Annotated in this window: 147 protein-coding genes, 1 pseudogene and 1 riboswitch; of the genes and pseudogenes, 79 read left to right on the top strand and 69 right to left on the bottom strand. The window is 39.5% G+C overall.

From position 1 onward, the window contains the following. Positions 1-395: 395 nt before the first annotated feature. A complete protein-coding gene (locus CLV48_RS10145; protein WP_106567154.1) occupies positions 396-2,669 on the bottom strand; it encodes a helix-turn-helix domain-containing protein in 2,274 nt (757 codons plus the stop codon). A gap of 129 nt (positions 2,670-2,798) precedes the next feature. Here CLV48_RS10145 and CLV48_RS10140 point away from each other — a divergent pair, with 129 nt between their 5' ends. The 5 genes from CLV48_RS10140 (at position 2,799) to CLV48_RS10120 (ending at position 7,104) form a co-directional block, all read left to right on the top strand. Further along, the gene (locus tag CLV48_RS10140) at positions 2,799-3,503 is read left to right on the top strand and encodes an SDR family oxidoreductase (RefSeq protein ID WP_106567153.1); all 705 of its coding nucleotides are present in this window, start codon (positions 2,799-2,801) and stop codon (positions 3,501-3,503) included. Positions 3,504-3,507: 4 nt separating this feature from the next. Beyond that, positions 3,508-5,487 carry a (E)-4-hydroxy-3-methylbut-2-enyl-diphosphate synthase gene (gene ispG, locus CLV48_RS10135; protein WP_106567152.1) on the top strand — a complete coding sequence of 660 codons (1,980 nt, stop codon included), beginning with the start codon at positions 3,508-3,510 and terminating at the stop codon, positions 5,485-5,487. A gap of 75 nt (positions 5,488-5,562) precedes the next feature. Then, positions 5,563-5,754: a DUF6728 family protein gene (locus CLV48_RS10130; protein WP_106567151.1), complete on the top strand. Its 192-nt coding sequence runs from the start codon at positions 5,563-5,565 to the stop codon at positions 5,752-5,754. Positions 5,755-5,797: 43 nt separating this feature from the next. After that, positions 5,798-6,151 (top strand): MmcQ/YjbR family DNA-binding protein, encoded by a 354-nt coding sequence (locus tag CLV48_RS10125; RefSeq protein WP_106567177.1) that lies wholly within the window; start codon positions 5,798-5,800, stop codon positions 6,149-6,151. Continuing rightward, on the top strand, positions 6,148-7,104 hold the full coding sequence (locus tag CLV48_RS10120; protein ID WP_106567150.1) for an ABC transporter ATP-binding protein: 957 nt from the start codon (positions 6,148-6,150) through the stop codon (positions 7,102-7,104). The genes CLV48_RS10125 and CLV48_RS10120 overlap by 4 nt, the downstream gene beginning before the upstream one ends. Positions 7,105-7,147: 43 nt before the next feature. Here CLV48_RS10120 and CLV48_RS10115 read toward each other — a convergent pair whose 3' ends face one another. The 4 genes from CLV48_RS10115 to CLV48_RS10100 all read right to left on the bottom strand — a co-directional run bounded on the left by CLV48_RS10115 (position 7,148) and on the right by CLV48_RS10100 (position 11,908). Continuing rightward, entirely contained in the window at positions 7,148-7,675 is a 528-nt protein-coding gene (locus CLV48_RS10115) for an FKBP-type peptidyl-prolyl cis-trans isomerase (RefSeq protein WP_106567149.1), read from the bottom strand. Positions 7,676-7,696: 21 nt separating this feature from the next. After that, positions 7,697-8,050: a hypothetical protein gene (locus CLV48_RS10110; RefSeq protein WP_245889520.1), complete on the bottom strand. Its 354-nt coding sequence runs from the start codon at positions 8,048-8,050 to the stop codon at positions 7,697-7,699. Between the two features lie 13 nt (positions 8,051-8,063). After that, the gene (gene leuS / locus CLV48_RS10105; protein WP_106567147.1) at positions 8,064-10,838 is read right to left on the bottom strand and encodes a leucine--tRNA ligase; all 2,775 of its coding nucleotides are present in this window, start codon (positions 10,836-10,838) and stop codon (positions 8,064-8,066) included. A gap of 134 nt (positions 10,839-10,972) precedes the next feature. Continuing rightward, a complete protein-coding gene (locus tag CLV48_RS10100) occupies positions 10,973-11,908 on the bottom strand; it encodes a hypothetical protein (RefSeq protein WP_106567146.1) in 936 nt (311 codons plus the stop codon). Positions 11,909-12,302: 394 nt separating this feature from the next. Here CLV48_RS10100 and CLV48_RS10095 point away from each other — a divergent pair, with 394 nt between their 5' ends. From CLV48_RS10095 to CLV48_RS10085, 3 genes are all read left to right on the top strand, one after another. Beyond that, positions 12,303-13,844, top strand: coding sequence for a bifunctional GNAT family N-acetyltransferase/carbon-nitrogen hydrolase family protein (locus tag CLV48_RS10095; protein WP_106567145.1), 1,542 nt, complete (start codon positions 12,303-12,305; stop codon positions 13,842-13,844). A 1-nt stretch (position 13,845) separates the two neighbouring features. Next, entirely contained in the window at positions 13,846-14,397 is a 552-nt protein-coding gene (locus tag CLV48_RS10090) for a KdsC family phosphatase (protein ID WP_106567144.1), read from the top strand. 119 nt (positions 14,398-14,516) lie between these two features. Beyond that, positions 14,517-16,205 carry a L,D-transpeptidase family protein gene (locus tag CLV48_RS10085; RefSeq protein WP_106567143.1) on the top strand — a complete coding sequence of 563 codons (1,689 nt, stop codon included), beginning with the start codon at positions 14,517-14,519 and terminating at the stop codon, positions 16,203-16,205. Here the strand turns inward: CLV48_RS10085 and CLV48_RS10080 are convergent. Beyond that, complete coding sequence (locus tag CLV48_RS10080) at positions 16,194-16,904, bottom strand: murein L,D-transpeptidase catalytic domain family protein (RefSeq protein WP_106567142.1); 711 nt, start codon at positions 16,902-16,904, stop codon at positions 16,194-16,196. The two genes, CLV48_RS10085 and CLV48_RS10080, sit on opposite strands and share 12 nt — an antisense overlap. 278 nt (positions 16,905-17,182) lie before the next feature. Here CLV48_RS10080 and CLV48_RS10075 point away from each other — a divergent pair, with 278 nt between their 5' ends. The 9 genes from CLV48_RS10075 to guaA all read left to right on the top strand — a co-directional run bounded on the left by CLV48_RS10075 (position 17,183) and on the right by guaA (position 24,157). After that, on the top strand, positions 17,183-17,593 hold the full coding sequence (locus tag CLV48_RS10075) for a 6-pyruvoyl trahydropterin synthase family protein (RefSeq protein WP_106567141.1): 411 nt from the start codon (positions 17,183-17,185) through the stop codon (positions 17,591-17,593). Continuing rightward, positions 17,553-18,248 (top strand): GTP cyclohydrolase I FolE, encoded by a 696-nt coding sequence (folE, locus tag CLV48_RS10070; protein ID WP_106567140.1) that lies wholly within the window; start codon positions 17,553-17,555, stop codon positions 18,246-18,248. The genes CLV48_RS10075 and folE overlap by 41 nt, the downstream gene beginning before the upstream one ends. A 113-nt stretch (positions 18,249-18,361) precedes the next feature. Beyond that, entirely contained in the window at positions 18,362-19,048 is a 687-nt protein-coding gene (locus CLV48_RS10065; RefSeq protein ID WP_106567139.1) for an SDR family NAD(P)-dependent oxidoreductase, read from the top strand. A 78-nt stretch (positions 19,049-19,126) separates the two neighbouring features. Next, entirely contained in the window at positions 19,127-19,390 is a 264-nt protein-coding gene (locus tag CLV48_RS10060) for a hypothetical protein (RefSeq protein ID WP_106567138.1), read from the top strand. Then, complete coding sequence (locus CLV48_RS10055; protein WP_331527833.1) at positions 19,356-19,853, top strand: hypothetical protein; 498 nt, start codon at positions 19,356-19,358, stop codon at positions 19,851-19,853. The genes CLV48_RS10060 and CLV48_RS10055 overlap by 35 nt, the downstream gene beginning before the upstream one ends. Then, entirely contained in the window at positions 19,850-20,479 is a 630-nt protein-coding gene (locus CLV48_RS10050; protein ID WP_106567137.1) for a flavin reductase family protein, read from the top strand. The genes CLV48_RS10055 and CLV48_RS10050 overlap by 4 nt, the downstream gene beginning before the upstream one ends. A 15-nt stretch (positions 20,480-20,494) precedes the next feature. Then, entirely contained in the window at positions 20,495-21,511 is a 1,017-nt protein-coding gene (locus CLV48_RS10045) for a ligase-associated DNA damage response exonuclease (RefSeq protein WP_106567136.1), read from the top strand. A gap of 26 nt (positions 21,512-21,537) precedes the next feature. Next, complete coding sequence (locus CLV48_RS10040) at positions 21,538-22,542, top strand: phosphotriesterase family protein (RefSeq protein ID WP_106567135.1); 1,005 nt, start codon at positions 21,538-21,540, stop codon at positions 22,540-22,542. Positions 22,543-22,627: 85 nt separating this feature from the next. Continuing rightward, complete coding sequence (gene guaA, locus CLV48_RS10035; protein ID WP_106567134.1) at positions 22,628-24,157, top strand: glutamine-hydrolyzing GMP synthase; 1,530 nt, start codon at positions 22,628-22,630, stop codon at positions 24,155-24,157. A gap of 122 nt (positions 24,158-24,279) precedes the next feature. Here the strand turns inward: guaA and CLV48_RS10030 are convergent, their stop codons facing one another. Next, on the bottom strand, positions 24,280-25,734 hold the full coding sequence (locus CLV48_RS10030; protein WP_106567133.1) for an NADP-dependent isocitrate dehydrogenase: 1,455 nt from the start codon (positions 25,732-25,734) through the stop codon (positions 24,280-24,282). A gap of 229 nt (positions 25,735-25,963) precedes the next feature. Between CLV48_RS10030 and CLV48_RS10025 the strand changes: the two genes are divergently transcribed. From CLV48_RS10025 to CLV48_RS09950, 16 genes are all read left to right on the top strand, one after another. Next, positions 25,964-26,749, top strand: coding sequence for an enoyl-CoA hydratase/isomerase family protein (locus CLV48_RS10025; RefSeq protein ID WP_106567175.1), 786 nt, complete (start codon positions 25,964-25,966; stop codon positions 26,747-26,749). A 21-nt stretch (positions 26,750-26,770) separates the two neighbouring features. Next, complete coding sequence (locus tag CLV48_RS10020) at positions 26,771-28,294, top strand: lipopolysaccharide biosynthesis protein (protein ID WP_106567132.1); 1,524 nt, start codon at positions 26,771-26,773, stop codon at positions 28,292-28,294. Continuing rightward, positions 28,291-28,725: a dUTP diphosphatase gene (dut, locus tag CLV48_RS10015; protein WP_106567131.1), complete on the top strand. Its 435-nt coding sequence runs from the start codon at positions 28,291-28,293 to the stop codon at positions 28,723-28,725. Before CLV48_RS10020 ends, dut begins: the two co-directional genes overlap by 4 nt. Positions 28,726-28,907: 182 nt before the next feature. Further along, positions 28,908-30,641 carry a tetratricopeptide repeat protein gene (locus CLV48_RS10010; protein ID WP_106567130.1) on the top strand — a complete coding sequence of 578 codons (1,734 nt, stop codon included), beginning with the start codon at positions 28,908-28,910 and terminating at the stop codon, positions 30,639-30,641. Next, a complete protein-coding gene (gene lolB1 / locus CLV48_RS10005) occupies positions 30,631-31,368 on the top strand; it encodes a lipoprotein insertase outer membrane protein LolB1 (protein WP_106567129.1) in 738 nt (245 codons plus the stop codon). Before CLV48_RS10010 ends, lolB1 begins: the two co-directional genes overlap by 11 nt. A 3-nt stretch (positions 31,369-31,371) precedes the next feature. After that, positions 31,372-32,616: a murein hydrolase activator EnvC family protein gene (locus tag CLV48_RS10000; protein WP_106567128.1), complete on the top strand. Its 1,245-nt coding sequence runs from the start codon at positions 31,372-31,374 to the stop codon at positions 32,614-32,616. 114 nt (positions 32,617-32,730) lie between these two features. Beyond that, positions 32,731-32,934, top strand: coding sequence for a twin-arginine translocase TatA/TatE family subunit (tatA, locus tag CLV48_RS09995; protein WP_106567127.1), 204 nt, complete (start codon positions 32,731-32,733; stop codon positions 32,932-32,934). Between the two features lie 21 nt (positions 32,935-32,955). Further along, the gene (gene gatA, locus CLV48_RS09990) at positions 32,956-34,386 is read left to right on the top strand and encodes an Asp-tRNA(Asn)/Glu-tRNA(Gln) amidotransferase subunit GatA (RefSeq protein ID WP_106567126.1); all 1,431 of its coding nucleotides are present in this window, start codon (positions 32,956-32,958) and stop codon (positions 34,384-34,386) included. Between the two features lie 14 nt (positions 34,387-34,400). Continuing rightward, positions 34,401-35,822: a lytic transglycosylase domain-containing protein gene (locus CLV48_RS09985; RefSeq protein WP_106567125.1), complete on the top strand. Its 1,422-nt coding sequence runs from the start codon at positions 34,401-34,403 to the stop codon at positions 35,820-35,822. Between the two features lie 71 nt (positions 35,823-35,893). Then, positions 35,894-36,997: a DUF4837 family protein gene (locus tag CLV48_RS09980; protein WP_106567124.1), complete on the top strand. Its 1,104-nt coding sequence runs from the start codon at positions 35,894-35,896 to the stop codon at positions 36,995-36,997. Positions 36,998-37,020: 23 nt separating this feature from the next. Continuing rightward, a complete protein-coding gene (locus CLV48_RS09975) occupies positions 37,021-39,291 on the top strand; it encodes an NADP-dependent malic enzyme (protein WP_106567123.1) in 2,271 nt (756 codons plus the stop codon). Then, the gene (gene ruvA, locus CLV48_RS09970) at positions 39,288-39,887 is read left to right on the top strand and encodes a Holliday junction branch migration protein RuvA (RefSeq protein ID WP_106567122.1); all 600 of its coding nucleotides are present in this window, start codon (positions 39,288-39,290) and stop codon (positions 39,885-39,887) included. The genes CLV48_RS09975 and ruvA overlap by 4 nt, the downstream gene beginning before the upstream one ends. A gap of 24 nt (positions 39,888-39,911) precedes the next feature. After that, positions 39,912-47,045: a T9SS outer membrane translocon Sov/SprA gene (gene sov / locus CLV48_RS09965; RefSeq protein WP_106567121.1), complete on the top strand. Its 7,134-nt coding sequence runs from the start codon at positions 39,912-39,914 to the stop codon at positions 47,043-47,045. A 54-nt stretch (positions 47,046-47,099) separates the two neighbouring features. Beyond that, the gene (gcvH, locus tag CLV48_RS09960) at positions 47,100-47,477 is read left to right on the top strand and encodes a glycine cleavage system protein GcvH (RefSeq protein WP_106567120.1); all 378 of its coding nucleotides are present in this window, start codon (positions 47,100-47,102) and stop codon (positions 47,475-47,477) included. Next, positions 47,474-47,863, top strand: a complete 390-nt coding sequence (locus CLV48_RS09955) for a VanZ family protein (protein WP_245889519.1) — start codon at positions 47,474-47,476, stop codon at positions 47,861-47,863. The genes gcvH and CLV48_RS09955 overlap by 4 nt, the downstream gene beginning before the upstream one ends. A gap of 70 nt (positions 47,864-47,933) precedes the next feature. Beyond that, positions 47,934-48,608 (top strand): energy transducer TonB, encoded by a 675-nt coding sequence (locus tag CLV48_RS09950; RefSeq protein ID WP_106567119.1) that lies wholly within the window; start codon positions 47,934-47,936, stop codon positions 48,606-48,608. 101 nt (positions 48,609-48,709) lie between these two features. Here CLV48_RS09950 and kbl read toward each other — a convergent pair whose 3' ends face one another. After that, positions 48,710-49,906: a glycine C-acetyltransferase gene (kbl, locus tag CLV48_RS09945; protein WP_106567118.1), complete on the bottom strand. Its 1,197-nt coding sequence runs from the start codon at positions 49,904-49,906 to the stop codon at positions 48,710-48,712. 144 nt (positions 49,907-50,050) lie between these two features. Between kbl and CLV48_RS09940 the strand changes: the two genes are divergently transcribed. Then, positions 50,051-50,998: an NAD-dependent epimerase/dehydratase family protein gene (locus tag CLV48_RS09940; RefSeq protein WP_106567117.1), complete on the top strand. Its 948-nt coding sequence runs from the start codon at positions 50,051-50,053 to the stop codon at positions 50,996-50,998. Positions 50,999-51,070: 72 nt separating this feature from the next. On the opposite strand, the gene CLV48_RS09935 is transcribed toward CLV48_RS09940, so the two are convergent. The 5 genes from CLV48_RS09935 to typA all read right to left on the bottom strand — a co-directional run bounded on the left by CLV48_RS09935 (position 51,071) and on the right by typA (position 57,740). Then, positions 51,071-51,424, bottom strand: coding sequence for a Spx/MgsR family RNA polymerase-binding regulatory protein (locus tag CLV48_RS09935; RefSeq protein ID WP_106567116.1), 354 nt, complete (start codon positions 51,422-51,424; stop codon positions 51,071-51,073). Between the two features lie 11 nt (positions 51,425-51,435). Beyond that, positions 51,436-52,728 carry a glutamate-1-semialdehyde 2,1-aminomutase gene (gene hemL, locus CLV48_RS09930; RefSeq protein ID WP_106567115.1) on the bottom strand — a complete coding sequence of 431 codons (1,293 nt, stop codon included), beginning with the start codon at positions 52,726-52,728 and terminating at the stop codon, positions 51,436-51,438. Between the two features lie 11 nt (positions 52,729-52,739). Next, positions 52,740-54,398, bottom strand: a complete 1,659-nt coding sequence (locus CLV48_RS09925; RefSeq protein ID WP_106567114.1) for an ABC transporter substrate-binding protein — start codon at positions 54,396-54,398, stop codon at positions 52,740-52,742. 173 nt (positions 54,399-54,571) lie between these two features. Then, complete coding sequence (locus CLV48_RS09920) at positions 54,572-55,486, bottom strand: hypothetical protein (protein ID WP_106567113.1); 915 nt, start codon at positions 55,484-55,486, stop codon at positions 54,572-54,574. Between the two features lie 448 nt (positions 55,487-55,934). After that, positions 55,935-57,740 carry a translational GTPase TypA gene (typA, locus tag CLV48_RS09915; RefSeq protein WP_106567112.1) on the bottom strand — a complete coding sequence of 602 codons (1,806 nt, stop codon included), beginning with the start codon at positions 57,738-57,740 and terminating at the stop codon, positions 55,935-55,937. Between the two features lie 258 nt (positions 57,741-57,998). Between typA and CLV48_RS09910 the strand changes: the two genes are divergently transcribed. The 4 genes from CLV48_RS09910 (at position 57,999) to CLV48_RS09895 (ending at position 60,548) form a co-directional block, all read left to right on the top strand. Further along, positions 57,999-58,550, top strand: coding sequence for a Crp/Fnr family transcriptional regulator (locus tag CLV48_RS09910; RefSeq protein WP_106567111.1), 552 nt, complete (start codon positions 57,999-58,001; stop codon positions 58,548-58,550). Between the two features lie 126 nt (positions 58,551-58,676). Continuing rightward, entirely contained in the window at positions 58,677-58,898 is a 222-nt protein-coding gene (locus CLV48_RS20550; protein ID WP_130275170.1) for a hypothetical protein, read from the top strand. Between the two features lie 140 nt (positions 58,899-59,038). Beyond that, the gene (locus tag CLV48_RS09900) at positions 59,039-60,169 is read left to right on the top strand and encodes a 6-bladed beta-propeller (RefSeq protein WP_170069009.1); all 1,131 of its coding nucleotides are present in this window, start codon (positions 59,039-59,041) and stop codon (positions 60,167-60,169) included. Position 60,170: 1 nt separating this feature from the next. Next, positions 60,171-60,548: an Ig-like domain-containing protein gene (locus tag CLV48_RS09895; RefSeq protein WP_106567108.1), complete on the top strand. Its 378-nt coding sequence runs from the start codon at positions 60,171-60,173 to the stop codon at positions 60,546-60,548. 37 nt (positions 60,549-60,585) lie between these two features. On the opposite strand, the pseudogene CLV48_RS09890 reads toward CLV48_RS09895, so the two are convergent. Beyond that, positions 60,586-60,690: pseudogene (locus CLV48_RS09890) on the bottom strand (IS1595 family transposase); the annotation flags it as partial. A 566-nt stretch (positions 60,691-61,256) separates the two neighbouring features. Between CLV48_RS09890 and CLV48_RS09885 the strand changes: the two are divergent. Further along, on the top strand, positions 61,257-62,330 hold the full coding sequence (locus CLV48_RS09885; RefSeq protein WP_106567107.1) for a hypothetical protein: 1,074 nt from the start codon (positions 61,257-61,259) through the stop codon (positions 62,328-62,330). Next, a complete protein-coding gene (locus tag CLV48_RS09880; RefSeq protein WP_146140086.1) occupies positions 62,278-62,988 on the top strand; it encodes a hypothetical protein in 711 nt (236 codons plus the stop codon). Before CLV48_RS09885 ends, CLV48_RS09880 begins: the two co-directional genes overlap by 53 nt. 212 nt (positions 62,989-63,200) lie before the next feature. On the opposite strand, the gene CLV48_RS09875 is transcribed toward CLV48_RS09880, so the two are convergent. The 8 genes from CLV48_RS09875 to CLV48_RS09845 form a co-directional block, all read right to left on the bottom strand. Next, complete coding sequence (locus tag CLV48_RS09875) at positions 63,201-64,028, bottom strand: OmpA family protein (RefSeq protein WP_106567105.1); 828 nt, start codon at positions 64,026-64,028, stop codon at positions 63,201-63,203. Positions 64,029-64,228: 200 nt separating this feature from the next. Beyond that, positions 64,229-64,465 carry a hypothetical protein gene (locus CLV48_RS20735; protein WP_245889517.1) on the bottom strand — a complete coding sequence of 79 codons (237 nt, stop codon included), beginning with the start codon at positions 64,463-64,465 and terminating at the stop codon, positions 64,229-64,231. A 78-nt stretch (positions 64,466-64,543) separates the two neighbouring features. Beyond that, entirely contained in the window at positions 64,544-64,921 is a 378-nt protein-coding gene (locus tag CLV48_RS20730) for a hypothetical protein (RefSeq protein WP_245889516.1), read from the bottom strand. Then, positions 64,918-65,535: an HAD family hydrolase gene (locus tag CLV48_RS09865; RefSeq protein ID WP_106567104.1), complete on the bottom strand. Its 618-nt coding sequence runs from the start codon at positions 65,533-65,535 to the stop codon at positions 64,918-64,920. Before CLV48_RS09865 ends, CLV48_RS20730 begins: the two co-directional genes overlap by 4 nt. 36 nt (positions 65,536-65,571) lie before the next feature. Then, positions 65,572-66,255 carry a hypothetical protein gene (locus CLV48_RS09860; RefSeq protein WP_106567103.1) on the bottom strand — a complete coding sequence of 228 codons (684 nt, stop codon included), beginning with the start codon at positions 66,253-66,255 and terminating at the stop codon, positions 65,572-65,574. Positions 66,256-66,390: 135 nt separating this feature from the next. Further along, on the bottom strand, positions 66,391-66,735 hold the full coding sequence (locus CLV48_RS09855) for a PadR family transcriptional regulator (RefSeq protein WP_010608081.1): 345 nt from the start codon (positions 66,733-66,735) through the stop codon (positions 66,391-66,393). Positions 66,736-67,199: 464 nt separating this feature from the next. Then, positions 67,200-67,499, bottom strand: coding sequence for a thiamine-binding protein (locus CLV48_RS09850; RefSeq protein ID WP_106567102.1), 300 nt, complete (start codon positions 67,497-67,499; stop codon positions 67,200-67,202). A gap of 29 nt (positions 67,500-67,528) precedes the next feature. Then, complete coding sequence (locus CLV48_RS09845) at positions 67,529-68,182, bottom strand: SGNH/GDSL hydrolase family protein (protein WP_106567101.1); 654 nt, start codon at positions 68,180-68,182, stop codon at positions 67,529-67,531. A gap of 268 nt (positions 68,183-68,450) precedes the next feature. On the opposite strand from CLV48_RS09845, the gene CLV48_RS09840 reads away from it, so the two are divergent. Then, positions 68,451-69,491 carry a DUF4407 domain-containing protein gene (locus CLV48_RS09840; RefSeq protein ID WP_106567100.1) on the top strand — a complete coding sequence of 347 codons (1,041 nt, stop codon included), beginning with the start codon at positions 68,451-68,453 and terminating at the stop codon, positions 69,489-69,491. A gap of 158 nt (positions 69,492-69,649) precedes the next feature. On the opposite strand, the gene CLV48_RS09835 is transcribed toward CLV48_RS09840, so the two are convergent. The 4 genes from CLV48_RS09835 to CLV48_RS09820 all read right to left on the bottom strand — a co-directional run bounded on the left by CLV48_RS09835 (position 69,650) and on the right by CLV48_RS09820 (position 73,662). Next, positions 69,650-70,384: a VIT1/CCC1 transporter family protein gene (locus tag CLV48_RS09835; protein WP_106567099.1), complete on the bottom strand. Its 735-nt coding sequence runs from the start codon at positions 70,382-70,384 to the stop codon at positions 69,650-69,652. Then, positions 70,384-71,547 (bottom strand): dipeptidase, encoded by a 1,164-nt coding sequence (locus CLV48_RS09830; RefSeq protein WP_106567098.1) that lies wholly within the window; start codon positions 71,545-71,547, stop codon positions 70,384-70,386. The genes CLV48_RS09835 and CLV48_RS09830 overlap by 1 nt, the downstream gene beginning before the upstream one ends. A 63-nt stretch (positions 71,548-71,610) precedes the next feature. Next, positions 71,611-72,033: a DUF779 domain-containing protein gene (locus tag CLV48_RS09825; RefSeq protein WP_106567097.1), complete on the bottom strand. Its 423-nt coding sequence runs from the start codon at positions 72,031-72,033 to the stop codon at positions 71,611-71,613. Between the two features lie 102 nt (positions 72,034-72,135). Beyond that, positions 72,136-73,662, bottom strand: a complete 1,527-nt coding sequence (locus CLV48_RS09820) for an aldehyde dehydrogenase family protein (protein ID WP_106567096.1) — start codon at positions 73,660-73,662, stop codon at positions 72,136-72,138. A 219-nt stretch (positions 73,663-73,881) separates the two neighbouring features. Here CLV48_RS09820 and CLV48_RS09815 point away from each other — a divergent pair, with 219 nt between their 5' ends. Next, positions 73,882-74,799 (top strand): AraC family transcriptional regulator, encoded by a 918-nt coding sequence (locus CLV48_RS09815; protein WP_106567095.1) that lies wholly within the window; start codon positions 73,882-73,884, stop codon positions 74,797-74,799. A gap of 537 nt (positions 74,800-75,336) precedes the next feature. Here the strand turns inward: CLV48_RS09815 and CLV48_RS09810 are convergent. Continuing rightward, on the bottom strand, positions 75,337-76,263 hold the full coding sequence (locus tag CLV48_RS09810; protein ID WP_106567094.1) for a sugar phosphate isomerase/epimerase family protein: 927 nt from the start codon (positions 76,261-76,263) through the stop codon (positions 75,337-75,339). 119 nt (positions 76,264-76,382) lie between these two features. Between CLV48_RS09810 and CLV48_RS09805 the strand changes: the two genes are divergently transcribed. Beyond that, positions 76,383-77,141 (top strand): LOG family protein, encoded by a 759-nt coding sequence (locus tag CLV48_RS09805; RefSeq protein ID WP_106567093.1) that lies wholly within the window; start codon positions 76,383-76,385, stop codon positions 77,139-77,141. A gap of 11 nt (positions 77,142-77,152) precedes the next feature. Here CLV48_RS09805 and CLV48_RS09800 read toward each other — a convergent pair whose 3' ends face one another. From CLV48_RS09800 to CLV48_RS09760, 9 genes are all read right to left on the bottom strand, one after another. Further along, positions 77,153-78,922, bottom strand: coding sequence for an SLC13 family permease (locus CLV48_RS09800; RefSeq protein ID WP_106567092.1), 1,770 nt, complete (start codon positions 78,920-78,922; stop codon positions 77,153-77,155). A 9-nt stretch (positions 78,923-78,931) separates the two neighbouring features. Further along, a complete protein-coding gene (locus tag CLV48_RS09795; protein ID WP_106567091.1) occupies positions 78,932-79,756 on the bottom strand; it encodes a ZIP family metal transporter in 825 nt (274 codons plus the stop codon). A 78-nt stretch (positions 79,757-79,834) separates the two neighbouring features. Continuing rightward, the gene (locus CLV48_RS09790; RefSeq protein ID WP_106567090.1) at positions 79,835-80,254 is read right to left on the bottom strand and encodes a DsrE family protein; all 420 of its coding nucleotides are present in this window, start codon (positions 80,252-80,254) and stop codon (positions 79,835-79,837) included. Between the two features lie 62 nt (positions 80,255-80,316). Continuing rightward, positions 80,317-82,731 carry a TonB-dependent receptor gene (locus CLV48_RS09785; RefSeq protein ID WP_106567089.1) on the bottom strand — a complete coding sequence of 805 codons (2,415 nt, stop codon included), beginning with the start codon at positions 82,729-82,731 and terminating at the stop codon, positions 80,317-80,319. A 130-nt stretch (positions 82,732-82,861) separates the two neighbouring features. Further along, positions 82,862-84,124, bottom strand: coding sequence for an NAD(P)/FAD-dependent oxidoreductase (locus CLV48_RS09780; protein ID WP_106567173.1), 1,263 nt, complete (start codon positions 84,122-84,124; stop codon positions 82,862-82,864). 136 nt (positions 84,125-84,260) lie between these two features. Continuing rightward, on the bottom strand, positions 84,261-84,791 hold the full coding sequence (locus tag CLV48_RS09775) for a hypothetical protein (protein WP_106567172.1): 531 nt from the start codon (positions 84,789-84,791) through the stop codon (positions 84,261-84,263). A gap of 17 nt (positions 84,792-84,808) precedes the next feature. Further along, positions 84,809-85,285, bottom strand: coding sequence for a nucleoside deaminase (locus CLV48_RS09770; RefSeq protein WP_106567088.1), 477 nt, complete (start codon positions 85,283-85,285; stop codon positions 84,809-84,811). A 161-nt stretch (positions 85,286-85,446) separates the two neighbouring features. Further along, entirely contained in the window at positions 85,447-86,187 is a 741-nt protein-coding gene (locus CLV48_RS09765; RefSeq protein ID WP_106567087.1) for a LytR/AlgR family response regulator transcription factor, read from the bottom strand. Further along, positions 86,184-87,257, bottom strand: a complete 1,074-nt coding sequence (locus tag CLV48_RS09760) for a sensor histidine kinase (protein WP_106567086.1) — start codon at positions 87,255-87,257, stop codon at positions 86,184-86,186. The genes CLV48_RS09765 and CLV48_RS09760 overlap by 4 nt, the downstream gene beginning before the upstream one ends. 253 nt (positions 87,258-87,510) lie before the next feature. Between CLV48_RS09760 and CLV48_RS09755 the strand changes: the two genes are divergently transcribed. Then, positions 87,511-90,024 carry a TonB-dependent receptor gene (locus CLV48_RS09755; protein ID WP_106567085.1) on the top strand — a complete coding sequence of 838 codons (2,514 nt, stop codon included), beginning with the start codon at positions 87,511-87,513 and terminating at the stop codon, positions 90,022-90,024. A gap of 144 nt (positions 90,025-90,168) precedes the next feature. On the opposite strand, the gene CLV48_RS09750 is transcribed toward CLV48_RS09755, so the two are convergent. Both CLV48_RS09750 and CLV48_RS09745 read right to left on the bottom strand, forming a co-directional pair. Beyond that, the gene (locus CLV48_RS09750) at positions 90,169-91,146 is read right to left on the bottom strand and encodes a pyruvate dehydrogenase complex E1 component subunit beta (RefSeq protein ID WP_106567084.1); all 978 of its coding nucleotides are present in this window, start codon (positions 91,144-91,146) and stop codon (positions 90,169-90,171) included. A 121-nt stretch (positions 91,147-91,267) separates the two neighbouring features. Beyond that, positions 91,268-91,693, bottom strand: coding sequence for a rhodanese-like domain-containing protein (locus CLV48_RS09745; protein ID WP_106567083.1), 426 nt, complete (start codon positions 91,691-91,693; stop codon positions 91,268-91,270). A gap of 73 nt (positions 91,694-91,766) precedes the next feature. Between CLV48_RS09745 and CLV48_RS09740 the strand changes: the two genes are divergently transcribed. Both CLV48_RS09740 and CLV48_RS09735 read left to right on the top strand, forming a co-directional pair. Then, on the top strand, positions 91,767-92,282 hold the full coding sequence (locus tag CLV48_RS09740) for a metallophosphoesterase family protein (RefSeq protein WP_106567082.1): 516 nt from the start codon (positions 91,767-91,769) through the stop codon (positions 92,280-92,282). A gap of 448 nt (positions 92,283-92,730) precedes the next feature. Next, positions 92,731-93,879 (top strand): DUF4221 family protein, encoded by a 1,149-nt coding sequence (locus tag CLV48_RS09735; protein WP_106567081.1) that lies wholly within the window; start codon positions 92,731-92,733, stop codon positions 93,877-93,879. A gap of 302 nt (positions 93,880-94,181) precedes the next feature. On the opposite strand, the gene CLV48_RS20545 is transcribed toward CLV48_RS09735, so the two are convergent. After that, the gene (locus tag CLV48_RS20545; protein WP_165389816.1) at positions 94,182-94,325 is read right to left on the bottom strand and encodes a hypothetical protein; all 144 of its coding nucleotides are present in this window, start codon (positions 94,323-94,325) and stop codon (positions 94,182-94,184) included. 88 nt (positions 94,326-94,413) lie between these two features. On the opposite strand from CLV48_RS20545, the gene hisS reads away from it, so the two are divergent. After that, on the top strand, positions 94,414-95,781 hold the full coding sequence (gene hisS / locus CLV48_RS09730; RefSeq protein WP_106567171.1) for a histidine--tRNA ligase: 1,368 nt from the start codon (positions 94,414-94,416) through the stop codon (positions 95,779-95,781). 160 nt (positions 95,782-95,941) lie between these two features. Here hisS and CLV48_RS09725 read toward each other — a convergent pair whose 3' ends face one another. Then, positions 95,942-96,223 (bottom strand): hypothetical protein, encoded by a 282-nt coding sequence (locus tag CLV48_RS09725; protein WP_106567080.1) that lies wholly within the window; start codon positions 96,221-96,223, stop codon positions 95,942-95,944. A 213-nt stretch (positions 96,224-96,436) separates the two neighbouring features. Between CLV48_RS09725 and CLV48_RS09720 the strand changes: the two genes are divergently transcribed. Further along, entirely contained in the window at positions 96,437-96,769 is a 333-nt protein-coding gene (locus CLV48_RS09720; protein ID WP_106567079.1) for a YbaB/EbfC family nucleoid-associated protein, read from the top strand. Continuing rightward, positions 96,769-97,761 carry a glycosyltransferase family 2 protein gene (locus CLV48_RS09715; RefSeq protein ID WP_106567078.1) on the top strand — a complete coding sequence of 331 codons (993 nt, stop codon included), beginning with the start codon at positions 96,769-96,771 and terminating at the stop codon, positions 97,759-97,761. Before CLV48_RS09720 ends, CLV48_RS09715 begins: the two co-directional genes overlap by 1 nt. On the opposite strand, the gene CLV48_RS09710 is transcribed toward CLV48_RS09715, so the two are convergent. After that, complete coding sequence (locus tag CLV48_RS09710) at positions 97,758-97,976, bottom strand: PspC domain-containing protein (protein WP_106567077.1); 219 nt, start codon at positions 97,974-97,976, stop codon at positions 97,758-97,760. The two genes, CLV48_RS09715 and CLV48_RS09710, sit on opposite strands and share 4 nt — an antisense overlap. Positions 97,977-98,048: 72 nt before the next feature. Here CLV48_RS09710 and CLV48_RS09705 point away from each other — a divergent pair, with 72 nt between their 5' ends. From CLV48_RS09705 to CLV48_RS09690, 4 genes are all read left to right on the top strand, one after another. Then, positions 98,049-99,842, top strand: a complete 1,794-nt coding sequence (locus CLV48_RS09705) for a tetratricopeptide repeat protein (protein ID WP_106567076.1) — start codon at positions 98,049-98,051, stop codon at positions 99,840-99,842. Between the two features lie 483 nt (positions 99,843-100,325). Then, on the top strand, positions 100,326-103,586 hold the full coding sequence (locus tag CLV48_RS09700; RefSeq protein WP_106567075.1) for a SusC/RagA family TonB-linked outer membrane protein: 3,261 nt from the start codon (positions 100,326-100,328) through the stop codon (positions 103,584-103,586). A gap of 59 nt (positions 103,587-103,645) precedes the next feature. After that, complete coding sequence (locus CLV48_RS09695; RefSeq protein WP_106567074.1) at positions 103,646-105,382, top strand: RagB/SusD family nutrient uptake outer membrane protein; 1,737 nt, start codon at positions 103,646-103,648, stop codon at positions 105,380-105,382. Between the two features lie 158 nt (positions 105,383-105,540). Continuing rightward, complete coding sequence (locus CLV48_RS09690; RefSeq protein WP_106567073.1) at positions 105,541-109,059, top strand: CRTAC1 family protein; 3,519 nt, start codon at positions 105,541-105,543, stop codon at positions 109,057-109,059. Positions 109,060-109,133: 74 nt separating this feature from the next. Here the strand turns inward: CLV48_RS09690 and CLV48_RS09685 are convergent, their stop codons facing one another. Next, the gene (locus tag CLV48_RS09685; protein WP_106567170.1) at positions 109,134-109,895 is read right to left on the bottom strand and encodes a creatininase family protein; all 762 of its coding nucleotides are present in this window, start codon (positions 109,893-109,895) and stop codon (positions 109,134-109,136) included. A 131-nt stretch (positions 109,896-110,026) separates the two neighbouring features. Between CLV48_RS09685 and CLV48_RS09680 the strand changes: the two genes are divergently transcribed. From CLV48_RS09680 to CLV48_RS09665, 4 genes are all read left to right on the top strand, one after another. Continuing rightward, positions 110,027-111,013 (top strand): isoaspartyl peptidase/L-asparaginase family protein, encoded by a 987-nt coding sequence (locus CLV48_RS09680; RefSeq protein ID WP_106567072.1) that lies wholly within the window; start codon positions 110,027-110,029, stop codon positions 111,011-111,013. Between the two features lie 6 nt (positions 111,014-111,019). Next, the gene (locus CLV48_RS09675) at positions 111,020-111,754 is read left to right on the top strand and encodes a copper homeostasis protein CutC (protein ID WP_106567071.1); all 735 of its coding nucleotides are present in this window, start codon (positions 111,020-111,022) and stop codon (positions 111,752-111,754) included. Positions 111,755-111,848: 94 nt separating this feature from the next. Further along, on the top strand, positions 111,849-113,393 hold the full coding sequence (locus tag CLV48_RS09670; protein WP_106567070.1) for an FG-GAP repeat domain-containing protein: 1,545 nt from the start codon (positions 111,849-111,851) through the stop codon (positions 113,391-113,393). 159 nt (positions 113,394-113,552) lie between these two features. Beyond that, a complete protein-coding gene (locus CLV48_RS09665; protein ID WP_106567069.1) occupies positions 113,553-114,011 on the top strand; it encodes a CBS domain-containing protein in 459 nt (152 codons plus the stop codon). Positions 114,012-114,168: 157 nt separating this feature from the next. Here the strand turns inward: CLV48_RS09665 and CLV48_RS09660 are convergent, their stop codons facing one another. The 7 genes from CLV48_RS09660 to CLV48_RS09630 form a co-directional block, all read right to left on the bottom strand. After that, positions 114,169-114,900 (bottom strand): hypothetical protein, encoded by a 732-nt coding sequence (locus tag CLV48_RS09660; RefSeq protein WP_106567068.1) that lies wholly within the window; start codon positions 114,898-114,900, stop codon positions 114,169-114,171. A gap of 1,258 nt (positions 114,901-116,158) precedes the next feature. Further along, positions 116,159-117,019, bottom strand: a complete 861-nt coding sequence (locus CLV48_RS09655; protein WP_106567067.1) for a hypothetical protein — start codon at positions 117,017-117,019, stop codon at positions 116,159-116,161. Beyond that, a complete protein-coding gene (locus CLV48_RS09650) occupies positions 117,016-117,531 on the bottom strand; it encodes a hypothetical protein (RefSeq protein ID WP_106567066.1) in 516 nt (171 codons plus the stop codon). The genes CLV48_RS09655 and CLV48_RS09650 overlap by 4 nt, the downstream gene beginning before the upstream one ends. Beyond that, positions 117,504-117,842, bottom strand: a complete 339-nt coding sequence (locus CLV48_RS09645; protein WP_106567065.1) for a HipA family kinase — start codon at positions 117,840-117,842, stop codon at positions 117,504-117,506. The genes CLV48_RS09650 and CLV48_RS09645 overlap by 28 nt, the downstream gene beginning before the upstream one ends. 55 nt (positions 117,843-117,897) lie before the next feature. Continuing rightward, positions 117,898-121,173 carry a type ISP restriction/modification enzyme gene (locus CLV48_RS09640; protein ID WP_106567064.1) on the bottom strand — a complete coding sequence of 1,092 codons (3,276 nt, stop codon included), beginning with the start codon at positions 121,171-121,173 and terminating at the stop codon, positions 117,898-117,900. Positions 121,174-121,315: 142 nt separating this feature from the next. After that, positions 121,316-122,092 carry a YdcF family protein gene (locus CLV48_RS09635; RefSeq protein WP_106567063.1) on the bottom strand — a complete coding sequence of 259 codons (777 nt, stop codon included), beginning with the start codon at positions 122,090-122,092 and terminating at the stop codon, positions 121,316-121,318. Between the two features lie 66 nt (positions 122,093-122,158). Then, positions 122,159-122,416 carry a hypothetical protein gene (locus CLV48_RS09630; protein ID WP_106567062.1) on the bottom strand — a complete coding sequence of 86 codons (258 nt, stop codon included), beginning with the start codon at positions 122,414-122,416 and terminating at the stop codon, positions 122,159-122,161. A gap of 114 nt (positions 122,417-122,530) precedes the next feature. Here CLV48_RS09630 and CLV48_RS09625 point away from each other — a divergent pair, with 114 nt between their 5' ends. Beyond that, positions 122,531-125,473: an FAD-binding and (Fe-S)-binding domain-containing protein gene (locus CLV48_RS09625; protein ID WP_106567061.1), complete on the top strand. Its 2,943-nt coding sequence runs from the start codon at positions 122,531-122,533 to the stop codon at positions 125,471-125,473. Positions 125,474-125,492: 19 nt separating this feature from the next. Here the strand turns inward: CLV48_RS09625 and tenA are convergent, their stop codons facing one another. The 8 genes from tenA to CLV48_RS09585 form a co-directional block, all read right to left on the bottom strand. Next, positions 125,493-126,149, bottom strand: a complete 657-nt coding sequence (gene tenA / locus CLV48_RS09620) for a thiaminase II (RefSeq protein WP_106567060.1) — start codon at positions 126,147-126,149, stop codon at positions 125,493-125,495. Beyond that, a complete protein-coding gene (gene thiD, locus CLV48_RS09615; RefSeq protein WP_106567059.1) occupies positions 126,136-126,966 on the bottom strand; it encodes a bifunctional hydroxymethylpyrimidine kinase/phosphomethylpyrimidine kinase in 831 nt (276 codons plus the stop codon). Before thiD ends, tenA begins: the two co-directional genes overlap by 14 nt. After that, positions 126,960-127,613, bottom strand: a complete 654-nt coding sequence (gene thiE, locus CLV48_RS09610) for a thiamine phosphate synthase (protein WP_106567058.1) — start codon at positions 127,611-127,613, stop codon at positions 126,960-126,962. Before thiE ends, thiD begins: the two co-directional genes overlap by 7 nt. After that, on the bottom strand, positions 127,610-128,401 hold the full coding sequence (gene thiM / locus CLV48_RS09605; protein ID WP_106567057.1) for a hydroxyethylthiazole kinase: 792 nt from the start codon (positions 128,399-128,401) through the stop codon (positions 127,610-127,612). Before thiM ends, thiE begins: the two co-directional genes overlap by 4 nt. Before the next feature lie 71 nt (positions 128,402-128,472). Then, positions 128,473-128,563: riboswitch (TPP riboswitch) on the bottom strand. A gap of 82 nt (positions 128,564-128,645) precedes the next feature. Beyond that, the gene (locus CLV48_RS09600; RefSeq protein WP_106567056.1) at positions 128,646-130,283 is read right to left on the bottom strand and encodes a S8 family peptidase; all 1,638 of its coding nucleotides are present in this window, start codon (positions 130,281-130,283) and stop codon (positions 128,646-128,648) included. A 15-nt stretch (positions 130,284-130,298) separates the two neighbouring features. Further along, the gene (locus CLV48_RS09595; RefSeq protein ID WP_106567055.1) at positions 130,299-131,699 is read right to left on the bottom strand and encodes an MBL fold metallo-hydrolase RNA specificity domain-containing protein; all 1,401 of its coding nucleotides are present in this window, start codon (positions 131,697-131,699) and stop codon (positions 130,299-130,301) included. A gap of 683 nt (positions 131,700-132,382) precedes the next feature. Next, on the bottom strand, positions 132,383-134,281 hold the full coding sequence (locus CLV48_RS09590) for a PspC domain-containing protein (RefSeq protein ID WP_106567169.1): 1,899 nt from the start codon (positions 134,279-134,281) through the stop codon (positions 132,383-132,385). Positions 134,282-134,285: 4 nt separating this feature from the next. Beyond that, positions 134,286-134,615 carry a PadR family transcriptional regulator gene (locus CLV48_RS09585; protein WP_106567054.1) on the bottom strand — a complete coding sequence of 110 codons (330 nt, stop codon included), beginning with the start codon at positions 134,613-134,615 and terminating at the stop codon, positions 134,286-134,288. Positions 134,616-135,004: 389 nt separating this feature from the next. Here CLV48_RS09585 and CLV48_RS09575 point away from each other — a divergent pair, with 389 nt between their 5' ends. Both CLV48_RS09575 and porU2 read left to right on the top strand, forming a co-directional pair. Further along, a complete protein-coding gene (locus tag CLV48_RS09575; protein ID WP_106567052.1) occupies positions 135,005-136,117 on the top strand; it encodes a putative type IX sorting system protein PorV2 in 1,113 nt (370 codons plus the stop codon). A gap of 28 nt (positions 136,118-136,145) precedes the next feature. Then, positions 136,146-141,143, top strand: coding sequence for a putative type IX secretion system sortase PorU2 (porU2, locus tag CLV48_RS09570; protein WP_245889515.1), 4,998 nt, complete (start codon positions 136,146-136,148; stop codon positions 141,141-141,143). A gap of 47 nt (positions 141,144-141,190) precedes the next feature. Here porU2 and CLV48_RS09565 read toward each other — a convergent pair whose 3' ends face one another. Together CLV48_RS09565 and CLV48_RS09560 are read right to left on the bottom strand one after the other, a co-directional pair. Beyond that, positions 141,191-141,376 carry a hypothetical protein gene (locus tag CLV48_RS09565; RefSeq protein WP_106567051.1) on the bottom strand — a complete coding sequence of 62 codons (186 nt, stop codon included), beginning with the start codon at positions 141,374-141,376 and terminating at the stop codon, positions 141,191-141,193. 138 nt (positions 141,377-141,514) lie between these two features. Next, a complete protein-coding gene (locus CLV48_RS09560; protein WP_106567050.1) occupies positions 141,515-142,234 on the bottom strand; it encodes a TVP38/TMEM64 family protein in 720 nt (239 codons plus the stop codon). Between the two features lie 62 nt (positions 142,235-142,296). Here CLV48_RS09560 and CLV48_RS09555 point away from each other — a divergent pair, with 62 nt between their 5' ends. From CLV48_RS09555 to CLV48_RS09535, 5 genes are all read left to right on the top strand, one after another. Next, a complete protein-coding gene (locus CLV48_RS09555; protein ID WP_106567049.1) occupies positions 142,297-143,442 on the top strand; it encodes a cystathionine gamma-synthase in 1,146 nt (381 codons plus the stop codon). 5 nt (positions 143,443-143,447) lie between these two features. Beyond that, a complete protein-coding gene (locus CLV48_RS09550) occupies positions 143,448-144,161 on the top strand; it encodes a glycosyltransferase family 2 protein (RefSeq protein ID WP_106567048.1) in 714 nt (237 codons plus the stop codon). A gap of 72 nt (positions 144,162-144,233) precedes the next feature. Continuing rightward, entirely contained in the window at positions 144,234-144,743 is a 510-nt protein-coding gene (locus CLV48_RS09545; protein ID WP_146140085.1) for a hypothetical protein, read from the top strand. Continuing rightward, positions 144,740-146,560 carry a M64 family metallopeptidase gene (locus tag CLV48_RS09540; RefSeq protein ID WP_170069008.1) on the top strand — a complete coding sequence of 607 codons (1,821 nt, stop codon included), beginning with the start codon at positions 144,740-144,742 and terminating at the stop codon, positions 146,558-146,560. The genes CLV48_RS09545 and CLV48_RS09540 overlap by 4 nt, the downstream gene beginning before the upstream one ends. Positions 146,561-146,637: 77 nt before the next feature. Beyond that, a complete protein-coding gene (locus CLV48_RS09535) occupies positions 146,638-147,525 on the top strand; it encodes a hypothetical protein (RefSeq protein ID WP_106567045.1) in 888 nt (295 codons plus the stop codon). Here the strand turns inward: CLV48_RS09535 and hemA are convergent. After that, positions 147,522-148,799 (bottom strand): glutamyl-tRNA reductase, encoded by a 1,278-nt coding sequence (hemA, locus tag CLV48_RS09530; protein ID WP_106567044.1) that lies wholly within the window; start codon positions 148,797-148,799, stop codon positions 147,522-147,524. The genes CLV48_RS09535 and hemA overlap by 4 nt on opposite strands. A gap of 224 nt (positions 148,800-149,023) precedes the next feature. On the opposite strand from hemA, the gene CLV48_RS09525 reads away from it, so the two are divergent. From CLV48_RS09525 to CLV48_RS09490, 8 genes are all read left to right on the top strand, one after another. Beyond that, the gene (locus CLV48_RS09525) at positions 149,024-149,719 is read left to right on the top strand and encodes a ComEA family DNA-binding protein (RefSeq protein ID WP_106567043.1); all 696 of its coding nucleotides are present in this window, start codon (positions 149,024-149,026) and stop codon (positions 149,717-149,719) included. Between the two features lie 106 nt (positions 149,720-149,825). Beyond that, positions 149,826-150,245, top strand: coding sequence for a type I restriction enzyme HsdR N-terminal domain-containing protein (locus CLV48_RS09520; RefSeq protein ID WP_245889514.1), 420 nt, complete (start codon positions 149,826-149,828; stop codon positions 150,243-150,245). 74 nt (positions 150,246-150,319) lie between these two features. After that, positions 150,320-151,033, top strand: a complete 714-nt coding sequence (locus tag CLV48_RS09515) for a Crp/Fnr family transcriptional regulator (protein ID WP_106567041.1) — start codon at positions 150,320-150,322, stop codon at positions 151,031-151,033. A gap of 100 nt (positions 151,034-151,133) precedes the next feature. After that, a complete protein-coding gene (locus CLV48_RS09510) occupies positions 151,134-151,625 on the top strand; it encodes a rhodanese-like domain-containing protein (protein WP_106567040.1) in 492 nt (163 codons plus the stop codon). A gap of 41 nt (positions 151,626-151,666) precedes the next feature. Then, positions 151,667-152,425, top strand: a complete 759-nt coding sequence (locus CLV48_RS09505; RefSeq protein WP_106567039.1) for a DUF547 domain-containing protein — start codon at positions 151,667-151,669, stop codon at positions 152,423-152,425. Then, positions 152,418-153,770, top strand: coding sequence for an NAD(P)/FAD-dependent oxidoreductase (locus CLV48_RS09500; RefSeq protein WP_106567038.1), 1,353 nt, complete (start codon positions 152,418-152,420; stop codon positions 153,768-153,770). Before CLV48_RS09505 ends, CLV48_RS09500 begins: the two co-directional genes overlap by 8 nt. Continuing rightward, positions 153,767-155,311 (top strand): 4Fe-4S binding protein, encoded by a 1,545-nt coding sequence (locus CLV48_RS09495; protein ID WP_106567037.1) that lies wholly within the window; start codon positions 153,767-153,769, stop codon positions 155,309-155,311. Before CLV48_RS09500 ends, CLV48_RS09495 begins: the two co-directional genes overlap by 4 nt. Beyond that, the gene (locus CLV48_RS09490) at positions 155,311-156,780 is read left to right on the top strand and encodes a cellulose synthase family protein (RefSeq protein WP_106567036.1); all 1,470 of its coding nucleotides are present in this window, start codon (positions 155,311-155,313) and stop codon (positions 156,778-156,780) included. The genes CLV48_RS09495 and CLV48_RS09490 overlap by 1 nt, the downstream gene beginning before the upstream one ends. Here the strand turns inward: CLV48_RS09490 and CLV48_RS09485 are convergent, their stop codons facing one another. The 4 genes from CLV48_RS09485 to CLV48_RS09470 are packed head-to-tail and all read right to left on the bottom strand — an operon-like array spanning position 156,781 to position 164,502. Further along, on the bottom strand, positions 156,781-157,614 hold the full coding sequence (locus CLV48_RS09485; protein WP_106567035.1) for a hypothetical protein: 834 nt from the start codon (positions 157,612-157,614) through the stop codon (positions 156,781-156,783). It lies immediately after the preceding gene. Between the two features lie 3 nt (positions 157,615-157,617). Continuing rightward, the gene (locus tag CLV48_RS09480) at positions 157,618-158,568 is read right to left on the bottom strand and encodes a Smr/MutS family protein (RefSeq protein WP_106567034.1); all 951 of its coding nucleotides are present in this window, start codon (positions 158,566-158,568) and stop codon (positions 157,618-157,620) included. Beyond that, complete coding sequence (locus tag CLV48_RS09475) at positions 158,565-159,866, bottom strand: cryptochrome/photolyase family protein (RefSeq protein ID WP_106567033.1); 1,302 nt, start codon at positions 159,864-159,866, stop codon at positions 158,565-158,567. Before CLV48_RS09475 ends, CLV48_RS09480 begins: the two co-directional genes overlap by 4 nt. 46 nt (positions 159,867-159,912) lie before the next feature. After that, complete coding sequence (locus CLV48_RS09470) at positions 159,913-164,502, bottom strand: translocation/assembly module TamB domain-containing protein (RefSeq protein WP_106567032.1); 4,590 nt, start codon at positions 164,500-164,502, stop codon at positions 159,913-159,915. 45 nt (positions 164,503-164,547) lie between these two features. On the opposite strand from CLV48_RS09470, the gene tsaD reads away from it, so the two are divergent. The 4 genes from tsaD (at position 164,548) to CLV48_RS09450 (ending at position 169,269) form a co-directional block, all read left to right on the top strand. Further along, positions 164,548-165,552, top strand: a complete 1,005-nt coding sequence (gene tsaD / locus CLV48_RS09465) for a tRNA (adenosine(37)-N6)-threonylcarbamoyltransferase complex transferase subunit TsaD (protein WP_106567031.1) — start codon at positions 164,548-164,550, stop codon at positions 165,550-165,552. A gap of 121 nt (positions 165,553-165,673) precedes the next feature. After that, positions 165,674-166,141 (top strand): SsrA-binding protein, encoded by a 468-nt coding sequence (gene smpB, locus CLV48_RS09460; RefSeq protein WP_106567030.1) that lies wholly within the window; start codon positions 165,674-165,676, stop codon positions 166,139-166,141. Positions 166,142-166,197: 56 nt separating this feature from the next. Further along, positions 166,198-166,704: an HNH endonuclease gene (locus tag CLV48_RS09455; RefSeq protein WP_106567029.1), complete on the top strand. Its 507-nt coding sequence runs from the start codon at positions 166,198-166,200 to the stop codon at positions 166,702-166,704. 54 nt (positions 166,705-166,758) lie between these two features. Beyond that, positions 166,759-169,269: an ATP-binding protein gene (locus tag CLV48_RS09450; protein WP_106567028.1), complete on the top strand. Its 2,511-nt coding sequence runs from the start codon at positions 166,759-166,761 to the stop codon at positions 169,267-169,269. Position 169,270: 1 nt separating this feature from the next. Here the strand turns inward: CLV48_RS09450 and CLV48_RS09445 are convergent, their stop codons facing one another. Both CLV48_RS09445 and CLV48_RS09440 read right to left on the bottom strand, forming a co-directional pair. After that, positions 169,271-170,608, bottom strand: coding sequence for a sigma-54-dependent transcriptional regulator (locus CLV48_RS09445; RefSeq protein WP_106567167.1), 1,338 nt, complete (start codon positions 170,606-170,608; stop codon positions 169,271-169,273). 84 nt (positions 170,609-170,692) lie between these two features. Continuing rightward, complete coding sequence (locus CLV48_RS09440; protein WP_106567027.1) at positions 170,693-171,016, bottom strand: hypothetical protein; 324 nt, start codon at positions 171,014-171,016, stop codon at positions 170,693-170,695. Positions 171,017-171,502: 486 nt separating this feature from the next. Between CLV48_RS09440 and CLV48_RS09435 the strand changes: the two genes are divergently transcribed. Continuing rightward, a complete protein-coding gene (locus CLV48_RS09435; protein ID WP_106567026.1) occupies positions 171,503-173,386 on the top strand; it encodes an amidophosphoribosyltransferase in 1,884 nt (627 codons plus the stop codon). A gap of 34 nt (positions 173,387-173,420) precedes the next feature. On the opposite strand, the gene CLV48_RS09430 is transcribed toward CLV48_RS09435, so the two are convergent. The 3 genes from CLV48_RS09430 to CLV48_RS09420 form a co-directional block, all read right to left on the bottom strand. Next, positions 173,421-173,777, bottom strand: coding sequence for a response regulator (locus CLV48_RS09430; RefSeq protein ID WP_106567025.1), 357 nt, complete (start codon positions 173,775-173,777; stop codon positions 173,421-173,423). Positions 173,778-173,801: 24 nt separating this feature from the next. Then, positions 173,802-175,187, bottom strand: coding sequence for an ATP-grasp domain-containing protein (locus CLV48_RS09425; RefSeq protein ID WP_106567024.1), 1,386 nt, complete (start codon positions 175,185-175,187; stop codon positions 173,802-173,804). A gap of 65 nt (positions 175,188-175,252) precedes the next feature. Beyond that, positions 175,253-176,005 carry a sulfite exporter TauE/SafE family protein gene (locus tag CLV48_RS09420; RefSeq protein WP_106567023.1) on the bottom strand — a complete coding sequence of 251 codons (753 nt, stop codon included), beginning with the start codon at positions 176,003-176,005 and terminating at the stop codon, positions 175,253-175,255. Positions 176,006-176,179: 174 nt separating this feature from the next. Here CLV48_RS09420 and CLV48_RS09415 point away from each other — a divergent pair, with 174 nt between their 5' ends. Continuing rightward, positions 176,180-177,232 (top strand): M42 family metallopeptidase, encoded by a 1,053-nt coding sequence (locus CLV48_RS09415; protein WP_106567022.1) that lies wholly within the window; start codon positions 176,180-176,182, stop codon positions 177,230-177,232. Positions 177,233-177,577: the final 345 nt, after the last annotated feature.

Raw genomic sequence — 177,577 nt, 5'->3', positions numbered from 1 at the left:
ACTGGGGTTACACCCGGGAGAGTAGGCCGCCGCCACATTATTACAAAGCCAGCAGCAATGCTGGCTTTTGGCGTTTAGGGGAGTAGCGGGAAGCGAGAAACAAGTCCTGGGAGCCGGTATGAAGGGGAGAGTGGGGGCAGGATGTAACGTGGGATAAAAAGGTAAAAGGGGGATGTCGAAAGGGGGATTTCGGAAGGATAGGTCAGATGGACTTACTTTTGTTTCCTTTTGTCATTGTTGTGGGTCAAAAAATTCTTCCAATTATTTTCCGTTGCAAATCCAACTTCCAAGTCCGGAAAATCAGACAACGGAAGCTGGGAAATTTCGGAAATTGAAAGTCGGATTACGGGAATGGGAGCCCGCTAATATCTGGATCTTATAACCATTTATTCTGTTTAAGATTTGAGTAAACCCATATGGGCGGCTACCATCTTTAATGTTCCAAAGTCGTAAGTGTTTGGTTTTTCCTGACGTATCAATCCCAAATCTGCATCATATTTTTTAATGAGCTCAGCCACTTTTTGATAAGTGGCTTCATCCATATGCGTGAATAAGGAAATTCTTCCCTCCTGAATACCCTTGGCCAAATGCCCTTTGATAGTGGATTCAGATAAGCCCCTTTGTATGGCTATTTCCTCAATACTTGCTCCAAAACCACTCATTTCGAAAGTGATTTCATATGTTTCTCCCTTCACCCTTTTTAAACTCGGACTATCTTCTGATCTCTTTTTCTTACCAGTTCTGTTTTTTGAAAATTTTGGATTATTCAATGCTTTTTCTTTTGCTTCCTTGGCTAGTTTTAGCCTTAGCTCAGTGGTTTCAGTCTGGATTTGATCCAGCTTTCCAATTTCTCTTCCCACGAGAATACAGGAAACTAAAATCTTGACTTTTTTAATTTGAGTAAGTTTTCGAAGAAATTCAAGCTCTACTTGGGCTAAGCCTTCAAGATACTTTTTGGTTTTAGAAAACCTTTCTACTTCTGCAAGATGATCCAATAAGTGACTTAACTGCCTTTCAAGATATGCTACATAGTAGGATGCACCTTTTTCTAATCTATCCAATAATTTGGTTTCATCCATTGCAAATAGTAATTGGACCAATTGCCTCTGGAACTTTATGGTATTTTCAGTCTCAGACCCTAAGTTTTCTAAAAGTATGGGAAGGGCTTGTTGCATTTCAAGGTCCTCAAATTCCAAACTGCTTTTATTATCGTTTAAAAAAATTTTTACGGTTTTTAATATTTCCTCAAGACTAAAGGTGCTTACAAGAAGTTTTTCTAAATAATGTCTTTGGTGTTTCTCCAAGAGTGTTTCTAAAGGCTCTTGGTATGCTGTTTTTTGAGTGAAATTGACCACCTCATGGTCATTGTAGATGACATTATGCTGAATCCGGGTGCGTAGAATCAAACCTTCTAATCCCCTTAGCCTGCTCAGGGCTACATAGACTTGCCCAGGTGCAAAAGCCTGTCCTACATCTATGATAGCCTTGTCAAAAGTTAAACCCTGACTTTTGTGTACGGTTACTGCCCAGGCCAATCTAATCGGATATTGCTCAAAACTACCTATAATTTCTTCCTCTAATTCTTTCGTAGACTCATTGACAACATAGCGTTTGTTTTCCCAGATTTCCCTTTTCAAAGTATAGCATACTTTGTTTTCGGCCATAATCACTTGAATTCCTTCCTCAGTAATAGCCTTGATTTTAGCCATTTTTCCATTGTAATATTCCCCATTACCGCTGCTGTCATTTTTGATAAACATGACCTGAGCCCCTTCTTTGAGTTCCAAGATTTTTGGAAGAGGGTATAGATGTTCTGGAAAATCTTTCTCAATTATGGCCTGAAAGAAATGAGAAGGGCCTTTAAGAGCCTGTAGTTCTTTTTGATTTTGAGCGTCTGCCTTATAATTATGGGTTGTAATGATGATGGTGTCTTCCAGGTTTTTAATCTCCTCTTCGGTTTTAAAATGTTTGTTAAGAAGCCTAATATCTTCCTCACTCGCACAGTTATCCCTCAAATGGTTCAAGATGTTGATGAATTTTTCGTCCTTTTGCCTGAAAATTTTATCCAATTCCAGATAAACCATTCCGGACTCCCTGAGGGCATGGGCTTCAAAGAAATGCATGCTGTTGTAAAATTTGCTCAGAATTTCCCACTCATTTTCCCTGACAATTGGAGGAAGCTGAAACAAATCGCCAATCATTAATACCTGAACTCCGCCAAACGGTTCTTTAAAGTTTCCTTTGACACTTTTTAGTCTAAAATCTATAGCGTCCAAAATATCTGCTCTTAACATGCTCACTTCATCAATAATGAGAAGTTCAATAGATGCCAATACCTGTTTCCTGCTACCATTCAATGGATGTCTCCTGGTAAGGGAAAACTGGGTAAAAATATTGCCTTGATTGCCAAAATTCCCTTCAGGTTCTCTTGTCGGTAAAAAGCTTCCTAATGGCAATAAAAATTGAGAATGAATGGTTACCCCTTTTGCATGTAGCGCTGCGATTCCTGTTGGTGCCACAATGACAAACTGTTTGTGTGTCAATGATGCCAGATTCCTCAAAAAGGTAGTTTTACCGGTGCCAGCTTTTCCGGTAAGGAAAATAGGATTATTGGTGCTGTTTACAAAATGGGCCGCCAACTCAAGTCTATCGGTAATCTGTGTTTCCATGGAAATAAAATTATAATAAAAAATTCAGGTGCTCCTCGGATTATCCGTTTAAGTTCAGAAAGTTTTCAAAAAAATGTAACTTTGCTGGCAGTAAATAGTTGTTATACTAACTATTAAAACACTAATCAAATGACCAAAAGTATTTTGGTGACAGGAGGTACAAAAGGCATTGGCCGGGCCATCATTGATAGGTTTGGGGAAGAAGGTTTCGATGTATTTACTTGTTCCAGACATGGAAAAGATTTAGAAAAGCTGGAAAATGAATTTACCACAAAGTTTCCTGGGCAAAAAATTATGGCTTCAGAAGCAGATCTCTCTAAAAAAGAAGAGGTTCAACGATTCGCTGAAGAAGTAAAAAGGTTTGCTATACCAGATGTTTTGGTCAATAATACAGGAATATTTTTACCAGGCTCCATTCATTCCGAGCCTGATGGCAATTTTGAGATGATGATGCATACCAACCTATTTTCTGCTTATTATCTGACAAGGGCTTTTACTTCAGAGATGATAGAAAGGAAGGCTGGGCATTTATTTTCAATAGGTTCCATTGCTGGACTCACAGCTTACTCAAATGGAGGAAGTTACGCAATTTCTAAATGGGCCATGTTAGGATTTACCAAATGCTTAAGACAAGAATTGAAGGATTATAATATTAAAGTGACCTCTATTCTTCCTGGAGCGACTTATACAGCAAGTTGGGAAGGAGTGGAACTACCCATAGAAAGGTTTATGAAAGTCGAAGACATTGCCACGGCCATTTGGTCTGCATATAACCTTTCTCCCTATTCAGTTGTTGAGGAAATAGTCATAAGACCACAATTAGGAGACTTATAAAATTATGGAGACCAAAGATTTGTTGGAAAAAATTAAGTATTGTAATAGCCTGACGGCTTACTCCAGAAGAAAGACCATTCCAGTGAAGGTTGGTGATGTGATTATCGGAGGGGACAATCCTATTGTGGTCCAATCCATGACGACGGTTGACACCATGGATACCTTGGGTTCTGTTGAGCAGTGTATTCGTATGATTGAAAGCGGTTGTCAATTGATCCGTATTACAGCTCCAAGTATCAAGGAAGCAGAAAACCTGAAAAACATAAAGGATGAATTGAGAAAAAGAGGGTATAATACACCTTTGGTTGCAGATATCCATTTTACTCCAAATGCTGCTGAAATTGCTGCTAAGATTGTTGAAAAGGTAAGGATCAATCCTGGAAATTACGCAGATAAAAAGAAATTCGAGTTTATAGAATATACAGATCAAAGTTACCAGGAAGAACTGGAAAGGATCAGGGAAAGATTTCTGCCATTGGTCAGGATATGTAAGAAGCACGGGACAGCCATGAGGATTGGTACTAATCATGGATCGCTTTCTGATCGAATAATGAGCCGTTATGGGGATACTCCTCTTGGAATGGTTGAATCTGCTTTGGAGTTTTTAAGGATCTGTGAAGAAGAAAATTATCATGATGTGGTCATTTCCATGAAGTCTTCTAATACCCAAGTGATGGTTCAGGCTTACCGTCTATTGGTCCAAAAGCTGGAAGAAGGAGGATTTAAACCCTATCCACTACATTTAGGGGTTACTGAGGCCGGGGATGGTGAGGACGGAAGGATTAAATCCGCTGTTGGAATAGGAACCCTTCTGGAAGATGGACTTGGCGATACTGTTAGGGTTTCATTGACAGAAGATCCTGAATTTGAAGCTCCTGTGGCTAAGGCATTGGTGGATAGGTATGAAAATCGGACAGGGCATGCCCTAATTCCGGATGTGGTCCACTATCCTGTCAATCCATTCGAGTATAACCGAAGAGATACTATTGAAGTATTCAATTTTGGCGGTACCAATGTCCCAAGGGTAATAGCTGATATTTCTGCTGTGGAAAACATCACAGAAAAGGAAATGAAACAGGTGGGGCATTTTTACCTTCCTGAATTGGATAAATGGAAAATGAATGATCTTGGTGCTGATTACGTATTTTCAGGATCTAACCCTATACCCTTTATGCTGCCAAACGGCATGAAGGAAATCCAGCACTATGCTGTTTGGCTATATACAGAAGATAAGGTCAATAAATTCCCTGCTCTATCTTTAGAAGAATTCCGTAAGGCTGAAAATCTGCATTATGGTTTAAATTTCCTGATGGTATCGGACCAGGAAATCAAAGAAGCTTTACCACTTTTGGAGGGAAGAAAAGATGTTGTGGTTATTTTGCATAGTGACAACCTGCATAATATGCCTGCATTGAGGAGAGCCTTCTTTGAGTTGATGGAAAATCACAGTATCGTTCCTGTAGTGGCAAGGGTAAATTATGCAAAGCAGGATCAGGACAAGACCATGTTGTATGCTGCCACTGATGTTGGAGGTTTGTTAATAGAGGGCTTAGGGGAAGGGATTATGATCGGCATAGGGGCCTATAGAGAATCCCCAAGAACTGAAATCCTAGATCAGATTAAACTGCATAACTCAGTCAGTTTCGGAGTGCTTCAAGCTGCAAGGACCAGAATGTCAAAGACAGAGTACATTTCTTGTCCATCTTGTGGTAGGACACTTTTTGACCTTCAGGAGACAACGGCCATGATCAGAAAAAGAACCGATCATTTGAAAGGGGTAAAAATCGGCATCATGGGCTGTATTGTAAATGGACCCGGTGAAATGGCAGATGCAGATTATGGGTATGTAGGTTCTGGGAAGGGTAAAATTACACTTTACAAGGGTAAAGAGGTTGTTAAAAAATCAGTTGCATCAGAAAAGGCTGTAGACGAGCTGATTGAAATAATCAGAAAAGATGGTATGTGGATTGAACCAGAGGCTTGATTATCAAGTTTTATTCTTATACACAAAGGTCTCAACATTTATATATGTCCCTAATTCAAAATAAAGATTAAAGTCATGGCAAACAGCAGATTAAAGGAGTTTTTCCAACTTGGAGAGGTAGGTAATTACTTCATTCGAGTGTTTCAAAAACCAGATCCCAACAGGCCTACAAATTTCAATTTAAGGATGATGCATGGCATCAATAAAATTTCTATTTTGATGTTCCTCGCAGCCATCATTATTTGGGTTGCCAAAAGAATGCTATAAATTTTTGATTTGCTCCTTTACTGGTTATCTTCATCATGAAATGATGACTATTACCTATTTTAGAGATTATTGTTTGTCCAAGCCTGGAGTAACAGAGGACACTCCTTTTGATGAGAAGACCCTGTGTTTCAAGGTTGGGGGAAAGATTTTTGCAATTACAGATATTTTTGATTTTGAAAGTGTGAATTTAAAAAGTGATCCTGAGCAGGCAATCGAGTTGAGGGAAAGGTATGAGGGAATACTGCCGGGATATCATATGAACAAAAAGCATTGGAATACAGTGGTCTGTGATGGTTCTGTTCCGGATGGTTTAATCCTTCAATTGGTGGACCATTCCTACGACCTTGTTTTTTCAAGCCTTCCAAGAAAAATCCAACAAAGTCTTATTGCCGGATGACCTATTTAAAATTAGATAAAATCCAGAAAATTTATGAAAACGGTCAGCCTGTATTAAAAGAGTTTTCCCTGAATTTGGAAAGAGGACAGGTAGTTTCTTTGATTGGAGAAAGCGGTTCAGGCAAAAGCACTCTCCTAAGAATTGTAGCCGGTTTAGAAAACCGGAATGCCGGTGAGGTTTATTTGGAGGGATTGAGAATAGTCAATCCAAAGGAAAAACTTGTTCCTGGATATGACGAAATTCAGTTGGTATATCAAGATTATCATCTTTATCCTAATTCGACCGTAGAAGAAAACATTACTAGGCCGCTTCTGCTTTACGATAAAAATTACAAGGAGAAAAGGGTCAAATCTATTTTGAAGTTATTGGGACTGGAGAAGTTTAAAGACAAACTTCCAAGACAGCTTTCCGGTGGACAGCAACAAAAGGTGGCTATTGGAAAGGCGCTGAGTTTGGAGCCACAAGTACTTTTATTGGATGAACCTTTTTCCAGTTTGGATACCATACAAAGAAGGGAATTGATTGCAGAACTGAGAGGCATGTTTGCCACACTTGAGGTTACAGTATTGTTTGTAACCCATGACCTTGACGATGCCCTTCAGATGTCCAATGACTTAGTTTTAGTACAACATGGAAAGCTCATCCAAAAAGGTCATCCCGAGGAAATATTTTCCAAACCAAGGAATCTATATGCAGCCAAACTTTTCAGTCATTTGAACCCTATCCCTTACCAACAGCAATACTTCATCAGGCCATCTGATATTCAACTATTTAAAAGCACAGGTGTCCCTGCAAAGGTAAAAGAAAGTCAATACTTGGTACACTATAACCAACTGACAGTCCAACTAGGAACTGGGGAGATTTGGAAGGTTGAAGATAAGAAAAGGGAGTTTGGACTTGGACAAAAAATATACTTGAAATGGGATGAGGGAAAAGTAGTAGGCCCTTTTTAAACCAAATTCCCAAAGTCTGTAACCTTGGAAATTTGGTGAAAAATTATTTATGGTCGAAACCATGTTCTCCATGCACATGGCCATGATCCAATTCTTCCGGAGTAGCTTCTCGTACCTCTAAAACCTCCCCTTCAAAATGAAGGTCAAATCCAACCAAAGGATGGTTGAAATCCAATAACACTTCCTCTCCTAGGTCTTTGAGTACTTTTGCCTGAAGCGGAAAACCATTTTCATCCATCAAAGGCAGAAAATTACCCTCCTCCAGCATGAAAGGTTCGAATCCCCGTTCTTTACTGAATTGATCTTTTGGTAATGCCATGATAAGTTCTTCGTCTGCTTCACCATAAGCATCAGCAGTAGGGATAATGAAACTGAAGCTTTCACCTTCTTTTTTCCCGGCAAGGTAAGATTCGAATTTTTCCGGTAGCCCGCTTTGTCCAAAAATAAAATAAAAAGGGTCTTCTTCATCCCTGACTTCAACGCTAAATGGGGCTGACTCGATTTCGTCTTGTTCTTTACTGACTTTTAATTCATAGGTTAAACCTACTACTGCATTGTTTGATATTTCCATGGGACAAAGGTAGTTAAACTTTTACTTAATCGCCCCATTGATCATCACTGCAAATATGGTCAACATGCTGAATATGAAACAGAAAAATAATCCTTTCTGGTTTTTTTGAAGGAAGAATAGAATACTTAAGACAAAAATTACTGAAAAGAGTAAAGCAAATATCAATATGACCCGGAGATAAAGTTCCTCAGAAGCATGAAAATATGGAGCGTAATCTGAATCGGGAACCAAAACAGGTTTTTCCCCTCTCCATTGGATGGCAATCCATTCTTTCCAATAAGAATAGGCAAATATACCTGATGATAACAAGGCCGCTAGAGAAAAATACAGACGGTGCATGAAGTTGATATTAAAATCCTCCCGTAGGACTGCCACGGGAGGATCATTGTTAAATCACAATATTGATGATTTTTCCAGGGACAACAATCACCTTTTTAGGGGTGTTACTTTCCAGCCATTTTTGGACAGTATTGTCCGCCAATGCGGCCTTTTCTACTTCTTCCCTGCTGAGGGAGAGGGATAGCGGAAGTTTTGCCCTTACTTTTCCATTGATAGATACAGGGTATTCATGGCTGTTTTCTATCAAGAATTCTTCATTGAAATCAGGGAATTTTGCATAGATGATTGATTCTTCATGACCCAAAAGCGACCAAAGTTCCTCGGCAATATGAGGTGCATAAGGAGATACAATGATGGCCAAAGGCTCTAGAATTGATCTCTTATTACACTTCAAAGCAGTCAGTTCATTTACACAGATCATGAAAGAAGCTACAGAAGTATTAAAGGAGTAGTTTTCTAAGTCTTCCTGTGTCTTTTTGATCGTTTTATGTAATGTCTTCAGTTCCTCCTTAGTGGCTTTCTCTTCAGAAACATGGAAGTTTCCCTGACTGTCATGGTAAAGCTTCCATAGCTTTTTCAAGAACTTCGATACTCCATCAATACCGTTGGTATTCCAAGGTTTGAACTGCTCAAGTGGTCCCAGAAACATTTCGTAAAGTCTGAGGGTGTCGGCCCCATATCTTTGGATGATATCGTCTGGATTGACCACATTGTATTTGGACTTAGACATCTTCTCCACCTCAGCTCCACAGATGTATTTGTCATCTTCAAGGATAAAGTCCGCATCAGCAAGATCTGGTCTCCAGGCCTTGAATTTTTCCAAATTCAACTGGTCATTGTGTACAATATTCACATCCACATGCATGGCAGAAGTGTCATATTGATCTTTCAAGCCCTGGCTCACAAAGGTATTGCTTCCTTTTACCCTATATACAAAATTGGACCTGCCTTGGATCATTCCTTGATTGATCATCTTTTGGAAAGGTTCTTCGATGCTCACTGCTCCTATATCATAAAGGAATTTTGTCCAGAACCTTGAGTACAGCAAGTGTCCTGTAGCATGTTCTGCACCTCCAATATATAGGTCTACTGCCCCCCAATATTTTTCAATTTCAGGATCAACCATTTTGTCCTGATTTTTGGAATCCATATATCTGAAGAAATACCAGCTTGAGCCTGCCCAGCCGGGCATAGTACTTTTTTCTATTGGAAATTCTCCCTCTTGTGTTTTGTAAGTCCAGTCTTTGGCTCTTCCTAATGGAGGTTCACCATCTTCTGTGGGCAGGTATTTGTCGATTTCCGGTAAGACCAAAGGTAGGTCTTTTTCATCCATAAGATAGGGAAGACCTTCTTTGAAATATACAGGAAGTGGTTCTCCCCAATACCTTTGTCGGGTGAAAATCGCATCCCTCATTCGGTATTGGATTTTACCTTTACCTATTTTTTTCTCTTCCAGGAAAGCAATGGCTTTTTCCATAGCCTTTTTCATTTCAAGGCCTGAAATAAAGTCTGAGTTGATGATCGTTCCTCCTTTGCCAGGAAAGGAACCGTTTTCCATACTGCCTTCAATGACTTGGCGGATCTCTAAACCAAAATGTTTGGCAAAATTATAATCCCTCTCGTCATGGGCTGGTACGGCCATGACTGCTCCAGTACCATAGCCAGCCAGTACATAATCTGCAATCCATATCTGGATCTCTTCCCCATTGAAAGGATTGATGGCGTAGGAACCTGTAAATGCTCCGGAAATAGTTTTCACATCGGACATTCTGTCTCTTTCAGATCGGTTTTTGGCCACTTCCACATAAGCTTCTGCAATAGTCCTTTGATCATCTGTGATCAGGTCCTGTACATAATCATGCTCGGGAGCTAAAGCCAAATATGTGACTCCATAAATGGTGTCAATCCTGGTCGTGAAGACTTTGATGAGTTTTTCCTGGCCTTTGACCTGGAATACCAATTCAGCACCAATGGATTTTCCAATCCAATTGCGCTGCATTTCCTTGATGGGTTCAGACCATTCCAGTTTGTCCAATCCTTGAAGCAGCCTTTCTGCATAGGCAGTGATCCGCATACTCCATTGCATCATTTTTTTCCTTTCTACTGGATGACCGCCCCGTTCAGAAAAGCCGTCTTTAACCTCATCATTGGAAAGTACAGTTGCTAGTGCAGGGCACCAGTTTACCGTCGTTTCGGCAAGGAACGTCAATCTGTATTTCAGTAGGATTTCTTGTTGTTGCTTTTCGGAATAGTTGTTCCACTCCTCAGCGCTAAAAACAGGGGTGTCCTCATCGCAGACTGCGTCTATATCTTGATTTCCTGAAGTTTCGAAAACTTGACACAAAGAAGCTATGCTTTTGGCTTTGTCTTCTTTTTTGTCGTAGTAGCTGCTGAACAGCTGCATGAAAATCCATTGGGTCCATTTATAATATTCCGGGTCAGAGGTCCTCACTTCTTTTTCCCAGTCAAATGCAAAACCAATGTTTTTGAGCTGTTCAGTATATCTCTGAATATTCTGCTCAGTGGTAATGGCTGGATGTTGTCCGGTCTGAATGGCGTATTGTTCTGCAGGAAGCCCAAAGGAATCATAACCCATTGGGTGAAGGACGTTGTATCCCTGAAGTCTTTTGAACCTTGTAATGATATCAGAAGCAATATATCCAAGTGGGTGGCCTACATGTAGGCCTGCACCAGATGGATAAGGGAACATATCCAATGAATAAAATTTCGGTTTTGTGGGATCAGGTTTGGCATTGAATATTTGGTTTTTTTCCCAGTAAGTCTGCCACTTTTTTTCTATTTCCTGAAAATTATAATCAGCCATTATTGAATAAATGCTTGGTTTTTGAAGAATTGCTTGCAAAAATAGAAAAATTAACCGTAAACAGCTGATAAAAGGCTGATAAGCTGAAAGTATTCTTTTTCAGGAAAAATTCTAAAATAGATGGTGGATTAACATTACCAGAACCTGTAACGCTTTTCTTTCAGCCTATTTCTGAATATCCAGTTGTCCCAAATATCCTGTGAAAGATAGAGTTCTACACCTATATTAAATGTAAGGTAGCCATCAAAGCGATTATCCAGACCAGATCCCCTTCTGATCCGACCTCTGTTATTTAAAATTTTTTGAACATCAGGCTCGCCATTTTCCCTGTAAAAGGCAGGGTTTCTTATAGCCAATCTCAAGCGATCTGGATTTGGTCCTTCCCCATTTGTTCCATAATCGCTGACCAGGTCAAGGTAAAATTCACTAACATTGAACGCACTGATATCATCGAGGTAGTCTGTTAATGTCCAACGGTAATTGAGCTCCAATATCAAGTCCATCCATACATTGGCTTTATATTTCATCCCAACACCAGTGGGAAAAACAATTATGTACTTATCATATGGGTTGTTTTCCAATTGTAACGGACGAAGGGCAATCCATTCCCCTCTCAATTGAGCTTTTGGGTCATTGGTGGAAACACCTACTCCTGCAAAACCATAAAAATTAATGAAATGCCTGGTAATATTAAACTGTCTGACAGGTTTAAGATAAAATTCTCCAATAGCTGTTGCCTCCCAGTTTCTTGCCCTGAAGTGAAGATTTCTTGGTTCCCTAAAACTCCTAGGATCAGCGGGTGGATCTTGTCCTGAAATCTGATAATATGTTCCTTCAATCCTAGCCTTTAGGTAGGTTCCTAATACCCTTCTGATTGCAATATTGGCATTCCAGTCAGGCTGAATACCCTCATCGTATTTCCATAGAGAATATAACTCACCAAAATACTGGGTAGGGCCCAATGAAGCTGATACTGACCATGGTGCTTCAAATCTATAGCGGTAAAAGCTTTGGGCTGATACTAAGGTTATGGTTATAGTAAAAAATAAGGTAAAAATAAGCCGCTTCATTTCCTATTATGTGAAAATCAGATTATTGAGTACATCTTTTTTTGGTTACTCCCAAGGAGTAAATAACTGTAAAAATTATCAATTATTCAATTTTTCAAGACGACTTTTAGTGTGGCATTCATGTAAAGAAAAAGTAAATTAATGGTCAACTTCCGTAATTTTAATGTTTGATATAATAAACTTTAACTTCTATGGCTCATTTAATTATTGGGCTTAATTATACAAGTGCGACATTAGTTTGAAAGTTGTATCTAAGCTGGTAATATCCCAAAACAAGGTTTTAAATTCAGGCTTTTGGCAGGAAAATTGTTTCTTTTACCACATATAGTTTTGTTTTGGAAGAGCAGAAATCCCCTTTTAAAATAATTGATGGAAAATTGGTTAGTTTTGTATTATGAGTAAGCAGAAAGAAGAATTAGAGCACCGGTTAAAATTAAGGAATATAAAATTGTCTGATTATGATGATATCAGAGAGATCATGGTCAGTATATATAGAGATCAAGGTGGTGCTTGGACTAAACAGGAGCTTAAAAATCAGTTAAAGGCCTTTCCAGAAGGGCAGATTTGTATTGAGGATAATGGGAAAGTGGTAGCGGCCGCATTAAGTTTGATTGTAGATTACGGACAATTTGGAGATAACCATACCTATGATCAGATTACGGGTTATGGAAAATTTGACACGCATGATGATGATGGGGACACGCTTTATGGGACAGATGTATTTGTCCATAAAGATTATAGAGGGATGAGGCTTGGCCGGAGGTTGTATGATGCCAGAAAAGAGCTTTGTGAAAATCTAAACCTGAGGTCCATCATTGCTGGGGGTAGAATTCCCGGATACTCCAAGTATGCGGATCAAATGACTCCAAGAAAATACATTGATTTGGTCAAGAGTAAGGAGATTTTTGATCCGGTACTTTCTTTTCAGCTGGCCAATGAATTTCACGTAAGGAAAGTAATTACCAAATATTTGCCTGAGGATACCGATTCCAGGGCTTATGCTACACTTCTGGAGTGGATCAATATTTATTACGAAAAAGATGAAAAACTTATTGGTAATAAAAAGTCAATTGTAAGATTGGGGTTGGTACAGTGGAAAATGAGACGATTTAACAGTGTAGATGATCTCATGCAGCAGGTTGAATTTTTCGTAGATACGGTTTCAGGATATAAATCAGATTTTTGTTTGCTTCCCGAGTTCTTCAATGCCCCTCTTTTGGCGGAGTTTAATGATATGGATGCTTCAGAGGCGATCAGGAACTTGGCGGATTATACTGATGAAATCATAGGCAGAATGAGTGATCTTGCTCTTTCATACAATGTCAATATCATTGCTGGGAGTATGCCGGAATATGATGGTAAAAAATTGCGCAATGTGAGTTACCTCTGCCGTAGAGATGGGACTACCGACAAGCAATACAAATTACACATCACACCTGATGAAGCCGCGTATTGGGGGCTTCAAGGAGGAAACGGTATAAAAGTTTTTGATACAGATGCTGGGAAAATCGGGATTCTTATCTGTTATGATGTGGAATTTCCTGAACTGGGAAGAATTCTGGCAGAACAAGAAATGGACATCCTTTTTGTGCCATTTTGGACAGACACAAAAAATGCCTTCTTGAGGGTTAATACTTGCGCTAAAGCCAGGGCTATAGAAAATGAATGTTATGTTGCAATAACAGGTTCTGTCGGTAACTTGCCAAGGGTTGAAAATATGGATATTCAGTTTTCCCAGGCAGCCATATATTCCCCATCTGATTTTTCATTTCCTCATGATGCTACTGTGGCCCAGGCTTCTGAAAATGCAGAGACCACAATAGTAGCAGATGTGGATTTGGACCTTTTGACCAAGCAGCGAAAGGCTGGGAGCGTCCGAAATTTAGAACAGAGGAGGCTGGACCTCTATTCGATTCAATGGAAGAAAAAGAAATAAAATGTCTAATTATTTGAAAGGAATCTCCCAGGAAATATGGGATAAGGCTGCAAAAATCAAAATACTGATTACTGATGTGGATGGTGTATTGACCGATGGCGGAATTATTTATGATGATCGGAAAATAGAATTCAAGCGTTTTCATGTAAAAGATGGATTTATAGTCCAGCATCTCAGGAAGAATGGGGTGCTTGTAGGAGCTATTACAGGTAGAGATTCCAAAGTTGTCGAGAACCGATGTGAAGAGCTGAGTTTTGATTTCCATTATCATGGTGTAAGAGATAAGGTGAAAAAATTAGCAGAAATCCTGGAGGTTCTTGAAGTAGAACTGGATGAAGTGGCCTATATAGGGGATGATTTATTGGATTTACCCCTTTTGAAGAAAGTTGGATTTTCTGTATGCCCAAAGGATGCCATGCCTTATGTTGCCGAACATGTAGACTATATTTCCTCCTTGGAAGGAGGTAAAGGGGTATTCAGAGAAGTGGGAGATATTATTCTTGAAGCAAAGGGTCTGCTGGAAGGAATTATTTTCCGTTACGCCAATCAATAATTTGGGATTCAATACTTAGGGGATATAGGTGAATTGAAATTCTCTGAATTAAATTCTCCGAAATATTGAGTTCCTAGAATTAGTTTTTAAATTTTAGTATTAAATTAATTCCAATTGCCATGAAGTCATTATTGTTTGTATTAGCACTGTTCTTCCCGGTTTTATTACAGGCACAGGGAGGCATGGAGGTAAATGGAATTGATTTTTTAATCCGAAATCAACTCGAATCAGATGACGTTGCCATTAGGAAAAGAGTTGGCGGAACGATATTGTATAGCTCAGAAGTTATTCAAAAGTTCTATCAGGATAGGGAATTTTTTCCGGCCTGGCTAGATAACAAAAAGCTTACTGAGAGGGCATATGAGATGCGGTATGAAATCCAGCAGGCTAAATTTGATGGTTTGAACCCAAGTGATTATCATCTGGATAAGATCAATGATTTTTTTGATAGGATTGAGAAAAGCAAAATTGGAGGATATGACATCACCAATTCTGAATTCGCGGCAATTGACTTGCTTTTGACTGATGCTTATATTATGCTTTCCTCCCATCTATATTTTGGAAAAGTAGATCCGGATAATTTGAAGACTGCTTGGAATATACAGAGATCCTCTCCCGAATTGAAAATAGATCAAAGGTTGGCCAAAGCTTTGAAAGAGGAAAGTATAAGAAAGAGTTTGGAAGGATATTTCCCTTCTTTTTCGGTTTACAAAAGGATGAGAGACGGTTTAAGGGAATTATTTGATTATCAGGAAAAGTATGGGCAAGACCCAAGCAGGCCTTGGAAAACTTTGAGGCTGGACAAATCGATCAAACCTGGGGATATTCATAATCTAATTCCCGAATTAAGAAATAGGCTTGTTTTTTGGGGATTTTTGGATAATTATCAAATAGAGAATGAGAAATTTTATGATTCCATAATGGTCTTTGGGATTAAAAAACTACAATACAGGCATGGAATGGACCAGGACGGAGTTATAGGACAGGGGACTATCCAGGCAATCAATCAGACGCCTGAAAATCTCATTGCCACAGCCTCGGTCAACTTGGAGCGGTTTCGGTGGTTTCCAGATAGCTTAAAAGAAAATGAATTGATTTTGGTAAATACAGCCAATTTTCAATTGGATTTCATTCAGCGCAGGGATACGGTTTTCAGTTCCAGAGTAATTGTGGGTAAAAGTGTCCATTCAACACCACAATTTAGTGCAACGATGTCCTATATTGTATTCAGCCCGACTTGGACAGTTCCCAATTCCATTACAAGGAATGAAATAATCCCTGCTATAAGGAGAAATCCCAATTACTTGAATCAGAACAATATGAAATTGTTGACTTCCTCAGGGACGGAAGTGCCTTCTTCTTCGATTGATTGGGCAAAAGTAAACCCCAGGACCTTTCCCTATACCATCAGACAGGAGCCGGGGGAGAATAATGCACTTGGGTTAGTTAAGTTTATGTTCCCTAATAAACATAGTGTTTATATCCATGATACACCAGCAAGATCCCTTTTTGAAAGGGAAGACCGTGCACTAAGTCATGGCTGCATTAGGATTCAGAAACCTTTTGAGTTTGCCAAATTATTATTGTCTTTTGATCCTGTTTGGACGGATGAAAAAATCCGGGGAGATATGCGCTTACCAAAAGAAAAGGTTGTAATGCTGGATAGGAAAATCCCAGTAGTTGTACTGTATTTAACCTACTGGGCAAACAACAAGGGGGAGTATTTTTTCAGGAGAGATATTTATTCCAGAGATGCCGAAATTTATAAATCCCTAAAAGAAGGTAGACCGTGGAGATCAGGAATTTAAGTAGTTTGATTTTTGAAGGTAATCCTGATCATTGCCATAAATGAATAGACAGGATTTGTCTTTGATAGTGTCAATTACTTCAGTCACGATTTCGTTTGGAAGTGCGGGACAGCCAAGACTCCTTCCCAAACGGCCAGTTTGTGAGATAAACTCTTCTTTAGCATAATCTGCCCCGTGGATTACAATTGCTCTCTCTCTCGCTTTGTCATTAAATCCTTTTTCCAAGCCGTCAAGTCTTAAGGAATACCCGTGTTTTCCCTGATAAGTTTCTCCGGTTAGGTAAAATCCTAAGCTGCTCATATAGGAGGAACTTACATTTGAAAACTTGTAGGCCATAAGGTCTCCGGAATTTCTGCCATGTGAAACATGACCATGGTGGATAATGGATCCATCTGTCATGTCAATAATCCACATGCGCTTTTGGGAAGAGGGCAAGGTAAAGTCAATAACGGTTAAAGGTTTTCCCTGAAGGATTTTTCCATCTTCCTGTAGTTTTAGATAACCTTTGATACCATAACTCAAAACCTCTCTTTTCGGTAGAGGTTTTTCTGCATTTAAACTAGAGGTACTGACCATTTCCACGAAATGGTTCTCAAGTGAAATCTCCTTCAATACTGAGGATGGAGAACTGTTTACTAAGAAATTACTCGAGAATGTGCCTGCGACTAATAGGATGCTTAATAAGGTGATTTTTCGCATTATGAAATTATAAATGCCTTTATGACAAAAAAAGTTCCAATAGTATTATTTTGCAAACAAACAGCTCAGATCAGTAAAAAAAAAATTATTTAGAATGCTTAAACTCTTTGTATCAGAGTATCTTTATATGGAACTGTTTGTGATTAGTTTGCTGTTGTCATCTGGAAATTGGGCTGAATCTATAAATGAAGAGGGTGATAGTCAGTTGTGTATGAATTTTGTTTAAACAAAAATTATTAAAATTAAACAAAAAATCAGGAATAGCTGTTTGATAATCAATGAGAGTATCTGTATTTAGAAAAGAGCATTTCAATGCTGCGCACAGGTTGCACAATCCAAAGTGGTCTTATGAGAAAAACCAAGAGGTTTTTGGTAAGTGTAACAATCCCAATTATCATGGGCACAACTATGAACTTATTGTGAAATTAGCAGGACCTGTGGATCCTGAAACCGGTTATGTATATGACATGAAGATCCTCAGTGACCTGATCAAAGAGCATGTTTTGAATAAATTTGACCATAAAAACTTAAACCTTGACACAGATGAATTTAAAGAACTCAATCCCACAGCTGAAAACATTGCTGTGGTTATATGGAATATTTTAAGGAAAAAAATTGATTTAAAATTCGACTTAACGATTCGATTATATGAAACAGAAAGAAACTTTGTTGAATACAGTGGGGATTGATTATACTCAAAATATTGATGACATCGGGGATGAGCATGTCGCTACCTCGCATGCTACCCCTTTAAGAGAAGATGCTTTCGAAATGGATGATGACCTCAAAATAGAGCTTATTGAAAAGCATTTTAGAGAAATCATGCATATTATGGGATTGGACTTGACAGATGACAGCTTGAGAGGTACTCCGAAACGGGTAGCAAAAATGTTTATCAAAGAAGTGTTCAGTGGACTAGATCCAAAAAACAAGCCTGCGGCCAAACTTTTTGAAAATAAGTTCAAATACAATGAAATGCTTGTGGAGAAAGATATCACATTTTATTCTCATTGCGAACATCATTTTGTTCCGATTTTTGGTAGGGCTCATGTTGCCTATATTTCTAATGGTCATGTGATCGGCTTGTCAAAGATCAATCGAATCGTACAGTATTTTGCCAAAAGACCTCAGGTTCAGGAAAGACTTACTATGCAGATTGGCAATGAACTAAAAGAAGCCCTAGGCACTGAGGATGTAGCTGTTGTGCTTGATGCACACCATATGTGTGTATCCTCTAGAGGAATTCAGGATGTAAATAGTTCCACAGTTACATCATATTATAGTGGTAAGTTCGAAAAGGATGAACAGACCAGGACAGAGTTTATGAAATATATAAGTTTGTAATATTATTCTGAAAACTAAACCAAATAAAGCCGGAAACAACTTCCGGCTTTTTCTTTTTTAAAAAAAGGCAAAACATTTTCACTGTTTTTTGATTAAGAAGGAAAGAGTCAATTATGGAGTATAAGAACATTGTTTTAATAGGTGGAAATTCAGGGATAGGCCTTGCTGTCAAATCAAAACTTGAAGAAACAGGTGCCCATGTGTTTGCCTATTCCAGAAGTGGAGAGGCGGGAAGGGAATTGGATGTCACAACTGATTTTAACCATTTAGAGGGATTGCCAGATGTTATAGATGGATTGGTATATTGTCCTGGAACCATCAACCTGAAGCCTTTTCACAGGTTTACGGTGGAGGATTTCAGAAATGATTATGAAATAAATGTATTAGGTGCTGTGAAAGTGCTTCAGGCCTGTCTGAAAGGATTGAAAAAATCAACTTCAGCCTCAGTGGTACTTTATAGTACTGTAGCAGTGGGTGTTGGGCTTGGATTTCATGCTTCCATTTCAAGTGCCAAGGGAGCAGTAGAGGGCCTGGCTAAGTCTCTTGCAGCTGAATGGGCACCTAATAAAATCCGTGTGAATGTAGTAGCACCTTCATTGACAGATACGCCCTTGGCTGCACAGCTGTTAGCCAATGAGGATAAAAAAGAAGCTTCCAATAAAAGGCATCCTTTAGGAAGGTATGGAAAGCCTGAAGATATTGCTTCTGCTACCAGATATTTGCTTTCGGATGAATCCAGTTGGATGACCGGACAGGTATTGCATCTTGATGGAGGAATGTCATCCCTGAGAGGGGTGTAAGTTAAATAGGGAAAACAATTGGGGCAGAAAAATTGTAGTGTATTTGGGGAATTCTCCCTATGATTAAAGTACGAGATTATGAGGACTCCACCGGAATCATTTTTGATTTTCAAGGAAGAACTAGAAAAAGCCAGACTCGAGAAAGAAAGGCTAAAAAAAGAGTATGAGGTCAAACTGGCTGAAATGAACAAAGAATTGGCAAGGTTGAAAGAACAGATTCAGTCCCAACAGGAACTGATAAAAACTACTATGGACTATGCCATACGCCTTGAAGAAAACCTGGGCAACTTCAAAAATGAAGTGAGCAATGGGAAAACCCTTAAAAACAGATCATTCCACTGATGCAATGAAATTTTCCGCTATGAATACCACTACCCATATTATTGAAGAAAACAACTTCGAACTGATGTTCGAAATGAGGTATGCCAGGGTATATTCCAATTCAGATAAAGGCATGCTTATATGTGAGTTATTGGCTGATTATGTGCCAATTGAAGATTTTAAAGAGATTTTTACCTATATATCGGGCATTGCTGCTGAAGGTAAATATGAAAAATTTATTTTCGACAAGCGTGCATTAAGGGCATTCCACCAGCCTAGTATGGAATGGTATTTCTTGAACTGGAAGAATAAAATGCTTGAACTTGGAATCACCAAACATAGAAAAATTTTACCGGAAGAAAAGTGGTTTGAAAGAATGGTAATGATTGCTAAGGACCAGATTATCAAGAATAACCCTGAGAATATCATTCATTTACTTGATATCAAATATTGTAATTCAATTGAGGAAGCAATAATGATATGATGAGGCATTTTGATAAATCGGGGATTCTGGAAGCAGATTCATCCTTTCGAAGAGATCTGATCAATTCACTTTCAGGCTATAAAAGCCTTAACCTAATTGGTACCAAAAGCAAAGATGGGATTACCAACCTTTCACCTTTTTCCCAAGTATTCCATATAGGTGCCACTCCTCCCTTAGTAGGCATTTTGTTTAGGCCACATTCTGTTGAAAGGCATACATTGGAAAATATTATGGAAACGGGTTATTTTACAATGAACCATGTGACTGAAGCTTTCTATCAACAGGCACACCAGACCGCTGCACGATATGAGAACTCAGAATTTGAGGCGGTTGGCCTAGATGAGGAATATTTATCTGATTTTTTTGCACCTTTTGTCAAATTAAGTCCTGTAAAAGTGGCTTGTAGCTTAAAGGAAAAACAAACTCTTCAAGTTAACGGTACTGTATTGGTCATAGGAGCAATAGAACATGTCTTTATTGAAGAAAGAGGCTTGAGGGATGATGGTTCATTGGATCTTAATAGGCTTGGTACGGTGACAGTTTCCGGTTTGGATGAGTACCATTTAGGAAAAAAATTGGCAAGGTTGAGCTATCCAAAACCTGATAAAGCGCTTAGGGAAATTTAGATACCTGCAATTTTCATGAGTGATTCTAAGTTGATCGAACTCACACCTTTTGGGCTATACTGCCCCAAAGCAGATATTTTTATAGATCCTTGGAGGCCGGTAGATAAGGCTGTTATCACCCATGCCCACTCGGATCATGCCCGATGGGGAATGAAATCTTACCTTGTCCATTCCCAATCCCAAGAAGTTATGAAACTTAGGTTGGGCGATGAAATTTCCCTTCAAACCATTGAATATAATGAAACTTTAAAAATCAATGGGGTAATTATTTCTTTGCACCCAGCAGGCCATATTCCAGGTTCATCACAAGTTAGGCTGGAATTCCAGGGCAAGGTTGTAGTTGTAAGCGGTGATTATAAGCTTGAGGATGATGGACTATCAGAGGCATTTGAGCCTGTAAAATGCCATGAATTTGTTTCAGAATGTACTTTTGGCTTGCCTATATACAAATGGCAGCCACAGAAAGAAGTTTTTGAAAAGATCAATCATTGGTGGAGAACCAATGCGGAAAATAACCGTAATTCAGTGATTTTTGCCTATTCATTAGGTAAAGCACAAAGGGTACTCAACCACTTGGAAAGAAGTATTGGGAAAATTTTTGCTCATGAGGCCATATGGAATACCAATCAAGCGCTGTTAGCAAATGGGGTAAAGGTACTGGATGTGGAAAAAGTAAGTGCTGAAATGTCCAAATCCACTTTCAATGGAGCCTTGATTATTGCACCCCCCTCTGCTATGGGATCACCGTGGTTGAAAAAATTCAGTCCCTACAGGACAGCCATCTGTTCGGGTTGGATGAATATCAGAGGAGCCAGGAGGAGAAGGGCAGCAGATGCAGGATTTGTATTATCAGACCATGCAGATTGGGAAGGACTGATTACTGCCATCAAAGCTACAGGTGCAGAACAGGTCTTTTTGACCCATGGAAATACGGCAGTTTTTGGCAGGTATTTGGAGGAGGAAGAGAAAATAAAAGCTACAGAACTTGAAACACTATTTCAGGGTGAAAGCACCAATATAGAGGATGATTGATGTTTTTTTTTTAATTTGACCATGTTATGAAAAAAAACCTCTTCCTGATCACCATCTTATTGTTACTTCAATGCTGTAAGTCACCTGAGAAAAATGGAAGTTTAACCATTCAAACTGTGAATGGAGAAATTGAACCAGATGCTTTGGGAGTGGCTTTGATCCATGAGCATGTTTTGGTGGATTTTATCGGTGCGGATTCTACCGGTTTTCACAGATGGGATAAAGAGGAAGTAGTTTCATTTTTGATACCCTACATTAAAGAAATTCAGGACAGAGGGGTGAAAACAATAATGGAGTGTACCCCTTCCTATTTAGGAAAGGATCCTGAGTTGTTGCGATTGCTATCAGAAAAAACAGGCATGCAAATCTTGACCAATGTTGGATATTATGGAGCAATATCCGGCAAATACCTACCGGAACACGCCTACCAAGAGTCTGCTGAACAACTTTCCAAGCGATGGATCAGGGAAGCTCAATACGGAATTGCTGATTCAGGTATCAAGCCTGGATTTATCAAAATATCAGTCAATGAGGGATCCGTCCTTTCGGGTTTGGATGCCAAACTTGTAAAAGCTGCAGGATTGACCCATTTGGAAACAGGCTTATTGATTGTGGCCCATACAGGTACCTGGCAGACTGCAAGAGCCCAGATGGATATCCTTCAATCCTTGAATGTTCCTCTGGAAAATTTTGTATGGGTCCATGCACAGAATGAAAAAGATTTTGAGAATTATCTAAGGGCCAATAAAGAAGGTGTATGGATCAGTTTGGATGGGGTAGTTTGGGATTTAAAAGGGCATTTGGACAGGTTGGTGTTTATGAAAGAGCAGGTTGGTCTGGATAGGGTTTTAATTTCCCATGACGCGGGTTGGTATGAACCAGGCCTTGAGGAACAGAAAAATTTTAAAGGATTTACCAGTATTTTTGATGAATTGATTCCCCTTTTGTATGAAAATGGGTTTACAAAGAAGGATTTGGACCTGCTTTTAATTGAAAATCCCAAGAGAGCTTTTTCAATTGGGAGGCAATAAATATGATTTTTAGAAGGTGCAAAATAATCTTCTGAAATTATTGAAAAATCTTTTCTCATTTTCTTGAGCCTGTGTACCTTTGCGCATGGCAGAACAAATACTCATCCTCGATTTTGGTTCCCAATACACACAACTCATCGCCAGAAGGGTTAGGGAACTCAATGTTTATTGCGAAATCCATCCATATAATAAAATTCCGGAAATTACATCTCATATAAAAGGGGTGATATTGTCAGGTAGTCCCTGCTCTGTAAGGGATGAAGGGGCACCGGATATCGATCTGGAAAGCATCCGTGGAAAGCTTCCTATACTGGGTGTTTGTTATGGTTCTCAATTGCTTGCCCATAAATACGGTGGAGAGGTACTTCCTTCACAAATCAGGGAATATGGAAGGGCCAATCTAGATCATATAGATCTTCATTATGATTTATTAAAAGAAATGACCCATGGTTCCCAGGTTTGGATGTCCCATGGAGATACGATCAAAGTTCTGCCTAAAGGCTTTGATGTAATTGCCAGTACTGCATCTGTAGAGGTGGCGGCATTTAAAGTTCAGGGAGAGGAAACTTACGGGATTCAGTTTCACCCAGAGGTTACGCATTCCCTTGAAGGCAAAAACTTATTGAGAAATTTTGTTGTACAGATTTGTGGGTGTGCCCAAGACTGGACATCTGATACTTTTATTGATGCTACCATTGCCGAACTCAAGCAAAAATTGGGTAATGATAAAGTAGTTATGGGTCTTTCCGGGGGTGTAGATTCCTCAGTAGCTGCGACTTTGATCCATAGGGCTATTGGAGACCACCTTACCTGTGTTTTTGTAGACAATGGACTTTTAAGAAAAAATGAGTTTGAGGAAGTTCTTGAGTCTTATAAGAATATGGGCTTGAATGTGATTGGTATAGATGCCAAGCAGCGGTTTTATGATGCACTTTCCGGCCTGACTGATCCTGAAGCAAAGAGGAAGGCCATAGGCAGGGTGTTTATTGAGGTTTTTGATGATGAAGCCCATAAGATCGAAGGAGTGAAATGGCTAGGGCAAGGAACAATTTACCCGGATGTGATTGAATCTGTTTCCGTAAAAGGGCCTTCTGCTACCATAAAGTCCCATCATAATGTAGGCGGTCTTCCAGATTTCATGAAGCTCTCTGTAGTAGAACCCTTGAACACTTTGTTTAAGGACGAGGTAAGGGAAGTGGGAAGAGCGCTTGAAATTCCGGAAAATATTATCGGAAGGCATCCTTTTCCTGGCCCTGGATTGGCTATTAGAATATTAGGGGATATCACTGCTGATAAAGTAAAAACATTACAGGAAGTAGATCATATCTTTATCAAAGGGCTTAAGGATTTCGGACTATATGACCAAGTTTGGCAGGCCGGTGCGATCCTTCTGCCTATCCAATCTGTGGGTGTGATGGGGGATGAAAGGACTTATGAAAGGGTAGTTGCTCTAAGGGCCGTAGGTTCTGTGGACGGGATGACTGCTGACTGGATTCACCTTCCTTATGAGTTTCTTGGCAAGATGTCCAATGAAATCATCAATAGGGTCAAGGGAGTCAATAGAGTAGTGTATGATATATCATCTAAACCACCTGCAACAATTGAGTGGGAGTAATTTAAATTAATAAATATTTGAATAAAGCCCTTTTCCTGAATGGTAAAAGGGCTTTTTTATTTTCCAAAATAAAACCCCGGATCCAGATGAAGCCGGGGTTGTTTATTATCGGATATCTAATCTTATTCTCCTTGGGCCAAAGAATAGCCCCTTACACCGTCAAAAGCATAGAGATGTTCTGTTTTGATGAAGTCAAATCCTAGTTCCTTGATTTGTCTCAATAGCTCAAGTACATCCCCATGTGATATGACAGATTGATCAGCAGTTTTGAACCTGCATCTCCAGTGATCTGTGCAGAAGGTTTCAGGCATTCCTTCAGGGAATACCTTTACCCCCCTATTGGTGATCAGATGAAGTTTCAATCCGTTGGCATCAGCTTTTCTCAATCTTTCACCGATGATGTCAGGATTTCTTTTGTCCTCATCCCAGTCTATGAATACATCTACTCCGATCAGTTCTTTCTTCTCTTTTTTGACTGGCTTCAACTTAATACTAAGTGGTGCTGTGGAAGATTTGTCGAAAGATGCAGCAACCATGTTGGCAGGAGCTTGCCCCAATCTCTCGATTACAGCTTGGGCAAATTCCTGAGTACCTACTTTTTTGGATGAGATGCCTTCTTGGTAAATATCAGCAGTATGGATTCCATCCTCCAAAGTTTTCATCCAAGCATTGGAGATTTTTTCTGCGATTTCAGGTTGTCCGATATGTACCAACATCATGATGGCACCATTAAGCAATCCGGAAGGATTGGCTATATTCATTCCGGCAATATCAGGTGCAGATCCATGGATAGCTTCAAACATAGCTACCTCTTCCCCGACATTGGCCGAGCCTCCCAAACCAACAGAACCGGTAACCTGGGCAGCAATATCGGATATTATGTCTCCGTAGAGGTTTAGCGTTACAATAACATCAAAGATTTCGGGCCTCTCAGCAATCAAAGCTGAGCCAATATCGATGATTTTGTGGTCAGTTTCGATGTCTGGGTATTCTTTAGCAATCTCATCAAATGTCTTATGGAATAGACCATCGGCCAATTTCATGATATTGTCTTTGGTCATACAGGTTACTTTCTTCCTGCCATACTTTTTGGCATATTCAAAAGCATATCTGATAATTTTTTCCGAGCCAGGCTGAGATATCAATTTCAGCGTCTGATAGACTTCTTGGGTTTGCCTATGCTCGATGCCAGCATAAAGATCTTCTTCATTTTCCCTGATGATTACCAAGTCAGTTTTTGGGAAATGGGTTTTGATAAATGGAGAATAGGCTTTGCAAGGTCTTACATTGGCAAAAAGCCCGAAAGATTTTCTAGTAGTTACATTCAAACTTTTGAAGCCACCACCTTGGGGAGTTGTGATGGGGGATTTCAAGAAAACTTTTGTTTCTCTCAGGGAGGCAAAGGACTTGGGTTCCATCCCTGAAGTGATACCCTTCAAATACACCTGCTCACCGATTTCGATGACATCGTATTCGAGTTGTGCTCCTGCCGCTTCAAGAATATTCAAAGTGGCTTTCATGATCTCTGGTCCGATTCCATCGCCATAGGCAACGGTGATTTTTCTTTTTGATGACATATATATTTATTTGGGTTTGTTGAATTTTTGATGTGGCACAAAAATATAAAAAAATAGCAGATTTGACGGGTTGACCTATTCCAATTTAGCACAATTAAAACTTTGGTATCCGACATTGAACCAGTTGAAAATCAAAGCAAAATTTTTCATTTATTGTATTTTTCTAAGAAATCCTTTGGTAATGTACGCACTGCTTGTATATTTGGTTTCCAACATTCACCTACTTCTTATGGCTGATAGCAAAAATATTCTTTCAGAGGTAAAAGAGGGTATTCTCTATTTGACCGTAAACAGAGAAACCAAGCTGAACGCACTCAATTTTGCCACTTTGGAAGAGTTCAGAGATATTTTCAATGAAGTTTCTGACAATAAAGATATCCGAGCGGTAATCATTACAGGTTCGGGGGAAAAAGCTTTTATTGCCGGTGCAGATATCAGTGAGATTGCGGAACTGAATGAACTCAATGCAAGGAAGTTTGCAGAAAACGGTCAGGAAATATTCAGCCTGATCGAAAATTGTCCAAAGCCTGTCATTGCAGTTATCAATGGATTTGCCCTGGGCGGAGGATGTGAATTGGCAATGGCCTGTCATATGAGAATAGCAACGGAATCCGCTAAATTCGGGCAGCCCGAAGTCAATTTGGGGATTATTCCAGGCTATGGGGGAACCCAGAGGCTTACCTATTTGGTCGGGAGAGGCAAAGCTTTGGAGCTGATGATGACCGGAGACATGATAGGAGCGGAAGAAGCAAAGAATCTTGGCCTTGTCAACCACGTTTTGGCCACAAAAGCTGAAGCATTGGAAAAAGCTGAAGAAATCTTAAGAAAGATAATGAGTAAAGCTCCTCTTGCCATAGGTATGATTGTTGACTGTGTCAATGCGGTCTTCAATACAGAAGAAAATGGTTATCAGACCGAGGCAAATAGCTTTGCAAGATGTGTGAAATCAGGAGATTATAAAGAAGGAACATCTGCCTTCTTGGAAAAAAGGAAACCAGTATTCAAAGGGGAATAAATCCCCTTTCTTTTTTTGATGATGAGCCAACTCAAAAGATTAGCTGGTCAGACTGCGGTATATGGAATTAGCAGCATCTTGGGCAAGACCATTAATTTTTTGCTCTTACCCATCTATACAGCTTACCTGGACAAGGAAGCACTGGGATCTTTTACAGCAATTTATGCCTTTATTGCATTTTTGAATATTGTATTCACTTATGGTATGGAAACCACCTATTTCCGGTATGCTACCGGCAAAGGTCTGGATCCGCAAAAAGTATTTGCACAGATACAATCTCTTTTAATTACCAGTTCTATTTCTTTAGGAGCAATCATCTATCTCAGTGCTGACCCCATTGCTTTCTGGCTGGGTTATGAGGGGGAAGCTCATTTATTCAGATGGGTGGCTTGGATATTGGCGATAGATGCGGTAATGGCAATTCCTTATGCCAAGCTGAGAAAAGAAAACAAAGCCCTTACCTTTGCTGTAACCAAGCTGGGCAATATCCTGCTGAATGTAATTTTTAATGTCTTTTTTATTGTTCTTTGCTTTCATGTATGGAAGGGAGATATTTTTTCTTCCTTACAGCCGATAGTTAAATCTTTCTACCGGTCTGATTGGGGAGTAGATTATATTCTGCTTTCCAATTTACTTGCCAATGCTCTGATGCTTCCCTTATTATTTAAGTTAGCAGGCAAGTTCAGTTTTGGTATTGACAAAAACTTTATCCAACCCATGTGGCATTATGCTATCCCATTATTATTTATGGGATTGGCGGGAGTGACCAATGAGGTTTTTTCAAGAGGATTGTTCGAATATCTGTTGCCGGAAAACTTCTATGAAGGACTTACCTCCAGGCAGGCAGGAGGTGTTTTCGGAGCAAATTTCAAGCTCGCCATCTTCATGAATCTGGTCATTCAGGCCTTTAAATATGCGGCTGAGCCCTTTTTCTTTAATCAGTCTACCGATAAAAATAGCCCAGAGTTATTTGCAAGGGTAATGCATGCCTTTGTGATATTCTGCTCCATACTCATGGTGATGATATCGGTTAATCTAGATATACTTGGAGCCTTATTTTTGAGGGGAGAAGGGTATGATTCCGGGCTATTTATAGTGCCTGTCCTTTTGTTTGGATATCTGTTTTTGGGTATTTATTTTAACCTGAGTATCTGGTTTAAATTGACTGACCAGACAAAATTTTCCTTCTACATTACCTTGGCAGGTGCAGCTATTACCATCCTTGTTATATTTTTGCTGGTTCCTGTTTGGGGGTATATGGGGGCAGCATTAAGTACATTGGCCTGTTACCTTTCCATGTCTGTAATCTGTTATACCTATGGGCAGCGGTTTTTTCCAATACCTTATCAGACGGGTAAAGCGGTTTTTTACTTGTTTCTCGCTTTTGCTTTGAGTTATTTTGGTTTTTATTTAGAATTTGAAATTCCCGTTCTTCAATTTATCCTTAGGAATGGCCTTGTGATTGCCTTTGTTATTGTAGTTTTGTTTTTTGAAAAAGAAAATCTTCAAAAGCTCGGCATATCAATCAAAAAGAAAAAACCATGAAAGTTAAGGTAATCAATCAATCAAAACATCCACTTCCAGCTTATCAAACCCCACTATCTGCAGGACTGGACCTTAGGGCCAATTTAGAGGAATCTGTTACCCTTAGTCCTTTGGAAAGGAAACTCATTGGAACAGGTTTGTTTATTGAATTACCAGAAGGATATGAAGCGCAGATCAGACCTAGGAGTGGCCTTGCCTTCAAACATGGTTTAACTGTTTTAAACACCCCGGGAACAGTAGATGCAGATTACAGAGGAGAGGTGAAAGTATTGTTGGTCAATTTATCCAATGAGTCTTTCGAAGTAAAGGATGGTGAGAGAATTGCGCAGATGGTAATCGCGAGGCATGAGCAGATCCATTGGGATGAAGTGGAGGTGCTATCGGATACAGAACGTGGAGCAGGGGGATATGGAAGTACAGGAAAGTCTTGATTACCGCAATTTTTTAAATAATAGACAGTATTTATTGACAAATTGTCAATAAGAGTAAAAAGGCATTAAGTTTGTGATGAAAATTAAGTAAATCCAATCAAGGAACCTTGCTATCTTAAACCAACATACAATTTCTATCGTATTGGCTGAATTAAAAGCGTATTTGTGCAAATATACACCGCGTGAACATCAACTTTAAAACAATAATTCTTTTCATTCTTGCTTCCGTATTGTCCTTTTCAGGATTTTCTCAGGAAAGACTTTCCAATAAGGAAAAGAAGAAGCAATTGCAGGAGGCAAGGGCATCCAGGTTATTTATAGAAGGACAGAGGTTTCTCATTCTCGAGGATTATGACCGGGCTTATTTTTATTTCCAAAAAGCCAGAGAGATAAGTCCTGATGCAGCAGCTATCAATTTTAAAATAGCAGAAATCCTTTTGCGTGCTAACCGCATAGAAGAGGCGCTTCAATATGGAATGAGGGCAGTTGCAGAAGATCCAGATAACAAGTATTATAACCTTGTTATGGCAGAGGTTTATACCAAGCAGGGACAATTGCTCGAAGCAGCAAAGATTTTGGAAGGTCTAATGTCCAATTCAGAAGAAAATCAAAACTATATTTTGGACTTAGCCTCTCTTTACCTTTCTGCCGGGGATTTGGATAATGCGCTCAAGGCTTTGGATCGTGCTGAAGAATACTACGGCATAGTGGAGCAACTCACCCATCAAAAACAAAGGATTCATTTAAGGAAAAATAATCTGAATGCTGCAGTAAAGGAAGGGGAGAAGCTCATTGAAGCACATCCCGGTAATTCCCAGTATGTTTTGAATTTAGTAGAGATCTTGTTCAACAATGGTAGGACAAATCAGGCGATAGATTTGGTGAATAAATCATTGGAAGCCTATCCTGACCAGGCCGATCTACAACTTGCTGCCTATGCACTTTACAAGGAGCAGGGAGAAGTTGAGAAATCAGAATCCTTAATTATTGAGGCATTTGCCAATCCAGACCTTGATGGAAAGGTAAAAGCAGATGCTTTTTCAGATTTACTCAGGGAAATGAGAACTGTGAGGAGAGATTCTTTGATGGATAAATTGGAAAAGAGTATGCGTGAATACAATGCCAATGATCCTGACGTTCTTTCTGTAATAGGGGATAGGAATCTGATCAATAATAGGAAGGAAGAGGCATTGGTTTTTTATAGATCTTCTCTGGATAAAAACCCTGCCAATGCCCAGGTATTGCAGACGGTAATCACAGCAATGTTTGAATTGCAGAAAGATTACTCGGAAATCGAAAAGTATACCATCATGGCAGTGGATGAATTTCCGGAAAGACCAGAGTTTTGGTTTTTTGATGGTACAGCAAAACTTACCCAGAAAAAAGGAGAAGAAGCTGAAAACTCCTTCCTCAAATCCCTTGAAACCAATAAGGGGAGGAACATTCAGCTGGAACTCTTAGTAAAGGCATCTTTAGGAGATACCTACCACATGTTGGGTAAAAAACAAGAGGCATTTGATGCGTATGATGAGGTTTTGGCAAGTAGACCAGAAGATGAACATGTGTTGAATAATTATGCCTATTTTCTTTCATTATCAAAGAAGGATTTGGAGAAAGCCAAATCTATGTCGGAGCGTTTGGTTAAAAAATTCCCCAACAATTCAACTTACTTGGATACCCACGCCTGGGTGCTTTTTCAGTTAAAGGATTATGAAGGGGCCAGGAAGTATATGGAAAGAGCATTGGAAAATGATGATAGTCCGAGCGGGGTAATGTGGGAGCATTATGGAGATATTTTGTATCATTTAGGAAATAAAAACGAGGCATTAAGCTATTGGAAAAAAGCCGAAGGAGGAGAGGAGACCTCTGAATATTTGCTTAAAAAGATTAAGGATCAAAAGTATTATGATGAATAGGTTTTTTGGACTTGGATTAGTCCTTTTTCTATTGCTTGCGGGATGTGTCAAAAAGCCCAACCTTTATACCTCTGACGAAATCATGCAGGAATTTGAGCCTGTTTACATGGATTTTGATTATTTATCAGCCAGAGGGAGGATCGTGATAGAAGAAGCCAGCGGAAAGACTACACGGGGCACAGTTAATTTCAGGGCAAAGAAGGACAGTATTATATGGTTCAGCGTGACACCTGGATTGGGTTTGGAAGCATTTAGAGGAGCTATAACCAAGGACAAACTGAGGATCAAGGACCGGTTGAACGGTGACGATATCAATATGAGTTTTGTTGAAGTAGAGGATAGATTTGACCTTAAATTATCACTGGATCTACTTCAAAACCTTATTTATGCAAATCCACCACATGAATTCAGCTATAGGGACAGGCTAATCAGGGTAGGTCAATATTTTGAACTTACCCAGGTAAGAGATGGAGTGAGGTACCATTCTAGGGTAAGTACCCTTTTAGGAAAAGTTCAGGAATTGAGCAGTGCTTCAATGTCAGATAAAGGGTCGCTTTTGGCCAATTATCCTACCTTTGAGGATGTCGATGGACAGCCATTTCCCAATAAAATGTTACTCAGGTTATCATATAATACCCCTGATGGTGTTCAGACTGCACTGATTAATTTGGAGTTGACAAAAATCGAATTTTCCAGAACTTCGTTAACTTTCCCTTTCCAATTCTAGAAAATGGTAAAGCTCAGGTTGATATGGATTTTTGTACTAATATGGAGTGCGACAGCATGGTCTCCACTTCATGCGCAGACCAGAAAAACGCGGGCCCAGATTGAAAGTGAGAAAGCAGAGATCCAAAAAAAACTTTTAGAGTTTGACCAAATTCTCAAGAAAACTGCTGAATCTAAAAAGGTTTCAGTAGGTCAGCTTAATGCACTGAACCAGCAGCTTGAGAACAGGATCAAATATATCAATACCCTCAACGGGGAAATGAGACTTCTGGAATCAGAAATCAAGGATACGGAGTCCAGGATCAGATCACTTGAGAAGGAGCTGAAAAATCTAAAGGAAGAGTATTCAGGTATGGTCTATACTTCCTCAAAACTCAACCAAGGAATCACCATGACTGCCTTTGTCTTTAGTTCAGAGACATTCAAGCAGTTCTATATGCGCTTGAAATACCTCAAACAATACTCTGATGCCAGAAAAAAGCAGGTAGAGCAGATCGAACAAGTTGCTGATGAACTACTTAGCCAGCGGAAAAACCTGGAAGGCAAAAAGCAGAACATGCAGACCGTCCTTCAGCAAGAGAACCAACAGAGGCAACAGCTCGATAAAGCCAAAAAGGATCAGCAAAGTATTGTCAATAGCCTTAATCAACAGGAGCAGGAACTCAAGAAGCAGATAGCGGCAGCCAAAAAGCAGCAGGAAAACCTCAACCGTATGCTCAGGGAAATCATTGCTGAAGACAGGCGAAAGGCCGAGGCAGCTGCCAAATCCGCCGGTACTACGACTACAAGGCCTTCAGGAAGCAGCATTCCAATGACTCCTGAAGCAGCAGCGCTGTCAAGCTCTTTTGCTGGTAACAGGGGTAAATTGCCATGGCCAGTTGAAAGCGGTTTTGTTTCCAGACCATTTGGTACACATCCGCATCCTACTTTGAAAGGAATCACAGAAGACAATGACGGGATAGATATTCAGACTGCGCCAAACGCCAATGTCAGAGCCGTCTTTGATGGGGAAGTGATCAAAATAGGGACCATACCAGGATACGGGGGAACCATAGTAGTGAAGCATGGAGAATACTATACCATGTACAGCAAACTCAAGGTGATTTCGGTGAAATCAGGCGAAAAAGTGAAAGCTAAACAGGTATTGGGACAGGTCTATACGAATAGGGAAGGAGTAGCTGAAGTGCACTTCGAAACGTGGAAAGGACTTGAACCTATGAATCCGTCCATTTGGCTTGCTGGTCGATAATGTAAATATTTTGTATATTTATAAAAAATCCGCAATTATAGCGCAATCATTCCTTTGTGTTAGCGCGACACAAGTATATCTTTGTAAACAATTTATCATCTAAATCATACAATCATGACAACATTGGGTTTCTTTCAAAATATGGGTGGAGGATCTATTATCCTTATCATCTTAGTGATTCTCCTGCTATTTGGTGCAAAGAGAATCCCTGAACTGGCAAGAGGACTTGGAAGAGGAATCAGAGAGTTTAAAGATGCTACTAAAGAAATTCAGGATGACCTGGAAGAAGGTCTGAAAGAAAAGAAGAAAAAAGACTAAACGGAACCAAAGATCAGAACCTTGGAAAAATTCCTATCATTTGACGATATCCAAAAGTCGCTTGAAATTAGGGAAACCGATTGTAAAGCGATAGTAAATTATTATCTCCAAAACATTCAAACGAAGGCGCATCTTAACGCCTTCGTTGAAGTTTATAAGGAATCCGCATTGGAACAGGCGGCCAAAGTGGATGAAAAGATTGCTTCTGGCAAAGCCGGTAGACTTGCCGGTATGGTCATTGGTATAAAGGATGTGCTAGTTTACAAAGACCATGAATTCAATGCATCAAGCAAAATCCTAAAAGGTTTCATTTCCCAATTTACCGCTACAGCTGTTCAAAGACTAATCGATGAAGATGCGATCATTATAGGCAGGTTGAACTGTGACGAGTTTGGGATGGGTAGTTCCAATGAGAATTCTGTACACGGCAAGGTGTTGAATGCAGCTGATGAAAGCAGGGTTCCAGGGGGTTCATCCGGAGGATCTGCAGTAGCAGTACAGGCAAATCTTTGTACCGTATCCCTGGGGACAGATACTGGAGGATCAGTGAGGCAGCCAGCGGCGTTTACCGGATTGGTGGGGATCAAGCCAACTTATTCCAGAGTTTCCAGATGGGGTCTTATTGCTTACGCATCTTCCTTTGATACGATTGGGATATTCTCCAGAAATATTAGAGACAATGCCTTGGTAATGGAAATCATGGCGGGACCTGATAATTTTGACAGTACAGCTTCAAGAAAGCCTGTGCCAAAATATTCCGAACTTCTCCATTTTGACAAAAGGGTAAAAATCGCGTATCTTAAAGAAACTATAGAATCTCCTGCCCTTCAAAAGGAAATAAAAGAAAATACCTTATCCATTTTGGAACGTCTGAAAGAGGAGGGACATGAGGTTGAAGAGGTTGAGTTCCCTTTGTTGAAATATGTGCTACCTACCTATTATATCCTGACTACTGCAGAGGCGAGCTCCAATCTTTCCAGGTATGACGGTGTAAAATACGGTTTTAGAAGTCCGAATGCCCATAACCTGGAAAGTATGTATAAAATGACCAGGTCTGAAGGATTTGGTGAGGAAGTAAAGAGAAGGATCATGCTTGGTACTTTTGTGTTAAGTGCCAGCTATTATGATGCTTATTTTACCAAAGCCCAAAAGGTAAGGCGGCTGATAAAAGAATTTACAGAGAATCTTCTGAATAAATACGATTATATCCTGCTACCTACAACTCCTTCAACGGCCTTTAAGTTTGGGGAACACAGTAATGATCCTGTTGCCATGTATTTAGAGGATTTATTTACCGTACAGGCATCAGTATCTGGAGTTCCTGCGTTATCATTACCAAACGGAAAAGACCAACAGGGACTTCCAATAGGTATACAGGTAATGGCCAATTCGTTCAAAGAGGCAGAGCTCTATGCATTTGGCAGTTACCTTATGGAATTGAGCAACAACTAATTAATATCCTGATCATGAAAAAGAAAATTTGTACCATCACATTCTCATTTGCATTGATGTTTTTGCTGGGCATATCAGTTCATGGTCAGGAACTTTATCATTTCAGTAACAGCTCCATTGATGAAGAAACAATAAGTCCTGTATATCAATTTGATTATATCCCTGACTTTACCTATGACCAGGTGGATAAAAGGATAAAGGCCATGCAAACAGACATGCCTTTTGAACTGAATGACAGGATTTTTTCATTCATCAATTATTTTGTAGTTAGAAATAGGGAATACACCAAAATGGTGCTCAAAAGGAAAGCATATTACTTCCCTTTGTTTGAGGAGACCCTTGCCGAACATGATATGCCGGACGATATCAAATATCTGTCCATCATCGAATCCGGCCTTAATCCAAAAGCAAAGTCAAGGGTCGGAGCCATGGGTTTGTGGCAATTTATGCCTGCTACAGGAAGAATGTACAACCTTCATGTCAATAGGGATATAGATGACAGGATGGACCCCGAAATGTCTACTGAAGCTGCTGCCAGGTACCTTAAATCTTTGTACAGGATGTTTGGAGATTGGGAATTGGCTTTGGCAGCATATAACTGTGGACCAGGAAATGTAAGAAAAGCCATCAACCGTTCTGGTGGAAAAAGGACTTTTTGGGGCATTTATAACCACCTTCCAAAAGAAACCCGTAGTTATGTACCTCAATTTCAGGCAATGATGTATGTGCTCCGATATACAGAAGAACACAATCTCTTTCTGGAAGAACCTTCCTATCCGATTGTTTTTGAAAAAGTCAGGTTTAACCAGGAAATTGATCTTGAACAGTTGGCGGCTATCAGCGGTACTTGTTTAGAGGATATAGAGTTTCTAAATCCATCTATTCAAAACAGATTAATACCTTCATCCCACCAACACATTGCTTTACGTCTTCCCAGATCCAAAGCTGAGTGGATTGCCCAGAATCAGGAAAATTATGCAAGTGCTGTTAAATTAACTTCTGAGAGGACAGTTGCCTTGCGTAGTGCATCTACTCCGGTGACAACTGCTACAGTAAGGACAGTGAGCAATAATACAGCTCCTAACGGAGATAGAATTGCCTATAAAGTAAAACAAGGGGATGTGCTAGGTAAAATAGCCCAACAGTATGGCACTTCTGTCACTCAAATCAAGAACTGGAATAATTTAAGTTCAAATACAATTAAAGTAGGGCAAACCCTTTATATTTATTCCAATAAAGCCTCCTTACAAAATGCATTGGCAGATAATGCAACGAATGTAGATGCTTCCAATCCCCGCTATTACACTGTTCAACCTGGGGACTCGCTTTGGTTAATTTCCAAAAAGTTGAATGGGGTGACAGTAGATCAGATAAAAAAACTCAATAACCTCAACACCAATCAGATTAAGCCAGGGCAAAAATTAATAATCGGATAACTATTTTATTAGGAAAACTTTTTATTCCTTTTATTAATTTTTAAATTGTACTGGGCATAAAAAATAAGCATATGAATATCAGAAATATAGGTTTGGCAGTGACCTTCATCATTGCAATGTTTGGTTTTTGGAGTTGTCAGGGAGATGAGGAATCCCAGAATTCAACCAAGCCCAAGGCAAGGGGTGCAATCGGCGAAATCATTTTAGCGATTGACTCAGCCAAATGGGAGGGCCCCGTTGGTCAAACTTTAAAAGAGATTTTCTTGGAAGATGTATCTGGTTTGATTAGAGACGAAAGTATGTTTGATATTAGGAAAGTTGATCCTAGGGCGATGACCAGAATTTTAAAGATGGCAACCAATATTGTTTATGTTACCACTTTTGATGACAAGAGGGCTGCCAGTCAAAACATCAATTCTTTATTCAGTAAGGAGGCTAAAGAAAAGGCCGCGAGTGACCCTTCTTTGTATTTGTTGAGAAGTGAAGATGAATTTGCTGTCGGACAGGAAGTGTTGTATCTATTTGGCAACAACGAAGAAGAGCTGGTTAAAAATCTAAGGTCCAATAAAAATAAACTACAGAATCTATTCCAGGTGAGAGAAAGGGGCAGATTGAATAAGGTATTATTGAATAGGAAAAATTCAGCAGCAAAAGTAGCAGGGGAAAATCTTGGACTTAGTGTCAATGTTCCGGCCTCATATCAGATTGCAAAAGCTGAAAATGATTTTTTGTGGTTAAGACAACCTACGCCCCGTTCGGATAGACCCGATATAAGCATGTTTTTTTACGAAACAGATTATGTATCTGAAGAACAGGTGTTTCCGCAAGCCATTCTGGAGCTTAGGGAAAAAATTACAAAAATGCATATCTACGGAAACCCCTCAAACAGAAATTCTTACATCGTAACAGAGCGGGTAGATCCTTCACCGGTATTTAGTAATTTCAAGATTAACAATAATTTTGCAGTCGAAATCCGCGGAGGTTGGAAAACTAATAACCTCAGTATGGGTGGTTCTTTCCTTGCATATGTAATTGTGGATAACAAAAAAGGGAAACTTTATTATCTGGAAGGTTTTGTTTATTATCCCAATGAAGCGCATAGAGAATCCATCCGGGAGATCGAAACTATTTTGTTGGCTACGGAAGTGCTTCCTAAACCGGAGGCTTCCAGCTGATGTCATTTAACATATAAACCTGTATGGCCATTAAAATCCGTAAAGAGGATGCACTGAATTATCATGTGCAAGGGAAACCTGGTAAAATTGAAGTAATTCCCACTAAACCACTTTCCAGTCAGTTAGATCTCGCACTTGCCTATTCCCCGGGGGTAGCAGAACCATGCAAAGAGATCGCCAATGATAAAGAAAACGCCTATAAATATACAGCCAAAGGAAACCTTGTGGCGGTAATTTCTAATGGTACGGCGGTGTTGGGGCTTGGAGACATTGGCCCTGAGGCATCAAAACCAGTCATGGAAGGAAAGGGTGTATTATTCAAGAAATTTGCTGGAATAGATGTATTTGATATTGAAATTGATGAAAAGGATCCACATAAGCTGATTCAGATCATCAAGTCATTGGAGCCCACTTTTGGAGGGGTCAATTTAGAGGATATCAAAGCACCTGAATGCTTTTTGATAGAGGATACCTTAAAAAGGGAAATGAAAATCCCTTTGATGCATGATGATCAGCATGGTACAGCAATTATTTCAGGAGCTGCTTTGTTAAATGCGCTAGAGATTGTTGGGAAAAAGATTGATGAGATCCAGTTGGTCGTCAATGGGGCTGGCGCCTCTGCTGTTTCCTGTACGAGGTTCTACATGAACCTTGGGGTAAAGCGAGAGAATATTGTGATGTGCGACAAAGAAGGAGCGATCAGAATAGACCGCCCAATTTTGGATGAGGTCAAGAAAGAATTTGCTACACACAAAAATGTATATACGCTTACTGAGGCACTTGAAGGAGCAGATGTATTTTTAGGTTTGTCAGCAGGTAACATTGTTACTCCTGATCAGATCCTTAAAATGGCACCAAATCCTATTGTCTTTGCTTTGGCCAATCCTGATCCGGAGATTGCTTATGAGCTGGCAATGTCCACAAGAGATGATTTGATTATGGCAACAGGTAGATCCGATTATCCAAACCAAGTCAATAACGTATTGGGTTTCCCTTATATTTTCCGGGGGGCTTTGGATGTGAGGGCTACAACGATCAATGAGGAAATGAAGTTGGCAGCAGCCAAGGCAATTGCTGCCCTTGCAAAAGAGCCTGTTCCTGAAATTGTGAATAAGGCTTATGGGGATGCCCAAATGGCATTTGGGAGGTTCTATCTGATTCCAAAACCATTGGATCCAAGACTTATCACGACAATTGCACCTGCAGTAGCCAGAGCAGCGATGGAATCAGGTGTTGCAAAATATGCAATTACCGATTGGGATGCTTATGGACTTGAGCTTCAGGAAAGAATAGGCATTGACCAAAGGTTGATGCTTAGGGTAATTTCAAGGGCCAAGAAAGATCCTAAACGTGTGGTATTTGCAGAGGCAGACAATGTAAAAATACTGAAGGCAGCCCAGATATTAAGGGATGAAAGGATAGCAATTCCGATTCTCTTGGGCAGAACAGAAAAAATCAATGAAATCATTGAGGCCAATAAGCTTGACTTGTCCGGAGTTACCATAGTCAACCCCTATGAGGAAGAGGAAAAGCTCCAGCAATATGGAAATATTCTATTTGAGAAAAGAAAGCGTAAAGGCCTTACTCCACAGGATTGCTACCGCTTGATGAAGGACAGGAATTATTTTGGTTCTATGATGGTCGAATTGGGAGAAGCTGACGCATTGATTTCAGGACTTACCAAGGACTATCCAAAGACCATCTTACCTGCACTTCATGTGATTGGTGTGAAAAAGGGAATTGACCGAGTAGCAGGTATGTATATTATGAATACCGACCGTGGACCTTTCTTCTTCTCCGATACAACTGTGAATGTAGATCCAACTGCAGAAGAGTTGGTTGAAATAATTGGACTTACAGCCGAGGGCGTAAAGTTCTTTGATATCGATCCAAAAATCGCCGTATTATCTTATTCTAATTTTGGTTCGGCAAAAGGGGAAGTGGCTGCTAAGACCGCCAAAGCAACGGCAATGGCAAAAGCTAAATATCCAAATTTAACTATTGAGGGTGAGATGCAGGCCAATGTGGCTTTAAATGAGGAGATTCAGGAAGAAAATTACCCTTTCAGTGCATTGATTGGTAACAAGACAAATACCCTGATATTTCCAGACTTGAGTTCCGGAAATATTGCTTATAAATTGCTTTCCGAACTTGGTCATGCAGAGGCAATCGGCCCAGTGCTATTGGGAATGAATAAGCCAGTGCATATATTACAGCTTGGAAGCTCCATCAGAGAGATAGTCAATATGGTAGCTATAGCTGTGGTAGACGCACAATTTAAAAACAGATTATGATCGCATATCTAAAAGGAAAACTTGTATACAAGGATCCAACATTTGTACTTATTGAAGTAGGAGGGATTGGGTATCATGTAAAAATATCCTTGCAGACGTATTCGAGAATAAAAGATGAGGAGCATATTATGCTCCTCACTTATTTGCATATCAAAGAAGATGCCCATACCCTGTATGGATTTAAGGAAGAAAATGAAAAAAGGTTTTTTTTACATTTGATTTCTATTTCAGGTGTAGGCCCTAATACTGGGTTGATGATTCTTTCCTCCCTAAGTTCCGATGAACTGGAAAGTGCGATTGTTCAGGAAGATTTCCGTACCATTCAAAATGTGAAGGGGGTAGGTGCCAAAACAGCACAAAGGATTGTTTTGGAGTTAAAAGATAAGGTGAGAAAAGATTCACTACTGGAACAGACTCATACAACAGGAGGTTTTAACCAATCTGGCTCCAAAATCAGGGAAGAAGCTTTGCAGGCTTTGATTACTTTAGGCTTTCCTAAGGCAATTGCTGAAAAAAACATTGCAGCTGTATTGAAAAAAACAGGTTCAGAAATTTCTTTAGAAGAATTAATTAAAGCATCTTTAAAGACTCCTTAATCAACAATTTAAATCTTTGGTCTTTTGCTTGGGCGTCAATTTTTTTTCAATGATTCCAATTTGAAGGTTGCATCAGTTTTTTTACTGTTGCTGTGTTTTATTTTTTCTCCATTGGATTCTATGGCCCAGGAAGCCAGGCAGGATTCTATTCAAATTAGCAGACTGGACTCTTTAAATAAAAGGAGGATGTCACCGTCTTTCTTGCTTTGGCCAAATTTAAGGACTAACCCCCTTTTTCCAAGCCAAAACCCCTATAGGTCACAATATTCGCCATTTTATCCATCACCATCTTACCAACAGCAAATCAAAGTGGAGATGGATTCAACCCTTAAGTATAGGATCCAAGATGAATTGGACTCTGCCTCCCTGACACCTGGAGTAATCTATGATTTTGATGAATTTTCCAAAATTCAGGAATTCAAGGTAAGGCAGGAATATTGGAGAAGCAGATCCAGAGGAATGGATGGGGAAAGTCCAGTTACCGGAAGGGATATTTCCATTCCTTTTACCAATTCGCCACAGTTTGATAGAATTTTTGGAGGAGATGAAATTACACTTGTCCCTACTGGATTTGTTAACCTGGATCTGGGAGCCATTTTTAGAAGGATAGATAATCCTGCTATTCCCATTAGGCAGCAGCAAAATGGGAATTTTAATTTCAATCAGCAGATTCAAATGGCAGTAAATGGCAGCCTGGGCCAAAAAATGAGAATGGCTGCCAACTTTGATTCCAATAACTCCTTTGACTTTCAAAACCAACTAAAAGTAGAATATCAGGGATTCAGAGAGGACATTATCAAATCTATTGAGATTGGGAATGTCAGCATGCCTGTCCAAAATAGTCTAATTCAGGGAGCGCAGAATTTATTTGGTGTAAAAACCCAGATGCAGTTTGGCAATCTATTCGTAACTTCTGTGGCCTCAACCCAAAGGGGTAGGAGAGATGAATTGGTGATAGAAGCTGGAGGACAGGGTAGGATGTTTGAAATCCAGGGATCCAATTATGATGAAAACAGGCACTTTTTCTTGTCTCACTTTTTCAGGGATAATTATGAACGCTGGCTCCGAGGTATTCCCCAAATCCTATCTGGAGTAAATATCACCAGGGTGGAAGTCTATATCATGAACAGAGCCAACAATACCGAAACCTTAAGGAACTTTGTTGCTTTTATGGATTTGGGTGAGGGTTCGCGGATTTTTAGACCTACAAACCCAAATATTGGTACGGGGAATCCTGGAAGTCCTGCTTCGAATAATGCCAACCAGCTATTCCAAAACCTGTTGGCAAATCCATCATTTAGGCCTGCTGATACAGGGTCAAGCGCCATTGAATCTTCCTTACAAATCACCAGAGGTATTGATTTTGAACAAGTGAGTGGAGCAAGAAAACTTGCGCCAAACGAATTCTTCTTCCATAGAGAGCTTGGTTATATCTCGCTTTCAAGAAGGTTGCAGAATGATGAGGTTCTGGCAGTATCTTTCGAATATACATTTAATGGCCAGGTATACAAGGTGGGAGAGATGTCGGAGGATTATCAAAACAGGCCTCAAAATGAATTTATATTCATGAAGATGCTTCGTCCTGCTAGAGTGAATATCAATATTCCTACCTGGGACCTGATGATGAAAAATATCTATAACCTGAATGCCAATCAAGTAATGAGGGATGGTTTTCAATTACAGGTAATTTATAGAGACGACAGGACGGGTTTGGATAATCCAACTTTACTGGAAGGTGAGAATGTCAGAAATAGGCCATTGATACGATTAATGGGATTGGATAATCTGAATCCTCAAAATGACCCTGCTCCAGATGGTAACTTTGACTTTGTCCCAGGAATTACCATTTTCCCTGAAAGGGGATTGCTGGCTTTTCCGGTGCTCGAACCTTTGGGAAGAACTTTGAGAAATTTATTCCTGCCCAATGAGCGTAATCTGGCCGACCGTTATGTATTTGATACCCTTTACAGAACCACAAGGGCGGATGCTGAATTGGTGACACGCTACGACAAATTTTTTATCAAAGGTAGATTGACTGCTGGTTCAGCATCAGAGATTTTGCTTCCGGGCTTGAATATTTCTCCAGGTTCAGTAATAGTAATGGCGGGAAATATTCCTTTGACAGAAGGCGTGGATTTTACAGTGGATTATAATATTGGAAGAGTCAATATCATCAATGAATCCATTCTTCAGTCTGGGAAAAGGATCACCATAAGTTTTGAAAAGGCAGATTTGGTATCATTCCAGACCCGAAGTCTGTTGGGGACGAGATTGGATTATGCTGTTAATGAAAAGCTGAGTTTGGGTGGTACTTTCCTTTATCTCAACGAAAGGCCAAATATTACCAGGATTGCTACGGGTTCAGAAACCTTAAGGAATAGCATGTGGGGTCTGGATGCTAATTTCTCTGATGAATCCCGATTTTTGACAAAATTGGCTGATTTTCTTCCCTTTACAAATACCAAAGAAAAATCACTAGTAACATTCAGTGGGGAATTTGCTCAACTGCTTCCCGGAACTTCCAATAGGGTAGCAGGTGAACCTACCGTTTATATTGATGATTTTGAAACTGCCATTACCCCTTATGGATTGGGAAATGCTGCGGCACAGACCTGGAAATTGGCCGCAACACCAAAGACGGAAAATGACCAGTTTGACCTCAGTAGCACAACCGAAGACCGCTTAGGCAATACATACAGAAGGGCCAGGGTGGCTTGGTATAATATTGATAATGTATTCTATCGTGAGAGTGGTCCGGGTGTCCCGGGTAATATTACCAGAGAGGACAGGCAGAATCATTATGTGAGAAGGGTCATTCCCCAGGAGATTTTCCAAAGCAGGGACCGGGATGTAATTATTGTTCCCGAACCACTATTTGAATTGGCCTATTTTCCAAGTGAAAGAGGGATGTACAATTACAATCCGGCATTGACCTCAGATGGATTTCTTCCAAACCCAAGACTGAATTATGGAGGTGTCACAAGGGCCATTACTACTGAAGTGGATTTTGATAGGACCAACGTAGAATACATTGAGTTTTGGTTGCTTGATCCGTTTATCCAAGGACAAAATGGAAGGGTATTGGATGGTGTTTTTAATCAAAATAATACAACCGGCGGTAAGTTGAGGTTTAATCTTGGTGAAGTTTCGGAAGATATTGTTAAGGACAGCAGGCATGGGTTTGAAAATGGTTTGCCTGCTGATGGTGACATCAGTCAGACGGCAACTACAGAATGGGGACGGATTACAAGGCAACAGTTTTTGATTCCGGCTTTTGACAATTCCCCTGAAGCTAGGGCCAACCAGGATGTTGGATTGGATGGACTAAATTCAACGGATGAGGCAGATTTTTTCAGGGATAGGTATCTTAATAGATTGAATGTAAGCCCCCAGGTACGTCAGGAAATTGAAGCTGATCCTTCTGGTGATAATTTCAGATATTATCTGGATCAGGATTATGATAACCGTGATGTTAAAATCCTGGAGCGCTATAAAAAATTCAATGGTATGGAAGGTAATACACCGATTACTTCCAATGTGAATTTACCTTACACTCCCTCAGGATCTAACCTTCCGGACAATGAGGATTTGAATAATGACAACACAATTAATGAGCTTGAGGCCTATTATGAATATGAAATAGACCTACGGCCCGGACAATTGGAAGTTGGAAGAGGTTACATAGTAGATAGGGTCACCTCTGTTCAAAGCGGTGAGGAGGTAAGTTGGTACCTTTTTAGAATACCTGTGAGAAATCCGGACAGAGTGCAGGGCCAGATTTCAGGATTTAAGTCTATTCGTTTTATGAGGACTTATATGACTGATTTTGAACAGCCTGTTGTTCTTAGGATGGCCAATTTCAGGTTGGTTGCCAGTCAATGGAGGGTGTTTCAAGAGTCGCTTTTTGAAAGAGGCTTTTTTGAAATTCCTGAGCCGGACAATTCTAATTTTTCTGTAGGAGTCGTCAATATAGAAGAAAACGGTCAGGGAAGTGCTACACAATCCCCTTACGTTTTGCCTCCGGGAATAACCAGGGACCGGGACAATCTTGCAGCTGTTGAAAGGAGACTGAACGAGCAATCTCTCCGCCTTTGCGTGGAAGATCTCCAGGCTAGAGATGCCCGTGCGGTATTTAAGAATACAGGTTCTCTCAATTTGGTTCAGTATGAGCGTATCAAGATGTTTTTTCATGCTGACTCTGAGGATGCCGAAAATGGGGAATTGACTGCCTTTATCCGAATGGGTACGGATTACACTGACAATTATTATGAAATAGAGGTTCCGCTTTTGATTACTCCGAAGGGGACCCGTGATCCAAGACAGATCTGGCCTTTGGAAAATGAAATTGATATAGCCATCAAAGAGATTGTTGGGGTCAAAATAGACAGGGACAATCAGAGGGTCCCGTTAAATTTAGCTTTTACTCAAGAAATCAGGCAATACAAAGTCACCGTGGTCGGAAGACCCGAACTCACACTTATCCAGGGTATGATGATCGGTATCCGTAATCCAGGTGCAACTGGAGGGGCCTCCAGGTCAGTTTGTATCTGGGCCAATGAATTGCGGGTGACAGGTTTTATCGAATCTTCAGGTTGGGCGGCAAATGCAATCTTGAATACCCAAATAGCTGATGTAGCCACGATTTCTACCTCCATTAGACACAATACGGTTGGTTTTGGAGGGTTGGAAACGAGACTTTCTCAGCGTTCTTTGGAATCTGCGACGCAGTATGACATTTCAGCTAATGTCAGTGTGGAAAAACTATTGCCAGAAGCTTTGAATATGACCATCCCGATGTATGCCAGTTTGGAGAATATTACGGTAAGGCCAGAATATGACCCATTGAATCCGGATGTGCCTCTAAGGCTGGCTTTGGATAAATTCCAATCAGATACTGAACGGGAAATCTACCGGAATCAGGTACTTGATCAAATGAAGAGAAGAAACATTGGTTTTTCCAATGTGAGAAAAAACCGGAACCCAGCAAAGGAAAATGTGAAGATTTATGATCTGAGCAATTTTTCCATTTCCTATGCATTTGGTAATGTCCGTCAGAGCAATATCAATACAGAGCGGTATGAGTTTGAAACAAGGGTAGGGAATATTGCCTACGTATATCAACCCAAACCTTTGATTTTTGAACCATTCAAGAATGCAGCTTGGTCGGGTGGGGCAGGATTTAGGCTGATCAGGGATATCAATTTTAATTTTGTGCCTACAAGTGTCTCGGCCAGGGCAGATATGGACCGGCGTTTTATGCGGACACAATATAGGAATGATCAGTTAACTACAGATGGTGTTGATCCATTTTACCAAAAGAGTTTTTTCCTGAACCGTACTTTCAATGTCAATTGGGATTTGACCAAAAATCTAAGGGTTGATCTGATGAGCAGGAATTTTTCTGTTATAGATGAACCGGAAGGCCCCCGAGATACACAGGAAGCTAGAGATTCTGTTAGGGTCAATCTTAGGAATTTTGGAAGGACTACCAATTATAACCATCAATTGATGGCCAATTACAAACTTCCATTGGACAAAGTTAAAGCCTTAGATTGGATAGGAATGGATTACAGGTATTCTGCCAATTATACTTGGCTTACAGGAGCCATTGGCCAGCGGGATACCTTAGGAAATGTGATACAAAATACCCGGGATCAAGCCATAACCGGCAAGTTGGATCTTGTCAAATTATATAACAAAAATGCAAAACTTAGGGCCTTATATGCACCTAGACGTCCAAGTATACCTGGCAGGCAAGTGGTGAACGCGGAAGACACTATCGGAACTCCATTTACAAATAAGCTTATTAAGTTTTTGACAATGGTCAAAGATATCAATTTCAGGTATTCATTGGTAGAGGGCACATTTTTGCCAGGATATATGGAAAATACGGGCTTATTGGGCTTGGACAGAAGCTTCCTGAACCCGGGGTTTGGGTTCATTTTTGGAAGTCAGGATCCTAATTTGAGATTAAGACTGGCTGATGAGGGAATAATGGCGCCAAGTGTTGAGCTTACACAAGCTTTCCGTCAGAATAAGACAATGAATCTTCAGCTTACAGCTTTGGCAGAGCCATTTAAGGATTTTAGGATAAATTTTGAGGCTAGAAAAAGGGAGACCGGTGAATACAGTGAGATTTTTAGAAATTCAGGGAATCCAAATTCCCAATTCAGCAGTTTGAGTCCCAACAGACTTGGAGGCTATAGTATTACCTATTCTATTATCAGAACTGCATTTACCCGGGATGAGAGCAACAATATTTCCCCTGTTTTCAGGGATTTTGAAAACAACAGGGCAATCATTCAGTCCAGGCTCAATGCCCAAAATTCAGGAGGGGAGTTTGCATTAAACGGACAGGATGTATTGACATTGGCATTTCTGTCGGCTTATTCTGGAAAGGATCCAAACTCTATCAGTTTAAATCCCTTGCCAAAAATTCCTTTACCCAATTGGAGGGTGGATTATAGGGGGCTTTCGCAAATTCCAGCTTTGAGGGAGTATTTCTCCTCCATTAATCTTACACATGGCTATGCATCCACGTATGAAGTGAGCAATTTTTCAAATTCCCTTTTGTATCAGCAAGGACTGGAGCTTTTCAATAGGGTTTCCAATATTATACCGGGAGCAAACTTGACTGATGAATTTGGGCAATTTATACCGATCTTCATTTTAAATCAGGTTATCCTCACGGAGCGTTTCTCCCCCTTGGTTGGGATCAATTTGCTGACTAAGGACAGGTTAAATATTTCAATGGAGTATAATACAGAGAGGAATCTTGGTTTGAATTTTTCGAATGCCCAGGTAACTGAGCAAAACAGTAGGGATTTTGGATTTGATCTTGGTTATACCAAAGCTGGAGTAAAAGTGCCATTTAAAATCCAGGGTAGGCAGGAAGTCTTGAAAAATGACCTTCAATTGAGATTGAATACTCGAGTGGTGGATACCAGACAGGTGCAGAGAAAAATTGATGATGTGAATACAGTCACCAATGGAAATTTAAATCTGCAGATTAGACCTACAGTGGGATATGTGATTAATCAGAATCTCAATATTCAGATTTATTTTGACAGGACTATCAATGATCCAAGGGTAACTACTGCCTTTAGGAGAAGCTCTACTGCCTTCGGTGGACAATTACGATTTAATTTGTCACAATAGGTTTTTAGATTTGATGAATCCTTGTATTTTTGACGACCTTTAACAAACTCAAATATGAACTTTCCTGAAGAACTTAAGTATACCAAAGATCACGAATGGGTGAGGATCGAAAATGGTATTGCTACTATTGGAATTACTGAATTTGCCCAAAGAGAGTTAGGCGATATCGTATACGTTGAAGTTGAGACTGTCGGAGAGACCATCAGTGCTGGTGAAGTCTTTGGAACAGTAGAGGCTGTGAAAACGGTATCAGACCTATTTATGCCTGTGGAGGGTGAAATCATCGAATTCAATGAAGAATTGGAATCTTCTCCGGAGTTGGTGAATGATTCTCCATATAAGGATGGATGGATGATTAAAGTGAAATTATCAGGAGACCTTCCGGAGGATTTACTAACAGCAGCTGAGTATTCTGAGTTAGTGGGAGCTTGATCAATTTCGATAAATACAGGTTGTTTCCCGCATTGCTGTGGTTATTGTTTGTGACCATAGCAATATTGACTCCAGGCAATAATCTGCCTAAAGTTCCTTTGTTTCCTTTTGCAGATAAACTTATTCATGTGGGTGTATTTGCTGTATTGTCCTTTTTATGGGCCAGAGTGGGGACATTGGAAAGTGGGAGAAAAATCAAATGGAAAAATTTATTGACTAACTTATTAGTGTTTTCAGTTTTTTTTCCTATCTTTATAGAGTATTTGCAAATGTATGTTCCGAACAGGTCATTTGAGTTGGAGGATATCCTGGCAAATCTCTTTGGAGGTTTAATTGGTTTTAGCGGTTTTATTATTTTACACAAGGCAAAGAGTTCACTTGTATAAATAAAAATAATTGGCTAAGATTGTTATTCCGTATAATGCAAAATTTATTAACCTTTATAAAAGTACAACCATGGAAGCTAAAAAGACGCCAAAAGCGGATTTGACCAAAAAATCAGGAATGTTCCTGAACCTTGGTCTCCTCGTGAGCGTCGGCCTGGTTCTCTTCGCTTTCGAATATAAGTCTTACGATGTAGGACCTTTGAAAGATTTGGGACAGGTTGCCGATGATTTTGAGGAACTATTGGATATTCCAATTACAGAACAGCCACCACCACCTCCACCACCAATCGAGCAGCCAATCATTCAGGAAGTACCTGATGAAGTGGAAATTGAGGAAAAAATCGAAGTGGATTTTGACCTTGATGTGAAAGAGGAAACTGTAATCCGAGAAGTTATCATTGCTGATGCACCCGTAGTGGAAAAGGCAGATGAGATCTTTGACGTTGTAGAAAACTCACCTGAATTCCCTGGAGGAATGGAAGCATGGAATGAATATTTGAGGAAAAACCTCAAATATCCAACTCAGGCAAGAAGGATGGGTATCGAAGGTACAGTTTATGTGGTATTCGTAGTTAACACCGATGGATCTATTCAGGATGTAGAAATCCTAAGGGGTATCGGAGGCGGATGCGATGAAGAAGCTTTGAGGGTTGTATCCAACGCTCCTAAGTGGACTCCTGGTAAGCAAAGAGGACGTCCAGTAAGGGTGAGGATGAGACTTCCAATCCGATTCAAACTTGGATAAAATATTTAAAGGGGCTTTTAGCCCCTTTTTTCTTGATGTATGAAAAAAGCCGATACAAAATTTTGCATCGGCTTTTATATTCTCCTATGGGGAATGCTTAATCATTTGATCACGCCAAGTTCTTTTCCGACTTCAATGAAACCCTTGATGGCCTGATCCAGGTGATGCTTATCATGTCCTGCAGATATCTGTACCCTGATCCTTGCTTCACCTTTTGGTACTACCGGATAGTAGAATCCGATTACGTAAATCCCTTTTTCTAGTAATTTTTCTGCCATCTTCTGGGATAATACAGCATCATAAAGCATGATTGGAACAATGGCATGTTCCCCAGGTTTGATATCAAATCCTGCCTCAGTCATTCTCGATCTGAAGTACTTTGTGTTTTCTTCAAGCTTGTCTCTCAATTCGGTAGTTTCGCTAAGAAGGTCAAATACTGCAATCGAGGCACCTACTATTGAGGGAGCGAGGGTATTGGAGAAAAGGTAAGGACGGGACCTTTGTCGCAACAATTCTATGATTTCCTTTTTTCCGGAAGTAAATCCTCCTGATGCACCGCCCAATGCTTTTCCCAGGGTTCCTGTGATGATATCTATTTTGCCCATTACATTTCGGAATTCATGGACTCCTCTTCCAGTTTTGCCCATAAAGCCTGTAGAATGGCATTCGTCGGACATTACCAAGGCATTATATTTTTCTGCCAATGCAACAATTTTATCCAATTGTGCGATAGTTCCATCCATTGAGAATACTCCATCTGTGACAATGATTTTTTGTTGAGCGCCCTTTGCATCAGCTTCTTTTAGTTGGCTTTCAAGGTCTTCCATGTCATTGTGCTTATAGCGGAAGCGCATAGCTTTGCACAGCCTAACCCCATCAATGATAGAGGCATGGTTAAGTGCATCAGAGATGATGGCATCTTCTGGGCCAAATAATGGTTCGAAAACACCTCCATTGGCATCAAAAGCAGCAGCATATAGAATGGTATCCTCAGTACCTAAAAATTTGGATATTTTTTCTTCAAGTACTTTATGTATGTCCTGTGTACCGCAGATAAATCTTACGGAAGACATGCCGAATCCATGTGTATCGATTGCTTTTTTTGCCGCATCGATTACTTTGGGGTGGGAGGATAGGCCCAGGTAATTATTGGCGCAGAAATTCAGAACCTTCTTACCACCACTGATGGTGATTTCAGCTGCCTGTGGAGAAGTAATGATCCTTTCCTTTTTAAACAGTCCCGCTTCTTCAATTTCTTTTAACTCTTTTTGTAATTTGGGTTTTAAAGTGTCGTACATATGCTTTGCTTAAGGATAGTTTGAAAACACGATGGAATAATAATGAATTAGATAAATGAAATTCACTATTTTTGCCCCATTCAATCCCAAATATAATCAAAAAACGTCAAGGGTTAAGAAGCCCTGCCGGTGTTGTCTTTTACAATGGAAAGAGTTTTAATCATAGGAGCTGCAGGACAATTAGGTTCTGAGCTGACCCAGGCACTTGTGACAATTTATGGCGGTGATAATGTCATTGCTACTGATATCCAACCTCAAGCTTTAGAGAAATTTGATTATTGTAGGACCAAGGTCCTAGATGTCATGGATAAAGAAGCTGTAAAGGGTTTGGTAAAAACAGAAAATGTGAAGCAGATTTATCATTTGGCGGCAGTACTTTCCGCAACAGGTGAGAAAAATCCTCTTTTTGCCTGGCAACTCAATATGGATAGTTTACTGTCTGTTCTTGAATTGGCTAGAGAAGAGAAATTGGACAAAATTTATTGGCCTTCCTCCATTGCGGTTTTTGGTCCGAATACGCCTAAAGTCAATACACCTCAGTATTGTGTAAAAGAACCCAATACAGTATATGGAATATCTAAACAGGCAGGGGAAAGATGGTGCGAATACTATTTCCAGAAATATGGAGTGGATGTCCGAAGCTTGAGGTATCCCGGTTTGATTGGATATAAGTCCCTTCCAGGTGGAGGTACCACTGATTATGCAGTGGACATATATCATAAAGCCATTGCCGGTGAGCATTTTGTGTCATTTTTGAAAGAAGACACTTACCTGCCTATGATGTATATGCCAGATGCCATCAAAGCCACCTTGAATTTGATGCATGCGCCAAGGGAAAATGTGAAAATAAGATCCAGCTATAATCTTGCTGCCATCAGTTTCTCCCCGAAAGAGATCTTTGAAAGTATCAAAATACATTATCCAGACTTTTCAATAAGCTATGCGCCTGACTTTAGGCAAGCTATAGCGGATAGTTGGCCTGATAGTATAGACGACAGCAGGGCCAGGGAAGATTGGGGTTGGGAACATGAGTATAGCCTTGAAAAAATGACAGAAGACATTCTTAAGCATTTGCCTTCTTATTCATTTTGATCCATAAAATCCAAAAGCCCATGATTCGAGTCATGGGCTTTTGGATTTTTTTATTTTACGTTTTCCGGAAATTTAACCTAGACGCTCTCTTATCTGCTCCGGCTCAAATCCAAGAACAAGAACTCCGTCGGGGAATTCTATTATCGGCCTTTTGATCATGCTGCTTTTTTCTGAAAGCAAGGTGATTGCTTTGGATTTGGTATCCAAAGCTGTTTTCTCATGATCTTCCAACTTTCTATAGGTTGTTCCCTTTTTATTGATCAAGGCCTCGAAACCAACTTTATCAGCAAAACCAGAGAGAAGTGAAGTGTTTGGGGATTGCTTTTTGTAATCTATAAATTCATAATCAATACCTTCAGACTCTAAAAAGCTAAAGGTTTTTTTCATGGTGTCGCAGTTTTTTATTCCGTATACCCGTAATTTCATCTTCGATTTTTTTAATTGTGTATTTCCAAAAGTGCGGCCTCATTGGCGGCCAATATTTTGTTAATTAGGTCATCCGATAGGGCAGTGGAAAGAAATAAACTTTCAAATTGGGATGGTGCCAGGTAAACGCCTTTATGCAACATGGATTGAAAATACTTTCCAAACAGTGCAGTATCTGAATATTTGGCACTTGCAAAATCAAATACCTCTTGGTCTGTAAAGAAAAGGCTATACATACTTCCCAGATGGTTGATGGTATAATTTAATCCAAGCTTGTCTAGGGATGTTTTGAACCCATTAACGATCTTATCACCTATGCCGTTCAGCTCTGTGTAGACCTCAGGATGCTCATTTAGGTAATTGAGCATTGACAATCCTGCAGCCATGGCTATCGGATTACCGGACAAGGTCCCTGCCTGATACACCGGTCCTGCAGGAGATACAAATTCCATGATTTCTTTTCTTCCTCCATAGGCGCCAACAGGAAGTCCTCCTCCGATGATTTTACCTAATGTGGTCATGTCAGGTATAATGCCAAACAATTCTTGGGCTCCGCCTTTGGCCAAACGGAAGCCAGTCATTACCTCATCAAAAATCAAGACTATTCCTTCCCGGTCACATATTTTCCTAAGTCCTTCCAAGTATCCTTCTTTTGGAAGTACCAACCCCATATTTCCTGGAACTGGCTCAAGGATAAGGGCAGCTATTTCGTTTTTATTGGCAGCAACAAGCTTCTCAATGGCCTCAAGATCATTATAAGGAGCCAGCAAAGTATCTTTGGCGGTCCCTTTGGTAACTCCAGGTGAATCAGGATTGCCCATGGTAATGGCTCCTGAACCAGCCGAAATCAAGAAGGAATCTCCATGCCCATGATAATGCCCCTCCATTTTGATGAACTTATCCCTGCCTGTAAACCCTCTTGCCACCCTTATGGCAGACATTGTAGCTTCAGTTCCAGAGTTGACCATCCTTACCTTTTCCACCGAAGGGACCATGGTTGTGATAAGCTCAGCAATTTCAATTTCTCTTGCAGTAGGGGCGCCAAAAGAGGTGCCATTTTCCATAGCTTTGATGACGGCTTCTCGGATCATTGGGTTGTTGTGGCCCAAGATCATAGGGCCCCAGCTGTTGATCAATTCTATATATGCGTTGTCATCTTCATCATAAATAAAGGCCCCATCCGCCCTTTTGATAAAAAGTGGATCACCTCCAACGGCCCTGAAGGCCCTGACAGGAGAGTTTACCCCACCTGGAATATAATTTTTGGCCTTTTCAAATAAGGCTTTACTTTTTGATATCTGCATGAATTTTTAGATTATTTATACAAAAGCATTCCGTTTTCCAGTTTAAGCACCGGTACAAATCTATTGGAATTGCTGTTTCTGAAATCAAAGCCATTTGTAATTCTCCCAATTTGGAAGCCATTACTATTAAGGTTTTCCCTGAGATTGAATCCTATTTGAGGCCCTAGATTTTGGGAAGCCCAATACATCAATTCGTAACCTAAATGTGCATTAAAAGAAGGATAATTGATATGCTTTGAATAGAAACCTTCCCTGAACTTTTCAAGATTTGGTTTGTCAAATTGGACTGTGTTATTGCTCACAAAATGGAAATTCTGTTCCTCCAACATTTCATAGTTGGCAAAATTAAAGAAGAGCCAGCTATCCATTACCAAAATTGGTTTTTTTACATTCTGGGATTCCATGAAACCAAAAGTTGGTGCGGCCACATTTGGGTCATCAGAAAGAATGATGACCAGGTCAGCATTAGCCAAATCTCCATTTTTAAGCTGTATTCTTTCCAAAAAATCTAAAATGGATCTTCCGTTAACCGGGTCATTCCTGATTATAGAGTAACCAAATCGCTGGGCTTTTTCTGCAATGCTTTTTGCCAAAAGTTCATCCCTGCTTGTATTTGAATAGCCTATGGCCAGCCTTCTCCCCACTATGTTTTTTCTTGCAAATTCAATGATGCCGTCTGACAGGTTACTGATGGATGGTCTGAAAAGGTAGGCAAAGTTTAAACCTTCATATTTTTCATCAATATTTGATAAGGGGTTGATGAATGGGATCCTGTTTCTTTCTGAAAATCCCATGACCATTTCCACTTCCTCAGGATAAATAGGGCCTATGATAAGATCTGCTTGCTTTAAAAATGGATCCTCCAAAATGGAAGATACTTTGGAAAGGTTACGCTCTGAATCAAATGATTTGAGGTTTAAAGTAATACCCTGCCGGGTAAGCTCTTCAGCTGCAAATTGGATGCCCTGAAAGAGTTCAAAGATAAAATTATTGGGAGCCAGATTCTGAACTCCTTTTCCTCCGGAATAATTGAAGGGCAAAATTAGTGCAATATCAAGGGTCTGGGAATTTTTTTTGATTGTTTCAGTTCCTTTGTTGCCAAAATCTATGGTTCTGATCTGGTTGTAAATGGCCCTCTCATCTGTGGACATGACAGTCTGTTTTTCAATCTGCTCTTTTAGGGCCAACATGAATCCTTTATTTTCATTGAATTTTCTGATATTCCCCATCAGGAAACTCACCGAGGCATTTTTTAAAAAGTTGTATGTGGCGTTTTCAGCCTGCTCTTTGACAACAGGTTCTGTTATTTTTGTTATTGCTTCTAAGGCATCAATGTTCCTTCCTTCCTGAAAATAAGCCAGGGCGAGGAGGTATCTTGCTTTATCTTTATTTTCCCAGTTTTCTTGTGTGGATAACTCCTTTAAGACTGACTCTACCAGCATATATTGTCCATTTTGGTAGGCAGCTCTTGCGAAATGGTAGCTAGCATATTGAGAAAGTTTACCAAATTGTTGAGCGTCCATGTAAGGGCGCAACAAATTCATGGCATCTGTATAATTCCCATATCCCATCAAAGTTTTTGCTCTATTATAACCTGTAAATTGATCCTGAGAAAAAAGAGGATTCAATGCGTTTACAAGGAATATCAATACAAGGAGAAAATATCTCATATGTTTTTTTTGAATAAAAGGGCAAATTTCATTCCCATAATTTATCAGGACCCGAATTTAATCCATTTTTGCCCAAATGAAAAGAAGTTTGGGGTTTAGCCCTTTTTCCTTGGCAATAAAAAAGCCCTTGATGAAGGGCTTTTGGATGTATGAATTAAGTTTTTCCTTTGCACTTACCTTTTTTCCTGTGCTTTTCTATCATTAACAGCTTTCATTTGAACGATTCTTTGCTCTTTCTCGCTGAGTAAGAAATAGTTGTAAATGCTGTTTTTATTTTGTTCGACTAAGGTTATGTTTTCTTCATTTGCATAAAGAATTCTTAGTTCACCAGATTTTGATCTTAAATTCCTAGATTTTACATATAAATCCCCGTCCCTCTCATAGACTTCATCAAAACTAAATAGTTTGACATTCCGGTTTGCGTCATACATTTCTACTACTGAAGTCTTCTTATCGAAAGCATTGCGGTTCAACTGGTCTTTTTTGAAAAGCACATATTGATTATTCTCCAAATAGTTTTTGACTGTTTCTTTATTGTAATTGTGCGGAGAAGTAGTGTATGCTGTTCCCGAAATACTAGTCATGGTGGCATTTCCGGGAATATTTTCATTGCCATATTGGTTGCCCCTTTGGAATGTGTTGCCGATCAGAACGACATTCGCTCCCAACATTGCAGCTTCCATTTTAACTTTTCTTACAGCCCTGTTATTCACATTATTGATGCTTGACAGAGTGGTGACTCCTGTAGCTTTTGAAAAAACCTGGCCTAATGACTTTAGTCCGTCTACGTCTTGTGGCAGATAGGAAAGATACACATTTTCAAAATCTTCGACGGAGTTAACAGGCTTAAAGGGAGATTCAAAGATTTCCTCTCTTCCTGAAGCAAAAACTATTTTATCCACCTGATGTCTGCTTATTGTGTAAGAGGCCTTTTCATTAGGGTATTTGAACTTAATAAAGTTCGCCCCCACTTCTTCTACCTGCACCTCTTTGATTTCATCTTTCAGGTATAATTTATCCGTTTGAGCTTGTACCGATAAAAAGACCTGGAGCAATATGCATAGGGAAAGAATTAAAAGTTTTTTCATTTTTGCTGAGTTTTATCCTTTTTCTATTACGAGGTATAATTAGTACAGGTTTGTTTTTTAACGAAAATTTATTTATTCAATGTTAATAAGTTCAGTGGATACAGGTGTAGCTCACTGATATTTAGAGGGTTAAAAATTGAGTTGGAGCTAGATTTTTTTCAGTTATTATGGTGGATTTTTAGGACCTTTTCCGCTAACTCTGCCATTTCTTCCTCTTCTGGTTCATTTTTACTGGTCAAAAAAAAGACCCCAAAAGTCTTTCAACTTCTGAGGTCTGTCTTTTATTTAATTGAAATTTTCTTTTAAGGAAAATCAATAGTTTTAAACGCATCTAACTATTTCTCCGAAGGCTTATTTCTATTATTCCGCAAAGCATATTTCAATCGCCAAAAGAGAATAATTTATCGACTAATTAGTCTAAACTCTCGCTTCTAAACTCTCGCCTCTATCAAGAGTCTTTCTTCGACATTCTCGCCCTCTCATTTTCATCCAAATAGATTTTCCTCATTCGGATTGATTTTGGCGTGATTTCGAGGTATTCATCCTTTTGGATGTATTCCATAGCTTCTTCCAAGGAGAATCTTTTTGGAGGAGCAATTCTTACGTTGTCATCAGAACCGGAGGCCCTCATATTGGTCAGTTTCTTGCCTTTTTGAACATTTACCACCAGGTCATTGTCTCTGGAGTGTTCACCGATTACCTGTCCAGTGTATAATTCATCTCCCGGCTCAATAAAGAAAATACCTCTATCCTGTAATTTGTCTATGGCATAAGCAGTACACTGTCCGCCTTCCATTGAAATGAGGGATCCGTTAATTCTGCCGGGTATAGTTCCTTTATAAGGCTCGTAGGCAGAGAACCTATGGTTCATGATGGCTTCCCCTTGGGTAGCGGTCAGTACATTGTTTCTCAAACCGATCAAACCTCTGGATGGAATTTTAAACTCCAAGTGCTGCAAATCGCCTTTTGGCTCCATGATGAGTAGCTCACCCTTTCTTTGAGTAGCCAATTCGATTACTTTTCCGGCAGTTTCTTCAGGTACATCAACAACTAGAGTTTCGATAGGCTCGCACTGTACACCGTCAATTTCCTTAAAGATTACCTGAGGCTGACCTACCTGCAATTCGTAGCCTTCTCTTCTCATCGTTTCAATCAACACAGACAAGTGAAGAATTCCCCTGCCGTAAACAATAAACTTGTCCTCTGAATCGGTAGATTCTACCCTTAAGGCCAGATTTTTCTCCATTTCCTTCATCAAACGGTCTCTCAGGTGACGTGAAGTCACGAATTTTCCTTCTTTTCCGAAGAATGGTGAATTGTTGATGGTGAATAGCATGTTCATGGTAGGCTCATCAATCGCAATCCTTGGCAGTGGTTCAGGATTTTCCAGAGCAGCGATGGTATCGCCGATTTCGAAGTCTTCGATGCCTGTTACTGCACAGATATCACCTGCATGTACTTCTTCTACCTTGTTTTTGCCCAAGCCTTCAAATACATGCAATTCTTTCACTCTTACTTTTTTGAACACACCATCAGCCTTGCACAAGGTCAATTGGGCATTTTCTGTGATAGTGCCTCTTTTTACCCTACCGATGGCGATACGACCCACGAATGAGGAGTAGTCCAACGAAGTAATTTGCATTTGCAAAGAACCTTCCTCGATTTTTGGAGCCGGAATATATTCGATGATGGCATCCAATAGAGGAAGTATGGAATCGGTTGGGTTTTGCCAATCCGGACCCATCCAGTTTTGTTTGGCGGAACCATAAAGGGTCTGGAATTCCAATTGCTCTTCTGTAGCATCCAGGTTAAACATCAGGTCGAATACAGCCTCATGTACCTCATCAGGACGGCAGTTTGGTTTGTCCACTTTGTTTACGACTACAATCGGAGTCAATCCCAAAGCAAGCGCTTTGCCCAAGACAAATCTGGTCTGTGGCATTGGGCCTTCGAAAGCATCCACCAAAAGGATTACCCCATCGGCCATTTTCAATACCCTTTCCACTTCCCCACCGAAGTCGGCGTGTCCAGGGGTATCGATGATATTGATCTTATGGTCTTTATATCTTACGGATACGTTTTTGGAAAGGATGGTAATTCCTCTTTCCCTTTCCAAGTCGTTGTTATCCAGGATTAAATCGTCAAACTGTTGGTTTTCACGGAAGATTTTGGAGGCATGGATAATTTTGTCCACCAGGGTGGTCTTACCGTGGTCAACGTGAGCGATAATCGCGATATTCCGAATATTCTGCATTGTAAAATTGAATTAGGCTGCAAAGGTAAGAAGAAAATTTGGTTTCAGCTTACAAGCCTATCAAAGTCCCTAAGATTTAATGATTTGTTCATTCTATGGAATGTGTAATTCCATTTGGGAACATTCACTAACTAATTTTATAGACAAAGGCAGATTTCAATATTGGGCTTAATGTGAATCTATTGGATTAAACACGAGGTTTAAGTTTTAAGTTACAACTAATGTTATTATATTAGGTGATTGTTTGATTGTTTTGTTATGAAAGGTTTTGATTTTGTGTCCAAAAGGTTTCCCAATTATCAATCAGCTCCTTGGATGGATGTAATTGGGTTGAAAAAAGGCCAGTTGTTGCTTGCACAGGGACAGGTATTAGCAAATTTGTTTTGGATAGAATCTGGAATTTTGAGGGAATATCATCAAGATGGGGAGGGTGAATTTACCAATTCGTTTATTTTTGAAGGCAATTATTATTTGACGGGATTTTATTTTGGAAGTCATCTCAGGTCTTCATTTACAGTTGAAGCATTGGAAGATTGTAAAATAATAAGCTTTTCAATGGGTTTTTTCCAAGAGCGGGACTTGGACCACCAGCTTGTGCTGGATGTTTTCAAGGAAATCTCCATGCTAAAATACCAATACAACCTCCAATGGAAATTGATAAATGGGAAGAAGTTGTTTCTTGAAAAATGGGAAAGCTTTAAACAAGCTTATCCGGGATTATGGATAAGAATTCCCCAAAAACATCTTGCTACCTACTTCAACGTCAGTCCCCAATACCTTTCCAAGTTAAAAGCTGAAAGAAAACTATGATTTATTCAACTAGTTGAAGTTCTTTTTTAATCTAGTTTAACTAAATTTTAATGTGGGGGGGGGTAAATTTGTATTGTTCTTGGCAAATAAACTAAAATCATGTTCCATATTTTAACCAAAAGAAAAATGAAAAAAAAATTAACCTTTCTATTAATTTCAGGAATAATGACTTTATCTATTTTTTATTTTACGTCATATTCATCTAATGGCAGTTCAGGAGGTAAATTTGAACTGGAAGTCTGTACAATGCACGATTCAAATGGAAATATTATTCAAATAGGTAATACCTGTACTACTGGAAGAACCAACTGTGTTCCTAACAGGTGCGGGGGAGGTCCTCAAACTTAGTATTGATGTTTAGAGAGCTTTCATTGGTAAATGAAGATTTATTTGGTTTATTAAATGAAGGCTCTTTCATTTCTTGATTTTTAATTATTCAGATATTGATTATGCTTCGTGGGTATTTTATTATCTTTCTATTTTATTATTTGGCTTCATGCAAAAGCCCAAATGAACAATATTATCTAAAGGATGACCAACTACTTCATCAAGTATCCATAAGAGATAAGTTGGGACAAGAGGAGGGAGGTCTTCAAGAATTATTTTATGATTTAATGGTGACTGAATTTGTGTTGCCTGATTCCATATTGGTAAGTCAGATAGACAAAATTATTTTACATAAACAAAAGTTTATTTTGTTTGATAAGAATCTATCGTTACTGTTGGTATTTGACCCAAACGGATACTTTATTGGAAAAATAGGGGAATTGGGCCTAGGCCCTGGACAATATCAAGGTATTAAAGATTTTTCCGTTTGGGAAGATACTCTTACCATTTTTTCAACAGCAGATCTCAGATTATTTCAGTACAGCCTTACTGATTTGGAGTTTTTAGGTTCCTACAAAATTGAATTTTTTGGTAACTCTATGATACAGCTTTCTAATAATGAATTCATGTTTTATATCAACCATAATCCTAGTGATTTTGTCAAGGACAAGAATGTCCTTTACTATAATAAAAACACAGGAGAGACAAAAACCTTCTTTCCTTATGATCATAGTAAATCCAATGCCATAATTCCATTTTCGGGTTTTATCAGTAAGCAGGGAAATGAGGTTTATTTTTCCTTGCCCTTTGATGACAAAGTTTATGTTTTTGATCAGGAGAAACTTGATTTTTTCTTGAAGTACAAAACTGACAATGTTAACGATTTCGTCTTTGCCAATAGGGGGGATTTTCAAAAATTTCTTTTTGGAGGATTATTTCAGGATCCTGCAAACGGAGTGAGTGTTTTAGGAAACGTTTTTTTAAAAAATGATAATTACTTAGTCTTTTCTTATTATCTCAATGGCCGTCTTTATTATGGCATATATAGTTTGGTAAGTAATGGATTTAAGACTTTTTCCAAGGGGTTTGAAAATGATATTTCTTTCAAATTAGTGGGTGACCCTATGATCCTAAATACAGAGAATGAATTGATTTTTATTTCAAATTCCGAAACAATAGAATATTTTAGGAAACAAGGGGGAATTGAAGAGTCATTTTTTGGAAAAATGTTTAAGGACTTAGATTCTGTAAATTCATTATACTTATTGAAAATGAAAATCAAACCATTTTGAAATGAAAATATACCAATTTATTGTTATTATCTTGGTAATTATTTTTGCTGGGTGTAAAGGAAAGTCAAGCAAATCAGTTCTTGAGGTTGAAAATAAGTTTATTGATTTAGGAGAAGTGCCTACCAGCGAAGAGGTTTTCGGTTCAATAATCCTAAAAAACACTGGGAATATGGATGTGAAAATCCTAAGCACTTTTTCAGATTGTGAATGTACTGTATTGGATCATGAAATTGGATCAATTGGGCCCAAAGAATCTAAAATACTTGGATTTTCATTTACCTCCCATTATCCCGGGATTTTCCAGCGAAAAATTATCATAGAAACCAATTCAGAAGCGAAACCTAGAATACTTGTAATTATGAAAGCTAAGGTACTTTAAATTTTGATACTTCCGGAGGCCTTATAAAACAATATGATTATCCGCTTGTATACAAGTAGGGGCAAATGATTGCAATAACCAGTCTATCAAAGAGTTTTTTACCAAAGTATCTTCGGTTTAGTTTATAACAGAATTCATTGAGGACACTATCCCGATAAGTGTGTAAACTTAGGAAGAATATTGCTTGTGAATGGTTCAGTAGACATAACAGACATATGTGTTGTAGATTGTCGTTTGTCCCTAAGGGACTTATTGGGGAGAGGTGTTGTTTTTAGGACCAAGGGTTGAAACCCACGGGTAAGATGTGTCCGTGCCGCTGGTGGGATTTGGTTCAGCCATTCGAAATGATTATTTGGGTTCAGGGAAGCATTTTACGGATTGAATTTCAAGTTCTGTTTTTAAAACAAACTTGAAATTGGCTTAAAGTGTAGTTTTAGTTTTTTCCTAAAGGTTTATACTTTGGAATATTTTATACAAGCTAATTGAAAAAGTTATACCAAAATGGTTGCAGGTGTTGATATAAAATTCGGAATGTACTTTTTTTCGTAAAACTAAAGCCTGTATATTAGTTTGAGCTTTATTGGTTTTGTTATGAAAGGTTTTGATTTTGTGTTTAAAAGATTCTCAGAAAATACCCCTCGTTTATGTTGAAAGCCATATAGTTAAGAAAAGGCCCTATTTTGCCGCCTTTTTTTAAATTTTAATTCCATGAAAAAAGCATACATTTCCATATTACTTTTATCTATGGTGTCTTGTAAACAGGGTTCACATAGTCCGGAATTTGTCACTAGCCTACCATCACAGATCTTTGAATTGAATAATTATGAGGTCTTGGAATTTAGCGATATTCCATTTATCGGAACCACAGACCAGTGGAAAATTGGAGAAGAAGGTTTTACTTTTCTGGTTGGTTCTTCGGTTTACCACTATCCTCAATCAGACGCCGAGCCATTTATCATAGATTCTGATATTTATATGGAATTGATGGGTTGTAATCCGAGAAATTTTTCAATCTCTGGCAATAAACTATTTATTCTTTGCGATGGTAAAGGAACAGTACATGAATTCAGCTTAGAAGAAAAGTCTTATGTGGCTTCTATGGATTTGAAAGTAGATGCCTCTAGGATATTAGTTTTGCATGACAGGATTTTTCTTTACCAGACTCCTAATACCCTGAATCAGGACTCTTCCCTGAATCACCAAATTTTCACATTTCCACTTTCCAATCAAGAGGAACGAAAAAAGTATTTTCCTTACCCTGCTTCCATGACCAATTCTTACCAATTTAATGTATTGGTTAATCAAACTTTTGCCATTATAGGCAATGAGATTATGTTTAGCCGAATGCTAAATGATAGCTTGGTCAAATTTGACAATGGCGGCAACTTAATTGGAATTGAAAGATTACATGTTTTGTCAGAGAAAATTGATGCCAAGGTTGGTGTTGAGTTAGATGAAGAAAAGCTTTATTTTCCGTTATACCTAACCCAATCAGAAAAATGGCGTTTTTATTCCTTGATCAAAGATTTCAATCTTAAAACGCTTATCCATCATCTTCCTACCGGTAAAAAATTGATGATAGATAAAGTCAGGCTTTCCAATGGAATAGAGTTTCCCTTCTTGGGCCAAGTCCATCGGGATTACGTTTACCTCTTGTTGACTGATGAGGCATTTCTTGAATTTAATAAAAAAGAATCTTATCCAGAACCTTTCCAAAAACTACAATCCTATGAAATTCCTTTTTTATTCATTCGTTTTCCTCTTGATGAACTTGCAGATTAAGATTGGTCATGCTCAAGAGTTGACTGCACAAAAAGTTTTGGTAACTGAGGCTAAGATTCAAGGAGGTAGTTTTGAATTGCACAGGTATGAGGGGGATGGAGTGGAGAACCTAAGTTCATCCAGCGGTCTTGGTTTTGCGGTTGCTGGTGGGTCTTTAAAGGAAATTTTTACAAAACTTTGGCCTGACTATGAGTTTAAAGTTTCCAGAAAATTCGATAAAAATTCTTACACATTACGGATCAACTATACAACTGCACTGGATAAATCTATTTTAGATCAAATCTGGAACCTATTGGGTCAACATAAAGATTTTTCAGCGACAATTTCTTCTGTCTCACTATCAGGTAATTGTCTTAAGGTTATTTCCAGTCAAAAGTTAGAACGACATGTTTATATCCCTAAAAATGGGGTAATCAAAAAGGACGAGTCCAATCGCTCACATATTCATTTGGATGGGTATGATTTAGTCAGTTTGGCGAATAAATTTAACCAGTATGGTCAGTTGGGAAGGTTTTATCTTGATGAGGATAAAAATAAAGGTTCTTATTCCTTCAGGCTGAAAGCACAGACATTGGACACCCTTCGGGAGAGTTTAGAGCCCTATGGGCTGTCGTTTCAATCTTGTACAAAAACCATCGTTTCCTATGAGTTAAAATAGATAACCGATTTTTTTAACTATCTAGTGTTCTACTCCAAAAATGAAAATCACTTACTTCATATTGGTTATGATTGCCACAATTGTATCAAGTGTAAAGGCTCAAACTATTCAATTACTTGATGAAAAAAGCGGGGACCTTTAGCATGCTGCATTGGTCAACTTAAGGGTTTTTGGAGTAGCTAAAAACAAAAACTTGGTGGATTGATGAGATTTTACCTCAATACCATCTCCACTCTCCTGTTTTTGCTTTTCCCTTCTTCTGATGTATTCGTTGAAACTGGCGATAGTGAAGATACACCGTAAGCTTTTAATCTGGCAGCAGCAATTTGATACGTTCCAATTAAATGGTTGACCACCGCTTCTGCTCTTTTTTCTGATAATTTTTGATTATGCTCAAAGGAACCGGTATTGTCTGTATGACCCACTATGAAGACATTTACTTGTGAGTTCGATTTTAGGTACTTGGCCAATTGCTCTAAAGTCTCATTGGACTCAGGCTTAATATCTGATTTATCAGTATCGAAATAAATTCCATAAAAAGTAGCCTTGCCATTGGCTTTCATTTCTTTGGCGATATCCTCAGCAGAAAGCACGATATATTGATTCATATTTTCTTCCCGTACACAACTCACCGAGAAGGTGCCGCTCTGATCACTTTGGATATGAATGTACCATGACTCTCCTCCGGACTTGAAATGGAGAAACAGGTTGGCCTTGGATTGGTTGATTACTGTACCTCCTTTGGAACTTACCGCCTGAATGTAATTCTGGAAGATCATAGCATTGGAGGGATTCTTACCCCACTCACCTTCAAATGTGTAGAAGGTTTTCAGTAAATACCCTGCTTTTTCATATTGAATCCAAGTCCCATCTTTATCGGTGAACTCAACCTTGATTTTATCATACTCTTTTTGTTCACAACCGGAAATGCTGTGTTGGGGTAGGATATTAAATAGTGGATGTGGGTCACAGGGAGATTGAGCGAGCGCATTAAAGAAAACTGTATAGAAAACAGCGGAAATTAAAAGTGCCTTTATCATTTGACTGGGGTTTAATTTTGAGCAAAAAAAATTATTTGTTGGGAATTTTATACTGATGCATTAAATACCAAGGATTCAGTGTTTGGAAATTAATATTCTTATTCAGATGCAAAATATAAAATAATATTTAGTTTTAGTGATTTATTTTGATTGTAATTTGATTTTTTAGTGCCATTTATTGACATGAATCATAAAGGGATTCACCCTTCCCCATAAACCTGAATCAACTCCTCCGTATCCGCAATGCTTCTATCCAAAACCCTTGGCAAAATAAATATGCTGATAAAAAGAAAGGCTATCGCTGTCAAAATTGCCCCAATAAAAATCTTTACAAATAAGCCCTCTTGGACCCCTCCCTGTCGGTAAAAAAAATTATGTCCATAGAGACATGTGAGCACCCCAAAATTGGTCAGTTGGAATACAGAGTTGGAAGCCATATAGGAAGCATACTTTTTATATTTTTTGTGGGTATTCCAATAGCGGATAACTATCCAAATAAATGAAAAGAATAAGAATCAAATCATCATCAGGATCCACGCTTTGGAATCCTCTAATAATGCGGAGGATTGGAAAAAGATGAAGAGCAATCCCAATGGAAAGATAATTCTGTAGCTGGTCAAGAGTTGCTTGAGTTCTTTCCAATAGTAAGCCCAAAGCCTTTTTTCAATCATCTTTTTATAAGATTCTTCCAGCGTCGAAAATCCAAAAATACCAAAGGAAGCATGCACCTTTTGGAAAGCATCGGGTACACTCAGCTTTGGATTTTCTGACATTAAGTCTTCCACTTTACAGGCCACATGATCCAGGATTTCATACTGAACATCAATCTCTGGATAGCCCTTGTAGGAAATCAGTTTTTTGAGTTGGTCGATCTGGTCTTTGTTCAGTTTCATACTGTCTTCAACTTTTGAACTTCTCGGGTTGTAATGGTTGATCCGCTGACAAATAAAAAGGAAATGCAAAGAGTGGTTATTCCTAAAATCGTTTTGGGGGCACATCCAAGGCTGATCAGCAAATCAAAATTAGTAGCAGGTAACATAAGGCAGAAAACCAACCAAGAAGAATTCCAGGAAGCTACCACATTTGAATTTTTCATTAACTTCTTCTTGAATGTCATCAAAATCAATAAGGTGACAAGAATCATGAAGGAGATTTTCATCCATTTGATGACAAAAGGGATTTCTAAGCCAGATCCATGCACAAAAGCCAGTATCAAACCTGCCAACAATAAGGATTTGATAAAAATCATCGGTTCCACCAATGATTTGAAAATTGACTTGATCTTTGACAAATGGCTAGCAATCAGCACATCCATCTGAAATTTTTCCGGGTTTACCTTTTGGGCAGCTTGAGAAAATGCGGTGTTGAAATCCATGCCTTCCTGCATGAGTTGCTCGGTTTCAGAAGCGACATGATCAAGTAATTCATCCTGAATGTCGGTGTAATAAATCTTGACTTTTGACAATTCCAGTCTGATCGTTTCCAGTTGTTCGGGGTTTAGTTTCATAGGAATAAAAATTTTCGGTTGGTTTTATTTTTCAACTCATACCATTGCCGTTTTTGATTTGAGTTTCCAGACTTCCAAAAGAGATAAGGTGTAGAGGATAAGTACAATAGTCACCATCCCAGCACCAGCGGAAAGGTAAGGCGTTAGATCAATGTTGGTGAAGATCAGTTTGGGCAAATAGATAAACACTTGGGCCATCAGGACTGGCAAAGACAATCGCTCGGAAATAGGTGAGGCCAGTGAGGAATTGATAGGAATTCCTATCCCTTTAAATGCTTTTTTTAATGGACGCAACTTCCTTCTGTTTTGGATACCGAAAACAATGTTGGATACAAAAAGCAGGATCATTGGAGACAACAAAAGCAGCGTGTATTCCTGCTCATTTCTAGCTTGGCTGGAGATGTAATAGACTATCGCAAGAATCCCCACCAAATAGAGCCATCTAGATGTGCAAAAATATTTCCGAATTACTAACCATTGGGTTTTGTGGATGTCTTCTTTGGCCTCCTTGTTGAATCGGAACTGAAGTGCATGGCAGTAAGCATAGGTGAATTTTTGTTCCAACTCAAAAAGTTGTTCATTGAATTTATCTTCTGGAAACTCCTCTAAGTGACTGATATAATGGTCATATACCTCCATCAAAATCTCAGCTGAGGTTATCTCTTTCCTCATGATCGCTTTGCGGATTTCTTGGAGTTCTATGTTGGTTAGTTGGCGCATACATATTGGTTTCTCGCAGCGGGCGCAAAGTTTTCGCCACACTCGCTACGGGCACTTTTTTAAGCTGTAATTAACTTTTAATCAATATTTCGCTGCGTTCACTGCGGCATTCGTAGCGAACGCTGCGTGAACCTATCAAGCCAAACCCGGCCTCCACTCAGGATCTAAGATCCTTTGTAAGTTACCGACGAAGCTCTGCAACTCGGACATCTTTGCACTGACTTCCTTTTGCCCGTTTTTGGTCAGGCTGTAATATTTCCTTACCCGGTTGTCCACTTGCTGTATTTCGGTGGTCAGTAGTCCCTCGGCCTCCAACTTGTGGAGGGCAGGATAGAGGGCACCTTCGGTGATTTTGATTTCACCTTCGGTCAGTTCTTTTACCCTTTGGGTTATCTCGTAGCCGTACATTTTTTCATTCTCCTCCAGCAGTTTGAGGATGATGGTCTGCAAGCTTCCTTTGATCAGATTGTTATTCGACATGGTGTTTAAGTACATTGGATGGCTAAATATATAAAAAAATTATATACATAAGAAGCTTGGGTATTTTTTTAGAGACTAGAGATTAGATGCGAGAGATTAGACTCGATCCCCGTTGCAAGGCGATTTCTGTCGTAGAAACAAGAAGCAAGATTCGATTGGTTTATTTGTTTGAGAGGGTAGTCTGGAGGCGGTAGCTTACACCAAACTTGTCTTGAATCTTATGCCTAAGCAGATTTTACGGGACATAAGAAAAAATATAGAGCTTGTATAGGTTGGATGTCGAAAAGCGGATTTTGGAAGGAAACCAAATGGTAGTTAAGGGAATCAATTGATTCATAAAGGAAAAGCCGAATTTCGAAAGGTGGAGGTCGGAAAAAAAATCTGCGAAAATCTTAAATATGCTTCATCAGTATTTAATTATATTCATAGGAGGTTATAAAGTTGGATGTTGGAAATAAGGAGAATTATTGGAATTTATCCGTTTTTTCACCCATAGTTACATCTCCATCTTTCCTTATCTGCATTCTATAATACACCAGAATTTCATCAGCGCCAGCTTGAAGAACAGCCTCTTGAGCCTTCTGTGCAATAACCATCAATTCTTCCTGTGTTCCCTCCATGACCGTTTCAAATGGGGTTACCACATGCTTGACTCCTGATTGTTGGATGACTTCTATGGCTTTATCCACTAGGGCATAGGTATCCAAGGTTTTGCTTTTAGGAACGATCTGAATGCCGAGATTAATGATGTTTGCTTGTGACATAAGATAAAATTAAGGGTTGCTTGTATTTTTTATAAATGAGGTTTAATAGCCTTCTTCCAGATTTTATAGCCTTTGTCATTCATGTGTAGCATGTCTTCGACAAAAAGTTTGGGATTGGGATTTCCTGCCTTGTCCAGCATTGGTGTCCAGATATCAATAAAGGTGACTTGGTCTTGGGAAGAACAGAATTGTTTCATTTCCTCCTTCAATTGCAGATAAGCCCCTTTTAATGCCCATCTGGAAGGACTGGGTTTGGCACTTATGATGTAGAATTTTGTGTCCGGGAGCCGATCCTTTACTTTGGAGATAATTTCATAATGTTCCTCAATAATTTGCCTGCTGGACTTACCTGCATTGATATCATTATCACCTTCATAAATAAAGACCTTTGAAGGGGCATATTGGACTACCAATTCATCAATGAAAACCAAAAGATCGTTGGTTTGGGAGCCCCCAAATCCAGTGTTGATAATAGGTGTTTTGGGAAAGTCCTTTTTTAAGGATTTCCACATTCTGATGCTGGAACTACCTGTAAAAAGAACTCCTCCTTTTTGCCAAGGAAGATACTGGTATTTTTCATTCAGCTCCTTTACTTCATTTTCAAATGGTCTCGACTGAGCGAAAAGTGGGGAGAATAATCCAATCTTTAATACGATAAGAAAAAGGAGAACAATGCTTCGCATAATCTTTTTTCTTTAAAAATAGGGCAAAAATCCACTGTTTCAAAACCGTACACTTTCTGTCCGTTTTTTAGTCAGCCTTTTGGGGTTCAATCTAAGGATATTCAGTGCTTTTAAATTAATGGCCTCCAAAATGCTGTGTCCCGCCTTACCTTTTGAATCTATTTTTTGTATTTCTTAAACAATTGGAATGTATTTTTTTGAATTATTCTGAAGATTTAATATTTCTAGTTCGCTTTTTGCGGCTTTGTTCAATCGAAATTCAGGTACTATGCAGTTCAAAAAAATCACCCAATTCTTCTGGTTCTGTTCCGGGTCTTATTTGCCCTTGTTGAAAAGGGTGCCAACTGAAACCCACAAGTATGTGGGAATTGGAGGTACGGTATTTTTTACAGCATTTTTTGCTGCATTGGCGGCAGGTTATGCGCTTTATACGGTTTTTGACTCTGTAGTTTCAGCTACATTATTTGGACTTTTATGGGGACTTATGATTTTTAATCTTGACCGATTTATTGTATCTAGTATGAAGAAGAGAAACAATGCCTGGACCGAGTGGAAAATGGCCATTCCGAGGTTATTGTTTGCTGTGCTTTTGGCAATTGTGATTTCAAGGCCTTTGGAATTGAAGATTTTTGAGAAAGAAATCAACCGGATATTGGATGAGAGAAAAATCGAGATGATAGCCCAGAGTAAATTGGCCATTCAAGATGTATTTCCAGAGATTCAATCCTTAGAGAACAAGAAGGATAGTATCAAATCTGAAACGGACAAAGCCACTGCGTTCAGGGATAAATTGCAACAGGAATATGATTTTGAAAGGTTTGGCACAAAAACAGATGGGACGAGTGGAATTGTTGGTTTGGGTACCAATGCCCGGAAAAAGGAACAACAGCTAGATGCCGCGCAAAGGGAATTGGATGAAATCAGGACTTTCAATCAGGCCAAGTTGGATACTTTGGATGCAGAAATCAAAAGGTTGATGGCTTTGAGAGAAGATGAATTCACCAAAAGAACTCCTCAAATTGAGAATTTTGATGGTTTTGCTGCGAGGTTGGATGCATTGCAGGTTTTGACCAAAGAGAGCGAGGCCATTTATTGGGCCAATATTTTCATCTTGTTATTGTTTATTGCGCTGGAGACCGCGCCAATTTTTGTGAAAGTAATTTCACTCAAAGGACCCTACGATGAAATGCTTGAATTAAGGGAAGATAATGTACAAGTTTATGTGAAGGAGCAATCATTCAAAACCAAAAAGAAAAGTGAAAGAAACATTCAGCGATTTGAGGCTGAGGTTTTTCCGGAAAGATTATGAAAAGAAGAAGCACTCACTTCAACATTTTGAATACTCCCTATTGGCAAAGTTGTGCATTGGTTGGATATAAGATTGAGTAAACATTCAGTCTTACTAATAATTTGGAAATAGATGCAGGATTTTTGCTGCTTGTTTATAAATGGCCAATTTGTTGTTAATCAAGAGTTTTTGTTCAATATCAGTGCTTCAAGAAAATCTCCCACGTAATATGCTACCAATGCAGCCACAAATCCCAAGATGAGGGTTTCCAGAATGCTTTTAAAGGTATTGGTTTGGTTCACAAAGCTTTTTAGCCATCCGACAAATGCAAATGCAAGCCCGGTAAAGAAGCTGGTCCAGAAAAATTTATCAAAATTTACCTCCTTAAAATAGTCATAAACATAAAGGATCAGTGGTATGAACCCTACTAAGATAAATGAAATCAAAGTAGCCAATCCGATTTTCAAGGGACTTTTTGAGTCAGGAATCATTTCCAGTTCGTTTTTCATCATTTCATCTACCCATCTGTCCTTGTCTGATACGATTACATCAACCACGTCCTGAAGTAGCTGACCTTCAAAACCCTTTGCTCTATAGATTTCTTCAACTTCCTTCCTTTCCACATCTGGAATTGTTTCTATTTCCCAATATTCGATTTTACGGTGCTTTTTATAATGTTCTTTTTCTGATTTAGCTGATAGGTAGGCACCTACAGACATAGAAAAGCCATCTGCAAAGAGGTTGGCAAATCCTAGAATAATGATAATGGCAGGTTCAAGATTGGCGCCTACAGCACCTGCCACTACAGCAAATGTGGTAACGGCACCATCTATTCCCCCATAAACAAATTCTCTGAGGTAATTTTGGGTATTGCCCAAAAGTGAATTTTCCTGATGGATTAGTTTTTCTTCCATTATCCTAAATTTTCCAGTAAAAATCTTTTGACATTATCTCCCATAATGGCCCTGATTTCATCCTCTGTAAATCCCTCCTGGAGCAATGCCTCTACAATTATCGGTAATCCGGTAATGTCGAAAGGAACAGCTACACTGCCATCGTAATCGGAGCCCAGTGCCACATGCTGTACACCCACCAGGTTTCTCACTCTTTTCATACTGGCCACTATCCCTTTGATTTCATCAGTACCTACGGCCATATCAAAAAAGGCAATACCTATAATACCACCTTTTTCAGCAACTTTCCTGATCTGCTCATCACTGAGGTTTCTTGGCGAGTTAAGAACAGCCCTGATGCCGGTATGGGAGACCATCACGGGTTTTTCTGAAACCTCCAGGATGTCATCAAACATTTTTGGGGAAACATGTGCCAGATCAATAATCATATTGAGTTCGTTCATTCTTCTGATAACTGTTTTTCCAAATTCAGTCAAACCATCGCCACTTTCACCATGTGCTGAGCCTCCCAATTCATTGTCAAAAAAGTGAACAGGCCCAATTAACCTAACTCCAGCTTCGTATACCCTGTCGAGGTTTTTCATATTGCCTTCCAAAGCATGTGCCCCTTCAATGCCTAATAAGCCGCCAATGACATTCCTGTCTGTTTTTCTGGCCTCCATTAGCTTTTCCAGATCTGCTTTGGATTTGATTAAAATAAAATCCTTTCCATAACTGTCTGCAAATTCCTGAAGTTTGGAAGATTGATAAAGTGTGCGGTTGATCAAGCTGAACCAATTTGAAACAGGTCTTCCCTGTACAATGTTCAACAGCGTGATATTGTCTTGAGCATCAGACTTATTCAAGTCCATGTTTTGACCTTTTGGGGATTTTGAAACAATGGTAAATACCTGCATGGCTACATTGGCTTCCTGCATCCGAGGAAAATCCACATGGCCATAATAGGCTCTTTCAGTGAGGTTTCTGCCCCACAAAAGTGCATCACAATGAAGGTCAGCTACAAAATCCAGAGATTGATAAAGCTCCAAAGCTTTTTGGGAAACAAGGTAAGGGGCGGAGTCTTTGACCGGATTCTTGTTTTTTTCAATAATGCCCGGAACTGTCATGGTGCCTAGCCAATACAAGAAAAAAAGAGAAACAATAAGGATTATAAATTTCTTCATAGCAAAGGGTATTTGCTATCAATATAGTCAAAAATTAAAATTAAAGGACAAACCGAAAGTCCACTAATTTTCCATTTCCTCTTGTAGATATTCTTCGCCTGACTTTGTTGGAATAAGATTGTCAATTTCCTCCATCGTAAAAATCCTTGACCTGATAATGAATCTTATGCCCATTGGTATTTCCAGCGAAAAACTACTCCCTCTTCCAGGAGTGACATCCAAGGTCAATTGGGTATGCTTCCAATATTCAAATTGATCGGCACTCATAAAAAAGTCGCAATCATATACCTTCCCCATCCAAATGTCATTGCCACCCACCTTGAAATCGCCTTTTTCGAAGCACATAGGGGATGAGCCATCGCAGCAACCTCCACTTTGGTGGAACATTAACTCTTTTCCAAAGCGTTTTCTGAGGGTATCAATTACCTTCATGGCTTCCTCAGTAATCAGTACTCTTCTTACATTGTTGTTTTCTTCGGTAATCATGGGTTTATGGGAATATATGGGATAAGCTAAAAACAAGAGACGAGAAGCTAGAAACAAGAGACAGGACAGTCTGATCTCTCGCATCTAGCTTCTCGCTTCTACTTAGAAAAAGCCTAGTTTATTCTTATTGTAAGAAATCAGCATGTTTTTGGTCTGACGGTAATGATTGAGCATCATCAGATGGTTTTCTCTGCCAAATCCTGATTTTTTATATCCTCCGAATGGTGCATGTGCAGGATAGGCATGGTAGCAGTTGACCCAAACTCTTCCTGCTTGTATGGACCTAGGTACTTGATAGAGCTCATGGGCATCCCTAGACCAAAGTCCTGCCCCTAGACCATACATGGTGTCATTGGCAATTGCAATGGCTTCTTCGGTAGTTTTGAAAGTAGTCACAGAGGTAACAGGGCCGAAAATTTCTTCTTGGAAGATCCTCATTTTATTGTGTCCTTTGAAGATGGTGGGTTGGATATAGTAACCGTTTTCCAGCCCGGAGTTTAGGGATGCTTTGTCTCCACCGCATAAAACTTCTGCTCCTTCCTGCTTTCCAATATCCATGTAAGAAAGAATTTTTTCAAATTGGTCATTAGAGGCCTGAGCACCCATCATGGTATCTTCTGCTAATGGATGTCCCATTTTGATGGCTTTGGTTCTTTCTATTACTCTTTCCATAAATACATCATAGATATCTTCATGAACCAGAATTCTGGAAGGACATGTACACACTTCACCTTGGTTGAGTGAAAATAAAACTGCGCCTTCTACCGCTTTGTCAAAGAATTCATCGTCCGCATCAGCCACGGATTTCATAAAGATGTTGGGGGATTTACCGCCCAGCTCCATGGTTACTGGAATGAGGTTTTCAGAAGCATACTGCATGATAAGGCGTCCTGTTGTGGTCTCTCCAGTAAATGCTACTTTTGCTATTCTTGGCGAAGTGGCCAAAGGTTTACCTGCTTCAGGCCCAAAGCCGGTAACTACGTTGAGGACTCCAGGAGGAACTACTTCAGCTATCAGCTCCATTAGTACCATGATGCTGGTTGGAGTTTGCTCAGCAGGTTTGACTACTGTGCAGCATCCTGCAGCTAATGCAGGAGCGATTTTCCAGGTTGCCATTAAAAGAGGGAAATTCCACGGGATAATCTGTCCTACAACCCCAAGTGGTTCATGCAAGGCTATACTTATGGTGTGTTCGTCATGCTCAGAGATAGTGCTTTCGTCTGCGCGGATGACCCCGGCAAAGTATCTGAAGTGGTCAATGCAGAGTGGTAAATCAGCAGCCCTTGTTTCTCTCAATGCTTTACCGTTGTCTATTGTTTCTATCCTCGCCAACATTTCCAGGTTGTCCTCAATGATATCAGCGATTTTGTTCAGGATTTTACTTCTTTCAGCCACAGAAGTTTTGGACCACTTTGGAAAAGCTTCATGTGCAGCATCCAGTGCTTTTTCGATGTCCGCTTTGTTGCCACGCGCTGCTTTGGCAAAGACCTTGCCGTCAATAGGAGAGATGTTGTCAAAATACTCACCAGAGGAGGGTGGCATCCATTTTCCACCGATAAAGTGATCATATTTTTCTTTGATTTTAGGCCTTTCCACTGGCTTGGATTGGGATAATGTGAGTGTTGTCATGATATGGTCAATTTTGAGTTTGATCAAATTTCACTATTTCTATTTTTAAAAAATCAACCTGAAGCATCAAGTCATCCACTTCAATTGATCAATTTAAGTTTATTGTTCAGGATTTGGCAAAATATACCTGTTATATAGAGATTGTATTACTTTATGCTCTCAAGTCTTTAATAAGTGCTTCATTATTAGTAGTTTTAAGGATAACCCAAATTGACCCATATGCCACAACAATTCATAGCAGGTGTTCCTTGGAGGAATGAAAGGGATTTGAAGACCTTGGTGGAGAACAGGACTACCTATACGCTTCATGATTGTGAACTAAATATATTTGAAACCCATCAAAAAGCTGAGGCAGTCAATTTATGCTTTGGTGATCTGGTCTTGACCACAATGTTGAAGGGCAAAAAGGTAATGCATTTGTTTGGAAAACCAGGCTTTGATTACCTTCCGGGAGAATCTGTAATTGTTCCCCCAAATGAGGTAATGAAGATAGATTTTCCAGAGGCCAAATTGGATAATCCTACCCAATGCATAGCCCTGTCAATCTCCCAAGAGATGATAGAAAATACTTTTAACCTTCTCAACGAAAGGTTGCCAAATAAAGAACTGACGAAGGAATGGGGCCTGGATTTATCCCATTTCCACTTGATCAATTCAAAAGACTTATCAGAAATAATTAACCGTTTTATCAGGATCGGGGTTAAAGAGCGGTCAAAGGAAAAAGATTTGATAGCATCATTTGCTTTGAAAGAACTTTTGATCCGTTTGACCCAGACCCAAGCCAGGGAGATGCTGGAAAAAAGCTACAAATTGCTCGCTTCCTCCAGCAGATTGGCTTATGTAGCAGATTTTATCAAAAATAACATAAGGGAAAATTTTACACTTGATTTGTTAAGTGAAAAAGCCTGCATGAGTAAAGCCCATTTTTCTAGGATGTTCAAACAGGAATTAGGCCTTTCGCCAATGGAGTACATCCTCAAAGAAAGGCTAAAACTGGCCAAACAATATATGATGTTGGGGCATTACCAAGTACAGGAAGTTTGTTTCATGTCGGGATTTAACAATATTACTTACTTTATCAGGGCCTTTAAAAATGAATATGGCGTGACTCCAAAAGTTTTTCAGAATAATTCATGATTAAAATTTGTGAAATATTCTACTCCCAAAAATTAGATTTCCGAAGTAAACAGTATTCACTCTGATTATTGTTTGATCAGAGTGGGTAACACGCTTTCATCAAAAATATTTAAAAATTTTTTATAGGTTTTATGGCCTTTTCGTTTATATTTTTTAAGTTTAGAAAATTTTGGTAGTTAAAAAACACTATAAGTGTCGAAAACGCCAAAGTTTATACGGCTGTAGTCAGTTACAAATAAACCCACACTTGGAGTCTTTTGCAAAGACTCCTTTTTTTTTGGTTAATATTTCAACCTGATAATGTTATTATTTCAAAAAAATCTCAAATAATGGTTTGTTTTTTAACCACTTTTTGGAAAAAGTACAAAAAACTGATGAAATGCCTTGTTTTGATCACTTAAAAAACTTCAAAGGCAAATTTTTTTTTGATAAAGGGTCCAATGAAAGTCTATTTGGAATAATATTCTGATAGTGTGTATAAAATTCCCTATTTAATTTTGAGTTTGGTTTGAAGTTTAGACATACCTTTTGATTGCCTTAGGTGTCTTTGATTTTTTGATGCACCATCTGGATATAGGTAGTCCCCTCTTTGTATTCTTCTTCGTTGTTTAAGTGCTCCATCATTAATGGAATTTCTGGATAATTTCTCAACTCAGTTAAGAAATCTGTATAATCCATCAGTCCCCGCCCTGGGATTACCTCTTCAAACTGCGGCATATAGGTATTTTCTTTCAGCACAAGGTCTTTTGCGTGGCAACTTTTGATATAGGGCCCCAATTTTTTGAAACATTCTTTGATCATTTCTCCATTTTTAAAAAAGATGGCTGGACTGACTACCATATTCACTGGATCTAAATGTACACCAAAGCCTTTCCTGTCTATGGCTTTGATCAGTTTGAGGTAGCTGTCTGGGGATTCGGGAAATACCCATGGCATGGCTTCGAGGGTAAAATATGTCCTTGTGGGTTGGACTTCATCGATAATTCTCCGGGTAGTTTCTATTATTTGTTCAAATGTTTCATCAGAGAAATTATCCTTGTGAGGTCCTGCCCAGTTTTCCATGTTTTTTGAACCGGCAATATTGACACAGCAATTTGCTCCGATTTCATCAGCAAGTTGAAGGGATCTGGTACATTTTTCAAAAGCCTCTGCTGCTGTTTTACTGTCAGGGCTGATAGGATTTGACCAGGCTCCCACTTCCGCTATCAGGATATCATGTTTTTTAGCAGCTAGCTCATATGACCTGATATCTTCCCTGCTAGCATTCAATCCTACTGGGCAATATGCTGCCCGGTAGCCATATCCCTTGACTATTTGGGCCCATTCTTCCGGAGATAGGAATTTTTTATATAGGGGGCCTCCCAGTCGTAATTTGCTTACATTTTTTAAGACGGGAACATGCCCCATAGTTATAGAAGAAGCCAATATAGCTGAACTGGTTTGAATGAATTTTCTTCGGTTCATTGGAAAAGATTTGGAAATAAATTAATCAAAAAATTCCTCATTTCTATGTTTGAGCATCATTCCTTGTCGTTATATTGCCAAATCTCTTATTTTTAAAACCTGAATTGATAATATTAGCTATGCTTAAAGAGAAACCCAGATCATTTTCGCCTTTAGTTAACCCAGAAGAGGAAGAGTTTTTTGCAGGACCACAGACCAGATGGAAAGAGTTTAAAATGGTGGTCAAAGTCATGTTGGAGTTTATCAGGGGCTTCAGAATGCTTCATTTTATTGGCCCATGCGTAACTGTATTTGGTTCTGCTAGATTTGAAGAAAGCGACCGATTCTATCAGTTGGCTGTGAAAGTGGGGGAGAGGGTAAGTGAAATGGGCTTTGCAGTAATGACAGGAGGAGGTCCAGGGATAATGGAAGCTGCCAATAGGGGGGCGAAAAATGTTGGAGGAAAATCAATAGGATGTAATATCATCCTGCCGTTTGAACAGCACCCCAATCCCTATCTCGACCGGTGGATGAATTTCAAATATTTTTTCGTCAGAAAAGTTTTGTTGTCCAAATACAGCTTTGCCTTTGTGGTGATGCCAGGTGGATTTGGTACTTTGGATGAGTTTTTTGAGGCTTTGACTTTGATTCAGACCAAAGTAATGAAAAGATTTCCAATTGTTTTGATGTGTTCTGATTTCCACAAACATCTTTATGAATATATCCAGCACTTAGCAGATTATGGAACCATAGATAAAAAGGATCTCGACTTGTTTTTGTTGACAGATTCTGTGGATGAAATGGAGACGCATATCCGAAAATTTGCGATAGAGGGATATGGACTAAAGAGGAGGACAGATATGGCCCCTGAGCCAATATTGGGGGAGAATAACATCTGATGATTTAGTCTTTACAAAGGCCAAAAAAACATAATCAAGGGTGTGCCTATCAGTACAATCAGGATCTCCAAAGGGATTCCTAATCTCAGGTAATCTGTAAAGGCATAGCCCCCTGGGCCCATGACCAAAGCATTGCTTTGGTGTCCTATTGGGGTCAGAAATGCACAGGAGCCACCCACAGCTACCGCCATCAAAAAAGGATCTGCACTCACCCCTAAGCCTTCGGCAACACCAATTCCAATAGGAGCCATTAATACCACAGTAGCGGCATTGTTGATAATATCGGATAAAAACATAGTAACCACGAGGACTAATCCCAACAGAAACCAAGGGGGTAGAGTATCTTTTAGTAGTAGTATCTGATCTGCTATCCATTTGGCTCCTCCTGAGGTCTCTAAAGCAGTTCCCAAAGGCAAGAATGCCCCGAGTAAAATGATTACCGGCCAGTCAATTGCGGTATATACTTCCCTCAAAGGAATTATCTTAAAAAGGACAATCAAAATGGCAGAGATGGTAAAAGCAAGTTCAATGGGCAGCAAATTTGTTAAAATCAATAACAGGGCAAAACCAAATATGCTCAATGTAAGCAGGATTTTTTTGGGCTGACCAAGGTTAATGCCTCTATCTGCTAAAGGTAGACATCCCATACTGTCAAGTGCTTCGTCAATTTTATCCGTTTCACCCTGAACCAACAGGACATCTCCTTCCTGAAAAGCCACCTGATCAATTCTTTTTCTAATTTTTTGATCCCTCCTCGAAATAGCCAAAAGGTTAACCCCAAACCGATAGCTTAAATTCATTTCAGAGGCAGTCCTGTCCACAATGATAGAATTATTTCTTACAACTGCCTCTGTTAAACTAATGTCTTCAGTTTCTTTAGTTGTTTTTTTGTTCTTTTCTTTTGCTGCCAGTTGTGTTTTTGACTCATCAATAAATGTTTTGATATCATCGGGATCTCCTTGTATTGTTAGTACATCCATTTCTTTGAATACAAATTTTCTACCCGGAGCATAGGTCATTTGGTTGTTTCGGATGATGTTCAGGATCTGTATATTCCCCTTTGTATAAGTATGGATGGCACTCCTTGGTTCATCTTTTAGTTTAGAATCACTTGTGATGATCACTTCGGTGATATAATCATCTATATTGAACTTGCCATTTTCATCACCTGAGGATAAGCGCTTGGGGACTAATTTCCAACCAAATGAAATAATAAAAATCAACCCTAATATTGTCAGCCCAATACCAACAGGGCTGAAATCGAACATTCCAAAAGGAGATCCAGAATGTGAGGAACGAATTGTCGAAATGATGATATTAGGAGGAGTGCCTATCAATGTTGTCATACCTCCCAATAAGGAAGCAAATGCAATGGGCATTAAATAGTAAGAAGGGGAATGACCACTTTTCTTGGAAATATGGATGACCAAGGGAATGGTCATCGCTAATGCCCCTACATTGTTCATAAAAGCAGAAGCAATACTTACCATGGTGCACAATATGGCTAATTGAAGTACAAAACTTAATTCTTTTTCCATCATCCATTTTGCCATCCATTCAATTAGCCCGGATTTGGATAAACCATGACTTACTATCAAAATCATCCCAACGGTGATTACTGCTGGGTGTGAAAATCCCGAAAATGCGGATTCAGCTGGGAGTGCACCGGTAATCACGAGTAGGACAAGGCAAATTATAGCCACCAAATCATACCTTATTTTTCCCCAAGCAAAAAGGGCAATCGCAATCAACAATATTCCAAAAACTAATTGTTTTTCCATTATACTTTTTTAACCCAACGCTACATCCAAAATCATCATAAGCGTAAATCCTCCCATAAAGCCCAATACTGCCAGGTCTGTATATTTATCCCTTTGTGTTTCCGGAATCACTTCTTCCACCACCACAAAGATCATAGCACCGGCTGCAAATGATAATGCATAAGGCAAAATTTCCTGCATATGGATAACAGCAATAGCTCCTACTACACCTGCAATCGGCTCAACAATGGCAGAAAGCTGTCCATACCAAAAACTATTCCTTCGGCTTACACCTTGTCTCCTTAATGGCATGGCAACAGCCAGGCCTTCAGGGAAATTTTGGACTCCAATACCTATAGCCAGTGCAATAGCTGCTGAAAAACTGGCACCTTCAATACCATGTGCTGCCGCTCCAAATAAGATACCGACAGCAAGACCCTCAGGTATATTATGGAGAGTTATTGCCAGAAGTAGTAATGTGGACTTATGCCATTCTGTACGGACCCCTTCTGATTCTTCTTTTTTAAAATTGATATGGAGGTGGGGCATGAGTTTGTCCAAACCAAATATAAAAAGGCCCCCCATCAAAAAACCAATTGCAGCTGGAATCCATGGATAATCGGGGTATAGGGCTTCGGAATTTTTTATACTGGGTGCCAACAATGACCAAAAACTTGCTGCGATCATCACTCCACCCGTAAAACCGAGCATAGTATCAAAAACTGATCGTTTGATGGTTTTAAAAAAGAAAACCAAAGAGGCTCCCAATGCAGTCAGCAACCAAGTGAAAATTGTGGCCAATAAAGCAGATTTTACTGGGCCGATTTCTATTGCCAAACTCTCAAAATATTCCATTTTTTTGCTGGTTTAGGGGACAGAATTTGAAGATTACGAATGTAAGTATCAATAAAATGTTCTTGGATTTTTGAAATATTATCCCCCTGCCTTAATATAAATCCAACCTTTTTCCTGTTTGATTACCAACTCCAGAATGGCAGATGGCACAAATCCTGCCAATGGCAAAAACTGTTCTTTTTTCAGGCTTCTATTCTTTAAGGTATTTTCACAGATAACAAACTCAATTCCATGTTCTTTTAAGCCTATCAATTGTTCCTCAAAGGGGTTCGAAGTTTTTCTCAAAAGGTCAACACCCATGCCCTGTGTCACTACTTCAATTTTTGAATTCGGTGCTGCTTCAAGTATGTTGTGGAGCTGTCGGATAAATTTGGAATGGCTTAGACTGTCTCCATCTGTTAATTGAAAGATTATTTGATGAGTTGAATTAGAGACAACTTGAGCCTTTGCCTGGATTACCAAGCATATAAAGAGTAGTAGGATAATTAGTTTGTGCATATTATTGTTGGAAAGTTTATTAAGACTTTGGAGAATCGCAGCGGAATTAATCACTTAAGGTACTAAAAATTAGCTGTCAAAGAAAGCGTAAAATTCCTGCCCGGAGCAGCCACACCTGAACTATATGTACGGTATCTGACATCTGTAATATTTTCAAATCCGGCACTCAGAAAAAACAGGTTGTTGATCTGGTACTTAGAAACCAAGTTAAGGGTAACCCAGGAAGGACTATATGGACGGCCATTCTCGTCAATAGCATATAATTCCGGCTTACCTCTTTCTTCCAAAGGAAGTTGGTCAAAGCGGAATCCCCCGGCATATTCGCTGAACAATTGCACCCTGAGTTTAGAATTTTTGTATTCCAGTCTGCTTACACCAAATGTTGGAGGGGCATGCCTTGAGGGACTCCTGGTTCCATATTCAGGTTCTTCGGTGCCTTTCTGGATGTTCAATTTTGAAGAAAAGGTCCAATTTTTATCAAATTTAACTTCCAATGCTGCCTGAATGCCAATTATTTCAACAAAAGCTGCATTTTGAAGAGAGAGCACCCGGCTTAACTCTCCGTCATAAATTATACTGTCCTTATCATTTAAAGTAGCTTCCCTTCTGACCAATGCATTGTTAAGTTTCGTATAGTAAGTAGTAAAGTCCAACATTATTGATTCTGAAATAATCTTGCCTGCATTCACTTCCAAGTTGTATGCATATTCAGCTTTTAAATTGGGATTGGGGATCAGCACAGTTCCAGGTTCAGAATCAAAAACTTTTCCAATGTCATCAACATTGGGTGCGCGGAATCCTGTCGAGGCATTGACATGAAAGATCCAAGTCTCCTGAGGCGTATAGACCCATCCCAGACTTCCATTCAGTGCACCTTTTTCATTTTTACTTTTGGAAAAAGGCAAGGGGTAAAATTCCAGGTTTTGGGAAAAATCTGCATCCAAAGTGAATCTGTTGTATCTAATTCCGGATTGGATCAGAGATTTTGTTGAAAGTCGTTGCTGGAAATTGGCGTACAATGCCTGGGAACCCCAATTGGCGTTGGGATACCTTGAAGCTGACCGGCTTGAGATTCCCGTAAGTATATCTAATTCTGTTCCGTTTGAGTTTACTTTGTTGGAAACAAGTTCTGCTCCATAGAATAATTTAGTTTCTTTTTCAGGCCATTCTTTCAAGAAGTCCAGATTAACCGCATATGCATCTACTTTTTCATTTCTGGTTCGTCGGATTGGGTCATTGAAATTCCGGTCAACTCTGCTCTCCTCAAACTTCTGATGCGAGAGGCTTAAGTTCATTTGATCAAAAAATCTGCTATTGCTTCGATGACTCACTTTAAAGTGGTTCATCATCCAGATTTGAGGTCCGTAAAACCATTCTGCAGAACGCGGTATTCCATTTGGGCGAAACCGGATCAGCCGGTCATATCTGGGAAAATCGGAAGTTTCAGAATAATGAAAAGCATATTGGAAATCCCATCGGTCTTTGGGCACATACCTTATTTTTTGCATCAGACTTGTCTGTTGATAGCCTGTTGGAACCTGAATAAGTGGGTTGGGATTTGGTGAAATCCGGTCAATTCCATCTTCCCTTTCTATAATAACTGGTCTTTTGAATTCCTCAGGTCCTCTACTGCCCATCCTCAGGTCCCCAAAGTCATTCCTGGTAATACTGCTTACTCCGGCCCAATTCCTTCCTCCATATTTTAAATGCACATGACCTGTTTTTTCATTGTTTGCTGTATTGCCCCTTAATGTTATGCTGCCCTTTACCTTCTTATTCTCATTTTCTACTAATTCAGGATTGAGGGTTTGGAAACTCATCACGGCTCCTATTGCATCACTGCCATAAATAATAGATCCAGGGCCAAAAAAAACTTCCAAATTCTCTATTGCAAAAGGATCCAGAGAGATAACATTATGGAGATTGCCACTTCTGAAAATAGCTGTGTTCATTCTGACCCCATCTACAGAATAGAGTAAACGGTTAGTAGAAAATCCTCTGATCATAGGACTTCCTCCTCCTTGTTGGCTTTTTTGGATAAAAACATCTCCCGAAATCCCAAGTAGATCAGCAGCTGTCTGGGGATTGAGCAGTTCGCGGTTTGCCTTAGAGGTGCTTGTGATTTTTGATGGGATTTCCTGCCTGTTTTGTTCCCATTTGGTAGCAGATACTACTGCTTGTTGGAGATTCACCACACTTGGATTGAGATACAGGGTGAAATTTTCTACTTGGAGCTGAGAATAGGTCTTGGTAAGGGTTCGGTAACCAAAAAGCCTTATTTCTAATTTATCAATTGGAGTGAAACTACTAAGATCCACTTCACCTTTTTCATTGGATACTACTAGAATTTTCCTTTCCAAATCTGTAACGGTGACAAATTCCAATGGCTTTTTGCTTTCCCAGTCCTTGATTACCAAAGTTTGGGAGAAGGAATGGAAGGTTGTCAGATAAAAACAAAGAAAAATAGAAATTCTCATGATAGGGTTATATACAGCAAATAGTTAAAAAGCTGGCGATTTTCGATATGAATTTACACTATTGGAATAAAAAAACATCCCATGTTCATGAGAACGATGGGATGTCTGATCATTGTGCTGGATTTAGGACTTATGCCTTACCTCTTAGCATTAAGTTCCAATACATAAAAGGGAGGCCATATTTTTTTAGGAGCCACATCGAGAATTGTTCCTTAGTGGTATCCACAAATTTTGAGATCAAGGGATCACTGTCCCGGACATTATTGTATTTGAATTCCGCAAGGACCATTTTGCCATATCCTGTCACCAGAGGGCAAGAAGAATAGCCTTCATAAATTGGACTTGCCAATTTGTTTTCTTTTATCAAATGGAGGATGTTTCCTACGACGACCGGAGCTTGTTTTCTAACTGCGGCGCCGGTTTTGGCTGTAGGTAAGCCTACGACATCACCCAATCCAAATATATTTGGGAATCTTAAATGTTGGAGGGTGTTGATATCCACTTCCAGCCAACCTTTATTTGGACCTTCCTGATAGACCAAAGATGATTTTTTGACAAATTCAGGCGCTTCCTGTGGAGGAGCAAGGTGGAGGAGATCATATTGGATGGTGATTTCCTTATCTCCTGTGACAGATTCTCCAAGTTTTGGATCTGTTACAGATGACAAATTGTCCACATCAGGGGCAATATATTTGAAAGTGATTTCTTTTTTCTGACCATCAATTCTTACTGGTGCATAGAAGGGTTTAAAATAAATCCCTCTGCTCTTTATAATTTTGGTCAGGGTTTCTGCTATTTCCTTTACCCCGAAAATGACAGTACCCGGGGTTGCGAATATGACATTGGCCTCCTTTCTGATTCCTTTTTTTCTGAAAAAGTGTTCTGAAAGGTACATAATTTTCTGCGGGGCCCCACCACATTTGATTGGTGTAGTCGGTTGGGTATATACAGCATTTCCCCCTTTGAAATTTTGTAGGATTTTCCAGAATTTCTGCGGATCTGTGTACACCGATCCAACAAAATCCGTTTCCATTGCTTCTTTTAAGCCTGGTAAAAGATCGTAATTCATCACTAGGCCAGGGGCTACGATAAGGTAATCGTAAGTGAAATTGCCTGATTTTTTTGTAAGGACTGTGTTTTTTTCAGGCTCAAACCCCGTTGCATGATCTTTAATCCATTCTACTCCTTTAGGAATATAATCAGCTTCCTTTCTCTTCGTTTTTTCAAAATCAAAAGTTCCTGCCCCTACCAAGGTCCAGGCAGGCTGATAATAGTGGGTTTCGGATGGCTCAATCAAACCGACGGAAAGGGATTTATCTTTTCTTTTTAATTGGGCGGCAACAGTAATACCTGCTGTTCCTCCCCCAATAATAAGTATTTGGAAGTGGCTCATGGTAAAATGGGTTTTGTTTTTTGTTGATTTAAAAATACCAGTTAAATGTTTCACAAAAGGTGATTTTCATCACATTAAAAAAAGGTTTTGGATCTATTCCAAAACCTTTTTTCTGTATTTAGCTGATGCCCGGGATTTAGTTATCAATAGGTTTTTCAATTTCTATTTCAAAGTCTATAAGTTCAGGGGATATTTCCAATAAGTCAGGGGCTTCCTCTGATGAAACTACTCCTCTTTCTATTAATTCAGCTATCATATCCATCTGTCGGCTCATTTCAATTCCTTCCTGATGTCCTTTCTGGAATTGTTTCAGCAATTCTTCATCAGAAATAGATGCATAACGGGATCTTCTCATGGCCTTGATTTCATTTTTCTTTTCTTCCAAGAGTTTATCTTTACGCTCTCTCATTTTTTCTTCTAAATAGCGGAGATAATCCTCTGACAAAGTACTTCCGTAAAACGGAGCTTCTTCAATGGGAATGATTTCTTTACTTCCATCTGTATGGACCACAATGATTTCATTTTCTTCCTCCATGATATATTCATCACCGGTCTCTATATCCACTACTTTATCCACTTCATAGAGATAGCGTTCTTCCACACTTTTTTCCTTGGAGCAGGAAGTCAAAATGATAATCGTTCCAATAAAAATGATTGCCTTTTTCATGGTATTTTTATTTTTGGTTAATACAAGGTTTTGTCTTCCTTCAAAATCCATTCCTGGAACACTTCTTTGGCAGATTCTTGCATTCCCTGTTCAAAGGGGATTTTTCTTAAGTTGTAAGGAAGTTGGAGTTCTTCATAGATGAATTGGTCATCAAAACCAGCTTCTGCTGCATCTTTTTTTGTGTTGGCATAGAAGACTCGGGCCGGCCTTGCCCAATAAATAGCGCCGAGACACATAGGGCATGGTTCGCATGAAGTGTAGAGTTCACATCCTTCAAGCTGGAAGTCCCCAAGGGTTTTGCATGCTTCTCGGATAGCCACAATTTCAGCATGGGCGGTGGGGTCATTAGTCGATAAAACAGAGTTGGACCCCGATCCGATTATATTTCCATCTTTAACAATCACGCATCCAAATGGACCACCTTTGCCAGCACGCATTCCAATTCTGGAAATTTCAATGGCCATTTTCATATAGCCTTTTTGTTCTTCTGTCATATATGCAGAAAATCTTTCAATATTGAATTTGTATACTTTAAGCTACGTCTAAAATAAAAAAAATGTTCGGAATTTCATTTCCTTTTGCAGGCAGAACCTTATTGGAAATGGAATTTTGTAGAAGAGAAAGTAGGAAATACCAATGATAAATTTCAAAAAAATTAGCCAAGCCATTTGCCGAGGAAGTTTGCAAAAGCATCTTTATAATTGTCACTTACAGCAATTTGATGCTCACCTATATGGATGATATTTCTTGCTACGGAGTCAATATGGTCGAGATTGATAATAAATGACCGGTGTACCCTCATAAATTTTTCCTTGGGAAGCAATTCCTCCATGTTTTTCATACTGGTGAGGGAAAGGAGGGGATTTTTTTTATTTATCAGATAGACTTTTACATAATCTTTATAGGCTTCAATATGCGTGATTTCCTGAAGCATCACCTTTACCAACTGGTACTCTACCTTTAGAAATATATAATCAGAGTTGACTTCCTGACCAATCTTCTCTGTGTTTTGTCTTTTTTGCTGATCAAAAAACCGATAAGCTTTTGTAGAGGCTTTTAAAAACTCTTCATAACTGAAAGGCTTGAGCAAATAATCAAGTGCATCTACTTTATATCCTTCAACTGCAAACTGATTGTAGGCGGTGGTGAAAATAATTCTTGGTGTGGCAGGGTTTCTTTTCCCGTCAATGATTCTTGCAAGTTCCATTCCGGACAAATCCGGCATTTGAATATCCAAAAATACCAAATCGATTTCATGCTGATTAAGATGGCCCAATGCTTCTATGGCATTATCAAATTTGGCTTCCAGGGAAAGAAATGAGGTCCTTTCAATAAAATTGCTGATAAGGTCCAGGGCCAATGGTTCGTCATCTACAGCAATACACCTGATTTTCATTTTATTTTCAGAATTAAGTGAACTCTGTATTCATTTTCAGGATTGATTTTATCAATGGTCAGAGCATATTTGCCAGGGTACAATAGATCTAATCTCCTTTGTGTGTTGATCAGGCCTATTCCGCTAGCCTCACCTTCAGGAGTATTTTCGCTTGACTTAAAAATGTGATTTTTGGTTTCCAAGTGTAATTCATTACCTGTTTTTTCCAAGTGGATCATAATATTACTTTCTTGCTGGGAACTGATGCCATGCTTAAAGCAGTTTTCAATAAAGGGGAGTAATAACATGGGAGCGATTTCTGCTTCTTCCACTTTTTCTGGTAGCTGAATATCTAATTTCACCTTTTTGGTCAGCCTCATTTGCATCAGCTCAATAAAATCATGGATAAAATCCAATTCCTTGGAAAGTAGGGTTTGGTTTTTTTCTGTTTCATAAAGTACATACCGCATCATTCTTGAGAGTTTGAGCAATGCAGTTTTTGCTTTATCTACATCTATGTTGGTCAAGGAATAGATGTTGTTTAATGTATTGAAGAAAAAATGAGGGTTGATTTGGGCCTTCAGGTAGGATAGCTCGGAATTGGTTCTCTCTTTTTCCAATTTAAGACGAACTTTGTCATCTTCCTGCCACTTTTGAACGGCTGCTATGCTAGTGCTGATTCCAGTGGACATATAGAAAATCAACAGATTGGATACATCCCAGTAGTAATTTCTTGGCCGGGGCACAAATGGGACATTAGGTCTAAAAGTCCTGTGCATGATTTCAGCCATTCCCACCAAGTCATCATAAAGTACCAAAACACCAACATAAACTATTCCGGTAATCAGATTAATGACTAGAAAAAGTGGAGTTTTATTTTTGAATAGGGTGTTTTGGATCAGGTACAGGTAATTGAAATAAAAAATACCAATTAAAAATGAAAACATGATTCCCTGCTTGATCCAAAATTCAATCGGCCTCCCTACACCAGCTGACAGGGGGGATAATACAAATAATACCAGGCCAATGACCATCCATGCCAAAATATGGATCAGAATGGTAATGTTTTTTTTGAGTCCGCTGGTTTCCATTGATTTAAAGTAGGTGATTTTCAGTAAAACTAAAACAAATATTCCTGCATTATTTATGCAATCTGCCAAATTCAGGTTTCAGCCGACGAATCATCAGAAATGTAGGATGAAGCAGGAGATCAAGAAAGGGAAATTGCTTTCATCAGTAGTTTTTCACCATTTGTCGATGAAATATCCCATACGGTCTATTCTGTTTTTTTTTGATTTTACTTCCTTATTCCTTTGTTGCTGTAAACTATCCACATCAAATACAATGAAAATTTTAAACCAATTATTACCTTTTCTGATGATAATTTTTTTGTTGGCTATACAGCCAATTCAGGCACAAAGTCAGGTCAATGACAAGCCAAAATATAGGATTTCAGGAAAAGTTATTGAAAAAGGAAAGGAAGAGCCTATTCCTTATGCAGCAGTTGCTTTGATAGATGCCGAAACTGGTAAGAATGTAGCAGGAGCAGTTGCGGATTTTGGGGGTGAATTTGTGATAGCCAATTTTGGAGAAGGGACTTATCAGGTACAGATCAGTTTTATGGGATTTGAATCTTTTAATTCTCCTGCCATTAGCATCGGACCGGATAAACCCACCATTGAACTTGGAAGCATCAGTCTTTCCACAGAGGCAGTGGCCCTGCAAGAAGTGACTGTAATGGGACAGCGTGACCTGATTGAGGAAAAGGTGGATAGAACCATTTATAATGCTGAAAACGACAAAACCTTAATTGGAGGGGATGCTACTGATGTAATGAGAAGGGTACCAATGCTTTCAGTGGATATGGACGGGAATGTGTCCATGCGAGGAAGTTCCAACATCCTTGTACTTATCAATGGCAAACAATCTGCCATTGTAGCATCCAATGTGGCTGATGCTTTAAAACAGATCCCCGCAGAAGAAATCAAATCAATAGAAGTAATTACTTCCCCATCTGCAAAATATGACGCGGAAGGAACAGGTGGAGTCATTAATATCGTAACCAAGAAAAACAACCTTCAGGGTGCCACTTTGAACATCAACAGTAGTGCAGGTCTCAGGGGCTCAAACCTGGGCCTTAATGCCAACTTGAAGCAGGGCAAAATGGGCTGGACTTTAGGAGGCTTTGGAAGGGCAGGATATAATATCATTGGATCATTCGATAACAACCAAATGGTAACGAATGCCGATGGAACTACCCTCAATATTTTGCAGTCTGCTGACACCAGAAGCAACATGATGTTTGGAAGGTATAACCTCGGATGGGATTATGATATCGATAAGTATAACTTTCTGACTGCTTCTGTGAGCTTTGGTCTCAGGAATATGAACAACAAGCAGGATGGCCTTTTGACTGATACCTATTTAGAGGACCAATTATTGACATCGATATTAAGAGATGTGGATATCCGAAATCTCAACAACAATGTGGATGTCAACTTCAACTATACCAAGACGTATGAAAAGCCAATGAAAGAATTCAGTATTTCTTCCCTTTTCAGCCAGAATAACCTGACCAATGATTTTGTGAACAGCATCTACAATGGAACATTTGAGGATGTAGCCAGCAGGATAAAAAATAATAACCTGGGCAGGAATAGGGAGTTTACAGTTCAATTGGATTATGTCAACCCAATAGCTAAAGGTAAAATCCTTGAGTATGGTGCGAAGAATATTCTTAGAAGAGCTGAAAGTGATTTCGCATACTTTATTGGTCAGGGTACAGATGGAGAATTTGTGCAGATTGATGACACTGCCTTCTCCAATGAGTTCAGCTATGACCAAAATGTAACAGCTGCTTATGCTTCTTATACGAGCAGTTTCTTGAAGAACTACTCTTTCAAAGGAGGGTTAAGGTATGAATACACAGCTATTACAGCAGATTTCAGAAATTCTGAACTTGATACCGAGATACCTTCCTATGGTCTATTTGTGCCAAGTTTAAACTTGAGCCGGAAATTAAGTAATGGCAACATGATCAAAGCTGCTTTCAACAGAAGGGTGCAAAGGCCGTTCCTCAACTTCCTTAACCCAAATATCAACGCGGCGAACCCACAACAGATTTCTCAAGGAAATCCATTGTTGGACCCTGAATTGACAGACAATTATGAGTTGTCCTATAGCACCTTTACCAAGGGAATGACCATCAATTTTACCACCTATTTCAGGAATACTACCGGTTCTATTCAACCGGTAAGAACAGTAATGGATGATGATGTGATTTTCACTACATTTGAGAACATAGGACAGGAAAGAGCTTATGGATTCTCAATATTCTCCAATATCAATCTTTCAGGAAAATTCTCCCTGAACGGAAGTATTGATGGTTATTTTGCTGATTTGAATAATGGATTGTCGGATCCTTTATATGCGGCAAGTAACCAGGGTTTTGTGTTGAGCGGTAGGTTGTTTGCCAATTATTCGCTTCCAAACAACTGGCAGTTACAGGCATTCAGTTTTGCAAGAGGTAGACAGGTTCAATTGCAGGGTTTTGCTGGTGGATTTGGGATGTACAGTCTGAACCTCAATAAGCAATTCAATGAAAAAAGGGGTAGCATTGGATTTGGTGCTGAGAATTTCTTCACCACAGAATTCAGGATCAGAAGTGAATTGAGCACTCCGACTATCATGCAGCAAAGTGTCATGGGCATGAGAAATATGAACTTTAAAATCAATTTCAATTACCGTATCGGAAAATTGAGTATGGAGCCTTCCAGAAGAAAAAGAAGGGGTGTTACCAATGATGACATAAAAGAAGGTGGAGAAAGCAACGGGGCTGCCAATATGAATAATAATTAAAGAAAGTTGATAGATTGATTGTTTTTAAAAGCCGCTACGAATTTGCGTGGCGGTTTTTTTATTGCCCCTGATTCTTTCATAAATCAAAAAAGCCTGGAGGTTATAACCGCCAGGCTTTTGATATTTTAAAGTAAGGACTTTTATTTATTTGTACATTACTTGCTTTACCGCTTCCAAAGTTCTTTTCACATTAGGAATGGTAATATCTATGTATGTTGGTGCATAACTCAATGGAACATCCATAGAATTGACTCTTATCACCGGAGCATCCAGGTAGTCGAAAGCATTTCTCTGAAGATGGTAAGCGATCTCAGAAGAAATAGCCGCCAATGGGTTAGCTTCTTCTACCACCACGCACCTGTTGGTTTTCTTTACAGATTCTACCACTGCAGCATAATCAATTGGCCTAACTGTCCTTAAGTCAATCACTTCTGCTTCAATACCGTCCTTAGCAAGTTCCTCAGCTGATTCCAGGGCAACTTTCATCATTTTTCCAAAGGAAACGATTGTAACGTCTTTCCCTTTTCTTTTGATGTCTGCCACACCAATTGGAAGCAAGTATTCGCTTTCCGGAACTTCTCCTTTATCAGAATACATCAATTCAGATTCCATGAAAATAACCGGATCGTTATCCCTGATTGAGGCTTTCAATAAACCTTTGGCATCATAAGGGTTGGAAGGAACTACTACTTTCAGTCCTGGAGTATTGGCAAACCAATTTTCGAAATTAGAAGAGTGGGTAGCTCCTAATTGTCCCGCATTACCAGTTGGGCCCCTGAATACAATAGGTACACTGTATGCACCACCAGACATGGCGTACATTTTGGCAGCGGAGTTGATTACCTGATCAATGGCTACCAGGGAGAAATTGAATGTCATGAACTCAATGATGGGTCTCAGACCATTCATGGCTGCACCTACACCAAGACCAGCAAAACCAAGTTCTGCAATTGGTGTGTCATAAACCCTGTCAGGACCGAATTCGTCCAACATGCCTTGGGATACCTTATAGGCTCCATTATATTCTGCTACTTCCTCGCCCATGAGAAACACATTTTTGTCGCGTCTCATTTCTTCGGACATAGCCTCTCTTAAAGCTTCTCTGAATTGGATAACTCTCATTATAGACAATATTTTCGGCCGTAAAAATAGAAACTAATCCCTCAAATCCAAAACAAGCTTTGGTCTTTGGGGGGATATTTTCATCAAAATCACGAAGGCAGGATTTATTTATCCCAATGGCTTATTTAGGGGATTTGGTTAATGGTTTTCCCGTTTCAACCCAATTGTTCAGCCCTCCCTCGAGCATATATACTTTTTTAAAACCCAGTTCTTTCATTTTTTCTGTTGCCGGAATGGTTCTTCTTGCTGACCGGCAGTATACATAGTAGGTTTTCTTTTTATTGAGTTTTTGAATTTCCGTTTCGAAGTTTCCTCCTAAAAAATCCACAAACTCAGCACCTTCAATATAACCTTCTGCAACTTCTTCCGGTGTTCTGATATCAAGGATTACATTTTTTTTCTTGTGTTTTTTAGCCTGAACCTGAAATTCATCTGGGCTCAATTTTGGAGCTCCTTCCTGGGCTATTGCATTTTGGGACATCGAAATACCGATGATAAGGAACAAGAGCATCAAGGTGTTTTTCACATGCTTTGATGGTGTTTTCATTTTATGTTTTGGTTTTTAATGTTTAGCCTTGTATCCTAACAAATCTATGTAATAAATCATTCCCAAACACTTTATGGCGAAAATTGCGCTCATTTCTGATTCCCATGGCTATATAGATGAAAAGGTGCTTTCCTACCTGCAGGATGTAGATGAAATATGGCATGCTGGTGATATCGGGGACATTCAACTTGGTCAGGTCTTACCCAAAGATAAAAAGCTGCGCATCATTACCGGAAATATAGATGGTTTGGAGATGAGGGGGGAGTATCCGGATGAATTGCTGTTTGAATTGGAAGGCTTAAAGGTATTTATGGTCCATATTGGCGGGAAGCCGCCACGTTATGCCAAAGGCGTAAAGGAGAAGATCAGGAAATATGGAGCGGGATTGTTTGTCTGCGGTCATTCGCATATCTGTAAGGTGGAATTTGATCCTTCTTTAAATTGTCTCTATATGAATCCCGGGGCAATCGGACAGCAAGGCTTTCATGTGATGCGAACGCTATTGCTGTTTGAAGTCCAAGATGGAAAAATCCAAAACCTCAGGGTAGTAGAATTGGGTAAGAGGGGAGGAAATAGTTTAAGTTTTTAATTCTGCTCCTAATTAAAATCTAATTCTAAAGGGAGTATTTTTAAAAATTTTTTGGTCATATGTTATTTTTTTTATTTTTTTTGATATCAGGAGAAGGGCAATTGAATTAAGTCAGGAGAAATTTTTCATTTTGTAATTATCTTTAATTGCAATTTTAAAAAATCATGAAAAAGCAAATTATTTATTCGTCGCTTTTGGGTTGTTCTTTTCAGTTTTTTCTACAACCTCTAAATGCTCAATGTTAATCAAGAAACGGAGGAAAGAATGATGGATATTGTTTGGGGAATCAAATAATAGCCTGTGTGGATGCAAGAAGTTGGTGGAATAGCAGGTATGATTTAGCATCCACTTGTGCGGGTGTAAATGCAGGAAAAACTTTTAATCGAATGGCCACCCTGCTTAAGGATGGCCATTTAATTCCATTTAAATTACTTAATTGTGATATTCAATGAAACGAAAATTATTCTTCTTTTCTTTACTCATCTTATTTTTGAGTAGCAGTTGTTCAGAGAAAAAAGCTCAATTTGAAAACCTCTTGGGATTGCCTTTACCTTTAAAAAGGTTTGAATTGAGAATTGATTCTTTGTCTTCCTATAAAATCCTTTACCCGCAGTATGTTATTGAAAATTCCAAACAGAAATTAATCACCTTAAATTACAATTTAAACAGGTTGGATTTTTATGAGTTGGATGAGGGGAGTTTGGAAAAATCGATTACCTATGACCCCAACCTTGATTTTCGGAAAATTTCCGGATATTCTTACGTCAATAAAGATTCTATTTTTTTGATCAATGAGGTCAATGATCTTTTTCTTACCAATTATGATGGGGAGATAAAAAGTAAAATAAATGTTAAAATCAGTTCAGTCTTTGGGAAACCCCATATTATTCCAGGGTATCTTGAACCGGTAATCTCAAAAAGCCATATTGAAATTCCAAATTATTTTGTTGCTCAAAAAGGCATTCCCTCAAGGGTTCAATTTAATGATTGGGCTGAAGAATCTCTAAAAGTGGGGATTCAGGTAGAGGATGACTTTGTAGATGGTTATTATGGTATTTTTGAGTACCTATATTGGACTTATCAACAAGTTGGTGATTTTTTTTATGTAAACTGGCCAAATTTAAATGAAGTATATAAATATGACCTTAACTGGAGATTGGTTGAAAAAATTAACCTAAGCGGAAATGGGGATAAAAACAATCGCTTAATCTTTAAGAGAGGACTTTTGCCTGAAGAGTTGAGACAAAAACCTTCACTTTCCGAGATGAGAGACATTTCATCCAATTATACCTCGAACTTTGTTTTCCTGAATTTCCTGTACAATCCTTATACAAATGAATTTTATAGAATTGTTGGCCATCCTATTGCAAATAATTTCCTTGATATCTTTCAACTTGATTTTGAAAATTTGGAAAGGGATTATTCCATTATGGTTTTTGACAGAGACCTCAAATTCAAAAAAGAATATGCAATGCCTAAGGGAAAGTATTTAATTCAATATGGGGCTTACTTTGTCACTCAAAATGGTTTAGCCCTGCAAAGGGAAAATGAAGAAACTGATGATGTGGCAGTATTTGAGGTTTTTAAGTTTGATTGAATTTTTATTGGAACAGGTTTTAGCTAGACTGTATAATTTCAGCACAGGTAATTTTTAATATGTATATCCGCAATTAGACAAGTAACCAATTTAAATTGGGTCTTAATTCAACCTGATATTAATAGATATTGGATCCGCCTCGGCGGACAAGTTATTCATTGATATTGGTTTGAAATCTTAGGTTTATTCTATTGTGATTATTCTACTGGCATGAAAGCGGACAATCATATTATTTAAAAATTGACAAAAAGAAAGGCAGCATTTTTATGCTGCCCTAAATTTCTTTTATGAGAAAAGGAGGATTACTTTTCGAAGCTTTTCTTTAGCTCTTCAATATCCACGTTCTTAATTACCGGCTTGGCGCTCAATTGTTTGATTTTGATTACCCTTGTATTTTGACCTTGCCTCTTTCTTCTCAATTTTCTTTTTAAAGTAGTAACAGCCATCGTATTATCTGTTTATGTGATCTCAAATGAAGCGCAAAATTACAATAAAATTTTGATTTTACTTAACTTTGGCCAAAATAAAATAATCATGTCCGTTCAGAAACCAAGTTTGCCAAAAGGAACCCGGGATTTCGGACCCGTCCAGATGGCAAGAAGAAATTATATCCTAAACACCATCAAAGAAACTTTCAGCCTTTTTGGCTTTCAGCAGATCGAAACACCTGCGATGGAAAATCTCAGTACCCTAACCGGAAAATATGGGGACGAGGGGGATCAATTGCTTTTTAAAATTCTGAACAGTGGCGATTTTTTGAAGAATGTGGAGCCTTCTGACCTGGAAAAGGGGACATCGGCAATGCTTCCTAAAGTTTCTGAAAAAGGCCTTAGGTATGACTTGACTGTGCCTTTTGCCAGGTATGTGGTGATGAACCGAAATGACATTACCTTCCCTTTTAAGCGTTATCAAATCCAACCTGTTTGGCGTGCCGATAGGCCACAAAGGGGAAGATACAGGGAGTTCTATCAATGTGATGCGGATGTGGTGGGTACCGATAGCCTTGTATGTGAGTTGGAAATCCTCTTGATGATCAAACGTGTTTTCTCCAAGTTGGGGATTACTGATTACAGCATCAAAATCAACAACAGGAAGATATTGACAGGATTGTCTGAGGTGATCGGGGAAAAAGGTCGGGAAGGTGAATTGTGTGTGGCTATAGATAAATTGGATAAGATAGGTTGGGAAAAAGTTCAGGAAGAACTGAATCAAAGGGGGTTTGGAGAAAGGTCGATTGAATTACTGAGTCCCATCATCACCTTAAAAGCGGACAACCACAAAAAATTGGATTTTCTAAAGGGCTTTTTATCCAGCTCAGAAACAGGCTTAAAAGGTTTGCAGGAAATACAAGAAGTTATCCAGCTGTTGGAAACTTTTGGAGAAACCCAGGATCATGTCGATTTTGATGTGGTTTTGGCGAGGGGGCTTACCTATTATACTGGAGCAATTTTTGAAGTAAAGGTCCACAATGTCTCTATTGGCTCAGTGAGTGGGGGAGGGCGTTATGACAACCTTACAGGAGTATTTGGATTGGAAGGTGTTTCCGGAGTAGGTTTTTCATTTGGTGTGGATAGGATTTACGATGTGATGGAGGAGTTGGGTTTGTTTCCTGAGCAACATGCTGATCAGACCAAGGTTTTAATCACCTATTTTGACAAAAGCGGTTTTGATTATGGGCTTCGAATTTTGAACCGATTAAGGCAGGCAGGGATTGCTTCTGAATTATATCCAGATGAGGCAAAAATCAAAAAACAATTCACTTACGCGGATAAGAAGCAGATACCCTATGTGCTGATATTGGGAGACAATGAGATCAAAGAGAAAAATGTCAGTCTCAAAAATCTTATTTCAGGAGAACAGGAAGTTCTCAGTGTAGAAGAAATGATTTCAAGAGTCTGTTAGTTTTTACTCTTTAATTCGGGTTGAGCAATTCAAAAAATTAAATCTTTTCCAAAGTTTAGACTAGCCTGAATACAAAACCTTAAGGCGCATCTGAACTTTGGAAAAGGCAGTTTCATTTAATTTAACTAAACGCATTGATTTTTATTTTGGAACAATGCGATCATTCAATTTCGATGATGGAATTGATGGGGATGCTGATATCAGATTTCAGACAGACAAACTCAGATCCTACTGCCCAGATAGTGGTTTGGACCTGATATACCTTTTCATCTGCTGTTTCAAAAGTTATGCTTACTTTGTTTTTCAGAAGATTTCCTAATGCTTGAGCCCGCATCAAATCAAAGTCCCTCTTCTTTCTAGCATCCTTGTCAGCAAGCACCTCTTTTCTGCAAAATTTTAATTGCTTGATCTGCTCCTTTTCGATTTTTTCTACGGTTTTCATAATTAGGCCTTGTTAATTGATTGTCGGTTTGAACTTTAATTACTTAAAAATTCTGAAAAAGGTTTCATTGTGGCCATTAAATTTCCTTATAGTTTTTATTAAAGGAATTTTGTTTTTATAAACGGGGAATTCCGGAATAAATTGTGTGTTTATGTATTTCAGTTTTGTGCATCAAAAAAGATTTATATTTGCCGGGAATAAAATGAAAAGCATATGTTTGATTTGATGAGTATAATGAATAAGGTGAAAGAGGCACAGGCCAAAATCAAAGAAGTTCAGGCCAAATTGGTTCACCTTAAGGCAGAAGGAGAGGCTGGAGCGGGAATGGTCAGAGTAATGGTAAATGGTAGCCGTAAAGTGGTCGGGATTCAAATGGATGATTCTTTGGTCAATCTATCAGATAAAGAAATGCTTGGAGACCTGATAGTCGCAGCTACAAACAAAGCCTTGGAGGAAATTGAAGTAAAAATAAAAGAGGAGATGAAGTCGGCGACAGACGGGATGATGCCTAATATCCCAGGAATGGATTTAGGTAATATGTTTTGATGCAAAAGGCTGCAATTGTCATATTGAATTATAATGGGGAGGAGACTTTGAGAAAATTTCTTCCCTCTGTCATTCAATTTTCTACTTTTCCAATTTTTGTTGCAGATAATGCAAGTACAGATGGATCAGTAGCTCTATTGAAGTCCTATTTCCCTGAACTGCATTTGATTTCCCTAGATACCAATTATGGTTATGCAGGAGGGTATAATCAAGCCTTAGATAAGGTTAAGGGGCGTTTTGAATATTACGTTTTGCTGAATTCTGATGTGGAAGTGACTGCCAACTGGGATGTCAATCTTGTTTCTTTTCTGGAGGATAAGCCAAATGTAGCGGGGGTACAGGGTAAAATATTGTCATTTAACAGTCCGGGTTTTTTTGAGCATGCAGGTGCGGCTGGTGGATTTATTGACCGTTTTGGTTATCCTTATTGTAGGGGGCGTTTTTTTGATATTGTGGAGGAGGATCACGGCCAATATGATGATGAGATCATGGTTGATTGGATATCCGGGGCCTGTATGGCAATTCGGGCGGAAATTTTTCATGCATCTGGAGGGTTTGATGCATCCTATTTTGCTCATATGGAGGAGATAGACTGGTGTTGGAGAATAAGGAAAAGGGGCTATTCCTTCAGATATATCAGTACAGTAAAAGTTTTTCATGTGGGGGGTGCAACACTTTCCCATTCCAACCCCAAAAAGACTTATCTGAATTTTAGGAATAACCTTGCCACTCTGAAAAAAAATCTTTCAAAAGGCCAATGGAGAATAGTATATTCCATCAGGATAGTTTTGGATATTCTTGCGGGATTTAATTTTTTGATAAAAGGTACGTTCAGGCATGCATTTATGGTATATAAAGCGCACAGCGACCTCTTCAAAATGTCTTTTGATCAAAAAAATTCATCCAATGAGGGCATAAGAAGTAATGGAAAAGTAAAATTCCTGTTATGGACATTTTACATCAAGGGGAAGAAAAAATATTCTGAAGCCTAGTCGAAAAGGACAGGGTTGTTCATCTTTCTCAAATATTTTCTAACTTTCATCATCATGGCCATGCATACATACAAAATAATGGGAGAGCCAAGGGTTACGAATGAACTGTAAATGAAAAATAGGCGGATGCTATCCACGGGGAAGTTTAATTTCTCTCCTAACCTGGAGCAGACTCCAAATGCACGCTCTTCTAAAAACAGTTTGATCTTATTCATAATAGCTGGTCCTTTGAAAGGATAAATTTAGTAAATAAATCTAATAAAGTTCAAAATTCATTTCATAATCAAATGTTTAAAAATCTGCCAACTTTTTTTCTGTCATTATTGCTTTTTGCCAATTTAATTGGTTGTAGTCCCAAGTTAAACAAATATGAAAATTTATTGGATGGAATTAAGGCCCAGCCAGAATACCTCGTACTTCACAGAGACTCTGTCCGCGTACGGATTTTAGGCATGATTCCATTGCAAAGCTTGCCTACAGGAACAAGCCTTATACTTTATCCAGAGTATCAGTATGGAAACAGTTTCCTCAGGTTAGGAAGATTCGTTTTGGAGAAGGAGGAGGCTTCCTCAAGTGGGCAATCGGAATCCAGGATTGACCAGGCCATAATATTTCCATATTTGGAAGGAATGGAAAGTGGGAGTTTAGTCTTACAGGCAGAGTTGGAGAGGGAAGGTTCCAGATATGCTCTTCCTGAAAAAAATATTGCGCAAGGTTTGAATACTTCACCTTTATTGGCAAGAATGGGCCAAATTACCCCGGATGAGCCGATTTCTCCTATCGGCTTATATATGACGAGTGATTTATCAGGCATCAATCCAGTCGATCTTAGGGTATTTACAATTCCTTTCAAATTAGGTACTGACCAATTGGAGTCCCAAAACCTGCCTTCAGCTTTGGTTAATTTATTAAAAAGAGGAGAACAGGGAAAAGTTATCAGGAGAATACGTGTAATCGGGTTGGTATCGCCTGAAAACCAAGAGTTGGCGGATCCAAACTTGTCCCGCAAAAGGGCTGTTCATTTAAAAGGTGTTTTGACAGAACAAAAGTTGGTAAAGGCAGACCAAATAGAAGTTGATTACAGGAATAAAGATTGGTTTGATTTCAGGATGCTTATTGGGGATTTTCCAGGCTTAAACCCTACCCAAATCGAGGAGTATTATACTGTCATTCTGGAAAAGACAGATTTTGAGTCCCAACTTAGGAAGATGAGGCAGCTTAAGACATATAATATAGTGAACAGGGAAGTTTTTCCTAAATTAAGAGGAGCCAAAATAGAGGTGGAGCTCGAAGATAAAAATTTGTCTGGTTCTCGGATGGCATCCAAAGATCTGAGTGTTGTGAAGGAAGGAAATTCATTAGAGGGCTATACTGTCGAACACCTTATATATATGGCACAATCAAGTAATCAGCTTGACCATAAGGAGGCGATTTATTCTAGGTTGGTCGATATATTTCCTACAGAATCCAGTTATAATAACCTTGGAGTAGTTTATTTGAATGCTGCTCAGAGAGAATTGGATTTAGGTTTGCGAAGAGAGCTTATTGAAAAATCAGATTGGATGTTCAGAAAATCACTCGAAATCAACAAGAGTTCCATAGCGTGGCACAACCTTGGAAGGGCATTGATTTTAAAGGGAGAATATTTTAATGCTTATTTGGCCATATCTGAAGCATCCGGAATGGAAGCTGGGGAAGGTAGCGAGACTTTGATGATAAATGAAGGCTTGAGAGGAGCCTTGGACATCATAAATGGGGATTATAAACTTGCAACGATCCGCTTGGTGAAATCAAAAGAAAATGAAGTTAACTTTTTTAATAAAGGCTTGGCCTATTTTCTGGCCGGGGATCTACAGAGCGCTTTGATTTCATTTGAAGAAAGTGTTCAGGCAAACAGAGAGTATGGATATGGTTTTTATGGTTTGGCGATGATTGCTGCGGTTACAGGGGATAAGGCTATGCTTTTTGAAAATTTGGGAAAAGCGATCGAAAGGTCTGAATTTTTAAAGGATAGAGCCCTGTTGGATGTTTTGTTTTTTCCTTATCATCAAGAAGAAGGGTTTAGAATGTTGTTCGATTAAGTGGTTTTACTAAAGAATTTTTTAAGTGTATTGGGCTTGTTTAAAAAAATCAATTAATCATTTTTGAAAAAATTTTTGTATTAATGTTTATTCTCTTAAATTAGATGCTGAGTAGTGGAAAAACCCAATTTTTCACTATTTAAATGAGAATTGACAGAATAACCTTGTTTTGTAATACAACACTTCAATTGATTAGAAACTTGACAATAAACCAAAATCTCGATGCCTATGACCAAATTTCACCTTTTTTGCACCTAGTTACAAAATCGTTTTAGCATTAATAAAACACAGTCTTTTCAACTTCAAATGTTGGAACCGTAGTCAACAGCTTATGCTGTTAGGTATAGTCAGCAATAGGAAATCGGTAACAAACTGAGCAAACTATTGCAATTATTTTGCATGTGTTTGCAAACGATTGCGTGATTATCTTTAAGTTAGTTGCTTTCAAACCTTATCAATTAATAATTATTACCCAATCAATCTATGTTTATGGAAAAACTTTACAAAAGTCTAAGTGTGCTTGTGCTACTCTTAGTGCTTTCTAGCGCCACAGCGATGGCGCAAAGAACGGTGACGGGTACCATCCTGGATGAGTTCGGGGATGGATTGCCTGGTGTTACCGTTTTGGTGAAAGGAACCACCACAGGGACAGCTACTGACATTGACGGAAAATTCTCCCTCAATGTTCCAGGAGATAATGCCGTGTTGGTATTCTCTTTTATTGGTTACAGGACCGTCGAACAAGTCGTAGGTAGCCGTTCAGTAATCAACCTGTCCATGCAGCCTGACGAAAGACAGTTGTCGGAATTGGTTATCACTGGTTATACCATTGATAGCCGTCGTGAGACTACAGGTTCTATTTCTACTGTTAACCCAAGGGATTTGACAATTATCCCAACAGGTAACGTGGAGCAAACCCTACAAGGTAGGATTGCTGGTGTAACTGTTGTAACCAACGGTCAGCCAGGTACTACTTCCCAGATCAGGGTTCGTGGTTTTGGTGCTTTTGGTGGTAATCAGCCTCTTTACATCGTGGACGGTGTTCCGGTTGAAAATACAGACTTCCTTAACCCTGATGACATCGAATCTACTACTGTATTGAAAGATGCCGCTGCGGCTTCCATCTACGGTGCAAGGGCTGCTAACGGTGTGATTGTATACACTACCAAAAGAGGCAACAAAAAAGCCCAAAAATTGAGATTCGATTACAATGGCATGATGGGTTTCACCGATCCAGGAAGAGGTTTGGATATGACCAACCCTCAGGAATATGCCGATTTGACTTGGTTGGCTGAGACTAATCAGGCAAGAATCTCAGGTCGTGCTCCAAACTACGGTCACCCACAGCTAGGAAATGGTCCAAGACCAGTACTTCCTTACTACATCAACGTAGGTGGTGCAGCAGGCGTGGCAGGCCCACTTACTCCTGCTCAATTGGAGGAGCAAAGAGCTCTATATAATATTGATCCTAGAAGAGGTGCCGTTCACCAATTGGTGAGAGCTGCTACCGGAGAAGGTACAGATTGGTATGATGCCATCACAAGAAGAGCACCAATTCAAAGACATTCCTTAGGATTTTATGGAGGTAGTGGTACCAGTAGGTTCTTCTTAGGATTGGGTATTCAGGATCAGGCTGGTATTTTGTTGAACAATGACTTCAGAAGGATTTCCTTAAGGGCTAATTCTGAGCATGATTTAGGCAGCAAAGTGCGTGTAGGTCAAAACTTCCAGGCTACTTACCGTCAGGTGTTAGGTCAGACAGGTGGTAACGGCGGACAAGGTGTTTCAGGTGATGAAAACGACATCTTGCAAGCCTTCAGAATGCCTTCTATCATTCCAGTATATGACGAGTTTGGTGGATGGGCCGGTACTGCTGCCAGAGGCTTTAACAACCCAAGAAACCCTGTTGCAAACCGTGACGGTCTAAAAAATAACAGGAACTTCAATGCCAATGTGTTTGGTAACGTTTATGCGGAAGTAGATCCAATTGAAAATCTTACTTTAAGAACTTCAATCGGTGGTCAATACGATAACTTCTATGGAGTTGGATTCTCCAGATTGCAATATGAAAACTCCGAAAATAACTCTGCTTTCGGTTACAATGAATTCTCTGGGTATGTGTACAGGTGGACATTTACAAACACCGCACAGTACAAAAAATCTATAGGAAGACATTCATTTGATTTATTGGCCGGTCAAGAAGCTTTGAATACCGGTAGAGGTAGAAACATGAATACTACCGGACAAAATCCTTTCTCTGAGGATCCAAACTTCGTTACGATTTCTAACCTGCCTTTTTCTACAAGGATTGCTAACTCAAGCCAATTCCTTGGTGTAAACTTCCTTTCTTTCTTTGGAAGGGTAAATTACTCCTACAATGACAGATATTTGTTCAGTGCGGTAATCCGTCGAGACGGTTCATCCAGATTTGGACCAAACACCAGATGGGGTACCTTCCCTGCGTTTTCTGCAGCTTGGAGGATTTCTTCCGAAGAATTCATGTCTTCTGCCACTTGGTTGGATGACTTGAAAATCCGTGGTGGCTGGGGACAAATGGGTAACTCTAACAACGTTGATCCAAACAACCAGTTCTCATTATTTGGTGGTGACCTAGGAGCTTCTTCTTATGATATTGGTGGAACTAACAGTACAGCAATTATCGGGTTTAGAAGAACACGTATTGGTAACCCGAATGCACAGTGGGAAACAGCTGTTACTAAAAACATAGGATTTGATGGTACTGCTTTTGGGGGTAAATTAGACTTTATCCTTGATTTATGGCAGAAAGATACCAGAGACTTGTTGTTCCAGGTACCAATTCCTTCAGTAGCAGGTTTCAATGCAGCAGCTCCATCAGTTAACATTGGTGAAATGATGAACAGAGGTATTGATATTATGATTGGTACCCGTGGTAATTTCTCATCAGATTGGACTTATGAATTGCAGGTTAATGGCGGTTTCTTGAAAAATGAAATTGTTTATTTGGCTCCAAACCTAGATTTCATTACATCAGGTAATGCTAACCCAGGTTTCAGAGGTATATTCCCAATCAGAAACCAAGTTGGTCAACCCATATCTTCATTCTATGGATTTATTGTTGATGGATTGTTCCAATCAGCAGAAGATGTGTCCAGACATGCCACTCAGGATGGTGCAGCTCCAGGAAGATTTAAATACAGAGATGTCAATGGTGACGGAGTGATCAATGCTGATGATAGAGCATTCTTAGGTTCTCCGGTTCCAAAATTCTCCGGAGGTTTGAACTTTACAGTTGCCTATAAAAACTTTGATTTGGCTGCCTACTTCTATGGTACTTACGGTAACAAGATTTGGGCTCAGTGGAGATGGTTTACTGACTTCTTCCCAACCTTCGAGGGTGCTGCCATTTCAAGACGTTTGTTGGATGCATGGACTCCTGAGAATCCAAATGCTACAGTACCAGTGGTTGATAAATCTGCTAACTTCAGTACTTCAGGTGTAGCTAACAGCTACTATGTAGTAGATGGTTCTTATTTGAGATTGCAGAACTTAACTTTGGGTTACACCATGCCAAACACTTTGTTACAAAGATGGAAGTTGGAAAGACTTAGGGTGTTTGGTTCTGTAAACAACCTGTTTACAATTACAGGATATGATGGTCTGGACCCAATGGTGGGTGGTAACGTTGACTTGGCGTTCGGTATAGATGTGGGTAACTATCCTGTTACAAGAGGTTACACATTTGGTTTGAATTTGAGTTTCTAAGCCAAACAATCTATCAAACAGTTTGTTATAAGCAAAATTTCATAAAGTTTAATTGAAATATGAAAAGATTTAAAATTCAAATTGCGGCGATGTTGGCAGCAGGTTCTATGCTGTTTGCTACAAGTTGCGAGGACTTCTTGGAAGTTCCAGCAGTAGGCCAGCTTTCCGAAGCACAATTGACAACCTTAGAAGGTTTAAATGCTGCTTTGATAGCTGCTTATTCCCAAGTTAACGGTAGATTTCAAAGAATGGCATCTCCTTCTAACTGGGTTTGGGGTAGTATCAGGGGTGGTGATGCCAATAAAGGTACTGACCCTGGTGATTTCGTATCCATCAACCCAATTCAAAGGTATGAAGCTTTCTCGACCATTGACATTTTGGAAGAAAACTGGAATGGTAACTATGAAGGTATCGCCAGAAATAATAATGTGTTAAGACTTCTTGATAAGAAGAATGCAAGTGTAACAGATGCCCAAGCTAGAGCAATTGAAGCACAAGCAAGATTCTTGAGAGCGCACCATTATTTCCAACTCTATAGGAACTTCAATAAAGTTCCAATTGTACCTCATACTGTAGATTATGGTTCTGAAGAATTCAGAAACCTTTCCAATGATCAAGAATTGCTTCCATACATTGAAGCAGAATTCAGATTTGCTGCGGATAATCTTCCTGCTACTCAGGCTCAGGTAGGCCGAGTAAACTCTTGGGCTGCAAAAGCATACTTGGGTAAAGTATTACTTTATGCTAAGAAGTATGCTGAAGCAAAGCAGGTATTTGATGATGTAATTGCCAACGGTAGAACCAGCAATAACCTACGTTATGGCTTGGTTCCTTACTACGATGACATGTTCCGTGGAGCTAATGATAACCACCAAGAATCTGTTTGGGCTTATCAATCTGCTGCAAATACCGGTTCTGTAAACAATGCTAACCCTGAGTTTGACCTTAACTTCCCATACAATACAGGACCTAACGGACCTGGTAACTGTTGTGGGTTCTTCCAGCCAAGCTTTACTTTTGTTAACTCCTTTAGAACAAATGCCCAAGGACTTCCTTTGTTGGACGGTTCTTACAATCAACCTGCCAATAGGGTAGTAAATGACATGGGTATTACTTCAGCCCAAGCATTTACTCCTGATGCCGGTCCACTTGACCCAAGATTGGATCATACAGTAGGTAGAAGAGGTATCCCTTATTTGGATTGGCAAAACCATCCAGGTGAAGCATGGATCCGTAACCAGCCAAATGGTGGTCCTTATTCACCCAAAAAGTATGTATACAGCAGGGCTGAGCGTGGAACATTCCAGGATAACTCTTCTTGGACACCTGGATATACTGGTATCAACTTCATGATCATCCGTTTTGCTGATGTGCTTTTGATGGCTGCTGAAGCAGAAGTTGAATTAGGCAATTTGGAAGCTGCTAGAGCGCATGTAAACAGGGTACGTACAAGAGCGAAGAACTCTGCCTTGTTGAGAGCCAATGGACAACCAGCTGCAAATTATGTTGTAGAAACATACAACACTGCATGGACTGATGCCAATGCGGCAAGGGCTGCAGTAAGGTTTGAAAGAAAACTGGAGTTAGGTATGGAAGGCCACAGATTCTATGATTTGGCCAGATGGGGTACCCTTAAGGCTGAAATTGATTTCTATTTGGCACTGGATGCTACATTATTGCAGGCAGCTTTAGGTGGATCTTCATTTACTGTAAACAGAGATGAATGGTTACCAATCCCGCAAAATCAAATTGACTTAATGGGTTCTGATAAATTAAGACAAAACCCTGGGTTCTAATACCTGTTAAATCTATAATTATTGCAAAGGGATGACATTTGTCATCCCTTTGTTTTTTTATGGAAATCTTTGAAAAATTAATGTTGAATTCCGTTTTTCATAAACATATATTCCATTAACTTGAAGCCATTATTACCCAAATCGAAGAAAAGTTGATCATGAAAGTTATTTACCTCTGGATGGCAATAGGACTTCTCCTTTTCGCTTCCTGTTCCCAAAAAACCGATCATTTATTTGCATTGAAATCAGTCAAGGAAACCGGTATTGACTTTAATAATCAAATCGTAGAGTCAGACACTTTCAATATCCTTACCGATGAATATATTTTCAATGGTGGTGGCGTAGCAGTTGGGGACTTTAATAATGATGGACTCCCGGATCTTTATTTTACAGGTAATCAGGTTTCCAACCGACTTTATTTGAACAAGGGTGATTTTAAGTTTGAAGATATCACCAATTCCTCCCGAACCGCTGCAGAAGATCGATGGAGCACAGGTGTCACTGTAGTGGATATCAATGGTGATGGCTGGTTGGATATTTATGTTTGTGCAGCGATGTTTCCCGAAAAAGAAAAGCGTGCCAATATGCTTTTTGTGAATCAGGGGCTTGATCAAGACGGGAAACCCCATTTCAAAGAAATGGCCAAGGAATTTGGTATAGCAGAAAACGGCAATAGCATGTGGGCTACTTTTTTTGATTATAACAATGATGGATTGTTGGATTTATATGTACTCAATAACGAGCAGGTAAAAGGAGTGCCTTCGAATTTCAGGGAGAAAATCACGGATGGTTCAGCCATCAATAATGACAGATTATACAAGAATAATGGTGATGGCACATTCACTGATGTGACCATTGAAGCAGGGATTACTATTGAAGGTTTTGGATTAGGTCTGGCAGTTGCGGATATCAATCAGGACGGATGGCCGGATTTATATATATCCAATGATTATATGCCAAACGATATTTTGTATATCAACAATAGGGATGGCACTTTTTCCAATAGCACTAGGGATTATATCCGCCATCAGAGTATGTTTTCCATGGGTTCTGATATTGCAGATTATAATAATGATGGTTACCTGGATATCATTACTTTGGATATGCTTGGTGAAACCAACTACAGGAAAAAAACCACTATTGCCAAAAATTCCTATCAAACTTATATCAACAATGAAGAATGGGGATATGAGTACCAACATGTCCGTAATATGCTACATGTTGGAAATGGACCGGGTGTTCCATTCAGTGAAATCGGATTCTTGGCAGGTGTGTACCAGACTGACTGGTCCTGGTCACCATTATTTGTGGATATGGACAATGATGGCAAGAGAGATCTTTTGATAACAAATGGTTTTCCCAGGGACATTACGGATAAGGACTTTGCAAATTATAGGGCTGATGTAGGCAATGTAGCTACTGTAAGGCAATTACTGGACTCCATTCCAATTGTAAAAATCCCAAATTATTCCTTTAAAAATAACGGTGACTGGACTTTTGAAAATGTAGGAGATTCCTGGGGTTTAAATATACCTTCCTTTTCCAATGGGGCAGTATTTGTTGACCTGGACGGTGACGGTGATTTGGATTATGTAGTCAATAACATCAATGATCCGGCTTTTGTATTTGAGAATACCCTCAACCAAAAGAAAAAAGAGGTGAACAATTACCTCAGAATCAAATTGAAGGGCTCGGTTCACAATCCATATGGAATTGGAGCAAAGATTGCCTTGAAAACCAAAGACGGCGAGCTTTTGTATCATGAGCAACACCTTTCTAGAGGTTACATGTCAGCGGTAGAAGATGTGGTTCATTTTGGATTGGGTAAGTCAGATCAAATTGCCTCAATCGAAGTTTACTGGCAGGAGGGCAGTTACCAAAAATTAGAACAAGTTTCAGTCAACCAGGTTTTGACACTTGAGTTGAAAGAGGCCTCCAAAACCTCATTAAAAGCATTAGACTTTCCTTTCACACCCAAAAAGGTTCATCCTTTGGTAAAAGAAATTGCCTCCCAACTGGGGGTGGATTACAGGCATGAGGAAGCCGACAAAATTGACTATAATGTGCAAAGAACCTTACCTCATAAATTGACCCAATTTGGCCCAAGCTTGGTAGTTGGAGATGTCAACGGTGATGGTTTGGAGGATTTTATAGTAGGTAGTTCCGCAGGATTTTCCCCCCAGTTGTTTGTCCAAAAAGTATCCGGATCATTTGATCAAAAAAACCTTTTTTCAGATTCCAATGAATATAAGTATGAAGAGATGGGGATGGTCCTTTTTGATTTGGATAATGACGGTGATTTGGACCTTTACACAGTTTCCGGAAGTTCTGAATTTATTCCTGATGCAGATGAATACCAGGATAGGATTTACCTGAATGACGGGAAGGGTAATTTTTCAAGGGTAAAGGGAGCCATGGACTCAATCAAAGCCAGTGGTTCTGTAGTAAGAGCTGCGGATTTTGATGGAGATGGCTGGATGGATTTATTTGTCGGTGGAAGGGCCCATATAGGCCAATATCCTTTTCCTGACCAATCATTGCTGTTAAAGAATAATAAAGGAAAACTGGAAGATGTCACAGATCTCTGGGCTCCTGGATTGAGAAATATAGGAATGCTAACTGATGCCTTATGGTCTGATACAGATGGTGATGGTCTGTTGGATCTGATTTTAGTCGGAGAATTAATGCCCGTCACGGTTTTCAATAATTCAGGATCAAAATTGAATAAACTTTCGGACACTGGTTTGGAAGAGGGACTTGGATGGTGGAACAGCATTGTAGCTGGGGATTTCAATGGTGATGGAAGGATGGATTATGTGGTTGGAAATTTGGGTGCTAATAATTATTATCATCCATCAATCGAAAGACCAGTAACTGTCTATGGTAAAGATTTTGACAATAACCGTAGTATTGATCCGGTAATATTCACTTATTTCAAAGATAATTCCGGCACTTATACATCAGTTCCAGTTCACTATTGGGATGATCTCTATGGCCAAAGTCCACTTTTTAGGAGAAAATTCAATGGTTACAAGAACTATGCCCGCATAACAGAAGCAACATTCTTTACCAAGGAAGAGCTAGAGGGAGCCATGGTTTTAAAGGGGAATTATGACAGGAGTACTTGGATTGAAAATTTAGGCAATGGAAAATTCAGAATGCATGAATTGCCTTTGTTGGCACAGGTGGCCCCTGTAAATGGAATGCTTGTAGATGATGTTAACAATGACGGTAATTTGGATGTGCTGATGATAGGCAATGATTATGGAAATGAGGTTTTTTCCGGAAGATATGATGCCTTTAACGGCCTGATTCTGTTAGGGGACGGAAATGGAGGCTTTGATCCAGTCAGATCATATGATAGTGGTTTTTTGGTTCCGGGAGATGCGAAATCCATGGCCATTGTTCATGATTTAAATGGATTTCCGCTATATCTTTCTTCCCAGAATCGAGGAAAACTGAAGATACATCAAAGCCTGTCCCTAAATGGGAATTACCTTAAAGTACCGCAGAATATTCATACTGTTGTCCTTGAATTTGAAAATGGGAAATCACTAAAAATAGAAGTTAAAAACCGTTCAGGATTTCTTTCTAATTCCAGCTCTGATCTCAGGCTTCCGGCTGGAGTAAAATCCGTCAGTGGGATTGATTACCGGGGAAATCAAGTTCAATTTTGAAAATGTCCGGAAAATGCCCTTGTGCTTTAGGTAAAGGAAGGCACAAGGGCATTTTTTATTTTGGGGTTTAAATTTTACCGGTAAAGTGCTTTGGAATCTGCATGACAAATATCCAGCATCAGTTGACCAACTTTAAGGCATACATCCTCAAAAAATCTCTTTCCTTTATCTGCATTGGATTTGTAAGGATTACCAATCCCAGTATCTTCGCTCACCTGGGACCATTTTCTTTCAGACCAGGCCCATTTTTCCCGTAAACCTGGAATTACTGATTTTTTTTCTTTTCCATCACCCGCTTCTTCCAAAGGCAATACCAATTCAGGGTGAAGGTACATGATCAGACTTGTTTCCATTTCATCGGCATGGTCCCCTTCCTCCTCAAAATATTTACTTTTGTCCAAGGCCTGAAACCAATTGCAGGTAAAGAGTAACATTTTGGGGAATATTAGCCCCAGCTCTCTGAGCATGGATTTAAAATCATTGCCTCCATGGCTATTAAGAATCAGGAATTTGTGGATTCCCTGTCTGTCCAGAACTGTCAAAATATCTTTCAGAATCGCAAATTGCGTACTTGGATTCATGTTGATGTCTAAGTAAATATCATGTTGGCCAGTATTGACGCCAAATGGGATAGTTGGAAGAATGATAACTTTACCGCCATTCTCCCATGCATATTTTCCGGCTCCTGCGGCAATGGAATCTGCTTCATAAACATCTGTTCCGTAGGGCATATGGTAATTGTGGGCCTCGGTGGCACCCCAGGGAAGCACTGCCAGCTCGAATCTTTCTGTTTTTAAGTTTTTCCAGTTGTTTTCTGCCAGAATATAGGGTCTCATGTCATGTATCGGTTTATTCAGCTTGAATTTACGCTGGATTGCTGACTTTTTTAAAAATATCATCAAAGAATCCTGTAAAATGCGATTTTTTTTGAATATTGTTCTTTGTTTCACCATTCACCGATCTTCCTATGAGCAATAGAAGAACTTTCCTTAAAAAGACATTGGCTTCCACTTCTCTCTTGTTGCCCGCAGGTTTGATTCCTGCCTGCAGTCAGTCCCAGGATACTGCCCAAGGAGAAAAATTCAAACCCTTGATACTTTCCACCTGGGATCATGGTATGCCAGCCAATGACAGGGCATGGAAGGTTTTGATGGAGACTGGGGATTTGGTGTCAGCAGTTGAGGAGGGGGTAAAAGTGACTGAACTGGATATGGAAAACCTATCGGTCGGACTTCAGGGCCTACCTGATAGAGAGGGCATTCCTACCCTGGATGCATCCATTATGAAAGGGGATGGTTCTTGTGGCTCTGTAGCCTTTGTGAGACAGGTCAGGCACCCCATTTCTTTAGCCAGAAGGGTGATGGAAGAAACCCCTCATGTGATGTTGGTTGGGGAAGGAGCCCGGCAGTTTGCTATTGCTCGGGGATTTCCCATGGAAGAAGAGGTTCTGAGTCCCAAAGCAGAGGCTGCTTATCAGGAATGGAAAGTGGAGTCTCAATACAAGCCCATTATCAATATTGAAAACCACGATACCATTGGGATGATTGCTTTGGGTGCAGATGGGAAATTGGCGGGATCTTGTACTACCTCTGGCTTAGCTTTTAAAATGCATGGAAGGGTAGGAGATAGTCCTATTATTGGGGCAGGATTGTATGTAGATGATGAAGTAGGAGCCGCTACAGCTACTGGTTTGGGGGAATCCATCATCCGAATTTGTGGAAGTTTCTTAATTGTAGAATTGATGCGTCAGGGAAGGTCTCCCCAGGAAGCCTGCGAGGAAGCAGTAAGGAGGTTGATTGCCAAAAATGCCAAAGACATCAAGGATATTCAGGCTGGATTTCTGGCCATCAATAAGGACGGGGAGTATGGGGCATTTGCCGTTCAAAAAGGATTTACTTTTGCCAGACATCAAAGTCAGGGAAAGGACTTATTGCAAGCTGGATATAAAATGTAATTGGTTATGATTTTGGAAGCACCTGTTTTTACAGTGGAAGCTGCCTTAAAGGCAGCATCCTATGGCGTACACCGTCTTGAACTTTGCGCTGATTTTGGAGAAGGAGGCGAAACACCTTCAGTAGGAGCCTTATCCTATCTTAAAGAAAAAATCAATATTCCCATTTTTGTGATGATCCGTCCCAGAGGAGGGGATTTTGTTTATACTCCTGAAGAATTGGAAGTGATGAGAAGGGATATCAGGATCCTGAAATCATATGGAGCCGATGGGTTTGTTTTCGGGGTTTTGGATCAGGATGGGCGTGTAGACCAGGAAGCTTGTAGATCATTGCTCAATGAGACTGGTGGACACCCCTGTACGTTTCATAGGGCATTTGATATTTGTAGGGATAAGGAAGAGGCTATCGAAACCCTCATTTCATTGGGCTTTAAAAGGATTCTTACTTCCGGTGGGGAAAATACAGCCACTGCTGGTTTGTCCAATATTCTTCAATACATGAAACAAGCCGAAGGGAGAATTATCATATTGCCAGGCGGAGGATCGAAAGTAGAGCATATTGGGCCTTTAAAAGCCTCAGGGCATTTAACAGAAATACATGCAAGCTGTAAAACTTACAGGCCATCAACTTCCATCTATAGACATCCCCAAGTCAGCCTCTCCAATGACCCGGATGCATTTCATCAGGTTTTGACGATTGATGAGGCGATGGTCAGGGAGTTTTTAAATGAGATGCAAGACTAGTTTAAACACTCATTTTTCCATTTATCAAATTGTAAAAAATACACACTGGGTTTTCGGAAAAATTAACAATCTTAGTTGAAATTTAGCTTTCAACATGCGATTTTCTTTTTTCCACCTGTTGTGGGTAGGCGTAATATTACTGGTTATTGCCTGTCAGTCATCTTCAAAGAATGATTTGGATGATTTTGATAAAATCAGGAGTATCGACAACCATTCTATGGAGTTATCGGGCAAATCCCTTTCGGATGCTTATTGTTCCGCCTGCCATCTTAAACCGGATCCTTCCCTTTTAGATAAAACAACTTGGGAGAGATCTGTTCTGCCTGACATGAGAAGGCGTTTGGGCCTGATTACTGCTGATGATTTTGGGGTGGCTATAGGGGAAGATAACGGTGCTCCTATAGGAATATATTCTACAGAGACCTTGATCCGAAAATCAGAATGGGATTTGATACAGGCATATTACCTTGCAAATGCCCCTGAAAGACTTCCTGAAATTGTGCGGTCTCCCGGTGAAATCAAAGACTTGGATAGCTTTGGGTTGATTACTCCCAATTTTACTAACAAAAGGCCAAGCTTAACCACCATAGCGGTTTATCATGAAGAAGAATCCCTGATTTATTTGGGAGATAGGTTGAATCAGATGTTCAGGATTGATCCTTTGGACCTGATAATCATAGATTCTTTTGCTATTGCTTCTCCGGTCTCAGATATCAGGTTCAGGGAAGGAGGAGGAATGGACTTGCTCCAAATGGGATATATGGATCCATCCAATTGGTCTATTGGTAAATTACAGTTGTTGAAGGCGGATCAGAGATCATCTTCGGTTCTATTGGATAGCTTGAGACGTCCTGTACATTTTTCCTTTGCGGATCTGAGTGGAGATGGAGTGGAAGATATTGTCATTTCAAATTTTGGGCATCATATAGGGAGTTTGATGTGGTTTGAACAAAGCTCATCAGGATTTGAGCCCCATCTTTTAAACAATAGGCCCGGAGCAAGGAGGACAATCATTGACGATGTGAACGGTGATGGATTGCCTGATGTGATTGCTTTGATGACACAGGCCAAAGAGGGTGTTTTTGTATATCTTAATCAGGGCAACAGAGAATTCAAAGAAGAAAATTGGTTGCTTTTTGACCCGGTTTTCGGTTCTTCAGATTTTGAATGGGTGGATATTGATGGGGATGGTTATAAGGAAATTGTTTTGGTCAATGGGGATAATGCTGATTTTTCCCCGGTACTTAAACCTTACCATGGTCTTAGGATTTTTAAGAATAATGGCTCAAACCAGTTTGAGGAGGCCTTTTTTTATCCCATGCATGGCGCCAGTGGTTTGGTGATAGGGGAGTTTACAGCGGATGGGAAAACTGACATTGCTGTTATTTCGCATTTTCCATCCAAACATCAAGAAGGGCTAGATAATTTCCTGTTTTTTGAACAAAAGAATGCTTTCGAGTTTGAGGTAAAAACCAAGCCTGAATTGGGACAATGGTCATTGCTTACCATCAGTAAAGGAGATATTTCGGGGAATGGAAAAGAGGACATCATATTGGGTAGTTTTGATTTTAAGACCCTGCATGCTTATCCTGCAGTGAATTGGATGCCATTTATTATCTTAAGCAATCAGATTTTCTGACCAGATTAAATTTCGCTTATTTGTAAAAATCAATTTTTATGATTGGTTTTATTATAATTTTCAGGTTTTTGTCTTGATTTGCTCCGAATAAAAGATATAAGCTTTTGAATTCAAAGATTTTTTACTTAAATTATTCGGACAATCAAAACCCAAAAAATTATGGTGAAAAGTTTCCAAGGCGTGAGGGTGGTAGAGCCCAAAAAAGCAGCCCTTCCTATTTTGGTAAAGGATCATATGAGTACCAATTTGGTTACGTTCCAACCAGAAGACAGTATTGATTATGTCTTGGAAATGTTGACCAAGAGAAAAATTTCCGGTGCCCCGGTTGTCAATAGTCATGGCCATTTGGTGGGCATTATTTCAGAAGTGGACTGTTTAAAGGAAATTATCAAAGGAAAATATTCCAATACACCTAAATTCCCCGGGACGGTTGCTGACCATATGACTGCAGATGTCATTACCCTTTCTCCTGATTTGAGTCTCTTTGATGCCGCGCAGAGATTTCTGGAACTGAAAATAAGGAGATTTCCTGTTTTAAAAGACGGAAAATTGATCGGTCAGATTTCTTTGTCTGATATCATAAGGGCGTTTCCCAAACTAAAATCTACGACCTGGTAATATTCAGTCCAATAATAAAATAGAGGCTGTCTCATATATAAAGTCAGCCTCCATTTTGTTTGGGTAAGTATCCGAATCAACTTGCATTCAGCCCAATCTCAGGGCTTTAATTTGAATCATTTTAAAGCCTCTTGAAATTTGTTGAATGTTACTTCAATTATCTTTTTAATTCGATTTCTATCTCAGCAGATTGTTTGATATTATTGGTCACTTTGGTATAAATATTTCTGTTGCTATCTCTATTGATTAGCAGTTTTCCTCCTGTTAAGGTTGCGTTTTCAAATTCGGAATCTGAAACTCCCCTGAACCAGTTCATCGCGTTGATTTCAAAGAGTGCCAGTGGGTTATTTCTTGCATCGATAGTAAAGTAGCTGCCATCTTTTGCTTCAATTTCTACTTCAAAATCAATATCATCTCCAAAAAACTCGAAAACCACTGGTATAGCTGCCCCGCTTTGGGAAGCATAGGTTCCTTCGATGTAAATGGAAGGTTCGTTTCTATGATCAATCAGGTCCAGTTCCAGTTCAATTTCTTTATACTCACCTGCTTCGATATTGATGAAGAAATCCACAGATTCATCAAAGTCGTTAAAGGTGACTTTTTTGATGTCTCTGAATTTTATCTCAATTTCTTTCTCGAAGGTGCCCAAATCATTTTTGCCTTCGACTTCAAGTTCGAGTTTTTTGATCTGAATGAAACCGTTTTCAATTGTCAGGTTACTGTTTTCAGTTCTTGCATTTGCAGCACTTGCGGTACCGTTATTCAGAACAAAGGCAAAACCTAATTTTCCTTCACCGCTGCCTGGGATTTCATCTTCATTGCTGCAGGAAACAAAAGCAAATGTGGCGGCCAATGCCATTGCTGTTAAAATGTTTTTTGAAATTTTCATAGTAGTTTGTATGGTTTAGATGAATAAACCCCTTGGTTGATTTATCCAGATGATTTTATTGGATATTTTAGCAAAATTTGAGCCAAAAAATTTGAGATTTACATTTCGTTCATTCGATCTTTATTGGGGAAAGTGCTTTATCGGAAAAATCACATGTTTTCTTGATCCATCGCAAAAAGTCGGCGAATGGTCGGAGTATACACGGGACAGGGTCGGGAGGTCTACGGATAAGAATAGGGTATTTTGGTACCTATTATACATTTAATTGCTTTTTCTTAAACTATGGAGTTTAACAAAAGCCTATTTCACTACCGTAATTTTGATCTTATGGATCTCAAAGGGTCCTTTTTTTGTCCTGATATAAAAAAAATATCTTGTACAATTTACCTCAAACTCATTTCGGTTCTCCTTTAGATAATTGATCATTAACCGCAACACTTTTTTCAAAACCTATGAAATAGGTATTGGCCATAATGAATTGGTTCAAATAAAAGACAGTACTTCTTTTTTTTCTTTTTGGCATCTTAGTTTTCATGATGTTAGGATAAAAGTTTTAATAGATGGTGTTAAAAATCAGCAAACTAATTCTTTGATCATTATTTTCACCGTTAAAAAATGATAACGAAGAACTTAAAAATTGTTAAACGATTCTATGGTTTTTTGAGGAACCGCAGAGCAAACCGAAATTATCAATGGTGGAAAATTACTGTTGTTCACGATTTATGTATAAATAACTGATGTTTTCCTATTTCCAGTGCTCCTTCTTTCATCACACAATCCTTCTAAATATTTCGCTTTAGATAAGGGAATGGGTTAAAATGTAGTTTATCCTATGGAGTTTAAATGACCAATAAAATAAAGGTCTGAGAATTTTCTATCAATAACTTCTCGCTACTAAAATTTCCGGTGAGTTCTTTCACGTTTTATTTGACCAAAGAAAGTAGAGTATGCCGAATAAATTTGCTTTTCATCATGTAGGAAAGCAAATTATGGACTGGTTTGAAATCCCTAATGGAAGATGAACAGCTTGAAGATAATATTGTTATTTCTGGGCCGATTCTTAATTCTAAATTTTCAAAAACAGGATTCAGTATTTCCGCTACTGTAGTTGAAGAGGAAGATAGACGAGATGTTTCTCGACATTATCAACTATTGAAAACCTAATTTTTATTAATCAAAACGACCCGTCCTGGTGCGCTGATCTGCGTGTAGCATGACGGTTACTGTTTTCAAATAATGAGAAATGTAATTTTTATCTTTATTTGGATACTGCCAATTTTGACTCTGAAAATTTAATATAATTACCTTTCTCAAGATTTCTGATAACCGTATTGACTTTTCCGAATTCAACCATTTCAAAGCCCTTTAACCTGTCTTTTCTTACCATGTCCAATAGCTTTTTATTCTCCGAAGACTCTGGGTCATTAAAGTAAACTTCATACTTCCCTTCATTCATTCCAATAGCCTTGGCTTTTTCTTTAATTCCATTGGCAATGGATCGAAAAGTAAGGATGATTTTATCTACCTCAGCTTCATCTTTGGTAAAATCCACAGCAAGTCCTGCATAGGGGCTACCATTTACCCCTATAAAATCAACTTTATGAGCAGCATAAATCCCAGAAATAAGGGAAGGTTTCACACTGTACAATACGTCTACTTTTTTAAAGGCTTCATTTTTGAGAACTTCTTTCATATTACTCCTCAATGAAGCATCTGCTTTTGGTGACATTTTTCCAAGATCGGCTCCAACAAATGATCTGAATGCTTTGTGAAAAGAGGTTTCATTTAACTCCATGGCAAACCCTTTCGGTTCTCCAATTCTAATAAGTCCCCTGGAATACTTTGACAGATAATCAATATATTTTTCACTGAATAAATTGTCTGTAAAAGTTAATTCTTTCTTCTTGCTTTCTTCTACAAAAGAATTTTTTAATGATTTCAATGCCCCTTCGAGATAAACCATTGAATTATCGTCCAATATTGATCTGGCAATTTTTAACTTTTCCAATGAGAAATCATAGAACCTTACCTGATCATTAAAGGCTAACAAGGCCACAGTTATGGAATCCTCGGTGAAATTATCCAACCTTACAGAAATAGGAACAAGGACATTTTTCATATCTTCTTTTTAATTTCGTAAAGATTATTTGACAACAATAGTTCCAACAAATTTAATCTCGTTTCATCTAACGAATATGCTAAAACTCTTTCCTTCAAATTTTCACTTATTTCCCAGGATTCTGGGAGCATTGAGAAGACTTTATCAATTTCTGTTCCTAATATGGAATTACATTGCGCAAAATAACTTTCTAATGTCTTCTGGATATTTTCTAAAGTTATATATTTTAGCGTATTCCGCAATAAATAGGATCCCAGTAATTTTTGTCCTAAAGAAGGTTCTCCTTTAGGAACAAAACGACTTTTTAATGCAGGCCCTCCAAACAAGGCAGCATGGTCAATTGCGTAAAATCTCTGTTGTTCAGTTTGGAATAATAGGTTGTAATTTTCTGAATTCCGATCAACATTATTCAAATGACAATCCATTAAGGTGATTTTTAAAATATCCTCGGGATTATTAATTTTTGAGAACTGCTTGGCGTTTTTTATCTTGAATTTACCTGTTTTGTCCAAATGATCATTTCGGCCAATATTTTTAGACCCAAAAATGACTGTTCCATGTTCCAGATTAAATTACGTTGGAAATAGCCAGATCCCATGGATTCTTCATCAAATTGCACAAAAGCTATATCAGGCGTTGCAATCCCAAAGTAATTAGCTATGTGGCTTCCTAATAATTCATAAACCAAGAAGTCGTAGTCTGCATAATCTAATCGGGACTTACAAAAATAAAGCTCAAAATCATCACATAAAAACAACATTGGGGCGCTGTTTTGATCTTTTAGCTCCTCTTTAAAAGATATGGTCTTTACCTGACGAATCATATATGCTTTATTTTATCATGAGTTTGACTTTAATATTTTTAAAATTCACATCTGTTCAGCTGACTTCCAAAACCCCATCCACTTCCTTCATCAGCCTATCTGTTTCCATTAATGCCACTATAATCTTTTGGTAATGGAGAATATCTTCAAAATTCAAAGTTCTTCCTTTTCGGTCTTTGAGCCATTTTTGGGCAGGTTGGTAACCTCCGATATAGAAGTTCCAGGCAGTTTCTGGAACATGGTCGAAGTATTGGGTGGGGTTGATATAGACTCGGCCTTGATTAACTTTTCTGTTTAGACCTGACAGTCCGCCGCGGCGGACTGTCAGGTCTTTGTTGTCGCATACTTCAAACCTCAGCTTATCCACCACATTATTTCCATCCACTGGATATTGGGTTATATATTGGCTGACTATTGGACTTTCCAGAAGGTGGATTTGCCTCAATGCTCCACCCAGACTTACCAAATTCCAAAAAACCTCTTTGTCCTTTGGGTAGGGAACCCTGGGGAAATCTATCTTCAAAAATTCCTTGTATTTCTCCCTGTAGGTAGGGCTGTGCAAAACGGCATAGATATAATCTAATAGGTCAATGGGAGCAAAACTATTCCTATATGACGGACTTACTTCGCCGCTTTCGGCCATACAGACATTCGCGTCTTCTTCTTTCTCCGGCAAAAAGTCCATCCCTAAACCTTCTGCAATCTGCTTGACGATTTCCATATTGAGGTTGGGTTGGCGTCTTGGAGAATCTCCTATTTGTAACTGGGCGGATGATTCGGGGTACAAGTAGAGAGGAAAAACGTTTGTTGATTCTTTTGATTGTGCTGAAATTGTGCACATATCAACAAAATCCTTGGAGACGAATGCATGTTGAAAATCAAAAGAACTTTGCTGTTTTGTTGTTATAATTGCAATATTATCAAATTTTAAATTGCTCATTAAATCTCTTCTTGAATCACCCCTAACAATTATCTCATTAATTCTTTCGAATGGGTAATAGGTAAATCTGGTATCAAAAATCCTGTATTGTACTTTCCTAATATCACTTCTTTTTCTTTGAAACAATGATTTTTTTTCTGCGAGCTTCCAGTCATTTGTGTCTGAAAATTCATATTTGGAATGAATTTCAGAATTACTTAAGAAATACATATCCTCAAGCATGTCTAAGACTGATTTTTCATTGAAATGATTTTTTACCAATAAGTTATCTTTCCTGAACTTAATACCTGTCCCAGATACTTTAAATAAGTCTTTAAGAGAAATATTTTGGATATATATTTCGTTTTTCTCAAAATCAAATTCTTTAAAAAAATATCCAGGATTTCTTGGGGTAATTGGTTTCCATTTGATACCTGGTAATGAATTCGAGTCTAAGAAATCATACTTAAATTTTCTTGTTCCAAACAAGTCAAACTGTTGAATTTCTTTTTTGGAGTCATCTTTTTTTCTAATAAATATATTAATTGAAACCCCTTGTTGAATATCAAAAACGTTTTCATCTTTGGCTCCATCATCGGTCTTTTCAAGTTTCTTTAAACTTCCATGTAAATCTAAAATATATATTTTGTTAAAAGATTGATGAAGTTTTTTTCTCATCATATTAAATGTAATCCCATCAACAAAACTATTATTTGAAATGTAAGCTAAAATCCCCTCTCCGTTTTTTTCCACCAAAAACTGGCCGTACCTAATGAATTTAACATAATCATCGGATAATGAATTTTTATTACTTCCAGCCACCCCAGTTTTATATTCTTTCAATAACTCTTCTATCCACTCCCCTTTATTCGTAGAGCTTACACTATAGGGAGGATTACCAATAACCACCATCACAGGAGTATCTCTTTTAATATGATTGGCCTCATTGGCCTCAGCGCTTAGCCAATTGGCAAACAGGGTGCCTGTGTCTTTGTTGAATTCTTCCAGACTATTTGTCAGGAATACCCGCAGCCTTTGATTAGAGGTAGGCTTGAATCCGGTCTCAGCAAGTAGGAGATCAAGCTTGAGATGGGCCATGGCATAAGAGGCCATCAGCAGTTCGAAGCCATTCAGTCGGGGAATCAAATGGTTTTCTACATATTGGGACCAAATCCCTTGTTGTCCTTGAAACTTCTTATGAATCTCCTTGATCACCTCGGCCAAGAATGTTCCTGTTCCAGTGGCAGGATCGAGGATCTGTACTTTATGGACCTCTTTTTCTACTTGCTTGTATCCGGTAGCGGATCGCTTATCTGGGGTTTGTGTATTGAGGGTTATTTTTGTTTTGGAGGTATCAGCCAATCCCTGGGGAAGTCCAAATTCGGTTTGTAGGATTTCATCTACCGCTCGGACGATAAAGTTGACCACGGGCTGAGGTGTGTACCATACACCCCGGGCTTTTCGAAGTTTGGGATCATACTCACTGAGGAAGGTTTCATAGAAATGGATGATGGGATCCTCCATTTTAGTTTGCTTGCCATAATTTTTGAGAATTTTTTCTACATCTGTAGCGAGAAAAATTTCTGCTAAGCTATCAACGATCCACTTGATCCTGTCATCAATGTCGGGGCCAGCAATATATCCAAAGAGTTTTCGCAGAAAGGGATTGGATTTAGGAATCAGTTCAGCTGCTTCCTGTCGGGAAAAAGAATCTAAGGAACTGTCATGTAATCGGGCGGCGAACATGCCATATGCAATGGTCTGTGCATACACATCTGCAAAGCCCTTTGGAGTAATGTCATGGATCAGGATCTGTTTGAAAGCGTTCATCTGATCTTTCAAAGTACTGTCCTCCTGTGAAGCTTCATCCGAGTTGAGGGCTTTTTCTATTACATCGGAGAGCAATCGCGCTTTACCCGCCATCATTTCCGCCAGCTTCTTAGGACTTTTGATAGTCTGACCTACATGGGTACAGAAATCTTTGATGAGGTTAGAGAAGGCCTGATAATTTTCAGGCTTGAACTCTATTCCTTTTTCGGTAATCTCAGCTATGGCAATCTTAGTAACAAATTCACCATCACGGTATAAATGAAAATCCAGGTAATCCGTAAAGATGATGTTATCCAAAGAGCTTTTGTACCGGTCAAATTGCTCCTTATTGCCTGTTTTTTTGCTGCCTGAAAGATCTCTGTCCCCTAGGTCTTTGGCTTCAATAAAGCCTACCGGGATATCTTTTTTGGTCAATATGTAATCAGGGGCCCCGCATGATTGCCTTTTGGGTTCATTGGTTGCTTGGATATCGGGAGCTAAGCTTTCTATCAACTGCTGAAGATCCCCTCGGAAAGAATGTTCTGTAGCATGGCCGAGCATGAAACGTCTATGTATGTTATCCAGGTACTGTTGAACTGTCATGGTGAAAAAGAATGCTTTGGTTTAAAGATAATAGAAAAAGCCCAAAATAGTCAGTATTGACTATTGGTGTGGGTATGAAATTAGAGCTAAACTTGATTTTTTTCTAGGATTAAATTTCTTTCAATAATTTGAGAGATGCTTTTTAGATATACCCCGCCATCTTATAAGTAAACAAGCCAATCCATTCTTTGAAAAGTTTGTGCCAAAGTAATAGTGCGTTGGGATTGGGATAGAGTAATTCAGGAATGCTCCATTGAATATCTTCTCCATAATAATCCACGGGAAAGGTATCGGTGGGGATTGCGGCTTTATCAAAACAAGCTTTGGCCCTTTGCATGTGGAATGAAGAGGTGATCAAAAGGAATTTTTCATTGGAATTCCAATCATGGCCTATTTCACTGAGGAGGTTTTTACTGAATATGGCATTTTGATAGGTGTTTTTTGCCAGGTTTTCCACAAGAATGTCCTCTTCTGGTACCCCCGCCATGACCCAAAAATCCCGGATCAATTCTGCTTCTGTATTGGGATTGGTTGGATTAAGGCCTTGCCCGCCTGTAATCAAAAGCTTTTTGATTTTGCCCATTTTATAAAGCTGAAGCGCATGGGTGGCCCTGTCAGCGCCCTTATTGAATAAGGTCCTGTCATAGACCGTTTTACTCAGATTGGTCACCCCGGTGAGCACTATGCCCATCTCGTAATTTGGCAGATCGGCAATGGGTTTCATCTCTTCCTCCCAGGTATTCATGCTGAGATTGGCGATAAACTGATTGGAAAAAAAGAGGAGTGTAAGTATTCCCGCGAGCAATATTTTCTTTCCCAAAGCTCTATTCTTCCAAAAGTACCCTGTTATTATCAAAACCAGGGCAATGGTCAGAGGCATTGCCAAAAAACTCAGAAATTGAGAAAGGAAGAAAAACATAATGCGGATTTTTCAGCAATATAATCAATGGCCGGGAAATGGAATAAAAGGGGATTTTCGGATTTGTTAAATAAAAAATAAGGAAATGGATAGTGCTACAATTATGCCGAAAATGAACAGCACGATTTTCCTCGAAAACTCATGCTCTTTTTTTCTTTCGAATCTTTCTGTAATCATTTCATCGTACATTTTGGGTTCGTTAAGCATTTTTCTGACAGGAAAAGCAAGATAGGGATTGTCAGCCATGCTACTCCTAGGAGAACGGATGCTCCTGTTGTCTTTCGACGATTGGGCCATATTTAAAGCTGAGGTACCTCCTGCCATGTTTCTAAAATAGGGATAAAATCAGTTTTTTCAAAATAATTCACCTTTTACATTATTTTCCATTTATTTCGCATTAACTGCACCTATCATAAGCCGATTGTTTATTTTTGCTACATGACTGCTGACAAACCTAACCTATTGCCTCTATTGGAGAAATTGGCGACCCAATTGGAAGGAGAGCTGAAATTCGACAATTTGACCAAAACGCTCTATGCCACTGATGCCTCTGTTTATCGGGAAATCCCATTGGCAGTTGCCTTCCCCAAGACAGAAGGGGATATTCAAAAACTGATTCAATTTGCCCGTCAAAACCAGACTTCCTTGATCCCAAGGACAGCAGGGACATCCCTTGCCGGTCAGTGTGTCGGAAATGGGATCGTGGTCGATGTTTCCAGGCATTTTACCAAAATCCTGGAATTCAATAAAGAGGAAAAATGGGTCAAAGTGCAGCCGGGTGTGGTAAGAGATGAGTTGAATAATTATTTGAGGCCCCATGGATTATTTTTTAGTCCTATTACTTCCACGGCTAACAGAGCCATGATTGGGGGAATGGTGGGGAACAATTCATCCGGTACTACTTCCATTGTATATGGGGTAACAAGAGATAAGGTGATGGAGCTCAGGGTGTTGATGAGTGATGGAAATCCTGTGGTTTTTGGTCCTGTGACAAAAGCAGATTTTGAATCCAAGCAACAGTTGCAGACATTAGAGGGGGAGATTTACAGGCAGGTTTGGCAGGAATTGAATCCAGAAGAAGCGAGGAAAGAAATTCACGAGCAGTTTCCAAAGAAAAGCATCCATAGAAGAAATACCGGTTACGCAGTCGATGAATTGCTGAAGTCCGAGGTTTTTGAAGGCAATGAGCCTTTTAATTTTTGTAAACTTCTGACAGGATCTGAAGGTACCTTGGCCTTTACAACTGAAATCAAAATCAGCCTTGATCCTTTGCCTGACCCTGTGGAAATTGTGGTGGCGGCACATTTTGAAAGCATCAACCAAAGTATGAGGGCTGCCCAAGTGGCGATGAAGCACCCTGCCACAGCAGTAGAGCTTATGGATAAAATCATCCTGGATTGTACCAAAGAGAGTATAGAATACAGTAAAAACAGATATTTTGTCGAAGGTGACCCCAAAGCCTTGTTGATGATTGAGTTCACCGGAAAAACTGAGGAGGAAGCCCGTGCCAAAGGCGTTAAGTTGATTGAAGATCTTAAGGCCAATGGGCTGGGATATGCCTATCCTGTCATCGGTCCGGATAAGACCAAATCCGCCTGGGCCCTGAGAAGTGCCGGTTTGGGCTTGCTTGCCAATATACCCGGTGATCCTAAAGCGGTGGCCTGTATCGAAGATACAGCGGTAGATATTGAAGATTTGGCCGATTATATCGATGAACTCGATGAGATTTTGAAAGGGTTCAACCAAGAGCCGGTGCACTATGCACATGCTGGAGCGGGAGAAATTCATATGCGTCCCATTTTGGACCTGAAAAAGGCGGAAGATGTGGAGGAGTTTTTCAAAATTTCGGAAGCTTCAGCCAAACTGGTGAAAAAGTACAAGGGATCACTCTCCGGAGAGCATGGCGACGGCAGGGTTCGGGCTCCCTTTATTCCGTTGATGGTTGGAGAGAAAAATTACCAGCTGTTCAGAAGAATTAAGTACACCTGGGATCCTGATAATATTTTCAATCCCGGCAAAATAGTGGATACGGCCCCCATGAACAGTTCCCTGCGCTATGAACCGGGGATGAAAACTCCGGAACCTGATACTGTACTTGATTTTTCAGGTGTTGGCGGTATCCTGCGATTGGCGGAAAAATGCAATGGGAGTGGGGATTGCAGGAAGCTGCCGATCTCTGGCGGCACCATGTGCCCAAGCTACCAGGCTACCCGAAATGAAAAGGATACCACCAGAGGAAGAGCCAATACTTTGAGGGAATTTCTCACCAAGGACAAGCCATCCAACCCCTTTGACCATCCTGAAATCAAGGAAGCCCTGGACCTTTGCCTTTCCTGTAAAGGCTGTACCGCCGAATGTCCTTCCAATGTGGACATGGCATCCATGAAGGCCGAATTCCTCTACCAATATCAGAAGACCCATGGAATTCCGCTCCGTTCAAAAGCCTTTGCCTATATCAATGACCTGAATAAATTGGGCGCCTTTGTGCCAGGTTTGGCCAACTTCTCTCTGAGTAATGGGATTTCAGGAAGCATTCTCAAAAAAGTACTTGGGGTGGCTCCAAAAAGAAATCTTCCTGCCATCAGCAGGGAAAGTCTTAGGCAATGGTTCCGAAAAAATGAAGCCAATTACCCTGTAACCAGGCCCATAATCAAGACTGTTTACCTGTTCGTAGACGAATTTATCAATCACAATGACACCGAAATCGGTATCAAGACTATCAAATTGTTGAGGAAATTGGGATACGAAGTTATCATGGTGGACCATGAGGAAAGCGGCAGGTCTGCACTTTCCAAGGGGCTCTTGAAAAAGGCTAAGGGACATGCCAATGCCAATGTGAAAATTTTTAAAGGCCTTATCAATGGAGAAAATCCATTGATTGGGATAGAGCCTTCGGCAATATTGAGTTTTAGAGATGAATATCCCCGCTTGGTGGATAAAGACCTGATTGAAGCTGCAAAGAAATTGAAATTTCATACCCTCTTAATAGATGAATTTATAGGAAGGGAAATCGCAGCGGGGAATATCACACCGGAATCTTTTACCAAAGACTCCAAAAGGATCAAATTGCATGGGCATTGCCATCAAAAGGCACTATCTTCACTGAGTTGGACCCAGAAACTCCTGTCCTTACCCCTGAATTATGAGGTGGAAGTGATCCCTTCAGGTTGCTGTGGTATGGCAGGTTCTTTTGGTTATGAAGCTGAGCATTATGAACTCAGTATGAAAATTGGGGAGATGGTATTGTTTCCGGCGGTGAGAGAAGCTTCAGAAAATACTTTGATAGCAGCACCAGGAACTTCCTGTCGCCATCAGATAGCTGACGGGACAGGAAAGAAGGCCCTACATCCAGTGGAGATCCTTTACCAGGCGCTAAAATAGCAAATCAACTGGATTCTTGTTATACTGGCCATTTCTCAAGACGATAAGCACTATCCCAAAACATCCATTCCAGTTTACTGGCCATTTCAAAAGCCTTGAACATAGCTTCATTTGCAGATGGACTGGATTGCTCTGCCAGTTCATCCGTAATTGATATGGCCTTTTGGACTGATTCGGCAAATGCTTCTCCTGAATAGGTGTCGATCCAGTTTTTATAGGGATTGTTTTCCACACTGGACTGTTGCTCAAAAATATGATCTCCTACTTTTTTGTAAATCCAAAAGCAGGGGAGAACAGCAGCTACTGCAGTAGCCAAATCCGCATATTTGGCTTCTTTGAGAAGAAAATTTGTATAGAGTAGGCAGCTTGGACTGGGTTCAATGGTATCGGGAATTCCCAGTGTTTTAAAGTAACTTTCATGTAAAGCCCTTTCCACTTCTATGGCTCCCGCTGCAAAATGGGCGAATTCAAGGACATGTGCCATCTTTTCCATTCTTCCGGAGAGGGTGCTTAGGGCTTTACCAAATTCGCCCAGATAGTAGGCATCCTGTGCCATATAAAATTTGAATTTTTCTAGGGGCAGGGTACCTTGCATAAGCTCTTGGTTAAATGGCATTGCCAGAATTTTTTCATAAAGAGGGGTAATTCTCTTCCAGGTGTTTTTAGTCCAGCTCATGAATAATTTGTGATTGAGGTTGATAGAAATGATTTAATGGGCCATTTCCATGGCCTGTTTTGATGTCTTTTCCAGCCTCCAATGCTCCGTAAACGTATTGTCTTGCATTTTCAACAGCCATATGTAATTCGTGCCCTTTAGCTAATTCTGCAGCAATGGCAGAAGAAAGGGTACATCCGGTACCGTGCAAATTGTTGGTTTTAATATAGGTGCTTTTATAGGATTGCTCGGGCCTTTCTTTTTGGAATAGAATGTCTTGAATAACAGGTGTGTTCAAGTGACCTCCTTTGATGAGGACAGCTTGGCATTTCATATTAAGGATGTCTTTTCCTGCTTGGTGCATTTTTTCCACTGAATCCACCGCATACCCGGTCAGCACGGTGGCTTCATCCAGGTTGGGGGTGATCAAAGTTGCCAATGGGAAGAGCTGTTCTTTCAAAAGGGCTACGGTGCCATCGGCTATCAACCGATCACCGGAAGTAGCTACCATGACCGGGTCAAAAACTATTGGGATATGGGGAAACTTTTTTAAAGTTTTGGCCAGGACTTCCACTACATCAGGTTGATTGACCATGCCTATTTTTATGGCTTTGGGCGGGATGTCTTCCAAGACTGCCATCATTTGTGCTTCAATATGATTGGGAGGGATGGGAAATATTTCCCTGACTCCTTGGGTGTTCTGTGCGGTAGTGGCGGTAATGACCGTCATGCCATAGCAGCCCAGAGCAGCAAAAGTCTTGAGATCTGCTTGTATGCCTGCACCTCCTCCACTGTCTGAACCTGCAATGCTTAGGACAGGGATGTAGTTTTTTACCATGATTGATGATTTAATCCTTCTTCGATTTTCTTTCTTAATGCCTCAGCAGCATGGGCAGGGCTAGGAGCACTGCAAATCCCTGAGACTACGGCCAGGCAATCTGCCCCATGGCTAATGATATTGGCCGCATTATCTAGGTTCACCCTGCCGATCGCGACCAGAGGTTTATCGGTTGCATTTCTTAAATTTGCCAATCCTTCCAATCCCCATTCGCTTTTGGTGTCTTTTTTGGTAGGGGTGGCATAAATAGGACTCACACCATAATACCAGGCATCTTCACAATAAGGTTTCCGTAAATCTTCCATATTTTCCAATGACAGCCCCAATGTTTTACTGGATCCCAGAATTGCTTTCGCTTCCTTGATGTTGGCGTCTTCCTGTCCCACATGAAGCCCTTCCGCATCCACAATTTTTGCTACTTTCACCGAATCGTTGATGATTAAGGGGACTTGGTACTTTTTGCAAATTGCCTTTAGTTGCTCCGCTTTCCTTATGAAATCTTCCAAGGGGAGTGATTTTTCCCGGATTTGGACAATGTCCACCCCTCCCTTTAATGCTTCTTCCACTACCCAGAAAAAGTTCCTTCCCAGACAACTTGCCTGATCTGTCACCAAATAGAGTCTATATGGGAAAGTTGATTGGTTCATGGATACTTGACAATCATTCTTTCCCCAAATTCCTCAGGCTGTAAATTGTAAAGGGCATCATAAAAATGGAGCTGAAGGGTTCCAGGTCCTTCAGATTTTTCTGCTGCCAAATCACCTGCGACTCCCATCAGGGCCATAGCTGCTGTACAGGCGAGCATATAGTCCTTTTCGATTGCAACAAAAGCACCTGTCAATGCCGAGGCAGTACAGCCCATTCCTGTGATTTTGGCCATAATAGGATTGCCATTTTTCACTTGTGAGATTCGGTTTCTCTCAATGATGTAATCGACTTCACCTGAAATTACCACAACTGCATCAGTCTGGCTGGAAAGCAATATACCAGCTTCAATGGCCTCATCGGATGTGTTGGTGCTGTCCACACCCTTGCTTTTGATATTCACACTGGTCAAAGACATAATCTCAGAGGCATTCCCACGGATTACAGTAGGTTTGAAGGGTAAGAGTTTGCTCAGAAGTTCGTTTCTATAAGGGGTAGCACCTGCACCCACTGGGTCCAGCACCCAAGGTTTCTGAATTGAATGGGCATGTTCTGCAGCTATAAGCATACTTTCTGACCAATATTCATCCAATGTGCCAATATTAATCACTAAAGCGCCTACTAAATTGACCATGTCTTTGACTTCACTATGTGCATGGGCCATGATGGGTGAAGCTCCTGCCGCCAATAGTGCATTGGCGGTATTGTTCATTACTACATAATTGGTAATGCTTTGGACAAGGGGGGATTGGTTTCTTAGTTTTTTTAATAATTCACTGATCTGCTCCATAAATTTAGCTTTAAAGTATTTCTTTTTGGAGCTTTAGGGATGTAGAAAAAGTATACAGGTGCGCAGTCCGCGCATTTGGTTTAACTTTTTCCTTCGCCGGTATGACCCGTATCAGGTTCAAAGGGTTTGATCTCAGCCTTAAAGGCACCCCTAAAGTCTTCACATGTATTCTAACGCCAAATAAAACAAAAAAGGTTTATGTTACCCAAACCATGAACTATTCATTTTAAACTTTTTAAAAAAATCACAATTTGATTTTCCCTTTGGCTACTTGTCGGGCCAGTATAAGGGCGTTGTAAGCATTTACGATCTTGCCTGATTTTGATATTTCTCCCAATGCAAAAGTGCGGGAAGGATTATTCATCAACCTGAGCCTTACAGGGATATCCAAACCAGATTCCATAATTATTTTTTTGACCTGAGCTGCAGTCAAGTTGGGATTGTAAGACCAAATCAATGCCGCTACTCCTGCCACTGCTGGTGCGGCCATCGAGGTTCCGCTTTGAAAATCATAGTCAGATTCCGGCATGGTGGAAAAAATTCCCACCCCTGGAGCAAATACATCAACATTTTTTGCCCCAAAATTGGAGAATGAGGCCACCATATCGGGGCCATATTCCATACTTATCGCTCCCACGGTGATTACATTGTCTACAAATTCTCTTCCGTTTTGGAATTTATGGTCATTGGGGAAGTTGTGGTTTTCCGGATTATCCAGGTCCATTCCGTCATTTCCTGCAGCATGAACGATCAGCACATTTTTCGATGCGGCATATTCCAGGGCCTCATAAACCCATTCTGCATTTGGGGAAAAAGATTTGCCAAAACTCGCATTTATGATTTTTGCGCCGTTGTCTACTGCATACCTGATCCCTAAAGCTATATCCTTGTCGTATTCATCACCATCCGGTACGGCCCTGATGCTCATGATGGATACATTATTGGCTACACCCCTTATCCCTATTTCATTGTTTCTATCTGCAGCAATAATACCAGCTACATGGGTACCGTGGCTTTCTTCCACGTCCATGATATTCGGATTTCCATTGCCATAAGGAAAGTCTTTGAGGTCATAGGGATTGTCTCCTACTGGTTTTCTTCCATCAAACTCAAGGTTCAAATGGTATTTTGCTTTGGTTCCATAATGTTTTTCGGCTTCTTCCAAATCTTCCATTATGGCCTCCAAACTTCCAGACATGGATAAAACGCTTCTCAAAAATCCCAAAATCTCCTGAATGTCTTCATCATCGGATTTAAGTTTATAAATATCCTCTGCTTCATATGCTTGTTTTCCCAATAAGTGCTTGGCGGTAAGGTCTGCCATAGATATAGTGGATTTGAGTTCCTGAATTTGTGCGAGGTAGGTTAAGCTTTCTTGTGCATCCTCCTCGAATTTAATTCTTGCCATCACCTGTAAATATTCATCTCCCAGCCCCAAACTCAAAATTCTGGTATATTCAAGTCTTTCATGGTAAGAATCACCCAGGAAATTATATCCATGAACATCATCCACAAAGCCATTGCCGTCATCGTCTTTTCCATTAGCAGCAATTTCTTTTGGGTTGACCCAAAGTACAGGAGCCAGGTCCTCATGCTCTAAGTCAATCCCTGCATCCAAAACTGCAACGGTGACTGGTTTGCCTTTCTTTTTTCTGATCAGTTCATTATAGGCCCTCTCCACGCTCATGCCTGGAATGGTATCTTTTAGAAGGTCAAGGTGCTGCCAGTTAAATCTTTCGTAATCAGTGATTTCTCCTTTTTTCACCAACAGTTCATTTGGAGCCTTTAGTGTTTTTGAAGTAGGGCTAATTGAACTGCATGATAGGGATATCAATAAAATAGGGAGCATAGCTCCCACAAGGGATTTCTTTTGGGTAAACATGTTGGATGATTATAATTAAATGCCTTCAAACAAGGAAAAGCTTTCCATGTATTCAGGAACTATGGTATTCCACTGCAATATTTCGGTCAATTTTTGTGAAAGGGTTTCAGAAGCTTCTTTTTCCCCATGAATAAGGAATGTCATTTTCGGTTTACTAGCAAACCCTTCTGCCCATTCCATCAATTCCTCTTGGTCCGCATGAGCGGAAAGGCCTTCAATATAGTATATTTTGGATTTCACAGGAACCTCTACCCCATACATCCTTGATGTGGATTCGCCTTCAAGGAGCCTTCTGCCTCTGGTGCCTTCCGCCTGATATCCTACAAAAATGATGCTATCTTGCTCTCGGGGCAGTCTGTTGTATAAATGATGCAAGATTCTACCACCAGTGGCCATCCCGCTTGCCGATATGATAATTGCGTCTCCTCTGATCGCATTGAGTGACATGGAGGCTTCTTGGGTTTGATAATAATGGAGGTTTTTATGAAGGAAAGGGTTGGCCCCCTCCTCTTCCAAAAGGGGACCAAGTCTATGGTATTCAGTGTATTTCTTGTATAATTTGGTCACATCAATGGCCATGGGACTATCCACGAATATGGGGATATCAGGTATGTTGCCCTTTTGTTGGAGGTAATGCAGGTAATAAAGGATCATTTGTGTCCTGCCAACAGCAAAAGCAGGAATAATGGCCACTCCTCCATTTCGGTAAGTTTCTCTGATGGCTCTTGCCAATTCATCCACAGGCTTTTGTTCTTTCTGGCTTCGGTTTCCATAGGTAGATTCCATAAACAGGACATCTGCAAAAGGTATTCTTGCAGGTGCATGAAAGATGGGATCATGATATCTTCCCAAATCTCCTGAGAACACCAATTTTTTTTCTTGATAATCTCCTTTGACTTTTATTTTCACAATTGCTGCTCCAAGGATATGTCCAGCATTGAAAAAAGTGATGTTCACTTTTTCATTGAGCTGAATTTCTTCATTCATATCCACTGGTTTCAAAAATGGGAAAACCTTCTCCACATCTTCAATAGTATAAAGTGGCATGGGTTTCTCATGGCTGGAATAACCTTTCCTTTGGGCATAAGCTGCTTCTTCTTCTTGGAGTTTGCCAGCATCTAAAAGCAGAATACGGACCAATTCATCCGTTGCATAAGTGCAATATATAGGCCCTGAAAATCCTTCTTTGACCAATTTGGGCAAGTAACCACTATGATCAATATGTGCATGGGTTAAGATGACCAGGTCTATTGATTTTGGATCAATGGGAAATGATTCCCAGTTGCGAAGCCGGAATTCTTTCAATCCTTGAAAGAGGCCGCAGTCCACGAGGATTTTTTGATGGTCCAGTTCCAATAAGTATCTGGATCCTGTTACAGTTTTGGCCCCGCCTAAAAATTTCACTTTTACCTGCATGGATAAATTGGGTTGATTCTTGATTTAAATGTACAAGTTTTTGCGGTTTTTAGTTTTTCATTTCCGTTAAAGGTTATTAAATCTTCGAAGCAATCCAATTTCCTTCTTAAATCCTAATTCTTAATTCCATCCCTTTAACCCTAAATGGGATCAGATTATTTATTTTAAATTCAACCTGACTGAATAAATTGTTGACATTTACTCTTTGTTGCTTTTTTTGTCCTTTTTGAGGTTTGGTTTAAAACCATGAGGACTTGATAATAATTAACCCAAAAAAGTTAGAATTTATGAGCCCAGCCCTTTCAACGGACCAGTCACCCAAATGATCCAGCTGGTTCATTTCTTATGGTTCCTTCCTTCATAAGGCCAATGCCGGCCCGGACAAATTCCTAGTTTTGCCTTGGCTCTTATTCATATACCCAGCCTGTTTCTTGGCCCCTCATTCAAAAGATTTTCAAGGACTTTTTTTTAAACCCCGTCCGGTCCCTGTCTTGTTTATAGATACACGTTATCAGTTTTATTCGGTTCTTTTATAAATTTCATTATTCATATCAAGCAGGTCCCATCACATAATTTATAAAACGTCTTTGAATTCGGGTTAAAATCAATTCACCAACCGAAATGAAAAAAAGCCACCCAAAGTACTGGGTGGCTTCTTGGTGTTGGTTTAGTTTATTTGATGTTTATTTCAACATAAAGGTTCCTTCAAATTTTGTTTTGGAAACACTGTCAGCCTTACTGAGTTTTTTACCATTACTGCAATTCAGACATAGCAATCCATCTTCATTGAAGACCCAGTAATTTCTTGTGCTCACATCACGGGTTTTATAACCGGCTTTGTTGATGGTATTTCGGATAATGGGAAGTATGGATTTATCCATTACAAATGGTTTGTCAAAAGGAACTTCTAAAGTCAGTTTTAGGCTTTGTCCCCTGAATTTTTCCAATTTGCTAAGATCCAGACTTCTTTCAAAGGTGATGATTGAGTCTGAGACTACATATCCATATTGGATATTACTGGCATTTTTTAGTGCATCTTCATATCCTTTACCTTTCGATTTGAAGTCCTTTACAAGGACTACTTCTTTTCCGTCAATTCCATTGATTTCCAGGTTGACCAAGTCAAATATTCCTTCATCCTTTTGAGTGGCTTGTGATTTCAACACCATTACACCTTCATTTAACTGGATATTGACTTCCTCTGTATGGACTGCTTCGGTTTTAAATTGGGATACTACTTTTGGAATCTGAAATCCAGCTACCCCTATGCTTAAGAGCCATACTCCCAGTGCGATCAAACCAAATCTACCATCAATAATGCTTTTCTTTACAATTACACTGATGCCAAGTAGAAGTATAATCAGGCCTGGAATCAATATTGAGAAGCCTACGGCGATGGCCAACCATACCGGTAAAATATCACTGATCCATTCTGCAGGTATATTGTCCAGGACAATCATGCTGTCTTCAACCGGAACTAATTGGAAATATACCCCAAGTAAAACTATAGGCGTGATTATAATGGCAATTCCAATAAAGGATATGATCAGTCCGAAGAATACCCTGACCACTGCCAGTAAAAATTTTCCCAAAGGGCCCAATGCTTCACCAAGTTTATTGATCACTTTTCCAAGGAACCTAAATGGGGCCATCAATAATTTTTTGGTCTGGCTCTCCTGTACCGGAGGAATTGGATTCAGGTTTTCCTTGATGGTATTTTCAATGTTGTCCAAAGTAATGGCTCCTCCCTTCATTTCAATCCTTTCTGTAATGGATTTTGCCTGCGGAGTTATGATCCAAAGGATCAGATAGATTACAAAACCTGCTCCTCCTGCAAAGATCAAAGCAATAAAAAGCAACCTGATCCATAGAACTTCAATATTAAAGTAGGCTGCCAATCCACTGGCGACTCCCCCCAAAGTCCTGTCATCAGGATTACGGTAGAGTTTTTTGATATGCTTGTCTTCAGGTTCTTCGAAGGAAACAGGTAATATAACCCAGAGTACCACATAGGCAATCAATGCCCAAATCCCCAAAGAAAGAGAGAAATTAAAATTCCAGGGAAGAAAGTCCCAAGCAGGTTTCCCAAAATTCAGTTTGCCGCTGAAAAGCAAAAGCAAAGCTACCAATCTGGTCCAGAGAGGATCTATGGAAAGGTAATGAGCCAAGCCGGCACATACACCGCCCAGGATTTTTCTGTTTTCAAGCCGGGTCAGCTTTTTATACCCTTTGATTTCCTGTCCTGGAGGAGTAATGTATTTGTAAAAATCATTATCCTGCTCTTTCTTTTCTTCGGCTTTTTCCTCAATCACGACTTCTTCCGCTTTGAAGTCAGCGATAGTTCCCATTTTTTCAATTAATCTGGAAACATTTTCTGCGGTGATAACCTGCTTGTTGTTCTTTAAATTACTCAGGAAGATTTCAGCAATCCGGTTTTCTATATCAGAAATGATCTCCTGATTGTCCGGATAATGGGAAAAATGCCTGTTGATAGCCTCAAGGTATTTCTTGAGTGTCGCATAGCCATCCTCCTCTATGTGAAAAAGGATGCCGCTGATATTGATGCTTATTGTCTTTTTCATTTCTTTATTGCTTTGAGGTGATTTGTTGGGTTGCCTGAACCAGAGATTCCCAGGTTTCATTTAGGGTTTCAAGAAATTTTTTTCCTTCTTCTGTGATGGAGTAGTACTTTCTTGGAGGCCCAGATTCAGATTCTACCCAGCGATAGGATACCAGAGAGGCGTTTTTAAGTCTTTGAAGCAAAGGGTAGAGTGTTCCTTCTACCACAATCATCTTTGCTTCGGTCAATTCTTCTATCATGTCAGAGGCATAAACCTCTCCTCTGGCTATGATATGCAAAATGCAGAATTCCAATAGGCCCTTCCGCATTTGTATTTGGGTGTTTGAAGCATTCATATCTTTGTGTTTTTTTTCTATTCAATCAGGACTTTTAGCTACATACCGTCCCCCTGTTCCAGAAATAAAGAAAAACCGTACCAAACATATTAGTGCTACCTTGTATAACAAGTTAACTTGGTATAAAAAGGTACCAAATAAGAAACAATGGGTAAGAAAAACCTTTAAATTCTTAAAATTTGGCCCATTTAAATATTTTTTGTTCCAAGGGATTTTTTTTGCAATAACCTTTTAAAAGGGAAATGGAAAAATATCCATGTGGCTGTAGTGGACAGATAAGTGTCCGCAGCTGTACAGTTGTACGTCCTCTTGGAGCCCTGATTTTTTTTGAATTTCGTCACTATTTGATAATTTATTTTTACTTTGCATTGGTGAAATCCGCATAGTACATGTTTATTTTCAGGCTTTTTTTGCTTCTGTTATTTTTTTCTCTAAGTAGCCTGCTTAGTGCGCAGACAATTGCACCTAAGTATTCCAATGAATTTTTGAATATAGGCATTGGAGCGAGGGCTTTGGCTATGGGCGGGGCCCAAGTTTCTTCCGTTAGGGATGTGACAGCGGCATATTGGAATCCAGCTGGATTGATAGGGGTGAAGCACCAACATGAATTTTCTCTGATGCATGCAGAGTATTTTGCGGGGATAGCTAAGTTTGATTATTTGGGATATACTACCTCTATAGATGTAGATAATCAGGTAGCTGTTTCCCTGATTCGCTTTGGGGTGGATGATATTCCGGATACCCGATTTCTTTATGATGCTAATGGAGCGCTCAATTACAATAATATACAATTTTTCAACGCTGCAGATTATGCCTTAATACTATCCTATGCAAGGGATATCAGTGATGAATTCAAAATCGGAGGAAATGCAAAAATCATTCACCGTAATGTGGGCAGGTTTGCCCAAGCCTGGGGATTTGGTCTTGATTTGGGAGGTATTTATCTGAAAGACCAGTGGAGGTTTGGATTAATGCTTCGGGATGTGACCAGTACTTTTAATGCCTGGTTTCACAATGCAGAAATGGTCCGTGATATCTATGCCCAGACCAATAATGTCATTCCTGTAAATTCAATTGAGCTGACTTTGCCAAGAGCCATTTTTTCAGTGACAAGGGATTTTCAATTTGGTGAGAATATAAACCTTCAAGGAGTATTGGACCTGGATTTCACCTTTGATGGTAAGCGGAATACAGTGATCAGGACGAATATTGTAAGTTTTGATCCCCGCCTAGGTCTGGAAGCTGGGTATAGAAATTTGGTTTTTTTGAGAGCGGGAGGAAGTCATGTACAGAGGGTTAAAGATTTTGATGGTAGCTATTTCACTGCCTGGAAACCAAGTTTTGGGCTTGGGGTATTTTTGAATGAAAAGTTGCATATTGACTATGCATTGACAGATATTGGAGGTATTTCCCAAACTCCTTATTCCCATGTCATCAGTGTAAAAGTCAGTATAAAGCCATATGATAGCAAATTCAGGATCAACAAAGGATGGGAAGATTGAGATGAATTGTAGGTACATAATCATATTAATGAGTTTGGTTTTGTTTGGATCAGTTCAGGCCCAAAACACCTGGATAGATTACAATCTGACCTATTACAAAATCCCAACGGTTGAAAATGGGATACATAGGATTTCTTTTGCCACACTGGCTGCTGCGGGAATCAATCCCAATAGCCTTGACCCCCGCAATTTGAGGATGTACCATAGGGGTGAAGAAGTCTCTATTTTTATACAAGGTGAAGAGGACGGCAGGTTTGATGTGAATGATTTTATTGATTTTTATGGAAAGCGGAATGACGCTACCCTAGATCAGAAATTGTTCAGAAATCCGGATCTGATTGGTAATATCATGCACAATCATCACATTGATACTACTGCATTCTTTTTGACAATTACTCCTGGGATACCTGGGAAAAGAATGGTTAGCAGGTCGCTGCCACAAGGGACCCCACCTGTATTGGAAGTTTACCAAACGGAAAGAATGACAGTTTATTCGGACCAATATAATTTGGGAAGGGTGTATTTTCCAGGTGTGAGATTGGCAGAATACGAAGAAGGACAAGGATGGATGAGTGCCCCGGTCACCAAAAGTAGTCCCAGAAATATTTCATTTACAGGATTGGGCCAAATCCCACAGTCCGGGACAGCTAAATTGGAGATTGGTTTGGTGGGCCGTTCTGAAAATCCACATTTAACCACAGTATCGGCAGGGCCAACTTTAGGCTCTGTACGGGAGGTGGCCAGATATTCTTACACTGACTTCAATGTCCTCAATCAAACTATTGAGTTAAATGCAACAGATATCAGTCCTGATGGAAATGTTACTGTTCGGGTGAGTTCAATTGGACCTGAATCGGTGGATAATATTTCCATTGCTTATGTTAGGATTACTTATCCCCGGAGACCACAAAATGGGGATGTAAATAGGGAGACAATCATCCTTGGACCAGGAGAGGCAGTTTACCAAGTGGACAATATGCTATCTAATTATGTGGCATATGATATTTCTGATTCCAATAACCCAATAAGGGTCCAAGTGGAGAAAACGGGAAACAGAATCCGATTCAGTGCAGGAAATCCCAATGCCCCTTCCAAAGTATGGCTGGAAAACAGACTTTCCATAAAAGAGGTGGGAAGCATGGAAAGACTTCGCTTTAGGAACCTACTCAGTCAGCCTGCAGATTACATCATTGTTTCCCACAGAAATTTGAGAAGACAATCTTCAGTCCATCCTGACCCGGTCAGGGCTTACGCTCAATACAGGGCATCCCGTGACGGAGGATCTTATGATACCTTGACAGTGAATATTGGGGAATTGTATGACCAGTTTTCATTTGGCGAAAAGACTCCCTTGGCTGTTTTTGAATTTTTGAAGGCGTATTATCCCAGGCATAGGCCTGAATACCTTTTGCTAATCGGCAGATCAATGGGGATGCTGAGTACTGTCCGGCAGGGAGGGATAACACATTTTTACAGAAACAGACCTGATTTATTCACATTTCAGGACTTGATTCCTCCAGCTGGTTATCCTTATGCTGATAATAATTATGCCATTGGTTTAGATCCTGCCAATCCATTGGTACCGGCTTTGGCGATTGGTAGAATTCCTGCCAGGACGCCTCAGGATGTAACCAACTATTTGGAAAAAGCCAAGGAAAAAGATGCCTTGGGGGCTACTGAAGATTGGCAAAAGGAACTTGTGCATTTGAGCGGTGGGATTTCAGCCTTCGAACTCACCCGCTTTTTTAATTTCCTGAATGGGTTTAAATCTATAGCCGAAGGGCCATTCCTTGGGGGGAATGTTAAAACCTACAGGAAAAGGTCCAATTCTACAGTTGAGCTGATTGATATTTCTTCTGATGTTAATAAAGGTGTAAGTATGATTACCTTTTTTGGTCATGCTGGGCCGACTGTTATCGATATTGAAATTGGGTTGGCTTCCGATCCGACCATGGGCTACAACAATAGAGGTAAATATCCAATGATCCTTATGAACGGCTGTGATGCGGGCAATTCCTATGGTAATGTGACAACTTTTGGGGAGGATTGGATTGTCACACCTTCAAAAGGTGCAGCTAATTTTTTAGCACATGCCAATATTGGCGTAGATATTTATTTGAGAAGGTACTCTGAGTCAATCTACACCATGGCATTTGCTGATTCCAGCATGATATACCGATCAGTAGGTCAGGTAAGAAGGGAGGCTGAGAAACTGTTTTATCTCAGGTATGGTACTTCAGTAGTCAACCGCTCCCATGCAGAGCAATTGGTGCTTTTGGGAGACCCCGCCATGAGGATTTTTCCGGCAGACAAAGCTGATTATGCCATCAGAGCAGAAGATGTGGAATTGACCGGGGTGGATGGAGATGACCTTAATGCTAATGCAGAAAGGTTGAAACTGGTATTCTACCTTCAAAATCTAGGAAGGGTGGATTTGGATTCTGTGGAGATAAAAGTCAGCAGGAGATTACCTGACGGAACTACAGTGGACTATCCCAATGACCGCATAGCCCCGGTATTCCGAAGGGATACCATTGAGTTTATTGTGCCAAACACAGGCGTAAATGCTTTCGGAGATAATAATTTTACCATTACTATAAACCCTAGCCGCAGTATTCCTGAAATGACCTTTATAAATAATTCGGTGACGGTCAATAAATTTATACCTCGGAGTGGTACTTTGAATGTTCTTCCTTACAATTTTGCCATCGTGAATGAAGGGAATGTTAAATTGACAACTCAGGTTCAAGGTAAACTGTTGGAGCCTAGGAACCTGGTTTTTCAATTGGATACAGATCCCAATTTTTCATCTGCCAGGAGAAGAGAGGTGAGGTTGACTACTGCCAATATTGCCAGTTGGGAGGTAGATATTTTTCAAAACGTTACCCAAGCTGATTCAGTCACATTTTATTGGAGAACCAGGTTTTTGGAGCCCAAGGAAGGAGAAAGCGAAGATTGGACAGTGAGTAGTTTCAGTTATATCCAGAATGGACCAGAAGGATGGACCCAGAGGGTTTTGCCCCAAATGTCCACTAACTTACTCAATAATCTTGAAATAGACTTCAACCGTAGAGAGTGGAAGTTCAAAGACACACAGGTCGATTTTGAAGTATTTACATTTGGCAACCGGATAGATAGTTTATCATCCAGAAATGTCCAGTTTATCCTAGAAGGTGTGCCACAGATTATTGACAGCTTTGTAGATGGGAGTGCTAGGGTTTGTCCTGATGGATCTTTGGGCTTGGTGGCATTTGATCAAAGGTCCCTTACTCCATATTTGGCCATTCCTGTTCCTGGATTTGATATATTGGACGGCAGGAGTTGTGGCAAAGTCCCCCAGATTATCCAAAACATCAGAAATGCATGGATTGAGAGACCTGGATTTGGTGTTGAGGATTATGTCAATGGGGTTAAGGATGGGGATTATGTTGTGATCTTTTCTATTGGTGCGGTCAACTTTCAGCAGTGGTCAGATGTGACTATTCAAAAATTAAAGGAGCTTGGCGCCAATGAGGCAGTCTTGCGAAATCTAAAAAATGGTGACCCCTATATCCTGTTCGGAAGGAAAGGAATGAGACCAGGGGAATCGATCGAGATCGTGGCAGATGAGAACCTTGATCCTGAGGCCAATGAGCAGATAATTACATTTGAAACTACCCTCAATGGATATTTTACTTCAGCAAGCATCCTCACTCCTAGAATAGGACCGGCTTCTGAGTGGAAAGTATTTTTCAATGAAGTCAGAAAGAGGGACTGGATCAATGAGGAATTGACCCACTTTGATGTATATGGTGTTACACCATCAGGGGATGAACAGGAGATTTTTTCTTCTGTTCAGGAAGCACAGCTAGACCTTAGTAATATCAATCCCAATGCTTATCCCTTTTTGAGATTAAGGTATGCTATGGAGGATGAAGAGGCTTCTGCTGCAGCACAATTGGCGAAATGGCAGGTAAACTACACTGGAGTTCCTGAAGGTGTTTTGATATTTAAGGGCAAGGAAGAAAACGTCCGACTGCAAGAAGGGGAAGAGCATGTCCTTAACTTTGAGTTTGTCAATATTTCAAAATTTGACTTCCTTGATTCACTGGTAGTGGAATGGACAATTACCAACAATGCTCAAAGAAAAAGCCGCAAATTCAGTAAGAAAATTCCCGCCGTGAAAGCTGGGGAAAGTCAGGAGTTTCCGATATTGTTTAATTCCATTGGTTGGGGAGGAACCAATATTGTGGAGGTTTTTGCCAATCCTAGGATCATCATGGAGCAAACTTTCCGCAACAACCTGATTGGCCTCGATGATTACTATTTGGTCAATCCGGACAATACCACTTCTATTTTGGATGTGCACTTTGATGGGGTTTATATCATGGATGGAGATATTGTGTCCCCCACAGTGATGATAACTTCCCTTCTTAGAAATGAAAAGTCCCTGATATTTAAAAAAGACACTTTGGGAATGGAATTGTTTCTGCGCAAACAGTGTGATGGTTGTCAATTTGAAAAGGTGAATTTTTCAAGTCCAAAAGTTAATTGGTCTGAAGCTACTGAAAACAGTAGTTTTAAAGTCGAGTTGAGACCAGGGCCCTTAGAGGATGGTATGTATACTTTCAGGGTAGTAACAGAGGATTTAGGTATAGATAAGCCCTATGAGATCAACTTTGAAGTGATCAATGAGGCCAGTATCACTAATTTCTACCCATATCCTAATCCATTCAGCTCCTCAGTTAGGTTTGTATTTACTGTCACTGGAACAGAGGTACCTGATCAGATCAAGATCCAGATCATGACAGTCACAGGAAGGGTGGTCAGAGAAATCTTACAGGATGAGTTGGGTCCGCTGCGGATAGGTAACAATATTACCGAGTATGCATGGGATGGCAGGGATGAATTTGGAGATCAATTAGCCAACGGGGTGTATATCTACAGGGTCTTGGTAAGAAAAAATGGGACTTTTGTGGAACCTCGTGCAACAGCAGGAGATAAGGCCTTTAAGCAAGGTTATGGAAAAATGTACTTGCTCAGGTAAAAAAATAACCCGCCATTTGGCGGGTTATTGTAGGATCCGATTTTAAATTAGTTTTCAGATACTTCGGAGGAATCTTCTTGGATTTCCTCTTCCAATACTGGAACTTCTTCAGCTGGAGTTTCCTCAACAGCTGTTTCTACTTCTTCAGTAGTCACTTCTTCAGTGGATTTGGTGCCACAGGAAGCCATGATGGCAGCTGCAGCGATTGCTAGCGCGAAAATGCTTTTTTTCATTTTGTTAGATTGTTTAATGTCACTCGGACAGGATAAATATCCATAAAATCCATGCCAATTTTAAGTATTTGCAACAAAGTGTCTAAAATATTAGAAAAAAATTACCCAGATCAATAAAACGTTGATGATTTGAAAATCTTAAGTTGACGGATTTTGATTTTCTTTGTTGAAAAATTTCCAGATTCCCCAAAGACTAACAGAAAAGAAAGCAATGAAAATCCAGCCTTTTCCATGAATCCCCTCTGATTGTATGGCCTGATATATGTCTGAAACCAATGTGCCGGAATAAAAAACCAGGGTAGTTCTCGGCAACATTCCAATAGTGCCAAAAAGGATCAGTTTTTTCCATCCTGACTTAAGGATAGAAAAAAGGAGGTTGGAAAGTGCGAATGGAATAACCGGGCTTAACCTTACAAAAAAAATCAGTTCCCCAATTCTTCCTTTTTTTTGGTCTAATAACATTTTTGCTTTTGGATATCTTTCCAACAGCAGTTCTCCGGAATTTTTACTTAGGTTTTTACCCCAGGCATAAGCAATCAAGGTAGCAATGGTATAAGCCAATACCAATCCAATAAATGCTTTCCAACCTAATAGAAATCCAGCCATTGCCGCCAGCATGGTAGTTGGCATCAAAGCAAATCCCATCAGTGCAGCCCCGATAAGTATAGTAGTTATTCCAGTAAATGGATCCGAAAAATTCAATTCCATTAGGAATTTGCTGTTGGCCAAAGCCATTGGAACCAAGAGGAGGGTACCGATTGAGGGCATAAAACTTACCCAAAGGATAGCGAAGGCCATAAAGGGATTTATCCTACTTGCTTCTTTGAATTCCTTGATAAAACCTCGCTTTTTTTCCATCTTTGAGCTCCTTAAGTGCAAAGGAAACAAATAAACAGAATTGAACCCATAAAATTTACAATATGAAATTCGGAACCAAAGCCATCCATGCAGGTGTAGAGCCAGATCCTTCTACTGGTGCCATTATGACACCAATTTTTCAGACATCTACCTATGTGCAGAGATCTCCAGGTGACCATAAAGGGTATGAATATTCTAGGACACACAATCCTACAAGAACTGCCCTACAAAACAATTTGGCAGCTTTGGAGAATGGGAAACATGGGCTTTGTTTTTCTTCCGGATTAGGAGCAATTGATGCCATCATCAAACTTCTGAATCCCGGTGACGAAGTAATCAGCACCAATGACCTATACGGCGGTTCTTACAGAATTTTCACCAAAGTTTTTGAGCGGTATGGCATTAAATTCCATTTCATTTCCATGGAGCAGCCTTCAGAAATCGAAAAATATATCAATGAAAATACAAAATTGATCTGGGCAGAAACACCAACCAACCCTATGATGAATATCATTGATATTGAGGAGATCGGAAATGTGGCAAAGAAGCATGGGATTATATTTGCTGTGGACAATACCTTTGCTACTCCATTTTTACAAAACCCACTCGATCTCGGGGCCGATATTGTTATGCATTCTGTGACCAAATACCTTGGAGGGCACTCTGATGTGGTTATGGGTGCAATTGTAGTCAATGATGATGAATTGGCTTCAAAATTGGCCTTTATACAAAATGCCTGCGGTGCTACACCTGGACCACAAGATTGTTTTTTGGTGTTGCGTGGAATCAAGACACTACATATCAGAATGGAAAGGCACTGTCAAAACGGCAGGGAAATCGCTCATTTCCTAAAATCCCACCAGAAAGTTGATAAAGTTTATTGGCCAGGATTTGAAAACCATCCTAACCATGAAGTGGCTAAAAAGCAGATGAGGGATTTTGGAGGGATGATTTCCTTTTCCATCAAAGGCAATAAAATCGAAGATGCCAAAACCGTATTGGAGAACTTGCATTATTTTTCTTTGGCGGAATCTTTGGGAGGGGTAGAGTCCCTTTGCGGTCATCCTGCCACCATGACCCATGCCAGCATACCCAAAGAAGAAAGAGAAAAAGTAGGTCTTTTAGATTCACTTATACGTCTAAGTGTTGGCATTGAAGATGTGGAGGATCTGAAGTCAGATCTTGAGGCAGCTTTAGCTAAGGTTTAATTGAAATGTCCGAAAATATTTCAGTGAAAAGTACTGGATACGTTGTCGATGTCCTTATACCGGCCTTTAACGAAGAAAGATCCATCGGCAAAGTAATCAGAGATATTCCTGCATTTGTCAGAAATGTGGTGGTGGTCAATAACAATTCCACAGACCATACTGCCTCGGTGGCAGCGAAAGAAGGAGCGATTGTGTTGAACGAATCCCAGATGGGCTATGGAAAAGCATGCCTTACAGGTTTGGCTTATTTGTCCTCTCTGGAAAGGCCCCCAGATATTCTTGTGTTTTTGGATGGGGATTATAGTGATTACCCGGAGCAATTAACGGACTTAATCCAGCCTGTCATCGCGAATGATTATGATATGGTCATAGGTTCCCGGGCCAAAGGCAGCCGACAGCGTGGTTCCATGACCCTGCCACAAGTGTTTGGCAATTGGCTGGCCACAAGCTTGATGAAGTGGATCTATAGGACGGATTATTCCGATCTGGGTCCATTTAGAGCGATTAAGTGGGAGAAGTTGATGGCTTTGGGTATGGTAGATCAAAATTATGGCTGGACCATAGAGATGCAGATCAAAGCAGCGAAGTCAGGATTGAAAAGTACAGAAGTACCGGTGGATTATAGAAAACGGATAGGGGTATCCAAGGTGAGTGGAACGGTCAAAGGAGTCTTTGGAGCGGGGTATAAAATCCTTTGGACGATATGGAAGTATAGGTAAATACGAGTTTGAGAGTCTTTCAAAATTGATGATTTTTTTTGTATTTTCGGATATTCGTAATTTTTTATGCAAATGAAAGGATTGTTTAGCTTCTTTATTATTTCATGCTTAGTTTTTTGCTCCTCCTGCAAAAATGTCCAAACTGGCTTGGAAAATGGTTCTAAGGAAGAGGCTAGTGCTTTGGAAGAAGGAAACCCGGAAATAATAATGATCCTGTTTTTTATCAATGACAGAGACTCGGTTGGGATTGTAGAAACCTTTTCAAATTACGGAATCTATAAAGGAAGTGGGGAAATTGCCCAAAAAGCTTTAGAAGGTGATCTTAAAATATCTTTTTTGGATATTGATAAGGGGATTTGCCAGGAGAAAGTTGTGTTTAATCCATTATTAAAAAAGGTAGAGTATGCGAGCGATGATGGCTCGGGACGAATAATTGCTGAGGCTGTAGTTTTAGAAGAAGCTACTTTTTTAATCCGGTTACAGTGGAAGGACTGTTTCCATCAAATCAAAGTTGAAAGATTTGATGATGAAGAATGGAAACCGTTAAAAATGTTGAACTTCACCAAGCCATTAAACCCATGAATTTTATTGTTATAAAAGCCTTCCTATGCATAATTTTCATAACTTTTTGTTCAAAAGCAATTGCCCAAAATTTCCCGGTCGAAATCATTCGTTACAATGATTCACCTGATAAAATGGTCAACCTTGTTTTGATGGGGGATGGTTATACAAAAGATCAGCAGGATAAATTCATTAATGATGTTAACACGAATATACAGGGTATGATGCTTCAAGAACCCTGGAAAACCTATGCAGATAGGATTAATGTTTATGCCATCAAAGTAGTTTCAAATGTTGCGGGAGCTGCAAACCGGCCAACAGAGCCCATTGACAACTATTTTGGGAGCTCATTCAATACCGCTGACATTGACAGATTGTTATATCCCACTAGAATAAATAAGGTAATTGGTGTTCTAAATAGCAATACACCATTTTTTGATATAGGAGTAATCATGGTAAATGATAACCGATATGGTGGTGGTGGGGGGTTATTTGCCACTTTTTCAACACATCCCGATGCTATGGATATAATGATCCATGAACTTGGACATACATTTACGAGTCTGGCAGATGAATATTGGGCAGGAATTCAGTTTGCACGAGAATTGGCCAATATGACTCAAAATAGAGATCCCGAATCAATTAGATGGAAAAACTTCCTAGGTCAAAGTCAAGTAAGTATTTTCCCCCATGCAGAGTCACCAACTTGGTTTAGGCCACATCAAAATTGTAAAATGAGATTTCTTTTAAGTGATTTCTGCGCTGTTTGTATGAATGAAATTAACACCAAGATCGAGACCTTGACTATTCCTGCCCCAATGCAGCGGCCAATAGCTTTTTTTGGGGCCGAGCAATTGGAAATTTTTGAAGGACATGAGGTTCAATTTTTAGATCTTAGCAGCCAATCCCCAAATGCTTGGTTATGGACTTTTGAGGGGGGAGTGCCTGAAAATAGCGAAACTCAAAATCCCAGTGTTACTTATAACCATGAGGGTTTTTGGAGAGTTAGCCTAAGTAGCAGTAATTCACTTGGTACTTCAAACATCAGCAGGGATCAGTATATAATCGTGAAAAAAGATACAGAACCACCTTTGCTCAGGGTAAAAAATCAGACAATTGATCTTGATGAATTTGGAAAGGCACAGATAACTGTTAATCAGATAGATGATGGAACAACAGATAATGTAGGTATTCGGGAGTTGATTTTATCACAAACTGAATTTGATTGTAGCAATGTTGGTGAGAATCAGGTAACTTTTAAAGCAATCGATGTAAATGGCAATGAATCCTCTGCTCTTGTCAATGTTATTGTAAGAGATAGAATTGCTCCTGTCGCTAAATCGAAGGATTTTACCCTTATCTTAGATGAAGAAGGTAATGGGACAATTCTTCCTGAAGATTTAGACGATGGCTCCTTCGATAATTGTGGAATTGTGAGCTTAAGTGTATCAAAGTCCACATTTGGAAGGGAAGACAGTGGTGATATCCAGGTCAGGCTTATAGTCAAGGATGAAAGTGGAAATGAAAGCACAGCAACCTCAACTGTAAGAGTTGAGTTTGTTTTGTTTGCCCCAAAAGAACAAAAAGAAAAGGTTGTTATTTACCCTAACCCTAGCCAAGGATTTATTCAAATAGCATACCCGAAAATTGTTGATCCAACTTTAAGACAAATTGAAATATTGGATTCTAAAGGGACGGTTTTACTTAACTTGGGAAAATTCGATGTAATTGGCAATGTAATACCTGTGGATGTAAGCGGATTTTCCAATGGGATTTTTTTTGTTAGACTGACTGCTGAGAATGGGGTTCAAAATCTTAAGTTTAGTGTCAAAAAATAAGACATCAAATCAAAATTTATCAAATTCTCATATCAAAGGTTCTTCCTTTTTGGGCTCTTGATTATAACCATGCATTTATGAAAAATTTACTTCCGATCACTTATGTTGTTTTACTTCTAATGGCCTGTGGAACTGAAAAAAGAAGCGAAATTGATTTCACAGAATGGGGCAATTATTGGTTTCAGGGAAAAGCAGAAATCAGCAGTTTTGATTTGGTTCAATATCGGTATGGGGAAGCTAGAGAAGGGGAAGGGGTATTGATTTTTGTGACTGAAGATTTCTCCAGAAAGAAACATGTGAAATTAGATGATCCTGAAAAGGCAGGGAGGGACAAAATCAGTGTCTTGAAAATGAATCAGACAAGGGATTTTGTAACCGGAATTTACCCATACCACATGATGCTTTCGGCTTTTACACCAACTAAAGAGAAAAGTTATGGGCTTAAATTTACGGCTAGTTCCCAGGAATGGTGTGGACAGACTTATACACAAGTGAACAAAAAAAATGAATCATCTTATCAGGGAAAATTGTATTCTTATTTTGAGGCAGAAGGAGACGCGTCATTTACAGTGAATGGAATCATGGAAGACGATCTATGGAACTTGATACGGATCAATCCTTCTGAAATTCCCTTGGGAAGTGTAAAAATATTGCCTTCGCTTTTGTACCAGCGTTTGAGCCATAAGGAATTTGAAGCGGAGGATGCATTCATCAAGCTCTCAAAGCTAAGTGAAAGCAGAAGTATAATGGAATTGAATTACAGCTCAGGCTTTCGCAGTTTGGAAATAACTTTTGAGCATGAATTCCCTTTTCCCATTCTGGAATGGAAAGAAACTCAGACCAAGTCAAACGGAGATAAAGAAATTACGCATGCCAAGCGTAAAGCAGTCAAAATCATTGATTATTGGAAAAGAAATAAATTGGAGGATGAATTCCTGAGAGATGAGCTTAAACTGAGATTTTAAGCTTCGTTTTTCTTATCGCTGACTTTTTCTAGGTCAAATAAATCTGACAAAATACTGATCATGTTATCAGCATCATCTCTTTGACAGGCTGCTCTCAACTGGACAACAGGCACCTTAAGTATTTTTTGCATCATACTTTTTGTGACCTTGTCAATGATGGCAATTTCCTTGTCATTGGCATTTTTCAAGAACCTCGCCATTTCTTCCTGACGAATCTGTTCTAATGCATTTTTGAGCTTGTTGATGGTAGGGGATACCATCATCTCTTTTTTCCAGTTGAAAAATTCTTCAATGTTTTCCTCAATGATCTTCTCCACATCAGGTATGGAAGCCAACCTTCTTTCCAAGGTTTCAGTAGCCTTACTTCTGATATTGTCTACATTGTACAGCAATACTCCTGGAACATCCTCAATGGTAGTTTCAATACTTCTGGGAACAGAAAGGTCCACAAACAGCTTGTAACTTGGAATTTCCATGGATTTAACCAGCTCCTTAGTGATAAAAGGTTCTGACTTCATAATGGAAGAAACTACCACATCAGCAGATTTCATTGCTTCGAAACACTGCTCGAAAGGGATTACTTCAAAACCAAGTTCATCGGCTAAAACCTTTGCTTTTTCAAAAGTCCTGTTGGTGATTGTTACCTTAGCTTCAGGGATATGTACCATGTTTTTGGCCACATCCTCCCCGATTTCTCCAACACCGATCAACAGTACCCTTGGCTGATAAGTATTGGAAGTGATTTCTTCAATCAGTTCCACTGCCGCATATGATACTGATGCTGCACCGTCTCTGAATGCAGTTTCCTGCACCACTCTTTTATTGGTATAAAAAATGGTGTGCATTAACCTGTGGAGAAAAGGTCCTGCCATGTCCAGGTCTGCTGAAGCCTGGTAAGCTCTTTTTACCTGATTGGCTATCTGCATATCTCCCACTACTTGGGCTTCAAGGCCAACAGACACTTTGAATAAGTGCTTTATAGCTTCCTGATCTTCATTTAGCAGGGTAAAGTATTCAAGATAATCCACCACATTGGTCAGGCCTTTTTCCAGGCCGATCAACTTGATGATTTCTGCACTCATGTCCAGATCATGGGAATAATAGACCTCTGTTCTATTGCAGGTAGATAGGATTAAAGTGTCAGTTATGCTGAAAAATTCCTTCAGCTTGACCAAAAGTGAATGGATAGAGCCTTCATCCAAAGCAATAACTTCCCTGATTTCAACAGGTGCATTTTTATAGGATAAGCTTATGGCTCTAAACTTGTTTTGCATTACAGGTACTTTCAACACACAAATTTAATCTAGATTAGGTCTCAAAAGAAAATTTTCCTCTGTTTGAGCTTAATTTAAAATCTGTCTAAATAATATCGTTCTGTTTGGGTGCAAGTGGTATGCAAACATGGCAAAATTTGCAAACTAAATCCAATTGTATTAATTTATCAGTCATAGATACAGTCTATTTCAGATTTCTAATTTTTCTGATAACGCGTTTTTTTATGAAAAGGATTCTGTACTACTATTTACGTTCATATTTTGGTTTTTCAACCAGGGAATCAAGGGGGTTTGTTTTGGTTATACCATCATTGATCCTTCTCTATATGCTGCCAAGTGTATATGAATGGGGGATTAGATATAAAAACCAAGGACTTCTTGAGCAATATGAACTCATTCTCGACAGCATTATCCAGGCTGAAAAGCTTCCAAAAGAGATTAAAGCGGAGCATTCTGATATGGATCAGGATAGCATAAAAAGGACCGGAAGGACAAACTATGGGAGAAATCCAGGTTTCAACCGGATTGATTTTAATGAGGCTGATTCTGTGGTTTTACAGATCGTACCTGGTATAGGCCAGACTATGGCTTCAAGAATTGTGAAGTTTAGGGAAAATATAGGGGGATTGCATCAAAAAGAGCAACTATTGGATGTTTATGGAATGACACCTGAAATTGTTGAAAAACTATTCGACCATTTTTTATTTAGTCCGGCCATCACCAGGAAACTGGATATCAACGATCTGGATATTCAGGAATTGGCAAAACATCCTTACATTTCTTATGGCGCAGCAAAGGTAATTGTGGCCTATAGGGAGCAACATGGACCATATAAGCGGGCAGAGGACCTATTGCAGATAAAAATTTTCAACCAGGATTGGGTGGATAGGTTGTTGCCATATCTGGAATTTGGAAAATGAATATTTTGATTGATTTGCTTGATGTTAAATCAGGAAAACCAAGCATATTTGTACCATGATAGCGGATAGGTTTGCTTTTTTGTCTAAAGAAATGAATTTCCCCGGTATGGAATTCAAAATTAAAGAAGCAAACGGGCAGTTGATTATTTTTGATTCCCTGAGAAAGAAATATCTTGTCCTTACTCCGGAAGAATGGGTAAGGCAGCATATGATCGCATTTCTTGTACAATTCAAGAATTATCCAAAAACCCTTTTTTCTCTGGAAAAGGGGTTGCAGTACAATAAACTTCTAAAAAGGTCTGATATTTTGGTGCTCAACAGAAATGGAAATCCTTTCCTTTTAATTGAATGTAAGGCGCCTGACATAGTCCTTTCAAGTAAAACCTTGGAGCAGGTTTGTGTTTACAACAAGTCGATTCAAGCCCCTCATTTGGGAATTACCAATGGGCTCAACCATTTGTTTTTTTCATTTGATGAGCAGTCCTCAAATTATTTACAAATTCCAGATGTACCAAAATTTATGTAGAAGTGATTATGATTTTAATCATGTTTTTGCTTAAATTCAAGAATTAAGTTTACATAGTTTAATATTCCAGTCCTATGAAAGTCCAACCAAAAAATACTCCCTGCGAATTGTGCATGAGTAGGAAATTTTCTTTGTTTGCAGACGTTACAGAACCCCATCTTTGCCAGCTTTCAGACAGTAAAAACCTGATCACTCATAAAAAAGGTCAGATATTATTTTATGAAGGTACTAAGCCCCTTGGTGTATTCTGTATCAGTGACGGAGTGGTAAAGGTATATAAAACTGCATCCAACGGTAAAGAGCAGATCATCAGGCTGGCAAAAAAAGGAGATTTTCTTGGTTATGCGTCTTTATTAGGTGAAGAAGCGTATTCAAATTCAGCTACGATTGTAGAAGATGCAAATATTTGTTTTGTGCCAAGAGAACCATTTCTTAAAGTCTTGGCAGAAGATACTGCTTTTCACAGAAGGGTGACCAAAGCTTTGTGCCATGACCTGGGAATAATGGAAAGTAAACTGACCGATGCAACGCAGAAATCTATCCGAGAGCGATTGGCCTTTACTTTGTTGAAGCTTTCAGAAACTTATGGTATTGACGGGAAAGAAGGAGAAAAGATCGATATTGTTTTGACAAGAGAAGAAATCGCAGGTATTGTGGGTACTGCCACAGAGACTGTAATCAGGTTGCTTTCAGAATTTAAAAAGGACGACCTTATAGATTTTCAGGGTAAGAAAATAATTGTACTGGACAAAAAAGGTCTTGCACGTTTGTCAGATTTCTACGGTTAATACCTCATTCATCAATTTATTTTAGCCTTTTAGGTCGGTTTACCGGCTTAAAAGGCTTTTTCATGTGCAATTAATTTTGGCTTTTGTTGGTTATTTTAATATGAAATTTAAAAAAATCCTTCTTCTGTTTACCGGTCTTTTGATGGGTGGCCAGGTTTGGGCACAAAGCCTGGCTTATAAAACCCTTTTGAAGGGAGTATATGATAAGGATTTTCCTTTAATATCCATTGAAGAGGTGGAAAAACTGGATAATCCAGTTTTTTTGGATACAAGGGAATTCGATGAATATGAAGTTAGCCATATCAGGTATGCAAAATGGGTGGGATACGAAACGTTTGATCTGGATAAGGTAAGAGATCTGGATAAAAACCAAGTTATTGTGCTTTATTGTTCGATTGGGGCTCGAAGTGAGAATATTGGAAAAAAACTACAGCAGGCGGGATTCAACCATGTTTACAACCTTTACGGAGGAATTTTTCATTGGGTCAATGAAGGAAAGCCTGTTTATTCAAGAGGGAAAAAGACTGAAAAAATCCATGCCTATAACCGTACTTGGGGGATCTGGCTGACTAAAGGACAGAAAGTCTATTGATAAAGGATTTGTATAATTGCAATGGATAAAGATTTTGAGAAATGAAATTCTTGTGGATAAGCCTTACTATTTTACTGGTCAATTTATCATGTGGGCATTCTGATTTAGGCCAAGAAGGAAGCCTTCCTCCCAATCATCAGGTTTTTGATGCATTTTTAAAAAAATTTGTATCTGACGAAGGCATAGTGAACTACAAAGGGATGGTTCAACAAAGGGCTGATTTGGAAATATATCTTAATGCCTTAAGTCAAAACCCCCCGGATAGGAAAACCTGGTCCAAGGCCGAACAATTGGCCTATTGGATCAATGCTTACAATGCTTTTACCCTTAAATTGATCCTGGACCATTATCCCATTAAAAGCATACAGGATATCAAACCTAAAAATCCTATTCCCTTGGTCAACACGGTATGGCACATGGAATTTTTTAAGATTGGTGGTAAGCCCGCCTCTTTAGATGAGATAGAGCATAAAATTTTGAGAAAGGAATTTGAGGAGCCAAGGATACATTTTGCCATCAATTGTGCCTCATTCTCCTGTCCAATTTTGTCTAAGGATGCCTATTTTCCCGAAAAGCTTGAAGAGCAATTAGATAAGGCCGCAAGAAGATTTATCAATGATTCAAAAAGGAACAAAATCAGTGCAGATAAGGTGAATATATCCAAGATTTTTTCCTGGTTTGGGGAGGATTTTACCCGAAAAGGGAATTTAATTGAGTATCTTAACCGGTATTCCACGGTCAGGATATCACCCAAAGCAAAAATCAATTATCTGGATTACGATTGGTCGCTCAATGAATAATAGAAAAATAGTCATTATAGGAAACGGGATTTCAGGAATTACATGTGCCCGAAATATCAGGAAAAAGGATAATGAAGCAGAGATTTTAGTGATTTCCGGAGAGACTGAGCATTTCTTTTCACGGACTGCCCTGATGTACATTTATATGGGGCATATGAAATACGAGCATACCAAACCGTATGAGGATTGGTTTTGGGAGAAAAACCGAATCAAGCTTCTAAAAGCATGGATTGAGTTTGTGGACTTTCCCAAAAAGCAACTTATCTGCCAAGACGGAAAAGCCATTTCCTATGATATTTTGATCTTAGCTACAGGCTCCCGTCCAAACAAAATCGGTTGGCCAGGCCAGGATTTAAAGGGTGTTCAGGGCTTATATTCCTTTCAGGATCTGGAACTCATGGAGGAAAACACCAAAGGGATAAAAAAAGCAGTCATTGTTGGAGGGGGCTTGATTGGGATCGAAATGGCGGAAATGCTCAGAAGCAGAAATGTTCCGGTTACTTTTTTGGTACGGGAAAGGAATTTCTGGGACAATGTCTTGCCTGAAGAAGAGGCAAAAATGATTAATAAGCATATCCTTGAGCATGAAATTGATCTGCAATTAGATACCCAGCTGGATGAAATCATAGGAGATGATGAGGGAAGAGTAACTGCAGTGGTTACGAATAAAGGGAAAAAGATAAATTGTGAATTTGTTGGTCTTACTGTAGGGGTTGTTCCTAATATTGGATTTTTGATAGGTTCCGGACTCGAAACCTCCAAGGGAATATTGATAGATCATTTTTTCAGGACCAATATGCCAAATGTATATGCCATAGGGGATTGTGCAGAATTCAGGGAATTGGTGGCCGAGGACAGGAAGAATATAGAACAAGTTTGGTATACAGGAAGAATGCATGGGGAAATCTTAGCCCATAACCTTACCTCCCAAAACCAAGTGCCCTATATGCCCGGCCCTTGGTTCAATTCTGCAAAATTTTTGGACATTGAATACCAGACATATGGACAAGTGCCCCCAAAACAGGACTCATATACTGATTCATTTTTTTGGAATGATGCAAAAGGGAAAGTAAGTATCAGATTGAATTATAATAAAGACTCTAATGTTTTTATGGGAGTGAATGCCTTGGGTTGGAGATTGAGGCATGATTTTTTTGATAGAGCCTTGACAGAAAAATGGACCATAGATCAGGTCATGGGGAATTTGGATAAAGCAAGCTTCAATCCTGAGTTTTACAAACCCTATTACCAAGCTGTTTTGAAGGATTATAACAGCTTGAAAGGGAATAATATCCAATTCAAAAAGGTGTCGCTTTTTCGAAAATTAATTGGTTCAAGAGCATGAGAAATATTCAGAAGTTTGGTCTGGCTCTTTTTATCATTGGACTGTTGATATTCAGTTATATTCCTTTTATTGGAGATTATCAGCTCAATGTACAATTGGTAGAAAAGCTTGTAAAAGAAGAACATAGAGAGGTAATGACTGGAATCTTGGAGCCGATGTATGACAAAATTTATACTTCAAATTTCAGCTTCATCCGCGATTTTAAAGAATTGTTCAATGCATACAACCAAGATTTGAAAGACCAACAGGCTTGGGATAAAGTGATTTGGGACAATTACGCTTTTTCTGTAACAAAGGCAGCTGCTATAAATCCCGTTCAAGAACATCCCTATAAGTATTTTGGAGTTTCTATAATTCTTGGAGTAATAGGTGGCTTGATGTATATCATGCCATTGTATAGGAATGAACCCGAAGGAATAAAGAACAATGGAATTTATTTTTCTTCAATGAAGGCAAGAGGAGTATTGGGAATCTTTACCGGTACCTACTTGATTCTGTTTTATGTGATTTTGTACTGGTTGCCTGAATACATGACCAATTTGGTCATAATGGTGGACCCTTTAAGTGAAGCACTTTCCGGGAACGAGGCCTCTCAATGGTTTTTATATGGCTTAGTGTACACTTTGGCTATTTTGGTCATGGGCATCAGGATGTTCAAAAAGTATAAAGGGAATGCTTACCAAACTATAAGAACCGGCTCAGTAATGTTTTTCCAGTTGGCTTTTGCCTTTTTGTTGCCTGAAATTTTGGTCTTGTTCAATATGCCCTGGCATGACTTCAAAAATATCTGGCCTTTGGATTATTCCTTTTTTTACGAATATCGAATTGAAGGAATGGTGAGCTCGGGTGCTTTGGGAATGTTTATGCTGATATGGGGGATTTTACTTATAGTCATTGGGGTACCCCTTCTGACCTATTTTTATGGCAAGCGTTGGTATTGTTCATGGGTCTGCGGCTGTGGTGGACTTGCAGAGACTTTAGGCGACCCTTACCGTCAGCTTTCCGACAAATCCCTCAAAGCCTGGAAGGTGGAAAGGTATTTAATTCATGGAGTGCTGGTATTTGCAGTTGTGATGACTGCCCTTACCATTGTGAATTATTTCATGAAATTTGATCTACTGGGTCAGGCCACCAATCAATTGCATTCTATCTATGGCTTTGCTATAGGCTCTGCCTTTGCCGGTGTAATTGGAACCGGTTTTTATCCCTTTATGGGCAACCGTGTATGGTGTCGGTTTGGATGTCCTTTGGCTGCTTATTTGGGAATTGTTCAACGCTTCAAGTCCAGGTTCCGCATCACCACCAATGGCGGTCAGTGTATCAGTTGCGGGAATTGTTCCACCTATTGTGAGATGGGGATAGATGTCAGGTGGTATGCCCAAAGGGGTCAAAATATAGTACGTTCTTCCTGTGTGGGCTGTGGAGTTTGTTCTGCAGTCTGTCCTAGAGGGGTATTAAAATTAGAGAATGCCGGTGAAGAAGGAAGAATCAATGAGATGCCAATTATCATAGGAAATAAATCTATAAGTGTAAAATCCTGATGGTGTTGATTTATATTTTTCTTGGCATATATTTTCTAGCGATGTGCTTTGTCTTACTTTACAGCATTGCCCAGGCCCATTTGCTCATTTATTTTTTCAGGAACAAGAAGCAGCTAAAATATAAGCCTGAATTGGAAAGGCAATCACTGCCAAAGGTCACAGTTCAGTTGCCGATATACAATGAAATGTACGTGGTGGAGCGCTTGATTGAATCGGTAGCAGTTTTGAGATATCCAAAGGATAAACTGGAAATACAGATCTTGGATGACAGTACGGACAGCACCTCAGATATCATCATCCAAAAAATCAAAACTTACCCACAAGTGAATTTCAAGTACCTTCATAGGTCGGACAGAAAGGGGTTTAAAGCTGGTGCATTAAGGGAAGGACTGGCAGAAGCTACTGGAGAATTTATTGCCATATTTGACGCTGATTTCATGCCGGATCCGGAATTTTTGCTAAAAACCATACCGCATTTTGAGGAAGACAAGGTGGGGATGGTACAAAGTCGATGGACACATCTGAATAAAAATTACTCCTTATTGACCCGACTTCAGGCTTTTGCCTTGGATGCCCATTTTATGGTAGAGCAGATTGGGAGAAACAGTCAGGGAGCATTTATCAATTTCAATGGAACTGGAGGCATTTGGAGGAAATCCTGTATTCTGGATGCAGGTAACTGGGAAGATGATACTTTAACAGAAGACCTGGATCTGAGTTACAGGGCCCAGAAAAAAGGCTGGAAGTTTGTTTACCGGCCTGATATTGAATCTCCTGCCGAACTTCCACCTGTGATGTCAGCTATCAAATCCCAGCAATTCCGTTGGACCAAAGGAGGTGCCGAATGTGCCGTTAAACACTTGGGGACGGTATTTTTTGGGGATTTTTCTTGGAGAAAGAAAATTCATGCCGCTGCTCATTTGCTTAATTCCCTCATTTTTATTGCTGTCTTATTGGTTAGTCTTAGCAGTATTCCGGTTTGGTGGGGATTTTACATAGGCATATTGCCCCAAGCTCTTTACCAGGCATCAGCAATCTTTTTCATAGGCTTTATCATTATTGCCCTGGTTTATTTCTTTGCCAACATCAGTTTGGTGGGGTATTCTATCAAGGGGATTCTGAGGTTCCTTTTAGAACTTCCGGTTTTCCTGGCTGTTTCCATGGGCTTGTCCTTGCATAATGCTCAAGCGGTATGGGAAGGGATTACTGGTAAAAAATCACCTTTTATAAGGACTCCGAAGTACAATTTGGAAGCCAATGCTTCTTGGGCGGAAAATATCTATAACCCCTTTAAAGTTCCTATGACTACATATGCGGAAGCTTTTCTCTCTTTGATATTTCTTTCTATATCCCTGATTTCAATCCTGACCGGGAATTATATGATGCTGTTGTTCCATTTGCTGTTGACCTTTGGCTATGGGATGGTAAGCATAGCATCATTTAAAAGTTACGCCTTTAAGAGGTATTAATTATTCAAGTATTCTTTCAAAAAGGGCTGCACATTGGTATTCAATCTGTTTGATATGTGATTTTCTGCTGGTTTGAAGGGAAGAAAGTAGGTCAAGGTATTTTTTGGAAACATCTTCCTTATCCGTAAGAAAATTTACTAAATGTTGGAGGAAAAGGTGGTTTTCGTACCATTTTAGCATGGTTTTTTGAAGTTCACTCATTCGTTCATGTACCTCCTGGATAAAAATTGGGTTAAAACCTGATTCTATCCTCAAATTTTCAAGAGCGGTAATGACCCTGATACCTTCATAAATTTCCTTGAGTACTTTACTGTCCAGGATACCATTGTTGTCTACTTGGAAAAAGCCCAATTCTTCATTGATGATCTGTGTGGTTGCTGTGTTGATCATCAATGGTTTTATTCCTTTACTGTATTCATGAGCTTCATGGTAGAGTGTCTCCCAAATCTGTAGAGGGCTTGAAATAATCAGGTCATATACCTCATTATACAGTTCGTTTTTTTCTGTTTCCAGGGATTTCAAATAGGCGCTGAAAGCTGGAATTTCCTTCAATTTTAAATCCTCAGTCTGCGCCATGATCATTTTGATATGTTTGGTCTTTTTCAGGCCTTTGAAAATTTTCTTGAAAGGTGAGAAAAGTCGGAATTTTAATTTTTCTTCTTCAAAATGGATTTTGGAGAGTAAATCAATATAGATTTCCAGGAATATCAGTTTGTTTTCAAGCTCCAGGGCTTTTTTTCCACGGTATTGTTTGCTCAGGCCATTAAAAGCTGATTTAGCAGCTTCGAATTGTTGTAGGAAGAGCGCAAAGATGGGAGAAACCTTTCCTTTCATGATTTAAGAAATTCGTACCAATGTTGCCCCATAACCGAACCGGCTTTTCTGTGTATCCTGAAAATACTTAATATTTTCCAATTGACTAAGGTACTTATGGATTTCTTTTCTAAGTACCCCGTTTCCTATACCATGGATAAAAGTAATTTCATCCATCCCACTTGCAATGGCATAATTCAGATTCTTTTCAAAAGTATCCATTTGTAACCTGAGTATTTCTGAATTGCTCATAAAAGGATGGTCATTTGTAAGTTTTTCTATGTGAAGGTCTACTTCCTTTGGAGGTTTCTGAAACTGCAGCTTTGATGGGGCGGTTTGTTCTTTTAATTCTTCGTTCAACTGTCGGATATCAATTTCTTTGGAAGATTCTGAGACCATGAAGATATAACCTGATTTGTTTAAAATCGGGGCAGTGCCTTTGCTTTTAAAAAAAGCTGAAGCTTTGAATTTCAGCTTTCTTTCAAACGAAGGCTGGGTTTTTTCGACTTTTTTATGGATAGGGAAGAACTGCATCAATAGAGGGGGCCATTCTTCAAATAGTTGGATGGTTTTTTCACCAATTTTTTTGGTGTTTTTTGAAGGAAGCATTTCCGCCAGGATTGTCTGCCTGTTTTCACCATATAATTCTGAAGCTATGACCAAATAGTCTCTATCAGAGTTATTGCAAATGTAAATAGCAAGTTCCTTGTCATTTAAGGGGATATAAGCTAGAAAAACACTTTTTTCATTGCTGTCAGTTTTTTGGGGTTTTATGCCCGTCAAAGTTGAGCTTACTCCTTTCTCCCCTCCAAAATGTTGTGCTTCAGCAGCCGAAATAACTACCACTTCACTTTTTAGCGCTGGAATTCGAAAGCCATCTTCAATTTCGATTTCAACTCTTCCTCCTGCTGAAATTTTTGTGATTACTCCTTCTTCATTTCCATGGAGTAATCTTACCCTATCACCTACATTCATGAATTCAATGCGTTTTTGTATGTTTCTATTGCCCTTTCTCTGGCAAATTTATGATCTACCATTGGTTTGGGATATGAAGGACTGCCATATTCCGGTATCCATTTTTTGATGTATTTGAATTCTTTATCAAATTTTTCTGTCTGGGAATCCGGATTGAATACCCTGAAATAGGGTTGGGCATCCGTACCTGTGCCTGCAGCCCATTGCCAGCCTCCGTTGTTGGAAGATAATTCAAAATCCAATAATTTCTTTGCAAAATAAGCTTCTCCCCATCGCCAGTCAATCAAAAGGTGTTTGGTAAGGAAGCTGGCAACGATCATCCTTACCCTGTTGTGCATATAACCGGTGGCATTGAGTTCCCGCATCCCTGCATCGACTATTGGATAACCTGTCATGCCATCGCACCATTTTCTGAAATCTTCCTCGCTTCTTCTCCATGGTATACGGTCATACTGAGGTTTGAAGGCTCTATCTACAACTTGGGGATTATGATAAAGGATCATCATGTAAAATTCCCTCCAGATTAGTTCATTTAGATAGGTTTCATTCAGTTGAGCTGCATCTAAGACCAGTTTTCTTACACTTACTGTCCCAAACCTAAGATGAATTCCGATCCTGCTTGTCCCGTTTACAGCAGGGAAATTCCTGGTTTTATCGTATTGCTTAATCAAGCTTTTATTGACCTCCAAAGGTGGGATTTTTATATTGCTAGGTTCAAAACCCAAATCATTCAGGCAAGGAATAGGCTGTGGGCTGATAGGGAAAAAATTCATTTTGGATTTTTCGAAACTGAGAATTTCAGGTGGATTTTTCCGGAATTTTTCCAACCATACTTTGCTGTATGGGGTGAATACTTTATAAAAATCTCCGTTACCATTTACTATTTCCTCTTTTTCAAAAATCACTTGATCTTTGAAGTCCAGGAACTGGATGTTTTTTTTCTGAAGAATGGCTTTGACTGCTTCGTCTCTTTCCCGGGCATAGGGTTCATAATCCCTATTGGTATAGACGTTTTCAATGTTGTATTCCTCAATGAGGGAGCTCCAAATTTCCAGTGGATTTCCATATTTCACCACAATTGATGTCCCCAATCCCTTAAGCTCTTCATGTAGCCTTTGGATTTGTTGATGGATAAATGTAAGCCTTGCATCTGCCTTTTCCTCCAATTTATCCAGGATGTTACGGTCAAATATAAACAGAGGAAGGATATTTTTTTCTTGGGTTAATGCATAATAGAGACCTGTATTGTCATCCAATCTCAAATCCCTTCTGAACCAAAATATATTGATTTTTTCCATGGGTAAATTTTTTCAATGTATGAATAACCCAAAAGATAAATTTGTGTTATTCTTCCTCCTCTTTTCTGTATATTCTATCAGGCTGCTCAAACTGGTAATCCAAGGGACTAACTCTTTTTTCGAGGTTTTCCAAGGGGATAGGCCTCCAGCCCCTTTCTTCTTCAAATTGATACCTTAAAAAATCATCTGTATCATTGATTCTCAGTCTTTCTGTTTCCTTTTTTTTGATTCTGGAGATAAGTTCAGAAAAGGAGTTGAAGGATACATATTGGGATACGGAAATCCCATAAGTCGCCACATTTCTTGCCAAAGAAAGGGAAGTAAAGGTATTGAAATTATTCCTGTTATAAATTCGCATCCTGTACCTTCCGTCTTCAGTGATGAGGTATTCAGCCTGCCAATCTCCTGCTATACTGTTCAGGTCTGCATTTCCTTGAAGATCTGTGAATCCCCCATCCCTACTTACTCGTAGCCGTCCATCTAAAAATGTGTATGCTACGCGCAACTGAAATGTTTCCAGGGTGTTTTGGTCTAAATTGGCCAGGTCTATATCCACTTCCAGGTTTTGATCCACCTGTGCTATGAAGCTGTTCAATTGGGAAGAAAGCAGCTGACTCAGGTTGGAAGTAGCAATATTTCCTACTCCGCTGAATTGACCTTCCGGTGAGAATGAGCGCATCATAATGACTGAAAATACCTGCCTGTTTTTTTCCTGTTCATCATTAGCTATCCTGTTTTGGAAAGCGGAGATATAGGTTTGTACGTTCCCTTCAGTCGGGAATTCTGAAAAATCAAAGTTGAAAGATATGTCCGGTGACAATAAATTGCCTTTAAGGTTCATAAGGACCTTCAAAGGAAATCTTCTTCTCATTTGGGGATCTTCAATCCCTCCTAATTGAACCCTTTGAAGACTTTGAAGCGAAACACTCTCCTGGTAATAGGCCCTTATATCCATTACTCCTTCATAAGGGTCTCCAAACCAGGATATTCTGCTTCCAGGCTGAACAATGAATTCTCTCCTGATGACATTATACAGTGAAAAATTGTACTTAGCCTCTGTGATTTCATAATTCCCCAGCATAGAGAAGTTGCCCTGGGTGTCAATATTCATATTGATAACACCCCTTCCTCTCCCTTGTATATTCTCTCCTGTTCTTGGGTCGATCTGTATTTCCAGATAGGCATCAGGAGTCACATCAAAATTAAAATTCATCCTCACATTGTTGATGGCTAGCTTCTCAACCCCCTCTATTAACTCCGATTGCACTCTACTGGTGTCTCTCACATTGATGATATTGATAAATTCTTCCTGTGCCTGTTCGTTGCTGCTGCCAAAAGGAATATAAATTCTGGTATTGGGTTGGGAAGTAGCCCTTGCAGTTATGTCCAGGTTATTTGCTGCTCCAAAAATATTGAGCGATCCGGACACATTTGCTGTGCCATAGAAAAGGTCATTATCCCTCAGGGTGGTATTTAAGACTTGGAAATTTTCCAGGTTGGAACTGACATCAAGGATGAAATCAGAGAAATAATCATGGGAAATTCCGCCACGCATTCTGGCAGTATTTCCGTTGATATCTCTCAGTTGGAGTTCCCTGAAACTTATCTCATTAGGATTGAAGAGGACATTTCCATTGACTGTATAGAAAGTGTTGAGGTATTTGATCAAAACTGTTCCCCCATTTAGCCTTCCTGTTCCGGTTATAACCGGGAAATTTATAGTGCCTTCAATTGCAAGTTCGCCAGAAACTGTTCCCCCCATTCTGCTCAGGTAGTCTGAGAGAAAAGGCTCAAGAATAGAAAGATCGGTTTCATTTAAATTGGCTCTGAGGGCAAGTTCATCATCATCACTTCCCAGATAGCCATTGACAGTAATCACTTTTTTACCTTCTCTAATATTGGTCAGGTTCAGGTTGATTAATCTTCCTGCAAAATAGGTGGCAGCATCGATGTCGCCAATAAGGAATTTGTTGATATACATTTCCTCAATTTTGAGCTGCCCGTTGACTCCTATGCTTTCATAAAAATTGCTCAATCCAAACTGTCCATTTGCACGCCCTTCAAATTCTTTATTGCTCAGGGTATTAAAGAAATCCAGATTCAGCTCATGGATCTGAAGGGAAAGTACATCCTCAGAATTGGGTGAAATGGTACCATTGAATGAGATAAACTGATTTTCGTTAAATAGTTTGATGTTGTCAAACAGTAGGCTTTTTCCTGAGATATAGATTTGGTTATTATTGTCAAATCTCCAGGTTTTATCAAGAACTTTTAATTCGGAGGGATCAAAAGCAATCGTGGTATGGTCAGGATAAATGGTAATCTCACTTTTTACCCGTACATAACTTCCTGTTTCTAGCTGGTCCTGCCTGTAGGTCAGGTCAATATTTGACTCATCCCAGATGGCTTCCATCGCAAGGTTGTTGAAGGTAAGTCCAGAACCCAGTACCTGCTTTTTTGAGAATACATAGAATGAAGCCAGTACCTCATCGTTCATATTCAGTTTGGAGGTGTTGAAGTCTAGATTAGTGTTAAATAGGAAGTTGCCATTGTAATAAATAGTGTCAACACTCGAGAAAAAGTTGAGAATGGTGTTGTCCGGAGTCTGATAAAAGGCGCCTTCGATGAGGGTGTTTTTGGAAATCGAGGCTTTCGGTTCAAACAAATTGATGATTGGGTTGATGTCAATGAAATTCAGATTGATATCTATGTTGTAGGGTTCAGGTTTGCTTGTCTTTTTTCTTGAGACGGGCTTTTCGGCATTGGTGAGGATTGCGAAATATTCCTTGCCCAGTGTTTCCACGTCCTTAATTAGGTCATCAACTTTGAATTTTCCTGATATTCCGGCTACCAAGAGGTCAGAATTAAGGGAAATTAATCTGGAGTCATCTGTAAAAAGTGATTGAAAGAAAAAGTTGTCTACATAGAGGTTTCTGCCTTCGTAACTCAGGTTGATGTCACTAAACCTAGCAATACCTTCAATATCATCCAGAGTAATCCCTTTGGTATCCATGTCCACTTTACCGCTGATAAAGGTTTCTCTTTCCATGATGCCTAGGTTTTTGAGAAATGCGGTATCCAGTTCAGCATTTAAACGGATAGAATCCTTTCCATCTCTAACATCAAGTACTCCACTGATTTCACCTTTGAGGTTGGGATCATTCACGACCAAACTTCCACGGAATAAATCCTTTCCGTAAGTTGCATCTGTTTTTATATTTACATAATTGTAGCCATTCACCCCGGCGCTTTTTATGTCAGCGTCTATTTCCAAAAGGGCATTTTGAATGGAAAGACCTCTTCCTCTGATGTTACCTGTAAGGTTGACTTTTTGGAATCTTTGCCGGTCTTCAAGCAGGACGCCTATATCCAGGTTGCGTAGTTCTACCCTTCCTGTATAAGTAGGTTCCCCATCTTCTGATTTATAGTGAAGCCTTCCAATCATATTACCTATACCGGTACGGAAGTTGCCGTTTGCTGTAAAAATGTGGAGATAGCCTGAAAAATCCGTATCGAATCGGATGTCCCTGAACTTATTGATTTCTCTCCTGGCCTCATCTGAAATATACGGAGCCAGGTCATTGCTGTTGAGGACGGAGTTTACGAGTGACATTTGGAAGAAGGTCTCATCCAGGTTGGGCAAACCTTCAATTCTGAATTTTCCAAACAAGGCACTCCTTAGCCCAAACCGAATAAGCAGCTGTTCGGAGGAAAAATCTGATACAGTTCCTTTCACTTCACCGCTTAGATAGATCCTGTCTTCAATATTGGGAAGTTCTTCGGAGAAATACCTTAAATCCTGAATATCAAGGGCTGTTTCATCCAATCTCGCCGTGATCCGAACTTCCTCAACAAATTTGTTGAGGGAACGAGTGGAATCGAAATCAAACCTCAGGTAGTCTTTGATTTCGGTTTTGTTGGAGCGGAGAAAAAGATCACTGAACTCCATTGAGTTTGGGGTATAGGTAAAATCAGTTTTGAGTTGTTGAAATACCATACCTGAAGTGGATTCTATTCCTCTCAGGTAATTGACTTTCATTCCCAATTCTGGTCCTTTGGTATAAAAAGCATCTACATCGGCAATTAGGTCCCTAAATCTCAGATTGGTATAATCAAATCCTGAAGTAACGGCCGCAGTCACAAAATTCAAGATGTCCAATGAAGTTTCTTTGAAGAAAATATTGTTGATGTTGAATTTTCCAGAAGGCTGATTAGGGTCTTTTTTTCCAGGGAGAATTTCATTTAGCCTGGCAAAAAATTCAGCAATGTTCATCTGGAAATCGTCATCATGGGAAATCAAACGGACATAGCCTTTTTCCATTTTGATCTGATCCAGGGCAGGGTTGGACCTATCTAATAAGCCTTGTAAGGAAAAATCAATATAAACTTCCTCTAGATCTACCATTAAGCTATCCTGATGGTCATAAATTATGACATCATTCAAGGATACGGCATCCCACCATCGTATTCTTACTTTGGAAACGCTTGTTTTGAACCCAGTATTATCTGTAATATAAGTGGTCAGCCAAGCAGTAATTCGGGTCTGAACAGCTGGGATCTGCAGTAAAATGGCAATTAGTAAAATGCCGAAAACAAGGAAAAGCAGCAACCTAAAGCTTAGCCTTAAGGCTTTCATTAAAAATTCCGTAACTTTCGGGTTCTTTTCCAAGGAGTAAGCGCAATGAAGATCAATATACTGGCAATAGAATCATCATGTGATGAAACGTCAGCATCTGTAATTTCTGATGGCAAAGTACTTAATAATATAATCGCCACGCAATCAGTTCACGAAAAATATGGAGGGGTTGTTCCGGAGTTGGCATCAAGAGCCCATCAGCAGCACCTCATTCCGGTAGTAACTGAGGCCATGAATAGCTCTGGACTTTCAAAAAAGGACCTATCGGCTGTAGCCTTTACCAAAGGTCCAGGATTGATGGGGTCTTTGATGGTGGGTGTTTCATTTGCCAAATCCTTTGCATATGCCTTAGGGATTCCTTTGATTGAGGTCAATCATATGCAGGCACATATATTGGCACATTTTATTGAAGAACCAAAGCCCCAATTTCCATTTATTTGTTTGACAGTTAGTGGGGGCCATACCCAATTGGTTTTGGTAAAGGACTTTTTGGATATGGAGATTATTGGTGAGACTACAGATGATGCAGTGGGAGAGGCATTTGACAAAACAGCCAAGTTGCTGGGCCTTCCTTATCCAGGAGGACCATTGATTGACAAATATGCAAAAGAAGGTAATCCACATGCTTTTGCCTTTCCTGTTTCAGATATGCCAGGGCTTGATTTTTCTTTTTCAGGGATCAAGACTGCGGTCCTTTATTTTCTGAGGGATAAGATAAAGGAGCATCCTGATTTTATTCAGGACAATCTTCCTGATATTTGTGCTTCAGTGCAATATACCCTGGTCAAGATGTTGCTTCAAAAGTTGAAAAAAGCTGCCAAGTTTCACAGAATAAAGGAAATTGCTATAGCAGGAGGAGTTTCGGCCAATTCAGGACTTAGAGAAGCTCTTCAGCTAGAAAGTGAAAAATCGGGATGGGAACTTTATGTGCCCAAATTCGAATACTGTACAGACAATGCAGCCATGATTGCTATGGCAGCGCATTATAAATTCCTCAAAGGAGAATTCAGTGGACTGGATGTGGTGCCTGAGGCAAGGATGAGGTTTTAAGCTGAGGCAAGTTGGATTTCGGAACTTGGAGATATTGAACCATTAAGTAAATGAAATTAAGGGCTACACAAAGGTTAGTAGATATGGCCTGAATTTTAAAGATTGAATAGAGCAAAGAGGAATGGCACAGGAGAAAAAGAAATTTGATAAGATCATCAATATCAGGAACAAAAAGGCAAGTTTTGAATTTGAGTTCCTGGATACTTTTATTGCCGGCATTGTATTGAGAGGCACAGAAATCAAGTCTGTAAGGGAAGGGAAAGTTTCACTTACAGAAGCCTATTGTTACTTTAAGAGGGGTGAGCTGTTTGTAAAACAGATGCATATTGCTCCATATTCCATGGCGGCAAGCTATAACCATGATCCGGTAAGGGAGAGAAAATTATTGTTGAATAAAAAGGAGCTGGACAAATTAGAATCTAAGTTTGAGGAAAAAGGATTGTCCATCGTACCGATAAGGATTTTTATCAATGACAAAGGTCTGGCCAAAATGGAAATTGCCTTGGCCAGAGGCAAGAAACTTCATGACAAAAGGGAGGATATCAAATCCAAAGATGTAAAAAGAGAGTTGGACAGAATGCGGTTTTAAAAACAATCGTATTGAACAACAGGTTTTTCCGTTCAAAGATTTTATATTAGTGGATCATGGAAAAACGTGTTTTAGTTCTAAACCTCGATCATTCTCCTGTGGCCATTGTTCCGGTACAGAAGGCACTCGTTTTGTCCATTTTGGAAAAAGTTAGCTGCCTGAGTTACTATGAATCCCTAATTATCCGTACAATCAACCAGGAGTTTAAATATCCGGCAGTCATCCGGCTTAATGAATATAAAAACATTCCTTATAAAGGCGTAATTCTCAACAGGGCCAATTTATTTAGAAGGGATGGTCATGAGTGTCAGTACTGCGGTTCACGAAAACACCTTACGATCGACCATGTTCTCCCAAAATCAAAGGGAGGCAAAACCAACTGGACCAACCTGATTACAGCTTGTCATCGCTGTAATGTCAATAAGGGAGATAAAACTCCAGAGCAGGCGGGCTTAAGGCTTAGGGTCCAACCATTCCGGCCCACTTTGAGTTTTTTTATCGCGGAATACGCTGAAAGACATGCAGAAGAATGGATGCCTTTTTTGGAGGTTAGAACTGCCTGAAAGGATCAGTTTGGAATAGATATTGCGAGTAGGATTGCCTTAAACCTGAATGTTTTGCTAAACAGAAAAAAGAAATATCAAGTTGGTAATAAGGTAGTTGTCGGCTTTATCCTGGCAGCTTTTTTGGTGATTTCTGTCAGTGTTATTACCTATTACAGTATCAGGAATCTTCTGGATACAGTAGAAAATCTATCCGAGCCCAATGAAAAGCTGAGGCACCTCAATGGGCTCTTTGCTGATGTTTACCTTTTGGATATGTCCAAAACTGAAAGGACCTCAGATAAGGATTCTGTACTTGAAGAAACGCTCAATAGGGTCAAAGGACGCTTGGACTGGTTGAAAACTCATGCGCAGGACTCTCTTGAACTGGAGAATTATGAGAAAATAAGTCTCAATATTAGTGAGTTGATGGTGGTTTACGCTGGCCTTGAGGAGGTTAGGTATAACCTGACAAGCAGAACTTTCAGTGAAGAAGCCTTAAGGAATATCGAGAGGAGAATAAAAAGGCAGCAGGAGAGAAGTGAAATGCAGTTTTTGGGAAGGATCCGTAACAGGGATATTTTAGGTGAAATTTCAATTCCACAGAAAAACACAGGGGAGACTACATCCGAAATGGTTCCCAATGAAATGGATGGATTTCAGGAGGAATTATTGGATATGGTCAAGAACCTGGAAGAGCTACAGTCCATTTCAGTACAAGGTGCAGCAAATGCAGAATCGACTGAGAATGCCCTTGAGGCCCTTAAATCATACATGACGGAAATGTTTAAGGATGAGCAGCGCCTTCAAAGAAATTTTGTAAGTCTGGAGGAAAGACTCATCAATAAAAATAAAGAAGTTTTTTCCCAGATTCAGGGACTAATTTCAAGCCTTCAGCGGGATATCCTGGCAGAATATAGAACCAAGAACCAATCCGCATATGATCTTGCCTATACAGTTTCTACTATTTTGGCCGTAATGGTATTCCTTGGAGTTGTGGGTTCTGTTGGTTTCATCTACAGTATATTAAATGAAGTCAAGAAGGCAAATTCATATAGGGAGCGATTGGAGGAAGCAAAAAAGGCCTCGGATAGGCTAGCCAAGGCCAAACAGGACTTTTTGGCAAACATGAGCCATGAAATCAGAAACCCTCTTCATGCCATTCAAGGCTATCAGCAGGCGTTGGATAACACCGAATTGAATTCCCAGCAAAAGGAATTTGTAAACATGATTGGTTTTGCGTCTAATACTCTTATCGGGATTGTCAATGATATTTTGGATTTCTCCAAAATGGAAGCAGGAAAGATAGAGATTGTAAAAGAATCCTTTGATCCCATGTCGCTTTTCCTTTCGGTCAAAAAGTTTTATTCCCTTAAAGCAGGTGAAAAAGGTTTGGGATTTGAATGGAAATTTGATTTACCTGAAGGTAAGGCATTGGTTGGTGACCAGCTAAGGATCAACCAGATTTTGAATAATTTGCTGAGTAATGCCATCAAATTCACCCATACTGGAGGGGTTAATGTATCGATATCTTATAATGCCCAGGGTCAATTGGAAATTAAGATTGAAGATACCGGGATGGGAATGTCAGAAGAGGTCATGTCCAGGATTTTTAAAGAGTTTGATCAGGGAGATACCTCTGTGACAAGAAAGTACGGCGGGACCGGATTGGGTTTGTCCATCATCAAAAGATTGGTTGAACTTCAAAATGGAACAATTGCTTTTGATAGCACAGAAGGGAAAGGAACCGTGTTTGAGGTTAAAATTCCTTTGGCAGTGACAGATGCTGTTTCAATTAGTAACAATCAGCAAGAAGAAATACTCCCTTCTTTGAAGGGTGTGCAGGTCCTTTTGGTTGATGATGATCCTGTGGGACTGAAATTGCTAAGGATGCTGCTGGAGACAAAAGGAGCCTGCGTAACTTCCTATTGTGGCGGTGTGGATTTTATGGAGAATTTCAAAGAAGAAGACTTTGATCTGGGGATATTGGACATCCAAATGCCAGAGGTAAGTGGATATGATGTTCTTAAATTGATAAAAAGCAGGTCTAAATATGCCGAATTGCCCTTGATTGCCATGACTGCCAATGTATTTGCAGGAGAGGAGGAAAGCCTACAAAGTAAAGGGTTTGAGGCTTTGATTTTAAAGCCCTTCAAAGAAGAAGTTGTCATTTCAAAAATCGGATCATTAATTAGGTCAGAACTTAAATCAGTTAAAACATCCGTTTTGGATTATCAGACTAAAGGAGAATATGATGTTTCAGATCTTGAAAGATTCTGTATGGGGGATGAGGAAATGCTGACCGAGGTGGTGTCAGATATTATTTTTGTAACCTCACAAAATTTAAATGACTTAGAAGAGGCTTTAACAAAGAATGATCTGCCTAAAATATCGGAAATTACCCATCAACTGGGCAGCCGCCTATCCCAGATAAAGGCAGAAGAAGGAGATTTGTCAAGATCGATTGAGACTGCCATCAAAGAGAATAAGGTAGGATCAGTACAGGAAAGTGTATTGCAATTGCTCTCCAAAACCAAAGGATTAATGGAAAGATTAAAAGAAGATTTTAAAGTGACCATATCCTGATTCAGCTCAATCCGAATTTTTGCATTTTATTATAAAGAGTTTTTCTATCGATTCCCAGGAGCTTAGCTGTTTGACTTTTGTTGTATTTTGTTTCTATTAAGGTTTTTTCTATCAGTTCTTTTTCCTGTTGTTCCAAACTTTTTGCCGTAACGTCATTGGTTATTGATTCAGTTTGGCTAGATGATTCTATAATTTCGATGGGTAAAAGATCAGCAGTAAGGCTATTGGTAGTAGCCAGCAACACGGCTCTACGGATGACATTTTTTAGTTCTCTTAAATTTCCTGGCCATGAATAATGTTGGAGAATTTTTGATGCTTCCTCAGTAATATTGTTTACTGATTTTTTTAATCTTGCATTGCTCTGTTGTATGAAACTTTGGATAAAAATTTTTAAATCCTCCGGACGTTCTTTCAATGAAGGGATGTTAATTGAAAATTCATTTAGTCTGTGGAAAAGATCTTCTCTAAATTTCCCCTCAGTTCCACCTGGTTTTAATGGTTCATTGGTTGCCGCAATTATTCTTGCATTGATTTGGATTTCTGAATTGGAGCCAATTTTTCTTATGGTTTTTTCCTGAATAGCCCTTAAGAGCATCATTTGGGTTTCAGATCCCAAATTCCCTACTTCATCCAAAAAAAGTGTTCCTCCATTTGCCATTTCAAAATGTCCTGTTTTATTGTCTATGGCTCCGGTAAATGAGCCTTTTACGTGGCCAAAAAGTTCACTGGAGGCTAATTCTGATGGGATTGCACCACAATCGACTGCGATGAAAGGCCCTTCCTTTCGGGTAGATAACTTATGGATTTTTTTAGCGACAAATTCCTTACCTGTACCCGTTTCACCCAAGATCAGCACATTCAAATCAGTAGGTGCAATCAATTCGATATGCTCTTCCATTTTTTTGGATAGTTCGCTCGAACCTTTTATATAATCCTGAATTCGATCAGGATTTAATCCTGGTTTTAATTCATGTTCTTCCTCTATGGCCAATGCTTCGTTGACAGCATCAAGGAGCTCTTCGGGATTAATTGGTTTGGTGATGTAATCAATAGCACCCATTTTGATTGCTTTGACGGCAATTCTGATATCTGAATAACTAGTAATCAATATCACCTTGGAAGAAGTATGTACCTTTAGTGCGAAGTCCAGTACATCCATGCCGTTTCCATCGGGTAATCTATAGTCAGTTATCACTAAGTCGGGCCATCCCGAACGGATGATACTGATCCCATCAGAAGTTTTTTGGGCAGATCGGACCTCAAATCCATTCTTTTCAATAAAATTTTTGATAATCCTTGAATAACTGAGGTCGTCTTCAATCAAAAGTATTTTTGCCATCTTCTCTACCAAAATTTTCACTAAGCTAAAAAAATAAAGGCAAAGGGATATTCCCGATGCCTTTATTTAATATTTAGGTTGGATTTAATCTTTTATTTCACGGCCATCTTGGTCATACTTTTTTACTAATTCGTTTCCCCCATTGTCAAACTTTATTTTGTAATGGGATTTACCATTTTCTTCAATGATCTGCCAAGCTTCCAAAATCTTAAGATCTTTTGTGGCATTGTTATTTTGAATTGCTGTCTTTACTCCATCGGGGAGATGGTTTGGATCAAGTTTTAACTTTTCCTGGTCTTCGAACATTTCCGGATTTTCGACAGATTGCAAAATGTTCTGACTGGCCAATAATGGGGATACTGTTAGCCCCAAGGCGATAATGGCAGGCAATAAGATTTGTTTTTTCATGGTAGTTTAGTTTATGGTTAATAATTGGTTAGTAATTCATGGTATGTACAAATTTTGTTCCACTTCAAAAGTGTAATGTTGAATGGCCTTTTGCTCGGTATGTTGATTGATTTTGGTCTCAAATTTCTGATAGGATTTAATTCCAATTGATAACCAAAACAAACTCAAAAGCAATATGATAATATCCCTTTTCACAACTGATTTAATGCATCAGTTGTGCCAAAAATAAAATGTGTATTTAAAGAGGCTATTTCGAATCAGGAGTTAGGGGAATGTGAAAAAAATCCCCATTTTGGAGTTTGATTATGGGGTATTATTCAGCAAAACCCAACAATTAAAGTCACAGTTTGGCGCTGAAAGTTTTTTTGGGTGTAAGTGGTTTACAAGCCGAATACAAAATAAAAAATGAACCAATATTTTATTATCTCTGTAAACTTCTAAAAAAGAGCTAACTTTGCAGTATCAGAATATTTCATCCCAAGCCCAATGAGTGACCAAATCAAACATGAATGTGGTATTGCCATGATACGGTTGAGAAAAGATCCGCAATACTACATTGATAAATATGGTTCCCCGCAATATATTCCAAATAAGCTTTACGTCCTGATGCAAAAGCAGATCAACCGGGGCCAGGATGGCGCCGGGGTTGCCAATATCAAGATAGATACAAAGCCAGGCACAAGATATATCAGCCGATATCGTTCGATCGAACCCCAGGCTGTTAACGATATCTTTGAAAAAATCCAAAAGAAGTATAAAAAAGCTAGAAAACAAGGTGGTGACGGGGCTATGTTGGATGCAGACTGGCTCAAAGAAAATATTGCATTTACAGGGGAGTTGTGGTTAGGTCACTTGAGATACGGTACCCATGGGGAAAACAGCATTGAAACCTGCCATCCATTTTTAAAGCAGAACAACTGGAGAAGCAGGAACCTGGTGATGGCGGGCAATTTTAATATGACCAATGTGGATGAGCTTTTCGGCAAATTGGTCCAATTAGGTCAGCATCCGAAAGAAAAAACCGATACCGTCACCGTAATGGAAAAAATCGGACATTTTTTGGATGAGGAGAACCAGCGCATTTTTGATAAATACAAACATCAGTATTCCAACGAGCAGATTACAGCAGTCATAGAAAATGAGCTTGATGTAGCACGGATTTTAAGAAGGTCCTGTAGGGATTTTGACGGAGGATATGCCATGGCTGGCTTGATTGGTAATGGTTCCAGTTTCGTAGTAAGGGATCCATCAGGAATCCGTCCTGCTTATTTTTATGCAGATGAGGATATTGTGGTGGTAGCATCTGAAAAGCCAGCCATTAAATCTGCGTTCAATATTGATTACAAGCAGATAAAGGAAATCCAGCCGGGCTTTGCACTTGTCATCAACAAAGATGGGTCTTTTGCAGAGCATGAAATTATACCTGCCAGAGAGAAGAAATCCTGTAGTTTTGAAAGGATTTATTTCTCACGGGGAACAGATCCAGATATTTACAGGGAAAGGAAAATGTTGGGTAAGGCTCTTGTGCCACAAATCCTGCAGGCCATTGATTTCGATCTGAGAAACACAGTTTTTTCTTATATACCCAATACTGCAGAGACAGCCTTTTTAGGCATGATAGAGGGTTTGGAAGATTATCTTTGTGCCAAAAGGAAGGAAGTATTACTTGATGGGAAACCACATCTTGAGGATTTGGAGTCTTTGTTGAGTTTTAGGCCAAGAGTGGAAAAACTGGTAAGTAAAGATGTCAAGTTGAGGACATTCATTACCAATGACTCAGATAGGGATGCGATGGTGGCCAATGTCTATGACACCACTTATGAAGTAGTTAGGGCCGGAGTAGATACCTTAGTGGTCATTGATGACAGCATTGTAAGAGGTACTACTTTGGAAAAAAGTATCCTGACTACCTTGGATAAATTAAATCCAAAAAGAATTGTAATTGTTTCATCCGCACCACAGATCAGGTTCCCGGATTGCTATGGCATTGATATGTCCAAAATGAAGGAATTCATAGCATTTAGAGCTACGGTAGAATTGCTAAAAGAAAAAGGTATGTCTTATCTGATGGATGAAGTTTATGAGAAATGCACCACCCAGCAAATCTTGACTGAAAATTATGTAAAGGCGCTTTATGAGCCATTTACAGATCAGGAAATTTCAGATAAAATTGCTGAGATTATTACTACTTCAGAGATCAAAGCTGAAGTCAAAGTGCTTTACCAAACAGTGGAAAATCTACATAAATGTATCCCAGATCATCTTGGTGACTGGTACTTTACGGGAGATTTCCCCACTTCAGGAGGAATGAGGGTTGTGAATAGGGCTTTTGCCAACTTTATGGAAGGGAAAGCCGTAAGAGCATATTAGGAAATGATGACCGCTTGAATTACAAGCGGTTTTTTTATTCAAAGCCCAAAATGACCTGAAGCAATTCGTCTGGATTAATAGGTTTTGAGATAAAGGCATCTGCTCCTGAATCAATGGCTTTGGAAGCCACATCTTGGTCACCATATCTGGTGATAAGGATGATTTTGGACTTTGGGTTTTTCCTTTTAACCTCCTTGAGGATTTCAATTCCTGTCATGTCAGGTAGCCTGTAGTCCAGTACAGCCAGCTCAAATTTGTTGAGGTTTACAAGCTCCAAAGCATCCTTTCCGGATTGGGCATCCATAACTTCAAATCCATTTTTCCTTAAGAACCTGGTGAGAAGTTTACAGAATACCACATCATCTTCGACTATCAATATTTTCTTATCCATCTTATTCAGACTTACAGGGTTAAATTAAAGATTAGATTGTATGTCGCCAAAGGTTTTTATAGCATTTTGATCAATGGCATAAACAGCCATTGCACTTTGGACAAATCCCTTGATGAGTTCATCTATTCCAAGCCCCAATTGTCCAAAATTTCGGATATCAAAAAGCATTAGCCTTTCATCAGCGTAAGTCCATCCATCCTCCCCCTTGATGGAGAGATTGGTTCCGTATACTTCCCAGGAATTCATATTTTCGGGGAGTGGCTGATTAAGGGGAAATCTTGACCTCCTTGAATAGACGGCTAATGGCCTAATGCCCGATGCTGTAGCATGCATCATTAGTCTGAGGTCAAATGCAAAGGATCTTCCTTTATTGTCGGGAATGGTACCCACATGGTACCAGGCTTTTTCAGGGTCAAGTCCTTTACTGTAATTGCTATGGATCAATTGCTGTACCAGATAAACATCATTTTCATTGACCTTATTCATCGCTTCAGCAAGTTCATTTTCGCTGATCACAGTATAAACGCCCTGTCCAGCATTGGAATCCGGGACTTTTATGACCATGCTTCCTCCAAGCTTTTCAAAATATTCAGGTAATTCCTGGAAGCTTACATTTCTATATGTGTCCGGTGTGAAGATACGGATGCCCTTATCCCTGAACTGCTGGTTAAAAACGTCATAAGATCTGCTGGCTACTTCTTTGTTTCTTCCTCCAGCCAGACAGGCTTCTATTGGGTTAAGGAGCAAGGTTTTTGAGTTTTTTGGAATCCTGGTCCATGGTTCTTGGGTTACATACCTAAATGCAGCCCTTATTGGGGTCCATTCTTCCTTTTCATTCCGGATGAAAAGTTTGTTTTCGACAAATTTGGCAGGAGGATCCTGGTCATTTTTTTCAAACTTTGCCAGAAGGACATTTTCCCCGAAAATATCCGCTATAGTAGCTGCATAGCCAATATTTTCCATGGGATTTTTGTCATAAATGACTGCAAGTGAACCCTCCTCCTGAACGGAATTAACCAAGGGTTTGAAAGTTTCTTCAATCAACCTTCTATATCCACCCTGTTCTACGTTTAGATCCAAAAGCGGCATGGATTTTTGACCGGAAGGACAAGAGTTGGTTTCAATGACCGTAAGCCTCCTATTGCCTTCATGGTTGGTGACATGCATAAGGTCAGTGCCTGCCCATCTGAAGTACTTCGGCTGATATTTTAATATGCCCATGATGGCATCTGCATCTGATGAGGGGTGTAACCTATGGTATCTTTCCACCATTTGATCATGGGAAAGATTGAGAAAATATGCCACCAAGGGATGGATATTGGAATTCAAAACCCTTGGATACCAATGGTCCGTGGGCTCGAAGTCTCCTGGTTCCACCAGATGCACATTTTTTGAAATTGATAATTTCATGCTTCAGGATATTTTTTTTACCAATTGATTTTTTGATTCAGATTATTGATTCAGGAGTTCTGGACTTATGCCATGGCCAGCCAGTTAAAGATAAACTCCCTGTTTTTCCAGATCATCAGTATACCGCTGAGTACCATGCTGGCCACTACTATTTTTCTGAAAATCAATTCAGATATTTTGGCCAAAATGAGTTTGCCGAAATACACCGCGATCATCGAAGAAAATCCAATTAAAAGCCCATATTTGATCACTTCACCTGTTATATATCCGAAATAGGCATAGCTGATTATTTTTGTTATATGGAGAAGGATAGCATTTGCACTACGTGTCCCCAATAAGGATTCCTTACTCATTCCATAATTCAGGTAGGCAGAGTTCATCAAGGGACCGACCCCTCCGATCAGCCCGGAAAGGAATGAAACTACCAGCCCCATCGGTGCAAAGTGCCAAGCTTTGACTTTCCAGCCAGTCCTTTTTTCCGTTTTGTTCCATTGGAATACAGTAGAGATCAGTACCAGACCGATGAGAAGCTGTAGGTAATCAGCAGAAAGAATGGCAAACATTCTAGCCCCAAGGATTGATCCAACTATGGTGGAAGGGAAAAGCCAGGCAAAGAGTTTCCAGTCTATATATCTCCAAAAAAAGAGAACCTTTGAAGTACTGCTCATTCCAATACTGATTGCCATGACCGGGGCTACTGCTTTGACACCAACTATCCAAGCTACCAATGGCATTAACAACAAACTTGCACCACCACCGGTCAGGGTACTTAAAATAAAAACAACAAATGCTCCAAGGAGCACTAATAATAACTGCATAAATAACTTGATCTAAGCTTACCTTTAATTTTCAACCATTTTAGGTTATTTTTATAAGAAAAAACTGTACCAGATTAATCTTGGTGGTGTATGGTTTTTCGCCTAAGTTTAGATTTAAACTGAGTAATTTTACCCCAAAATGTGGAATTAGTACCTAAAAAATGAAAATCAATTATGGAAATTAATGTTAGCCTGTTGAAACAAATCTGTGAAATGCCCGGAGCACCAGGATATGAGAAAAGAATCAGAGATTTAGTGTTGGACTTGGTCCATTCTTGGGTAGATGAGTTAAAAACGGACAATTTGGGGAATATCATTGCTGTTAAAAAATCTAAAAAAAATCCAGAGGGTAAAAGAATCATGGTGGCAGCCCATATGGATGAGATCGGATTTATTGTCACGCATATTGATGATAAGGGTTTTGTCAGGTTCCATACTTTAGGGGGATTTGATCCCAAAACTCTTACTGCCCAAAGGGTTATCATACATGGTAAAAAAGACCTGGTGGGTGTTATGGGGAGCAAACCAATCCATGTCATGACTGCTGAAGAAAAAAACAAATTGCCTCAAACCACTGATTTTTTTATTGATCTGGGTATGAGTAAGGAGGAAGTTGAAAAATACGTTAGCATTGGAGATACCATTACCAGGGATAGGCAATTGGTCGAGATGGGAGACTGCGTCAACTGTAAATCTATCGATAATAGGGTGGCAGTGTATATTTTGATAGAGACTTTAAAAATCCTTCAAAATCCTGCCTATGATGTGTATGCCACATTTACAGTGCAGGAAGAAGTCGGGCTGAGGGGAGCCAATGTAGCCGCTCATGGGATTAATCCGGATTTTGGAATTGCTTTGGATACAACGATTGCTTTTGATGTTCCAGGGGCTCAGCCTCATGAAAAAATCACGGAATTGGGCAAAGGAACAGCGATTAAAATCATGGATGCTTCTACGATATGTGATTACAGAATGGTGGCATTTATGAAGCAGACTGCAGATAATCACCGCATCAAATGGCAGCCAGAAATCCTGACCGCTGGTGGTACAGATACTGCCGGTGTGCAGCGCATGGGGAAGCAGGGGGCCATCGCTGGGGCTATTTCCATTCCCACCAGGCACCTGCATCAGGTGATTGAAATGGCGCATAAAGAGGACATTGCCCATAGTATTCTTTTGTTAAAGGCATGTTTGGAAGATATGGCTGATTATAATTGGAGGCATTGATTTTTTGGTTGAAGGGAAAAGGCTGTCCTTGCTCAGAGGGGTTGTTATTGTCAAAGACTTCACCTTGTCATTTCGAACGCAGGAGCCTGTCCCGCAGCATTGCGGGAAGAAATCCCAAAACCCTAAGCCCTTAGATTTCTCCTCCTCGTTCCTCGTCGTCGAAATGACAAGGACAGGCTTATTTGAGTAGCGGTCCTTTTGCTGATGGATGGCTTTGTTTCCGTATTGATTCAAAAAAGAAAAAGTCCCCCTTCCTAAGCAGGGTAACTATAAGCAAAGACTTTTCCTTGTCATTTCGAACGCAGAGAGAAATCTCAAAACCCTAAGCCTTTAGATTTCTCAGTT

It is taken from the genome of Cecembia rubra, from assembly GCF_003014575.1.
In the GTDB taxonomy this organism is placed as follows: Bacteria; Bacteroidota; Bacteroidia; order Cytophagales; family Cyclobacteriaceae; genus Cecembia_A; species Cecembia_A rubra.
The sequence above is the reverse complement of the archived record's forward strand: the minus strand, read 5'-3'. Positions and strand labels throughout refer to the sequence as shown.

Excerpts from the sequence above, each read along its gene's own strand:
- CLV48_RS10055 (WP_331527833.1), top strand. The coding sequence starts at position 19,356 with ATGGGAAAACCCTTAAAAACAGATCATTCCACTGATGCAATGAAATTT.
- tenA (WP_106567060.1), bottom strand. The coding sequence starts at position 126,149 with ATGAGCTGGACTAAAAACACCTGGAAGAGAATTACCCCTCTTTATGAA.
- CLV48_RS09565 (WP_106567051.1), bottom strand. The coding sequence starts at position 141,376 with ATGAAAAAAAGCATTTTCGCGCTAGCAATCGCTGCAGCTGCCATCATG.
- CLV48_RS09885 (WP_106567107.1), top strand. The coding sequence starts at position 61,257 with ATGAAAAAAGCATACATTTCCATATTACTTTTATCTATGGTGTCTTGT.
- CLV48_RS09475 (WP_106567033.1), bottom strand. The coding sequence starts at position 159,866 with ATGGAAAAAATCAATATATTTTGGTTCAGAAGGGATTTGAGATTGGAT.
- CLV48_RS09545 (WP_146140085.1), top strand. The coding sequence starts at position 144,234 with ATGAAAGGATTGTTTAGCTTCTTTATTATTTCATGCTTAGTTTTTTGC.
- CLV48_RS10145 (WP_106567154.1), bottom strand. The coding sequence starts at position 2,669 with ATGGAAACACAGATTACCGATAGACTTGAGTTGGCGGCCCATTTTGTA.
- CLV48_RS09815 (WP_106567095.1), top strand. The coding sequence starts at position 73,882 with ATGCCACAACAATTCATAGCAGGTGTTCCTTGGAGGAATGAAAGGGAT.
- thiD (WP_106567059.1), bottom strand. The coding sequence starts at position 126,966 with ATGGTAAAAAACTACATCCCTGTCCTAAGCATTGCAGGTTCAGACAGT.
- lolB1 (WP_106567129.1), top strand. The coding sequence starts at position 30,631 with ATGATGAATAGGTTTTTTGGACTTGGATTAGTCCTTTTTCTATTGCTT.
- CLV48_RS09515 (WP_106567041.1), top strand. The coding sequence starts at position 150,320 with ATGAAAGTCCAACCAAAAAATACTCCCTGCGAATTGTGCATGAGTAGG.
- CLV48_RS09745 (WP_106567083.1), bottom strand. The coding sequence starts at position 91,693 with ATGAAAACACCATCAAAGCATGTGAAAAACACCTTGATGCTCTTGTTC.
- gcvH (WP_106567120.1), top strand. The coding sequence starts at position 47,100 with ATGAACTTTCCTGAAGAACTTAAGTATACCAAAGATCACGAATGGGTG.
- CLV48_RS09540 (WP_170069008.1), top strand. The coding sequence starts at position 144,740 with ATGAATTTTATTGTTATAAAAGCCTTCCTATGCATAATTTTCATAACT.
- CLV48_RS09430 (WP_106567025.1), bottom strand. The coding sequence starts at position 173,777 with ATGGATAAGAAAATATTGATAGTCGAAGATGATGTGGTATTCTGTAAA.
- CLV48_RS09575 (WP_106567052.1), top strand. The coding sequence starts at position 135,005 with ATGTTTATTTTCAGGCTTTTTTTGCTTCTGTTATTTTTTTCTCTAAGT.
- CLV48_RS09985 (WP_106567125.1), top strand. The coding sequence starts at position 34,401 with ATGAAAAAGAAAATTTGTACCATCACATTCTCATTTGCATTGATGTTT.
- CLV48_RS09880 (WP_146140086.1), top strand. The coding sequence starts at position 62,278 with ATGAAATTCCTTTTTTATTCATTCGTTTTCCTCTTGATGAACTTGCAG.
- CLV48_RS09525 (WP_106567043.1), top strand. The coding sequence starts at position 149,024 with ATGAAAAGGATTCTGTACTACTATTTACGTTCATATTTTGGTTTTTCA.
- CLV48_RS10085 (WP_106567143.1), top strand. The coding sequence starts at position 14,517 with ATGAAGTCATTATTGTTTGTATTAGCACTGTTCTTCCCGGTTTTATTA.
- CLV48_RS09830 (WP_106567098.1), bottom strand. The coding sequence starts at position 71,547 with ATGAAGAAATTTATAATCCTTATTGTTTCTCTTTTTTTCTTGTATTGG.
- CLV48_RS09655 (WP_106567067.1), bottom strand. The coding sequence starts at position 117,019 with ATGAAAAATGTCCTTGTTCCTATTTCTGTAAGGTTGGATAATTTCACC.
- CLV48_RS09735 (WP_106567081.1), top strand. The coding sequence starts at position 92,731 with ATGAAACGAAAATTATTCTTCTTTTCTTTACTCATCTTATTTTTGAGT.
- kbl (WP_106567118.1), bottom strand. The coding sequence starts at position 49,906 with ATGTACGACACTTTAAAACCCAAATTACAAAAAGAGTTAAAAGAAATT.
- CLV48_RS09875 (WP_106567105.1), bottom strand. The coding sequence starts at position 64,028 with ATGATAAAGGCACTTTTAATTTCCGCTGTTTTCTATACAGTTTTCTTT.
- CLV48_RS10130 (WP_106567151.1), top strand. The coding sequence starts at position 5,563 with ATGGCAAACAGCAGATTAAAGGAGTTTTTCCAACTTGGAGAGGTAGGT.
- CLV48_RS09975 (WP_106567123.1), top strand. The coding sequence starts at position 37,021 with ATGGCCATTAAAATCCGTAAAGAGGATGCACTGAATTATCATGTGCAA.
- CLV48_RS09500 (WP_106567038.1), top strand. The coding sequence starts at position 152,418 with ATGAATAATAGAAAAATAGTCATTATAGGAAACGGGATTTCAGGAATT.
- CLV48_RS09715 (WP_106567078.1), top strand. The coding sequence starts at position 96,769 with ATGCAAAAGGCTGCAATTGTCATATTGAATTATAATGGGGAGGAGACT.
- dut (WP_106567131.1), top strand. The coding sequence starts at position 28,291 with ATGAAAGTTAAGGTAATCAATCAATCAAAACATCCACTTCCAGCTTAT.
- CLV48_RS09505 (WP_106567039.1), top strand. The coding sequence starts at position 151,667 with ATGAAATTCTTGTGGATAAGCCTTACTATTTTACTGGTCAATTTATCA.
- CLV48_RS10100 (WP_106567146.1), bottom strand. The coding sequence starts at position 11,908 with ATGAAGCGGCTTATTTTTACCTTATTTTTTACTATAACCATAACCTTA.
- CLV48_RS10095 (WP_106567145.1), top strand. The coding sequence starts at position 12,303 with ATGAGTAAGCAGAAAGAAGAATTAGAGCACCGGTTAAAATTAAGGAAT.
- hemL (WP_106567115.1), bottom strand. The coding sequence starts at position 52,728 with ATGCAGATATCAAAAAGTAAAGCCTTATTTGAAAAGGCCAAAAATTAT.
- CLV48_RS10075 (WP_106567141.1), top strand. The coding sequence starts at position 17,183 with ATGAGAGTATCTGTATTTAGAAAAGAGCATTTCAATGCTGCGCACAGG.
- CLV48_RS10125 (WP_106567177.1), top strand. The coding sequence starts at position 5,798 with ATGACTATTACCTATTTTAGAGATTATTGTTTGTCCAAGCCTGGAGTA.
- CLV48_RS10140 (WP_106567153.1), top strand. The coding sequence starts at position 2,799 with ATGACCAAAAGTATTTTGGTGACAGGAGGTACAAAAGGCATTGGCCGG.
- CLV48_RS09895 (WP_106567108.1), top strand. The coding sequence starts at position 60,171 with ATGAAAATATACCAATTTATTGTTATTATCTTGGTAATTATTTTTGCT.
- CLV48_RS09770 (WP_106567088.1), bottom strand. The coding sequence starts at position 85,285 with ATGACAGAAGAACAAAAAGGCTATATGAAAATGGCCATTGAAATTTCC.
- CLV48_RS09950 (WP_106567119.1), top strand. The coding sequence starts at position 47,934 with ATGGAAGCTAAAAAGACGCCAAAAGCGGATTTGACCAAAAAATCAGGA.
- CLV48_RS09630 (WP_106567062.1), bottom strand. The coding sequence starts at position 122,416 with ATGGCAGGAGGTACCTCAGCTTTAAATATGGCCCAATCGTCGAAAGAC.
- CLV48_RS09750 (WP_106567084.1), bottom strand. The coding sequence starts at position 91,146 with ATGAGAGTTATCCAATTCAGAGAAGCTTTAAGAGAGGCTATGTCCGAA.
- CLV48_RS09755 (WP_106567085.1), top strand. The coding sequence starts at position 87,511 with ATGAAAATTTTAAACCAATTATTACCTTTTCTGATGATAATTTTTTTG.
- CLV48_RS10040 (WP_106567135.1), top strand. The coding sequence starts at position 21,538 with ATGAAAAAAAACCTCTTCCTGATCACCATCTTATTGTTACTTCAATGC.
- CLV48_RS10090 (WP_106567144.1), top strand. The coding sequence starts at position 13,846 with ATGTCTAATTATTTGAAAGGAATCTCCCAGGAAATATGGGATAAGGCT.
- CLV48_RS09485 (WP_106567035.1), bottom strand. The coding sequence starts at position 157,614 with ATGAAAGGAAAGGTTTCTCCCATCTTTGCGCTCTTCCTACAACAATTC.
- CLV48_RS09425 (WP_106567024.1), bottom strand. The coding sequence starts at position 175,187 with ATGAAATTATCAATTTCAAAAAATGTGCATCTGGTGGAACCAGGAGAC.
- CLV48_RS09725 (WP_106567080.1), bottom strand. The coding sequence starts at position 96,223 with ATGAAAACCGTAGAAAAAATCGAAAAGGAGCAGATCAAGCAATTAAAA.
- CLV48_RS09835 (WP_106567099.1), bottom strand. The coding sequence starts at position 70,384 with ATGGAAGAAAAACTAATCCATCAGGAAAATTCACTTTTGGGCAATACC.
- CLV48_RS09445 (WP_106567167.1), bottom strand. The coding sequence starts at position 170,608 with ATGGCAAAAATACTTTTGATTGAAGACGACCTCAGTTATTCAAGGATT.
- CLV48_RS09645 (WP_106567065.1), bottom strand. The coding sequence starts at position 117,842 with ATGATTCGTCAGGTAAAGACCATATCTTTTAAAGAGGAGCTAAAAGAT.
- CLV48_RS09845 (WP_106567101.1), bottom strand. The coding sequence starts at position 68,182 with ATGCGAAGCATTGTTCTCCTTTTTCTTATCGTATTAAAGATTGGATTA.
- CLV48_RS09470 (WP_106567032.1), bottom strand. The coding sequence starts at position 164,502 with ATGAAAGCCTTAAGGCTAAGCTTTAGGTTGCTGCTTTTCCTTGTTTTC.
- CLV48_RS09740 (WP_106567082.1), top strand. The coding sequence starts at position 91,767 with ATGGCGAAAATTGCGCTCATTTCTGATTCCCATGGCTATATAGATGAA.
- CLV48_RS10030 (WP_106567133.1), bottom strand. The coding sequence starts at position 25,734 with ATGTCATCAAAAAGAAAAATCACCGTTGCCTATGGCGATGGAATCGGA.
- CLV48_RS09790 (WP_106567090.1), bottom strand. The coding sequence starts at position 80,254 with ATGCACAAACTAATTATCCTACTACTCTTTATATGCTTGGTAATCCAG.
- CLV48_RS09780 (WP_106567173.1), bottom strand. The coding sequence starts at position 84,124 with ATGAGCCACTTCCAAATACTTATTATTGGGGGAGGAACAGCAGGTATT.
- CLV48_RS09910 (WP_106567111.1), top strand. The coding sequence starts at position 57,999 with ATGAAAGGTTTTGATTTTGTGTCCAAAAGGTTTCCCAATTATCAATCA.
- ruvA (WP_106567122.1), top strand. The coding sequence starts at position 39,288 with ATGATCGCATATCTAAAAGGAAAACTTGTATACAAGGATCCAACATTT.
- CLV48_RS09690 (WP_106567073.1), top strand. The coding sequence starts at position 105,541 with ATGAAAGTTATTTACCTCTGGATGGCAATAGGACTTCTCCTTTTCGCT.
- CLV48_RS10065 (WP_106567139.1), top strand. The coding sequence starts at position 18,362 with ATGGAGTATAAGAACATTGTTTTAATAGGTGGAAATTCAGGGATAGGC.
- CLV48_RS09805 (WP_106567093.1), top strand. The coding sequence starts at position 76,383 with ATGCTTAAAGAGAAACCCAGATCATTTTCGCCTTTAGTTAACCCAGAA.
- CLV48_RS09865 (WP_106567104.1), bottom strand. The coding sequence starts at position 65,535 with ATGAAACTAAACCCCGAACAACTGGAAACGATCAGACTGGAATTGTCA.
- CLV48_RS10050 (WP_106567137.1), top strand. The coding sequence starts at position 19,850 with ATGATGAGGCATTTTGATAAATCGGGGATTCTGGAAGCAGATTCATCC.
- CLV48_RS09680 (WP_106567072.1), top strand. The coding sequence starts at position 110,027 with ATGAGCAATAGAAGAACTTTCCTTAAAAAGACATTGGCTTCCACTTCT.
- CLV48_RS09665 (WP_106567069.1), top strand. The coding sequence starts at position 113,553 with ATGGTGAAAAGTTTCCAAGGCGTGAGGGTGGTAGAGCCCAAAAAAGCA.
- CLV48_RS09850 (WP_106567102.1), bottom strand. The coding sequence starts at position 67,499 with ATGTCACAAGCAAACATCATTAATCTCGGCATTCAGATCGTTCCTAAA.
- CLV48_RS09980 (WP_106567124.1), top strand. The coding sequence starts at position 35,894 with ATGAATATCAGAAATATAGGTTTGGCAGTGACCTTCATCATTGCAATG.
- CLV48_RS09495 (WP_106567037.1), top strand. The coding sequence starts at position 153,767 with ATGAGAAATATTCAGAAGTTTGGTCTGGCTCTTTTTATCATTGGACTG.
- CLV48_RS09510 (WP_106567040.1), top strand. The coding sequence starts at position 151,134 with ATGAAATTTAAAAAAATCCTTCTTCTGTTTACCGGTCTTTTGATGGGT.
- CLV48_RS09710 (WP_106567077.1), bottom strand. The coding sequence starts at position 97,976 with ATGAATAAGATCAAACTGTTTTTAGAAGAGCGTGCATTTGGAGTCTGC.
- CLV48_RS09635 (WP_106567063.1), bottom strand. The coding sequence starts at position 122,092 with ATGTTTTTCTTCCTTTCTCAATTTCTGAGTTTTTTGGCAATGCCTCTG.
- CLV48_RS09940 (WP_106567117.1), top strand. The coding sequence starts at position 50,051 with ATGGAAAGAGTTTTAATCATAGGAGCTGCAGGACAATTAGGTTCTGAG.
- CLV48_RS09775 (WP_106567172.1), bottom strand. The coding sequence starts at position 84,791 with ATGAAAAAGGCAATCATTTTTATTGGAACGATTATCATTTTGACTTCC.
- CLV48_RS10020 (WP_106567132.1), top strand. The coding sequence starts at position 26,771 with ATGAGCCAACTCAAAAGATTAGCTGGTCAGACTGCGGTATATGGAATT.
- CLV48_RS10115 (WP_106567149.1), bottom strand. The coding sequence starts at position 7,675 with ATGGAAATATCAAACAATGCAGTAGTAGGTTTAACCTATGAATTAAAA.
- CLV48_RS09440 (WP_106567027.1), bottom strand. The coding sequence starts at position 171,016 with ATGAAAAAACAAATCTTATTGCCTGCCATTATCGCCTTGGGGCTAACA.
- CLV48_RS09760 (WP_106567086.1), bottom strand. The coding sequence starts at position 87,257 with ATGGAAACCAGCGGACTCAAAAAAAACATTACCATTCTGATCCATATT.
- leuS (WP_106567147.1), bottom strand. The coding sequence starts at position 10,838 with ATGGCTGATTATAATTTTCAGGAAATAGAAAAAAAGTGGCAGACTTAC.
- folE (WP_106567140.1), top strand. The coding sequence starts at position 17,553 with ATGAAACAGAAAGAAACTTTGTTGAATACAGTGGGGATTGATTATACT.
- CLV48_RS09420 (WP_106567023.1), bottom strand. The coding sequence starts at position 176,005 with ATGCAGTTATTATTAGTGCTCCTTGGAGCATTTGTTGTTTTTATTTTA.
- smpB (WP_106567030.1), top strand. The coding sequence starts at position 165,674 with ATGGCACAGGAGAAAAAGAAATTTGATAAGATCATCAATATCAGGAAC.
- CLV48_RS09705 (WP_106567076.1), top strand. The coding sequence starts at position 98,049 with ATGTTTAAAAATCTGCCAACTTTTTTTCTGTCATTATTGCTTTTTGCC.
- hemA (WP_106567044.1), bottom strand. The coding sequence starts at position 148,799 with ATGCAAAACAAGTTTAGAGCCATAAGCTTATCCTATAAAAATGCACCT.
- CLV48_RS09550 (WP_106567048.1), top strand. The coding sequence starts at position 143,448 with ATGTCCGAAAATATTTCAGTGAAAAGTACTGGATACGTTGTCGATGTC.
- CLV48_RS09675 (WP_106567071.1), top strand. The coding sequence starts at position 111,020 with ATGATTTTGGAAGCACCTGTTTTTACAGTGGAAGCTGCCTTAAAGGCA.
- CLV48_RS09840 (WP_106567100.1), top strand. The coding sequence starts at position 68,451 with ATGCAGTTCAAAAAAATCACCCAATTCTTCTGGTTCTGTTCCGGGTCT.
- CLV48_RS09435 (WP_106567026.1), top strand. The coding sequence starts at position 171,503 with ATGAGTGACCAAATCAAACATGAATGTGGTATTGCCATGATACGGTTG.
- CLV48_RS20550 (WP_130275170.1), top strand. The coding sequence starts at position 58,677 with ATGAAAAAAAAATTAACCTTTCTATTAATTTCAGGAATAATGACTTTA.
- CLV48_RS20545 (WP_165389816.1), bottom strand. The coding sequence starts at position 94,325 with ATGGCTGTTACTACTTTAAAAAGAAAATTGAGAAGAAAGAGGCAAGGT.
- thiE (WP_106567058.1), bottom strand. The coding sequence starts at position 127,613 with ATGAACCAATCAACTTTCCCATATAGACTCTATTTGGTGACAGATCAG.
- CLV48_RS09860 (WP_106567103.1), bottom strand. The coding sequence starts at position 66,255 with ATGCGCCAACTAACCAACATAGAACTCCAAGAAATCCGCAAAGCGATC.
- CLV48_RS09415 (WP_106567022.1), top strand. The coding sequence starts at position 176,180 with ATGGAAATTAATGTTAGCCTGTTGAAACAAATCTGTGAAATGCCCGGA.
- CLV48_RS09490 (WP_106567036.1), top strand. The coding sequence starts at position 155,311 with ATGGTGTTGATTTATATTTTTCTTGGCATATATTTTCTAGCGATGTGC.
- guaA (WP_106567134.1), top strand. The coding sequence starts at position 22,628 with ATGGCAGAACAAATACTCATCCTCGATTTTGGTTCCCAATACACACAA.
- CLV48_RS09455 (WP_106567029.1), top strand. The coding sequence starts at position 166,198 with ATGGAAAAACGTGTTTTAGTTCTAAACCTCGATCATTCTCCTGTGGCC.
- CLV48_RS09480 (WP_106567034.1), bottom strand. The coding sequence starts at position 158,568 with ATGAATGTAGGTGATAGGGTAAGATTACTCCATGGAAATGAAGAAGGA.
- CLV48_RS09685 (WP_106567170.1), bottom strand. The coding sequence starts at position 109,895 with ATGAGACCCTATATTCTGGCAGAAAACAACTGGAAAAACTTAAAAACA.
- CLV48_RS09625 (WP_106567061.1), top strand. The coding sequence starts at position 122,531 with ATGACTGCTGACAAACCTAACCTATTGCCTCTATTGGAGAAATTGGCG.
- CLV48_RS09555 (WP_106567049.1), top strand. The coding sequence starts at position 142,297 with ATGAAATTCGGAACCAAAGCCATCCATGCAGGTGTAGAGCCAGATCCT.
- CLV48_RS20735 (WP_245889517.1), bottom strand. The coding sequence starts at position 64,465 with ATGGCTTCCAACTCTGTATTCCAACTGACCAATTTTGGGGTGCTCACA.
- CLV48_RS10120 (WP_106567150.1), top strand. The coding sequence starts at position 6,148 with ATGACCTATTTAAAATTAGATAAAATCCAGAAAATTTATGAAAACGGT.
- CLV48_RS09595 (WP_106567055.1), bottom strand. The coding sequence starts at position 131,699 with ATGCAGGTAAAAGTGAAATTTTTAGGCGGGGCCAAAACTGTAACAGGA.
- tsaD (WP_106567031.1), top strand. The coding sequence starts at position 164,548 with ATGAAGATCAATATACTGGCAATAGAATCATCATGTGATGAAACGTCA.
- hisS (WP_106567171.1), top strand. The coding sequence starts at position 94,414 with ATGTCCGTTCAGAAACCAAGTTTGCCAAAAGGAACCCGGGATTTCGGA.
- CLV48_RS09925 (WP_106567114.1), bottom strand. The coding sequence starts at position 54,398 with ATGAGATATTTTCTCCTTGTATTGATATTCCTTGTAAACGCATTGAAT.
- CLV48_RS09585 (WP_106567054.1), bottom strand. The coding sequence starts at position 134,615 with ATGAATGCTTCAAACACCCAAATACAAATGCGGAAGGGCCTATTGGAA.
- CLV48_RS09720 (WP_106567079.1), top strand. The coding sequence starts at position 96,437 with ATGTTTGATTTGATGAGTATAATGAATAAGGTGAAAGAGGCACAGGCC.
- CLV48_RS09660 (WP_106567068.1), bottom strand. The coding sequence starts at position 114,900 with ATGAAAATTTCAAAAAACATTTTAACAGCAATGGCATTGGCCGCCACA.
- tatA (WP_106567127.1), top strand. The coding sequence starts at position 32,731 with ATGACAACATTGGGTTTCTTTCAAAATATGGGTGGAGGATCTATTATC.
- CLV48_RS09695 (WP_106567074.1), top strand. The coding sequence starts at position 103,646 with ATGAAAAGATTTAAAATTCAAATTGCGGCGATGTTGGCAGCAGGTTCT.
- CLV48_RS09670 (WP_106567070.1), top strand. The coding sequence starts at position 111,849 with ATGCGATTTTCTTTTTTCCACCTGTTGTGGGTAGGCGTAATATTACTG.
- CLV48_RS09810 (WP_106567094.1), bottom strand. The coding sequence starts at position 76,263 with ATGAACCGAAGAAAATTCATTCAAACCAGTTCAGCTATATTGGCTTCT.
- porU2 (WP_245889515.1), top strand. The coding sequence starts at position 136,146 with ATGAGTTTGGTTTTGTTTGGATCAGTTCAGGCCCAAAACACCTGGATA.
- typA (WP_106567112.1), bottom strand. The coding sequence starts at position 57,740 with ATGCAGAATATTCGGAATATCGCGATTATCGCTCACGTTGACCACGGT.
- CLV48_RS09535 (WP_106567045.1), top strand. The coding sequence starts at position 146,638 with ATGAAAAATTTACTTCCGATCACTTATGTTGTTTTACTTCTAATGGCC.
- CLV48_RS09795 (WP_106567091.1), bottom strand. The coding sequence starts at position 79,756 with ATGGAATATTTTGAGAGTTTGGCAATAGAAATCGGCCCAGTAAAATCT.
- CLV48_RS10080 (WP_106567142.1), bottom strand. The coding sequence starts at position 16,904 with ATGCGAAAAATCACCTTATTAAGCATCCTATTAGTCGCAGGCACATTC.
- CLV48_RS20730 (WP_245889516.1), bottom strand. The coding sequence starts at position 64,921 with ATGAAACTGAACAAAGACCAGATCGACCAACTCAAAAAACTGATTTCC.
- CLV48_RS09825 (WP_106567097.1), bottom strand. The coding sequence starts at position 72,033 with ATGATTACCGAAGAAAACAACAATGTAAGAAGAGTACTGATTACTGAG.
- CLV48_RS09820 (WP_106567096.1), bottom strand. The coding sequence starts at position 73,662 with ATGACAACACTCACATTATCCCAATCCAAGCCAGTGGAAAGGCCTAAA.
- CLV48_RS09640 (WP_106567064.1), bottom strand. The coding sequence starts at position 121,173 with ATGACAGTTCAACAGTACCTGGATAACATACATAGACGTTTCATGCTC.
- CLV48_RS09935 (WP_106567116.1), bottom strand. The coding sequence starts at position 51,424 with ATGAAATTACGGGTATACGGAATAAAAAACTGCGACACCATGAAAAAA.
- CLV48_RS09855 (WP_010608081.1), bottom strand. The coding sequence starts at position 66,735 with ATGTCGAATAACAATCTGATCAAAGGAAGCTTGCAGACCATCATCCTC.
- CLV48_RS09600 (WP_106567056.1), bottom strand. The coding sequence starts at position 130,283 with ATGTTTACCCAAAAGAAATCCCTTGTGGGAGCTATGCTCCCTATTTTA.
- CLV48_RS09560 (WP_106567050.1), bottom strand. The coding sequence starts at position 142,234 with ATGGAAAAAAAGCGAGGTTTTATCAAGGAATTCAAAGAAGCAAGTAGG.
- CLV48_RS09590 (WP_106567169.1), bottom strand. The coding sequence starts at position 134,281 with ATGAAAAAGACAATAAGCATCAATATCAGCGGCATCCTTTTTCACATA.
- thiM (WP_106567057.1), bottom strand. The coding sequence starts at position 128,401 with ATGGAGCAGATCAGTGAATTATTAAAAAAACTAAGAAACCAATCCCCC.
- CLV48_RS09520 (WP_245889514.1), top strand. The coding sequence starts at position 149,826 with ATGGAATTCAAAATTAAAGAAGCAAACGGGCAGTTGATTATTTTTGAT.
- CLV48_RS10000 (WP_106567128.1), top strand. The coding sequence starts at position 31,372 with ATGGTAAAGCTCAGGTTGATATGGATTTTTGTACTAATATGGAGTGCG.
- CLV48_RS09700 (WP_106567075.1), top strand. The coding sequence starts at position 100,326 with ATGTTTATGGAAAAACTTTACAAAAGTCTAAGTGTGCTTGTGCTACTC.
- CLV48_RS10060 (WP_106567138.1), top strand. The coding sequence starts at position 19,127 with ATGAGGACTCCACCGGAATCATTTTTGATTTTCAAGGAAGAACTAGAA.
- CLV48_RS09920 (WP_106567113.1), bottom strand. The coding sequence starts at position 55,486 with ATGAAAAAACTTTTAATTCTTTCCCTATGCATATTGCTCCAGGTCTTT.
- CLV48_RS09800 (WP_106567092.1), bottom strand. The coding sequence starts at position 78,922 with ATGGAAAAACAATTAGTTTTTGGAATATTGTTGATTGCGATTGCCCTT.
- CLV48_RS10025 (WP_106567175.1), top strand. The coding sequence starts at position 25,964 with ATGGCTGATAGCAAAAATATTCTTTCAGAGGTAAAAGAGGGTATTCTC.
- CLV48_RS09765 (WP_106567087.1), bottom strand. The coding sequence starts at position 86,187 with ATGAAAATCAGGTGTATTGCTGTAGATGACGAACCATTGGCCCTGGAC.
- ispG (WP_106567152.1), top strand. The coding sequence starts at position 3,508 with ATGGAGACCAAAGATTTGTTGGAAAAAATTAAGTATTGTAATAGCCTG.
- CLV48_RS09785 (WP_106567089.1), bottom strand. The coding sequence starts at position 82,731 with ATGAGAATTTCTATTTTTCTTTGTTTTTATCTGACAACCTTCCATTCC.
- CLV48_RS10045 (WP_106567136.1), top strand. The coding sequence starts at position 20,495 with ATGAGTGATTCTAAGTTGATCGAACTCACACCTTTTGGGCTATACTGC.